Origin of the sequence: Nonomuraea thailandensis (assembly GCF_024172165.1) — a bacterium.
Lineage (GTDB): Bacteria > Actinomycetota > Actinomycetes > Streptosporangiales > Streptosporangiaceae > Nonomuraea > Nonomuraea thailandensis.
This window is the reverse complement of the sequence record NZ_JAMZEB010000002.1, coordinates 4637622-4861251: the sequence shown is the minus strand read 5'-3', so window position 1 is coordinate 4861251 and position 223630 is coordinate 4637622. Positions and strand designations below refer to the sequence as shown.

Sequence of the window (223630 nt, the reverse complement as noted above, 5' to 3'; positions counted from 1 at the left end):
ACCTCGGCGGCAAGACCTGGGGCGTGCCCCGCGACACCGGACCGATGATGCTCTACTACCGCAAGGACTTCTTCGACCAGCACAAGATCGACGTCCCTGCGACCTGGGAGGAGTACCGCAAGGCCGCCGAGAAGACGAAGAAGGCCGACCCGAAGGCCCGCGCCGGCGTGTTCTGGAACAACGACGCCTCCGTGCTGACCGCCCTGTCCTGGCAGGCGGGCGGCAAGTGGTTCGGCACCCAGGGCGACGCGTGGCAGGTCAACCTCGACGACGAGCCCTCGAAGAAGGTCGCCGACTACTGGCAGGGCCTGGTCAAGGACGATCTCGTCCGCCCCCTCCCGGCGCTGCTCGACGCGTTCTGGCAGAGCGTCAAGGCGGAGGAGACCGTCGCCTACGTGTGCGCGAGCTGGTGCGCGGGCGGCCTCCAGGCCACCGTGCCCGACCAGAAGGGCAAGTGGGCCGTCGCCCCGCTGCCCACCTGGGACGGCAAACCCGCGTCCGGCATGTACGGCGGCTCCGCCTACGCCGTCCCCAAGGGCGCCAAGCACACCGCCCAGGCGGCCGAGTTCATCAAGTGGATCACCACCGACCCCGAGGGCATCAAGGCCTGGGTCTCCAGCGGCACCAGCAGCATGTTCCCCGCCGACCCCGCGCTGGTGGACGTCGTCAAGCAGTCCTTCACGACCGACTTCTTCGACGGCCAGGACATCTACGCCACCGGCCGCACCGCCTACGACTCCATCATGCCCGGCTGGACTTGGGGCCCGGCCATGGGCACCACCTTCACCTCGATCGTCGACTCCCTGGCCAAGGTCAAGGACGACGCGGCGCTCTCCGGCGCGCTCACCACCGCCGAGACCGCGACCCTGGCCGACATGAAGGCCCGCGGGCTGAGCGTGGCACCGTGACCCGACGCCGACAGGCGACGGCCACCCTCTTCGTCGCCCCGTTCCTGCTCCTCTTCCTCGCCATCACCATCACCCCGCTGGCCTACGCCGCCTGGCTGAGCCTGTTCACCGAGAAGGCCTCCGGGCTCGGCTTCGGCGGGGCGCAGACGGTCTTCGCCGGCCTGGACAACTACGTGCGGGCCCTGTCGGACGCCGCCTTCCGCAACGGATTCGCCGTCATCGCGGCCTACTGCCTGCTCTACATCCCCCTGATGATCGGCGGGGCGCTCGTCCTGGCCCTGCTCCTGGACTCGGCGCTGGCCAGGATGAAGCGCTTCTTCCAGGTCGCGCTCTTCCTGCCGCACGCGGTGCCCGGACTGATCGCCGCGATCATCTGGGTCTACCTCTACACGCCCGGTCTCAGCCCGATCGTCGACCTGCTGCAGTGGGACTTCCTCTCGGCCGACCACGCGCTGCTCTCGGTGGTCAACATCGCGACCTGGCAGTGGATCGGCTACAACATGATCATCTTCTATGCGGCGCTGCAGGCCGTGCCACGCGAGGTCCTCGAGGCCGCCACCGTGGACGGCGCAGGCGGCATCCGCACGGCATGGTCGATCAAGGTGCCGCTGATCCGCGCCGCCGTGGTCATGGCGGCCCTGTTCACCGTGATCGGCGCCATCCAGCTCTTCACCGAACCCAAGATCATGAACCGGGCGGCCTCCACGGTCGGCAGCTCCTGGACACCGAACATGTACGCGTTCACCGCCGCCTTCGACCGCCACGACTATGGCCTGGCCGCCGCGGCCTCACTGCTCATCGCGCTGCTCGGCGCCGTCCTGTCCTTCGTCGTGACCCGCGCCACGTCCGGGAGGAAGCCGCGATGACCCTGGCTCTCGACCGCAGCGAACCTCGCCGGTTCTCGATGCCCGCGGCCCTGCTGTCCCGCGCCGGGGTGAACGGCGCGCTGGTGCTCGCCACCGCCTACACCTTCATGCCGCTGCTGTGGCTGCTGATGTCGGCCACCAAGGACATCGACGACCTGTTCGGCACCAACGGATTCGCCCCCGGCAACAGTTTCCAGCTCTGGGCGAACCTGAAACACCTGCTGACCGCCTCCGACGGCATCTACCTGCGCTGGCTCGGCAACACCCTGCTCTACGCCGTCGGCGGCGCCGCCGTCGCCGCCTTCCTGTGCGTGCTGGCCGGCTACGCCTTCGACAAGCTGGCCGTGCCGTACAAGGAGAAGCTGTTCGGCTTCGTCCTGCTGGGCGTGCTGGTCCCGGCCACCGCGACTGCGCTCCCGCTCTACCTGCTGGCGGCCAAGATCGGGCTGGTCAACACCTTCTGGGGCGCGTTCCTGCCCGGACTGGTCTTCCCCTTCGGGGTCTACCTCGCCCGGGTGTTCAGCGCCTCGTACGTGCCCGGCGAGGTCCTCGAAGCGGTGCGGGTGGACGGCGCCAGCGAGTGGCGGGCGTTCTGGAGCGTCGCCCTGCCGATGTTGCGGCCCGGCTTCGTCACGATCTTCCTGTTCCAGCTCACCCACATCTGGAACAGCTTCTTCCTGCCCCTGGTCATGCTCTCCGACCAGCGGCTCTACCCGGTCAACCTCGGCCTGTTCACCTGGAACGCCGCCGCCTTCGACCAGGGCCACCCCGAGAACTACCTGCTGGCCATCACCGGCTCACTGATCGCCGTGATTCCCCTCCTGATCGCGTTCCTGCTCCTGCAACGCCACTGGAAGGCGGGCATGACCGCGGGAGCCGTCAAATGACGCACGCGCTGCTGGCCATGAACCCCGTCCACCGGGATCCGCTCTTCGGCCCCGCAGAGATCGCCCGGCTCACGTCGCTGGTGACAGTGGACCCCGCCCTGGTCGTCCAGGACTTCACGGATATCTCTCTGGAGCAGGTCGAGGTTCTGATCACCTCCTGGGGCTGCCCGCCGATCGACCGCCGGGTACTCGACCGGGCGCCCCGGCTGCGCGCCGTCGTCCACGTGGCGGGCTCGGTGAAACACCACATCACCGACGCGTGCTGGGAAAGAGGAATCGCGGTCTCCTCGACCGCTGCCGACAACGCGATCCCCGTGGCCGAGTACACGGTCGCGGCCATCCTCTTCGCCGGCAAGCGGGTCCTGCCGATCGCCGACCTCTACCGCCGTCACCAAGCCGTCCCCGACTGGACTGCGGCCTTCCCCGACCTGGGCAACTACCGCCGCACCGTCGGCATCGTCGGCGCCTCGGCCATCGGCCGCCGCGTCATGCACCTGCTGCGCCGCTTCGACCTCGACGTCCTGGTCGCAGACCCGTACCTGCACACCGGTACGGCGGAGGCCGCACTGGTCACGCTGGAGGACCTGCTGGAACGCAGCGACATCGTCAGCCTGCACGCGCCCGAACTGCCCGAGACCCGCCACCTGCTGAACCGGGAACGGCTGGCCCGCATGCGCAACAGCGCCACCCTGATCAACACCGCGCGCGGCTCCCTGGTGGACCTCGACGCGCTCACCGCCGAACTGGTGTCCGGGCGCCTGCACGCGGTCATCGACGTCACCGACCCCGAACCGCTGCCCCCCGGCCACCCCCTGTACGACCTGCCCAACGTGCTCCTCACCCCGCACATCGCAGGCTCGATCGGAGGCGAGCTCCGCCGGCTGACCCGGACGGCCCTCGACGAGCTGGAGCGCTTCACCCAGGGCCGGCCGTTCGCCCACCCCGTCAACCCGGCCCTGCTGCACCGCTCAGCATGACCCCCCGAACAAGGAACTCCCATGGACGAACCCCCCATCCTCAACCGACGCCACCTGCTGCGGCTCGGCGGCGCAGCAGGCCTGGCCGCCGCGACGACCGCCGCGACGACCGCCGTGACCTCCGCGCAAGCGGGCGCCACGTCGCGACCCCGGACGACGATCACCGACCTGGGGCCGGCGATCGTGCAGTTCTCACTGATGAGCGGCCTGCTGGTCGGCGACACCGTCTACATCGGCTCACGCAATCTCGACCCCGCCAGGGTGGTCGGCTTCCACCTGCCGACGCGCAAGGTGGTCTCGCGCACCGATCTCAGCGCTGGCCACGCCGTCCAGGCGCTGGCGGCCGACCCGGCCGGCCGGTACCTGTACATCGGTGTCCTGCAGCAGAAGGCGGGCCCGCCGAACCTGTTCCGATGGGATCTCACGGCCACGGGCACGCCGGCCGTGGCCGTCGGCACCATCGGCGACCGCGACATCCGCGACCTCACGGTGGCGCCGGACGGCAAGGTGTACGCCGTGGGCGGCGTGCCGGGCACCGCGCCCGCGCTGTGGGAGTACGACCCGGCCACCGGCCAGGTGACCAAGCTCGGGGTACCCGACGCGAACGCCACCCTGGCCAGAGCGGTCGTGGCCACCGCGACGACGGTGTTCTTCGGCGCCGGCAGCGTCCTGGCCGGCGGCGGCGGCGCGAGCAAGGCCTCGCTGTTCGCCTTCGACCGCAGCGCGCGTACCTTCACCTCCGTCGTGCCGGTGGAGCTGGAGAAGGATCCCAGCCTGCGCGAGCTGGCCGTCATCGGCGGCCGGCTCGTCGCCGGCACGTCGGGATCGACCGAGCCCGCGAAAGTCGCCGTGATGGACCTGGCCGACCTGTCCTCCTACACCGTGGTGCCCACGAGCGGGAAGACGGTCAAGATGTTCGCCGCGAGCGGTGACCAGATCTTCTTCGCCACCGAGTCCGGGGTGCACGCCTACTCGACGACGTCGAAGACGATCGCCGAGGTCGAGTTCGACGGGCCGGATCTTGGCGAGATCTGGGGTGTCGACCATGTGGACGGCAAGCTCGCGGTCGTCTCGGGCTACGGCTTCGTCGCCGAGATCGACCTCGCGGCCCGCACGTCCGTGGTCACCGATCTCGGCGAAGCGGGCGCTCCCGCCGACCCGCAACTCGGGATGGGGGTCGCGGCCGGCGGCGGGTACGTCTACCTCGGCGGCACCGGCGCTCTGGCCCGCCACGACCTGCGGACCGGCGAGGTGGTCAACCTCCGCGTCCCCGGCGAGGCGAAGGACGCCGAAGTGCTCGGCGGCGTGCTCTACACCGGCCAGTACAGCGCGGAGGGCATCTGGGCGTACGACCCGGCCGACGGCAAGGGGCCACGCCAGGTCGCCCATTTTCCCGCCGAGCAGAACCGGCCGCTGGACGTGTGCTGGGACAAGGTCCACCGGCTGCTGCTGGTGGGGGCGCAGTCCGACACCGAGGGCGGCGGCTCCCTGTGGACCTACGACCCGAAGACCGGAAAGTCCGCCATCCACGTCAACCCGATCGACGACCTCCAGCTGGTGCGCGCGGTCGCCACCAAGGACGGCGTCGCCTACCTGGGCGGCGACAACCCCTACACCGAGGGGCCGCGCGGCACCCTGGTCGCCTGGAACCCGGTCGCCGGCAGAGAATGGTGGCGCCTGGACCCCCAGCAGCCCCGGGGCGTGGCAGCCCTGGCCGTCCTCGGCCGGCACCTGTACGGGCTGGCCCGGGAGGGCGGATTCTTCGTCGTCGACCTGCCCACCCGCCGGATCGTGCACACCGCCGACCTGAGCGGCATCTGCCCCGGCTTCGCGGCCCTGCTCACCAACCGAGGCGCCGTCTACGGCGTGTCCGACACCACCGTGTTCCGCTTCGACCGCAGGACCTTCGCCGCCACCGCCGTGATCGCCGGCAGCAACGGCGGCTGGTTCAGCGGGCCGCACATCAACGCCGACGAGCGCGGCCGGCTCTACACCCTGCGCGGCCGCAACCTCGTCCAGATCGACGTGCCACCACGCCGCTGATCCGCAACCGCGTGATCCCGGCCTGCAACGTCGTGAAACGGCCACGGCATTGTGGTGCCCGGGCATCGGGCTTCGGCCCTGCCCAGTGCCTCATCACCCCTTTCCGGGACGCAGGGGCATCGCTGTGGACGTTTCGCTGCGAAAGGCGGCCGATCACCTCATCCCTCGACAGGACCACCCGGGAGACGTGCAGATCGGCGTCCCGGCGTGCAGGCAGGGGATGGGGCCTCCCCGCGCGTCCCTCCGGCGACGCCAGGCGTACACCGGGACAGTGAGCAGGTCACGCTGCGCCTGGCCGCCCCCGCCCGCGAACTCGTCGACGCCGGCAACCCGGTGGAGGCGGCCTGCCGCATCATCATCTTGGAAGACCAGCTCGCCGACGCGCTGCGCATCAACGAAGAGCTGCGTCGCCGACACGACTGACCGCCCGCGTTCCGGCCTCGGCAGAGCCGGGGCCATCGGGACCGCCCCCGCAGCAACGACGTCGGACAGCGTCGCGACCACAGGGATGGAAGACCCCACGACCGAGGAGAACGGCCCGCCGAGCGCTGGATGCTGACCACCCGACACCCCGGTCACCCTCAGCAACCTGGCCAGGGTCTACTGATCCGGGGTGAGTCATCTCCCTGGATGAGGCGACACTGGCCGATTTCCGAGCGGTTGCCGGGCGTCGACCCCCTCTGACGCAGGCAGTTCGCGGCTACCTCTCAGAGATGACCTCGCACGGCGATGATGCGTGACCGCTCCTGAGATACCCGCTCGACGTCTAACTGCGGCTTGTCGCGCACCCTCCAGAGCGCCGCTCCGCTGATCGTGAACGTGCGGAGCAACTGTTGGCGTAACAGCCGTCCCACGAACGGTGATCTCGGGACGGCTCCTGGGCATGCTGCCGGCCGCGCTCCTGATGCGGCAGTGCTGTCCACGCCCGCGCCCACACCGGTGCCCTCGACGTACAAATTCGGGTTCGCCGCCTCCACCGGCTTGTTCGCCGACGTCCACCTGATTCGTCACGTCGTCGTCCGCCCGGTGGCGGAGGGGCCGGAACTGACGCTCGTCAAGCGGGGCGCGGAGGACTCGCCGTGGACCGACCCTGTGCCAGTGGGGCACCACGGTGCCGTACGAGTACGTGGTTCACCACCGACCTGGCGTGGGTGGCGTCCAGGAACAGATACGGGAACGTCTGCCCGGTCAGAAACCGGTCGCGGCAGGCGGTGAGTTCCTCGTCCAGGTCGGCGCGGATGCGCGAGACCTCGCTCTTGCCAGATGCCGGTGTCCACGTCGAGGCCTTCGACCAGGTCGTCGACCGGGGGAGTGGACAAGCCATGCGCCGCAGACCAGGGTGCTGACCTGCTCCAACGCCACCACGCGTCCTCCGCGACGGCCGTCCTACTGGCTCGTCCGCGACGCTTGGCCGCCTCCAAATGATCTAAAGAGATCCTTTAGTAGGGCAGACTGTAGTCGATACGCCACGATGGGTAGGTTCACGGCGGTTCCGGCGGAAAGGACGACCCATGGACCAGCAGCAGGCATCGCAGGTTGAGCCACCCGCGCGGCGAAACCCGCGCGTGATCCGGCATCACGTTCTCCACTGTTTCGCTGACAGGAGCCGATTCGATCTCGGCCCGGCCCGCAGTGCCGGCGGCGGTGACCGGCCGGCCGTCACCTCGCCCCGCCCTCGGCGTGGTGTCGGGACGCGCCTGCCTGATGGTGGCACCTCCGGCGATGGCTTCGGCCATGGCCCGCAGGCACGACGACGTGGCGCGGCTGTGGGAACGGTGCTGGATTCGATACGCCGGGACGGCCGGCAACGTTCACGCCCGAGCCGGGCGGTCGCACCCTGACGTCGGGGGCGGACACGTGCGCGACAAGGTTCGTTCGCCTTCCCGGTCCAGGCTGCGTGAGTGCTGCCTGGCGCTGAGCGGCGCGGCGCTCACCATGATCGTGGCGGCCGGAGGGCTGATTCTCCCTGGTCCGGTGGCTCGGGCGGTGACGGGCGATTCCGTTGCCGGCGAGGCCAAGGCGGCCAAGGCGAGCAAGATCGCCCGGCAGCAGGAAAAGGCCCGCAAGGCCGTGGCCGTGGCCAAGCGGCAGATCGGCGACCCCTACCGGTATGGCGCCGTCGGGCCTGGTTCCTTCGATTGCTCCGGCCTGACCCAGTACGTCTGGAAGAAGGCCGGCGTGCGGCTCCCGCGTATGGCCCGCAGCCAGTTCGCCGGGATCCGGCCGAGGGTCTCCCGGAAGAACCTCTTGCCAGGCGACCTGATGTTCTTCCGCGGTCTGCGGCACGTGGTGATGTACATCGGCAACGGCAAGATGATCCACTCGCCACGGACCGGCGAACGGGTGCGCATCGAAAAGCTCCGGGCAAGCCGCGTATCCTCCTTCGTCGGCGCCGTCCGCCCCGGCATCTGACGAGCTTCGTGAGCGCGGACCAGCCGGGCTGATCCGCAGAACCGGCACAACCAGCCGTAGGCCCACGCTGCGATGGGTGCGCCATCGCGCTGCCCGCCGTGAGGCCGGCGCCGCCGTTCGGCGGCCGGACTCATGCGCCGCGACCCCGCCGCCCGAGCCCGGTACCGAGGACGACGATCACCGATCCGGGCATGCGGGGCATCTGCGCGCAGCGGGCGCGCCGAGATCGATCGCCTCCTCGCCCACACAGGTCATGACCGAGCCTGCTTCCGGTACGCGGGCGGGCGGGCAGGATGGCAAGCCGGCAGGAGCGGGGGCCGGCGAGAAGGGACCGATGATGGACGACGAGGACGCGACTCAGGGCAACTGCGCGGGCAGGCTACGCGGGCTGACCTTCGCGACGATCAGCGCCGGGGCGGCGGACTCCTTCGCCTCGACGAGCGCCTGGTCGAGCTCTGCCGCGGTGTCCACGGAGTAGGTGTTGCGGACGCCGAAGCCGTGGGCGACCTTGGCGAAGTCCCACGGGTTGAGCACGACGTACGGTTTCGGCGCCGCGTTGGGATCGTCGTAGTAGCCCGAGTCGATGATGTACTGCTCCAGGCCGTAGACGCCGTTGTCGATGACCAGGACGACGGGGTTGCGGCAGTAGTGCGCGAACGTGGACAGTGACTGGGCGGTGGTGTGGAAGCCGCCGTCGCCGCAGATGACCAGGGGGCGCCGGCTCGACCCGAAGGACGCGCCGACCGCGGCGGCCACCGAGTGGCCGATGGAGGCCCACACGGCACCGGACAGGTATCCGTCGCGGCCCTTGACCGGCAGGTTCGCGGCTGAGGCGCCGCCGAGGAAGGTGTCGGGTATCACCAGCCACGAGTCGTCCAGCGCGGTGCCGACGCCGTCGTTCAGCGCGGCGCCGACGCGGTCGAACACCTGGGCGTAGGTCAGCGGGCCTGAGGCGGGGGGCGGGGCCGGGTCGACGGCGGCGGGCACGGGCTGTGGCGCCTGCTTGGCCGCCTCGGCCACGAGCGCGTTCATCAGGGCGAGAATGTCCGCGTCCTGCTTGGGACCGTTCTTGATCTTCACCTTGCCGTCGTAGGCGGTCACGATCTCGTTGGTACGGTTGCGGATGAACGTGGCATAGCTGCTGGGGAAGACGCAGCCGAGCATCACGATCAGATCCGCCTCCTGAACGGCGGCGGGCACGGAGCTGGGCGGGGCGAAGATCCCGACCCAGCCGTCTTCCTCCTCCGACAGCACCGACTTGGCCGGCACCTGGGCCGACCAGCGGATCCCGAGCTTGGCGATCAGGTCGGCCATGGTGTCGGCCAGCCCGTAGCGCTGGATCTCCAGGCCCACGATGAGCACCGGCTTCGTGGCGGCGCGGATGAGCCCGATGATCGTGGTGGCCAGCTGCTGCTCGGTGCCCACCGCCGGGTTGGTGACGGGCAGCGATCCGTCGGGGGGCGTGCAGGCGGCCGTCCAGATGGCCCGGTTGACTTCGAGGTAGACCGGCCGTTTCCGCCTGATGGCCGTCGAGATCGCGTGGTCGACCAGTGCGGGCACGTCGGCGGCCTGCTCGGCGCGAGCCGCGCTCGCGGTGACCAGCCGGTAGGCGTTGAGGTCACCGTCGGGCTGGCCGGTCGAGTGCGAGAACAGGACGTCGAGCTCCTTCAGGTTGGTCAGGTTGGCGGCATTCGGGCCGCCGTTCACGACGACGACCGGGCTGCGTTCGACGAAGGCTCCGGCGATGGCGTTGATCATGCTGAGCACGCCGACGCCGTTGGCCACCGAGACGACGCCGAGCCCTTTCGTACGTGCGTAACCGTCGGCCGCGTATCCCGCTTCGAGGTCGGTGGTGGTCACGACCGGTCTGATGTCGTGCGCGCCCACCGCGTCGAACAGCGGCGCACCGTATGCGGCGGGCACGCCGAACAAGGTGTCGACCTGGTGCTGGCTCAGCCGCTTGAGGATGTAGTCGGCGACGGTGAATGGCACGATAACGCTCCTGGTCATGCCCGCCGTACGGCAGATCAGTCGGAAACAGGCAGGCACGGATCGTCCGGCCGCTGGGACGCCTACCCGGGGGCACGGCCGGGCGAACGCGTGGAATCCAAGGCTTGACCCTATGTTTTCGCAGGTCAGAGGGGTCGGGTCGGCCGATCGGGTAGGCGTACCGGTGGCCAAGCGTCTGATCATCGGAGCCGGACATGTTGCTGGACGAGCGTGGTGTGAGCACCCTCCCCCCTCTGCCGACCGCGGACTTCACTTTCGATCCCCATCAGCCGGGCGCGTGCGTCGCGGGCCTGAGGCCCTACCGGACGAAGTCCTACCGGCTCGACAGGGAGGAACTGGGCGACAAGCTCGTGGTCCACAACTACGGCCACGGCGGCGGAGGCATCACGCTGAGCTGGGGCTGTGCCGCCAAGGTTCGGGACTTGGTGCTCAGACACCGGACCCAGAACAAGACCACCGAACGGGAGGTCGCGGTGATCGGCGCCGGCGTCATGGGACTGACCGCCGCCACGCTGCTGCTCGACCTCGGACTCGACGTCACGATCTACTCCGACCGCAAGCCGGTCGAGACCACGTCGTACAAGGCCGGCGGCCAATGGGCCGTTTCCCTGCTGGAGTACTCCAAGGACTTCGCCAAGGTGCAGGAGCTCCAGTACATCCTCAGGACCGCCTACACGATGTTCAAGGCCAGCATCGGCAAGGGTTTCGGCGTCTCCGAGGTCGACAACTACAGCGTCAACGCCACGTCGGGCATCGACGTGGTGCACGACCTCGTCCCGGGACTGCTGCCGCAGCGCGAATACCTCAAGCGCCTGCCGTTCGAAGGACACGACACCTCCGGCTACAGGTACCGGACGCTGCTCGTCGAACCCCCGATCTTCATCCCCAGGCTGGAACGCGACCTGAAGGCACGTGGCGTCACGTTCGTGAACCGGAGATTCATCAACAGCGCGGACGTGCTCACGTCCTTGACGCAGAAGACCATCATCAACTGCACCGGGCTCGGCGCGAAGGACTTGTGGAACGACTCCGACATGCTCCCGCTCAGAGGACAACTCGCGATGTTGCGGCCACAGCCGAACCTGGAATATCTGTACGGCCAGAACGGGTACATGTTCCCGCGCAACGACCACGTCATCATCGGGGGCACCGTCGAGGAGACCTGCGAAGAGACGTTCGACCCGGCACAGTGCCGCAAGCTGGTGGAGTACATGGCCGGGGTGTTCGGTCAGCGGCCGCCGGAGCCGATGCCGGAATTCCACATCCACCACCCGCGCAACGAACTCCTGGTCGATCCGAGGCTGTCGATCTCCTTGTGACCGCAGGGCAGTACTCCGCCTCACCCGGCGCGCGGGTGGTGGGCGAGGCCGACCCTGCAGACGCTGGAGGGGTCTGCGGGGCCGGCCGGGGCATGGGAGCCCCTGGTACCAGCGGCGACTCGCTCGCTGAGGGGACGGCGGATCGGCCAGTGGTGAGGTCGACGGCTGTGGTGGCGGGATGGTGGGTTCTGAAGTGTGCCTTCGCTCGGTTGTCGTCTGTTGCGGCATGCCGATCTCGACCATGCTGACGGGCCGACCGAGCCGTCCGGACAAGGCACCCCTCAAGATCGGATGGGTGGACTGCGTCACCGGAACGCCTCACCCGGATGCGCTGCATCTTCGAACGTCACATGATCGAGAAGAGACAAGCCTCATCGGCCCTGATGAGGACCGCTGTGGCATAGAACCGTCTCCACGCCTCAGGGATCGACATCGTGTCGCTTCCCCCTCGTCAAGGAACCGTCTGCTGCCCCAGCAGACCGATGTCAGCGCCGCCGCGCGCCGGAGCCCCATTCGGCTCGATCGCCACCGACAGCGCTGCTCAAGGAGGGCTGTCTCAAACCGCACCACGGATGAATTCAGTGTCCAGACGGTCCCTGCCCCTGCATGCACAAACGGCTCGAGTCTCAACTGATGATGAATGATCAACCAAGATGACGTGTTCGCCGCCCATTTCGCCGCCGAGCTGACCTAGGCTAATTTCGCCCAAGAACCAGGCAAGCTGTAGGGAGGGGCCATGCCTTCCAGAAGAGACCCGAAGCGCTCAGGTGGCGAGGGAGAAGAGAAATCGGCGCGTGATCTGCAGAGAGAGCGAGAAGCGGAGCCGCTGTCCCTCGTAAAATTCGATCTGACCGACCTCAAGGCTTACACGGACCGGTTGAATGGTTTCCTGAACGAGCCAGGAGCCATAGCACTGCGTATCTGTGAGTGCTGCATCAACGTCGACATCACCTGACCATTCCATCGGGGCGGACGATGACTCATCACGTGCAGAGCGAATACAACGTTCTCGTGCCTCTCAAAGGCCGGGGCCAGGGTTATTTCGCACTCTTCAACACTCTCGCTGGCAGCATCGATGTCATCGACGGTGAGCTGGCAGCGGATCTTCCAGGAGCCGATCGTGGGACGAGGTCGACCACAGACGGAGGCGAAGCCCGTGGGACCTTCGTCGGTCTGCCTCGTCGAAGGCCGTTGAGTTCGGCTGCCGAGCCGGTCATCTCATATCTGGACCGGCGTGGATACCTCTTCTCCAGCCGTGCCGACGAGCAGCGGGTTTCGAGGGTGCTGTACAACACCATGGTCGACTTCCACCGGAAGGCAGTCGCTCAGCCGTTGGTGGTCATCCCCAGCTACAACTGCGATCTGAAGTGCCCCTACTGCTGGCAGCGGCTCTACCACATGGACTCGCCGATCATGACGGCCGAGACCGCGGAGCGGCTGGTCGCGGTGTTGCCGCAGTTCGTGGACGCGAGATCGCCCGGCACCGTCGACTTCACGGTCTTCGGTGGCGAGCCTCTCCAGGACGTGCCCGCGCTCCGGGAACGGGTGCTTCAGCTCTTGGACCTGGCAGCTGGGCTCGGCTACGCCACGAAGGTCATCTCGAATGGTGTCGGGCTCAAGCCGGCCGTGCCGTTCCTGGCAGGGAAAGTCGACCTCATTCAGATCACCATCGACGGCCCCGCAGACGTACACAAACGCCGCAGGCCACTGCCGCTGAAACTCGGGGGCGACTCCTTCCAGCCGATGGTCGAGGGCATCGACCTCGCGCTGAAGAACGGCATTCGCATCAACGTGCGGGTGAACGTCGACGAGTCCAACCTGCCTCGCCTGCCCGAACTCACAGATTTCGCCGCAGCCCGTGGCTGGCTGGACACCGAGCTGCTCAAGATGCACCTCGCACCGGTCAAGAACCACAATCCAAAACGCGAGTCCAACTCGGAGTCCGGCCTCCTGCTCCAGGTTTTGGAACTCGTCGAGTCCGATGAGAGGATGGCAGTCTACGACCTTACCGGCTTTCCGGGCATTAAATACTTCCAGGGATTCCGAGAGACCGGCCTTTTCTCGCTGCATCGATTCTTCAATTGCGAGGCTCAGATCAACTTCTGGGCGTTCGACCTCCATGGAGACGTTTACGCGTGCTGGGACGCCGCCGGTCAGGATCACCTCGCCGTCGGCCGGTTCCTACCGGAAGTAGTCGTGCACGAGGAGAAACTCAGCCAATGGCGGGATCGGACCTCGCTGGACATCGATGGGTGCCAGGGGTGTTCCTCGTCGGCGCACTGCGGCGGGGGATGCCAGTTCCTCGCGCTGGAGCACAATAATTCCTTCGAAGCATCGAGTTGCGACTCCATGATGACGGGCTACGTCGACAGCATCGAACGGAACTCCGACTGGCTGATGGAACGTGCCATCAGTGGCGACCACGCCGTCGGGATGGCCACCTTGCGTGAGGTGGTGACGGCGGTCAACCGCCCGTTCGGATTGCTGGACGAACGGCCTGTGTCGCTGCCCATCAGTTGCGGTTGACGGCCAGATGCTCGAACCGCAGCCGCTGGGAAAGTTTGTCTTCTTCCTCGACTACGACGCGGAAGGCGATCGTCGATACACCAACTCACCCGGTCTGCTGCCGATGCTCGGTCACCTGAGGAGCACCGGTGTCGATGTCCGGTTCGTCAGCTCGGAGCAGGCCCTCTTCGGGGAGCTCGAGGAGGGATGCGACTGGGTCGGCATCTCCTCCATGGAGCGGATGCTGCCGCGCTCCGTTCCGGCCGCCCGGCGGGTGCGTACGGCCTATCCGAAAACCGTGCTCCTGCTCGGTGGCGGCTCGCTGGAATCGGTCGCCTGTTCGCTGGCCGCCGACCTGTTCGACATCGTCATGCCGGGCGAATGCGAGCTGACCCTGCCCGCCGTCATCTCCGCGCTCGCGGGGGACCCGTCCGGCGAGCATCGTGCGGCAGGCATACCGGCAGAGGCCGTGAAAGTGGGAGACGCCTTTCCCGGGGGCGCTCTCGACCAGGACGCCATCGCGCGCGTCCTGAACGCCGGCTTTCCCCGTTCCATCGCCGGGGACGTCGTGCGGATCCCCGCTAGCGGCCTTTACCTGCGCGACAGCGAACGAGGCGCGGTCTGGCATCGTCCAGCACCGACCGCATCCGCACCATGGTCGCCTGCGCCGCTGAGCGATGAACTCGACGCGCTGTGCGTGGTGCCCTGGGACATCGTCGAGGCGGAACAGTGGAGCGTATTCGAGTTCTACACGCAGCGCGGCTGCAGCTGGGGGCGGTGCCGGTTCTGTTCGGTGGCCGACAGGAACATCCGCGCGCTGTCACCGCGCAAGGTGAACGAGGTGGTGCGGGCCGCGGCGGCTCGCGGGCTACGGACGGTTTCGTTCGCCGACGATCTTTTCATCCAGCGCACCGCGTGGAACACGGAGCTGCTGGCCCTGCTCGAGGATCCGGTGATTCCCGGCCTGGAGTTCCGCGCCCAGACGATCGCGAACCGGAGCGTGTGGCCGCATCTGGAGCAGATGGCCCGGGTCGGATTCCGCGAGCTGGCCTTCGGCATCGAGACGTTCAGCCCGCGCCGCACCGAGCTGTGGCTGAAATCCTTCCGCGGCGAGACGTACATCGCGCAGGCGAAGGAGACCGTCGTACGCACCGCGCAGGCTGGCATCCTGCCGGAGATCTATCTCATACTGGCCGATCCCACCTCCACCCTCGCCGAGATCGCCTGGGAACTGGCAGAGTGCGTCGAACTCCTGGGGAAGGTCTTCGCCGAGACCGGTGTCCTCCCACGCGCCTCGTTCACGCTGGCGCTGCTCCCGGTGGCGGGCGTGCCCGTGACAGATCGCTATCCGTATCGGATTCGCACCATCCCGCTTGCCCACAGCAAGATTGATCTGCCGGACGAATTCCGCATGCCCGCGCCGGTCGGTTCCTTTCTCGCCGAAGCCGACCTGGTTACCGGCGACCTGCCGTATCGGCGGGAGAACCTCGAAGCGTTCTTCGGCTACTTCGACTGTCTGGAGAAGGCCGCGAGCGACCACGAGAGTGATGCCCCAGCCGTGGAACACGAGCTCCGTCGTGCTCGGACCACGCTCACCACGCTCTGCGCCGAACTGGATCTGCTGGCCGGGTCGCTGGCCGAGCGGATGCTGTCCGGCGAGGCGAAGGCCGGAGCTGACATCTGGAGCGACTACCGGCGGTTCGGCGGCTACATCAAGGGCGTTCAGACGCTGGCCCGGTCACTGACGGAGCTCAGCGCGTCCTCTCGTGAATAGCTTGCATGTCGTCGCAGAGCGCACGTCCCTCCGACGTGAAACGTGCGCGCGCCTCCAGGGTCGCCAGCGCCTCACCGAGCTTCTGGACAAGATCAGGCAGAGGCTCGGTGAGCGGGCCGTCGTCACCGATCCGCTGAATCAACGCGTCAGCGGTCAGGGCGAGCCGGGCCAGCACGAACGCGGCATGAAACACTCCGCGCAAGAGCCGCTCATCCTGGCGAAGAGGTGAGTTCGCCTTGTCATCGGGGTTCAGGAGGAAAGGCCGCAGGTTCTCCTTGAGCCACAGGACGTGGTGAGCGGACTCATGGACGAGGATCTGCATGACGTCCTGCGGAGTCCGGAGGGATCGCGGGTTGGCGTAGATCGCACCGAAGGTCGTCGCGGCAGATCCGGAACTGAAGTGAGGTCCATCCAACAGGACACCGACCGTCAAAACAGTAGTCATCTCCTGCCACCCCTCAGGCCACACCCGACGAAGGAGCTCATGTCCGGCGGTCCAGGATCGCGCGAGTGCGGTCGTCGGCGAGCCGAGGGCGACCCGTGGGCTCAGCCCGGCCTCCGCGAGCTCGCCCAGGACGGCCGGCAGCACATCGGCCAGCCACTCAGGCGAGTCGGAGCACAGCGGTGGCACGCTCCCGCCGTCGGCAGAGCCGTTGCGGGCATGCTCACGCAAGCAGTCGGCGGCACGGGCGGCCATGTCCTGCTGGTCGGTCGCGGCGGGAACGCTCAGGCGCCGCAACAACCAGAGGGTACGCGGGTCCCCTGTCTCCGGAACCGGAAGCCGCACATCGAGCACATCGCCCACACGGGCCGCGAGCCGTTCGTTCACGCTGGACCAAAGGGCCCGGCAGGCCATGGAGACGAAGGCAGGAGCGGCCTCGACGCGGGTCACCGACTCCCACAACGGGTCTTCGCGATCCATGGTCCGCACACGCGTGGACTCGCCCTCAGCGATCACTTTTCCCCCACTTCGCCGAACCAGCCGCCTACTCGGCGCCGAAAGACATCAGACTGGGACAGCGCCCCGAGTCGCAGGCTCGTCCGAGTCCCCCTGCGAGATCCTGCGTGCCGCGATACATCCCCTGTCCGGCCGCATCCGACACCTCGTCGCGACGAAGGAGCCGAACGCCCGATCCCGCAGGACACGTGCCTCCTGGACGGGTTCGAGGGGCGATGGCGATGCCCGAGGTTTCCGTTCCTGCAGGTCGGAAAGTAGACGTGCTTACGGTAAACGACCAGGAAGGCAGCGATATGGGTACCGACGACAAGATCCGCAACAAGGCCCAGGAACTCAAGGGCAGGGCCAAGGAGAACCTGGGCGACGCCACAGACGATGACGAGCTCCGGGTCGAAGGGCGGGCCGATCAGGCCCAGGGCGGCCTGAGGCAGGCCGGGGAGAAGGTCAAGGACGCCGGCAAGAAGGTCAAGGACGCCTTCAAGAAGTGACGGCCCGCCTCCGTCGTGAACCGGCCCGCCTGCCGGCGTGGCACAGCGGAGCTACCGGCTGAAGCAGGACCAGCTTGCGCTACTGTCGCCCGCGGGGCCGCCAGAACGATCCCGTCGGCCTGGCGGCCCGAACCCCTTCCCGCGGCACAGTGGCCATGCGCGGCACGGCCGCCGGCCGACCACGCGCCTGGCCAACGGCGGCCTGAACGTCAGCCCACCCCCGCTCCATGACCGCGAACTACCTGGCCCAGCATGGGAATGCCCGGCGCGTGGGGCGGCCTACAAGGACGTCGCAGCGTGACGGAGAGCCAGGAGCGGAGCCGGCCATGGGGTGGCCGGGCCGGTCCACATGACAGGCCGGCGGCCACGCCGTCCAGGATGATGCAAGCACTCCCCAGGCGCCTGGACGATGTTCGACGGCGGCTCGGACGGCAGGCGAGTAGAGCTCGAGCACGGCTGCATCTCCGCCGAAGGACGGTCAGGATCGCCGGGGTCGCGTAGAGGCCACGGGTGCTCGCGTGCCACCGCTGCCGAGCATGAGAGACGGCTACGCGAGACCCTCAGTCGCGCTGGTGCCGCGGCAGCAGGAAGCTGACCAGCGCGAGGGCCAGGCCGAGCCCGGCCGCCATGAGGAAGACCAGGCCGTAGCCGGCGGTGAGGGCGGACGGGGAACTCCCGTCGGCCTCCGTCGCGGCTCTGGCGCCGGCGGCCGTCGCGAGCACTCCCAGGCCCACCGACTGGCCCACCTGGGCGGCGGTCTGAGCCAGGCCGCCGATGACCCCCGCGTCGCCCGCGGGCACGTCGGCGGTAGTGGCGGCCATGAGGGTGGGGAAGGTCAACCCGATGCCCACCGCGATGAGCAGCGTGGGCCCGAGCATGCTGGTGAGGTAGCCGCTGTCGGCGTGGGCTTGGGTGAGCCAGCCGAAACCGGCCAGGAAGGTGCCGCTGCCGGCCAGCACCATGGAGCGCACACCGATTCGCGGCAGCAGGGCTGCGGCCCCTCGCGCGACCACCAGGAACGTCACCGCCGCGGGTGTCTGCCCGAGCCCGGCTTGAAGCGCGCTGTAGCCGAGGACGTTCTGCATGAACAGTGAGGTGAAGTACCACATCGCGATGCCGATTCCGCCGAACAGCAGCAGCATGCCGCTGCCGACGGCTACCCCGCGGATCCTGAACAGCCGCAGGGGCATGATCGGCTGGATGGCGAACCGTGCCTCCACCACGGTGAAGACGGCGAGCAGGAGCAGGCCCGCCACGATCGGCCCGAGGACCGGAACGGACGACCAGCCGTGATCGGCGCTCTGCATGATTCCGTAGATCAGCGCTGCCAGCCCCGCCGTCCCGGTGAGGGCGCCGGTGAGGTCGAGCGCCGCCCGCCGACCGGTTCGCACGCCGGCCAGCGACGCCATGGCCGCGACGATCAGCACCGCGCCGACGGGCACATTGACGAGGAAGACCCACCGCCACGACAGGCCGGTGGTGAGGGCGCCGCCCGCGAGCGCGCCGGCCATCCCGCCCACACCGCCCGCGGCGGACCATGCACCGAACGCCTTCGCACGCGCGCTCGGCTCGGTGAAGCGGGTGTTGATCACGACCAGCGTCGCCGGGGCCATCATGGCGGCTCCGCCGCCCTGCACGAGGCGGGCCGCCACCAGGACCTCCGGAGCGGTTGCCAGGCCACCGGCCAGACTCGAGGCGGAGAACACCAACAGCCCGGCGGCCAGCAACCGGCGCGGGCCGTACAGGTCGGCGGCGCGGCCACCCAGCAGCATCAGGCCGGCGAAGGTGAGCAAGTAGCCGTTCACCACCCAGGCCAGGCCGGTGGGCGTGAACCCGAGGTCCCCGTGGATCGAGGGCAGGGCGACGTTCACGATGGACGCGTCCAGGATCACCATGAACTGGGAGGCGCACACCAGAGCCAGGACCATCCAGGCGGGGGCGGCGTGCCGCCTGGCTCGCCCGGTCGTGGTGCTCGGGATCGTCATGACCTCTCCCGGGAGGTCGTTCCGGCCAGGGCTCCGCGGGCGTCCGCGCCATCCAGGAGCCGGATCGTGATCTGGGCCAACCGCCGCCCCTGGTACCTGGCCGCTTCCAGCGTCGCGGCACCCTCCCCGGCCGACGGGTCTGTCACCAGCGACGTGCCGTAGGGGTTTCCGCCGGCGGCGGCCACGGCCGGATCGGTGAATCCGGTCGGGACGATCAGCGCCCCCCAGTGGTAGAAGACGTTGCCCAGCGACAAGATCGTGGCCTCGTTCCCGCCGTGCCGGTTGAACGCCGAGGTGAAGGCCGTCACCGGCTTGTCGGCCAGCCTGCCCTGCCGCCACAGCCCGCCGGCCTGGTCGATGAACTGCTTGAGCTGCGCGGCCGGCCCGCCGAACCGGGTCGGTGTTCCGAACGCGAAGGCGTCGGCCCAAGCCAGGTCCTCAACCGACGCCTCGGCGATCGACGCGGCAGCGTCGGCATGCCGCCGCCACTGCGGGTTCTGGTCGATCGCGCTGTCGGGTGCCAGCTCGGCGACCCGCCGCAGCCGGACCTCGGCTCCGGTGGAGGCGGCGCCCTCGGCGATGGCTTCGGCGAGCGCGTGCACGCTGCCTGTGGCGCTGTAGTAGATGATTGCGACCTTCGCGGCCATTTTTGCCCCTCGGTGTTGCTCGCAAGTAGTTATGCACATAATGTTATGGGCATAATAGTTATGCGCCTAACGAACCTGTCAAGGAGAGGTCATGGACTTCGAGCAAGCCGACTCCCTCAACCAGGCCATCCGCCTGCTGAGCCTGCGCCACCGGGCCCGGGCCGCGGCGCTGCTGACCCCGCTCGGCCTGCACCCCGGGCAGGAGGCGTTGCTGCTCGAGCTGACCCGGTCCGGCCCGATGATCGGGGCCCAGCTCAGCGAGGCGCTCGGCATCGAACCGCCCAGCGTCACGCTCATGACCCGCAAGCTCGAAGCCGCCGGCCACATTCGCCGCAAACCCTCCCCGTCCGATCAGCGCGCCAGCATCGTCGAGCTCACCGACAGCGGCAAAGCCCTGGCCGGCCGGGTCAAGCAGCTGTGGCTCGCTCTGGCGGAGGAGACCGTCACCGGCCTGCCCGCCGAAACGGTGGCCCAACTACCCGGCATCCTCAACACCTTGACCGGCAATGTGGACGCCAGGCGCACGCGCAACCCACAAGACCGCCGACACGATCCCGTCGAGTCGCGACGGGCCGCGCAGGCTGATCAGGGCAGGGCGCTGACCGGTGATTACGAACCGAGCGCGTCGGGGTGGGTCCGCGAGCACGTCGAGCAGATCATGCGGACCGGCACGACCGACGGCGTCACGATCAAGGGTCTGCCCACCGTGCTGATGACCTACCGGGGCGCCAAGACCGGCAAGGTCCGCAAGACGCCGCTGATGCGTGTCGAGCACGAGGGGCGCTACGCGGCTGTCGCGTCCAAGGGTGGCGAGCCGACCAACCCCCAGTGGTACGCCAGCCTGGTCGCCGAGCCGGTCATCGAGCTTCAGGACGGCGCGGTGACCCGGGAGTACCGGGCGCGCGAGGTGTCCGGGGACGAGAAGGTCCTCTGGTGGCGCCGGGCGGTGGAGGCATACCCGGACTATGCCGACTACCAGCGCAAGACCGACCGCCAGATCCCGGTCTTCGTGCTCGAACCGGTTCGTTGAGGTCGTGGCGCGGACGTCGATGCCGGCCTGACGGACGGAGGGCGCACGCCGACAGCCCCACGCTCGTGCATGGCGACATCCGCCCCGGCGACCGCAGCGGAGATGACCTGGGTCTGCTCCTCACCGCTGGCTCCATCCGTCCGGGCGCGCAGCCTGCTCGCCGGCCCGGTCCGGCAGTACGTGCCGGCAAAGCACGTCCCGCTGAAGGACCTCCGGCGGCTCCGTCGTGATCCTGGCGCGGGAAGACGGCGCCGCGGAGCCCGCAGCGCCGTCGCCACGCGCCGAGCCAGGCCTGCTCGGTGTCGCCGGGCCCGGCCCCAACATGAGGGTCGATGTGGCTTTCCTGCGTCTCACCCTCCAGGTGAGATACAGCAGTCCGCACGAGTGAGTTGGCGCCGAACCGAAGACCGCTTCACAGTGGCGGTATGACACATCCGTCCGACCCGGCTCACCCTGGTCACCGTCAGGGCGCTGACCGTGCCGAGGCGAGCGGGCTGCGGGCGGTCGCGGTTGGCGGGGAGCTCTCCGGTGCGGTTTTCACCGGGGACATACAGTTGCCGGCGCGGCGATCGTTACCCGAAGCAGCCCGAGTGGAAGAGCCCGAGGCACTGATCGGGCTTCCACGTCTACCGGTAGCCTCCTTCGTCGGCCGGGAACAAGCCTTGTCCGCGCTGCGGGACGCCCTGGCGACGGGACCGGGCGTCATCTCCCAGGCCATCGTTGGACTCGGTGGCGTGGGGAAGAGCGAGCTGGCCTTGCAGTACGCACATCGGCATCGGGCCCGATTCCGGCTGGTGTGGTGGATGGAGGCCGAGAGCCCTGCCCATATCCAGACGGGCCTGGCCGGGCTGACCAGGGCACTGGTCGCGGGGGTCGATTCAGTGGCCGCCGAGCAGGCCACCACGGAGGAAGCCGCCGCCTGGGCGCTGGCCTGGCTGAGCACCCGGGCTGGCTGGCTGGTGGTCTTCGACAACGTCGAAGAGGCCGCCGACGTCGAACCACACCTCGCACGGCTCGCCCGCGGGCATGTGCTGATCACCACCCGGCGCGATATCAGCTGGCCGCAACGCGGCATCACGCCCCTACGGCTGGAGGTGCTGGACCGCCCCGCTTCCATCGCCCTGCTGGCCGGCCTCATAGGCCCCCTGGCTACGGACCAGCGCCCGCTGCTGAACGAACTGGCCAACCAGCTCGGCGACCTGCCATTGGCTCTGGCCCAGGCCGGCGCCTACATCGCCCGCACTCCCGGCATCACACCGGTCCGCTACCTGTGCTTGCTGTCCGAGACACCCGCCCGCATGCACGCCGCCGCCCCGGCCGGCGGGGACGCCGCCCGGGCGGTGGCCAAGGTCTGGACGCTCAGCCACGCCCGCCTCCAAACCCTCAACCCTCTGAGTGTCCGCGTGCTGAACGTGCTGTCCTGCTACGCTCCCGACGATCTACCGGTCACCGTCTTGAACGGCTTCGACGACGCCGACGACGTGGCCGTGAGCGAGGCGCTGGCGCTGCTGGCCTCCTACAGTTTGATCACAGTGACCACGAGTCCGGCTCCCGGCCTCAGCCGGGCCCCAGAGGCACTGGTAAGTGTGCACCGCCTCGTCCAGGCCGTCACGCTCGATCAGCTCGCGCCGGACCAGCGCGAGCGCTGGCGGGTCGTGGCAGCCGACCTGCTGCAGAACGCCGTACCCGCCGACCCTCGGTCACGCACCGACTGGCCGTTGTTCGCCCGGTTGCTGCCGCATGCGCGCGCCGCCTTGCCGGCATCATCACCAGCGCTGCAGCGCATGCTGGCCTATCTGGGCAGCCGTGCCGACTACCACACCGCCCTGGCGCTCAGCCGATACATCCACGACGCTCTCGCCGCCAGTGTGGGCACCGAACATCCCAGCACCCTGGCCGCCCGCCACGAACTCGCCGGCTGGACCGGGTTGACCTGGGACACCGCCACAGCGCGGGAGCAATTCGCCGCCCTGCTGCCCATCCGGGAGCGTGTCCTGGGTGTAGAGCATCCCGACACTCTGATCACCCGTAGCTACCTGGCCAACCACACCGGCCTGGCCGGAGACGCCGCCGCCGCCCGTGAGCAGTGCGCCGCCCTCCTGGCGATCTACACACGCCTGCACGGCGTGGATCATCCCCTCACCTTGGATGCCCGACATGACATGGCCCACTGGACCGGCCACGTAGGCGACCCGGTCACCGCCCGCGACCAACTCGCCGCCCTCCTGCCCGTCCGCGAACGACTGCACGGCGCCGAACACCCGCGGTCTTTGCTGGTCCGGCATGTACTGGCCAACTGGACGGGAACCGCGGGCGACCCGGCCGCGGCCCGCGACCAACTGGCCGCCCTTTTGCCCATCCGCGAACGCGTGCTCGGCGTCGACAACATCAATACCCTCATCACCCGGCACGACTTGGCCGTCTGGACTGGAGAAGCGGGAAATCCGGCCGCGGCCCGCGACCAGCTCGCCGCCCTCCTGCCCATCCGCGAACGCGTGCTCGGCACCGAGGACCCGTACACGTTGGCCACCCGGCATGAGCTGGCCCGATGGACGGACCTGGCTCGCTGAGGAAGGCGATGCAGCACTCATCGCCTCTCCTCAGCGAATACGTCACAGTTACATGCGACACTGCGCCAGTCGCGGACAAAGATGCCTAGGTGTGAAGGCGGGCGAAGGACCGGTCACACCTCGCGCGCCCGGCGGCCCGAGTCCTTGCCGAGCCGGCTCGGCGTCGGGCGTACGTCTCGTCCGGCCGCTCGCACAGCTTGAAGGTGGAGTTCAGTGTCGAGGAGCGCCAGGAGCAGCGGGGGAGGGAGATCGACCGGATCGCGGAACTCCTAGAAACCGGCAGGCTGATGGAGGCACGCGAGGCCGTCGCCGCGTTCAACAGGCAGACCGGACACACCTACGAGCCGTCGGATCTCGCCGCGTCCTGGGAGTCGCAGGATCCGGAGGAACTCGCCCGGGATGCCGCCGGCCCGGAGCGGCTCAAGGCATCGGACCTGACAGTGCAGGGCCAGTCGGACGGAGTGCAGGGATGACGTCCGGGCCTGCCTTGCGACTCGCAGGTCAGAGCGATGGCGCGTCACAAGGTGCACGTGGACGGGACAGGCGCACCTCTACAGCGGGCCCCGCCGTGCTCACGATGGAGCGCGCTGAGCCTGTTCGACGCCCGGCAACGCCTGGCCGGCTTGAACGCGGAGCTGATCAACGGTGTGGCCGATCGGCGAGCGCTACGAGAGTGCGTCCCGTGGATGACCAGGCTTGAGACCGAGAAGTTCGGGCCTGTCCGCTCGGATTCGCCATTCGTGGTCGGGGGCGGCGATCAGACGGCGGTTCTTGAGATCGAGCAGTCCGCTCACGTGGCTGACTTCGGCGGCCACGGTGCCGCTCAGATGCAGCAGCTGATGGTGCACACGGTAGGTTCTGCCGCCGCCCCATTCCCAAGCGCAGGAGACGTCGACCTGGTCACCGCCACGCAGCTCGCGGTGATACCTGATGACGGTCTCCAGGTTGACAGGGCCGATGCCGCTGCTGAGAAGGTCCTCAACCGAGACCCCCGCGGCTTGGACACAGGCGAAACGGGCGTGGTCGGCGTACTGAACATAGAAGCCTCCGTTGAGATGGAGCTGCGGATCGATCTCGTAGCTGCGCACCTCCAGGCGGACGCGGAACGGCTCAGTCATGCGATCGCGGGTCACCGGAGTCTCCTTGTTCTGCCAGCCAGTGCAGTGAACGATCAGTCAGGTAGCGGCGGCCGTCGTCGCGGATCTCCAGCCAGTCGCCACGGACCCAACCACCCGCCGCTTGAGGGGAAAAGCCGTGCTCGCGGAACAAGGCACTCGCCTCGGCTCTTGTCAGGCCCCGCTGGCCCCACGCGGAGAGGAGCGCACGATGACGGGTCTCTGCTGGGGGTTCGGCTTCATCGGCAGAGATCGCGTCAGCCAAGGCCGCGAATCCGGCACTGATCTGGCGTAGCGCCGCGGCTACCTGATGCATCTGCGGCGACGTTGGCGGTTCCATGGTCATAGCTTAGCAATCGATACCAATTGCTAAGCTATGACATGCTCCCGCCAACTTGCCCGGATGAGGCAGGATGGCCGGCCCGAGCCCTGATCGCGGCATCGAACGCCGTCAGAAGAACAGGTCGCGGAGCCAAATCCTGATCAAGGCAGCATCGACGGCGCCTCGACAGACCCGCTCGCCTTCAACCACGTGCTCGGCTGCCTGCACCACTTTTCTCGCACCGGCCAGCCAGCAAAGCCACCGCGTTCTCTCCAGCATCCTCATCGCAGAGAAAGCCGGCCGGCGGCAAGCCGGCCGGAACCGCCGTGATGGGTGATGAGGCGACTGGCCGTGTCCGAGACGACGAAGCTGCCAGGCTTCCCGCCCCCGGCCACGCAGGCCAGGACGTCGACACCGAGATCCGGCTCCCGCCCGCCTGGGCGCACCTCGCCCTCATCAGCTCCATCAGGTCAGCCGGCAGACCGGGATCGGCAGCGGGCAGACTACCGCTCAGCCCCCGTCAACCTACGCTCGATCAACGCCCTGCTGCGAGCCGAACCGTATGAGCTCGCCCGAAACGCCGTGGCGGCGATCGTGGGGGAGCGGTCAAACCGTGCGCACGACCCCGGCCCGTGACAGCCGCCTCCTACCCAAGCGACTCGCGCCGCCCTCGCGGGGCAGGCAGAGGCACGATGCGCACCCGTCGCGATTGTCATGCGGCGGTCAACGGCGCACGGGCATGCCTGCTCACACCGCCGTCCGACGTGCTGTCCCGCTACGGTCTCGATGACCTCGGCTCATCACCGGTCCTGCCACCGCCTCTCCGGTCAGACGTTCCAGGCTTGCCGCGTTCCGTTCAGAGGGGCTCGTCGGCGAGGTAGGGCGGGGCCGGCTCGTACTGGATCTCCCGGCGTACGGCCCGCGCGTGGTCGCGTCCGTGCAGGTGGCCGATCAGCCACAGTGCGCCGTCGATGCCGGCCGAGACGCCCTGGGTGGTGATCAGGTCGCCGTCGACGACGTAGCGGGCGTCGCGGACGACGGTGACGTCCCCGCGCGCCTGCAGGGCGTCCTCGTAGTTGCGGTGCGTGGCCACGCGGCGCCCGCGGGCGGGGCCGGCGGCGTGCAGGAGGAAGGCGCCGGTGCACACGCTCATGACCCAGGAGGCGTTCGCCGCGGTCCTGGCGATCCAGCCGGTGACGGCGGGGTTGTGCGGCTCGATCTCGCGGGCGCCGCGGCCGCCCGGCACCAGCAGGACGTCCAGCGGGGGGTGGTCGCCCAGGGTGCGGTCGGGTACCACGTGCATGCCCTTGCTGCTGCGGACGGGGTCGGGGTGCTCGGCGATGAGCAGCGTGGTGTCGGCGTCGCGGCGCAGGATGGAGGAGGTGGTGAAGACCTCCCAGGGGCCGGCGAAGTCGAGCTCCTCGGCGATGTCGAAGAGCAGCAGTCCGTATGTGGTCACAGGTGTTCTCCCGTAGTCGATCGGAAACGGTCGCGGTAGTCGGAGGGGGCGACGCCCAGGCAGCGGTGGAAGCTGCGGCGCAGGGTCTCGGCGGTGCCGAAGCCGTAGCGGCGGGCGATGGCCTCGAGAGGGTCGCCGCCGTCCTCCAGGGCCCGCTGCGCCGCCTCCACCCGGACCCGCTCGACGTAGGCGGCGGGCGGGATGCCGAGCTCGGTGGTGAAGCGCCGTGCGGGCCGACGAGGTCGAGCGACTGGAAGCCATCGAAGATCACGAAGGATGCGGTGGGAGTGCACGTCCTCAGGTTGGAGCCCGCGCTCTGATGGCGTCAACGACACGCTTCCCACAGATCGCGCCATGCGCCTGCCCGTCCGGCGCTCCTCGGGGTCGAATGGACAACGCCTGACCTCGCGAAACCCGGACGGCCCTCCTTCCCGGACTTCCACCCCCAACTTTCAGGGCGCCTGAAGCCCTGCTTAAGCTTCAGTCTGCCTGAAGGATGAAGGAGGAAATCCATGAACCCTGTCCGATCAACCGTGCGGCCGGGAGCGTGACGGCATGCGCCTCCTGCGCATGGCGGCCACCGCCGAGGCCGTCTCGCTCACGATCCTGCTCACCAACCTGTTCACGCTCCACCTCGAAACGATCACGAGCGTGGCGGGGCCCGTGCACGGCATCGCCTACGTGACCGTCATCGCCGCCGCATCACTGGCGCGGACCGCGACCGGCGTGCGCCTGCGCGCCCTCATCCCGGGAGTGGGTGGCCTGCTCGCCCTCCGGCACCTCCGCACCACGCAGAACGGATGATCCCCGTGGACGATGACTACCGGCCGTTTGCCCGTACCGATCTCGCCGTAGCCGCACTGAGCCACGCCCGCGACCTCGAGCATCCGGCCGCCTTCAACCACGGCATGCGCAGCCATCTGTACGGCCGCTTCATCGGTGAGGAGCAGGGCCAGCGTCCCGGCGTCGACGGCCAGGCCCTGGCCGAGCCCCACAAGGCTCCGCCGTTCACCCTGCCCGGCGAGCTCCTGCGCCGGCACCCGGCCAGGACCGGCCCACCTGGCAGCAGCCGATGACCCAGCCCCCGAGCTGGGACGACCACGACGGTTACCAGCCGAGCACCTGACCCTCCACCGGAAGGACACCTCACATGCCCGACCCATCGACGCAGGGCCGCCTCTCCCGACGCACCCTGATCGCCTCGCTCGCGGTGACCGCGGGCGCGGGCGCGGGTTCAGCGCTCGCCATCGGCAGGGATGACGCGCCGGCACCCGCCTCAGCGACCGGCAGCACGCCCGTGGAGCCGTTCCACGGAACGCACCAGGCCGGCATCGCCACCCCTCAGCAGCGCTACGCCTACTTCGCGGCCTTCGACCTGGAGGCCGGCGATGCCAAGGGCGAACTCCTGCCCATCGGGCAGGTGGCCGCCAACTTCCAAAAGCTCATGGAGCACTGGAGCAGCGCGGCCGAGCGCCTCATGGCCGGCCGCTCCGCGGGCCCGTTGCCCGTCAACCGCCCCGGCGCGCCGGCCGACAGCGGCATCGCCGACGGCCTGCCACCCTCCCGGCTCACCGTGACGTTCGGCCTGGGCCCCGAGCTGTTCGACCGGATCGGCAGGAAGGACCTGCGGCCCAAGCACCTGCACGAGCTGCCGGCCTTCTCCACCGACCGGCTCCAGCCCGCCTGGAGCGGCGGCCAGCTCTTCGTGCAGATCTGCGGCGACGACCCGCAGAGCATCAGCCATGCCTTCCGCACCCTGCGCGGCCGTGCCCCCGGCCTGGCCCGGCTGCGCTGGAGCCAGCAGGGATTCCTCGGCCGGTTCGGCGACGCCACCCCCCGCAACCTGTTCGGCCACAAGGACGGCACCGCCAACCCGCGACCGGGAGCGGCCCTCGACGACGCCGTCTGGGCCGGCGGACCCGACGAGCCGGCCTGGTTCACCGCAGGCACCTACCTCGTCTTCCGCAAGATCCGCATGGACCTGCCGAAGTGGGACACCTCCACCGCGCAACAGCAGGACCAGTCCATCGGCCGCCGCCGCGACACCGGAGCCCCGCTCAGCGGCGGCCACGAATTCACCCCCCTGGACTTCGCCAGGACCGGACCGGACGGCGAACCCCTCATCCCGGCCGACTCCCACCTGGCCCTGGTCCGCGACATCCCCATGCTGCGCCGCTCCTACAACTACGACTACGCCTTCCAGACCGCGGCGGAGCCGGCCGCCGACCACGACCACGACCACGACCAGCCCGGCCACAGCCATGACGACCCGTTGCACGACCACGCGGGGGCCGGGCACGACACCTACGACACCGGCATGCTGTTCTGCGCCTACCTCCGCGACCCCACCGGCTTCATCGGCGTCCAGCGGAAGATGGCCGCCGCCGACCGGCTCAACGCCTTCATCCAGCACACCGGCAGCGCCATCTTCGCCATCCCTCCGGGCGCCGAGCCCGGACGGCACCTCGCAGCCGCCCTGTTCCCGGCGCCTTGACCCGGAGGGCAGCTCGACATGTTCACCGCCTACCTCGTCGTCACCGTCATCACGATCGCGGTCAACGCCGTGATCGCCGTCCTCGACCTCGCACGGAACCCCATGGTCCTGGCCAACTCCGCCGCCGTGAACGTCGACCCGGCCTGGGTCCCGCTGCTGGGCGTGCTGAAGGCCGCGGGAGCCGTTGGGCTGCTCCTCGGGATCATCGGTATTCCGTACGTCGGTCTCGCGTCCGCCGCCGGGCTCGTCCTGTTCTTCCTCGGCGCGCTCGTCGCCCACGTCCGCGCCAGGGTGTTCCACAACATCGCCATCCCGGCCGCCTACTTCGCCCTCGCCGTCGCCTCCGCCGCACTCACCGCCGCCCAGTGACAGCGCTGCCGCTACTACTGACAGGAGAAACCCCATGCGTATGAGCATCCGAAAGCCCGCGGCCACCGGCCTGAAGGCGCTGTACGACCTGGAGGCCTACCTCAACGACAGCCCCGTCCCCCGCACCACGCTCGACCTGCTGCGGCTGCGCGTCAGCCAGATCAACGGCTGCAGCTTCTGCGTGGACATGCACGCCCGCGAAGCCCGGCAGACCGGTGTGTCCGATCAGCGCCTGCACGCGCTCGCGGCCTGGCGGGACACCCCCTTCTTCTCCGACGATGAACGTGCCGCCCTCGCGCTCGCCGAGGCGGCCACACGTATCTCCGACGGCTCGGGCGGCGTCCCCGACGAGGTGTGGGACGCGGCGGCGGACCACTACGACGAAGGGCAGCTGGCGGCGCTGGTCATGACGATCGCCGCGATCAACGCCTGGAACCGCATCAACATCACCCTGCGCAACACCCCCGCCTAGTCACGGACCGTCCGCCCCCAAGCCACAGACGGGGGCGGACGGAGATCCATCACACCCCCGGGCGGTGAGGCCCGGGGTGGCACATCCTCCAGACGGTGCCGCGAATGACGAGCTCCTTGTAGCGCGCGGCGACCCCGCCGGTCAGGACGGGCCCGAGCGGACTGTCATCGGCACGGGAGAACTGGGTGACACCGTCGCGGCGCCCCAGACTGATGTGCTGCCACACGGAGCGGATCCGCACAGGACGCGGGTCCTGCCCGGCCACCAGCCGAGCTACCGCATCACCCGCGTGCAGGCCCATCGGCAGGCCGGTCTGGCAGGACATCCGCGAGATCCCGCCCGCGGTCCGCGCCGCCGCGGCGTCCCCGATCCCGAACACCTCAGGGTGCGAGAGCGAGCGGAGGCTCGGATCCACCAGCATGCGGCCCTGCTCGTCCGTGGCCAGTCCCGAATCTGCGGCCAGGCCGGAGACGCGATGCAGATGGCCTCGGGCCCTGGCGACGAGCCCGTCTCCGACAGGACCGGCGGAGATCAGCTGAACCTCCAGCCGCGGATGCGCCTCCTTGAACTCGGCCGCGGCCTCGATCCCGGTCAGCCCTCCGCCCACCACGGCGACCGAACGAGCCTCGGCCAGACGGGACCGCAACACGACCGCCTCCTCCTCGCCCGCGAGAGTGAACGCGTGCTCGGCCGCTCCCGGCACCGCGTGCACGTCGGCGCCGCTGCCGAGCGCGTAGACCAGCACGTCGTAGCCCACCTCGTACGGCGCCGCGGCCAGCCGCACGATTCGCGCCCCGAGGTCGATCCCCGTCACCCCGGCCACCATCAGCTGCACACCGGTGCCGTCGAGCAGGCCGCGCAAAGGCAGGTCAGCAAGCTCCTGCCCGGCCGCGAGCTGGTGGAGCCGCACTCGTTCCACGAACCGGTCGCTCACGTTCACCAGCGTCACCCGGACATCAGTGCCGCGCAGCCGCCGGGCGGCCCGCTTGGCGGCGCCCAGCCCGGCGTAACCGGCGCCCAGCACCACGATGCGCTTCGTCATGGTTCCTCCGATCGAGTCCCCACTTGAACCGGCCAACCGCCCGATTCGTGACAGCCACCGGTGTGAGCGTCGTCACACAAGCTGAGCGGCCGCGAACGCGAGCTTGGCCGGGTTCATCAGCGTCCGCACGGCGCTGATCCGCCCGTCGCCGATCTCCACGGCCATGACAGCACGCAGCACACCCTCGTGCCACAAGAGCACCGCGAATTCCCCGTTGACCTCCGCGACCGCAGCCGTCACCGCGGCCGCCTCCGGCCGGATGCCGAGGCCGCCCAGATAACGCAGGACCCGCTCACGTCCGGACAAGGGCCGCCGTGCCGCGGTCGACCCGCCACCGTCCGCCCAGGCGACCACGTCGGCGGCGAGCAAGCGTTCCAGCCCTGCCACGTCACCGCGCACGGTCGCGGCCATGAAAGTCTCGACGATGCGGCGGTGCTGCTCACGGCCGGCGTCGAAACGCTTGCGGGCCTCGCCGAGATGTCCCCTCGCCCGGCGGTGGAGCTGCCGGGAGCGCGCCTCGTCAAAGCCGAGAATGTCACCGACCTCGGCGTGGCTGTACCCGAACGCCTCACGCAGCACGAACACGGCCCGCTCGGCCGGGCTCAGGCGCTCCAGCAGGACCAGCAGGCCCAGCGACACCGACTCGCGCTGCTCCACGGTCTCCAGAGGCCCGAGCGCGCCGGCGCCGGTGAGCACCGGCTCGGGCAGCCACGGCCCCGCATAGCTCTCGCGCTGCCGCCGCGCGGAAGCGAGCTGGTTCAGGCACAGATTGGTGATCACCGTGGTCAGCCAGGCGGCCGGCACCTCGACCCGGTCGGCTCGGCTCCAGCGCAGGAACGTCTCCTGCACCAGGTCCTCGGCCTCGGCAGCCGAGCCGAGCAGCCGATAGGCCAGAGCGAACAACCGGGGCCGCTGCTCCTCGAACACACCCACCGGCGTCCGCGGCCGCTCCTCCGCACCCGCTCCCAGCAGATCCACGTGCCGATGCTAACCGGCGGGGCCGCTCACCCCAGGGACCGGGCTTGAGACCTAGGACCAGGGACGGCCTGCCCTCAGACCTTCGGCCGATGCCATCCGAACAGCCACCCGACAACACTGATCACATGGCCTCCCCCTCTCTCACGAGCACCGTCGGCGTGCGTCCCTTCCTGGTGGGAATGTTCGTCGACGCGCTCGGCAACGGGCTGTACGTGCCGCTGACCCTGTTGTTCATCCACAAGGTGACCGCACTGCCCATGACGACCGTCGGACTCGGAGTCACCGTGGCGGCCATCGTGGGGCTGGCGGCCAACCCGGTGGCCGGCATCCTCATCGACAGGTTCGACGCACGCCGCGTGCTGATGGCCACGTACGTGCTGCGGGCGGCGGCCTTCGCCGCCTATCCCCTCGTGGACGGGTTCGTGGCCCTGATCATCGTCGCCGCCCTGATCGCGGTCGGCGACCGCGCCTACTACCCCGCCTCCGGCAGCTACGTCTCCGCACTGGCCGAGGGCGCGCTCAGGGACCGGCTGTACACGCTCCTCGCCACCGCCAGGAACGTCGCCTTCGGCCTGGGCGGCCTGCTGTCGGCGGGAGTGGTCTCCCTCGCCGGCACCACCGGGTTCGAGGTCGTCGCACTGATGAACGCGGCCAGCTTCGCCCTGGCGACCGCATGCCTGGTGCTGTCAGGACGGGCCACGTCCGCCCCGCGGTCACGTGATTCGGGTGGCTACCGGCACGTGTTCGCCGACCGGCCCTTCGTCATCCTGGTGGCGGCAGAACAGGCCTACACCCTCATACACCTCATCCTTCCGGTCGCGCTGCCGGTGTACGCCGTCACGGTGCTCGACGTCCCGCCCGCCCTGCTGGGCATCCTCTACGCGATCAACACAGTCCTCGTCGCGGCAGGCCAGCTCCCGGTACGGCGATGGCAGCGGCACTCCCGCCGCACGCACGCCATGGCGCTGAGCGGCCTGATCATGATGCTGGCGTGCACCGCCTACGCCGCTACGGCGCTGCTCCCCGCCGGAACCGCCCGCATCGGCGGGCTCGTCGTGGCCACGCTCGTCCTCACCCTGGGCGAACTCATGCACACCGTACCCAGCTGGGCACTGGCGGCCGGCACCGCACCGCCCGCCCTGCGGGGCCGCTACCTGGCCATCTACCAGCAGACCTGGGCCGTGGCCGCGGTCCTCGCACCCGCCGGCTTCTCTGCGCTGCTCGGTACGGCGCCGGCGCTGTTGTGGCTGGCGCTGGCGGCTCTGGTGGGGTCGGCCGGGCTCGCACTGCTCCGCTTGGCTCGCCGACTGCCACCTGACGCCGTGACCCCACCTCAAGCGTGAGACCGCCCATCCGCCGTCCACGACCAGCCGATCCGTTCCCGCAACGCAGCTACCTGGATGAGACAGTGCCTCATTCGCGAGGGCTTGATCGTCAGTTCGTTCGTGGACGCATTCCTTGCGGTTGGCGCCTGATGAGTGGTGGAAGCTGTTCCAGCGGGCGATCCCACCGGGGCCGGCGCGCCCGCAAGGTGGTGCCCGGCGGCAGGTAGACGATCGGGTGATCCCGGCGGCGATCGTGTACGCGGCCATCACCAGGTGCACGTGGAGGCAGGCGCCGCCGGTGTTCGGCGCCTCCCGGCAGAGGGTGCACCGCCGCCTCACCGGGTGGAAGCACCGCCAGGGCGTGCGCCCGGCTGTACCGGATCCTGCTGGACGAGCTCGACGATCGCGGCAAGAAAGAGTCGAAGATCCACCGAACGGACCTGTCTGGCCATCGCTGTCACGCTCAGCGCGGCCAACCCCCACGACAGTGTCGCGCTGCAAACCGCTGGTGCGCAGCATCCCGCCCTTCACTCCCGCCGCGCGCCACGACGTCGCCGACCGGGCAAGCTCCACGGAGACAGGGCTACGCCCCCAACCTACGGACCCTCCTACGCGGCCCGGGCATCATCGCGCGCATCGCCCAGCCGACCCATCCGCACGCCCCGGCCGCTCATCGACGAGGAAGTCGAGCTGCCCGATGAACGCGTGGGCGACTCCAGCATCCCCGACGCGATCGGCGAGATCGCCATCGCCTGCTCAGCGGGCAAGGACAGCATGGCCATGCTTGCCCGCCTGGCCGAGCTCGTCACCCGCCAGGGCCACCGCGGCCGCGTCGTCGTCCTCTACAACGATCTCGGCGTCACCGACTCAGGCTTGAGCAGGTCCCAGCGGTTCCGGGGCCGCCCAGCGCGGTGTGCCGGTCCAGCAGGGCGCGGGCTTGGCCGCAGGACAGGCGGCCAGGCCGGTGTCGGGGCAGGGGCCTCGCTCGCGGCACCAGGCCGGCCAGGACAGCACGGCGGGCGTTCCAGGTGTTCACGGCCGCGCCTCCCCACAAGACTCTCCAGAGCCTCGCCGATCTCAGCGGCAGGTGCCGCGGCGTCCTCCCTGGCGCAGGCAACAGGGCCGCTTCGCGTACGTCCGGTGGCGGGTCGCCGCAGGCCGCCGACCCTGCCGGCGCGCTGGAATGCCAGGCCGGCAGGGCACTCCGCTCCCGAAGACGTCCCTGAGCCGCGGCTGGAGGAACATTTGTCCAATCCGCCGGCGCGCGCCGGCGGCGACAGTGGGCCCATGACCATTCCTGACGGCACGATCCTGGCCCTGGACGACGCGGACGTCTACGTGTGCCAGGGTGGCACCCACGTGCCCCCGCACTCGTCCTCCCGATCGATCTCTTCGAGTCCTCCATCCACCATCGGCTCGGCCACGGGCCGGGTCGTGACGAGATCGACGAAGACCGGAGAACGATGACCACCACCGACCTCGCTCAGACGATCGAGCAACCGGATGCCGATTCCGCGGCGGGACGGAGCATGACACGGCTGTTGCGCCCCCATCTGCTGAGTTTCGCGGCCGTGGTGATCCTGCAGGTCGCCGGCGCGCTCGCGGGTCTGGCCCCGCTGCTGGCGGTCGTCGAACTGGGCCGTGCCCTGCTGTCGCCCGGCCCGATCGACCACGCGCACGTCTGGACCGTGGTGATCGCGGGTGCGGCCGGCCTGTTCGTCCGGCTGCTGTTCACCGCGGCGTCGTCGGGAATCGGGCATGTTCTCGACAGCCGGGTGCAACTGACGTTCCGCCGGCACCTGGCCGCGTCGCTGGGACGCGTCCCGATCGGCTGGTTCTCCCGGCGCCGCACCGGCGAGCTGGCCAAGGTGGTGGGCGAGGACGTGAGTGCCGTGCACCCGTTCATCGCTCACGCCCCCGGCGAGCTCGTCGCCGCGTTCGTGGTGCCGCTGGGGTCGCTGATCTACTTGTTCACCGTCGACCGGCGGCTCACGCTGATCACGCTGATCCCGGTGGTGCTGGCGATAGCGCTGGTCCCGCTGCTGATGCTGCCCGCCAGGACGCGCGAGCAGGAGGCCTACGACGCGGCGTCGGGACGGATCGCCAGTTCCGTCGTCGAGTTCGTGCAAGGCATCTCGGTGGTCAAGGCGTTCGGCGGAGGCGAGCGCGCCCACCGCACGTTCCTGACGGCCGCCGACGACTTCGTCAGCATCTTCTCCCGCTGGGTGCGCGGCATGTCCGTGGTCGCCGCCGGGATGCAGCTGGCGCTGTCGCCGCCGTTCGTGCTGCTGGTCGTGCTGGCCGGCGGCACGGCTCTGATCACCTCCGGCGGCCTGGCGCCGGCGGATCTGCTGCCGTTCCTGCTGCTCGGGCTGGGACTGACCGCTCCGGTGGCGGCGCTCGGGCACGGCTTCGACGACCTGCGGGCGGCCGGTCGCGCGGTCGGCCGGATCAGGGACGTGCTCGCGGTCCGGCCACTGCCCGAGCCCGCCCGCCCGCGTCCGCCGCGGGGGCACCGGGTGGAGCTGCGTGACGTCCGCTTCGCCTACGAGGTCGATGAGGGGGCCGGTCACGAGGTGCTGCGCGGCATCGACCTGGTGCTGGAGCCGGGGACGGTCACCGCGATCGTCGGGCCGTCGGGAAGCGGCAAGTCCACGCTGGTCAAGCTGCTGCCGCGGTTCTTCGACCCCACCCACGGCTCGGTCCTTCTCGGCGGCGTCGATCTGCGCGAGATCGGCAGCCGGGAGCTGCACCGGCAGGTGTCCTTCGTCTTCCAGGACGTCCGTCTGCTGCGCGCCTCGGTCGCCGACAACATCGCGCTGGCGGTGCCGCGGGCCGGCCGCGACGACGTGATCCGCGCCGCCCGGCTGGCCGGCATCCATGACCGCATCCTGCAACTGCCGCGCGGATACGACACGGTGCTCGGTGAAGAGGCCAAGCTGTCCGGAGGCGAGGCGCAGCGGATCTCGATCGCCCGCGCACTGCTGGCCGACGCGCCCGTGCTGGTGCTGGACGAAGCGACCTCCTTCGCCGACCCGCAGACCGAACAGGCGGTCCGCCGGGCCCTGGCGATGCTGGACGGCGACCGCACGATCCTCGTCATCGCCCACCGCCTGGAGACGGTCGCCGACGCCGACACCGTCGTGGTGCTGGAGGACGGAGCGATCGTCGAACGCGGCAGGCCCGCCGACCTGCTGACCCGAGGCGGAAGGTTCGCCGCGTTCTGGCGATCCCACCGATCCGACGAGATCGAAACCCACGGTGGCCTGCTGCGAGGAGACGAGCCCCGATGATCCGAATGCTGCTGCGCGTGCTCGGAGACGAGTACGCCCGGGCGATGCGCCGCACCGTGATCCTGATGACGATCACCGCCGTGGCCGAAGGCCTGTCCTACGCGCTGCTGGTCCCGGTGCTGCGGCCGTTGCTCGGCGGCACGCCCGCGGACGCCGTGCCCTGGCTGGTCGCGTTCGGGGCCGCGGTCGCCCTCTACGCCGTGCTGCGCTACATCAGCGACTTGTCCGGCATGCGGGTCGGGACCACCATGTTGCGCGGCATGTATCGCCGGCTCGGCGAGCACCTGGCCCGCCTCCCCCTCGGCTGGTACGACGCCGCTCGTATCGGCGAGGTGTCCGCCCTGGCCGGCCGCGGCCTCCTGCAAGCCATGGGCGTGGCCGCGCATCTGCTGGCACCGTTCGTCGCCGCCCTGGTCACGCCGCTGACCATCGTGGCCGTGATGACCGCCTTCAACTGGCGGATGGGGCTGGCCGCGTTGCTCGCCGCACCCGTCGTGGCGGCGATCCAGGCCCGGACGGCACGCGCGACGGCCGCCGCCGACGCCGACCGTCACGAACGCGACCAGGAAGCCGGCGCGCGTGTGATCGAGTTCCTCCAGGCCCAGCCGGTGCTGCGGGCCGGCGGCCGGACCGGCGAACGCTTCCGGCTGCTCGACGACTCACTTCGGGATGCCCAGCGCGCCTCCCGCCGTACCGTGCTGGCGACGCTGCCCGGCGCCGTGGGGCTGACGCTCACCGTGCAGGCGATCTTCACCGGGCTCCTGGTCCTGGGCGCCTACCTCGCGCTCGGCGGGCACATCGGCGCGGCGGAGATCCTGGCGATCCTGGTGCTGGCCGCCCGCTGCGCCGACCCGCTGCTGTCGCTGTCGGACATCGGCGGCAAACTCCGCGGCGCGCGTTCGGAGCTGGCCAGACTCGAGGCGTTGCTGCGCACCGAGCCGCTGCGGGAACCCCGTGAGCCGATCCAGCCGGCGCACCACGGCCTGGAGTTCGACGCCGTCGCCTTCCGGCACGGCGTGCACACGGTGTTCGACGAGGTGTCGCTCACCGTCCCCGAGGGACAGCGGCTCGCCGTCGTCGGACCGTCCGGCTCGGGCAAGAGCACGCTGCTGCAGCTGCTGGCGCGCTTCTACGACGTGGACGCCGGCGCGGTGCGCGTGGGAGGCGTGGACGTGCGCCAGGTCAGCACCGAGGCGTTGATGGCCCGGATCGCCATCGTCTTCCAGGACGTCTACCTCTTCGACGGCACGATCGAGGAGAACGTGCGCCTGGGCCGTCCCGGCGCGGGCGTCGCCGAGGTGCGGGCGGCGGCGACCGCGGCGCGGCTGGACGAGGTGATCGGGCGACTGCCCGGGGGATGGGCGGCGAAGGTCGGCGAGGGCGGCGCGCTGCTGTCAGGCGGTGAGCGCCAGCGCGTCTCGATCGCGCGGGCGCTGCTGAAGGACGCGCCCATCGTGCTGCTGGACGAGGTGACCTCGGCGCTGGACCCGGTCGGCGAGGCGGCCGTCCACGAGGGCATCGAGCGTCTGATGGCGGGCCGGACGGTGGTGATGGTGGCGCATCGGATGCGGACCGTCCGGCGCGCCGACCGCATCGTCTTTCTGGACGGCGGCCGGATCGTGGAGGAAGGCACCCACGACGAGCTGCTCGACCGCGGCGGCCGCTACGCCGGCTTCTGGAACATCTCCATGGCTCCCGCCGCGCTGGAATGAGCCCGCCGGGTCCGTGTTCCGGCCTTGGTACAGCCGTCATGGTGACGACCCCCGGTTTTCGACTCCGCGGGAACATTCGTCCAAGACGGCCGGCCGGCCGCCCGTGCACAGTCTCCCTATGAGTGAAAACGACATTGAGCACTCGCATGGGATGCACGTGGTCCATGACGGCCCGAGGCAGGCGCCGCCGTTGCTGCTCATCCACGGGTCGGGGGCCTCGGGCGGTTTCTGGGGTCCGGTGGTCCCGGCGCTGGCCGGCCGCCATCACGTCATCCGGGTCGACCTGCCGGGTTGCGGCCAGTCCCCGCCCGCGCCGTCGTACGACGTGCCCGCGCAGGCGGGTCAGGTGGCGGCGCTGCTGGACGACCATGGGCTTCGTCACGTCGCCGTGGCCGGGCACTCCAGCGGCGGCTACGTCGCCACCGCGCTCGCCGAGCAGCGTCCCGACCTCGTCGGTTCGCTTTCGTTGATCAGTAGCGGCCCGAGTCCGGATGCGCTCCTCCGGCAGCCGTTCATTCTTCGGGTGCTGCTGGCCCCGCCGTTGGGCCCGCTCATGTGGCCGAGGCGTTCGGATGCGATGATCCGCAAGGGGATCAGCGCGACGGCCGTTCGCCCGGTGGACCTCCCGGACGACGTGGTCGCCGACGTACGGGGCATCACCTATCGCGTGATGCGGACGGTGCTGCGCCGTAACACCGCCTACATCGCCGAACGGAGCATGCCCGAGCGTCTGGCCGCCCTCCAGGTGCCCGTTCAGGTGATCTTCGGCGCTGCCGACCCACGCTGGGAGCCGTCGTCGGCGCACCAGTACGACGCGGTGCCGGACGCCCGGGTCGAGCTGCTGCCCGGCGTCGGGCACCTGCCCATGCTGGAAGCGCCCGCGACGGTCGGCGAACTGCTGCTGAGCTTCACGGCAACGGGCCGCCGACGACCCGTGATCCCTGATGCCTAGACCGGCCAGGTGTTGCCGATCGGGACGCCACCTGACCGGGCGTGGGTGGACGTCGCTGTCCCACGCCCGTCGGTCCGGCTGCCGGGGTCGGCATGGCCGGGTTCCGGCCTCGTGCCCCGGCCTCGGTGGACATCCGTCGTTAGGATCTGCTGGTTCGCGCTGGTTGGCCGACTCCGACGGCGCAGTACGGTGCAAACCTGCGGCCGGCCTCTGCCCGTGGCGAGCTGCCGGTTGGCGAGCTGGACCAGGCCGTAGCCGAACAGGGCCGCGAACATGGGGGAGAGCTCGCCCATCCACCAGGGAAGCCGCGCCTCGGCGACCGGCCTGGTACATGGGCGCGTGCGCCAAGGCGATGATGTAGATACATCGATGTAGCTACATGTCTCTAGCTACAGTATCGCAGCTTGCGTGATCCGGCGGGGTACTCACACCGTCGTGCAGCCGGCAGAAGGAGAGACCGTGACAACCGAACTTCCGCAGCCACCGCCGACCGAGGTGCACCTCGACTGGAACGCCAGGACCGGTGTGTCGCGCACGACGTTGACCACGCACATGTGGACCGCCCCGCCGATGCGCCGCGGTTCGCAGATCCACGACAAGGCGTTCGACGCGCTCCGCGACCTCAACGCCGATCTCGCACGCTTCCTGCCCTGGTACTCCCACCCCCGCTTGGCGGTGCCCGCGTTGACTCCGCCCACCGCCGATGAGACGTCGTGGAACTTCGAACTCCTCGATCCCTTCGTGGAGGACTTCATGAACGCGGCCCAGGGCAGGCCGGTCGTGGCGAACTTCGCCACGATCCCCGCCTGGATGTTCGTCACTCCCGAGCCGGTAGCGGTCGCGGAGGACCCCTACGAGACCCACTGGGACTACGAGCAGGGCACCGAACTGCGCGACCCCACGTTGCAGGAGGTCGCCGACTACTTCCACCGGATCGCAAGCTGGTACATCGCCGGCGGTTTCACTGACGAACTCGGCCAGTGGCACGAATCAGGCCACCACTACCGCTTCGCGTACTGGGAGGTGCTGTGCGAGCCCGACATGGGGCACCGCATCCCGCCCGCGCTGTACACACGGCTCTACGACGCCATCGTGGAGCGGCTGCGTCCTCTCGACCCGGAGATGAAGTTCATCGGGTTGTCCCTGAGCCCGGTCGCCCGCGAGCCGGAATACTTCTGGCACTTCCTCGACGCGGCCAACCACGCCGAGGGCATCACCCTGGACGCGTTCTCCTATCACTTCTACGCCTTCCCCGAGATCATCAACCCGATCTCGGAGCACGGTAACGCCCCCTATGAGCACTGGCGTGGGCTCTTCTTCGCCCAGGCGGAGGCGTTCCTCGACCAAGTACGCCACATCGACGCCGTCCGCCGCCGGCTCGCACCCGGGACCCGGACCTTCATCAACGAACTAGGGTCATACCCTCCGGACCTGATGAACCCGGCCCCGACGATCCCGGAGGAGTACTGGGCGCTCAGCGCGTCGATGCAGTCCTACCTGTGGGCGCGGCTCGTCGAACTCGGAGTGGACCTCGTCGGCATCGCGGAGTTCATGGACTACCCGGGCATGATCCCCGGCACGACGCTCATCGACTGGGACAGCGGCGCGCCCAACGCCCGATACCGGGCTCTCCAACTGCTGCTCCGCCACTTCGCTCCCGGCGACTCGCTCGTGACCACGACTACCGGCATGTTCGGCTATCCCGACAGCCGAATCCACGCTCAGGGCTTCGTCACGGCGGACAATGATCGCAAACTCCTCCTCGTGAACAAGACGGCCGATCCCGTCGCCATCGCCATCTCCGCCGCAGACGGGCATCCCGGCCAGGTCGAGCAGACGGGCGCCGGCAGCGGGGCGAGCGAGCCGGTGAGGTCATCGGCGCGACCTGGCGAACCTGTCGTCATCGACGCTTACGCCACGGCGGTCGTGTCGTTTTGACCGCTGCCACTGCGGCCGGCGGCCCGGCCGGTCGCCGTGCCCCCACCTCCGCCACTAGTAAGATGCGGCCCTGGGGCCGAACAAGGGGCGACGATTGGCAGATCACGGCGGCCGGACCCGGCGGAGCGCCGAAGAAGTGACCAACGCCATCCACGCAGCGGCGCTCGAAGAGGTGCTGGAGGTCGGCGTTGGCCGGCTGACCATGGAAGGCATCGGCAGGCGGGCGGCGACCGCCCGTACCACGCTGTACCGCCGCTGGTCAGACCCGATCGAGGTTCTCCTGGACGCGCTCTACCACGCGCACCCGGTCGAGGAACCCACCCCGGGAGCCGACGATCTGCGTGGCGACCTGATCCGATCCCTCCAGCTCATGCGCGCCTGGATGCTCAGCCCGGCGGGCCGAGCGGTCGCGGCCATCCTCACCGATCCCCTGGGTGCCGCACAGATCTCCGAAGCGCTCTTCGAGAACGTCTTCGCCCGCCGCGGGGGCACGTTCACCAGCACGGTGCTGCAGCACTACGCGGATCGTGGCCACTTCTCCGCCACCCTGCTCACCCCGGTGGTCGCCGACATCGGCGAGGCGCTGGTCACCAAGCGCCTGCTGGACGGCACGCCTCCGAGCGACGCGGACCTGGCCGACATCGTCGACCAGGCCATCCTTCCGGCCATCGGACTCGCCGCTCACCATATGTAAGGCGACGCGGAAGCCGGTTGAGCCCCGGCCTCGGCATTCACCATCACGCACAGTCCACGACGCATGGCTGCGCGAACCTGAGAACGCCCCGGTGGAAGGACACATCAACCGCATCGAGAGCGCACCGTCACCGCTTCACGGATGTCCTGTGACACCGAACCTTGGGCTTGTGCCGTCGGGGGTTGAGCGGCGGGGAACGCGTGCTGCTGACCAGCCGTCCGGTCGCCTGTCCGTCCAGCGACAAGCGGCCGGCAGCATGTGACACTCATCGAGTACGCGTTCCGATGCATCACAGAAACGTCCATGAGCAGGAAGGGCGGAGATGCCGCGCTGGCTCAAAGTCGCGACCGCGGCGGTGGTGCCGTCGCTCGCCGGGGGCATGGCCTGGTGGACCTGCGCCGCGGGCGGGCTCGGACTGGATGTCACCAGCATCGTCGTGGGGCTGGTCGTCCTTCTCCCGGGAACCCCGCTCGCCATCTGGGCCGGGCAGGCGGACCGCAGGGCCCGCCCGCTGCCTGCGCCGAAGGGCGATCCGCGCCCGGTGCCTGCGGTGATCGGTGAAGTGCCCCGCGAGCCGAAGGCCTTCCAACCGCGCTCGGAGCTGGGCGAGCGCGTCCACCAGGTGTTCGCCGCGCGCCACGTGGCGGCGGCATGGCTGCCGAACTCGGGTTACGCAGCGATGCCGACGACGCGGCGACCGTGGCGCGCAAAGTCAGAGGCTGGCTCCAGGAGCGGTGTGAGCCGTACCTGGTCGTGGCCGACAACGCGACGGATCCCGACGTGCTCGCGCCGTTGCTCCCCTCGCACGGCCGGGCACGCGTACTGATCACCACAAATGATCATTCATTCGAACGGCTGGCGACACTGGTCACGGTGGAACAGTTCAGCCAGGACGAGGCGGTGAGGTATCTCTGCACGCGCGTGGGCACAAGCGACGGCGGCGGCTTCCGGCCGCTCGCCGAGGAACTGGGCCGCTTGCCACTGGCCCTGGCGATCGCCGCCGCGACACTGGCCGGTCCGCCGCGCCTGTCCTGCGACGCCTATCTTGTTCGGCTGCGCGCCACGCCCATCGAGGTGGTCCTTGCCCGGCCACGGGGAGAGCCGTACCCGAGAGGGGTCTCGCAGGCCATCATGCTGTCGGTGAGGGCGATCGGCTCCGCAGCCGCGCGACTGCTCGGCGAGCTGTCGGTGCTGTCGACGTCTGGTGTCGGGCTCGACCTGCTCGACCCGCGGGCGGAAGGCGCTCTGGCCGAGTTGGGGGCTCGATCGCTGGTCACGTTCAGCCGCGACGACACGACGGCGTTCGTTCACCGCCTGGTCCGGCGTGCGGTACGCGACCAGGCTGCGCGTGACGGCACCCTGGCCGCGATGATCGAGTCTGCCGCCCGGCGGCTGCGTGTGGTCGTCGAGGATGTCACCGACCAGGACACCTGGCGGAAGTTCCCGACGATCACGACGGTGGCCGACCACTCGGCAGCCCTGTGGGAGGCCGTCGAGCAGCTTCACGACGACGAACCAGCGCAGGTCCGGGCGGCAGCCGCGGTCGTGCTGCACGTCCGCCGGGCCGTGGCCAGCCATCTCATCTACCTCAACGACCAGGTCCGGGCCGTCCCGATCGCCGAAGCCGTCGCTCTCGGACGTGAGAAACTCCTGGGCTCCGACCATCCGGACACGCTCACCGCTCTGCACGACCTCGCCCACGCATCCGAGGACGGGTCGTTGCAGGCCACGGCGCTGTATCAGCGCGCCGAGGCCGAGCGCGCCAGGATCCTCGGCGACGATCACCCGGATACGTTGTGGTCACGCGCTTGTGCGGCGTTCTCGTACACGAAGGCAGGCAGGGCGTCCGAGGCGCTGACGCTGCTGGATCAGGTGCTGGCCGACCAGGAGCGGGTGCTCGCCCCCGGCCACGCGACCCTGCTCGGAGCGCGGTTCTTCCAGGCCTGCACCAAGGTCGAGGCGGGCCGGCCGGAAGAAGGGATCATCTTGTTCCGGCAGCTGATCGCCGATCACGAGCGACTGTTCGGCGCGGACCACCCCGAGACCTTGGTCATCGAAGGGCAACTGGCCGGTGCCTACAAGGCGGCGGCCAGGCCGGACGAGGCCGTCCACACGTACGAACACGTTGCGCAGAGGCAGCGACAGTGCTGGGGGCCGACCATCCCGACACCCTGATCACACGGCATGGCCTGGCAGCGGCGTACGAGGCGGCGGGACGGACCGAGGACGCGCTCACCGAATACGAACAGGTCGCGAACCGACTCGAAGCCGTCATGGGTCCCGAGCAGAAGTTGACCAGGACCGCGAGAGATGACCTGGAGCGCGCCAGCCGGACGCTCCGGCAACGTTGACGAACCACGTCCCTGCTCAACCCATGGCCGAGCACAACGCCCTTGTCTGCTACACCACGATCAGTAGTTATCGCCCCCGCGAGCCGCTCTGCCTTTCACGGCACAAGCGTTCGTCGGTTGGTTTGGACAGTGATCGGGCCTGGAACGTTGGTGAGAAGCGCCAGCCGGAGGCACGACTGGATTGCTGCCAGGGGCGTGCAGCGCCGACGTGTCAGGCTCCGAGCGTGATCGGCCAAACCACCAGCAGGTACGACTCGCCGGGCCGGTTCGACAGCCCGCCACCCGGCCGCGCTCGCCCATGGACGCGCAGGCCGTAGCGTCCAGCGCCCTGATAGGTCAGGTTGGGAGGTGGCGATCCGTCGCGGGTTTGCATGCCCTCGATCTGCATGATGCCGGTCGTCGTGACGAACTCGATCTCCTCCACCTTCTCCCACCGGGAGACGGGCCCGCGGGCCCCGGACAGATCCCAGCGCACGTGCACCCCCACCGCGCCCCGGCCCTTGAGCGTCCTGATGACCACCACGTCCGGAGCGGCGGCGACCAGGCCCTCGGGCAGCGCGGGTCCGGTGGTGGGCTCCTGGTAGGGGTTGACGATCCGCAGCCGATGCTCGATCGCCCGTGCGGTGCCCATGACGGGTGTGGGTGGCAGAGGGGATGCGACGTGCCCGGCCGGACGTCCCGGCTCGTTCTCCGGCCGCGCGTGTTCCCGGGCCCAGCGCCTGATCTCGGCGGATTTGTCCGGCAGCCCCAGCTCCTCCGGGACGCCCACGCCGAGCCTGGCGCGCGCCTTCGGCCCCACCTCGATGGGCCAGATCGTGACCAGGTAGAACTCGAAGGGCACGCTGGGCACGGCGCAGGGATCGATGTCGCGGCCACGCGCGTGCACCCGCATGCCGTAGCGGCCGGGACCGTGCGGGGTGAGGTTGGGCAGCGCCTCCGGCAGGTGACCCATGAGGCCCCGCAGCCGCATCTCGCCCGTGAAGGTGATCAGCTCCACCTCCTCCACCTCGTCCCATCCCTCCGCCGTGGTGGCAGGGGGCGCGTCGGCGAGCTGCACCGTGACGTCCACGACTCCGGTGTGGATGCCGGTGCGGATCACCGCCGCTCCCGGGGCCGACGCCGTCAGGCCGTTGGGGACGTGGGACGGATGGTCGGCGAGCGTCTCGTCGTTCACCAGCATCTGATGGTGGCTCACGTGCACATCCGCTCTCGCGGACGTGGGGGGTGGCGTGCTCATGCGGGCGATCTTGACAGGTGGGTCCGACAGAACGGGTCTTGCCGGGATCAAGGGCCGCCGCCAGGGTTCACGCCGCCAGGCAGGTCAACGCTCTCACCACGAGCCCTCGGGCGCTGCTCCTTCGCAGCGACATCACCTCGCAGCTGAAGCGATCGCTGTCGCAGCAGAGCAGCGAACGCTGTCACTTGTCACCGGAGAACCAGCGGGATCGGCGAGGACGACGTTGCGCTCGATCCGGTCACCGGTGACTGTGAAGAATGAGGCGGGCGGCTCCCCAGGAGTCCGGCGTCGGCCGCGGGGACGGTGGCCAGGCGTAGTCCCGCCCGGATGTCACGACAGGGCGCCCCGGCACGACCCGACACGACGCCTGGGTTGTGCCTTCGAAACCGAGTCATCACGTGAGGACGGTGGCGCAGGAGGAGGGCCCGGTGACGGCCAGAGATTGGAAGGCGGTCTTCATGTCCGCGAACAGCGTCTCCGCCTCGGTCAACCGGCTGATCGCGGACAGCGAAGTAATATCCGGGATACCCAGCGGTCCAGGAGGGGAGGCGCTGGAGGTGGTGATGTTCTCCAGCGTCAGCGCCAGGGCAGTAAGTTTTGTGCCACTGGTGTTGAGCGTGTCCAGCGCCGCGTGCACTTGTTCTCGTAAGGAGGCGGGTGGATTCGCCGCCGCGATACGATTGGCTGCCACGTTACCCGCCACGGCAACGTCCTTGATGGCCTGGACTATTTCGCGTAGACGGTCCAGCAAGTCCTCACGGGACATCTGAGCGACTTTCCCCGGATTGGTGTCGAGCAAAGGCTGGGCCCGCTCCCATGCGGTGTTCAGACTCCTCTCGGCGTCCTGGCACATGCGGTTCATGCTCTGGATCCAGGCCTCGGCCCCGGTTTCAGGCGACACCGGCTGCGTCTGGCCGGGCACCGACGGCGTTTGCGCAGGTGGGCGCAGCGCCACCGCGGCAAACGCCGACACGCCGGCGGCGAGGGCGGCTAGGACTGCGATGAGGTATTTGTTCTTTTCCGACGGGTCGAAAAGGAGTTTGATCGTCGACCCGAGTCGCTTCAGCGATTGTGGCAGGCGCACGGTGTCTCTACCCCGCTTTCACACTGGAACCATCCGTCTGACCGGTGCCGTCAGCCCGCAGGGAGGAGAATGATCGTTCCCCTTCCTTGTCGCCATCGGGCCATGGTGCCGCCAAGCAGAACAGCCCTATCAATGCGGGCCGTCCGCGCGATGCTCCGATCGTGACCAGGAAACGGGGGGCACCAACGAAGGTATCCCGAGACGACATGGCGGCGCGTCAACCAGGGGTTGATATTTGGTCGTACCGTGGAGGTAGGCGTAGTCCACCCTCGTAGTGCTTTGCTAGATTCCTGTGAGGCGATCTTCGCGTGGTCCCGGTTCGAGCTGGCTGATGTTCAAGGCTGTGGAGAGGGCTTCGCAGGTGCAGTTCCACACGAACGCGTTCATCACCCACGGTCATCTTCCCGGGGACGGCCTTACCGTCCGGCCTGAGGAACGGCCACCATCGCTGGGTCTGGTGCGCCCAGATGAGCTGCCTGCGCCCCGGAAGTCTCTGCCGTTCCCGTGGGGTCGCCTCCACCAGTCATCAGCGCGATGCCTTGCCGTCCGGAATCGGGAGCGTACCCCGCCGACGGTGTAGTCCCGCATACATCGGCGGAGGCGTCCGCTCTGTGATGTGAGCGGCTATGATGGCGGTCAAGAAGATCACCTTTCTACCGGGACGGACGCCGCCCAGTGCCGGCCGCCGACCCCACCTGGCTGGACTAGCGATCCCATCTGCACTCCAGCCCCGGCATCGCCCTGGCCACCGTGGTCGGCACCGCCGAGGCCGCGCCGCACCTGCACGCCCCCAAGGGCGAGGCCAGGGGTGGGCCCCTGATTCCCTACCGGACGACGGCCCCGGCTGACACCCCTGATTCGCCTACCAGCACATACGCGCGGTTCGCGAGCTGGCCGGCCGATGACGGACGGCGTCACGATCGGCCAGGCGGCGGCCTTCGCCGGCGTCACGGTGAAGACCGTGCGGCATTACCACAAGCAAGGCGAACGGGCCCTGCTGCCCGACCGCGTGCTCGCCAAGCTGGACAAGGTGGCCGCCGATCTCGGCTTCACCCCGGGCCGAGCGCGCCCTCGACGACCCTCAGTACGTCTGCTCGGTCGAGCGCATGTGGCGCGCCGCCGAGTGGGAACCGGACGACCCCCGCGTCGACGAACTCGCCACAGCGATGGCCAAGCATGCGCACGGCCGGGATCGACATCGTGTGGTGGATCCCCACCTGCCTGAGCCCTGCAACCGTACCCGTGGCGCGTCTTCATCCCAGATTCCTGCCACAGGTTCCTGCACCGTCGCCTGGTGCGCCGCAACAGGCTCCTGTGCTCCCCGACTACCTTCGCCTATCACGGGGACCCGCAAGCCGCGCGTGCCCCGCCGGCCCGTATGGCGCGTCGTCCTCGCAGGTGCAGACGCGAAGTACCGCAGAGGTCCACGAGCGCTGCACAGCAGGCCCTCACCTCGGAGTCTCGCCCGTGGCCGGCGAGGCATGGGGCCGACCGCTGGTTGGACAGGTATACCGCGGAAGTCCAAGGCCGGATTCCGCCCCTGAGTGGACGCACCGAACACCAGCTCCTGGATACCGTGCAGGCGGACGTCACCAGCGTCCTCGACGGCCTTGGGAGCGCACGTGTTCAGCGATTTCCGTCATTCCTTACGCCTGACTCCGGTGCCGGTGGCGCACCTGGGGCTGCGTCTCACCGCCGCCATTGTGGATCTCGTCGCCGTGAGCGCCTTCCTGGCGCTCCTGATCGTGATCTGGCCGACAGCGGACGGCTCCTGGGCCCCCGTCGTGAACCTGAGCTTCTGGGCGGTCATCGTCTTGATTCTGACGACTTACTCACCGGCGACCACCAGCCGATGGGGTGGCACGCCCGGCAAGCTGCTCCTTGGCCTGCGGGTGACAAGAGTGCGTGACGGGCGCCGGTTGAGCTATGGGCGTGCCCTGCTGCGGCATCTGTCGCACGCGGTGATGTGGCTGCTGCCCTTCATCAGCGTGGTGAATGTCGCGCTCTGCCTCTGGGACAGGCCGTTGCGGCAGTGCCTGCACGACAAGATCGCCGACAGCGTGGTCGTCCGCCCCCATGCCTCCTCGTAGGAACACCCGCGGCGATGTGTGCTGACAAACGGCGAGGCCATCGAGGGCTGTCATGACGGCGCAAGGGGAAGAGGACCAGTCCCAGAGGATCGGCCCGTACCGGATCGTGCGCAAGCTGGGGCAGGGCGGCATGGGCATCGTCCATCTGGCGCAGGACGCCCAGTTCCGGCTGGTGGCGGTGAAGGTGCTACGGCCTGAATTAGCCGATGACGAGGGCTTTCGCCGCCGTTTCGCCAGGGAGGCGCAGGCCGCCCGGCAGGTGGCGCGCTTCTGTACTGCTCCGGTGCTGGACGCGGGCATCGACGGGAAGGTCGCCTACCTTGTCACCGAGTACGTCGACGGTCCGGACCTGTCGGAGGTGGTCGCCGCGCACGGCTCGATGGAGGGAGCCAATCTGGAGGCGCTCGCGGTCGGGGTCGCCACCGCGCTGGCCGCCATTCATCAGGTCGGCGTCGTGCACCGTGATCTCAAACCGTCCAATATCCTCCTCAGCGCCGTGGGCCCGCGCGTCATCGACTTCGGCATCGCCCGCATCGTCGAGCCCGACGCCACCCAGTCCGCGGTGATCTCGGGCACGCCCGCGTACATGGCCCCCGAGCAGGCCAACGGTGGCATCCTCACGTCAGCCGGCGACATTTTCGCCTGGGGGTGTGTGGTGACCTACGCCGGGATCGGGCGACCGCCGTTCGGCACCGGTCCGATACCGCAGGTGCTGCTACGGATCGCTCACCACGAACCCGTCCTGGACGGTTTGGACGAGCGGCTGCGCCCGCTGGTCGCACGCGCCCTGCGCAAGGATCCGGCCGACCGGCCCTCCGCCCAGCAACTGCTGGACCACCTGCTGGGCCGCGAGCGAGCGACCACGATCGCCGCCACCCGGGCCGTCAGTGACGCCTGGACGCCACTGGTCGCGCCGGACGAGCCCCCGCCGTCGCCTCCTCGGCCGCCTCGCCGATGGGTGCGGCCCGCCATCGCCACCGCCGTGGCCGTCGCGATCACGGCAGGCGTGTGGACGGCCGTGTTCCGTCCATGGCAGCAGAGCCCTGCGACGGCCTCACCGGCCACGACGACGACAGCCATCGCGACCACGACCATCACGGGGCCGGCGGTCGCGAGCACGCCCGACGCGACGGGAGCCGGCACACCGGGCACCCAGAAGACAGGGCGCCTGTTCATCCATACCAACGCACGCGGGGAGCAGGTCCGCGGGCATCTTCAGATCGACTCTCTCGCCTGGCAAGGCGACAATGTGATGCTGCGATACACGGTCAGGAACGATGACGCTCAAGCCACCATCAATCTGTACCATCTGATCGAGCAAGGCGGAATGACGACCGATGGGATCGAGCTGATCCTGCCCGACCAGCCGTTTCCCTTCACCCCGATGATCGAAGACGGTCGTTGCGCCTGCTCGGTGTGGCCCCCCGACGCCTTTCTGTACGCGGGAAAGAGCACACGAGGCTACGCCGCCTTCAGGAGAGTTCCCAGGAGCGCCAAGATCGTCGACCTCGACCTCAAGGACGTGGGTCTGTTCAAGAACGTGGTCATCACCAGGTGATCCCGGTTCTTCGACTTGAGGTCCATGGTGCGCTGATGACGAAGACGACCGGTGCCGGGCACCAGGTGCTCGGCTGGCCGGTCATTTCCCATGCGGATTCTGAGGCGGCGGCACCGGCCGAGCCCGCGATGACGTCGGTCAGCGCGAGAACGGGCGGTGACGCCAAGGACAGACGGAGACCAACGCGTGAGGACATCCGGACCTCAGCCACGCTGCTGGGGGATGAAGACGGCGAGCGGCATGGTCATCAGGCGTCATCCTCGTCAGGCTTCTCGCCTTCGCACGCCGTCTCTCCGATTTGGCGCAGGGGGCTGTAGTAGTTGGGCGAGTTCCGGGACCTCGCGTCGACGAGCTCCGCGAACTCCGCCAAGTCGGGGTTGTCCGCCTGCTTGGCCATGTCGATGATCTGGTGCCACTCATCGGCATGGGCTCCATAGGTGGCGGCATCGGTGTTGGCGACCTGCGAGAGCAGGGGACGAGCCTTGTCGCAGATCTCGCGGGAGGTGACCGGCTGACCGCCGCATGCGCTGAGACACAGCGCGACGGCCAGCGTACCGACACCGGTCAGAGGCCGCGAGATGAGAACCATGAATGTCCTTCCTAGGGCCGGCCGGCGCACACGCGGCCGGCCGCCCTGCTTCTTGAGAAGAGGGTTTCGGCCGCGGGCTCTCCGCTGACCGAAAGATCGGGATTGATCACGTTATGGGCCGCCGTCCGCGCCGCACATCCACCGTGCGGACCATGCAAGGGTCGACTTGCGCGGTACGTACTCCATCTGGGGTTCGACGTATCCAGGGCTGATGCGTCGCGACCAGTGGGTGTCTACCATGCACGAATGTGTCGCAGTGTCCTGCCGGCGGCGCGACGTCTGTGGCAGGCGCATCCCATGCTCGCCGACGGGCTCCTGGCGGTGACCCTCACCTGTGGGAGCTGGCTGTGGGCGGTCAGCGAGCCGCAGCGGGCGACCCGTCCGGCGGACCTGCTGTCGAGCGTGCTCACCATGGCCGTGAATCTGCCGCTGGCGTGGCGCCGGCGGGCGTCGTTCTCCGTCCTGCTCGTCTCCGCCGTGGCCGCCATCTGCTACCACCTCCTGGGCTATCACTACGGTGTCAACAGCATGGGGCCGCTGCTGGCGCTGTACTCCGTCACCGTGCATCGCTCCCTGCCCTACGCCATCGCCGGCGGAATCCTGGTGATCGCCGAGTGGACGCACGCCTCGGCGCTGCACCCGGGCATCCAGGTGTGGTCGGCGGCCGGCCAGTCGATTCTCGTGGCCGGCTGCGCATGGAGCATCGGCGCCTCCGCGCGACTGCTCGGCCGCCGCAACGCGCAACTCGCCGACCTGGCCGCCCAGCTCCGCCGAGAACAGGACGCCGCCGCCCGGCGCGCCGTCACCCACGAACGGCTGCGCATCGCCAGAGAGCTGCACGACGTCGTGGCGCACCACATGTCGGTGATCGCCGTACAGGCCAACCTGGGCGGCTTCATCGTGCTCAGCGACCCGCCCGCCGCGCAGACGGCGCTCGGCACCGTGGCCGAGACCAGCCGGGAGGCGCTGGTCGAGCTGCGCCGCCTGCTGTCCATCCTGCGCATCGAGGTCGACGACAGCGAGGACGAGCGCCACAACCCCGCGCCGAAGCTCGACCAGCTCGGCCCTCTCCTCGGTCGCATGCGCGCCGCCGGACTGTCGATCGAGGCCAGCATCACGGGGCGGGTGCGTCCGCTGGCGCAGGGTCTGATGCTGTCGGCGTACCGCATCGTTCAGGAGGCCCTCACCAACGTGCTCAAACACGCACCCGGCGCCCGCTCGCACGTCATGGTCCACTACGGCGCCACCGAGCTGACCGTGGCCGTGATCAATGACGGCGGGGTCATCACGACCTCGCCCGCCCGCGGCGGGCACGGGCTGATCGGGATGCGGGAACGCATCAGGTTGTACGGGGGCACGATCGCCGCGGGGCCCGAGCCGGGCGGCGGCTTCGCCGTGCGGGCCGTCTTCCCCCTGCCCGGCGGGGACGACGACGCCAGCGCCGGGACGTAAGATCATTCCATGCTGAAGGTGCTCGTGGCAGACGACCAGGAGCTGATCCGCGCCGGCCTGGTCGCGCTGATCCGCGCCGCGCCCGGCTTCGAGATCGTGGGTGAGGCCGCCACCGGCGAAGAAGCCATCACCCTGGCCGCGATGGCGAGCCCCGATGTGATCCTGATGGACGTCCGCATGCCCGGCATCGGCGGCATCGCCGCCACCGAGCGGATTCTCGCCGCAGCCACCACCACCAAGCCCAAGGTCCTCGTCCTCACCACGTTCGACATCGACGAGTACGTCTACGACGCCTTACGCGCCGGCGCCTCCGGTTTCCTGCTCAAGGAGACCTCTCCTCAACGCCTGCTGGCCGGCATCCGGACCGTCGCCAACGGCGACACTCTGCTCGCCCCGACCGCGACCCGGCACCTGATCGAGGCGTTCACCTCTGGACTGGGCCGCGCGCGAACGCCGGGCGCTCCCGGCGCCGCCACGCCGCCCCCGCCCGAGGGCCTCACCGCCCGTGAGACAGAGGTCCTCGTCTTGGTCGCGCACGCGCTGTCCAACCAGGACATCGCCGAGCGGCTGACGGTGAGCGAATCCACCGTCAAGACCCACCTCAACCGCGTCATGGTCAAACTCGGGCTGTCCAGCCGTGCCCAAGTCGTCGCCTACGCCTACGAACACGGCCTCATCACTCCCGGCCGTCCCGCCCGATAGCCCTGGACGGGACCGTACGTCGTGCGTGCCGTCACCTCGTCCCGCCCGGCTGACAGGACGTCATGTACACCAGGCGCGATGGCTAAGCTGTGGCCGGTGCATGACGACGGGACGTCGACGTGGCGGCTGCACGGGCCGGGCGCGTGGGCGCTGGACGCCGCTCTGGCCGCCGTGCTGTTCGCGGCGGTGACCGTGGCCCTGAGCCTGTGGGAGCAGCCGGGATGGCGGCCACTGGACGCGGCCGGGTACATGTGGACCGCGCTGATCTGGCTGCCTCTCGCCGGACGCCGTGCCGCGCCGATGACGGCACTGCTGGTGAGTACGATCGCCTTCTTCTGCTACCTGCTGGACGGCTACACACCCGGTCTCATCTCGTGGGGGCCGGTGCTGGCGTTCTACAGCGTGGCCGCGGCGAAACCGGCCCGGGACACGGCTGCGGGGGCGCTGCTCGCCGGAGCGGTACTGCTCATCGGTGGGCTGCAGGTGCCGTACTTCGGCGTGACCGCAGCCGTCGCCCAGGCCGTCGCGGTGCTGGTGGCGGCGTGGATCCTCGGCGGGCTGGCACGGCAGCTGTCCCACCGCAACCGGCAGCTCGCCGAGGCGAACCGGCGGCTCGCCGAGGCCTCGCTGCGGCTGGAGCAGGAGCAGCTCCGGCACACCGAGCAGGCGATCACCCGTGAGAGGCTGCGCATCTCACGGGAGTTGCACGACATCGTCGCCCACCACGTGACGGTGATCTCGTTGCAGGCGGGTGTGGCGGATTACGTGCTCGACTCCGATCCGGCCACCGCGCGAACCGCCGTGAACACCATCGCCGACACCAGCCGGGAAACCCTGGAGGAACTGCGCCGGGTTCTCCACCTCCTGCGCGGCTCCGACGCGGTCGAAGACGCGACCGAGCCGGCCGAGGCTCCCGCCGGGCAGCTCGCCGCGGACGGGGCTGCTGAGCGGGTGCTCGGAGTGGCGCAGCTGGCGCCGCTGATCGAGCGGGTCCGCCTGGCGGGCGTCGACGCCGATCTGCACGTGCAGGGGGACGTCGAGGAGCTGCCTCCCGGCCTCCAGCTGACGGCGTACCGGGTCGTCCAGGAGGCGCTGACCAACGTCATCAAGCATGCCGGGCCGTGCCGTGCGGTGGTCACCGTGTGCCGCCGGTCCGGCGCTCTGACAGTGAGTGTGGCCAACGACGCGCCGGAGCGGCCGGTGGAGCCCAGGCCGCATGGGGAGGGCGGGCATGGCTTGATCGGCATGCGCGAGCGCGCCAGGCTCTACGGCGGGACGCTGACCACGAACCCTCGCCCCGAAGGCGGATTCGCGGTCAACCTCACCATCCCCGATCCCTGACGACGGAGACGCTCCACGCGGAGAGGCCCGTCGCCGGTGGCGACACCCTGCGTTCATTCCTTGGCGATGCGCACGTTCTTGAAGAGCCCGAGCTTGAGAAGGTCCAGGTCGACGGTCGTGGCGCTCTTGGGTACGCGCCGGAAGACGGCGTGGAACCGCTTGGAGTCCCCCGCCCCGAGTGCGTCGCGGATCTCCCAACCGGAACAGGCGCAGGTGTCCTGTTCCGCGGGGCCGACCGGACGTTGCAAAGACCAACAAAGTACTCCTAGGCCGCCTCGCTGAGCAGGGCCGACAGCTTGTGCAGGCCGCGTGAGGTGCGGGCCTTGACCGTGCCGAGCGGTACCCGGAGCCGTTCGGCGATCTCCTGCTGGGTCAGCTCACCGTAGTAGGCCAGCTCGATCACCTGCCGCTGGGCGAGCGAGAGCTGGGCGAGCGCCGCGCGGACCCGGTCACGGTCGGCCAGCCTGTCGTCGGCCGCCTGCTCGTGCGGCGTCCCGGCCTCGGCCACGGCCTCGAGCGGCACCGTGCACACCCGGCGTACGCGCAGGTGGTCGACCGCCCGCCGGCGTGCGATGAGGAACACCCAGGCGGCCTGGCTCCGCGCCGGATCGTAGCGCTCGCGCGAGCGCCAGACATCGGCGAAGACGACCTGCAGCACATCCTCCACGTCCTGGGGCGAGACGAGACGCCGCAGAAAGGTGCGGACGGCGGGGGCGTGCCGCCGGTAGCAGTCACTGATGGCCTCCGCGTCACTCACGGCCGAGATCTCTCGCATGTCCCCGCTCCTCCCCAAAACCTATTCAAAACTTATTCATAGCGGACCGGGAGGAAGCGCACAACGACGACGCGGGAAAGAAAGGCTCAAAGGACGATGCCGGTGATTTGGTGCACGGCCTTCTCGAAGGTCGTCACCTTGACGACCCCCGAGGGGAGGTCGCCACTCCAGCCGGGGCCACCGACCACGACCCGGCAGCCGTGGACCGCGTCCGGCGGCACGTCAGGCGTGTCCGGCAGCACGTCCGGCAGTGAGGCCAGCGGGCCGGTGTCACCGGTGGTCGTCTGCTGCGACCACAGGAACACCACCACCGGACGCAGCCGGCGCATCGCGTGAGCGAGGGCGGCATAAGGGGTGCGGGCGCCGAGCACGCGGGTCTGGACACCCAGCTCGCCCAGCGCCGCGGCCAGCGCGTGCACCGGCAGCGTGTGCTGCTCATCCTCGGCGCATGCCAGCAGCACCGGACGCGACCGCGACGGGAGCCGGCCGCCGGGCAGGCGATGCAGGGAGGCCAGAATCTGGTCCGAGAGCAGGTGCTCGACGTCGATGCCCGTTCCGTCGCCGTTCTGGCCCGCGCAGATGGTGTCGAAGGCGGGCAGGATGAGCCGCTCCCACGTCCACCGCACGCCCCGGGCGGCCAGCGCACCGTCCAGCAGCACCGAGACGGCGTGACCGTCGAGCCGCCCGGCGGCCTCTACCAGCGCGTCCGGCCCGGGCGGGACCGCGCGCGCGGACGCCGGCCCGGTATCGGCCACAGGGCCAGGCTCGGCTACAGGGCCAGGCTCGGCTACAGGGCCAGGCTCGGCTACAGGGCCAGGCTCGGGGACGGGCTCGGGGACGGGCTCGGGGACGGGGATGGGCAGCGTCGTCAGCACGTGCCTGGCCGCCTCCGCCGGCGGCACGCCCTGCGCGATCAGGCGCTGCATCTCCCGCAGCCGCCGCAGGTCGCCCGCGTCGTAGCGGCGGTGACCGCCGGGGCTGCGCCGGCTGGGGCCGAGACCGTAGCGCAGGTTCCAGGTGCGCAACGTGGGCGCCGGGACGCCGAGCTGCCGCGAGACGGCACCGATGCCGTACCCGGCCTCCTCTTCGCTCACGGCCCGTCCTCGTCTCCCCGCGCTGACACGTGCTCTCCGGTGCGGCACGTGTCCAGCGCTGACGCGTGATCTGTCTGCGCTGTCTCCCTGCGCGGACGCGTGCCCGCGACCATCCTTTCGCGGCCCGTCCACCGCTGGATGCAACCGGCGGAGATCTCCCTGCGAAAACCTATATACCGACAAGGAGTGGCCTGTATGACAACTGTGACCGCGCGGACCGGCCAGGTGCGCGAGCTGGTCGACCGGCGCCTGAACGAGCTGCTCGACCGGCGTGTCGCCGAGCTGGGCCCCGCGTACGCGGGACAACCGGGTGGACAGGGCGCCGAGCAGGTACGCCGCCACCTGGTGAACTTCGTCACCGGCGGGGGCAAGCGGCTGCGGCCCGCCTTCGTCTACTGGGGCCACCGCGCCGCGGGCGGCACCGACGACGGCCTCGACGCGGTACTCCACGCCGCGTGCGCGGTCGAGCTGGTGCACGCCGCGGCGCTGATGCTCGACGACGTCATGGACGAGGCCCCCGAACGGCGGGGCCGCCCCGCCGCGCACGTCGCCCTGGCCGAGGAGCACCGGCGCGCGAGCCTGCGCGGGGACGCCGCCCGGTACGGCGAGTCCCAGGCCACCCTGCTCGCCCTGCTGGCCCTGACCTGGGCCGACGCCGCCCTTCTCGACGCCGGGCCGCACCTGCGCGACACACTCGACATCCTGGTCCGGCTCCGCGTGGAGGCCATCAGCGGCCAGCGGCTCGACCTGGCCGCCGCGGCGGGCGGAGCCGCCGACCCGCGCGCCATCGCCGTGTACAAGTCGGCCAAGTACACCGTCGAACGGCCCCTGCACCTGGGACACGCCGTCGCGGGCGGCGACGGGCCGACGCGGCGGGTGCTGAGCGGCTACGCGCTGCCGGTGGGGGAGGCGTTCCAGCTCAGGGACGACGTCCTCGGCGTGTTCGGCGACCGGGAGCGGCTCGGCAAGCCCATCGCCGACCTGCGCCAGGGCAAGGTCTCCTACCTGCTCGCCCGCGCCAGGGAGCGCTCGGGGCCGGAGGGGGCGGCGCTGCTGGACGCGGTCCGTACCGAGGAGGAGGCGGACGCGGCACGCGAGCTGATCGTCGGCTGCGGCGCGCTCGCCGACACCGAGCGGCGCATCGCGGCCCTCGCCGACGAGGCCGTGCGGGTGCTCAAGAACGCGCCCGACCTGCCGTCCGACGCCGTCGAGGCCCTCACCGAGCTGGCCGCCCTGGCCACCGACAGGAGCAGCTGATGCGCCCGTCCGGGATCGCGGAAGGAGACGGCTGATGCGGCGCCACGGGCCCGTCGTGGTGATCGGAGCCGGGCTCGCCGGGCTGGCGGCGGCCGTCCGGCTGGCCGCCGCCGGGCGCGAGGTGACCATCGTGGAGGCCAGGGACGAGCCGGGCGGGTGCTGTGGAACGGCGCGCAGCGGGCCGTACCGGTTCGACACCGGGCCGTCCGTGCTGACCATGCCGGGCGTGCTCGCCGACACGTTCGGGGCCGCGGGGGAGGAGCTGGAGAGCTGGCTGCCGCTGCGCCGCCTCGACCCGGCGTACCGGCTGGCCTTCCATGACGGCTCGCACCTGGACGTGCTGCCGGAGCGGGAGGCGATGGCCGAGCAGGTGCGCGCGCTGTGCGGCCCCGCCGAGGCCGCCCGCTACCTGCGGTACCGGCGGCTGCTCGGCGAGCTGTTCGAGGCGGAGTGGCCGGCGTTCATCGACGCGGACATGACCCGGCTGCGCTCCCTGGTCCGGCCCCTCGCCCTGGCCAGGGTCGCGGCGCTGGGCGGCTTCCGCCGCATGGACCGGCTGGCCGCCCGCCACCTGACCGACGAGCGGCTGATCAAGGCGCACACGTTCCAGGCCCTATACGTCGGCCTGTCACCGATGCGCGCCCTCGGCATCTACGCCGTCATCGCCCACATGGACACCGTCGGCGGCGTGTACTTCCCCGAGCACGGCGGCATGCACGCCATCCCGGCGGCGCTGGCGGCCCTGCTGGGCAAGCTCGGCGCCCCCATCAGGTACGGCGTGCGCGCCCGGCGCGTCGAGGCCGGCCCGGACGGCGTCACCGGCGTCCTGCTGGAGGACGGCGAACGGCTGCCCGCCGCTCACGTGGTCGCCGCCTGCGACCGGCTCGCCGCCGAACGGCTGCTGCCCGGCCGCGCCGCCGACTGGCGCACGCGCCGGCCGCGGCACGCGCCCTCCTGCGTGGTCCTGCACTTCGGCCTGGACCGCGAGCTGCCCGGCCAGGCCCACCACACCGTGCAGTTCGGCCGGGACTGGCACGCCACCTTCGCCGCCCTCGAAGCGGGCCGCCCGCAGCCCGACCCGAGCCTGCTGATCACCTGTCCGGTCGCCGACCGCGACGCCGCCCCGGACGGCCACGCCACGCTCAGCGTCCTCGAACCCGCCCCCAACCTGCCCGCCGCCGACTGGGACGAGCTGCGCCCCCGCCTGGAGGACCGGCTGCTCGGCAAGCTGGAGGCGCTCGGCTACGGAGACCTGTCGGGCGCGCCCCGCCTGGTGCTCGACCCGCCCGCCTGGGCCGCGCTCGGACACAGCGCCGGGACCCCGTTCGCGCTGGACCACCGGTTCACGCAGACCGCGTGGCTGCGCCCGTCCGGCATCGCCCGCCGCGTGCCCGGCCTGCACTTCGCCGGGATGCACACCGCGCCGGGCGTCGGGGTCCCGCCGGTGCTGATCTCCGGCAGGCTCGCCGCCGAACGCATCCTGAAGGAAACCCGTTGACCCTGACCGCGAGCTACGAACGCTGCCGCCTGCTGCACGCCCGCTACGGCCGCTCGTACTACCTGGCCACCCGGCTGCTGCCGCCGTGGAAGCGCCGTCACGTCCACGCCCTGTACGGGTTCGCCCGCTACGCCGACGAGATCGTCGACTCCTTCACCATGACGGCCGACCGCGCGCGGGCCCTGGCCACGCTGGGCGCCACCGTCGCCCGCGGCCTGGCCGGCGAGCCCGTCAGGGACCCCGTCCTGCCCGCCTTCCTGCACACCGTGCGCTCCTTCGCCGTCCGCCGGGGCGACATCGACGCCTTCCTCGCGGCGATGCGCTCCGACCTGTCCGTCACCCGGTACGAGACCTACGACGACCTGCTCGGCTACATGGAGGGCTCGGCCGCCGTGATCGGCACCATGATGCTGCCGGTCCTGGAGGCGCTGCCCGGCCAGGAGGAACGTGCCAGGGAGCCCGCCAGGCAGCTCGGGCTGGCCTTCCAGCTCACCAACTTCCTGCGCGACGTGGCCGAGGACCACGCCAGGGGGCGCGTCTACCTGCCCACCGAGGACCTGGCCAAGTTCGGGGTCGAGGCGGACGACCTCGGCCGGCCGCGTACGGGGCGGGCGGTGCGCGACCTGATCGCCTTCGAGGCGGGGCGGGCCCGCGACCACTACCGGGCCGCGCTGCCGGGCATCGAGCTGCTGGTGGAGTCGTCGCGACCGTGCATCCGGGCCGCGTACGAGCTGTACGGCGGGATCCTCGCCGAGATCGAGCGCGGCGGCTTCGAGGTCCTGGCCAGGCGCGTACGCGTGCCGCGCCGCCGCAAGGCCGCCGCCTTCGCCCGCCACCTGCTGGCCTCGGCCGGCGCGGGTCGCGCCGAACGCCGCGTGAGCGTGGAGCTGCCATGACCGGCGACGGGCGGGCGAACGGCGGCCCGGCGAGTGGTGACCCGTTGATCCCGAGCAGCCCGGTGGCCCCGGGCCCGTTGATCCCGAGCAGCCCGGTGGCCCCGGGCATGGTGAGCCCGAGCAGCCCGGTGGCGCCGAGCATGGTGATCCGGACCAGCCCGGTGGCCGCGGGCGGCGTGGCAGGGGACGAGCCGGTCGTGCTGGACGCCATGGGCGGCGACCACGGGCCGGGCGAGACCGTGGCGGGCGCGGTGGACGCCTGGCGGGCGCACGGCGTGCCCGTGGTGCTGGTCGGGCGGGCGCCGGAGCTGGAGCGGGAGCTGGCGCGCCACGGCGCCGACCTGCCGATCGTGCACGCCCCCGACGTCGTGCCCATGTCGGAGCGCGGCGCGTCCGGCAGGGGCGGCCCGGCCACGAGCCTGACCGTGGGCTGCGACCTGGTACGCCGCCAGGAGGGCGGCGCGTTCGTGTCGGCCGGCTCGACCGGCGCGGTGGTCTCCGAGGCCGTCCGCGCGATCGGCCGGGCCCCCGGCGTGCTGCGGCCCGCCCTCGCCGTGGCCCTGCCCGCGCTGACCGGCGGCGCCAGCGTGCTCGTGGACGCCGGCGCCACCGCCGATCCGACCCCGCAGATGATGGCCCAGTTCGCCCTGCTCGGCACCGGATACGCCCGCGCCGTCCTCGGGGTGCCCGACCCCGTGGCCGGGCTGCTGTCCATCGGCTCGGAGCCCGGCAAGGGCAACCGGCTGGCCGTGCGGGCGTCGCAGGCGCTGCAGCGCCTGCCGCTGCGCTTCCACGGCAACGTGGAGGGCCACGACGTGCTGACCGGGCTGGTGGACGTGATCGTCACCGACGGCTTCACCGGCAACGTGGTGCTGAAGAACGTCGAAGGCTGCGTGCGCACGGCGCTGACCATGGTCGCGCAGGCAGGCATCGCCGAGCCGGGCCGGCTCTCCGAGGTGGCCCGCCGCTACGACCCGCAGACGCATGGGGGAGCCGCGCTGCTGGGGCTGCGTTCCGTGGTGGTCATCGCGCACGGCTCCTCGACGGCGGCCACGATCAGCCGCGCCTGCGTGGTCGCCTGCGCCCTGGCCAGGGAGAACCTGGCGGCCAGGATCGCGGTCGCGGCGGTGGAGCCGGTGTGACCGGGTCAGGCCAGGGGGTTCGCGCCGTTCCAGGTGCCTTCGCTGGCGTACGGGGTGAAACGGGCGAAGAGCTGCTCGCTGTACCAGTCGTGCCGGCGGACCTGGGCGGTGACCCTCAGGTGGGCGTTGTCCCCGTACGCGAAGTGGAGCATCGCCTGCTGGTCCCGCCACAGGGAGAAGGTCGCCTGCCTGGCCAGCGGCAACTCACCCATCCCGATGGAGGCCAGGCACCCGTCCTGCCGGTGCAGCAGCCCGTCCACGGCCGGGACCGAGCGATAGAACGCGACCAGGCGCCGCACCCGGATGGAGGCCCTGGTGAGCACGGCGACGGGCCCACCCCCGGCCCGCCCCGGCGCCGTCGCGGGACCGCGGCCGGAGAGGCTGTCGTCGGGGAGGTCGCCGCCGGAGGGGGCACGACCGGAAGGGCTGCTGCCGAAGGGGTCGCGGCCGCCCCAGCTGCCGCGCGAGGTGAGCGGGGCGAGGCGGACCTGCCAGCTCTCGCCCGCCTCCGCGCGCCAGCGGGCGGCGATGGGGGAGTCGCGCAGGAACGCCTCCAGGTCCGCCTCCTCCCGCCAGACCGCGAACAGGGCCCAGCGGCGCAGGTCGGCCCCCAGCGACATCGCCCGGCCCTGGCCCGTGCCCAGCAACCGCCAGAACGTGAGCCCGCCGGTGCGCCGCAGCAGCGGGCGGTCGAAGGCCATGTGACGCATCGCGTCAACGGTGTCGTAACGGATGAGGTGGAACGAGGCGATGGTCATCGCAGCTCTGGTGTCGGTCATCGTCGGCTATCTGGTCGGCTCGATCCCGGTCGCGGTGCTCCTGGCACGCCGCCACGGGTTCGACCCGCGAGCCGTCGGAGACCGCAATCCCGGCTTCTGGAACGTCAAGGAACAGCTCGGCTGGCGCGCCGCGGTTCCGGTGTTCGCCGGTGACACGCTCAAAGGCACGTTCGCCGGGCTGTTCGCGTTGCTGGTCAGCGGCGTGCACACCACCTCGCTGGGCGTGGTGGCAGGGGCCGGCGCCGTGCCGGTGTGCCTGGCGGTGGCGGCGGCGATGATCGGGCACGCCTGGCCGGTGTTCGCCGGCTTCCGCGGGGGCCGGTCGATCCTGACCTTCGCGGGCGGAGTGGCGGTGATCTGCCCGCCCGCGTTCGTGCTGGCGATCGTGCTGCTGGCCGCGGTGGCGGTGGCGACGCGCTCGTTCGCGGTGGGAGCGCGGCTGGCGGTGTTCGGCGTCCCGGTCCTGCAGCTCCTGTTCGCCCCGGTCGAGCTGGTGGCGGCCACGGGGGCGCTGATGTGCCTCATCGGGCTCCGCTTCGGCCAGGCCGCCCTGAGCTCCCGCCGCCGCTGACCCCGCCGGGCCCGCCAGGGTTGCCCGGCCCGGTGGGCTCAACGGGGTCCGGCCGAGTCCTCGGGTATGCCGCGTTCACCGAGCCCGGCCTTCCACCGGATCCGGGCGAGCTCACGGGGTCCGGCGAGCCGACGGTTCCCTGCGCGCCCACGCGGTCCGGCGGGTATGTGCGGCCGCGCCAGGTGCGCACCGGGCGGAGCGTGGCCTGGGTCAGGCGCGCGGCGGCGGCCGGGTCGAGCAGGGGCGACAGGAGCAGGCCGAGCCCCGGACGGCTGTAGCTGCCGCGCAGGGCGCCGGTGAGCAGCAGCCGCCCCGCCAGGAGCGCGACGTCCAGCACGGCCGGCCGGCCGAAGGCCAGGCGCAGCACCGGCAGCCCCGCCGTCAGCCAGACGACCGCCAGGTCGGCGGCCTGCCGGACGGGATCCGTCACGTCGTGCAGCGGCAGCGAGCGGCCCCATTCGCGCCACAGCTCGGCGGCCGAGTCGTGCATGTCGACCTCCAGCAGCGCCCCAGCGTCGAGGAAGCCCACCCGCCAGCCGCGGCCCGCCAGGTGCCGGGCGAGCGCCACGTCGTCGGTCATCTTCTCCCGTACGGCGCCGAAACCGTCGGCCGCGGCCATCGCCTCCCGCCGGAAGGCCAGGCACTGCCCGTTGGCGATGACCCGGTGGGGTGGCGGCGGCTTCGCCGGGCCGACGGGGCCGAACCGGTAGACCAGCGTCGCCAGCATGGCGGCGTGCAGGGCCTGCTCCAGCGCACCGTCACAGGCGAACCGGGGCGCGGCGCTCACCAGGTCGTAGTCGTCGAGCGCCCGGACCAGCGCCCCGACCAGCCCGGGCTCGGGCCGGGCGTCGGCGTCCAGTGTGACCACCACCCGCCCCCGGGCGGCCGCGACCCCCTGCCGCAGCGCCCACTGCTTGCCCACCCACCCTTCGGGCAGAGGCGCCCCGGTGACGACGGTCGCGCCCATGGACGCGGCCAGCTCACCGGTGCCGTCACGCGACCCGTCATCGACCACGATCACTTCGGCCACGGCCGGGTCGTTCGACACGGCCATCAAACAGGGCCCGATCCGGGCGGCCTCATCCCGCGCCGGAATCACCACCGAAATGTCGATGGCGGGTGCCGCCGGTGTGGCACGGGCGGCGGTATCGGGTGCTGCCTGTTCGTTGCGAGCGGGGCCGGCAGCGTCGGTGGCCGTGATGTCGGCGGTTGCGGTGGTCGTGGTGGCGGGCGGGTGGAGCACGGGACGCAGGGGCGGGAGGCGGTTCCGGCCGCGTGCCAGGCGGGCGACCACCACGGCCGCCGCGACCGCCTGGGCAGCGGTGAGTGCCCGGGCGGCGGTGAATGCTCGGGCGGCGGTGAGTGCTCGGGCGGCGGTGAACGGCCTCATCGCGTTCCCGCCCATCCGCCCGGTCGCCGGCCCTGTCGCCGGCCCTGTCGCCTGTCCGGTCGTGCGCTCGCCCACGTGTCCGGCCGCCCGTCTGGGCGTTCGTTCGGGTGGAAGTCCTCGCGTACCAGGTCGGCCACGATGCGGGCGCCCAGGGTCACCATCGGCAGGCCGCCGCCCGGATGGGTCGAGCCGCCCACCAGGTAGAGCCCGCGGCGTGGCCCCCGGTTGCCGGGCCGGGCGAAGGGGGCCAGGCGGCCCCGGTAGGCGCTGCCGTAGATGGCCCCGCCCCAGGCGCCGTACCGGTCGCGCAGGTCGGCGGGCGTGAAGACGTCCACGAAGCGCAGCCGTCCCGACAGGTCGTGGCCGCGGGCGGCGAGCCGTTCCAGCACCAGGTCCCGGTACGCCTCCACCCCCATGTCCCACCGCCCCGGATCGCGCGCGGGCACGTTGACGAGCATCGTCCAGTTCTCCGCCCCTTCGGGCGCCTGCGACGGGTCGTCCACGGCCGAGCAGCCGATGTACACGCTGGGATCGAGCGGCGGCTCCCGCCGGTCGAAAATGTCGGCGAACTCCCGCTCGTAGTCCCCCGAGAACGACACCGTGTGGTGCGCCAGCCCGGGAGTCCTCCCTTCGACCCCGGCCAGCAGCAGGAACGCCGACGACGACAGCCCGAGCCGGGCGAGCCGGCGCAGGCGCCGCCGGTCCGGCAGCAGGTTGCCGTACAGCTCGGCGGCGTCGGCGTTGACCACCACGACGTCCGCCCGCCGCCGTTCACCGTCGGCCAGCCGCACTCCGGTGACCCGGCCCTCATCGCTGATGATCCCGGCGACGGGGGTGGACAGGTGGACCAGCACTCCGGCGGCCCTCAGCAGCACCGCCAGGTCGTCGGCCAGCCGGGGCAGGCCGCCGGGGACGTACCAGGCACCCTGGCCGTGCTCCAGCGCGGGGACGCAGCCCAGCGCGGCCGGCGCACGGTACGGGCTGGAGCCCGCGTAGGTGGCGTACCGGCCGACGTACTGGCGCAGGCGCGGGTCGCGGAAATAGCGGCGGGCCAGGCCCGCGAGCGTGCTGGCGGGCGCGACGGCCAGCAGGTCGCTCGGCCGGGCGTCGCCGGAGCGGCGGATGAGCGGCCCCGAGAAGAATGTCCGGCCCGCCGCACGCAGGCAGCCGTCGGCCCACCGGAAAAAGGCCCGCCAGGCGTCGCCCTCTCCGGGGGCCAGCCGTTCCACCTCGGCGGCCATGCGGTGGGGGTCACGGCGCGCGGTCAGCGTGCTCCCGTCGGCGAAGTGGTAGCGGCACAGCTCCGCCGGCTCCACCAGCTCCCGATCGAGCCCCAGCTCGCGGAACAGGCCGGGCATGGTCAGCAGCGACGGCCCCAGCGAGAACGTGAACCCGTCGCGGCGGTGCTCAGCCAGCTTGCCGCCCAGCCGCGGCAGCCGCTCGTAGAGCCGCACCCGGTGGCCCACCCTGGCCAGCAGCAGCGCGCACACCATCCCGCCGACCCCGCCGCCAACCACCGTCACCTCAGCCATGCAGCCACACCAGCCCTCCCGTCACCTCGGCCATCCCGTCGCCTCGGCCATCCCGTCACCTCGGCCATCCCGTCACCCTTGCCATGTCCGCCTCCAAGACAGCGCGGCGAGCGCCCCCATCGAGATCCCTCCGACCGCGGCGACCAGCGGGTCCGGCGGCTGGAACACCGCGGCGAAGCCGACCGTCTCCATGACGGCCATCGTCGCGTAGACGCTCCAGAGCCCGCGCGGGGCGCGGCCGTCCGGCGGCCCGCCCTCGCGGGTCACCCGCTGGATCGCCAGCATGACCAGCGCCGACACCAGCAGCCAGCCCGCGTAGTTGCTCACCGGGATCCCCCGGTACGGCCCTTCCCCGGCCCACGACCACAACCCCATCCGCACCATCTGCGGATCGAGGAACAGGTCCCACGCGGTCAGCGCGAGCGCGCCGGCGGCCACCCGCCCCCATCCGGGCACGGGGACGATCGCCGCCGCCACCGCGTACGCCGCCAGCCCCATCCCGCCCCAGGCCAGCGCCACCGCCACCGGTACGCCGCCGACCTGCGGCCACAGCAGGCCGCTGTAGCGGTAGTCGCCGAACGGGAACCCGGTCAGCAGCCCGACCAGCTCAGCCACGTACCCGATGAGCACCGCCGCCCCGAACGCGCCGGCCGCTCCGGCCACGCCCCAGACGGCGGCGGCGAAGCAGCAGGCGGAAACCGCGAGCAGCGCCACGATCACCTCGGTGAACCGTGCCGGATCGGCGTCGAGCCCGGACATGACCTGGCACGCCACCATGGCGGCCAACGCCACCGCCCCCAGGATCCTCGCCAGCCGCGCACCTGTCGCGGTCGCCGCCTCCGCGCTTCGTGTCTCACCCACATCCTTGTTCTTCGCAAGCCCCAAGGAATCGGATGCAGACGCGTCGAGGATCTCGCCGAAGGCCATCGACTGCAGCGGTTTCCCGCTCCGGAACGCGCGCTGCAACTCGTCATGGTCGGGCAGGGCGCCTTCTTCCGGTGCACCGCCTCGATCGTGACAAGGATCTCCATCCGCTTCATGGCGTGCCAGGTGCCGTGATGCGGGCTCCACGAGCCGTTCGCCCGCCGCATCAGCAGGGGCTATGCCATCGGGCTCAACGGACTCCCCGGTCAGGAAGCGGATTTACTGCAAGATCAACGCCGCTTGAGCGTCATGCCGGGTTCCTTGTCGCCACCTTGTCGCGAGGAGCTTGAATGGGAATTTATTGGAACGAGCGTCTAGCTATGTCTCGCGACATGCAAACGAAGCCAAAATCGTTGTTGAATGATGACCCCTTTGAAGAGGCTGGATTTGGTGGGCTGTTTAGCTTGATAGGCGTAAATACAATGATCCTGGCGGGTATGTCTGCTTCCGTCCGGATGTCTAACGAGATGCAGGCACCGGATTTCGCGCCGATTTATCCATGAACGGAAAAACCACGTGAATACCGAAATCCAGCGATCGCGGACGCCCCGCCACGGGCGTATCGCGATGCTAGCTCTGGCCGCTGCGGCCGCCGGTCTCCTGTCCGCTCCGCTGGCCCAGGGAGTGGCGAGCGCAAGCTCGGCCGCGCCCCAGGCCGACGCCGGCTCCGCATCGACAGGGGAGCTGGCCATGGGCTGCACGGGCTTCGCCTCGCACCCGTGCGGTTTCTCCTGGCGGGACGACGAGAACGAGTCCGGCCGCGGCGAGTGGGACGACGAAGACGAGTCCGACCGCGGCGAGTGGGGCGACGAAGACGAGTCCGACCGCGACAAGTGGAAGGACGAAGACGAGTCCGACCGGCACCACGACAAGTGGGACCACGGCAAGCGGAACCACAAGAAGGTCGTCTTCGGCAAGTTCGTTTACGGCAACATCGACAAGTACAGCGACGACAAGCCCCAAAAGTGGAGCTACGACGAGTCCGATTACCACCACAACAAGTGGGATCACGACAAGTCCGACCACCGCCACGGCAAGTGGGGCCACAAGAAGGTCGTCTTCGGCAAGTTCGTTTACGGCAAGATCGACAAGTACGACGACGACAAGCCCCAGAAGTGGGGTCACGACGAGTCCGATCACCACCACAACAAGTGGGATCACGACAAGTCCGACTTCCTTCGCGCCTGGAACTAGCGCGCGGGAATCTGGTTGGCATGACGATCGGTGATTGAGTCCGAAATTGTTGTCGCCCGCCTGAAAAGGTGAACAGCAAATACCGTGGCGAATTATTTCGCCACGGTATTTGTGTGGCGTGGGCGTTCACGCGGCCGACCCGAGAGCCCCCGTGCCCGCCACGGCGCCGCCGGCTGGCACGCGTACATCGACCTGCCCCCATGGCGCGAACGTGCCCGACGTGATGGACAATCGCGACCGCACGGTCCGCAACGCTCCGCCACCCGCCGGACTGCCTGCAGATCGCGTCGCGGACCCGCTCGGTCATCCAGCGGGGCGGCCGGCGTCCCGACACTCCGCCGCCGCTGGAAGCGTTTCGCCGTCGAATGCGCTCAGTCGGCGCTGAGCACGCTGGTGTCCTGGCAAGCGGTCAAGCGCCACTGCCCGTCCTCCTTCGCCATGACGAACAGGGGCGTGCCGACCTCCTCCGTCCGATCGGGGTTCCGATGGACGTGGCGCACCTTCACGGAAGCGACATCGGGCCGGAGCACCTGATGCGTAAGCCCAGTAACCGGGCAGCGGACGCGGGTGGCAGGCGCGCAGGCCGTCCACGGCGGAAGAACCGTGGTCGAGGCCGCACATGGCACTGCGGGCAGCATAAGCCTCCCTGATATTCGGTGCAGAAATCATCGTTGGTGCTCAACTCATCGACGGAACAGAATGCCCACATGTCCAGCCCCACAGGCCCTCAGGCCGATGCCCCACCTCATCCCCGCGAACATCTGACTGTGACGCCTTCTCCGGACGCTTTCCGCAGAGCCAGAGCCGAGGGAAATGAGCGCCTGCGCGGCAGCGGCTCGTTGTTCGAGTCCTTCTTCTCGCTGGACGGAGCGGCGTACGCGCCCGGCGCCCTGCCCGTCTCGGTCAAGGAACTGCTCGGCCTCGTGGTGTCCGTGATGAAGGACTGCGAGGAATGCGTCTACTACCACCTCGAACGATGTGACGAAGAGCAGGCAGATCGTGATCAGGTGCTCGAGGCGCTGCAGATCGCCCTCGTAGGAGGCGGGTCGGTCACCATTCCGCTCCTTCGCCGGGCCGTCTCTTACATGGAGAAACTCCCGAACCTCGGCGAAGGGAACGCGTGAGGGGAGTGCACGTCGAAGTGAAACGCCCGCAGGCCGCGCACCGCTCAGGAAGGTGCATCCCGCCTACGCAGTCACGGATCGACTTCGGGCGGCTGGACACGCGGTACCCGATGCTGCTGCTGGTGCCCCGCAACGTCACCGAAAAGGTCCTGCAGCAGCGGGCCGCCGAACTCGGTGCAGATCCGCCGCAACGCCCATGTGGGCCGGCCTGGCCCAGGACGCCGAACCCGTACGACTGAAACTTGAGGACGGAGGCGAGCCGGAGGCCAGGTACGTCACCGGCGCCGACGGCGCTCACAGCACTGTCCGCGACCTGGTCGAGGTGGGCTTCGCCGGCGCCGCCCACAGCCTGCCCATGCTGCTGGCCGATGTCCGCATCCCCGCCTCCGAGCCGCCGCCCATCACCCAGGCCGGCACGCGGGGCGTGGTGGTGACCCTCCCGTTCGGCGACGGCTGGTTCGGGGTCGGCGCGTGGCTGCGCGACCGCCCGGACGGCTACGTGGCCTGGGCCGGGGATCGCGCCGGTATCGAAGCGGCTCCGGTGAAATGGTGTGGCCCGGCCGACCACGCCGACAGGGTGATCCGCACCGCCGTACGGGCTCTGCTGGTCCACCACCGAACACCGACGGCGACATGGCCCGCTCAGGGGAGCTCGACGACGCCCAGGACGCGCCTGCCCGGCTGGAGATCCGCCGGCTGGCGCATGCAGCTGATCCGCGTGCCGGGCAACCTCCTGGCCGGCGCTCTGCGGCACGCCGAGCCGGCTGGGGAGGCCGGCCGGCGACAGGGTCGTCGGGCACGGTGACCGACGGGCGACCGTCCGTAGGAATAGAACCGGCCCCTGGAGTGTCTCTATCTGCGCGTCCAGGAGCGTTTCACCTGGTTCCCCAGCTTCGTGCCGAAAGGCCGGGAAGGGAAAGTTGTGCCCCGGCAGACCCAGTACCACAAGAACCCGGAAGCCGTTTCGCGGCTCGACCCGGAGCAGTACCGCGTGACCCAGCAGGACGGCACCGAGCGCCCGTTCGCCAACGCCTACTGGGACAACCACGAGCCCGGCATCTACGTCGACGTGGTGTCCGGCGAGCCGCTGTTCGCGTCGGTCGACAAGTACGACAGTCACTCCGGCTGGCCGAGCTTCACCAAGCCGATCACCAAGACGAACGTCGTCGAGCGCGAGGACTTCAGCCACGGGATGATCCGGGCGGAGGTCCGCTCGCTGCATGGGGACAGCCACCTCGGGCACGTCTTCGACGACGGTCCTCGCGACAGGGGCGGGCTGCGCTACTGCATCAACTCCGCGTCGTTGCGGTTCATCCACCTCGACGACCTGGAGCAGGAGGGGTACGGCGAACACCGCACCCTGTTCACCAGTGACATCGACGACAAGTAGGGAGACGACGTGACCACCGAAAAGGCGATCCTCGCCGGCGGCTGCTTCTGGGGCATGGAGGAGTTGTTCCGCCACCAGCCCGGCGTCGTGTCCACGCGCGTCGGTTACAGCGGCGGCGACGTCCCGAACGCCACCTACCGCAACCACGGCACCCACGCGGAGTCCATCGAGGTCGTCTACGACCCCGACAAGACCGACTTCCGCGCGCTGCTCGAGTTCTTCTTCCAGGTGCACGACCCCTCGACGAAGGACCGCCAGGGCAACGACATCGGTACCAGCTACCGCTCGGCGATCTTCTACACCAGCGACGAGCAGAAGCGGGTCGCCGAGGACACCATCGCCGACGTCGACGCTTCGGGCCTGTGGCCCGGCAAGGTCGTCACCGAGGTCACCCCGGCGGGCGACTTCTGGGAGGCCGAGCCCGAGCACCAGGACTACCTGCAGAAGTACCCCAGCGGCTACACCTGCCATTTCCCCCGTCCCGGGTGGAAGCTCCCGAAGCGGGAAACGGCCTGACACTCCCGGCGCGCGGGCTCAGAGCCCGCGCGCCGGCGCGTATCCGGGAAAACGCGGGCGAGCAGAGCCTCGTGCGTGACCACCCCGAGGCCATCGCCGGGATCGGCCACGTCGAGCCCGTCCCGCAACGGGTCCGCGCCGTGGCCTCGGCCGAGACGAGGTCCTCTTCGAACTGCTCGACGCGGCGGCACGGGCAAGATCGCGGTCGGTTCGCCTGCTGTATCTGATGCATCATGGGGGGCGGCGCAGGACCGGCATCGGGGGTGGCGGTCCGAGTGAGGATGTCATCGGCCTGCGGACATGTCCAAGAGCTCGGCACTCCGGCCACCGGGAGCACGATGGACGGTCGCTCGACTCGCAGCCCCGCGAGAGTCCGCCGGCTCGTGATGGCAGGATGGTCAGTGTCATGATGAAAAGCGCTTATTGTCGCAGGTCCTGGCTCCGATGACGGGGGCGTCCCCAAGGCGACGGGCCCTTCCGGCGTAGGAGCCCTGGCCCGCGGCTGGGTGAGCGGGGACACCTCACATCCCTTCGGCAGGAGGCGATGATGGCCGAGCAGCGTGAGAACCCGGCCTTCAAGGCCGATCAATACAGGATCACGGCGCTCGCGGCCGGTCCTGCTGCGGCGAGTGGCAAGCCGCTGATCGTCGCCCTGCACGGTGGCACGTACACCGCGCGCTACTTCGACGTGGCGGGTGGGCCCGAAGGCTCGTTCCTGGACGTCGCCGCCGGCAACGGCTACTCGGTCGTGGCCTTCGACCGTCCCGGCTACGGCGGCAGCTCGCCGCTGGAACCCGATGCCAACACCTTCGGCCGGCACGCGGAACTGCTCGGCTCTGCCATCGGCCAAGCGGTCGATCGGTACGGGGCAGGCGGCGTGTTCCTGGTGGGCCACTCGATCGGTGGCATGATCGCTTTGATGATCGCCGCGTGCGAGCCAGGCTGGCCGCTGATCGGGGTGTCGGCCACCGGAGTGGGCGCGGTCATCCCGCGGGGCGGAGCGGCCGAGGCGCTGGGCTCCCTGCCCCGGGACGAGACGGTGGACCTGCCCGGCGCCCAGCGGAACCGAATCATGTTCGGGCCCGTGTCCACCTACAGTGCCGAGGCGTTGAGCCAGGCTCGCGGCTCCTACGCGCCGGCTCCCGTACGGGAGCTGATCCAGGCGCCGGCGTGGCCTCGGGAGCAGCTTCCCCAGGTGGCTCCGCGGGTACGGGTGCCCGTGCACAACGCGCTCGCCGAGTTCGACGCCCTCTGGGCCGGCGGCCCGGAGAACGTCGCCAGATTCGCCGAGATGTTCACCTCGGCGCCCTTCGTGGACGCGAGCGTCGCTCGCCGTACCGGTCACTGCATCGACCACCACACTCTCGGGATCGCGCTGCACCTGCGGCAGCTGGCCTTCGTCAAGGAGTGCGCCATGTGGGCCGAGCAGGGTGCTGCCGGCCGCGAGACCTGATCCCCGTCCTGGCGGCCCAGATGAAGGCGAACGCAGCGAAGGCGAACGCGGCTTCGGCCAGGCGATCGCGCCACGACATGGGTGACGGCGACTACGGATGCCGTCACCCGGTCGGGAGTTACGCGGGGGGCTGGGTGACCACGACCACGTGGGTGGTTCTCGCCCCCTCCATGGTCGAGGTCCCCAGCAGCTGGATGACGTACGTGTACTTGCCGGCCGCGGCCGGCGTGTCAGCGAAGCTGAACGACCCGTCGGCGGTGGGAGTCGGCTTGGCCAGGCCTGTCGAGGTGGTGCCATCAGGGGTGGAGACCCTGCGGACGACGGTGACGAAGGCGCGCGGGAAGGTGATGCCGTCGGCGGCGAAGGATCCGGTGAATTCGAGTCGCTCTCCGACGACGCCGGTCGCCGGGCCGGTCACGGTGAGCACCGGCTGGTACAGGCCCACCTCGACGGTCGCCGAGGCGCCGCTGCCCCCGAACCAGGAGTTGCCCGGCCAGTGGACCCGATATTCGTACGACCCCCACTTCGGTGGTGTGTCGGTGAACTGGTAGGTGCCGTCCGCCTCCGTGGTGATCTCCTGGAAGGGCCTGGAGGTGCCGTCGGGGAGCCGGCTGTACAGCTCGAGCGTCTGTACGCCGGGCAGCGCGCCGGTGCTCAGCGTGAGCTGCCCGCTGATGGTCAGCTGCTTGAGCGCGGTCGCCTCGGAGGGAGCCGTCATGGTCAGGGAGGAGGCGTGGTACGGCGAATGCGGCAACCGCCAGAGGTGCATCCGCCCGGTGCCGGGCTCCTTCAGCACCGCATAGGTGAGCACGCCGTAGAAGGCGATGCTGCCCGCCACCAGTGCCTTGCCCTGGTGGCCGGCCGAGTAGATCACCTCCGCCGTGGCCGGGTCGTACACCACGAGTTCCGCCGCGTCGCCCGCGGGGGAGTTCCGGCCGCCCACGACGTAGGCGCCGTTCGGGCTGGCCGCGACGGCGGTGGGCAGGCCGTGCTCGCTCAATTCGCCGCCGTCGTAGGCGCGGGTCCTGGCCGTGGTCGTCGTGTCCCAGGCGTCGAACCGGCGGGTGTCGGCCAACGCCGACAACGCCGCCGACCCGTAGTCGGTGAGGGCGAGGTCCCGTAGGGACTCCTCGGCGCGGATCTCACCGCGCGGGGTGGCCGGGGTGGTGCTGACGTCGTACACCCTGACCGAGGCGGAGCCGGCTCCCGGCTCCCCCGCCACCAGTGTGCTCCCGGCGACGGCGAGCAGCGGAGGCTGCGTGGCGCCTGGCCCGACCGGGGCGGGGGTGGGTGCCGGCGTCCACAGGTCGAGGGCGACGACGCCTCCTTCCCCCGCCTGGCCGCACCCGTATCCGACCCACAACCGCTCGTACGACTGGGCCAGCGTGGACGGACACGGGTGCGCGGTCAGGTCGATCCGCTTGGTGATGGCGAGTGTTGCGATGTCGATCTCGATCACTTCATGCGAATCGCGCAGCGCCGCGTACACCTTCCTGCCGTTGTCCGCCACGGACAGGGCGACGGCGCCGGACAGGCCGCTGATCGTGTCGATGAGCGCGCCGTCGCTCTTGGTGACCACGATCCGATCGTCGGCGGCGACGAAGATCCTGCCGCTCTGCCCCACCACGTCGCCGCCCCTGTCGGAGGCGACGCCGAGGTCGGTGACGGTGTCGGCGGCCGTGGCGGCGGGCGCCTGGGCGACGAGCAGGCCCGCTGCCAGGAGCAGGGACCCGGCCAGGGCGACTAATCGATGGGAGACAGGAGCACGGTCAGAGCTGGAGGGGTGCACATGCACTCCGTTCTGGAGGATGAATATCGAACACATGTTCGCACATGGGGTGATCGTCGTCCAGAACGGTCTCAGGGGCAGGCGCTCGGGCCGTCGGGTCCTACGGTGCGGTGAGGGGTTCGTTCTCGTAGGCGCGGTGCAGCAACTCCACGAAGGACGGCGCTTCGGGCAGGGCCGTGGAGCCGATGCGGTGAACGGCCACGCCCGGCGTCCACGAGTTCATGACCACGGCCCCGGCCATCGACGGCAGGTCCGCCGGCCTGACCTCCTGGTCACGCTGGGGGATTGCGAGGTGACGCAGTTGCCGGCGGACGATGCTCATGGTGGTCCCGGTCAGCATCTCGGCGACGGGCCACACCACGGCGGAGCCGTCCCAGAAGGCCAGGTTCCAGATCGACGCCTCGCTGAGCCTGCCCCGGCGGTCCACGAAGGCGGCGTCGTCGAAGCCTTGCGCGACGGCCTCGCGAAGGAAGTACGTCTTCGCCACCTCGCCGACGTGCTTCACGGCGGGGAGGACTCGCTCGTGCTCGACCGTGGTCAGGGCCAACGGCCCCCGCGGGCCGGACGCGGCCGGGCCTGTGCGGATCAGCAGCTCAGGTGCCACGTCGGCGCCGGCCACCGTGAACTCGCCCGCCGGCGAGTACACCGTGGCCGTCAGCGAGAGATCGGCCGGGCCCGCCTCCAGCGCCGCCCGCACATGGGACCGCACCCGATCGTCGGGCAGCGCCTGGCCGAACAGCGTGACCGAGGCGTGGCGCAGCCGCTCCAGATGCAGGTCGAGACCCCGAACCCTGCCCTCCCGCACCTGCATGGCGGTGAAGTGGGCATAGCCGGCGAAGGCCAGTGGTGCCAGATCGTCGACGGTCGCCGCCTGCCCGTTACGTTGCACCACGGGTTCGGAGATCGTGGTCATGCGTTCCGACATGGGTATCCCTCTTTCTCGCCTGAAGCGACGCGAAACGTTCCGTTCCGCCTGAGTATGGAGGGCTCAGGCTGTGCGAGTCAACACGGAACGATCCGTGCCGCCTGACGGATATGCTGAGGGCATGCCGACCCGACGCCCCGAACGCCGCAGCGAGGAATCAGCCAAGGCCATCGTCCGAGCCGCCCTGGAGCTGTGCCGGGAGGTCGGCTACCGGAAGCTGAGCATCGAAGGTATCGCCGCCCGTGCCGGAGTCGGCAAGAACACCATCTACCGGTGGTGGCCCTCCAAGTCCGCCGTTCTGCTGGACGGGCTGTTGTCCGCGATGACCGTGGACGCCTCCTTCCCCGACACCGGCGACGTGGCCGCCGACTTCAAGACGCAGATCACGGCTGCCGCCGGCACCGTCTTCCGTCCCGACACCGGCCCTCACTACGCCGCCCTGATCGGTGAGGCCCAGCAGGACCCCGAACTCGCGCGCGCCCTGTGGGACCGGCTCATCAGCCACCTCACGAGCGCCGCCACCCAGCGCATCCAGAGCGCGCAACGCCGAGGCCAGATCCGTCCCGACCTCACCCCTGACCTCGTGATCGAAATGCTCTACGGCCCCGCCTACTACCACTGGCTCATGCGCCAGCGGCCCGCCGACGCGCAACACATCCACCTGATCGTCGACACCGCACTCGCCGGCCTCGCCCCGGCGAACAGCCGCCCGGACGTTCCTCCCGCCGGGAACGGCGAAGAGCGGGCGGAGTCGCCGTGAGGGCGGCCGGCGAGAGCGCGCGAGATCCGGCCTGAAGGCCCGGACCGGGTGCTGGATCTGGCCGGGAAGGTCGTCGTGGTGGCCTGAAGATCACTAATAACCGATATTTCCGCCCTGTTTTAGCAGTATGTTGTGAACTTCGCTTGAACGACCGGGAGGCGGGATGACACCACCGACGGAGCCGTTCAGCACCGCCGGCGACCCAGAGCTGGGCCGGCTGCTGAAGGACTTCCAGCAGGAGCTGACGGCGATCGAGGGGCTGCGCGACCGGATCACCTCGGTCGTGGGCCGGGGCGAGGCGGCCGAGGGGCGCGTCGTGGTGGAGGTGACGCAGACCGGGGCGCTGGCAGGGCTCAGCATCGATCCCCGCGCGATGCGGCTCGGCTCCGACCAGCTCGCGGCGGCGATCATGGAGGCCGCCGGGCGGGCTGCGCGCGCCGCCGAGCAGGAGGCCAACGACATGGTGGCGCCGTTCATCGCCGGGACGCTGCTGAACGAGGACGACACGGGCAGTACCCGGTGGCGCTGAACGTCAGCCCCGGCCGCGCGAGCATCTACGGCCTGGGCACCCTGGGCATCGCGGCCTTCGTGTTCAAGATGCTCGCCACGCCCTACCCCGAGGGCGATCCGGACCGGGCGCGCCAGGCGGGTGCCGTCTGGAAACGCCTGGCCGACCGGATCGAGAAGAGCCCCGACCGCACCTACCCCGCCGCGCAGTCGGTGTGGCGCAAGAACGACGGGGCCGGGGTGGAGGAGTTCAAGAAGACGGTGACCGCCGCGCTCTACCCGCAGGCCGAGGAGAACGCCTTCACCGCCAGGCTCGCCAAGCGGTGCCGCGACAACGGCACGGCCTGCGACGACTTCGCCGAGACGCTCGAGGCGGCCAGGGACGCGTACTGGACGCTGGCCCTGGCCAACCTGGCGAGCTTCGTCTTCATCACCACCTTCCCCTGGCAGGCGGGCTGGGCGTACGAGATCACGCAGATCCTCATCCGGCGGGCGCAGGCCCGGCTGCTGGCGAAGTTGCTGGAGCACAGCATCGCCAAGATCGTGCTCAGCAAGCTGACGGAGTACACGATCGGCAGCACCTTCTTCGCCGTGGGCGACGTGGGCGTCGTGGCGGGCGTCAAGGCGCTGCGCGGGGAGGACCCCGGCTCGCTCGGTGAGAACGCGACGCAGGCGATGAAGGAGTTCGCCGCGTCGGTCGCCTTCTACGGGGTGTTCGACGCGGCCATGCCGCTGGCCAGGAAGGCGACCTCGAACCTGGACGTCCAGTACTTCCTGAGCCGCCTGGCCGGCGGATCGGCAGGGTACGGCCCCGCGTACGAGGCCCTGAACGGGCAGTCGGGCGCGGAGCTCGTCCCCACCTGGGAGCAGACCCTGAGCCGGGTGCTGCTGTACTTCACCATGGCGCACAAGCCGGCCGGAGGTTGAGGAGGCGGCATGGAGATCCACAAGAAGCAGCTCCGCTCGGCGGCGACCGCGTTCGAGACCGAGCGGAGCGACCTACGCAGGTTCGTCGCCGCGGCGGCCGACGACCTGAACGCCATCGGCGACTTCTGGGGCGGCACCCAGGAGGGCACGACGTTCCTGAAGGGCCAGGGCGGCGGCAGCGGGTACGAGGCGGTCACCGGCCAGATCATCGAGGGCGTCGACGTGCTGCTCGACGCCCACCAGGAGATCGCCGGGCGCCTGCGTCTCATGGCGGACAACGTGCAGGTGGCCGACTGGGCCGGCCTCGCCGCGACCCTGTCGAAGCTGCCCCCCGCCGACCCCGAACGGCCGATCTGGGGCACGGGCTGAGCACCTGAGTTGCAGCACCAGGATCGCCTGCACGGGTGCGGCCTGGCCTTCCGGGCGGCTGTCACGTCATGCACGGCGCCCGGCGGCGCGGGCGAGGCACGGGTATGCCACCGAGCGGAGTATGTGCTGACCGCTATATTCTATGTCGGCCAACATAGAAGCGAGGAGGTTCCATGCGCTGGGTGACCTACGCGACCGGCACCGGTGACCGCACCGGCGTGCTCGGCGAGGATCTGATCCACCCCGTCCCGCCGGGCGTCGGCCTGATCGAGCTCATCAGCCGGGGCACGGACGGGCTGCGCGCCGCCGGGGAAGCCGCCTTAGCGTCGAACGAGCGGCCGGTCCCGCTGGCCGGCGCGAAGCTGCGCGCGCCGATCCCGCGCCCGCCGTCCGTCCGCGACTGCCTGTGCTTCCTGGAGCACATGCGCAACTGCCAGCAGGCCTCCGGCGCGCCTCGTACGCTCAAGGACGTCTGGTACGAGATCCCCGCCTTCTACTTCGCCTCACCGGCGACGATCGTCGGCCCGTACGACGACGTGCCGATCTCCCCCGGCAGCGCCTGGTTCGACTTCGAGCTGGAGATCGCCGCGGTCATCGGCCCCGGCGGCCGCGACCTCACCCCCGAGCAGGCCGAGCAGCACATCATCGGCTACACCATCTACAACGACTGGTCGGCCCGCGACCTGCAGCTACGCGAGTCGCCGCTGGCGATCGGCCAGGCCAAGGGCAAGGACGGCGCCACCACCCTCGGCCCGTTCCTCGTCACCCCCGACGAGCTGGCGTCCTGCCGCCGCGGCGGCAGGCTCGCCCTGCGCGTCGAGGCCAAGGTCAACGGCCGCACCATCGGCTCGGGCTGTACCGACGTCATGGACTGGAGCTTCGGCGAGGTCGTCTCGTACGCCTCGCGCGGCGTCGACCTGCTGCCCGGTGACGTGTTCGGCTCGGGCACGGTCCCCGGCTGCTGTCTCGTCGAGCACCTGTCACTCGCCGACCCGGCCTCCTTCCCCGGCTGGCTGCGCGACGGCGACGTCGTCGAGCTGACCGTCGAGGGGCTGGGCGCGACCCGGCAGAGCGTGCGCGCGTCGGCGGCGCCGTACCGGCTGGCGCCCCGGCACAACCCCGACCGGCGGCCGCCTCGCCCGCGGGTCAACCGCGCCCCGTCGCGGCTGCCCTACACGCGCGGCCTGCACGAGGTGGGCGCTGGGGTGTGGGCGTGGCTGCTGCCCGACGGCGGGTACGGCTGGAGCAACGCCGGCCTGATCGCGGGCGAGGGCGCGTCCCTCCTGGTCGACACCCTGTTCGACCTGCCGCTCACGGCCGAGATGCTCGCCGCCATGGGCGGGATCACCGGCCGGCACCCGCTCACCCACGCGGTCATCACGCACGCCAACGGCGACCACACCCACGGCAACCAGCTGCTGGGGGAGACCGTCGAGATCATCGCCGCGGCGGCGACCTGCACCGAGATGCGGCACGAGCTGCCGCCGGAGATGCTGACCGCCACCCAGGTCGTGGACCTCGGCCCGGCGACGCCGTACTTCCGCGAGCGCTTCGGCGCCTTCGACTTCAGCGGCATCCGCCTGCGGCTGCCCGACCGCTCCTACGAGGGGGAGCTGATCCTGGACGTCGGGGGCCGCGAGGTCCGCGTGATGGACCTCGGCCCGGCCCACACCGCCGCCGACTCGGTCGTGCACGTGCCGGACGCGGACGTGCTGTTCGCGGGCGACCTGCTGTTCGTCGGCTGCACCCCGATCGTGTGGAGCGGCCCGATCGGCGGCTGGATCGCCGCCTGCGACAGGATGATCGCCACCGGCGCGGCCACGATCGTCCCCGGCCACGGCCCGGTCACCGACCCCGACGGCGTCCGCGCGGTACGCGGCTACCTCGCTCACGTGGTGGAGCAGGCGGATGCCGCCCACGCCCAGGGGCTGTCCTTCGCCGAGGCGATCGAGAAGGTCGACCTGGACGAGTACGCCACCTGGCTGGACGCCGAGCGCATCGTGGTCAACCTCCACCGCCGCTACCGCGAGCTCGACCCCGACGCCACGCCCGACCTGGACCAGCTCACGCTGCTGGCCATGATGGCCGGACGAGATCTCTCATGAGGCTCCTCAGACCCGCGCGCGCGTCCCTCCCGTGGCGCGTTCACGAGCTCACGCGGGCCCGCGACGCGGATGGCCGTCCTCGTCGAGCCCGACGGCCTGTTCGGGTGCCTCTGCACGGTCGCCATCGCCCCGTTCCGGCACCTCTTCGTCACCCGGCACTGACCCGGCAAGGAAAGCGGGCCTGGCGCGCCCAGCTGGAAAGGACGTCACGATGAACACCGGAAGGCGGCTGCTCCGCTGGTCGGCCGGGATCATGCTCGTGCTGGGGGCCGGACACCTGTCCCTGCTGACCGTCATCAGCCGGGACGACGTCGCCGGCTGGGCGGACCGGGGGCTGTGGGCGGCCGTCCCGCTTTTCCCCGGCGAAGGAGGGAATCTGGACAATCAGGTCGCCTTCTGGGCCGGTCCCGGCAGCTTCGCCGTGCCGCTGGTCCTCCTGGGCTGCCTGGTCTGGCATCTCGCCGGACGCGGGGTGGCCGTGCCGGCCGGGATCGGGTGGGGGCTCGCGGCGTGGTGCCTGGTGGGCGGGGTGCTGCTCGTCCCGTCACCGTACTTCGCCGGGACCGTCGCGGGGGCACTGATCATCGTGGCGGATCGGAGGGCGTCCAGAGGCCCGCTCCGGGAACGGGCGGGAGACGAATAGGCGGTGGGGAGGAGGCGCAGCCCCTTCGGCGTGTTCCCCGGGCATCCGTCGAACAGTGCGGTGAGGCTCATGTCCATGGTTACCGCCTTCACGTCTGTCTTCATGGTGAGAACCGATCCCCGTCCCGACCAGAGCGTCATCCAGGACGACCGCGAGAACGAAGCAAGGGGTTAGACGGGGGTCTGTCACACCAGTCATCCAGAAGGAGACAGGAATGCGCAGGTTGTCCAAGATCGCTATGCCCGCCGTGCTCGCGGCCGGTCTGCTCGTCGCCCCGGGCGTGCTCTCGTCCTCCGCGTCGGCGTCGTCGAGCCTGACCCTGACCGGCGGCGGCTGCGAGCCGCTCGCGCGGCGCTTCCTCTGCTCGGTCTCGTTCACGGGCGCCGTCGCGCCGGTCGCCATCCGCTGGTTCGTCAACGGCTTCAACGTCCCCGCGTTCGACAACCGGACCTTCGTCGGGATCGGCTGCCAGCCCACCTTCAGGTACGACATCCGCAGCGTGATCAGCGACGCCACCGGCGCGTCCGTCGAGTTCCGCACCTCACCCGTCTGCCGATCAGGCAACCCGTAGCGGGCAGGCCCGTGCGGGCCGGGCGCGCGGCGCCTGTCGCCGGCGAGTGGTGCCCCGGCCTTCATCTCCCGCACAGCACCGCGGAACGTGAGGTCTCCCGCGACGACACCTCACGTTCCGCGCTGGTGGCACACGTTCGAGAACGTGTGTGCAGCGCCGGAACGGCCGGGTCGCAGGGGCAGCCAGCGGGGCCACCACGGCGGCACGTTGTCCGGGCAGGAGGACACCGGGTAGTCACCGCCCGGCGAGTGCTGCCAGGCCATGAAAGCCCAGATCAGGGCCAATGAGCCGAGCACGGAGACCGCGAGGCGCGCCAGGAGGACACGTCGCCCCGGCAGGCCGGTGCCGACCCACCAGGTGAGGGTCGCCAGTGCCCACAGTGGAGCGGCGTAGAACATCAGTGCCAGCAGGTTCGCGAGCCCCGAGACGCCCACGTCGCAGGTGGCCCAGGCCCGGGCGACGATCCACACCCCGGCCAGGGCGGTGACGGCCCCGCCCAGGGCTACGGCGGCAGCTCTCACGCATCGGCCTCGATCAGCGGCACGTGCTCGCCGTTCCGCTGGTGCGCGGCGATCTCATGGTGGAAGGTCACGCCCGCCATGCTCTCAACGAACGGCGTCACGGGGTCGTCGAATCGCCAAGGTGGTCGAACCAGTTCGCTCTCCCGGTTGTGGTGCTCACCGTCCGGCAGCGGCGCGCCACGCGGCCCGGCTCTCATTCCAGGGGCAGGGGGCGGCGGGGCACGGGCGCGGTGTGGATGAGGGAGGTGGTCGTGTGCCCGTACGGTGTGAACAGGTCGAGGATCGGTTCGAGCTCGTCGACCGTCCGCAGGTGCATCGTGAAGCAGAAGCAGTCGTCACCGGTCATCCTGTAGCACTCGACAATCTGGGGAACCTCTTTGGCGATCTTGGAAATGCGGTGCAGCTCCCGGAACGCCGGGCGGATGCGCACCATCACGGTGACCGGAAAGCCGACGGCCCGCGGGTCGATCTCGGCGCGATAGCCGGTGATCACTCCTGATTCCTCCAGCCGCTGCACCCGATCGCTCACGGCGGGGGGCGACAGGCCGATCCGGCGGCCCAGCTCGGCGAGGCTCACCCTGGCGTCGAGCTGCAGCTCGGAAAGGATTCGAAGGTCGAGCGCGTCCAATTCCTTGGGTTCGTACGCCCGATCGGGCCTGATCTTTCGATTCGCCATTCTCCTAAATTAGGGGCTTGTCGAAAATGGGGCCATGCCGCCCATCGGCCCTCGCGCCGTCCTGTCCAAGGCGCCTGCATGGACCTATTTCATCGGCAGCGCCGTCTTCCACTACCTCGGTCCGGCCTTCGCCGTGCTCCTGTTCGCGAGGCTCGACCCACTCGGGGTCGCGGCGCTGAGGATCTGGAGCGCGGCACTCGTCTTCGCGCTCTGGCGCCGCCCCTGGCGGGCACTGGCCCGGCTCGACGCCGGCGGGCGTCGTACGATCATCGCCTGGGGTGCGGTGCTCGCGGCGATGAACGTCTGCTTCTATCTGGCGATCGCGCGCGTGCCCCTGGCGACCGTCGCCGCGATCGAGTTTCTGCCGGTCGTCGTGCTGGCCGCGCTCGGCGCCCGTACCGTACGCAATCTCGTGGCCCTCGTGGCCGCCGTCAGCGGTGTCTACGTGCTGACCGGCGTCCGGCTGACCGGGGAGCCGCTGGGTCTGGCGTTCGCCTTCGCCAACGCGGCGCTGTTCGCCGCCTACATCGTGCTGGCCCATCGGGCGGCGCGCGGCGTGCGCGGCGTCGGCGGCATCGACGGGCTGGCCGCCGCCATGCTCGTCGCCGGGGTGTTCGTCGCGCCCGCGGGCCTCTGGCAGGCCGCTCCCGCCATGATCGAGCCGGTCACGCTCGCCGCCGGGATCGGGGTGGGCATCTGCTCGTCGGTGATTCCGTACGTGTGCGATCAACTCGCCATGGCACGCATGGCCCGCTCCACGTACGCGCTGCTCGTGGCGCTGCTTCCGGCCACGGCGACAGTGATCGGCATCGGGGTGCTCCGGCAACTGCCCTCGCTCTCCGAACTCGCCGGAGTCGGGCTCGTGGTGCTCGCGGTAGCCCTCCACCACGAACGCCAGACCCCTGCGACCGTGCGATGACGCGGCATGGCCTGACCGTCCGTTCCCGGCAGGCCTCGCCCGGACGAGAAAGGGCCGGAAGAGGCTCGCGTCCCTCGGTCAGGATCCCGCATGGAGCTACGTGACATCGAGATATTCCTGACGCTCGCCGAAGAGCTGCACTTCGGCCGGACAGCCGAGCGATGACACCTGACTCAGGCACGCGTCAGCCAGTCCATCAAGAAACAGGAGCGCCGGTTCGGCGCCGCACTCTTCGACCGCACGAACCGGTACGTGCAGCTGACCGAGTCCGGCGAACAGCTCCGCACCGACTTGGTGCCCGGCTACCGCCTGATCCAGAATTCGGTCTCGCACGCGTTGGCGAGGGGGCAGGGCCTCACCGGAATGCTCCGGGTCGGCTTCGCCGCGGCGTGGAGTGGCAGGCTCGTGCTCAAGGCGGCCGACGCGTTCCAGGCAGAGCATCCGGACTGCCAGGTCGAGATCCGCGAGGTGCCGTTGCACGATCGATTCGGCGCGTTACGCGCCGGGCAACGGGACATACAGCTGACCGAGCTGCCCGGCGAAGAGCCGGACATCGTCAAGGGGCCGGTGTTCTTCTCGCACCAGCGCGCGCTGGTCGTGCCCGCCGAGCACAGGCTCGCCGCGGAGAAGATCGTGTCGCTGGAGGACCTGGCTTTCGAACCGCTGATTCCTCTGTCCGGCCCGCCGCGGTGCTTCACGGATCATCACTTCCCATCGCACACGCCCAGCGGGCGACCCATCGCGCGTGGACCGTCGGCCATGGTGTGGGAGGACGCCATGAACCTGGTGCTCGCGGGCCGAGGCCTGTTCCCGGCTTCGGCCGAGGCGGGGACCTACTGTGCGCGCCCGGGATTGGTGTTCGTTCCGTTCCGCGACGCGCCGCCGGTGGAGTACGGCTTGTTCCGGCGCGCCGACGGTGAGTCGCCCAAGGTCCGGGCCTTCGTCAAGACCCTCATCGAGACGCGGCCGGCTACGGAGAGCCACAGCCGGCGGGAGACGCATTCATCATAAGCGCGGGTTATCGCGTGGCTCTCGCATCGTCGTTGTCGGAGGCGACCGCCGGACACGAACTGAGCGTGACTCCGATGCGGAAAGCGAGAAGTGATGAACAGCAACCACCATGTCGTCGTGCTCGGTGCCGGGTACTCGGGCATGACGACCACCGCCCGGCTCGCTCGCCGGATGCGGCGTACCGATGCCCGCATGGCCGGGACGGGTGTCACGTTCGTACGAGGACAAGCCACCGCGATCGACCCCGAGGCCCGCACGGTGGGCATTGACGGCGGTACGACGGTGCTGCGATACGACACTCTGGTGTATGCCCTGGGCAGCTCCACGGACACCGGCAAGGTTCCAGGGGCCGATGCCCATTGTTTCACCCTCAACAGCCCGGAGATCGCCACCCTGCTGGCGGCCCGGCTGCGCGACCTCGAGGCGGCCGGCGGCACGGTGACGTTCTGCGGCGGCGGCCTTACCGGGATCGAGGCGGCGACCGAGATCGCCGAGACCTTTCCGCGGCTGGACGTCACGCTGCTCAGCCGCGACCAGCCGGGAGCCATGATGGGCGCCAAGGCACGCGCCCACCTTCATCGTGCGCTGGACCGTCTGGGCGTCACCGTCAAGGCGGGCGTGCGGGTGACCAAGGTGCGGCCCGACCGCGTCGAACTGGAGGACGGGCAGGAGGTCCCGTCGGACGTCTGCCTGTGGACCGCGGGGGTGTCGGTGTCCCCGCTGGCCAGGGACGCGGGGATCGCCACCGACGAGCGAGGGCTGATCCTGGTCGACGCGGCACTGCGGTCGGTGTCCCATCCCGGCATTCACGCGATCGGCGACGCCGCCGCGATCCGGCCGGCCTGGGGACAAGTTCACGGCACCTGCCAGAGCGGCATACCGGCCGGCCAGTACACCGCCGACACCATCGCCAGGCTGTTGCGGGGCAGGCGGGTCAAGCCGTTCCGCTACGGCTACTTCCACGAGCCGGTCAGCCTCGGCCGCCGCGACGCCGTCATCCAGTTCACCCACGCCGACGACACGCCGCGCAAGGCCTATCTCAAGGGCCGCGCCGCCATCCTCTACAAGGAGCAGCTCGTCAGCAGCACGCCCCTCAAGACCTACCGGCTCCACAGGTACATGTACCTCACGGGCACGCTGTCCAAGGGCGGCCGGGCCACCCGCGAACCCGCCGGATGAGACTGCGCTCGGGCAGCGGCGGGGGCGTCGATGCCGTCGGCCGGCGTGTCGCCGGCGTCCCTGACGGCGGTAAGCCCTTGAGCTCGAACGTTAACCGGTGACCTAAGCGGCGGTTCGATCTTTCGCGTTGTTCCGTACCGGTGGCCGGCGCGATCGTTGCCCCGTGAGCGGCGGCGGCTCACAGCCTGCCCGCGCACAGATGATCATTGCCTGCCCGCCTGCGCCGACCCGTGAAACAGCACCCGGCAATCAGGCTCTATCTCGGGGGGTGGAAGCCGCCGATCCGCTGTTCGAGCAGCTCGGCCAGCCGCAGAGGGGTGCGGTCCTCGAACATCGGGCCGATGAGCTGCACTCCCACCGGCAGGCCCTCGGGGGACCGGCCCGCTGGTACGGCGGTGGCCGGCAGGCCGGGCATGGTGGCCAGACCGGCCCAGACGAGCTGGTCGAAGTACGGGTACTCGACGCCGTCGATGTCGATGCGCCGTTCCAGCGGGTTGGGGCCGTGGTCGTGCGGGAACGCGGGCGTCGGCGTGATCGGGCACACCACGGCGTCGAACTCGGCGAACAGCTGCCGCCAGCCGTGGCGGTGGACCTCGCGGCGGTAGTTCGCCTCCATCCAGTCGCGGTGGCTGAACAGCATGGAGCGCAGCCGCACGGAGTCGAGACTCTGGTCGTCCGCGCTCAGCCCGGCGGCGCGGGTCCGCAGCTGTTCGTGCGATTCGATGGGAAAGCGTGCGACGGAGCCCGAGATCAGCAACTGCATGTAGAGCGTCGCGGCTTCGGTCAGATCGGGCAGCAGCGGACTGCGCCGTTCGACGCGGGCGCCGCCGCCGACAAGCGCGTCGGCCACCCGGTTCACGCCCGCCCGCACGGCGGACCCGGTCGGAAGGAGCGGATGCTCCTCGATCACCAGGACCCGGAAGTCGCCGAGCCGCTCATGGCGCGCGGGCGGCAGCGTCAGGTCGTACGCCACGCCGTGCGTCAGCGGGTCCGGCCCGGCCATGACGTCGAGCAGGAGCGTGAGGTCGCGGGCCGTGCGCGCCATGGGGCCGACGACGGCCAGGTCGAGGTCGGCCGGCAACGGCGGCGCCGGCGGCGCGACCATGCCGCGGGTCGCCGCCAGCCCGAGCGTCGGCTTGTGCGCGTAGACACCGCAGAAATGCGCCGGGGTGCGCAACGAGCCGGCGAGGTCGGAGCCGATGGACAACGCGCCGAACCCGGACGCCAGCGCCGCCGCTGATCCACCCGAGGACCGGCCCGGCGTGCGACTGTGATCCCACGAGTTGTTGGTGGTGCCGTAAATCTCGTTGAAGGTCTGGATGTCCTGCAGCCCCAACGGCACATTGGTCTTGCCGAGCACCACCGCCCCCGCGGCCTTGAGCCGCGACACCTGCACCGCGTCCTCGGCCGGCACGAAGTTCCGGTGCGACGGCATGCCCCAGGTAGTGGGCAGCCCGGCGATGTTGTACGACTCCTTGACCGTCACCGGGATGCCGAGCAGCGGCCGGTCCTCACCACGCGCGCGGGCCCGGTCGGCGGCGCGCGCGGCGGCCCGCGCACGGTCGGCGTCCGGCACGCACATCGCGTTGATCACCTTGTCGTCCCGCTCGATGCGGGCGATCGCCTCGTCGGTCAGTTCCACCGAGCTCACTTCACCGGCACGCAAGGCGGCCGCGAGTTCTTCGGCCGCGGGAAAACTCTTTTCCATGACTTCGACTCTAAGGGCCTGTGACAGGAGCTCTTCCTCGCACAAGTCGCCCGCATCCGCCGGAGAACTCGAAACGGCCGTCCTCGCTGGCCGGTCACGCACTCATTCTGCCGCCCGAGATGGTCCAATCCCAGGTCAACAGGGTCGATGGCGGATCGACCCCAGTGGCAAGGGCATGGAATTCCGCTTCGCGCAACGAGATGGACATCTCAATTCTCGTGAGGAATCCCGTCGATTCCCGGCTGTTCGTTCGGCTGCTGGCCACAGGGTGCGGGGATTGTCCAGTAGAAAGGGGTAAGTCATGTCAGAATTCTTCTGCCGGCACACCCCTTCTTCCTGACTGTGAGGTTCCGCAGTTGTCCACCGATCTGTACGGTGTCCGCGTGCTCGCGCTCGACCCCGAGCGCCGCAAGGTGACGTTCAAGGTCTTCGTCGTCCACTACGACACGCGCGCCAGGACCTGCCCGCCGCTGCCGGATGAGCCCGGCTTCTTCCTCGACGTCTTATGGCAGCGGGGGCGGTGGGAGCATCCGCTGGGCGAAGCGATCACCGTGGACCAGATCCTGAACGAGGAGTGGGTCAACCTCCACAGCCGGTGGTTCATCGAGGACATCGAGCGGACCTCGACCGCCAACCACCCACCCCGGAACGAGGACTTCGAGCGGCTCAGCGACTTCTCCTACGAGCGCCTGGGCGGCTGGAAGGACGAAGAGCTGCTCGTCCAGGCCGATTACGACGTGCGGGTGACCGATCCGCGCTGGCTGGAGCAGTTGAGCGTCGGCGACGCCTGGGGCACGGCGGCCTACCCCATGGCTGCCGACGACGTGCGCCGCGAGGAGGCTGCGTACGTCCCGGACCTGCGCAACGCGGTCACGCTCATGCCCTTCGCGGGCCGGTCCAAGGAGGCGGGCACGCCGGGTGGGCTCGCCTTCTCGGACGACGGCCGCTTTCTGGCGGTCGCCAGCGACAAGGACGGGCTGGTGATCTACGACACTGGCGGCTGGACCGAGCACGCCGATGTCGACGGCGTGACAATAGGGCTCTTCCCCCAGCTCACCTGGGTTCCCGGGAAGCACGTGGTGGTGCTGACTAGGTTCCACGGAGGCGGGCAGTGGGCGTACGACGTGGGCGCGCGCGCCTCCGTCGACGTGCCGCGTCAACCAGGGAGGGCCCGGTCCCGCACGGGCCGCTATCGCGTGGACTACGGCGAGGGCTACTGGCTCGACGCGTTCGTCGGCGATTGCGGCAGAGCTGAGGGCGTCGTGCCCGCCGGTGCGGACGATCCGGAGTTCACCGTCGAGTCGGCGGCTTTCACCGCGGACGAGTCCCGGCTGTTCGTGGCAGGCGTGGGCGCGAACATCCACGTCCTGGATCCGTCGACCGTGAGCATCGTGGACACCATCGCCGACGTCGGGGAACAGGTGAGTGGTCTGGCGGTGAGCCCGGACGGCGCCTATGTGGCGGCAACGGCCGGCACGAACCGGTACTACGAGCCCGGTGAGCACGAGTTGTGCGTCTGGAGGATCGCCGACCACAAGATCGTCACGCGCCGCCGCGGCGGCATCTACGGCGGGCCGCTGGCCTGGTCACCGGACGGCCGCTGGCTGGCGGCCAACGTGATCACCGGCCTCGACGGCTACGGTGGTGAGACGCGGATCTTCCCGATCGGGCTGCCCGCCGACCCGCCGGCCGGTCTGCTCGGGTAACGGACCGTCGTGGCCGCCCCGTGATCGTCGTTGGCCTCCGGCGAGGGGAGTCGCTGCCGGGCCGACAACGAGCGCAGCTCAGCGGTGGCCCAGCGGCTCGGCATGACGCTGGAAGGTGTGCGACGCGAGGCGTGGCCGTATGAGGGTGTGCGGTACGACAAGCAGCTCTGGGCGGTCCTCGCTTCCGAATGGCGGGAGTCGGCCGGTGAGCGGCGACGGCTCCGCCCGGCCGGCAGGCCGCCGATCTGACGACCTCCCGGATCAGGAGCGTCGCACAGGTCCTGTGATCAGGGCTGCGGGCTCACCGGCTGGTCGCGCCGGGACTTCCTGCCGGCCTGGCGTCGGCGCTCGGTTCGATCCCGCCGGCGGTGGCGAAGTCGGGAAGGTCGGTGGACAGCAGCCCGTCGGCGGCGCCGTCGAGGAGCCGGGCCAGGTGCGTGGAGCGGGGCAGCATGGTCTGCTCGTAGGCGTGGACGGCCGCGTCGATGGTGCCGTGGTGGGCGATGGCCAGGGCGAGCTCGCACGCGTCCAGCAGGGCGAGGTTGACGCCGACGCCGAGCGGGGGCATGAGGTGGGCGGCGTCGCCGAGCAGGGTCACCGTGGAGTGGTGCGCCCAGGTGTGCGGGACGGGCAGGGCGAAGATCGGGCGGTCGACGTACGGGCCCTCGTTGTCGGTGATCAGCCGGCGCAGGCGGGGCGACCAGTCGCGGTAGCGCTCCAGGAGGAGGGCGCGGATGCCGTCGGTGGCCCCGTGGCTGAGACCGGCGGCGGCGATCCAGTCGGCTGGGACGCGCTGGACGAGGTAGACGCGGACGTGGTCGCCGCCGTTGCGCTGGGCGAACAGGCCGCGCTCGCCGTCGGCCGCGGCGGCGCTGCCCTGGCCGACGAGCTCGGCGATGGCGGGGTGCCGGGTGGTGACGTCGTGGAACCAGGCTTCCAGGAAGTGCACGCCGCTGTAGCGGGGAGTGGCCGGGGAGACGGCGCGGCGGACCTTGGACCAGGCGCCGTCGGCGCCGATGACGAGGTCGGCTTCCACGGTGGCACCGCCCGTGAAGTGCAGCCGCCGGGGGCCTTCGGCGGGGCCGCTGATCGCCTCCAGGGTGTGGCCCCAGCGCACGGTGCCGGGCTGGAGCGAGCCGAGCAGCAGGTCGCGTAGCCGGCCGCGGTCGATCTCCGGCTTGAACCGCTCGCCCTCCTGGGGGACGTGGTGGAAGAGCGTCGTGCCGGCCGGGTCCAGCTGGCGCATCTCCTGGCCCTCGGGGCGGGCCAGCCGGAAGAACTCCTCCAGGAGGCCGGCCTCGCGCAGGGCGAGCTGGCCGTTGTCGGCGTGCAGGTCGAGGGTGCCGCCCTGGTCGCGGGCGGCGGGGCCGGGGTCGCGCTCGTAGACGGCCGCGGTGATGCCGTGTCGCTGGAGGATGCGCGCGCAGATCAGGCCGCCGGGGCCGGCTCCGACGATGGCGATGCGGGGTGTCGCGGTGGTCATGGTGGTGCTCCGTTCGTGTCGTGGGGGCGCTCCAGAAAAGCACACCGACTCAATAAGTGCAACAACACAACTTTTGAAGTCGGTTAACCGGAGAGGTAGGATGCCGGGTATGCCCAGCATCACGCCCGACATCGCGCCCGACACTGCGCCGATGGGGCGCCGCGAGCGCAAGAAGGCCGCCACCCGGCAGGCCATCGCCGGCGCCGCGCTGCGCCTGTTCCTGGAGCGCGGATACGACGCGGTCGGCATTCGCGAGATCGCGGACGCCGCCGACGTGTCCACCACCACGCTGTTCAAGCACTTTCCGGTCAAGGAGGCCCTGGTCTTCGACGAGGAGCTGGACCAGGAGGCCCGCCTGATCGCCGCCGTCCGCGACCGGCGCGCGGGCCTGTCCATCCCGGCCGCGCTGCGCGACCATGCCCTCACCACCCGGCTGGCCGCCCCCGATGGCGACCCCGGCTTCGCCGCCTTCGCCGACCTGGTGACCAGAACGCCCGCGTTGCGCGACTATGCCCAGACCATGTGGCTGCGCCACACCGCCGCGCTCGCCCGGGCCATCGCCGAGGAGGGCGGCCTCGCCGCCGACGACCCCGCCTGCACCGCCCTGGCCCACTTCGCCCTCGAAGCCCCCCGCGCCGCCTGCGCCCACGACGACCCCCGGCAGGCCATCACCCGGGCCTTCGACCTCCTGGAACACGGCTGGAGCGCGCTCGCCGCGGGCGGAGCGTGAGCAAGCGCCTCGCCTGCGCGTGCGTAGAGACCGCCTCGGCTGACATCGATCCAGGCTCGGGCCGGGAAGGGGCGGTCTGAGCCCGCTGCGCGGCGAGGTGGCGGCGTTTCGACCTCTCGTTTCCGCGCCCAGGCTCGGGCCAGGCCGCCGGTCGGCTGCACTCCGCATGTCGCTGCGGACGTGGCGTCCGTGACCAGGGCTGTCGCGCCTGCCTGTGCCGCTCCAACCGGTCGAGGACAAGGCCGAGGTCCTGGACGTCACCTCGGCCGGCCTTGGTCGCCTCGCGCACGCCGGCCGCCGGCGCCGCCTCGAGGCGCCTGGTCCGGCGTCCCAGCAGGCGCTCGGCGATCACGGCGGCCAGGCAGAGCAGGGCCGCGAGCACCGAGGAGGCGGGGAAGAGCGCGGCGCCGCCCCAGACGGTCGCGCCGATGCCGTACCGGTCGGACAGGGCTCCAGGCTCCTGGTAAGTTCGATGTGGATCGTACTTTGGGGATCTAGGGAGAAGTGCGGCGCTCGTCAAACTTGGAGTCGTCTGATGCCGTCCTGGGAGACCCCTCCGGACCGGTTGCCGCCCGTGGCCACCGTCCAGAAGCTGCTGCGTGCCCTCGCGGACCCGGTGCGCCTGGAAATGGTCCGCCGCCTGGCGACGCACCCGGCCGCGGAAGCCCCCTGCTCGGATCTCTACGACGGCCTGAACAAGTCCACCGCGACGCACCACTTCAAGATCCTGGTGGAGGCGGGCATCCTCCACCCGGTGATGGTCGGTCCCTCCCGTGGCCACCGCCTCCGCCGCGCCGCCCTCCAGGAGGCGGTGCCGGGTCTGCTGGACGCGCTGATGGAGGCCATGGCGCGAGAGGGCTGACAGGCTTCGGGGGCCCGCGCCGGGGCGCCCGTCGTGGCCTGATCGGTTGAGCCTCATCGAGGAGTTGCGCGTCGGCATCTACGGCCGGAGGAAGTCGTTCATTCACCGGGTCCCGAGGCCGCGACCGTGACGTCCGGGCGCTTGTCGATGAGTTGCTGCACGCGAAGAGCGCTGATGCCGGTTCGTGTCAGGCGGGCGGCCAGTGTCGCAGGGCCATGTCGGCCACCTTGTGGAGGTCGTCGCGGGTGGCGCCGCCGGCGGCCTGAACGGCGATGCCGTTGGCCACGGCCATGAGGTATCGGGCGAGCAGGCCGGGATCGGTCCCCGCGGGAAGGTCGCCCTCGTCGACGGCCCGCTGGAACCGTTCCCGCAGGAGCCAGATGCCGTTGTCGCGCCAGGCCGCCAGCGTGTCCCGGGCGCTGCGACCGGCCTCGCCCGCGGCCAGGGAGCCTTGGACGCCGAGGCATCCGGCGGGATGGCCGGGTGTGGTGGTGGCCTGGACGGAACCGTAGAGGAACGCTGCTGCGCGAAGGCCGGGGTGCCCGGCCACGTTCACGCTGCTGACTGCGAAGGCGGTCGCTGACGCGACGATGATCGTCCGAACGGAGATGCGCCCGGGTGTCCGTCCACCTTCGGCGGCCGCGCCATGAGCGGCTACTTCCCTCGTAGTAGGAAACGGATCGTCCTCTCGCCGGATGACCCTGCATACCCCACCCGGGCATTGTGGGAGGCGCATCACAACGTCTGCCGAAGGAGCCGAGTACGGGATGCTGCTGATCGAGGTGTTCGTGCCCAAGGGAGCACTGAGCGAAGAAGAACGACAGTCGCTGGGACGCCGGCTCATCGACACGCTGATGACCGAGGACGACAGCCATGCCACCGAGGTGCTCGACGCCCAGCGCACGCTCACCCAGGTCCTCGTGCACGAACCCGTCACGTGGGTGCTCGGCGAGCGGCCGCCGGCCGTCCCCGACGACCCGCCCCGCTACCTGGTCCGCGTCACCGTCCCGGCGTCGTGGCGCAAGGAGATGTGCGAGTACGCCGTGGACATCGTCACCGGCACGCTGAGCGAGACCGAACGGGCCGCCGGCCGCGACCCGGAACGCCTGCGTCGCCGGCCACACGCGACGGTCCTGGTGGACGGCATTTCCGAGGGCGGCGTCGGCCTCCACGGCAAGGCCATGACCAGCATGGACCTGACGGAACTCGTCTCCCGCACCTACCGCGACAACACCGCGCGAAGCCCGGCACCACCACAACCGGCACACGGCACGCTGATCGACCCGATCTGCGGGATGAGCGTGGATCTCGACGATTCGACCCTCACCCTGGTGCACCAGGGCGCGTTGTACGGCTTCTGCCACGGCCTGTGCCGACGGGCCTTCGCCGACGAGCACGGGCTGTCACTCAGCCAGTAGGGACGAAGCGCTGTCATCGCGGCGCAAGAGCTGACCGGCCGCCCGAGCCCGGGGGCTACCTCGGCCGGCGATCTGGCTGCGATCGTGGCGATCGTCCCCGTCCGGCCGTGCGGAGGGAACGTCAGCTGACCGCGACACGACGTGGCTTGCGATTGATCGTGCGGCGTCCTGATGAGCCTGCGAGAGGAGACGGACGTGGCGTCCATCCCCGTTCAGCGGTCGAACCAGCGAGCCGCTGCCGGCAGCAGCAGCACAACGACGACCACCAGCGGGAGACACAGCCAGACCCAGCTGTAGCTGCTGCTGAAGGCCAGCATGACCGCCTGGAGGGCGACCGTTACCCAACGCACCCTTCTTCTGCGAGTAGACCAGCGCCACAGCACCCAGGCCGCAAGGATCAGGAGGGCCGCGCTGTACGCGAGGAACAGCCAGGCCACAGGGTTGGCGAACGAGGGCGTGTAGACGAGCACGTAGGCCAGGTTCACCAGGAGTAACGCGGCTTGGAGGATCAGGATGAATCGGGTCGCCCTGATGACGACCGACGCTCGTTCGGCTCCGCTGATGTCCGTCACCCGCACCATTATGTTGGCAGTGGGGCGAACCGCCACATGATCACGCGCCCGCACCCTTGGTCGGCCGTCGAAGGCGCACGGGTGAAGGTGAACAGCCGCACTCGATGGCGTTCGAGCCTGCATGCGCGCCGTGCCACGCCGCGCGGCGAGTCCCGCGCGCTCGGGCCGGCCCGCTCGCCACCACCGTGGTGCTCGCGCTCCCGCAACAGCTCGGCGCCCAGGTTGTCGCGGGCGTTGAGCACCGCGTACCCGAGCCCGTTCGAGACGCCGAACATCTCGGCGGGCACCCGGGCGACGAGTGCCGAGCCGGGGTCGAGCGCTCGCGTGCCCGAGGGGACGCCGAGGACGATCGGCCACAGCGCCGCGAGGGCGATGCGAGCGGGGCGGGCGATCGGACGGCGGGCGATCGAGCGGCGGGCGACCGGGCGGGACGTGTGGTCCGGAGGGCGGGAGTCGCCGGCCGGGCTCAGCCCGTTGCGGCCGCGCGGGTGGCCGTGATGGTGTCGAAGTCCGGGATGCGCCCGGCGATGGGGCTGCCGGTGAAGTCGCCGATCCAGCCGTCGTCGTCGTGGAAGAAGCGGATGGCGGTGAAGGACGGCCGGGTGCCCATGTCGAACCAGTGCGTGGTGTTCTTCGGCACGCTCAGCAGGTCGCCGGCCTCGCACAGCACCGCGTGCACCTTGTGGTCCACGTGCAGGTAGAAGATGCCGGAGCCGGAGACGAAGTAGCGGACCTCGTCGTCGTCGTGGGTGTGCTCGGCCAGGAACTTGCGCCGGGCGGCCGCGGCCCGCTCGGGCCAGTCGTCGCCGCCGTCGGGGTGGAGCTTCGCGACGTCGACGAAGGTGTAGCCCTCCTCGGCGATGACGCGGTCGATCTCCGCCCTGTAGGCCGCCAGGATCTCCTCCTGGCCCGCGTCCTGCGGCAGACTCTCGACGACCTGCCAGTGGCGCAGGACGACGTCGATGTCCTTGAGCACTGCCGCGATCTCCGCGGCGTCCTCGGTCTCCAGCAGGGTTTCGGGCTGTTCGCTGTCGCTGTACACGGTCAGGTACGTCATGACCGATAATCCTACAATACATGCATGAATTGTGGGATATAGTCCGCCGTGTGAAACCCGCACCACTCCTGGGCGTCGTCGCCCTGCTCGCCCTGGCCGGCTGCTCGCAGGGCGCGCCCGCCACGCCCTCCGCCCCGGCGCCCTCGTCCGCGTCCGCCGCCGCTCCCTCCGTCTCCCCGCCCGCGACGTTCGCCGGCGGGAACGTCCGGATCGCCCTGGTACGTCAGCTCTCGTCGGGCGACTACTTCGAGCAGTGGCTGGCCGGCGCGCAGGCCGAGGCCAAGGCGCTCAACGTGCGGCTCGAGGTCTCCAGCGGCGACGGCAACAACGACAAGCAGGCGCTCAACCTGGAGCAGGCGGTCACGGCGAAGTCCGACGCGATCATCGTGGACCACGGATTCGCCCAGACCGTGCAGCCCGCCATCAAGAAGGCGGTGGCGGCCGAGATTCCGCTCGTCGCGTTCGACGTCGACCCCGGGTCCCCGCAGGCCGTGGCCCTGACCCAGGACGACCACCAGATCGCCGAGCAGGCGCTGGGCGCGCTGAAGACCGACACCGGCGGCTCCGGCGAGGTCCTCTACGTCTACGTCGCCGGCTTCGCCCCGCTGGACCGGCGCGACGAGACCTGGGAGCAGTTCAAGAAGGACAACCCCGGCATCAAGCAGGTCGCCCAGATCGGAGTGGTCAACAGCTCCACCGCCTCGGCGGTGGCTGACCAGGCCAAGGCCGCGTTGCAGGCCAACCCGGGCGTCAAGGCGATCTTCGCGCCGTACGACGAGTTCGCCAAGGGCGCCGCGCTGGCCGTCAAGGAGCTCGGGCTGGCGGACAAGGTCAAGATCTACGGCGCGGACATCTCCACGGCCGACATCGGCGTCATGACCGAGGCCGGCAGCCCGTGGGTGGCGACCTCGGCCACCGACCCGGCCAACGTCGGTCGCGTCGCGGTACGCGCCGCCGCCCTGCTCGTCGCGGGGGAGAACGTCGATCGCGCGTTGTCCGTCCCGCCATCGCTCATCACGCAGCAGGGACTGCGGGACGCCGGGATCACCAGCGTCGAGCAGCTCACGCGGGCCTTCCCGGGTCTCACGACCCCCGACGTGGCGCGCGTGCCCTGGGCGGCGTCGTGACCTTCGCGGTCACCGCCGTCTCCAAGGTGTACGGAGCCACCCGGGCGCTGTCGTCGGTCACGCTGGAGCTGCGGCCGGGGGAGATCCTGGGGCTCATCGGCACGAACGGCGCAGGGAAGTCGACCCTCATCAAGATCCTTTCCGGAGCCACGGCCCCGACGTCGGGGACGCTGTCGTACGAGGGGCGGCCCCTGGCCTTCGCCGGACCGCTCGACGCGCAGGCGGCAGGGGTGCAGACCGTGCACCAGAACATCGACGACGGAGTGGTCCCCGGCGCCAGCGTGGCGGAGAACCTGACACTGGACTCCCCGGCTGGAGGCGGCTGGTTCGTGACCCGCGCCCGGGTCCGCGCCGCCGCGTCCGCGGTGGCCCCCGGCCTGGCGCTGCCGCTGGACGCCCCGGTGGAGAGCCTGCCCGCCAGCGCCCGGCAGCAGATCGTCATCGCCCGCGCCCTGGCCCGCCGGGCGCGGCTGCTGATCCTGGACGAGCCGACCTCGACCCTGTCGGAGGTGGAGGCCGCGGCGCTCGCCGCCCGGGTGAAGGAGGCGGCGTCGCGGGGGGTGTCGGTGCTGTACGTGTCGCACCGGCTGTCGGAGATCGAGGCGCTGTGCGATCGGGTGGCTGTGCTGCGGGACGGCGAACTGGCCGCCACGTTCACGGCGCCCCTCTCTCGTGAGTCCATCGTGATCGCCATGCTCGGCGCGCAGCGCCCGGCGGTCGCCCCGAACGCCCCCGTCGCCCCGAACGCCCCCGTCGCCCCGGAGGCTCCGGTCGCCCCGGAGACCCTGGACGCTACGGACGCTACGGACGCTACGGACGCCGCGGACGCCGCGGTCGCCGAGGGCTCGCCGGAGCGCCGCGAGGTGCTGGTCGCCGAGGAGGTACGGGCCGTGCCTCGGGGGCGGTCGTTCACCCTGCGGGTGCGCGCCGGCGAGGTGCTGGGGGTGACCGGGCTGGTCGGAGCGGGGAAGAGCGAGCTGCTCGAACAGCTCGGCGGCGCCCGGCCGCTGGTGTCGGGGCGGCTGCTGCTCGACGGGGAGCCGTACCGGCCGAGGGATCCGCGTGCGGCGATCGGCAGAGGAGTGGCGTTCGCGCCCGAGGAGCGGGCGGCACAGGCCATCGTGCCGGGCTGGTCCGTGCGGGCGCACGTCACGCTGCCCTGGCTGCGCCGGCACAGCCGGTCCGGGCTGGTGGTGCGGCGGTCGGAGACGGCCGCCGCCCGGCACGTGATCGACCTGTTCGGGGTACGCGGCCCGGGACCTGACGCGCCCGTCGAGGCGTTGTCGGGCGGCAACCAGCAGAAGGTCGTGGTCGGCCGCTGGCTGGCGGGCGATCCGCGGCTGCTGGTGCTCGACGAGCCCTACCGCGGTGTGGACGTGGCCGCCCGGGCGGACATCGGCCGCGTCGTGCGCGAGCGCGCCGGGCAGGCGGCCGTCGTCGTCGCCACCTCAGACCCGCAGGAACTGCACGGCCTGGCCGACCGCGTCCTCGTCCTGTACGAGGGCTCCGCCGTCGGGGAGCTCCCGATCGAGGAGGCGACCCCCGAACGCCTGGCCGCCCTCATGTCCGGCACACCCTCGCAACGCCCTGCCGCGGCCCGCCCACAAGAGCACTCGCCCGAGGGTCCCGGACATCTGTCCGAGGGCTCCGGGCGTCTGGCCGAGTCGACTCACGGAGGCAGCGCATGACCGTCACCGGCGAGGGCCCTGCCGCGGCGCCGTCCTCCCGGCGTGCCGCCTCCTGGGCCGCCGCCGTCGCCTACCGATACGGGCTGCTGGGCGTGCTGGCCGTCATGCTCGTCGTGTTCTCCCTGCTCCGCCCGGCCTTCGCCACCTTCCCCAACGCCCTGATCGTCCTGCAGTCCGTCGCCGTGGTCGGGATCGTCGCGGTCGGCGTCACCGTCTCCATGACGACCGGCGGCTTCGACCTGTCGGCGGGCGCCTGCGTCGGCGCCGTCGTCATGGTGACCGCGCTGACCATGGTCAGGTTCAACCTCACGGGCGGCACCGCCATCGTCGCGGGCCTGCTCACCGGCCTGCTCGTGGCGGCCGTCAACGTGCTGCTCACCGTGGTCGCGAAGGTCCCCGACCTGGTGGCCACACTGGGCACGCTCTTCCTCTTCCAGGGGCTGGCGCTGATCGTGACCGGCGGCCAGTCGGTCGCCCCCGGCATGACGGTGGACGGCGCGCCCGCGCCGGGACGCTACACCGAGGGGTTCGCCTGGCTGGGCGGCGGCACGATCGTGTCGGTGCCGGTCCCCGTGGTGGTGTTCGCGGTGCTCGCCGCCGCCGTGTACGTCCTGCTCAACCACACCCGCTGGGGCCGGGCCCTGTACGCGATCGGCGGCAACCCCGAGGCCGCCCGCCTGGCGGGCATCCGGGTCGCCCGATACCGCGCGCTGGCCTACGCCGTGTCCGGTGTGTGCGCGGCCGTGGCCGGGATCCTGCTGTCGGCCAGGCTCGGCCGGGGCGACGTGGGCGCGGGGGACCCGTACCTGCTGCAGTCGGTGGCGGCGGCGCTGATCGGCTTCGCGGTGCTCGGCGCCAACCGGCCCAACGCGCTCGGGACCGTGGTGGGCGCGCTCTTCATCGGCGTCGTGATCAACGGGCTGACCATGCTGAACGCCCCCTACTACGCCCAGACCTTCGTCCAGGGCGCGCTGCTGGCCGGCGCGCTGGTGACCAGTTACACGCTCAGGAGGATCAGGTGAGCTACGAGCTCCTCACCGTCGAGACCGTCGCCGGCTACGTCGCCACGCGGCCCGCGCTGGCCAGCTTCGGCGCGGTGTCGCAGGTGCGCGAAGTGGGCGACGGCAACCTCAACCTGGTGTTCGTGGCCGTGGCCGAGCGTGGCGGGCTGGTGCTCAAGCAGGCGCTCCCGTACGTCCGCGTGGATCCCACCTGGCCCATCACCCCTGAACGCAACGGCATCGAGGGGCGGGCGCTGCGCGTGCACAACCGGGTGGCGCCCGGCCTGGTGCCGGAGATCTACGACGCCGACCCCGACCGGCACGTCATCGCCATCGAGGACCTGTCGGACCACCGGGTCTGGCGCGGGGCGCTCAACGAGGGGCTGCGCCACGAAGGAGTGGCCGCCGCACTCGGGCGCTACGTCGCCAGGGTCGCGTTCGGCACCTCGGTGTTCGGCCTCGGCGCCAAGGGGCACAAGGCGGCGCTGACCACCGCAACCAACCCCGAGCTGTGCGAGATCACCGAGGACCTGGTCTTCACCGAGCCGTACATCACCCACGAGCACAACCGGATCCTGCCCGCCAACGTGGCGGACGTGGCGGCGTACGCGAACGACCCGGACGTGCGGGCCGCCATCGGCGCGGCCAAGCTCGCGTTCCTGACCCACGCGGAGGCGCTGATCCACGGTGACCTGCACACCGGCTCGGTGCTCGTCCGCGACGGTTCCGCGCGGGCGTTCGACGTCGAGTTCGCCTTCTACGGCCCGGTCGGCTTCGACCTGGGGGCGCTGTGGGGCAACTACGCGCTGGCCGCCGCCCGCGCCGTCGTCCTGGGCGACGACGCGCATGCCGCGTGGGTACTGGCCCAGGCGGAGGAGACCTGGCGGGGGTTCGCCGAGGAGTTCACGCGGTTGTGGCCGGGCCGGGCCGACCCGCGGATCATCGGCCTCGACTCCTGGCTGGCCCAGGTGTACGCCGATGCCGTGCCGTTCGCCGCGGCCAAGGCGGCCCGGCGCGTCATCGGCTTCTCCGCGGTCAGCGACATCGAGTCCCTGCCCGAGGACCTGCGCGTGCGCGCCGTCCGGTCCGTGCTGGCCGGGGCCCGGCTGCTGCTGACCGCGCCGGGGCCGCGGGGCGAGCCGAAACCGCTGTTCGAGCGGGTGGGGCAGGTGCTGGCGGAGACGAGCCGATGAGCGGCCCCCTCGGCGCGGCGGACTTCGACCGCCTCATCGAGGCGGCCAGGCGCGCCGTCGACGCGGCCGGGACCGCACCTCGCGCCCCCGCCACGGCCGAGTACGAGGCCGAGGAGCGGGGCGGCCTGATCCGCGCGACCGCCGTCCTGTCGGCCGACGGTGTGCGCCTGCGCTCACTCGACCTGAACCCCCGGGCCGGGCGGCTGGAGTCGGCCGAGCTGGCCGGGCTGATCGTGCGCACGGTGAACGAGGCGATCGAGGGCGCGGTGAACGAGGCGATCGAGGGCGCGGCCGGCGAGGCGCGGGCCGGATCGGCGGGCCCCGACCTGGCCGCGCTCTCGGCGCAGCTGGGCGAGCTCCAGGACTTCTCCGCCGACCGGTTCGGCCTCTTCGCCGACACCATCACCGACCTGCTCCGGCAACTCGAAAGGCGGATCGACCGATGACCGGATACGAAGTCCGCACGACCGTGCTGCACAACGCGGGAACGGACCTCGGCGGCGTCGCCTCGGACGTGAGCGGAGCGCTCGACGACCTGCTCGCCGCGGTGTCCGCCGACGGGACGATCCCGCAGGACGACGACATCAGCGCCATGATCGCCGTCTCGTACCGGACGATCCAGGAGATCGCGGCCGGCTCGATCGCCGCCGCGGTCACCGCACTGGGCGGGTACGGCGAGGGGCTCACCTCCATGGCGGCCACCTACCGGGGCGCCGACCTGGAGGCCTACCGGGGCGCCGACCTGGAAACCGCCGCCGCGAGCAAGGCGGGCGCGACATGGGCCTGAGCCTGCCCGCACCGCTGTCCGCCCTGCTCAACGAGCTCGGCTACCTCTGGCCGGAGGTGGACGAGGAGTCGCTGCACCGGCTGGCCACCGCCTGGGCCGGGTTCGGCGGCCGGCTCGCCGGCATCACCGGGCAGGCCGACCTCGTCGCCGAGGCCGTGCGGCGCGGCAACGCGGGAGAGGCCGTGGCGGCGTTCCTGACCACCTGGAGGGGGGACGAGGCTCCGCGCACGGCCATCGCGGAAGGCGTGACCGGCGCGCAGGTCGTCGGCGTCTGCCTGGTGGTCTGCGCCGCACTCGTGCTCGCGCTGAAGATCGTGCTGTTCGTGCAGCTCGCCGCGCTGCTGGTCAGGATGCGGCTCGCGGTCGTGGCGGCGCCGGCCACGTCGGGCGGCTCGCTGCTGGCGATCCCGGCGCTCAAGCAGCTCACCGGGGCGCTGGTGAACCTGTCGATGAACCAGGCGGCGCGGGTGCTGGTTGCGTAGGGTGCCCGCGGGGGCGGCCGGGTTCATCGCCCGCCGGGCCGCCAGGTTCTTCCGCGGCGCCAAGCCCGTCCCGCTCGGCAGCCTGGTCAGGGACGCCCGGCGCAGCGGCGGCTTCTCCTGGTCCCCGGCCACCGGCCGGCCTCCCGCCAGGGGATACATGGTGGCCACGACCGGGCGTACGGCCCAATTCCCGGAGAGCATCCTGGACGATCCGGACGTCGCGGCCCGCGCCATCGACCGTTACCTCCGCGACAACAGGGACGTCTTCGAGAACCGCGGGAACATCTACCTCGGCTGCTGGATCGAGGACGGGAAGGTGTGGCTCGAACCGTCGATGAACATCCCCCGCAGGAAGACGGCGATCAAGCTGGCCAGGGAGAGCGACCAGATCGCCATCTACGATGTGAAGACCCGCGACTACATCGGGACAGGAGGCGCCGGTGGCTTTCTCGAGGAGGCGTAAGATCCAGGCCGCGCTGCCGGAGGGCTACTTCGACCTGCCGGAGGAGGAACGCCTCGCCTGGGCGAAGGGCCTGGCCGAAGAGCTGAGGCAGGAGCGCGACAGCCGGGAGGAGGACGAGTAGGCCCCCTCCCGGCGCGACGTCAGGCGGTGGCCAGCGCGTACGCCAGCAGCCACTCCACGCACTCGGTGACGTGCCGGGCGTGCTTGAGGTCGGTGCCCCAGGCGTACAGGCCGTGGTCGGCCACGATGACGGCGGGCGTGCGCGGGTCGTGGGCCGCCTCGAACCGGTCGCCCAGCTCCTCCATGTCCTGGCTGTTGCGGATCACCGGGATGACGACCTCGTCGTCGTGGGCCAGGCGGCCGATGCCCTTGAGCGTCTCCACGTCCCGCAGCAGCACCCCGCCCGGCCAGCGCCGACCGGCCACGACCGCGTTGAGCGCGTGCACGTGCACGATCGCGTCCGCGCCGGTCAGCGCCGCCACGCGGGCGTGCAGCCCGGCCTCGGCCGACGGCCTGAGCGGCTCGACCCCCGCCACGGCGACGGCCTCCCCGCGCGGGCCGACCACGGCCACGTCGGTGGCCAGCAGCTCGCCCTTGTCCAGGCCGCTGGCGGTGACGGCCAGCCGGAGCGGCTCGCGGGAGACCACCTCCGAGATGTTGCCCGAGGTGCCGCGCATCCAGCCGTACCCGGTGAAGCGGGCCGCTTCGACGGCCAGCCGGCCGCCCGCGGCGCGCACCTGCTCGGGCGTGAGCGCGATCTCGATGCTGCTCATGGGTGGATCTCCTCGAAGGTCGTGACGATGGGACGGGGGCCGAAGGGCGCGGCGGCGTTCGGCTCGCCCGGCCGCCGAACGCCGATGGTCCGCCAGCCGGCCGCCGCGGCGGCGTCCAGCTCGGCGGGGACGTCGGACAGGAACAGCAGCCCGGACGGCTCGCCGAGCGTCGCGGCGATCCGCTCGTACGAGGCCGGCTCGCGCTTCGGTCCGGCGTTGACGGTGTCGAACCAGTGAGAGACCAGCACCGACAGGTCCCCGTCCGCGGCGTGGCGGAACCACGGCCGCTGGCCGGCCACCGATCCGGAGGAGAAGACCGCCAGCCGGTGCCCGGCGGCGTGCCAGGCGCGCAGCGCGGGCGGCACGTCGGGGAAGAAGTGGGCGGTCAGCTCGCCGGCCGCGAACCCCTCGGCCCAGATCCGGCCCTGCAACGTCTTGAGCGGGGTGGCCTTGACGTCGCCGTCCATCCACCCGTGCAGCACCTCGACGGCCTCGGCGGTGCCGCCCGCGCCGATCCCGGCCAGGACCGCGCGCACCTCGGGGTCGTCACGATGGGCGTCGAGGTGCGGGCCCAGCCGGGGCCGCGCGTAGGCGTACAGGCCGACGTGCACGGACTGCGTCGAGCTGGTCGTCCCCTCGATGTCGAGCACGATGGTGGTCATCGGGTCAGCACCTCCACGAAGTCGGTCACGAACCTGGGCGCGTCCACGGCGGTGATCACCCTCGTGGGAGGCGCGGGATCGTACGGGAAGGCCGGCGGCAGCCCGTCGTGGGTGCGCATCAGCCGGGCCCGCCACAGGAACCCGTCGCCGCGCACGTTGACGGGCCCGTCGGTCCAGGCGGTCGCGAACGTGCGGTCCAGCAGCACGCCCGCGGCCAGCGGATCGTGCAGCGGGATGATCCGCCGGCCCCACTCGTTCTGGTAGAAGTCCAGGTAGGCGTCCAGGATCCCGGTCGCGAACCGGGCGACCGGCGTGGCGGAGGCCCGCAGGGCGGCGATGGCGCGCTCGTCCAGGATGGTGCCGGCCGTCACGTTCACGCCCACCATGACCAGCTCGCGGCGCGGCGCCGCGAACACCGCCCGTGCCGCCTCCGGGTCGTTGTTGACGTTGGCGTCGATCATCAGCAGGGTGCCCGGCGGGGCGTAGGGGCCGGAACCGCCCATCAAGACGACCGAGCGGTACCTGGTGAACAGCTCGGGGTCCAGGCGCAGGGCCAGCGCCAGGTTCGTGAGCGGGCCGAGGGCCAGCAGGTCCAGCTCGCCCGGCTGCTCGTTCGCCAGCCGTACCAGCAGTTCGGGGCCGGACTCGGCGGTCACCCGCGGCAGCGGCCGGTCGCGGCCGAGGTCGCCCAGGCCGTCCTTGCCGTGCACGTACCCGGCGATGTGCGCGGGGCCGCGCAGCGGCTCGGCCGCGCCCCTGGCCACGGGCACGTCCAGGCCGAGCAGGCCGTTGACGTACCCGATGTTGCGGGTGGCGTCCTCCTCGGTGCAGTTGCCGTACACCGAGGTGAGCGCGACGATCTCGGCGTCGGGCCGGCCCGCCAGGTACAGCAGGGTATGGGCGTCGTCGATGCCGGTGTCGGTGTCGACCACGACGCGTCTCACAGGCTCTCCTTCACTTGGTCGGGCTGGTGGACGCCGCGTTCGGTCACGATGCGGGTCACCAGGTGGGGCGGGGTCACGTCGAAGGCCGGATAGTGGCCGCGCACGCCGACGGCGGCGGTGCGGCGGCCGAGCGTGTGCAGCACCTCGTCGCCGTCGCGCCGCTCGATCACCACGTCGCCGGCGGTCGGCGCCTGCGGGTCGGGCGCGTCGACCAGCGCGTAGAACGGCACGCCGAACGCGCTCGCCGCCAGCGCGACGCCGAGCGTGCCGACCTTGTTGATCACATGGCCGTCCAGCGTCACGCGGTCGGCGGCGGTCAGCGCGACGTCGGCCAGGCCGTCCGACAGCGCGGCGGCGACCATGCCGTCCGTGATGAGCGTCGGCCGGTAGCCCATCTCGACCAGGGTGGCCGCGGTCAGGCGGGCTCCCTGAAGGTAGGGCCGGGTCTCGGTGCAGACGAACTCCAGCCGTTTGCCCGCCGCCTGCGCCGCTCGTACGGTGCCGATGAGGTAGGCGTCGGCCCAGCAGTGCGTGAGCACGCGGGTGCCGTCGGCCAGCAGCGAGGCGGCGTGCCCGCCGAGCGCGGCGCTGCGGGCGCGATACCCGTCGTCGTGCGCCCGCGCCGCGGCCTCGACCGCCACGACCAGCTCGTCCCCTGCCAGCCCGGCTCCGGCCGTCGCCGACAGGACGGCGTGCACCGCGTCCCTGATGTGGTTGTTCGTCGGCCGGGTGGCGACCAGGCGCGCTCCCACGGCGCGCAGCCGCTCGGCCGCCCGGTCCGGCGGCTCGTGCCGGGCCTCGCGCGCCCCCAGCACCATGCCCGCCGTCGCCGCGAACAACGGCCCGGAGCTCTGCGTCACCATCCGCTCGATGGCGACCGCCACGTCCTCGCTGGTCGCGCAGCGCACCCAGCTCACCTCGAACGGGTAGACGCGGCGATCGAGGATCTCCACGGCGTCTCCCGCGAACCGCACGGAATCGGCCAGTACGGGACCGGTCATGCCGGTGTCTCCTTCCGTCGTGCCGCCCCCACGACGACGAGGGCCAGCAGCGTGATCAGGTACGGGGCCGCGTCGGCGGCCTGCTGCGGGAGCCCCAGCCCCTGCAACCGGAACCCCAGCGCCTCCGCGGCCCCGAACAGCAGGCAGGCCCCCAGGCCCTGCCACGGCCGGGCGCCGGCGAGCATGACCGCGACCACGGCCACCCACCCGCGCCCCGCGCTCATCCCCTCGCTGAACAGCGTCACGTTGCCCAGCGCGAGCTGCGCCCCGCCGAGCCCGCACAGCGCGCCGGCGCCCAGCACCGCCGCGTGCCGGTAGAGCGGCACCCGCAGCCCGATCGACTCGGCCGCCTCCGCGTGCTGCCCGATGCCGCGCAGCCGCAGCCCGGAACGGGCCCGGCCGAGCCACCAGGCCATGGCGGCCACCAGCAGGAACGCCGGCGGCACCAGCGGCGACTGCGAGCCCGCCACGGGCACGTCGAGCCCGAGCGCGGCCAGCGTCGGCAGCCCCGCGAGGTCCGGGGCGCCGAACGTGCCGCCGCTGCCGAAGATCCGCCGCATGAGGAACGCGGTCAGCCCGAGCGCCAGCAGGTTCGTGCCGACGGCCACCACGACCGGGTCGGCGCGGAACGTCACCGCCGGGACCGACAACAGCACGGCGTACAGGGTGGTGCACAGCACCGCGCCCGCCACGCCCAGCCAGGCGCTGCCCGTCAGATGGCTGAACAGCACCGCCGTGAACGCGCCCCACAGGAGCTGGCCCTCCAGCGCCATGTTGAAGACGCCCGACACCGAGCAGAGCAGGCCGCCCAGGGCCGCCAGCACGACGGGCGCGGTGGCGGTCAGCACCGCCGCCAGGAACGTCGTCACGCCTGCCTCCTCGGCGACCGGGCCCTCGCGACCGCCGCCACCGCGACGATCACGATGATCAGGCCCTGCACGATCTGCGTGAGCTGGCTCGGCACGCCGGCCTCCCGCTCCATCCCCTGGCCGCCGGCCTGCACAATGGTCAGCAACGCCACCGCCGCGGGCACCGCCAGGGGACGGCCCGCCGCCAGCAGCACCGCCGCGATCGCGGTGAAGGTGTAGCCGGGCGCGGTCAGCGCGCCGTCCACGAACCGGTAGGGGGCGCCCAGCACGATCAGTCCGCCCACCAGCCCGCCGAACGCGCCACCCGCCGCCAGGGTCAGCGCGGCCAGCCGGTTCACCCGAACGCCGCCGTACCGGGCGAACTCGCGGTTGGCGCCGAGGGCGCGGATCTCGTACCCCGGGACCGTGCGGGCGTCGGCGAACAGCCACAGCACCGCCAGGACGGCCACCAGGGGCAGCCCGATCGTCAGGTACGTGCTGCCGCCGAGCGCCGGCAGGCGGGCAGCGTCCGGAAGGAGCGGCGTCTGCGCCAGGCCCGTCCCCTGCTCGGCCAGCGGGAAGCGGGCCAGGTAGGAGGCGAGCGACACCGCGGGCGCGCTCAGCAGCAGCGTGCTGACGATGGCGGGGACGCCCAGCCGGGTGCGCAGGGGCGCGGACAGGGCGGCGAGCAGCGCGCCCGCCAGCACCGCACCGGCCAGCGGGACGGCGAACGACCCCGCGCCCCCCGTGGACAGGGCCAGCGCGGCGGCCGTGATGCCGCCCAGCGCGAGCTGGCCGTCGCCGCCCAGGTTGAACTCGCCCGCACGGAGGGGGATCGCGAACGCCGCGGCCATGCCGAGGGTGGGGACGTAGGCGGCCAGGGTGTATTCGAGGTTGCCGTCCAGGAGCGCGCCGCGCAGGAGGGCGGGGTAGGCGAGGGCCGGATCGACGCCGACGGCGAGCATGACGAGCGTGGTCAGCAGGAGCGCGCCCACCAGCGAGACGGCGGCGGGCGCGCCCGCGATCCGCCGGGCGACGGCACGCGCGCGCACGCCGGCGGGCGGAGCTCCAGGCGTGGCGGGCGGAACGCCGGGCGTGGAGGGCGAGTCGCCCGGCCGGAGGGAGATCATCCGGTGCTCTCCCCGGCCGGTTCCCGGACGGCCGCTGCCGCGCCGGTCATCGCGGCGCCGAGCCGCTCGTCCGTGGCTCGCGTCACCGGGAGGGCGGCGGTCAGGCGGCCCTCGAACATGACCAGCACCCGGTCGGCGAGCGCCCGCAGCTCGGACAGCTCGCTGGACAGCAGCAGCACCGCCCGCCCGGCGTCGCGGGCGGCGGCGAGCAGGGCATGGATCTGCTCCTGGGCGCCCACGTCCACACCCTGCGTGGGCTCCTCCACCACCAGCACGGGCGTGTCCCTGGACAGTTCCCTGGCCAGCACCGCCTTCTGGGCGTTGCCGCCGGACAACTGCGCGATCGGCGCCCGCACGGAGGCGGCCCTGATCGAGAACCGCTCGACCAGGGCGGTCGCCCGGCGGCGGACCCCGCCCGGGTCGAGGAGGAAGCCGTGCTGGTCTCCCATCAGCAGGTTGTCGGCCAGCGACAGGTCAGGAGCGGTGGCGCGCCCCGCACGGTCGCCGGGAACGTAGGCCACGCGCCGTTCCCTGGAGCCGCCCACGGGCCGCCCGTCGAGGAGCACCGCGCCGGAGTGCGGGCGCCGGAGCCCGGTCACGGCGTCCACGAGCTCGCGCTGCCCGCTGCCCGCGACGCCCGCGATGCCGACGATCTCGCCGGGCCGCACCCCGAACGACACCCCGGCGACGGCGGCCACGCCGTCACGGTCGCGGACGTGCAGGTCGCGCACCTCCAGCCGGTACGGGCCGGCCGGCTTCGCGGACGCGGCGGCCGGCGCCGGGGCTGTGTCCGACTCCGTAACGGCGGCCGGTGCCGGGGCTGTGGCCGCGTCCGTAACGGCGGACGGGGCTGCGGCCGGCTCGGCAACGGTGGCCGGAGCGGTGGCGAGCGAGCGGCCGATCATCGCGCGGACCAGGTCGTCGGCCGACGTGCCCGCTGTCGGGAACCGTCCCGTCACCCGGCCGCCCCTCAGCACCGTGACCCGGTCCCCGGCGGCCAGCACCTCGTTGAGCTTGTGCGTCACCAGCAGTACGGAAACCCCTTCACCGGCCAGCTCCCGCACCATCCGGAACAGCCCGGCGGCCTCCCCCGGAGTGAGCACGGCGGTGGGCTCGTCGAGGATCAGCACCTCGGCCCGCCGGTACAGGGCCTTGAGGATCTCCACCCGCTGACGCGTTCCGACGGGCAGGTCGCCGGCGCGGGCTCCGGGGTCCACGCCGAGCCCGTACCGCTCGGCCAGGTCAGCGACCGAGCGGCGGGCGGCGGCGCGGTCGAGTACGCCACGCCGCATCGGTTCGGCGCCGATGACCACGTTCTCGGCCACGCTCAGCCCGGGGAACAGCCGGAAGCGCTGGTGGACCATGCCGAGCCCGTGCGCGATCGCGTCAGCGGGGGAGCGCAGCCGCATGTGCGTTCCGGCACGCAGGATGTGCCCGGCGTCGGGCCGGTGCAGGCCGTACAGGATCGACATGAGGGTGGACTTGCCGGCGCCGTTCTCGCCCACGACGGCGTGCACCTCGCCGCGCTCCACGGCCAGGTCGACGCCGTCGTTGGCGGTCACGCCGCCGAAGCGCTTGGTGATGCCGACCAGTTCGACGGCGGGGACGCTGACGCGGCCCGGCCCGCCGCCGGGAACGCTCGTGCGGCCCGGCGGCTCGACGGCGGGCACGTTCATCCGGCCAGCGGGTCGGCGACGGTGACGCGACCGGCCACGATGTCGTCGCGGACCTGCTTGACCTTGGCGACCACGTCGGAGCTGCCCGCGACCGTGCAGCCGGACGAGGCGAGGTCGTCGCCGAGCGCGTTGACGCCGACGCCGCCCTCCTTCAGCCCGTACACCTTGACGCCGCCCGCCCTGCCGGCGGCGATGTCCTTGATGGCGGCGCTCTCGGCGACGTCGACGTGCTTGAGCACGTTGTCGATGACGTTGCCGGGGCTCTGGGCACACTGGTTGACGTCCACGCCGAACGACTTGGCCTTCGCCGCGGCCACGGCCTCGAAGACGCCCTGGTTGCCGGCCGACGCGGCGGCGGCCACGATGTCGGCGCCCTGCCCGGTGAGCGTCTGGGCCTGCGACTTGGCCCGCGCCGGGTCGCTGAACGGGTTGCTGCCGCCGACGTAGAGCGGCGTGCCGGTGACCTCGGGCCTGACGGACTTGGCCCCGGCGAAGAACGGTTCGATCCAGCGGTGCACGAACGGCGAGTCGATCGCCGCCACGACGCCGAGCTTGCCGCTCTCGCTCAGCAGCCCGGCCTCGACGCCCGCGAGGTAGGCGGCCTCGTGCTCCTTGAAGGACACGCAGGTCAGGTTGGCCGCCTGCTCCTTGGCGCAGGAGTCGACCTGGAGGAACTGCCGGTCCGGATGCTGCCGGGGAACGGTGGCGAACAGGTCGTCGAACGAGAAGCTGACCCCGACGATCACGGTGGGCTTCGCCCTGACGGCGGCGTCGAGGTTCTGGGCGATGCTGGTCGGGTCCTTGCTCTCGTACAGCTTGAACGAGGCGCCGATCTCCTTGGCCGCCGCCTCCGCGCCCTTGACGCTGAGCTGGAGGAAACTGTTGGTCCCCACCGGGTTGGGCGTGATGAGGATGACCGACTTGCCGGTGGGGGCGGAGGCGGCCGGCCGGCCGGTCCCGCCACACGCGGTCAGCGTGAGGGCGGCGGTGGCCAGGATGGCCGCAGGAGGGATGGTGCGCATGCGAGCGAGAATAACATGCATATTAGGTAGGAAAAGTCGCATTCTCTCGCGTCGTCCATGGGTCCGCCCGCCGCGAGGTCCGGCGCACGGGTCCCGAATCCCAACAAAACCTATGGAAATAATAGGAAAATCCGGCGATGCTGCCGGAGATGTGCCATAGTCCCGGCCATGAGCTTGGACGAGATGCGCCCGATGAGCGCTCGTGCCCACTCTCCGATGACGGCCGCCATCTCGACCGCGCGCTGGATCAGGTCCGCCGCCGTGGACGACGGGCACGGGAGGCACTGGCGGGCCAATCCCGACCGGCACGGCCGGTCGGCGCTGCGGCCACGGCCGCACTCCCTGTACTCGGGAGCGGCCGGGGTCGTGCTGTTCTTCCTGGAGCTGGCCGCCGCGACGGGGCACGGGGGGTACCTGGAGGACGCGCGGCACGGCGCGCGATGGCTGGCGGCCACCTGGCGGCGGGAGGACGACCTGACCCTGCACCACGGGGTGACCGGCACGATGATCGCGCTGATGGAGGCCGGCTGGGTGCTCGAGGATGATCGGCTCGACGCCGAGGCGGCGGCCATCGCCGACCTGATCGTTGAGAGCGGCCGCACCCGCGTGGACGGTTTCGGCTGGACGTTCGACCCCGCCCAGCGCGGCGACGGCGGCATCGTGCTGGGCCTGCTGCGCGCCGCCGCCCGGTTCGGCGAGCCCGCGTACGAGGCCGCGGCCGTCAGCGCCGGCCTGCGCATCGCCGGGCTGCCCGTGCCCGGTCACCGGCACGGCGGCCTCGACGGCCTGCCCTCCGACGCGATCACTCCCGGCTTCCTGACCGGCTCGGCCGGGATCGCCTTCCTCCTGGCCCGCCTGCACGGGGTGACCGGAGACGAGCGCTTCCTGCGCGCCGCTCGCAGCGGAGCCCGCTTCGTGCGCGAGGTGAGCGTGACGGGCGACGGCCGGGCCCTGGTCCCGCATCACGTGCCGCAGTCCGGGGAGCTGTACTACGCGGGCTTCTGCTCGGGCGCGGCCGGGGTGGCCAGGATGTTCTACGAGCTGCACCGGGTGACCGGCGACCCCGGCGACCTCGACTGGGTGGAGCGCCTCGCCCGTGGCGTGGTCGACAGCTCCGCCCCGCCGCGCCGGACGCCGGGCTACTGGAACTCGGCCTGCCAGTGCTGCGGCACGGCCGGCCTGGTGGAGCTGTTCGTGGGGTTGTGGGCGGTCACGGGGCGCGCCTCCTGCCTGGAGTTCGCCCGCACTCTCGCCGCCGACCTGGTGGCCAGGGCCGACGACCACGACGGGCGCGGCTACCGCTGGTATCAGGCCTATCGCCGGGTGCGGCCCGGGGAGGTGAGCGCGGACACCGGCTACATGACCGGCGCCGCGGGCATAGGGGCGGCCCTGCTGCACCTGGACGCGGCCGGGCAGCCCGATCGGGCGCGCAGGGTGCTGCTCCTGCCCGACAATCCCTTTCCCGCACTCCCTATTCCATGTATATCCAGTAGGGATAATTGACTATAGGGAGAGTGCCGTGTAACGTCATGATCATGAGTCACTGCCTCCCGCTGGTCACCCGCGCGTACGTGGACTTCGGCCGCGTCGCCAGCGCCCGGTGTCACTGATCACCTCCGGAACGCAAGGCGCCGGACGCCCCTGAGAAGGCCGCCGGTGAGGTGAGGACACGGACTCATGCGGGGAGGGCGCGCGGTGGGCGCGATCGTGGTGATCGGCGCGGGACCGGCCGGGACGTGCGTGGTGGACAGGATCTGCGCCCACGCTCCACGACCGGGCAACGGGCACGCGGTGGAGATCCACGTGGTGGACTCCGGGGCGCCCGGGCCGGAACGAGCGAGCGACGCCGCTCCGGCGGGCGGGCGGGCCGTGCACGACGCGCCACGCGGCGTCCGCGTGCACGTCCATCATGACCGGGCGGTCGGGCTCAGCGAGTCGGCGGGCAGGCAGCTCGTGCGGCTTCTGGGAGGCGGGACCCTGGGGGCGGACGCCGTGGTGCTGGCACAGAGCCGCCCCGGCGTCCCGCTCGGGCCGGCGGAGCGCGAAGAGGCGCTCTTCGCCGCCCGGCACGGGCTGCTCCACCTGCCCAGCGGGTCAGATCAGAAGCACCTGGAGAACGTGCCCGCAGGCGAGCCGGTGCTGGTGCGGGGCGCGGGACGCGCGTTCATCGACCTGCTGGCGCCGCTCACCGTCGGGCGCGGCGGCCGTTTCACCCGGGGACGCCGCGGCGAGCCGGTCTACCTGCCCGGCGGCTTCGAACCCTTCCTGTACGCGGGCTCGCGGCGCGGCGTGCCCCACCACGCCCGTCCCGGGTACCGCCTGGCCGGCGAGGCTCGGACACGGCGGTTCCCGTGCGAGGGCGACGCGCGGCAGGCGACGGCCAAGGAGCTGGCGTACGCCTACTACCAGGAGCTGTTCACCGCCCACCCGTCCCGCACGAGGACGACGTGGGCGGCGTTCGAGCCCGCCTTCGCCCGCGCCGAGCCGGGCGGCAAGGAGATGCGCGCCCTGGTGACCAAGTCCGTGCCGCGCTTCGCCGACCGGCTCCACCTGGACCGGCTGGAGCGGCCGCTGCACGGCATGCGCTTCGGTGACCTGCCCGGGCTGCAGCGGTGGATGCACGGCTACCTCGCGGCGGACCTGGAGCGGCGGGCCGACCCCGCCTTCAGCCCCGACCTGGCGCTGGTCCGCGCGCTGCAGGACGCGCGTTCCCGCATGGCGGGCGATCCGTGGTTCGACGGGCTGTCCGGCCTGCTGGCCGACGGCCCGTCCCTGGACCGCCAGGCCGAGCTGCACGCCCTGGCCAGGGCGGGGATCGTCACCTTCATCGGCGCCGAGCCGCGCGTCGAGCAGGACGACGGCGGCTGGCGGGCGAGCAGCCCCACCGTTCCCGGCGTGACGAGGGCGCGGACGCTCATGGAGGCGCGGCCCCGCCCCGCGCCGGCCGGGAGCGCCGATCCGCTGATCGCCGGCCTGTTCGCCCGGGGCGAGTGCCGTGAAGCGGCCGGCCTGCTGGACGTGCGCCCGGCCGACGGGCGGCTGATCACGGGGGACGGCTCCGTGCACGGCCGCCGCTTCGCCCTGGGCTCCCTGGTCGCGGGCGGTACGGCAAACGACGGCCCGGCGACGCTGCTGTGCCGGGCCGACGCGGTGGCGCGAGCCGTGCTGTCCCAGGTGTCCAGGGCGCCGGCGCACGCGGCGGCCTGACACGGCGCCCTTCAACAGAACGCGATCCCGCCACCGTGGAGACGAGCACCTGGTGACCCCACGGCTGCCCCGCGGCGGCGGCAGGCCGGGATCACCGGGTTCGCGCCACCAGCTCGCCGATCTCGGGAAGCACGGCGTCCGCGACCGTGATCTTCCGCTGGACGAGCCCGTTGGCGTGGAACAGGTCGGCGGCGTGCTGCTGCTCGGCGACGAACTCCTCGCTGACCGGGTGCAGCCCCCACGGGCGGGTGCGCAGCGCGTGCTCCCAAGCGTCGAGGTCGCCGTCGAACAGGGCCGCGGCCTCGCGCGGGTGCTGCTCCGTCCAGCGATCCGCCCGCTGCAGCGCGGCGACGATCCCGGCCAGCTCCTCCGGCCGCTCCCGCGCGAAGTCACGGCGGGTGAACCAGAGCGAGCGGTGGCTGAACAGGCCGTCGGTCTCCACCAGCGTGCGGGTGCGCGACTCGACCGGCGTCAGGTACGGGTAGGAGCCCACCCAGGCGTCCACCTCGCCGTTCACCAGCAGCTCGGCGGCGTTGCCGTAGGCGTCCACGGGGACGATGTCGCCCCACCCGAGCCCCTCGCGCTCCAGGGCCAGCAACAGCAGCGTGGTCTGCCAGGAGCCGTGCCCGAGCGCCACCCGCCTGCCCTTCAGCTCCGCCACCGACCCGATCGGGGAGTCGTCCCGCACCACCAGGCGGCCGTTCTCGACCCGCGGCTCCGAGATCGCCACGTACACGATGTCGTGACCCTTGGCCTGGGCGGTGACCGGGGGAGTGGAGCCGGTGCCGATGAAGTCGTACCCGCCGTCGAACAGGTGATCGCCGTGCGCGGACGGCAGGGCCCGCGCGGGATCGACGCGCTCGCCCCGGCCGAGGGTGTTCAGGTCCACCCACTCGGCGCCGGGCAGCAGGTCGCGGTGGCGGGCCACCCAGAGCGTGTTGTTCTGCGGGAAGAAGCCGACCTTGGCGGTCATGAGGTACGTCCTTTCAGTAGCGGCAAAACGTGGCGGCCCACGCGGCGGGCCTCTTCGAGGTGGGGGATCCCGGCCAGGATGAAGGCGTCCACACCCAGGTCCAGGAGCTGGTCGAGGCGTCCGGCGACCTGGTGGTAGTCGCCGACCAGGCCGAAGGCGGGGCCGTCGCGCAACTGGCCGAACCCGCCCCACACGTTGGGAGCGACCTCCAGGGCGCGAGGGTCGTCACCGGCTCCGGAGAGAAAGGCGCGGCTGCGTCGCACACCGACGGAGTCGCCCTGGCTGACGTCGTTCCCGCGCGGCCTGGCCTGCCAGCCCTGCTCGATCTCCGCCCACGCCTCCTCCTCGCTCTCCCTGGCGAGCAGGTCCACCCGCACGGCGAAGCGGGGCGGTGTGGCGCTGTGCGCGCGCACGGCGTCGAACTTCTCGGCCAGGGCCTCGAAGGGCTCCAGCCACGACAGGTAGTGGTCGGCGTGCCGGCCGGCGGCGTCGATGGCGGCGGGGGAGGAGCCGGAGAAGAAGATCTCGGGGAAGGGCTGCCCGGCCAGTTCCTCCGGCAGCCCCGCGTTCTCCACCCGGTAGAAGCGGCCGTGGTGGGTGTGCCCGCCGTGCCAGACGCCCTTGAGCACGTCCAGGAACTCCGAGGTCCGCGCGTAGCGGTCGTCGTGGTCCACCTTGTCGCCCCACCAGAGCTGGGCCGGACCGCCTCCGCCGGAGATGACGTTGTAGACGATCCGGCCGCCGGTGGCCCGCTGGAGCGTGGCCGTCATTCTCGCGGCCTGTACGGGGTGCAGGAATCCCGGCTGGAAGGCGATCATGAACCGGTACGAGGTGGTCTCGCGGGCCAGCGTCGCGGCGGCGGCCCACGGGTCGTCGGTGTGCGGGAAGTTCGGCAGCAGCCCGCCGACGAAGCCGCTCTCCTCGGCGGCTCTGGCGACCTCGGCCATGTAGTCGGCGTGGCTGTAGCCGTCGTCCCGGCCGTCCCTGATGCCGGGCGCGGTGCCGCCGGGGGCGAAACCGCCGCGGCTGCGGACGCGGCGGCGCAGCGAGGGCTGGTCGCCCTCCATGTGGATGCGCCAGTAGATGTCAACGGTCAAGAGCCCGCTCCTTCACGTGCTCGCCGAGGCGGTAGACGTCGTCGGTCCGGAGGAAGAACTCGGTGACCCCGAGCGCGGCGTACCCGTCGGCGGCGTCGATCGAGGACAGGTGCACGCCGTAGCGCAGGCCCGGCAGTTCGGGGATGAGCGCGGCCAGGTCGTCGCCGGGTGCGAAGACGTGCACGTCGGCGTGGCGGCGCGACAGCTCCAGAGCCTCGGGCGAGGTGCCCGTCAGGTGCACCTCGGGGAAGGGCGAGGACGACAGCGGTGCGCCGAAGCCGCCCGCGGCGACCTCGTAGAAGTCGCCCCCGAAGCCGAACGGGCCGCCGTCCCAGACGCCCTTGGCCACGGTCAGGAACTCGTCGGCGCGGGCGAGCCGGGCGGCGCCGGTCAGGAAGTCGCCCTGCGCCCTGGCCACGGCCGGATCCATGTCCACGGCGAGCCGCCAGCCGAGCCGTCCGGCGGCGAACCGCTGCAGGGACGCCGACAGCTTGGCCGCGTAGACCGGGGTGGCCACGGCCGGGTGGAACTCGGCGACGACACGCAGGTGGCGGGTGCGGCGCAGGGCGTCGGCGGCGACGGTGAGCGACTCCTGCCCGTCCGGGTCGAAGGGCACGAGCGCGCCCGCCCACCCGGACAGGTCCGCGGCCACGGCGGCCCGCCCGGCGGGGTCGGCGAGCACCGGCCGCACGTCGGTGACGAACGCGGGCAGCTCGGTGGCGGCCGGGCTCCTGGTGGGCAGCACCACGTGAAAGCGCGCGCTGCTGTGCGCCGTCATGCCGCGGCCACCGGATCGGTGGCGCGGGCCGGCTCGGGATGGGCGGTGTCCCCGCGCAGCAGGGCCTCGGCGGGCAGGTCGCGAAGGCGCGGGACAGTGCTGGGCCGGACCAGCCGGCCTGCCGGGTGGTCGAGCGGGAGCGCGGTGCGGGAGGCGGACGATGGGCTGCCGGAGATGAGCAGGACGGGCATGTCAGATCTTTCCTAGGGGTTCAGCGGAAACGGGCGGCGTCCGGGAAGGCCGCGGTGACTGGCCCGTCTCGTCGAGGAACTCGGGTGGCGGCAGGTGGTACGGCGGCTCGGCGTCGGCCGGCAGCGGCCCGGGCCCCCGTTCGCGGGCCTCGAACTCCTGCCTGACCGCCGCCAGCGTCCCGGGCTGCTCGACCAGCGTGACGGCGGCCGAGGCCAGGTAGCGGGCGGCGGCCAGCAGCCCGGCGTGCGCGATCGAGGTGCCGGTCGCGGCGGTGGCCGCCCACGAGTGCAGCGGCACCCCGAGCGGCACCACCGCCGCGGCCAGGCTGAGGTGCGGCGCCGTCCAGCTCACCTCGGAGGTGTCACTGGACGGCCCGCCGAGGTCCGGCACGGCGGGCGGGCGGGGTGGCAGCACCTCGGCCGCGAGGCCGGCGGCCGGCCGGCCGATCGCGGCCTGCAGCCGCAGCGCGAACTCGTGGTCGGCGTCGGTGAACGCGGGCGGCCCCAGCTCGCTCATCGTGTGGTGCAGCAGCTCCGCGCCCGCCCGGTTGCCGAGCCCCTGCCTGATGGCGGTGACCAGCCGGTGCTCCAGCCGGGTCCCGCTGGCGGCAGCGGCGGCGTGGGCGCAGGTCACCACCTTCTCGTAGAGGGCCCGGGCGGCGGCGTGGGTGGCCTCGCGGACGTAGACCCACACCGTCTGCAGGCCGGGCGTGACGTTGGGGGCGCCGCCGCCGCTGACCGTGTAGCCGACGCGGCCGGAGGGGGAGACGTTGCCGGCGCGCAGACGCTCGATCATGTCCGCCAGCAGCAGCGCGCCGTCCAGGCCGCTGCGGGTGCCCAGCGGGTTCGAGCCGTGGCCCGCGGTGCCGAGGAAGGAGAACGTGGCCGAATGCAGGGCGCTGGTGACGCCCCAGCCGGTGCCGGTGACGGGGGAGGGGTGCCAGTCGAGGAAGGCGTCCAGCCCGTCGTACGCGCCGTCGCGCACCGCGTACGCCTTGCCGACGAGTTGTTCCTCGCCGGTGGAGGCGAACACCTTGATCGTGGCCCGGTTCCCGAGGGCCCTGGCGGCGGCGATGGCCGCGCCTGCCGACGCCGCCGCCAGAGCGTTGTGGCCGCACCCGTGGCCGGAGCCGTAGGCGGGCGCGTACTCGTCGCCCTCGAACGCGACCGGCTCGTGCCGGGCGACGCCGGCCCGCTGGGACAGGCCGGGCAGGGCGTCGTACTCGACGTTGAAGCCCAGCACGGGCCCGCGGTCGCCGTGGGTGGCGACGAACGCGGCGGGCAGCCCGGCCGTGCCCCACGCGATCGTGAAGCCGTGTGCGCGCAGGAGCCCGGCGGTGGCCGACGCGGAACGCCATTCGCGCAGCGACGGCTCGGCGTAGGCCCAGATCCTGTCGGCGAGCCCGGTCAGCGCGGCGGCGTTCTCGCCGATCCAGCCCGTGGCCGTCATGGGGTCGCGCCCGCGTGGGCGTCCACGCCCAGGTCGGCGAGGAGCCGGCGGCGCAGTTCGACGAAGTCGGGGTCGGTGCGGTCGCGGGGCCGGTCGAGCCCGACCCGCACGTCCGTGACGAACGTGCCCTCGCGCAGCACCGCGATCCGGTCGGCGAGCAGGATCGCCTCCTCCACGTCGTGCGTGACCAGCACCACGGCCGGGCGGTGACGGGCGCACAGCTCGGCGATGAGGTCCTGCATGTGCAGCCGGGTCAGGGCGTCCAGCGCGGCGAACGGCTCGTCGAGCAGCAGCAGCTCAGGCTCGCGGACCAGGGCTCTGGCCAGCGCGACCCGCTGGGCCTCGCCGCCGGAGAGCGTCGCGGGCCAGGCGTCCGCGTGGCTGCTCAGCCCCACCTCGGCCAGGGCCGCCAGGCCCTTGGCGCGGGCGGCGCGGCCCTGCCCGATGATCACGTTGGCGAGGGCGCGCTTGGACGGGACGAGCCGCGGCTCCTGGAAGACGACGGTGCGCACCGGCGGCACCAGCACGCTCCCGCCGCCGGCCGCGTCCAGCCCGGCCAGGATGCGCAGGAGCGTGGTCTTGCCGGTGCCGCTCGCCCCGAGCAGCGCCAGGAACTCCCCGCGCCGCACGTCCAGGTCCACCCCGTCGAGGACGGCCCGGTCGCCGAAGACCTTGCGCAGCCCCCTCGTCCGCACGGCGAGACTCATCGGATCGTCACCGCCCTGCGCCAGGGCATCGTGACCCGCTCGGCCAGCCGCAACGTCAGGTCGGCGGCCAGCCCGATCACCGCGTACAGCAGCACGCACAGCGCGAGGATGTCGGTGCGCAGGTAGTCGGTGGCCCGCGCCATGAGGTAGCCGAGGCCGGCCGTCACGTTGATCTCCTCGGCGGCGATGAGCGCGATCACGCTGAGCGTGGTGGACAGCCGCAGCCCGGCGAAGATCGACGGCAGCGCGCCCGGCAGCACGACCTCGCGGGCGATGGCCAGCCGGCCGAGACCGAACGAGCGGGCCGCCTCGACGACCTTGCGGTCCACGTTGCGCACCCCGCTGGAGACGTTGATGTACATGGGGAACGTGCAGGCCACCCCGATCAGCAGGATCTTGGACGCCTCCTCGATCCCGAACCACACGATGAACAGTGAGGTCAGCGCCAGGAACGGGATGGCCCGCAGGGCCTGCATCGAGGAGTCCACGAGCTCCTCGCCGAGCCGGGTGAAGCCGGAGACGACGCCCAGCACCAGCCCCGTGGAGGCGCCGAGCAGCAGGCCGAGCCCGGCCCTGGTGATCGACACGCGCAGCGCCTCGGGGAGCTGGCCGTCGGCCCACAGCTCGGCGAAGGTCCTGACCACGTCCTGAGGGCCGGCGAGCACGTCCTCGGTGAGGGCGCCGGTGGCGGTGGCCGCGTACCAGGCGGTGAGCAGCAGGACGGGGCCGATGGCGCGCAGCGCGAGCGTGACGGCGGGGTGGCGGCCGGCCGAGCGCGGCGGCTCGGGCGCGACGAGCCCTTCGACGCCGGCCCCCGCACGGGTGGTGGCCACGCTCATGACTTCGTGTCCCCGAGCGTGGTCACGTCCACGACGTGCTGGGAGACGTCCAAGGGCGCGGTGAGCACCTTCTGGCCGAGGAAGAACGTCGCCACATCCTGATATTTCGCGATCTCGGTGGCGGTGACCGCCTGGGCGGGCTTGCCCTTCTTCTGGATGTCGACCACCAGGTCCTTCTGCTCACCCTGCACGGCCTGCGGGCCCGTCTGGGTGAAGACGTTCAGGTACGCCGCCGGATCCGCGATCTCCTTGGCGCTGCCCTCCTCGATGAACTCGAACAGCGCCTTGACCACCTCGGGATGCTCCTGCAGCAGCTTGTTGGCGGCCACGTAGATCACGTAGTTGTCCGACTTGATCGCCTCGCCGTCGGCCAGGATCCGGGCGTCCAGGTCGGTCACGGCGGGGATGAGGAAGGTGGAGAACGTGGACCAGGCGTCCACCTCGCCCGAGCCGAAGACCGGCGCGGTCTGCGGCGGCTGCAGGTAGACCCGCTTGACCTTCTCGACCGGCACGCCGAACGTCTGCAACGCCTTGAGCAGCAGATACTCGCTGGTGCCGCCGTGCCCGACGGCCACGCTGCGCCCGGCCAGGTCGGCCACGGACCTGATCGGCGAGCCGTTCTTCACCACGATGCCCTCCCCGGCCAGGTCGGGCGGGACGGTGGCGAAGATCTTGAAGCTGGGCTTGACGGCCAGCGCGGTGACGCCGGAGGTGATCGAGCCGGTGGCGATGTCGAGCGAGCCCGCGTTGATGGCCTGGGCCGCCGGGGCGAACACGGAGAAGTCGCCGGCCCACTTGACCTTCGCGTTGACCTTGGCCAGGGCGGCGTCGAGGCTGCCGTCCTTCTTCGCGACGGCCAGGAAACCGCTGTTGCCGGGGTCGGAGATGCGCACGACGACCTGCTCCTGGCCGTCGGCGGTGGTGTCCGTGCCGCCGCAGGCCGCGGCCAGGAGGGTGAGGGGAAGGGCGGCTAGCAGCAGCTTACGCATGGGTGACTCCTTGCAGCGGGGTGTGGTCGGCCCAGGCCGCGACGTCCACGGGGGATTCGAGGAAGCCGTGGCCGCGCAGGAAGCGCTCCTGCTCGGCCAGCAGGTCGAGGCGTTCGGCGGACAGGTCGAGGTGAAGGGAGGCGCCGGGGACGTAGGCCGCGGCCACGCCTGCCGCGCCGGCGCCGGTCTCCGCCCCCAGGATCCGGGCCACCTCGGCCGGATGCCCGGCGGCCCAGTCCGCGGCGCGCAGCAGGACGGACAGGAAGCGGGTCACCACCTCCGGATGCTCGTCCAGCAGGCGCTGGTGCACGGTGATCGGGCGGGGGGTGCCGTTGTTGATCCGCGCGCGCCGGTCCGCCACGGCGTCCAGGTCGATGCCCACCTCCGCGCCGTGGCGCAGGGCGGCCTCGACGGCGAGCGCGCCCTTGACGTAGACCGCGTCCACCCGGCCGGCGGCGAGGGCGGCCAGCTCCGCCTCCCACTGACCGCCGCCGGGCTCGGCCTCGACGTCCACCAGCTCGGCGTCACCGAGCCCGAGCCCGGCCAGGGACAGCGCGCCGTGGAAGCCGCGCAGGGCCATGGCCCGCCAGAAGTCGATGGCGACGCGGTGCCGGGGCGCCGCCAGCCGCAGGCCCTTGAGCTGTCCGGGGCTCTCCAGGGCGGTGCCGCCGCGGACCAGCACGGCCTGCCGCTCCTCGATCCAGGTGAGTCCGACGAGCCTGGTCGCCTCGCCGCGGGAGCGCGCCCACAGCGCCGGCACGTTGCCGCCCTCGCGGAACAGGCCGGTCAGAGCGTGGGTGTAATGGGTCTCGCGGGGCACGCCGGGGTCGTCGTCCTGCAGCGAGCGGACCTCGATCCCGTCGTCGGCGAACTCCCTCGCCAGCCAGCCCTGGTCGGCCGCGATGCCCGTCGCGGTGGGCACGGGACAGCGGGTGAACCAGATGGCGTCGAGTGCGGCTGTCGTCATGGAGCAGAGTTTGCTAGTAAGTTGGTAGGAAATGCAAAGAATGTCCCGCGATGCGGGAAACGCTCCCCGCGGGACCTGATCCCACCTGGTCCCGGCTCTCCCTACTCAGAAGACGGAGTTTCCCGCATGGCAGCAGACGGCGGCGTCCAGTCCGTACGCAGGGCGATCGGCATGCTCGGCTGTTTCGGCGGCGGCGACGCCTCGCTCAGCCTGTCCGACCTGTCACGCAGAACGGGGCTGTCCACCTCGACCACGCACCGCCTGGCCAGAACGCTGACCGGCGCCGGCTTCCTGGAACAGGAGACACGCACCGGCCGCTACCGGCTGGGGCCGTCGATCACCGAGCTGGGGCAGCTCTCCTTCCACCGGCGAGGCCTGCACCGCATCGCCCCCGAACTGGCCGAGCTGGCCCGGATCACCTCCGCCACCGTGGACCTGGCCGTCCGCAACGACCGGCACGCGGTCATCCTGAGCGGCGGCTCGCTCAACCCCGACAGCGGCGTCGGCCTGCGCCGCCCCCTGCACTCCACGGCTCTGGGCAAGGTGCTGCTGGCCTGGGACCCGGAGGGAAGCGTCGAGCTGGAGGCGCTCGGCCCGCTGCGGGCGCTGACCGGCCGCACCATCGTGGACCACGCCGAGCTGCGCGCCGAGCTGGCCCGCGTGCGCGAGTCCGGGTACGCGCTCAACGACGGGGAGTCGGGCGACGGCATCCGTACCGTCGCCGTGCCGGTGCTCGACGGGCAGAACCACGTACGCTACGCGCTGGCCGTACGCTCCACGCCGTTGGTCATCAGCGACGCGCGCATCGGCTGGTTCGTCACGCACGCGCGGGCCTGCGCCCGCGCGCTGGAGGTGCTGCTGATCCCACCGGCCGAGCGCCGGCTCCGCCCCTCCGTCTGAGAGCGGGTGGTGACCAGCTCGGACAGGCCCTGCCCGGCGGCGGGGCGCCCGAGCCGGCGCGGGAGCGGGTCGGGCACCGGGGGCGAGCACTACAGGTCTTGATCCGACGCAAGGACGCGGTGCAGCGCGTCCACGAGTCCGCCGCGGACCTTGCCCGTCGCCTCCGCCCCTCGGATCGATCTCTCGTCGCACAAGCGCGGCATACCGACAATCGCGTTCGGCTCCGAAAGCGTCGCATCCCGACTGAGCGTGCTCGCACTGCTGGAGCACCTGAAGCTCCTGGTGACGACGGTGTGTGGTGATGATCAACGCGTCCACCAGGAGCTTCCCGGCGCTCGCCGCGGAGCCTCCGGAAGGATCAGGTGAGCTGGATGTAGTCCAGCTCGGCGTATCCGGTGCCGCCCGCGAAGTACGGCGAGCCCTTGGCCAGGCGGATCACGTTGTACCCGGCGCGCAGGTTGACGGTGGCGCTGACCGTGGCGCCGAACTGGCCCCACGCGGCGGTCGGCGGGTAGCTGACCGTGCTCCAGGCGCCGCCGTTGTAGGCCAGGCCCTGGGTGGCGGTGGCGCCGGTGCCGTTGGCGTAGCCGATCGTCATCGTGTACGCGCGGGCCGCGGGCACGTTGACGACGAAGTCGACGTAGCTGTCGGTGCGCGGGGTGCCGGAGTTGTCGATGCGGCCGACGTAGCCGCCGCCGGACGCGGTGGCGCCGCTCAGCCGCTGGGCGCGGAAGACCGAGGCGTTCTCGGCCTCGTAGCGCTGCTGGTAGGCCGGCACGCCGGCGGCCGGCTCGACGACGAGCTGGTAGGCGCTGGTGGCGACCATGTTCGGCACGGAGACGCTGAGCTGGCCGCCCGAGACGGCGCGGGTGGTGGTGGAGACGGTGGTGGGGGCGGTCACGGCGGTGAAGCGCCCGCTGGACGGGGTGGACAGGAGGGTGACGCGGACGCTGGAGCCGAGCGCGCCGAGGCCGGTCAGGTTGACCGTGTTGGTGCCCGCCTCGTCACCGAACACGACGTTGACGATCCTGCGGGTGGGGTCGTAGGCGGCGAAGCCGTCCAGTCCGGTCTGAGCGCCCGGCGTCGTGGTGACCATGTTGCCGGCCATGTCGCCGTACCACTTGTACAGCCACCACGTGCCGGTCGGCTGGTTGTTGTTGACGACCAGGCCGTTCATGGTGCCGTACTCGTACCAGAAGGCGCGGTGCGCGGACTCGACGCCGCCGCGCTCGAACTTCGCCACGTAGCTGGCCACCCGGCCGGGCACGTCCACCTCGGCGGGTGCGGCGTACTCGTTGATGGAGACGCGGCGCGGGCTGATGCCGAGCGAGGCCTCCAGGTTGCGGTAGTCGGCGAGGTCGGCGGCGATGCGGGCGGGGTTCTGCAGCTCGTGCCAGCAGATGATGTCGGGCAGGGTGCCGGTGTCGCGGGCGCGGGTCAGGAACGCCTGCATCCAGGAGCGGTTGTAGACGGCGGTGCTGGGGCCGACGATCGGCGTCTGCGCGTCGAGGGCGCGGACGGCCTGGTACGTACGCACCCAGCCGTCGTTGAAGTTGCCCGCGGCGGCGGTGTTCCAGGTGTAGTCGGGCTCGTTCCAGAGCTCCCAGCCGATGACGTTGGTGACGGTGGTGGCGTTCAGGCGGGCCCGCACCATGGTGTCGACCTTGGCCAGCCAGTCGTTCCAGCTCACCCACCGGTAGGGGAAGTCGGGGTAGATGTCCGGCATCCGGATGAACTGGCCGGCCCCGACGCGGGTGGCCTGCGGGGCGATGAGCAGGGAGTCGCCGCCGGGCGGCTGGCCGTTGGGCCTCTGGCCGACGCCGGGGGCGGGCTGCGTCAGCGAGTTGAGTTTGATCGGCAGCAGGGTGGAGTCGGCCGGGCGGGAGTTCTCCGCCAGGCCGTACAGGCCGCCGGAGGCGGCGTGCGTGACGGGGCGGAACGGCTGGGCGACGTTGACGGTGAGGGTGGCGCCGGCCGCGGCGGCGGGGGACGCGGCGACGGTCATGGAGGCAGCGGCGGTTGTGAGCGCTAACAGCAGTGCTCGGACGCGTGGACGCATGTCACTCTCCTTCGGGGTGGGGGGTGGAGACGGGCAGCCAGACGCGCATGCCCGCCGGGCCCCGCTGAGCCCAGGAGTGGTAGGGCCGCAGCGGGAGGTCGATCCATCCGGCGTCGCTCCGCGGAGCCGCCTGATGGGTGAGGTAGGGCCAGGCCCCGCCGGGACGGGCGGGAAGCAGGGCGCGGGCGAGAGCCGCGTCGTCACCGGCCTTGAGCCCGGCGCGGGTGTCGATCACGAGGGCGTCGAGCGCGGCGGGGCCGGGCAGGTCGCGCGATTCGGCGCAGAGCACCTCGGGGCCGCGCTCGACGGCGACGCAGCCGCGTACCGCGTCGATGCGCGGGTCGGGCCAGGTGAATCGCGGCTCCACCGGCAGGTCGAGCGTGACGACCTCGCCCGCGCGGAAGGCCCGCCGGACCTCGGCCACGCCGGGGGCGACCTCGCGGGTGCCGCCTTCGTCGGTCAGGGTGGCTCCGGTCGCCCAGGCGGGGACGCGCAGGGCGAGCGTCCAGGACGCGGTGGAGCCGGCGGTGATCCGCACGCGGACGGTCCCGGTCCGCGGGTAGCCGGTCTCGACCTCCACGGCCGCCCGCCGGCCGTCGGGCAGCTCGGCGCTGATCGAGCAGGGGGCGTACTGGTGGAGCTGGAGGCCGTCGTCGTCGCTGGTGGCGAGGTAGCCGTGCAGCGAGGCCAGGGTGCGGGCGACGTTGGTGGGGCAGCAGGAGACGTCGAACCAGGCGGCCCGGGTGCCGCCCTCGGCGCGCGGGCTCACCTCCTCCGGGTCGGCGGGCCTGCCCGGCGTGCGCTGGTGGAGGGGGTTGGCGTAGAAGAAGGCCCGGCCGTCAGGGCTCGGCGAGGCGGCGATGACGTTGTAGAGCGTGCGTTCGATCAGGTCGGCGTAACGTGCCTGGCCGGTGGCCAGCAGGAGCCGCCAGGACACCATGACCGAGGCGACGCCGGCGCAGGTCTCGCAGTAGGCGCGGTCCGGCGGCAGCTCCCAGTCCTCGCCGAAGCCTTCGTCCTGGTGGCGCGAGCCCATGCCGCCGGTGATGTACGTACGGCGTGCGACCGAGCGCTCCCACTGCCGTTCCACCGCGTGCAGCAGCTCGTCGTCGCGGCGCTCGACCGCCACGTCCACGGCCGCCGCGGTGAGGTAGAGGGCGCGGACGGCGTGGCCGCGCCAGACGCCGGCCTCCCGGATGGGCAGGTCGTCCTGGAAGTAGGCCCGGCCGAGCGGGATGTCGCGAAGTGTCCCGTGGCCGCGCCGGTCGAGGAACAGGCGGGCCTGCTCGACGTAGCGGTCCTCGCCGAGGGCGCGGCCGAACTCGGCCAGGCCGACCTCGATCTCCGGGTGCCCGCAGATCGCGGCCAGGCCGTCGGCGCCGAAGACGCGGCAGACGTGGTCGGCGGCCCGGCGCGCGAGGCGTACCAGGTCGTCCTCGCCGTGCGTGCGCAGCCGGGCGACGGCGGCCTGCAACAGGTGGCCGGTGTTGTACAGCTCGTGCCCGCCTTCGAGGTCGCTGTAGCGCGGCGGCTGGTCACCGTGGCCGAAACAGGTGTTCAGGTAGCCGTCGGGGTCCTGGGCGCGGGCGACGCGCGCGGTGAGCCGCTTGATCGCCGCCTCGGCGTCCGGATCGCCGGTCCGCGCGGCCTCCCAGGCCAGGGCCTCGAGCAGTTTGTAGACCTCGGAGTCGGAGAACGGCCAGCCGGGCCGGTCGGGGCCGGTGGTCCCGTCCGCGACCCGGTCGAAGTTGGCCAGCCAGCCGAGGCGCTCCATCCACGATTCGCAGTGGGCGAGCGTGGCCGACGCGTTCACGACCTGCCGCTCGTACCAGAAACCGCCGTTGAGGCGGACCTGGGCGAGCCCGAGCGGGCGTACCCTGCCGTGGGAGGGCAGCACGGGGCTGCTCATAGGGCGAGACCTTTCTTGTCAGTCCTTCACGGCGCCCGCGGTGACCCCGGCGGCGATGTAGCGCTGCGCGAGGATCAGCAGGAAGGCCGCGGGGATGGACGCGACCACGGCGGTCGCCATGATCGAGTTCCATTGCGTGGTGTTGTTGCCGATGTAGCGGAAGATGCCGAGCGTGATGGGGATGACGTCGCTGTTGCGGTTGAGCGTGGAGGCGAAGATGAAGTCCGACCACGCCCACAGGAACGTGAACAGCGACACGGTGATCACCGAGTTGCGGCTCAGTGGCAGGATGATCGAGCGGAAGGTCCGCCACGTCGTCGCCCCGTCGATCTGCGCCGCCGACAGCAGCTCGCCGGGGATGCCCGCCATGAACGCGCGGAACAGCAGCACCCCGAACGGCACGGCGAGCGTCGAGTCGGCCACGATGAGCCCGGGGACGGTGTTGAGCAGGCCGAGCCTGATGTAGATCGCGTAGAAACCCATGGCCATGACGACCGCGGGGATCATCTGGGCGACCAGGAGCAGGAAGTCGATCGCCCGGCCGCCGCGCGGGCGGAGCTTGGCCAGCGCGTAGCCGGCCGGCAGCGACACCGCCAGTGTGAGCACCACCGTGCCCAGGCCGATGAACAGGCTGGTGGCCAGGGCCGGGAGCTGCTGGCCGAACGCTGCGGCGTAGCCCTCGAACGTGGGGTCCCAGGGGAACCAGTGAGGCGGGTCGGCCCGCATGTCGCTCGTCCTCGTGAGCGAGACGTTGACCATCCAGTAGACCGGGAACAGCATCACCGCCACCAGGACGACGCCCACGGCCGTCTTCCACGCTCTCATGGGGCCTCCTTCTGCAGCCGCACGTGCACCAGCCCGGCGGCGAAGGCGATGAGGATGAGCAGGTTGCCGACCGCCGCCGCGGGGGAGAAGTCGGGCTGCCCGGTGCCGAACGCCTCCCGGTAGGACCAGATCGCCAGCGTCGTGGAGGCGTCCGCGGGCCCGCCCCTGGTCATGATCCAGATGATGTCGACGACCTTGAGCGTGTAGATCAGGCCGAGCAGCAGCGTGATCGCCGACACCGGGCGCAGCAGCGGGAACGTGATGCGCCAGAACTGCTGCCAGCCGTTCGCGCCGTCCAGCCCGGCCGCCTCGTACAGGGTGGCCGGGATGTTCTGCAGCCCCGCGTACAGGATGACCAGGTTGAACGGGACGCCGAGCCAGATGTTGGCGATCGTGACCGCCAGCAGCGAGGTGTCCGGCGAGGTCAGCCAGTTGATCTGGCCGATCCCGAACGCCTGCAGGGCCGCGTTGACGATCCCGTTCTCGCTGTTGAGCATCCACGACCACGCCGAGGCGGACACGATCAGCGGCAGCAGCCACGGCACCAGGAACATCGCGCGCAGCACCGCCGACAGCCGGAAGCCGCGGTGGAAGAAGACCGCCAGGGCCAGGCCGAGCGCGTACTGCACGGCGATGGAGCCCAGGGTGAACAGTGCCGTGTTGCCCAGCGCGCGCAGGAACGCGCCGTCGGAGAGGATCCTGGCGTAGTTCTCCAGGCCGGTGAACTCCGGGTTGCCCTGGATGAAGGCGCGGGGCGTGTAGTCATGGAGGCTGAGCTCGATGTTGCGGTAGAGCGGATAGGCGTAGAACAGCAGCAGATAGACGATGAGCGGCGCGAGGAAGGCCAGCGTCGTCCACCGGAGGGGCCGCCGCGCCGCCCGGTGCGCGGGGTGCGAGAGCGCCCCGGCCGTGCGAATCGAAGCCATGGAACGTCCGATCAGTCGCCGGTGGCCTGCTGGGCCTGGGCCTGGGCCGCCTTGAGCGCGTCGGCCGGGCTCGCCGCGCCGCTCAGCGCCTTCTGCACGCCGGTCCACAGGGCCTCGGAGATCTTCGGGTACTTGGTGCCGAGGTTGTCGCTGGTACGGCCCTTGGCCGACTGGACGGCCGCCACCCACGGCTTCAGGCTCGGCTCCTTGGCGAGGATGGCCTGCTGTCCATCGGCGGTGGAGGGGATGTAGTAGGCGAACGTCGTGCCGGTCTCGACCAGGCCCTCGGGCGTGGTCATGCACTCGAGGACCTTCTTGGTCACGTCGTAGCGCTTGGTGTCCTTCTGCACCGGGACCGTGATGAACTCGCCGCCCGTGGGCGTGGCGGCGGTCCCGCCGTCCTTGCCGGGGATCTGCACGATGCCGGTCGGGAAGTCCGCCTCGGCGGCGCTGTTGATCTGCCAGGTGCCGTTCTCGGCGAAGGCGAACTCGCCGGTCAGGAACTCCTCCCAGGTGGTGTTCTGGGAGTTGCTGATGACCGAGTTCGGCGCGAGGCCGTCCTTGAGCCAGGAGCTCCACAGGTGCAGGGCCTCGACGGCCTGTGGCGAGTCGAGCTGCGTGAGCTGCGCCCCGGCGCCCCAGAACCAGGGCAGGAACTGGAAGGAGCCCTCCTCGGTGCCGATGGCGGCGAACGTGATCGGCTTCTTGCCCGCGGCCTTGACCTTCTTCAGCGCCGCGGTCAGCGACGCCCAGTCCTTGACCGAGGCGGGGTCGACGCCGGCGTCGTCGAGGATCTTCTTGTTGTAGTACAACGCGAGGGTGTTGGCGCCGATGGGGATGCCGTAGGTCTTGCCGTCCAGCTCGCCGGCGGCGATGAGGTTCTTGTCGAACCGGTTCACCTCAAGGCCGAAATCGGACATCGCGGTCAGCATGCCGGCGTCCGCCAGGGTCGAGACGGCCGGGTTGTCGAGGAGGATGACGTCGGGCGCGTTCCCCTCCTGGCCCGCGAGAAGGGCCTGGTTGGTCAGCGCGGTGGTGTCGTAGGCGGTGCGCTCGATGGTGACGCCGGCCTGCCGGCCGCAGGCGCCCACCCGCTCGGCCCACGCGGAGCTCGCGTCGTGTTGCGGGTACGGGTCCCACCAGGTGTACGCGCCGCCCTCGGCCCCGGCGGCGGTGGGGCCACCCTGCGGCGGCGCGGAGGCGCAGGCGGCCAGGGCCAGAACGGCGGCGCCGATCACGGCGGCCTTCGCGGACGTACGGTTCATCGGACTACTCCAGTGTTAGCGCTCACATTGAGCGCCGTAGAACGGTCAGGGCTGTCTTCTCCGAGGTCAGCGGGGAAGTGGGGGTGCGGTGCTGCCGAGCGAGACCAGCTCGGGAGAGATGAAGCGCACGACGAACGGCTCCTCGCGCGCCGCCTGCGACTCCACGCGGCGCACGAGCTGGCGCACCGCCATGGCGCCCAGGCGATCGGGTGCGCTCTCGATGTGGGAGTAGGGCAGGGAGAAGGTCGCGGCGAACTCGGCGGAATAGCGCCCGATGACCGACAGGTCCTCGGGCACCCGCAACCCCCGCGCGTAGGTGACGGAGGGCAGCGCCGCCGCGGCCGCCTCGTTGTTGATCAGCAGGCCGGTGGCTTCCGGGTGGGCGTCGAGCAGGTGGTTGAGCAGGCGTCCCACGGCCGGCTGCCGGGAGTCGCCGTAGACGGCGTGCAGGGTGACACCGCGCTGGCGGGCACGTTCGAGTGCGGCGTCGCGCAGGCGCCACACGTACGCGCCGCCCCGCTCCACCACGTGCTCGGGCTGGGAGACGAGGATGAGCTCGCGGTGGCCGAGCCGGTACAGGTGATCGACCATGACCCGGCCGGCCTCCTCGAAGTCGAGATCGAAGACGTCCAGCCCCGAGCAGTCGCCGGGCAGGCCCACCAGCGCGCCCGGCTGCGGCGCGGCCCGCAGGATGGGCAGGCGGGCGTCGTCCTGCGCGATGTTCATGAGCACCACGCCGTCCACCATGCGCGAGTCGGTGACGCGGCGCAGCGCCCGCACCCCGTCCGCCTCGGTGACCAGCAGCGTGTCGTAGCCGAGGTCGCGGGCGGTGTTGGTGACGCCCAGGATGTACTGCATCATCGCGGGCGCGAACTCGTCCTCGTGGAACTGGGCGAGCAGGCCGAGCACCTTGGTCTGGGCGGTGGCCAGCGCGCGGGCGCCCGCGTTCGGCGTGTAGGCCAGGGCTTCGGCCGCCGCCAGCACCCGCTGCCGGACCTCGTCCGAGATGCGGCGCTTGCCTGACAGGGCGTACGACGCCGTGCTGCGGCTCACCCCGGCCTCCCGGGCCACGTCCCCGATCGTCGCCACTTTCACCTCCGAGTTGTCGAACCGGTTCGACGACAGGTCGCGAATACTTCTTCGGGAACCGAGTTCTCCGGAGAACGGGCATGCTGGGCAGACGCCCGTTCTCCTCGTGGCTCGGCACCATCGCGAACGGTCTTCGCCAGGCGCGGCGAACCGGTTCAACGATGTCCTCGACAATCGCTCCACACGGCGGGGTCCGTCAAGCCCACGAGTCACCGGCGATACCGAATCGTGACATGCTGGTGAAGGGCGTTCGGCGTGGGGCCGGGCACCCAGGGGATCTCCGCGGTCACCGCCCTCGCCGCCTCCGCGACGCATGGGGGCCGGCCCGGTCGCGGCAGCCGGGCAGCCTCTGCTCCGGCCCACCCGGCTTGCTGCCACCAGGCGGGTCGCGCCCTCGTGCACGCCACCGCCGCCGGCTCGCGGGCCGGCCGCCGCCGAGCGCGCACGGCGGTGATCTTGCGGTCGAGCAGCCCGGCCCGCGAACCCGGCTGAGCCGAACCCGGAGCGCGGTCAGGTGGGTGTGGGCGTATCAGGTCCCGGCGCGGATGGATGTCCGGCACCCGCAGCGCTATCGGTCGCGCGCCCCGAGGCTGGCCCGGTCGGCGGCGGTACGGCCGGCCACCCAGCCCTCCCGGTCCCAGGAGGTGCGGACCGCGTGCGAGACCAGGTGCGGGAACATGCGCTCGACCGCCTGCTCCACCTCCTGTTCGCGGGCCGCCAGCACCGGCACCAGGTCGGCGCCCCGGCCGGCGCTCTCCTGCGCGACCGCCTCCGCCGTGGCCTCGGCCAGCCGCTCGCCGATCCTGGAGGCGAACGCCGACAGGAACGACTGGCGGAACGTCTTGTTCCTCGACCGGCCGCTGCCGTGCTTCTTGGTGCCCGTGTTCACCAGCGCCGTCTGCGCCTGCACCAGCAGCGAGGTGAACAGCATCTCCACCCACGACAGGTCCGCCCCGAACCCCAGCACGGTGGCGAACCCCAGCTCCTGCGACCAGATCACCCGGCACCTGTTGGCCTCGGCGACCAGGTTGAGCAGCACGGCCTTGGGCTGCTCGTACGGCGCGTCGATGCCGACCCGGATGCCCGCCGGAGCCTCACCGCCGCCCGGCTGCGCCTCCAGCATCGCCGCGTCGATGCTGTACTTGGCCATCAGGCTCTGCGCCGCCGACGTGAACGTCTGCGCCTCCGCCTCGTACGCCGTCGACTCCGCCTTGGCCAGCAACGCCCGTACCCGCGTGAGCGTCTTCTCGCTGACCGCGTGCGGGCGGGCCCGGACCGTACGGCGAGCGGCCCCGGGCGGCGGGCCGAGCACCTCCAGCCGGGGCAGCCCGGTCAGCACCCCCAGCAGCTCCAGCACCCCGGAAACGGTCACCAACCGGCCGGCCCCCGCCCCGTCGCGCGCCTGCCGCGCCGCCAGATAGCCGCCCGTCCACCACACCGACGCCTCCACGCCGGCGAGCTGCTCGCGCCAGCGCTCATCCACCGCGGCCGGCGGGTAGGCGCGCATCTCCCAGGCGATCAGGTCGGCCGCCGCCCGCCCGTGCCAGCCGGTCAGCCGCCGGGCCGCGATCCTGACCACGTCGGCGGGCTGCCAGCCGTCGCGCCACAACGCCGAGATCGCCCGGGTCGCGGCCTCCACCAGCACCCGATCGGCGTCGTCCCGGTCGGCCAGGAAGGCGGCGGCGGAGTCGAAGGCCGCCTGATCCTCCTGGGCAAGCGCCTCCAGCGCCGTGCCGATCAGCTCATTGGCCTTGCTCACACGTGCCGTCCACCTCGAAGAAAGTCCGCCAGTACTTTACCGTGACGGAGCCGTCCGGGTGGACGGGGCTTCACGCTCGTGGACCGGCGGGCGGTCGAGAAGGCGATCGCCTGAGCAGGCGAGCCTTGGCCTGGCCCGGCCGGAGCGTACCGCCTCCCCGATCGGCCTGGTCGAGGAGGCGGGTGAGATCAGGCGGCGGGACCGGGGTGGCGCCCCTGTCCATCCTGGCCAGGCCCCGCAGGTCAGGCGTTACTTGGTCAGGCCGCCGCGGATCACGAGTGCGTCGTGATCGGTGTACGTGGTCCGCTCGATCTCCAGCTCCGCCTCCGTGAGGTTGCCGTAGGCGTGCTGGATGCCGGGAGCCTGGCTCGCGGCCGCGTCGGTCAGCGTCCACAGGCCCTCGGGCGCGCACGACGCGCGGCGGTTGACGTCCCCGGCGAAGACGACCGGCCGGCCCGCGCGGGAGGCGAGCACCTGCGCGAGCTCGCCGCACTGGGTGGAGTTGGCGGAGCCGGCGGCCTCGCCGTCGGTGGACAGGTGGCTGGTGCACACGTCCACGCCGCGGGCGGTCGTCACGCAGAGCCAGCGCCGCTGCTCGACGCCGCTGAACACGGAGTAGGGCGCGTCCTCGGCGGCGCGGATCGCCTCCTTGGTGAGCACGGCGTTGCCGAACTCGCCGCGCCCGGCCGGCGTCTTGCAGGCCAGCGGCGCGCCGTTGTAGATGACGGTGGCGAAGCGGTAGTGGTAGCCGGTGCGCTCGGCGATCTGCGCCACGTCGCCGCTGCACGCCTCGTTGAGGGTGACCGCGTTGACGTCGTCGGCCTGGATGCGCTCCACCGTCTCGTCGAGGATCTTCGGGTACTGCGTCCTGCCGTAGCAACCGGCGTAGCCGCTGAGGCAGAGGTTCATCTGGAGCAGCGAGTACGGCGGCCGCCCTGCCGGGGGCTGCGTGGCGGCCACGGCGGCGCCGCCGGAGAACGACAGCAGCCCCGCCGCCGCCAGGCAGCCGGCCAGCAGGACACGCAGGTGCATCAGGAGAAATCGGATCACGGCGACATTGTGCTGGTGTGATCGTCAAACCGGACAGAGCGTGCGGAGAGTGTTCATCGCCCCCTCACGCGGCCGTCACCCGCCGTCGCCGCCGGCCGTGGCACCGCTCCGGGGCCGGTCATGGCGGTGCCGGGGCCACACGGGCTGGTACAAATGCGGCATGAACTACTCCCCGCAGCCGAACGTGCCGCCGATCCGGCGTGTCCACAGCCGTAAGTACCGTGTGTGGGCCCACGTGCTGCTGTGGACGCCGATCGTGCTCACGGTGGCCGGTGTCGTCCTCGGCCTGGGGCTGCTCGCCGCCGCCGACGCCGACCCGACGTACGGTTCGTCCGCGCTCGGCTATATCGGCCTCTTCGTGTGGGGCGCCCTCGCGGTCCTGTCGCCGGTCCTGCTCGGATCGTTCGTCGCCGGGCTGATCATGTGGAGCCGCGCGCGCCGCTGAATCGCCGTGTCACCGGGAACGGTCGTGACCTCCACGGGCGTTCGCGGCGGCGCTCGCCACTCCGGCACGAGCAAGGTCATGGCACTGGTTCGGCCCTGTGAGCCCCGTGCGCCTCAGCTCAGGATCGCCGCCCTGAGCCGCTCGGCGGAGGTGGTGACGGCGGCCACCACCTCGCGGGGGTCGGCGGGGTGCGGGGCCGTGGCGAACACGGCGGCCAGACCCTCGACCGCCGCGGTGGCGCGCGGCGTCCAGGTGTGCTCCCAGCCGGTGACGGCCTTCAGGTTCTCCGGGCGGGCGGCGAGCGCGTAGCGGGCCAGGGCCGTGCTCCACGCCTGGCTGCGGGCGGTGTCGGCGCCGGAGTCCTTGAGCAGCCGAGCGGTCAGGCCGTCGCCGTGGGCGTCGGCCAGGTCGGCGAAGGACTCCTTGAACAGCGCGTCGAAGGCGGGCTTGACGACGAGGTTGAGCGCCACGAACGCCTCGCCCCAGTCGTAGGCGAGCAGCAGCAGCTCCAGGGCTTCACGGGCCGGCTGCCAGGCGGGGTCGTCCTCCCAGACGGCACGCGTCGCTCCGCTGTCGGCGAGGGCGGCCCCGTGGGTGAGAGACAGCGACTTGGCCCGGTAGGCGATCCACTGCAGGGCGCGCAGTTCGTCGGCGCCCTGGAACAGGGCCGCGTTCGTGATGGCCGCGCCGGGGCCGAGCTGGGCGACGTACATGCTGGTGATCTGCAGGACGTGCAGGGCGAAGCGGGCCGGCAGGTACGCGCGGCCGAGCACCGCGACCCAGGCGGGATCGAGCCGCGCGTCGTGGTCGCCGGCCTCGAAGCTGTCCACGACGCCTTCGGCGTAGATCTCGCGGTCGTTCTGCAGCGCGACGTAGCGCCGGTAGTTGAGCCGTCCGGGGTCGCGGAAGCCGTCCCAGCCCGGCGCCTGCAGCAGCGAGCCCTCCCGGTATCGCAGGTACCACTGGTTGATCGCGCTGCGCGGGTCGAGGTCGAACGGCGCCGGCCGGCGGCCGAAGTGGTAGTGGAAGCCCCGGGTGACGATGTCGTACTCGTCGGGCCTGCGGCGCTCGCCGTCGAACAGGCTCCAGGTGCGCCGCCGGCGCGGGTCGCCTGCCGTTGCCATGGTCAGTCCTCCCTGGTCAGGTACCAGATGAGCTCGTCGTCGCCCTCGTAGCGCATCCGGCCGGCGAAGCTCGCCATGGCCGGTTCGAGGCCGGACAGCGGGAAGGCGCGGCCCGCGGCCTCCTCCAGGCTGGCGCGGGTGACCCGCAGCCGCAGCGGCGCGTGGATGCGCACGTAGCCGCCGTGGTCCTCCACCAGCAGTTCCTTGCCGGGATTGTCGTGCTCGATCGCGGTCAGCAGCGCGTCCACCACGTCCGGGTCGAATCCCCGCACCACCGGTCCCACCAGCCGCCTCCGGTCCTCTGCCACGAGCGGGCTCCTCACTGGTCGCGCGGCTACCCGCGGCAACGGTTGTGGTGACGCAGGCCGTCAGCCGGCACCGCGACGTCGATCCGCTCCCCTTCCAGCCGCACGGGGAAGGCGTACAGGCGGCACGTGCCCGGGTTGAGCCCCCGGCCCGTGACGAGGTCGAACTCCCATCCGTGGGCCGCGCAGGTGAGCACGCGGCCGTCGAGGTCGCCCGCGACCAGCGGGAACTCCGAGTGCGGGCAGAGCGCCTGGTAGGCCCGCAGCTCGCCGCCCGGCAGGTGCGCCAGCAGCACCGCGTCGCCGCCCACCTCGACCTCGGCGAGGTCGCCCTCCCACAGCTCGTCCAGCGTGGTGGCGGGCAGCCAGCGGAGGTCAGCGCTCATCGTAGAACGCTTCCACGTAGTCCAGCGGGCCCACACCCGCCTCGCCGACGCGCCGGCCGGCGGGCAGGACCCGGCCCTCGTGACGTACGCGGACGGGGCCCGGGGCGGCCGGCACCCGGCGGCCGGCGACGTGAACGGCGATCTTCTGGCCGACGACCTCGGCGGTGTCCTGGTCGTCCACCAGGACGAGCAGCACCGCGATGTCGCCCCGGAAGCTCGCGGACAGCGGCAGCAGCGCCATGGACCCTCCTCAGGTCTCTATCGGTGAGCCCAGTCGTAGTCGGTGGCGTCGCGGCCCTGCTCGGCCTCGGACAGCCCCATGTAGCGCAGCACGCCGCCCAGGTCGGGCGGGGTGATGTCGCCGCTGAGCAGGCGGTCGACGAGCGACTTGTGCCCGGCGAACCGCTCCGGCCGGGAAGTGAAGATCCACTTGCACGGTTCGGAGCAGAACAGGTAGGTCCGGCCCTCGTACGTGTGCCGCAGCGGCGCTGGCGAGTCGAGGGCGCCGGCCGTGACGCCGGCGGGCCGGACGATGGGGATCTGGCAGAGGTTGCACATGAGCGGCAGGGTCTCGGGGAACGTCGCCGCGACGTCCCCCTTGCGCAGGTTACCCTGGATGACGTCCCAGTTCCGGCCGAAGGTGTCGTTCCACCCCGGATACTTCTCCTCCAGCCACGCGCGCTCGGCGGCCGACGCCCCCGCGTCCGGGTTCCACCACACGGTGGGCCGGTAGGTCCACACGCCCAGATGAATGGCGTGGTGATACCAGGAGAGCTCGCGGACGAACTCCGCCCAATACCAGGGGCGGTCCAGACCGAAATCGTGGAACTGCTCCGCGAACTGCTTGATCACCCAGTCCTCGATGAATTCCTTGAACGACATCCGCCGGCTTTCCAGCGGCGTGTAATAGTCCATCGACAGGCCGGTGAGCACGGCGAAGGCCCGCCACGACCGCCAGAACATATGGTCGATGAGGAACTGACCCCATTCCTTGTGACCGTTCTCGATCAATATCTTGATGGTCGGCTCGCCCTGCTGGGAATGACGGGCCTCATCGGTCTGGATGCTGGAGATGAGCGCCCCGAACTCCAGGTCGCCCACGTCCATCGCGTCCGCCGCCATGCCGAGGAACTGCAGGTTCGTGAAACCCGTCTCGAACGTGAAAGTGAGCTGCAGCGCCATGGAGACCGCGTCATTGGCCAGGAACATGTCGTCGAACAGGTGCCGTACGGCGAGCACCACCCAGTTGTCGGTGTGGAACGCCTTGAGCGCCCAGTCGGCACGTGGCTCCTTGTCCAGCAGCCCGTAGGGGAAGAACGCCTGGATCTGGCCGTGCCGCATCTCGTCCAGCGCGCCGAAGGTCGCGGTGTTGCGCCAGGCCGCGGCCCGCCCGAACCGGGCCATGCGCGCCTCCCCGATCGAGGCCAGGAATTCGGGCATGGTGATGGCGCCGTAATGGGCCAGAATCACGGATTTCCAGCCGGGGTCGAGCTGGTCGAACAGTTTCGAGCGGCCGACCGCGTTCTTGAGCGAGTAAGTCGTGGTGTCCTTGGTGACCTGGTTGTGCACGTATTCCCGATAACTGATCTTGTACGGCTCGTCCCATCGCTCCCATCCATCACCGGGGACGCGGTGGGAGCCGGACAACTCCTCCGGGAATGCCGCTTCCTCGGTGACGTAGCGGAAAGTCCAATTCGTGTCGCGCGACAGGTCGTACCAGTCGCTGCGCGAGAGTTTCGGCATGATGGCCTCCCGGACCCGGCGTCCGTCCCATCTGTTCATAAATGCAATCCGGATGAATGTAAACAGTCGGCTGTTTCTTGCCGGGCCGTCGGGACCCGCGCCGGCGACGCCGTCGCTAGTCCGGCAGGACGCGGGCGAGGAACAGCGGGCCGCGGGTGCGTGCGCCGGCGGCCGGGAGCCGGAGCAGCCGGGGCGGCGGGCGCGCGAGACCGGCCGGACGGGCAGCGCCTCGGGCACGGGAGCCGGGAAGCCGGCGTAGCCCTCCGGCCGGCCGTGCCAGTGGCTGTGTCAGTGGCCGTGTCAGTGGCCGTGTCAGCGCGAGATCGGCCGGGCATCAGAGCGGTCCGCGACCGTGACGGCCATGAACGGTTCAGTGATCGCGGCCGCGACGCCGCGTAAGGCGCACGAGGACAAGATCCTGCTGGACGGCATCGACTTCCGCCACACCATGCGGAGCCCGCTGGCCCACTACGACGTCATGCTCGGCAGCCTCGTGGCCATCGGGATCATCGTCGGGCTCGTGCCCGCCGGCAGGAAGGGGCCGGGGGCGCGGCCATCGGCTCCATCGTCGTTCACCCCGCTCATCGAGACCCTGCGCGGCCTGCTGACCGGCCCGCCGGCGGCGGGCCAGGTCATCATGGCGATCGCCGGGTGCGCCGGGCTCGCGTTGCTCGGCTACCTGTGGGTGCGCGCGCAGCTCACGACGCGTGCATGAGCCCGGCCGGCTCGCGCCGGTCAAGCTGCCGACCGGCCCGTCGCGTGATGAGCCCGTCTACGAGGCCGGCGGCGACCGCAACAACCCGCAGGTCGCGGTCGGCCCGATGACCCCGGCCAACGCGGTCGCCCGTGGCCTGCCGGCTGGGCGCGGGCGCCCAGCCGGCGCTGCCGCTGGGCGGCCCGGTGCCCTTCTTCCCACAGGGCTCCGGCAACACCATCCTCCCGCCGCCGCCCGGCACCTCCGGCGACCCCGATCCCGCGATCGTCGAGAATCCCTCGCAGTTGACGGACCAGGCCTGCCCCTCCGGGTGCAGGCCTGGTCCGCTTGCCCCCTGGCTCGACGGCAGGCCCCGGGATCTCCGGCCCGGGATCAGTGCTCCCAGGCGGCGGCGCCCCGCAGGAGGTGATGGTCCGACATGCCGCTGGTGCAGGCCGCCGAGTCGCCGCGCACGGTCGTGAACCAGTAGTAGCTCAGGAAGATGTAGTCGATCTTCCCGGGCTCGGTGACCTCGGGCGAGCACGGCTTCTGGGCCGTCGCCTCACCGGTCCGGCAGCGGTCCTCGCTCCGGTCGCACCGGGCCCCGAAGAAGTCCTTGTCGTTCTCGTCGACCTCCTGGAACACTCCCCGGCCACCCGAATGGTTGTAGAGCGGGTCGAGGGCGTCGTCGTGGGGCAGCACGTTGAAGTCGCCGGCCAGCACCACCGGATCCCCCATGGCGGCGAACTCCCTGGTGAGCTTCGCGACGTGCGCGACCTGGCCCGTGCCGAGATCGCCCGGGGCGATGTGGGTGTTGCACGCGCGGACCAGGCGGCCGGTGATCGGAGCCCTGGCGCACAGCATGATCCGGTTCTCGATCGTGCCGGCGGGGTCCGTCTCCGGAAGGGGGTACACCACGCGGGAGCCGTTGTTGATCGTCCCGGCCTCTCCCTTGGCGAGGATCACCAGACCGAAGCGCAGGTCGGGGTCACCGTCGGTGTCCCACCGGGAACACCCCGGCGCGGTGCGGGCCGCCGCCCACACGGAGTCGTACTTCGGCCCGCCGGAACGGATCGCCAGGTGGTTGCGCAGCAGGGTCCACTGCTCGTAGCAGACCTCCTGCAACATCACCAGGTCGGCGTCCCAGTGGTCCATGGATCTGACGACCATGTCCCGCCAGGCTGTCACGGAGTTCTGGTAGATCGGCGGGCAGTGCTTCGCGGCGCCGCACACGTTGTAGCTGAGGAACCGGGGCTTCGGCCAGCCGCCGGGATCGGGCGTGTCCGCGTGTGCGGGCACCGGCCCCAGGAGAAGGGCCAAGGAGAAGAACGTCGAGAGCAGCGCCTTGAGGACGGCCCGCATCGGCGAGTTCCTTTCATGAGGGGGGTGTCTGTTCCACGGTGACGATCTGGTCGGTGAGCCTGGCCCGCTCGGCGGCGAAGACCGCGAGGTGCGAGGCGAGGGATTCGGACGGCCCGGAGCGGACCAGGGAGCGGTCTCCTGTGGCGACCGCGGCGACGAAGGCGGCCATGAGCCGCTCGTCGCCGCCCGCGTGGCCGCCGCCCGCCGTGGGGTCCCCGCCCGCCGTCACCGCGAGGGCCGAGGACTCGCCCGTGCGGAAGTCCTTGACCTCCACGTGCTCGCCGTCGCACATCAGCTCGCCATGGGTGCCGAAGATCCGGGTACGGCGGTGCCCGCCGGTGGTGAAGGCGGTCATCGTGAACGTGCCGGTCGCCCCTCCCTCGAACTCCATGGCGACGACCTGGTGATCGACGACGTCGTTGTCGCAGTCGTAGACGCACCTGCCGTACCGGCCGTGCCTGAGCGCGCCGGTGAGCGCCTCCTCGGTGAAGGCGGGGGTGACCACACTCAGCGGCCATCCGTGCCGCCCCTGGCGGAGCCGGTCGAAGTAGAGCCGCTTGGCCGAGTACGGGCACTCCGGCTCGACGGCGCAGTCGAGGCATCGCGAGGCCGCCCCCTCCGGCCGGTTCTCCGGCCGGAAGTGCTTGAGCCCGCCGAAGCTGGCGACCTTCCGCACCGGCCGGCCCACGACGTACTGCAGCCAGTCGATGTCGTGGCAGGACTTGGCCAGCAGCATGAACGTCGACTGGTCCGTCCGGCGCCAGTTGCCTCGCACGTAGGAGTGCGCCTGATGCCAGAAGCCGACGGGTTCGAGGTGCTGGACGGAGACGATCTCCCCGATCCGCCCGGATTCCACGACGGCTCTGACGGTGTCGGTGTAGGGCGCGTACCGCAGGACGTGACAGACGGCGAAGATCACTCCGGCCTTCTCCACGGCCGCCACGATGTCCCGGCACTCGGCCTCGGTCGGCGCCAGCGGCTTCTCCACCAGCAGGTGGTAGCCGAGCTCCGCGAAGGCCGTGGCGGGCTCGGCGTGGTCGGCGTCCTGGGTCGCGATCACGACGGCGTCGGCGATCCTGCCCTCGTCAGCGAGCTGCCTCCAGCCCGGGAAGAGCCGGGCGCCGCTCTCGCGGGCGAGCGGCAGCGCCCGATCACGCGACGGGTCGGCGACGGCCACGATCCGCACCTGTTCCGGATGCGCCAGCGCCCACCGGGCGTACGCGGTGCCGCGGTCTCCGGCTCCGACGATGGCCAACGACACGGGTGACATACTTCTCCGCTCAGGTGTTGAGGTTGTTCAGCAGGGAGCTCTCGACGCTGTCCAGCGCGGTTCTCAGCGCTCCCACGGTGACGGCGCGGTCGCCCAGCAGCGACACCTTCAGCTGCGGCGGCAGCGAGGTCATCTGCGGCAGCCTGCGCCGGATCGGCTCGGCGATCTGCTCGCCCGCGGCGGCCACGCCCCCGCCGATGACGATCAGTTCGGGATTCAGGAGCAGGGCCAGCGTGCCGACGGCCCTGGCGATGCGGCCGAGGATCTGTTCGAGGACCTGCTGGGCCTCGGCGTCGCCGTCGCGGGCGGCGCCCATCAGGAGCGCGGCGTCGCCGGTCAGCTGGTTCGGGAACCCGGCCTGGCCGGTGTGCTCGCGGAGCCTGGCGACCACCTCCTTGCCGACGCTGCCGGCCAGCGCGCCGATGCCCTCCGCGCCCGGCGTGTGCTCCAGCAGGCTGAGGAACGCCATTTCGCCGGCGCCTCCGTCATGCCCGCGGAAGACCTGGCCGCCCGAGACGATCCCGGCGCCGAGCCGTTCGCCGGCCAGCACGTAGATCACGTCCGCGCTCGCGGCGGCGACGCCGCGCCATCGCTCGCCGATCACGGCGAGGTTGGCGTCGTTGTCGGCCAGGACAGGCGCGTCGAAGGAGCGTCCCAGCTCGGTCCTGAGGTTGAGGCCCTTCCACTCGGGCAGCACGTCGCAGACCAGCACCACTCCGGTGCGGGGGTCCACGACGCCAGGCGTGGCCGTGCACGCGGCCAGTACGGCGGCCCGCTCGACGCCGGCCTTCTTCAGCGCGGCCCTGACGGTCCGCCGGACCCCGTCCAGCCGGGCCTTGCGGCCGAGCTCCTGGCCGAGTGGCCGCACCTCCGTCGCCAGGACGGTGCCTCGCAGGTCGGCCACCGAGACGAGGCACTTGTGCACCCCGATGTCGATGCCGACGACGTGGCCACGTTCCGCCCTGAACCGGACCAGTCTGGCCGGCCGGCCCCGCCGTCCAGGCGTGTCGTCCTCCGTCTCGGCGATGAGCCCGATCCGCCGCAGGTCCTCGATCACCGCGTCGACCGTCGGGCGGGACAGGCGCGCGGCCTCGGCCAGCTCGCCGAGCCGGATCGCGTCGACCTCCCGCAGCACGTGGAGCACCGTCTCGGCGTTCAGGCGGCGAAGCAGGGGAGCGGTCGCGGAAGAGGTCATGGGGCTACTCTCGGAGAGGATCTGAAACAACCGGCGTGAGGCATGGTGTCACCCCTTCACGGCGCCGGAGGTGAGCCCGGCGACGATGCGGCGTTGGGCGAGCAGGACCAGGATCACCACGGGCACGGTCACCATGAGAGCGGCGGCGGCGATGGCGCCGTACGGCTGCTGGAACTCCGAGTCGCCGGTGAAGAAGGCAAGCGCCGCGGGGACCGTGCGCGAGGATTCGGTCGAGGTGAGCGAGATCGCGAACAGGAACTCGCCCCAGCAGGCGATGAAGGTGAGCAGGAACGTGGTCACCACCCCGGGCGCCGCGACGGGCAGGATCACCCGGACCAGCGCCTGGAGCCGGGTCGCACCGTCCACCTGCGCCGACTCCTCCAGATCCGCGGGGATCGTGCGGAAGAAGGCGGTCAGCAGCCAGATCGCCAGCGGCAGCGAGAAGGAGACGTACGGAATGATGAGGCCGAGCCAGGTGTCGAACAGGCCGAGCTCCGTCCACAGCGTGAACAACGGGCCCACCAGCGCGATCGCGGGGAACATGGTCAGGCTCAGAGCCACGGCGAGCACCAGCCGGCTCCCGCGGAAGCGCAGGCGGGCGATCGCGTACGCCGCGACGGCGGCGACGGCGACCGAGACGGTCGTGGCGATGAGCGAGATGCCCACGGAGTTGCCCAGCGCACTGGTGAACATCGGCTTGGTGAACAGCCCGGTGTAGTTGTCCAGCGTGGGAGAGGCGGGCAGGAACCGGCCGTCGTTCTGGAGGGTCGCCGGCTTCAGCGACAGGCTCACCACCCACACGAGCGGCACCAGCGTCCAGAGCGCGACCAGGGCGGTGACCAGGAGGTCGCAGATCCTGCGCTTCACGGGGAGCCTCCCAGCTCGGACCTGAACGCTCTGACGAACCCGGACGCGATGAGCGCCACGCAGGCGAACAGCAGCACCGAGACGGCCGAGCCGAGGCCGATCTCCAGGTCCCGGATCAGGAAGCGGTAACTCAGGAAGGACAGGGTCTCCGTGCCGACCGCCCCCTGTGTCTGGATGTAGACGGTGTCGAAGATCCGGAAGGCGTCCAGGGTGCGGAAGAGGAGGGCGACCATGATGGCCGGGCGCACGCACGGGACCGTGATCCGCCAGAAGCGCTGCCAGGCGCCGGCGCCGTCCACCCTGGCCGCCTCGTACACCTCGCCCGGAACGGTGACCAGCCCGGCCAGCAGCATCAGCGCCATGAACGGGGTCGTCTTCCAGACCTCGGTCAGCACGATCACCGTGTACGCCGACCAGGTCTCACCCAGCCAGTTGAAGTCGCCGCCGACGAACCCCACGGACGGCTGGAAGGCGAAGCGGAAGGCGAACGCCGAGACCACCGTCAGCACCGCGTACGGCACGAGCACGACCGTGCGCAGCAGGTGCCGCCCCCACAGGACCTTGTGCATGGCCAGCGCGAGCGCGAAGCCCAGCACGAACTCCAGGCCCACGCTGGTCACGGTCAGGACGGCCGTGGAGGCGAGATCCCGCCACCAGTCCTGGCCGGCCAGGATCGCGCCGTAGTTGTCCAGCCCCGCGAACGCGCGCTCGTCCGGCGCGCTGAGCGAGTGGTTCTCCAGTGACAGCCCGGCGGTCCGCAGGACCGGCACCAGGGTCACCGCCATCATGAGCAGCAGGGCAGGGCCGGCCATGAGCCAGCCCAGCCGCTGCTCCGTGCGGGCTCGATTCACTGCCCCACTGCCTCGGCGACCGCGGCCTGGGCCTTGGCCGCTGTGCCGGCGGACACCGACGCGGGCGGGTGGAAGGCCGTCTGGATCGCGGTGGACAGGGCGTTGTACTTGCGGACCATCGGCCGCGGGGCCGCCTCGGCGATCGAGTCGCGCATGACGTCGGCGAACGGGAACTTCGCACGGACCTCCGCGTCGTCGTAGACCGAGGCGCGGGCGGCCGGGATGCCGGCTCCCATCATGAAGCCCTTCTGCGACTGCGCGGAGGTCAGGCAGGCGAGGGCGGCGAAGGCCGCCTCGCGCTGGTCCTCGGGCGTGCCGGCGCCCACGGCGATGTTGGAGCCGCCGAGCGGAGGGGCGCTGGGCAGGCCGGCCGTCACCCTCGGGTAGCGGGCCCAGCCGTAGTCGTCGAAGACCTTCTTGAACGCGGGCTCCTTCCCGGCGCGTTCGGCGGCCGCGGCGTAGACGTAGCCCCAGTTCGTCATGAACGAAGCCTCGCCCTGCTCGAAGGCCGCGCGCATGGTCTCCTCGTCGAGCGTGCTCATGGCCTTCAACGCCGCCGGTCCTGACGCCAGCGAGCTGATCACGGTGGCCGCGGCCCGCCCGGCGTCGCTGTCGAGGCCCGGCTTGCCCGTGGCGTCCACGACCTGGCCACCGGCCGAGGCCACGAGCGCGTTGATGAAGACCGTGTACCCCTCGTACCGGTTGCCGGGGGCGGCGACACCGCGCTCGCCCTCGGGCAGGCCGCCCGCTGCCGCCAGGAGCTGCTCCCAGGTCAGCTCGCCCCTGGCCGGGTCGATCCCCGCCTGGGTGGCGCGCGACTTGCGGTACCAGAGCAGCTGGGAGCCGGACAGCAGCGGCGCGGCGTACAGCTTGTCCTGCCACGTCGCGGACTTCAGGGCGCCGCTCAGCGTGCCGTCCCCGACGGTCGCCGCGGTGGCGGCGGGAAGGGGCAGGATCCAGCCGGCCTCGGCGAACTCGGCCGTCCAGACGACGTCCATGGTGATGAGGTTGACCGACTTGTCCTTGGCCGAAAGCCGCCTGACGAGCTGCTCGCGCTGCTTGTCCGAGCCGTCGGGCAGGGTCTCGACCTTGATCGTGTACTTCTTGTCGCCCGTGCAGGCGGCGACGGCGGCCTGCGTGGGCGTTTCGGCGTTCGGGCCCTGCCACCAGGTGAGGGTGGCCGGGCCCTCGCTCTCGGCGGCGCAGGCGGCCAGCGGCAGGACGGTGAGCGCCGCCGCGGCCAGCCGAAGCAGATTCTTCATGGGGGTCCTTGGGGGGAGGGCGACGATTTTTCAGAGTCATTTATTAATTGAGTCGGAACAATAGGAGACGCAGAAGCCGACGTCAAGGCATGTGCGGTGTCTTCGGCCGGCGCAGGCCGGTCTTGCAGGGGGCTTGCGGGTGAAGCGAAAAAGCCTATGATCGCTCGAAGTGCGGCCGCACCCCCGGTAGCGGCCGCTTCGCCATCAGGCCCACTCCGCCGCTCACGCACCCCATCCGGCAGCTCCCTGCTTCGGCATGCCCATGAACGAAGGACGCCCATGCACTCCAAGGCCTTGCCGCCCCTGCTCGCAGCCCTGACCATCCTGCTTCCCGCCGCACCCGCGGCGGCCGGGGCCCCTTCCGCGCTGCCCCCGGGCGTCACGCTGACCACGCACTCCCTGGGCTCGCAGGACGCCGACGACTTCTGGACCGTCCACGTCTACCTCCCCGCCACCGCCGGCGGCCCGGTCAACACCGCGGGAACGGCTCTGGGCTCCCGGGAGATCGCCGGCCGCGTCGCCGCGCTGTTGCGCGAGAAGGGGTTCGAGCCCCGCGTCGAGCAGGTCGGCCTGCCGGAGTTCGCCGACCGCCCGGCGGGCGTGCTGGGGTGGACCGTGCGGCTGGGACGATACGCCACCGGCGAGGCGGCGGCAGCGGCCCTGGCCGGCGTCCGAGCGGCGGGCTTCACCGGCGGCACCCGCTACACCGCGCAGGACGGCGCCGATCCGCACGCGCCGCAGCAGGTCCATGTGCTGCGCGTCGACTTCCGCGAGTTCCGCGGCAGCGTGGCCACCGACTTCGGGCCGGCGCTGAACGGCATGGAGACCCTGACCGACCTGATCGCCGCCTCCGGAGCCGCGGCGGGCATCAACGCCCAGTGGTTCTACAACCGCGCTCCCGGCGGCCTCTACGTCAAGGACGGCAGGCTCATCGGCTCCGCCACCCAGGGGCGTGGCGGCATCAAGATCACAGGCGGCGGCCGTCACGTCGACGTCGACGCCTACACGGCTCACGTGACCCTGCGCGCGGGCCGGTCGTCGGCCGAGATCGACGGTGTCAACCGCCTGCCCGGCGAGATCTGGAACTGCGGCGGCGTCGGCGGCGACCAGCCCACCGAGAAGCCCCAGCACGACCTCAAGTGCACCGACTCCAGCGAGCTGGTGCGCTTCACCCCCGAGTACGGCCTGCCGCCGGCGGGCGAGGGCGCCGAGGCCGTGCTCGACGCCCAGGGGATGGTGCTCGCGGTCAACGCCACCCGCGGCGCGAGCATCCCGCCCGGGGGCTCGACCATCCAGGCCATCGGCGACAGTGCCCCCTGGCTCCTCGAGCATGCCAGGCCCGGACAGAGGCTGACCGTCTCCGAACGGGTCCAGGACAGCCGGGGCCGCCGCGTGCCGCTCACCCCGGACACCACGATCCTGCAGGTCGGCCCCACCCTGGTCAGGGACGGGCAGGTGTCGGTCAACGCGTCCGCGGACGGCCTCATCCGCGAGGGAAGCGACCAGACGTTCACCTACAACTGGACAGTGCGCGCGAACCCGCGGTCCATGATCGGAATGGACGAGCGCGGGAGGCTCATGCTCGTCGTCGTCGACGGCCGCCAGGCCGGATACAGCGAAGGGCTGGGCATCGCGCGGACGGCGGAGCTGATGAAGCGGCTCGGCGCGGTGGAGGCGATGAACCTCGACGGCGGCGGCTCGAGCGTCCTGGCAACGGCCGGCGCGGGCATCGTCAACCGGCCGTCGGACGCCGCGGGCCAGCGGGCGCTCGGCAACGTCATCCTGGTCAGGCCGTAGCCGCGACGCCGTCCGGTCCACCAGCACAGCTGTACGTCCCACCGGCTCGACGTGTGGCAGATGCCGGTTGATCCTGGACCCGCCTGGGGGCGGCGGATTCCCCAGTCCCGCACGTAGACGTCCCTCTGCCTCGCGTACGCGGCGCCGGCCCTGCCCGAGTCCTTCAGCGGGACGACCCGGACGGTCACCAGGATGCGCCCCTTCGGAGCGCCGGAGCCGGGTCCTTGGCCAGGCAGGCCGCCGGCGCCGGGCGCAGTTCCCGCGGGACGGACGACAGGCCGGGTCGGCGAGGAGGCGGCCGGTCGATCAGGCGCCGCCCCTCACAGGCGCCCGGCCAGGGACACCTTGCGCAGGAAGTCGCGGGTGCGCTGCTCGGCGGGGTCGTCGAAGATCTGGGCCGGCGGGCCCTGCTCCAGGATGCCGCCACCGTGCAGGAAGCACACCCGGCCGGAGATCTCGCGGGCGAACCCCATCTCGTGGGTGGTGAGCAGCATGGTCATCCCGCTCTCGGCCAGGTCCTGGACGATGTTGAGCACCTCGATGACCAGCTCCGGGTCGAGCGCGGAGGTGATCTCGTCCAGCAGGAGGATGCGGGGGCTCATCAGCATCGTGCGGGCGATCGCCGCCCGCTGTTGCTGGCCCCCCGACATCTGGTCGGGGTAGGAGCCGGCCCTGTCGGCCAGCCCGACCCTGCCCAGCATGGCCATGGCCCGCTCCTCGGCCTCCTCCTTGGAGCACAGCCCCGTCTTCACCGGCGCGAGGACGGCGTTCTGCAGGACGGTCATGTGCGGGAAGAGGTTGTAGGACTGGAAGACCATGCCGACCTGCCGCCGGAGGCGGACCAGGTCGACGCCGGGCCCGGACACCACGTCGCCGTCCACGGCGATCTCGCCGCCGTCGATGGTCTCCAGGCCGTTGACGCACCGCAGCAGCGTGGACTTGCCGCACCCGGACGCGCCGATCAGGCTGATCACCTCGTGCGCCGCGACCTCCAGGTCGATGCCGCGCAGCACCGTGTGGTCGCCGTAGGACTTGGTGACGCCGCGCAGTTCGATGAGCGGGCTCATGAGGGCTTCCTTCCGCCGCGGGCCAGCAGGTAGTCCACGAACCGGGTCTGCGGGATGGTGATGACCACGAACAGCAGGCAGACGACGGTGACCGAGGACAGGTTGTAGTAGTTGGCGGAGTAGATCTTGGCCTGGGCGAAGGCGTCGATGATGCCGACGACGTTCACCAGCGCGGTGTCCTTCTGCAGCGCGACGAACGCGCCGAGCAGCGGCGGGACGATCCGCCGGACGGCCTGCGGCAGGATCACGTACCGCAGCGTGTGCGCGCGGGACAGGCCGAGCGACAGCGCCGCCGACTCCTGGCTGGGGTGGATCGACTCGATCGCCGAGCGGTACAGCTCGGCGTTGTAGGCGCTGTAGGTGAGGGTCAGCGCCACGATCGCGTAGACGACCGGGGGAGCGTCACTGATCACCGGGATCCCGGCCAGCGGGACGCCGAAGCCGACGAGGTAGATGACCACGATGGCGGGCAGGCCGCGGAACAGGTCGATGTAGGCGACGGCCAGCAGCCGCAGCGGGCGCCCGCCCCGGCCGGGCGCGAGCCGGGCGAGCGCCAGCAGCAGGCCGAGCACCAGCACCAGCGCCTCGGCGACGAGGGCGATGAGCACGTTGTACCACAGCGCCTTGCCCGTCTCGGCGAAGCTCGTCCTCATCAGGTCCCAGCGCAGGAACGTCTCACGGACGACCCCGTCGCTGACGGTGAGGAAGAAGACGAGTGCCACGAGGCACAGGCAGAATCCGGTGACGCCCAGCGCCGTCCAGGACGACTCGCGGGAGGCCGCGGCGTCCCGGCGCGCGTCGGTGATCCTCCCGCCGGAGAGCGCCCGGGCGGAGGCTGCCGAACCGCGCAGCCCCTTCCAGGCGGGGACCCCCACGAGGACGGCCGCCACCGCGGCGACCGCCAGGACGATCACGGATCCGGCGGCGAGGTGGCGCACCGCGTTGGCCACCACCGCGGCCGTGACCGCGACCGTCAGCGCCGCGCCGGCCCAGGCCGCGATGTTCAGCGGCCGGGAGCGCGGCGGCGGCACGGGCTTTGCGGCGCCGGCCGGCGCCTCGACGGCGGCCGTCATGACACCGGCCACTCGGGCAGGTCGTCGGGGTCGCCGCCGAGGAAGGACTGGAGCTGCTCCTTGAAGAGCCGGTCCAGGGTGCCGTCGGTCTTCATCTCGCCGACGATCGTGTTGACCCCGGCCGTGTTCGCCGAGCCCTTGGGCAGCATGATCGCCGCGTCACCGCCGACCGGGTACTGGCCGATCACCTTGACCGCGTCGCCGATCTGCTGGGCGTTCAGCATGACCAGGGTGGTGTCGAGGATGACGGCGTCGATCTGGCGGGCCCGCAGCGCGGTGATCATGTCGTTGATCGACTGGTACTGCTTGGCCTGCTGCGCGGGCTTGAGCCGCTCGTTGACGAATCTGTCCTGGACGGAGCCGAGCAGGATGCCGATCCTGGCGTCCTTTATCGTCGTGGCGTCCAGGGTGCTGTCGGACCTCACGAGCACGCCGCTCTTGACGTTGAGGTACGGGTCGGAGAAGTCGGCGACCTTCTCCCGCTCCGGCGTCTTGTAGAGCTGGTAGATCGTCAGGTCGTAGTCCTTGGTCCGGCCGCTGACCAGGGCGTCGAACGAGACGTTCTTCAGCTCCAGGCGCGGGATGCCGGCCCGGTGGGCGATCTCGGCGGCCAGGCAGTAGGAGTAGCCGCTCTCGACGCCCTGCGGGGTGTCGCCGTTGTAGTCGCCCGGGGCGGGCAGAGCGGCCTGGATGGTGAGGACGCCGGAGTCGACGGTCGTCAACGGGTGGGCGCCGTAGGTGCCGCTGACCTTGCACGTGCCGTAGGACGGCGCGCCGCCGGCGGCCGTTCCGGATTCGGAGCCGCCGCACGCGGTGAGCAGGGTGAGGCCCAGCGCCGTGACGCCGAGCAGGCCCGCGGCCCGGGAGGTGATGGCCGACATGGTTCTTCTCCTGTGGCTGAGGGGGAGGGGATCAGATCCGCCGGGAGCCGACGACCTGGCCGAGGTCGAAGTCGAACTCCTGGGTGTCCAGGCGGGCGGCGAGGACGCGGATGTCGCCGAGCGGGCCGAAGGGGTCACGGGGTCCGTCCGTGAGCGTGAGGGTGCCTTCGGCGCGGAGGCTGCCGTGCAGGACGCTGTTGGGGTAGTCGACCCGGATGACCTGGGCGATCTCCGGCTCGGAGGCGTGGTCCTGCGCCAGGAGCCGCACCTGGAGGTTGCACGGGCCCATGTCCGGGACGTTCAGCTCGGCGGGCCAGGCGCCGGCCGGCTCGCCCGTGACGGTGATCTCCGAGCGGACGAGGACGTCGCCGTGGCGGCGGCAGGCGAGGCTGAGGCCCTCAGGGGTCCGCTCCCAGGTGAACTCGCCGCCCTTCTTGGGCCACGGCCACATCTCGCGCCCGGCGGCCAGGCCCATGTCGATGTCGATGTACTCGAGCGAGCAGAACTTGCCGACGTGCTCCTCGAAGCGGCACGGCACGTTGAACGCGACGTTGTGGGAGCCCTTGTAGCCGTCCACGTCGCCGATGAGCAGCCAGCTCACCACGACGAAGTCGCCGATGGGCTCCAGCGGCTCGGGCAGCAGGCGCCGGGTGACGCCCTCCGGCACGCCGCAGAGCAGCATCACGCGGGTGCAGTCGCGGAAGTGGTGGGGCGCCGGATGGTACAGCGGCGTCGACCAGTCCGGGATGGTGACGGCGGTGGGTGCGGGCACGGGTGCGCCTCCAAAATCGAAATGGACTCTATTTTGATTTCGGCTAGTCTGTGGCATGAGAGCTTCGGCCGTCAAGGGTCGTCTTCGCAGGTGGCCGCACCGGAAGATCGCGACGATCCTGGGGCCGCCGGCTCGGCCGCTAAGGTGGTCCGGACCCCGGAGGACATGACGTGACCCGCAGCCCACTGATCGACCTGTCGTCGGCGATGCGCCGTGCCCCGGCCCAGGAGCGCAGCAAGGTCAAGGTCCGCGCCATCCTGGACGCCGCCGACGAGCTGCTCGGCGAGATCGGGTACGAGACGCTCGTGGCCACCCCGTGGCCGATCGTCGAGCGTGCGGACGTCACGGTCGGGGTCTTCTACCACTACTTCGAAGGCGGCGAAGCGGTCCTGGAAGCCCTCGGGCTGCGCTACTTCCAGAGCGCGGGGGAGCTGGTCGACGCCCTGGCGGGCCGCTCGTACCCCGACTGGGAGTCGGTGGTGGACGCCGTCGTCGACACCTACGCCGACTTCTACGGCCGCCCGTCCGTGCGCGAGCTGTGGCTGAACAACCGGCTGACGGCCGTGGCCAAGGAGGCCGGCCGCGAGGTCAACGACTACATCTACCGCACCATCACCGACCTGCTGGAACGCGCCTCGGGCGGGACGCTGCGCCTGACCCCCATGGGCGCCCGCATCGCCAACAGCATCGGCGACCAGCTCCTGCGGCTGGTCGAGGACGAGACCGGGCCCGCTCGCGCCGAGATGATCGCCGAGGTCAAGATCGCGATGCGCAGCTACTGCCGCACCTTCCTCGGCGGCACCGACCGCCCCTGACCCGGCCTCGCAGATGGCGATGGGCCCGCCGGGCCCGTGAGGCGCGGCGGACCCATTGCGGCGGGGGCGTCAGCCGCCGCTGATCGCCTTGTCCGAGCCCAGGGCCCTGGTCCGGGTCTGCAGGAAGGTGCGCAGGGTCTTCGCCTCCTCCTCGATCCTGGCGGGGTCGGCCTTCTCGTTCAGCTTGTAGGCCGCGACGAGGTCGTCGAGCAGGCCGGAGGCGGTGCCGCCGGCCAGCAGCTTGGTGTACAGGGCCCGGTACTGCTCCTCGTAGAGCTTCTTGAAGGTGGCGTTCGCGAGGAACTTCTCCTTCAAGGGGTGACCCATGCGCATCATGCCGCCGCCGCCTTCCGGCCGCGTCCGCTCGCCGGGGTCAGGCGCGGTGACGCCCGCGGTCTGCTGGGGGCGTCCCCGGCCGAAGCCCATGCCGATCGTGTCGTTCACGCCGCTCTCGGCGTTCCCGCTGAACGCGAGGTTGAGGTCCCAGGTGACGACCTGGAACTTCTTGGTGTCCAGGTCGTACCACAGGTAGTAGTTCTTGCCGGGCCCGGCCATGTCGTCGAAGTTCACCATGAGGTTCTGCAGGACCAGGTACCGGGCGAACGACTCCACGTCCAGCCGTTCGCCAAGCCCCTCGGCGAACTCGGCGTCGGAGGCTTCGTTCACCCACTTGACCAGGTCGATGACCGGTTGCAGGTCCTTGCCGCCGACCTTGTTGATCTGCTTGAAGTCCTCGGTGTACTCGGTCTGGTCCTCGCCCTTGTACTCGAAGGACCCCGAGGCCAGCGACTTGTACAGCACGCCGTTGCCGAGACCTTCGGCGTAGCCCTCGTCCAGGTACTCCACCAGCAGCCGGGGCGCGGCGGAGCGGCCGTTGACGGTGAAGGCGGAGTAGGTGGAGCGCTGGGTGGGCTCGCCGGCGGCGCCGACCACCGAGATGCCCAGCGCCTCGTTCAGCATCGCCGTCGAGCCCGCCGAGGCCGGGCGCACGGCCACCTGGCTGTGGCCCTGGTAGCGGCGGCCCTCCACGAACTCGTCGAAGCTGATCAGCCACGGCAGGTTCTCCGGCTCCTCGCCCTTGAGCTGGGCGCCGAAGCCCCCCGGCCCGCCACCGCCGCCGAACCCGCCACCACGGCCCGTCTGCGGCTGCCCGGTCTGCGGCTGCCCGGACGGGGATTGCGTGGCCTGGGGTTGCCCGGCCGCCGGCTGTCCATCGCCGGGCCGTTGGAAGCCCTCGGGTGGTTGGAAGCCTTCGGGCGGTTGAAAGCCTTCGGGAACCTGGAAGCCCTCCGGCAGCCCTTCGGGCCGCCGGCCGCCCCCGGGCACGCCGCGCTGCTTGGACTGCCCCTTCCAGGTCAGCCCCATCAGGGTGGAGTTGCCCTTGAGGCGGACGCCCACGCTGGGGATCCGGGTCCCGTCGATGGTCAGGTCGGCCTCGACGTACTTCTTCTCGCCGTCCTTGAAGTACTCCGTCAGCATGTCCTCGTATGCCGCGTCGGTGAAGGTGAGCTTCACGTCGTGCGCCACCGAGGCGTCGAACAGGTCCTTGGCGCCGGTCAGGTTCGTGACGACGGTGTCGGTCTCGGCGGCCTGGGCGCTGGTGACGTACGGGCGGATGGTCCCGCTGCCGAACACGCCCCAGCAGGCGGCCAGGAACGCCGCGCACAGCGCGACGAGCTTCCAGTTGTGCCGCAACTTGACCGGGATGCGGTGCTTGAGAGACGTCATGGCGCTACAGGTCGGTCTGGTCGTACCCGGTCAGGACGGTGACCGACTGGCCGTGGTTGCGCTCGCGCAGCGCGGAGATGACGTCGGCCGGCTCGCTGCCCTTCTTGATCTTGACGGTGTACATCAGCTCCATCAGCGCGCCCGCCCTGATCGACTCCATGCTGACCAGCTCGAACTCGTCGGTGTGCCGCACCAGCACGTCCTGGATGGCGTGCGTGTAGTCGTCGTCCGAAGGCACCTGCACCTTGACGACCTGGCGGCGCACGTTCAGCGCGAACCAGTTGAACCGGCTCATCAGCATGACGATCAGCGAGATCGCCACCGCGGCCACGACGGCCAGCAGGTAGAAGCGGGTGCCGACGGCCATGCCGACGCCCATCACCAGGAAGATGAACCCGACGTCGCGGGTCTCCTTGATGGCGTTGCGGAAGCGCACCACCGACAGGGCGCCGACCAGGGCGAAGGCGCGGGCGATGTTCGAGCCGACGACCAGCATGATGAGCGAGATCAGCATGCCGAGGATCACCAGCGTCTGCACGTACGACTGGCTGTAGGAGACGTTGCGGTGCGTCGCCCGGTACACCCAGCCGATCATCGCGCTGAGCACGAACGACAGCGACATCGCGATCGCGATGTCGGCCACGCTGAACGTGCCCGACAGGTCCTGGAAGGAGAAGTCCATGGGGGGTCATGCCTCCGAGAGAAGAGCCGGCCGGCGGCCGGCGTCGAGGTCGTGGTCCGGGATGTGGAAGATCGAGCGCGGGGCCAGCCCGTGGGCCTCGACGCTCTGGCAGTACTTGGAGACGCGCACCACCTGCAGGTTCCGCTTGGCGGTCAGGTCGGTCAGCCAGTACGGCACCCGGTCGTTGGCCTTGACCTCGACGATCGCCTTGCGGGCGGGCACGATGAGCCGGTTGGTGGCGTCGGCGCCGAGGTGGAAGTCGCGGTCACGGCCGCGGACGCGGTGGTCGAAGGTGACGCGCAGGCCCACGTCGGCGTCGCGGCCCACGTACGCGTGCCGCTGGTAGCCGGTCATCGCCACGGCCCGCAGGTCCAGGCGCAGCACCAGGTCGAGCACCTCCTCCAGGAAGGCGCGCTGGGAAGGGTCGTGCTCGACCATCTGCCGTCCGTCGCACACGCGCAGCGCGTCGCCGTACGGCAGCCGTACGCGCCGCTTCTGCGTGACCCGGTTGACCCGCTGCTTGATCTCGATGAACACCGGGGTGTCCAGGTTCACCGAGAACCGGTCGCCGTAGTGGCGGATGCGCAGCTTCCTGCGGAACTTCAGCCCCTCGATCTTCTCCCAGTAGAAGCGGAGCTGACGGGTGTCGTAGTAGACGCTCCAGATGCCGTAGCCCGCGTCGCCGCTGTGCCGGTCGCGATCCAGCCGCTGCTCGATCTCCTTGCGCAGCTCGGCCGCCTCCGCCGCGTCCACGAGGTACTTGATCTCGTACCGGTTGAAGGCGTGCAGCTTGCTCGGCGCCCGCAGGCGGTGGCCCACCTCGCCGTCCGCCTCGGCACCGGACACCGGCCGGTCGGCGCCGTCAGCGCCGTCAGCGGCGGGAACCGCTCGTTTGCGGAACCTTTCCAGCATGTCCCTCCTTTCGCCGGCACACATCTGACAGGAGGAAGCTGGGAATAATGTGTGAACCGGCCCTGACCTGACGGTGAACGGAGGGTTCAGTCGTCCTCGGGCTGGTTGAGCGGCAGGAGCACGCGGAAGGTGGTGCCGCGGCGCGGGGTGCTCGTCACCTCGATCCGGCCGTGGTGCGCCCGCACGAGCGCCGCGGCGATGGCCAGGCCCAGCCCGGTGCCGCCGCTGTCGCGCGAGCGGCCCGCGTCGGCCCGGTAGAAGCGGTCGAACAGGTACGGCAGGTGCTCGGGATCGATGCCCTGGCCTTCGTCGCGCACCTCGATCAGCGCGGCCCTGGCGTGGGGGGCGGGTCCTGAGCCGACGGACACCGCTCCGGGAGCGGGCACCCCGGCGATCGCGCGCGGCCCGACTTCGACCCGCACCTCCGTTCCCGGGGCCGTGTGCCGGATGGCGTTGCCGACCAGGTTGGCGATGACCTGGTGCAGCCGGTGCTCGTCGCCGAGCACGAACACCGGCTCGTCGGAGACGGCCAGCCGGATGGGCCGATCGCGGTCCCGGGCGCGGGCGGCGTGCACCACGTCCCCGGCCAGCACGTGCAGGTCCACGACGGCAGGCTCCAGCGTGGGCTCCTGGTCCATGCGGGCCAGCAGCAGCATGTCCTCGACCAGGACGCCCATGCGGGCGGCCTCGGCCTCGATCCTGCGCAGCAGCCGCTCGGCCGCCGGATCGCGGGGGCCCTGGCCGTGGTGGTACAACTCGGCGAAGCCCCGGATCGAGGTGAGCGGCGTGCGCAGCTCGTGGGAGGCGTCGGCGACGAAGTGCCGCAGCCGCCGCTCGGAACGCTCGGACTCGCGCAGCGCCGTCGCCAGGCGCTCCAGCATGATGTTGAGCGCTCTGCCGAGCCGCCCGCTCTCGGTCGCCGGGTCGGTGTCGTCGACCCTGCGGTCGAGGTCTCCGCCGGCGATGGCCTCGGCCGTACGCTCCATGCGGGTGAGCGGGCGCAGCCCCAGGCGCACCACGGCGAGGGCGAGCGTGCCGAGCAGCAGCAGCACCAGGCTGCCCACCGCCACCTCGATGATCAGGATCTGGTGCACGGTCGCCCGGTTGGGCTCCAGCGACATCGACACCGCCAGCCTGGTGCCGTCGGGCAGGCCCTTCACCAGCACGCGCCACTGCTCCGGCCCCGTCGTGGCGGGCACGGTGACGGGGCCTCTCATGGCCGTGGAGATCACGGCGGGTGAGATGGCCGGGCCGTTCGTGTTCTCCGTGGGCAGGTTGCGCAGCAGAGCCCCGGACGGGCTGTAGAAGGCGATCCTGAACTGCGTCGGAAGCTCCACGGCCCGCCTCCTGTCGTCCGGCGGCGGAGGAGGCACCGGGCGCCGGCCGAACGTGGTGGACACCTCGATCAGCTGGGCGTCCACCTTCGCCAGCAGCGAACGGTCCAGGAGCAGCACGCTCGCCGTGGCGAAGGCCGCCAGCCCGGCCGCGCACAGTCCCAGCAGCGCGACCAGCAGCCGGTGCCGCAGGGGCAGGGCCGCTCTCACGAGGGCCCCTGCAGCCGGTAGCCGACCCCGCGCAGCGTGTGGATCAGCGGCGGGCCCTCGGCGTCGATCTTGCGCCGCAGGTAGCTGATGTAGGACTCGACGATCCTGCTCTCGCCGTCGAAGCCGAAGTCCCACACACGGTCGAGGATCTGCGCCTTGCTGACCACCCGCTCGGCGTTGATCATCAGGTAGCGCAGCAGGCTGAACTCCGTCGGTGACAGATGGATCGCCCGCCCCGCCCGCCGCACGCTGTGGGCCTGCTCATCCAGCTCCAGGTCCGCGTACCGCAGCACGCCGTCGTCCTCCTGCTCCTCCGCCGGCCGCGTCCTGCGCATGATGGCCCGCAGCCGCAGCACCACCTCTTCCAGGCTGAACGGCTTGGTCACGTAGTCGTCGCCGCCGGCGGTCAGCCCCGCGATCCGGTCGGACACCGTGTCCCTGGCGGTCAGGAACAGCATCATGGGGCTGTCGCCGGCCTCGCGCAGCCTGCGGGCGACCGCGAACCCGTCCAGGCCCGGCATCATCACGTCCAGCACGATGATGTCGGGCCGTTCTCGGGCCACCTCCGCGAGTGCCTGGCGTCCGTCGCAGGCGGTCCGCACGGCGAAGCCGTTCAGCTCAAGGGCTTCGGACAGCAGCTCGCGGATGTTCGGCTCGTCATCGACGACCAGGACTTTCGCGGCAGGGTGTTCGTTCACGACCTCGTTCTACACGCTCACGGTGAGAGCAATGTGTGAGGCGGCGCCGCCGATCCACAGCGCGCTCACCGGCCCGGCGGCGTCGACCGCCAGCCCGCCGACGAGGGCGCCGAGGGCGATGGACAGGGCCAACATGGACGCGTACAGGGAGGACGCGGCCTCGGTGGCGGTGGGAGCGGCGTTCCGGATCCAGGTCTGGAACGTGACAGGGACGGCGCCGTGCGCCAGCCCCCAGACGACCAGCACCGCGGCCGCTGACAGGACGCCGTGGCCGTCGATCGCCAGGGCGGCCATGGCGGCGGCGAGGAGCAGGCCGATGCCGCACACGGTCTGCCGCAGACGCGTGCTGACCAGGGCGCCGGCGAGGAAGTTGCCGCAGATGCCGGCGACGCCGAAGACCGGCGACAACATGCCGATCATGCCGTCGGCGACGCCGTCGTCCTGGAGGATGGGCCGCGGGAAGGTGTACGCGGTGAAGTGCCCGGTGATGACCAGGAAGGTCATGGCGATGCCGACGCGCAGGGCGCTGTGGGCGCGCAGCACACGCGGCAGGTCCGCGATCCTCATCGTGCGCTCCGGCGGCAGCTTCGGCATCACGACGACCATGCAGGCCAGCGAGATGAGGCCGAGCACGCCGACGGCGGCGAACGCGGTGCGCCAGCCGGCGAGGTCACCGGACAGGGTGCCGGCGGGCACGCCGAGCAACGCCAGCACCAGGCGGCGGTCGATCCGGGCGGTGGCCACGGTCACCAGCGGCGCCGCGACGGCGGCCACCAGCCCGGGCACGGTGACCATGAGCGCGGTGGTGCCCTCGGACAGGTCGAGGGCGGTGCCGATGGGGGTGAGCAGTCCGACGGGCAGCAACTCGGAGGTCATCAGGGCGAAGACGCCCAGCGTCACGGCGAGGATCGCGAGCCGGCCCCGGACCGGTGAGAGGCCGGGGCCCCGGGCCGCGACCGGCGGCCTTGCGTGAAGACCGCCGGGGCGACGACCGAGAGGTTCATGCGTGAGGGAATGGTCACGTTCGTCATGGCCGCCACGCTAGGGGTGCGATCGGCCCATGACGTGGTGCATTCCGGCGGGTGATTCTTGGGTCAATTTCGGCCCACCGCCGCGCGGCTCCTCGACCACCCGGCACCACCGCGCCTCCGCCCCCGGCCGCCTCGGAACGGGGCGGGGGCACGGGAGGCGGCGCGTTCGTACGGCGGGCCGGCTGTTGATTCGGCGCCTGTCCTGCGGCCTTCCGGGATCACTTCTTCTGAGCGACGGCGGCCGCGAGCTTGGCCACCTCCGCGTCGTACCCGCGGCGCAGGTCGATCGGCTGACGGATCGCGGCGAACGTCGGCAGCTCCGCGCCGTCCAGGCGCACCGGGACGAAACGCCCCCCGGAGCCGTCGTAGACCCGGGTCAGCAGCGCCGCGTAGGCGTCCATCAGCTCGGCGTCCCCCACCGAGTTCCGGCTGAACAGCAGCGCCCCGTGCGCCGCCTTCTCGATGGCCTCGCCCTTGGCGATCAGCCCGACGATCCCCGGCCCGACGGACCACTCGGCGAAGAAGACGGTCAGGCCGTGCGCGGTCAGCAGCCGGCGGGCCAGCCGCCTGGCCGCGTCCGCGTCCGCGTCGACGTAGGAGAGGAACAGGTCGTACCGCTCCCCGCCGGGGTCGGCGGGGAGTCCGGCGGCGGGGGGCCTGCGGCGGAGCCTGGTCAGCCCCGCCGCGAACAACGGCACGATCGCGACGACGGCGGCGACCGCCCCGATCCACTCCGGGATCACCCGCCCTGCTCCAGTTCCTTGTCCGGCTTCATGTCGCGCAGCCGGCCGAGCATGTCGCGCAGCACCATGAGCTGGAGGTGGTCCCCGTCGCCACCGGCCATGAACTCCGGCCCCTTCATGCTGGAGATGGCCTTCGCCAGCTCGATCAGCGTGTGCCGGTCCGCCCCCAGCAGCTCGACGTCGATCTGCTTGTCGGCGTCCACGCGGCGGCGCTCCGCGCGGGCCTTGGCCTCGTCGATCTGCTCCTCGACCGTGAGGAGGCTGTGGGTGATGTGCATCCGCCTGCCGCGCAGCTCCTCGTCGGCCGCCTCCTGGAGCAGGGCGTTGAGCTTGGGGTCGTCGGCCTCGACGGCGCCGAGGTTCGTCTGCAGCGCCTCGACGCCCCACTCCTCCAGCGCGCTGCGCACCTTGGCGGCGAAGGCGGTGCGGGTCTCGGCGTAGCGCCTCAGGAACTCGTCGATCGTCCCCGCCATGGCGATGCCGTTGAAGTAGCCCGCCACGGTCGAGCCGAGCACCCGCTCCACGAAACGCTGCACGGGGCGGGGGTCGTCGTACAGCCCGCCCAGCGGCGAGTTGCCCGTGCCGCCGAACTCGCTGACCAGCGTGGGCGCGGCCGCCTCCGGGATGCGCAGCGTCTGGTTCATGTCCACGCGCAGCCGGTAGCCCTGGACGTTCACCACGATGGGGTCGAGCTCGGCGTCGTAGTTGCCCGACTGCGAGTCGCTCTTGTCGCCCCATTCGAGGGTCACCACCCGGGTCGGCATGAGCACCACCCGGACGAACCACGGGTTCAGGGCCAGGACGGCGCCCTCCTTGAGGGTCTCCTCCTGCACGCCCCTGGTGCCGCCGCGGGCCAGGAACTCCCACGGCTTGCGGAAGCTGCTGTGCCCCTCGACGGGCTCGCCGATGGCCGCGCTCCCGGCGCCGTCCAGCGTGACGACCACGCCGGTGTGGCCGATCGGGATCGGCACCTCCTTCAGGTGCGCGGCGGTCAGCCTGTCCTCGGCCTCGTCCACGTTGTCGACGGTGATGACCTTGAACAACTTCGGGTTGATGTCGTACGAGGCGCCGCCGGGCAGCACCGCGAGCTGCCTGCCCTGCTCCCCGCCCGAGTCGAGGAAGGCCGCGCCGTCCTGGAAGTTGTCGCACTCGACGTGGCAGCCGAACGGCCGGTCGGCCGGCGAGATCCGACCCGCCAGCGCGTGCACCAGCCCGACGGTGCCGCGCGGCACGTACGTGCGCGGCACCGTCTCGACCGTGAAGAGCCGGGTGTTGATCAGGTAGGTGGTGTCGCCGTCGAGCGTGGCGACCTGATGGCCCTGCTCGCCGCCGTTGAGCAGGAACGCCTGGCCGTCCTGGAAGTTGTCGCACTCCTTGACGTACCGCCCGAGCTTCCTGCCGCGCGGCCTGGGCCGGCCCTCGTGCGCCACGACCAGCCCGATCATGCCGGCGGGCACGTGGACGCTCTTCACGAACTCCACCGCGTACAGGCCCGGCGGCAGCCACGTCACCCGGCCCGGCGCCAGCGCCCTGGCCTGCACGCCCTTCGTGTTGCCCGGCGCTACCCGCGGAAAGGCCGGGTCCTTGCGGCCGAGCCTGCGGGTGACGACGCCGACGTGGTGCTCGGGCACCGAGATCCGCCCCGCGATCGCGACGTACCCGGCGGCTGCCATCAGCGCCAGAAGGGCGACGGCGAATATGATCATATGCATTCCTTCCACGCGCGTACCTTGAGATGAACGGCGAGGACAGTGGTGGCCCACTGCTCGTACCAGTCGAAGAACTTCTCGTTCTGCGGGTTGCGGAGGGTGGGGAAGAAGCCGGTGTAGGCGGGCCAGGCGGCGAAGTCGCGGTAGTGGCGCGGCATTTTGGCACGTTCCGATTCGCGCCAGCCGTAGGCGAGCTGCTGGCGCATGAACTCGACGTCCAGCCCCCTGCGCACCTCGGCCAGCGCGGCCTGCGCCCGGAAGCCGTGCCTGCCGTGGGTGTGCCCGGCCCAGAGCGCGTCGATCCCGCCCAGCAGCTCGTACGGCAGGGCCGCGCCGTCGCGCTCGGCCAGCCAGCCCTCCTCCAGCCGGTCGGCCGCCTCCAGCAGGATCAGCGTCGTCAGCAGGTCGGCGTGCCGGTGGTCGCCGGCCTCGAGCAGGCCGTCCAGCCTGGCCAGCGACGAGGCGGCCGGCAGCCGCAGCGCGCGCACGGGCGGACTGGCCAGCGGGGCGGGCAGCAGGCCGCCCGCGTCCAGTGGCTTCCCGGCCGTGTGCGCCCGGTACAGGCGCCGCAGGATCGCCAGCTCGTCCGCCCCGAGCGGCCTGCCGTCCCTGGCGTCGATGTACCAGGTGTGGGCCAGGTGATAGTTGCGCCTGCCGTGCAGGAGGACCGGGACGAAGGGGCGGGCGTGCAGCTCGCCCTCGATGATCATCCGAGTGATGTCGTCGGAGTCCTGTGACGGCGGCGACATCAGCACGATCACCCCGATCGCGTGCCTCAGCCGCCTCCTGATCTCCCAGAACTGCAGGTCGCCCGGCTCCAGGCTGCCCAGCCACCACACCGGCAGGCCGGCGGCGCGCAGCTGCAGCACCAGCCGCAAGGCGTAGTCGTGGTCCGCACCCACGTGGCAGAGCACGAAGCAGTCCTGCTCGGGAGGGACCAGCGGGCGCGGCGGCGACGGCAGTGCCGCCTCCAGGTTCTCCCTGGCTGCGCCCTCGCGTTCCCGATGGGGTTCCCTCCGGGCGAGGATGTCGACCAGTTCGTCCACCTTCTCGTCGTAGTCGTCTCCCTCGACGCCTCTGAAGTCGCGCCAGACCCGCCCCTTGGTGAACGCGGGCGGCTCGGCGTCGCCGATGAGCACCGGGATGAACCGGATGCCCCTGCCCATCAGCGCCGCGTGCTCCTCCATCGCCCTCGGCGAGCGGAACAGCGCCGGGCTGACGACGGCGACGCAGGCCATGGAGTCCCTGATCGCCTTGTCCAGCCGGTGCGGCACCACGTCGCCGGGCAGGATGTCCCATTCGTCGAAGAAGACCGTCAGGCCCCCCGCTATGAATCTCCCGGCCAGAGTCCGCGCCCAGGCGGCGTCCTCGCCGGCGTAGGAAACGAATACCTCGATCAATGTCAGCTCCTTCTGGGACAGATTCAACGCCCGCGACCAGGGCCGGGGGAGCGGCCGGCGATTATCCGTACAACTCCGTACACGGCCGGTTACCATGGCGGCGTGCCGGGTCTGGGGAGGTGCTCGTGCGGGAGCAGGAACTCATCACGACCCGCGAGGAGTTCGGCCAGGCGCTGACCCGGCTGCGCGAATCGGCCGGGGTGTCGGTGCGCCAGGTGGCGGCCAAGGTGGGGGCCGGCATCGCCCCCAGCACGCTGGGCGACTGGTTCGCCGGGCGCGGCCTGCCCTCCCTCTCCTCACGCGACCTGCTGGTCGAGGTCCTGCGGGTGTGCGGGGTGAGCCAGGACGCGGACGTCGAGCAGTGGCTCAACGCCTGGCACCGGGTACGCCGCGCGCCCGGCCGGCGCCCGGCGGGGCCGGAGCCGTACCGGGGGCTGGCGGCCTTCGGGACCGAGCACGCCGAGTGGTTCTTCGGCCGCGCGGCGCTGACCGAGCAGCTCGTCGCCCGCCTGGCCGAGCCGGGCCTCCGGCTCGTGGTGGGCGCCTCCGGCTCGGGCAAGTCCTCGTTGCTGCGGGCGGGGGTGGTGCCCGCGCTGGGCCGCGAGGCCGCCGTGTTCACGCCGGGGCCGCACCCGATGGCCGCGCTGGCACGGCAGCGGGGCGAGGTGCTGATCGTGGACCAGTGCGAGGAGGTCTTCACGGTCTGCGAGGACCAGGACGAGCGCGCGAGGTTCATCGCGGCGCTGGGCGAGGCGGCCGAGCGGGCGGTGGTCGTGGCCGGCCTGCGCGCCGACTTCTACGGCCAGGCGATGCGCCACCCCGAGCTGCTCGCGGCGATGCGCTCCGGCCAGCTCGTGGTCGGCCCGATGGGCGAGGACGAACTGCGCGCCGCCGTCGTCGAGCCCGCCCGCAAGGCCGGCATAGAGATCGAGAACGGCCTGGTCGAGCTGCTGCTGCGCGAGGTCGCCCCGGCGCGCGCCGACGGCGAGGCGCATGAGGCCGGCACGCTGCCGCTGGTCTCCCACGCCCTGTACGCGATGTGGCGCGAGAGCCAGGGCAGGCGGCTGACCATCGCCGACTACCGCAAGGTCGGCGGCATCGGCAGGGCCGTGGCCGACAGCGCGGAGAAGGTCTACCTGGGCCTGAGCGAGCACCGCCAGGAGCTGGCCAGGAGGCTCTTCCTGACGCTCGTCCACGTGGCGTCCGGCACCGCCGCCACCCGCAGGAGCATGACGATCGCCGAGATCCTCGCCGACCACGACCCCGCCGTGGCGGCCGAGGCGGAGGACGTGCTCGACCGCTTCGTGGCCGAGCGCCTGATCACCGTCGACCTCGACAAGGTGCAGATCAGCCACGAGGCCCTGGTCACCGCCTGGCCGCGGCTGGCCGGCTGGCTGGAGAGCGACCGGGCGGGGCTGGTCGTCGGCCGCGACCTGGCCGAGGCCGCGGCGCGGTGGGCCGGGGAAGGCGAGGACCCCGGCGCGCTCTACCGCGGCTCGCGGCTGGCCGTGGCCCGCCTCTGGGCCGCGGGCGCCGGACCGCACGCCGCGCCCGGGCCGCAGGCCCGGCGCTTCCTGGCGGCGTCCGTCGAACGCCAGGAGGCGGAGGCCGCCGCGCAACGGCGCGGCACCCGGCGGCTGCGACGGCTCGTGGCCGTGCTGGCGGCGCTGCTGCTGCTGACCACGGCGGCGGTGGTGGTCGCGGCACGCGGCCAGCGCGACATCGGCGACCAGCGCAACGCCGCGCTGTCCGGCAAGGTCGCCAACGAGTCGGTCGCGTTGCGGCCGGGCAACCCGGCGCTGGCCGCCCAGCTCGCCCTGGCCGCCCAGCGGCTCACGCCGACCACCGAGTCGCGCGGCGCGGTGCTCAGCACGCTGGGCAATCCGTACGCCAACGTGCTGAGCGCCCACGCCGGCGCGGTCTACGCGGTGAACTACAGCCCCGACGGCAGGCGGCTGGCCACGGTGGCACTCGACGGCACGCTGCGGATGTGGGACGTGACGGATCCGCTGCGGCCGGGCGCGCTGTCGTCGGTGACGGGCGACGCCAAGGGCATCTCGGCGGCCGCGTTCGCGCCGGGCGGGCAGGTGGTGGCCACCGCGGGCAACGACAACACGGCCGGCCTGTGGGACGTGCGCGACCCCCGGCGCCCCGTGGCGCTGGCCACGATGGGCGGGCACACCATGGGGATCATCGGGGTGGCGTTCAGCCCCGACGGGACGATGCTGGCGACCGCCTCCTACGACGCCACTGCCCAGGTATGGAACGTTTCGAATCCCCGCAAGCCGTACCTTCTGAGCACGCTCGAAGGCGCGCCCAAGGAACTGTCGGACGTCGTCTTCAGCCCCGACGGCCGGACGCTGGCCATCACCGCCTTCTCCAACGACGTCATGCTCTGGGACGTCGGCGACCCGCGCCACCCCGAACGCCTGCCCGACCTGCGCGGGCACACCCGATCGGTGCTGGCGGCCGCCTTCCACGGCGACACCCTGGCCACGGGCGGCTTCGACGACACGGTACGGCTGTGGGACCTGCGCGACCCCCGGCGCGGCAGGCACCTGGCCACGCTCTCCGGGCACGAGGACGGCGTGGTCGCCATCGACTTCAGCCCCGACGGCCGCTCCCTGGCCACCGGCAGCTACGACCGCACGGCCCGGCTGTGGGACCTGACCGATGTCCAGGCCGAACCGATCGTGATGGCGGGGCACTCGAACACCGTCTACACCGTGCGCCACAGCCCTGACGGCCGCGTCCTGGCGTCCGGAGGGCGCGACGACACCGTACGCGTGTGGGACCTGCGCCGGCCCCTGCTCGGCGGCCAGCGCGGCACGGTCTACGCGCTCGCCTACAGCCCCGACGGCCGCCTGCTCGCCACGGCCGGCCACCCGACGATCAAGATCTGGGACGTGTCGGGCGATCCACGCCCGCTGGCCACCCTGACCGGGCACACCGACGGCGTCACCGCCGTCGCCTTCGCCCGCGACGGCACCCTCCTCGCCAGCACCGACCTGGACAGCTCGATACGCCTGTGGGACCTCACCGACCCGGCCCGCCCCCGGCTCCTGTCCGAGACGGCGGCCGGGATCGGCAACATCTTCGCCGCGGCCGTCAGCCCCGACGGCAGGAGCCTGGTGGTGGCGGGCGAGAAGTTCGACGTGCACGTCTGGGACATCTCCGCCCCCGGCCGTCCGGTGCTCCGGGCCGTCGCCAAGGGCCACGAGGCCGCCGTCAACGCCGTGACCTTCAGCCCCGACGGCCGGCTGCTGGCCACCGGCGGCGGCGACCGGACCATCCGGCTGTGGCGCGCCACAGACCTGGCCCCGCTCGGCGTCGCCGGAGGCCACGGCGGCACGGTCTACTACCTCGCCTTCGACCGCACCGGCACGCTGCTGGCCAGCGGCAGCGGCGACCGCACGGCCCGCCTCTGGAACGTGCGCGCCCTCGACCGGCCCATCGCCGTCCTGCGTGGCCACGCCGACAGCGTGCAGTCGGTGGCCTTCAGCCGCGACGGCCGCACGCTGGCCACCGCCGGCGACGACCGGACCGCGATGCTCTGGGACATCGCCGACCCGGCCGCGGCGACCCCGCTCGCCACGCTGACCGGTCACCTGGAGCAGGTCAACAAGGCGGCCTTCAGCCCGGACGGCGCCACCCTGGCCACGGTGTCCGGCGACTCGACCGCCCGCCTGTGGCCGGTCGACCCCGGCCACGCCGCCCGGCGCATCTGCGCGCTGGCCTTCCCGCCGATCAGCCCGGCCGAGTGGCGCCAGTACCTGCCCGGCGTGCCCTACGACCCACCCTGCCCCGGGACCGCCACCGGCCGCGCCTCGGCGGACTGACCCGCCCGCCTTCTGATCCGATCGTGCACCGCATCGTCATGGGGTGGCGCGGCGTCGAGGGCTTCCTAAGACAGGGACGTGCCGGTTGCCTGTGCTTGTCGGCGGGCGACGTCTGCGGGGCTGCCGAACGGGCTCCCGCAGCCGGCCTCCAGGTAGTCGCGCAGACTCGTCATGTAGTGCTCCCAGCTGCGGCTGCACATGCCGAAGCACTCCAGGCCCTCGCTCAGGCCCTGGTGGCGGAAGACGAGTTCGGATGTGTCGCCGTCGAGCGGGGTGATGGTGAACGCGGGCCTGGTGCCGATCCAGTCGGGCAGGAAGGGACAGTCGATGACGGTCCATCGCACCGACGTCGGCCGGGTCGCCGCATCGACGTGGATCACGAGTGGCTCGGAGGCGTTCATGAGGAATCGGAGCTCGCCGCCGGTCGCGCCGGATCCGGTCGCCGGGTTCCACCATGCCGTGAGCCCCGTGATGGTGGTGAGCGCGTCGAAGAGGGCGTCAGGAGAGGCTTTCACCCGCATGGTCGTCCGGTAGTCCGCGGTGCTTGTCATGGCCAGGTCCTTTCAGTTCGAATGGCTTGAACGGCGTGAGTTGAAGGCCGGCTGCCCGCACCTGTTCAGCAGGGAGGCGCTCCGGGTCAGATCCACTCCGTGCACGCGTACCTGGTCCAGCTGTCCGCGCTGACCCGGCCCCCGGCAGGCACGTCCACGCAGACCTTGACCGGGGCCACGGGCGCGTAGAACATGCGGGTGCGCAGCTGGACGATCGGGATCTCGTCGGCGACGACTCGCCGCTGCATCGGGTAGCCTGCGTACCCCTCGTGGCCGACGTCCTGGCGGTAGATCAACACCCTGTAGCTGCCTGGGGCGGTGGGTTCGAAGACGCCCCAGTTGGTGGAGCACTTGGGTCCCCAGTACACCTGCAGCACGCCGCGGCCGGTAGTGATCTTGGCGCCCTCCCTTCTGGGCACGTAGGCATCGACGTCGCAGCCGGTGGCGGAGGCGTACTTGGCGTCGCACTCGTAGCCGCGGCAACGGGGTGCGGTGGCGGAGGCGGAGGCGGGCAGGGCCACGGTGAGTCCGGCTGCGGTCAGCAGAGCCGCTGCTGCCTGAGCGATGGATCGTTTCACGCCGATCAGTTTCCGCGACGGATCCGGTCCCTCGGCAGTCGGGAAATTACCGGACAATGCCGGGGCTCAAAGGGGGACACGCAGCTCCACGAGTGTGCCTTCCCCCGGCGCGGACTCTACCGAGGTGCTGCCGCCGATCTCGGCGACGCGCCGCTCGATGGACTCACGCAGTCCCACTCCGCGGCCACGCGCGGTGAACCCCGTACCGTGATCGAGCACTCCGACGACCACGAGGCCGCCCTCCACCCGCGCCCGGACCACGGCCTGGCCGGTGCCTGCATGCTTGCGCACGTTGGTCAGGGCCTCGCGCACCGCCCCGGACAGCGCCTCGACGGTGGCCACGGGCAGCACCGTGCCGGCGGCGCGCAGTCCCGCCGCGTTGAGATCGACCGTCAGTCCGGCACGGATGGCCTGCTCGGCGACCTCCTCCAGAGCGGCGGTCAGGTTGCTGCCGGAGCTGTCGTGCTCGCCGCGCACGTATCCGCGCAGCCAGCGGGCTTCGGCGGCGACGTGGGCCCGGACCTTCTCGTCGGCCAGCCAGCCGTCGCGTACCAGCGCCTCCATCGTCTGGAGCACCCGATCGTGCAGGACGCGCCCGTTGCGGGTGCGTTCCTGCTCGGCGGCCAGCCTGGCGACCTGCTCGCGGGTCTCGTCCAGCTCGGTGGCGTTGCGGCGCAGCACGGCGGCGACGAACCAGGCGATGGCGGAGTCGACCCAGAAGCCGACGGTGTGCGGCACCGCGCCCAGCCAGAAGAAGCCGCTCCAGGCCTGCATGTACAGGTAGGCGGCCACCAGCGGGGCGGTGGCCGCCAGGGCCGCCCGCAGGGTGCGGAAGGCCGCGCCGATGCCGATGGCGACCAGCAGCATGTAGGGCAGCATGAAATCGGGCCCCGAGCCCTTGACCGCGCTGCCCGCGATCACGGTCATCGCCATCGCGGTCGCCGCGGTCAGCACGGAGTCAGCGGTGATCAGCCAGGCGGGCGGCACCCTCCTGCGCCGCCGGGTGAGGGCCACGACGAGCGCGCTCTGCAGACCCAGGAAAAGCAGCGCGGGCGCGAACCCCGGCACCTGCCTGCGCCACCCGCTGTCGCCGACGAAGTTGAGCGCGATCACCTCGGCGAAGGCGGCGGCGCGGAAGAGGATGAGCGTCCAGGCCAGCGCGCTCTCGGTGCGCCGCCGCGCCTCACCGTGACCGTTCATCTCCCCCGTTCGAGCCGGCGCAGCGCCGCGGCGATCAACTGGGCCTTGTTGTCCACCTGCAGCTTGTGCCGGATGCGTTCGATGTGGGTGTCGACGGTCGACTTCTTGATGCCCATGCGCCGGGCGATCTGGTCGTAGGTGAAGCCCTGGGCGATGTAGGCGAGCGTCTCCTCCTCGCGCGGCGACAGTCGGACGGCGGGCTCGGGGTCCGGCGCCGGAGCGGCCAGGTGCGCGTGCAGGATGTCGGCGAGCCCCGCCGACAGGTAGAAGCCCCGGGCGGCGACGGTGCGCAGCGCGGTGGTCATGAGCTCGGCCGGGTCGCTCTTGGTCACATACCCCCGGGCCCCCGCCCGGATGGCGTGCACCAGGTCGTCCGGCTTGGCGGAGGCGGACACCACCAGCACGTTGTACAGCGGCGACAGCTCGGCGATGGCGGGCAGGCACGGCTCGTCAACGCCGAGATAGAGGTCCAGGATGAGCACGTCCAGGTCGGTCCGGCCGTCCAGGACGCCAAGGTCGCGGCCGCTGAGCACCACCTCGAACTCGCCGGTGCTGTGCAGGAGGTGCTCCAGGCCGTGGCGGATGAGATCGTGATCGTCGACGACCGCGACCCTGATCATGTCCCACTCCCGCATGAGCCAGCCTGACTCGAAAGATGATCTCATGCCAAGTCCCCCTTTATGGGGACAACGTGTCGGCGAAGGAGCGCTCGGCGAAGCGCCGCCCCATGGCCGGGGACAAGGTGACGACGGCGGGGGAGTGGTCGCTCAGCTCAGAAGTACTTCGAGGTCAGGTCGGTGGTGGGCCAGGAGGACACGGTCACCTTGTTCATGTCGTCGTCGATCCCGTCGTAGTCGAGGGAACCGCTCTCCTCGCGCCGGTTGAACAGCAGGGCGTAGCTGAACCCGTTCTGCAGCCGCGCCAGGTAGGCGAACGTGCCGGGCATCGAGCCGTTGTGCCAGGTGTTGAGGTGGCCGGTGACCTGGCGGCACCACCAGCCGCCGCCGTACCAGGAGCCGTACTCGTTGACGCCGATCTCCGGCTTGGCCACCAGCTTGGCGATCGAGGCCGAGCTCAGGACGGTGCCCGGCCGGTCGAAGGCGAGGGTCCAGCGGACGAGGTCCACGGCGGAGGCCAGCCAGCCGCCGTTGGCGTCCTGGTTGGGCATGTTGAAACCGCCGTAGGGGTACGGGACGGTGGTGCCGGAGGTGTCGAGGACGGTCTTGTTCGTGTACTGCGACTCGTAGCGGACCTCGCCGGCCGCGGCCTCGCTCCGCAGGCTCCTGCCGAGCTCCATGCGGGTGATGCCGAGCGGCTTGAGCAGCTTGGTCTTGACGTACGTCTCGTAGGGCTGCCCCGAGACCTTCTCGATGATCCGGCCGAGCAGCAGGTAGCCGTAGTTGCTGTAGACCATCTTGGTGCCCGGGGCGTGATCGAGCGGGCGGGCGGTGGCGTACCGGACGATGTCGTCGTGCCCGATCGGCAGCGGCACGTCGAGCGCGGCCGAGATGGTGTGGTCCAGCCAGAGCTGGTCCTTGGAGACGTCGCGGTCCCAGCCGCCGAGGTGCTGCATGAGGCGGAGCACGGTGACCTGCTCCATCCGGGCGTCGGCCGGGGTGAGGCCGAGCAGCTGGGTGACCTTGGCCGACAGGCTCAGCCTGCCGTCCTGCACCAGGCGCATGGCGGCGGCCGAGGTGATGTTCTTGCTCAGGCTGGCGATCCGGAACAACGACGTCGGCGACGGGGTGGCCGGCAGCCTGGAGTAGTCGTCGTAGCAGTAGCCGCGCGCGAGCAGGATCTTGCCGTTCTTCATGATGGCCAGCTGCGCGGCCCTGATCTGGCGATCCAGCACGAACTTCTTGAGCAGGGTGTCGTACCCCGCCAGCTGGGCCGGCGCCGTTCCCGACGTGCGTACGACAGGAGTCGGTGGTGCCGCCTGCGCCGGTCGTCCGGCGATCAGCGCCGCCGCCGGCGCCGCCGCGAGCAGAGCTCTGCGGGAAAGGCTCGTCACTTATGCCCCTTAAGTAACATCCGATACTTGGGCCACATATCTTACGGATGTCGGGATCGTCGTCGCAGCGGAACAGCAGGTGTGGCGAGCGGTCCGCAGGGTCCGCGGACCGCTGTCGTCTTCGGCGGCGCCCGGGGGTCTCGGCGAGCGGGCTTGCCCCGCTGACTAGAACAGGTTGTGGGCGGGCCAGGTGGAGACGGAGCGGTAGACGTCCCACATCATCGTGTCCAGGTCGGCGTTGTTGCCGTTGGCCGCGGCTGCCCAGCAGAACTCGTTCCCGGTGCGCACGACGATGGCCGCAGTGCCCGGGACATGACGGTGGCGTCGACGCGGGAGAAGTCGCCGGCCGTCTGGCTCACCCGGATCGCGGCGAAGCGCGGCAGGCCGTACCCGCTCGCCTTGACCGGCCGGTAGCCGCGGCGCACATGATCGTCGAAGGCCGCCCGGTAGGCGGCGGAGTCGAGGCCGTGCCTGGCGGATCAGAAGGGACCGTCGCCGTGCGCGAAGATCGCCGCGAACAGCTCGGTGCCGCCCACCATGTAGCCGCTGACGTGCACCGGGCGGTAGCCCTGGTTCGCGAGGCCAGTCGACGTGCGTGGGGCGGTGGTCCAGCCCCGCCAGCCTGTCCCATTCCGCCTGGAACTGCTCGGCGGTCAGGTTGTGGCGCGCGAGCTCCCTGCTCAGCCGGACGGTTCGCCCCGCCGCCCCCTGGAACACGTGGTGTCGCCGCCGGGCCCGCCACGGCGCCGCTGTGATGCGCGCGATCGCGACAGTTCGGGTCGCGCCAGCTCGGGGTTGCGGTTGACGCGGCGTCAGGTCGTAGCGTCCCTGATGTGACCGAACAGCTCTGGAAGATCGGCGAACTCGCCGCAGCCACCGGGCTGACCGTGCGGACCCTGCGCCATTTCCACCACATCGGGCTGCTGCGCCCGGCCGGGCGCTCGCCGACAGGCCATCGCCTCTACACGGGCGATGAGGTACGCCGCCTGTACCGCATCCTGGCGCTGCGCGAGGCTCGCGAGCCGTCGATCGACCAGCTCATCGAAGCCATGGAGGCGATGATGCAAGCCAGACACTTCTCTCCCGACCAGTTCGCCGGCCTCAAGCAGCGGCACGCGGAGGCCGGCGAGGCAGGGCTCACGCGCTGGCGCGACCGCATGGCGGAGCTGGCCGGACGGGCGGCCGTACACGCCGAACGCGGCACCGACCCCGCCGACCCGGAGGTGCAGGACCTGGCGGGGGAGTGGTTCGCGGCCGTCACCGGGATGACCGGGGACGACCGGAGCCTGCTCTCGGCGCTCTACGCCAAGATCGACCGGCAAGGCGCGGAGACGGCGACGAAGGGGCTGCTCACGACGGCGGCGTGGGAGTGTGACGGCGCAGCACGGCGACGTCGTGCCGTGGCACGAGGCTTGCGTGCTCGGTCGCGTCGCTACGAGTCAGCAGCCGGCGGCACCCCGTCCACCTGCACAGCCTCGGCCTGGGCCGGGTCGAAGGCGGCGGCCGGGCGCAGCGTCAGCCGCCCGTCCGCCGCCTCCTCGGGTTGCTCGCCCGCCCCGCCGGCGTCCTCCGGCCCGATCCCCGCCGATGCCTGGACCGGAGCACTCATCAGGTGCGTTCTGCCTGATCAGGAATCATGCCAGTGACCCTGCAGATCCGTCCGGTCCGAAGAACCGTTCAGGCAGGCTCGGCCACGAACGGGGCGGGTGGTGAGTGCGGTCGCGTCGCGGCCCGTCATCTGGTCCTCGAAGCTGGGGGCCGGGTCGTCGGGGGAGCAGCGTTCGGGCTCCCAGGTGATGGCCATGATGTAACTGTGGCCCATCTCCATGCGGGGGGTGTCCTCGCGGGCCGTCTTGCGCCGGTTGGCGAGGTCCTCTTCGGTGAACTGCCAGCCGTGGGCGAGCCGGGGGAACGCTCGTGTCAGCCGTCGATGGCCTGGTAGAGGGTGGTCCAGAAGTCGTGGATGAGTCGCGGCGAGTCCAGGGTGGACATGCCGGTCTGGGTGAGCAGGATGCCGGTGAGCCGGTTGTGCGGGTCGGCGTAGGCGGTGGTGCCGGTGCCGCCGTCCCAGCCGAACTGGCCGGTGGGGGCATAGTCGCCGCGGTAGGTGCGCACCCCCATCCCGAAGCCCCAGCCGCCGTGCTGTCCCTGGCCGGCCGTCAGATGGGCGATGCTCCTGTACATGGCGTCCCGGGCAGCCTCCTGCTCAGGGGTGAGGCGGTTGGTGGTCATCAGCTCGACGGCGGCCCGGGACAAGATCCGCCGGCCTTCGTGCGTGCCGCCGTTGAGCAGCATCTGGAAGTAGGCGCGGTAGTCGTCGGCGGTGGAGACCAGCGCGCTGGCGCCCTGGAAGGCCGCAGGCCGGCTGGCCCGGCCGCCTTCCGCCTCGTCCCACAGGGCGAACTCGCCGGTCCGCGGGTCGGGCCCGTACAGGGGCGGCAGCCGGTCGACCTTGCCGGCGGGCACGTGGAACCCGGTGTCGGTCATGCCCAGCGGGTCGAGGACCCGTTCGCGCAGGAACGTCTCCAGCGGCTGGCCGGCGACCCGGGCGACCAGCACGCCGAGTACCTCGTAGCTGAGGTCGTACAGCCACCGCTGGCCGGGCTGGTGTGACAGCGGCAGCTCGCCGAGGCGGCGCATCCACTCGTCCGGGTGCGGCGCCGGGCCGGAGGCCACGCTGTAGTCGGTGGCCTTGAAGGTCGCAGCCCTGATCGGGGAGTCCATCATGGTGAAGTCCACGCCGAGCCCGAACGTGGAGGTCAGCAGGTCCCGTACGGTGATCGGCCGCCGCGCCGGGACCGTGTCCTCCAGCGGGCCGTCGGGCCGCGTCAGCACGCGCCGGTCGGCGAGCTCGGGCAGCCACGGATCCACCGGCTCGTCGAGCCGCAGCCTGCACTCATCGAGCAGGACCATCGCCGCCGCCGTCGTGACCGGCTTGGACACCGACGCCATCCGGAAGATCGTGTCCCGGCGCATCGGCGCGCCACCCTCGGCGCGCATCGTCCCGATCGCCTCGACGTGCGTCTGGCCTCCCCGGCTGACCAGGGCGACCAGCCCGGGAATCTTTCCGGACTCGACATGGCGTGCCAGCACGTCGCGCAGTCGGCGCAATCCTGCCACAGAGAAGCCGCTGTTGCTTCGTCCCATCATGATCTCCTTGTCCGCAGTGGTCGATCTCACGGCGGCCCTGGTGGCCGCTCGGCCCCTTCGAGGCGGCCATGCGATGAGCGTGCACCCTGACCTAAGGTCAAGGTCAACCCTCGCCGCGATCACGAGCTGCGGACCCCGGATGTCCCCCAGAGGCGGGCCGCGGTCCGCGCGGTGATGGACGGGAACGGATGCGCGCTACCCTGACCCTGTGATCGCCCGCCACCAGTGCCCCGAGGTGAACGCGAAGGTCGCCGGCGACCACGGCCGGATCCCACGGCAGGGCTTGCGGGCCGTCGCCGCCACGGTGGGCGAGACCGCGGCCACCCGCGATCGGGAGGTGCGCTGATGGCGGACGGCCTCACCATCGGTCAGGCGGCGGCGTTCGTCGGCGTCACGATCAAGACCGTGCGGCACTATCACCGGCTCGGCCTGGTCGCCGAGCCGAGACGTGACGATTCGGGCTACCGTCGTTATCGGTCGGCCGACCTGCTGCGGCTGGTCCAGGCCCGGACGCTGGCCGAGGCCGGCGTGCCGCTGGCCGAGATCGGTGACCTGCTCGACTCCGATCCCGAACCGTTCGCCGCCGCGCTGGACGACGTCCATCGCCGGCTCACCGAACGGATCGAGGACCTGATCGCGCGCCGCGACACGCTGTACCGGCTCGCCCACGGCGACCGGGCCCTGCTGCCCGACCGTGCCTGCGCGGTCTTGGACCGACTCGCCGATCTGGGCTTCAGCTCCGACTACGTGGCCACCCAACGGGAGGCCCTGGTGCTGGCCCGGGCGCTGGCTCCGGAGATCTTCGACGGCTTCCTGACCCGGCTCGAACACTCGCTCGGCGACCCCGAGCTCGTCGAGCTGACCAAGCGCGGCGTCGATGCGAAGTCCTGGGATCCCGACGACCCGCGAATCGAGGAGCTGGCGTCCGCGCTGGCCGAGAAGCTGCTGGCCGACCGCGCGCTGCTGGCGATGCCGGCCGGGTCCCGCAACCAGTCCGACGCCGCCGCCCGGTACGGACTGGTCAACCACCACCGGGAGGACCAAGCGCCGGCCATCGCCCGGTTGAACGCGCTGGTCGAGGCGAGACTGCGCGCGGTCGGCATCGACATCCCGAGGGGATGACCGGCGCCTGTCCGCGCCCGGGCTCGTGATCCGGGAGCTCGCCCGCATCGGGCCGCCGGACGGCGGCAAGTCCTCCGGAGGTCAAGCGGGAGGGTGGGGTGCCGAGCGTCGTGTCACCGGGTCGATGCGGACGGAGCCCGGGCATGCCGCGCGACCGCAGCGTCATCGGAGTGCTCGGAGCCTCGCCTCGGCGTCGTGGAGCAACCCGGGCACCAGCCGGCGATGGACGGCGGACAGCGGAGGCCACACGCCACGGCCCACTCTCCGGCGATAGTGCAGAAAGGTCGCCAGCGACACCTGCTCGCCCGCTGTCTGCACGAGGAGGTTGCCGGTCAGGAACCAGGAAGCCGCCTCAAGCCGGACCCAGTCCTCGCCACGTCCGCCGATCCGCCATCCGGCCACGGTGGCCGGCGATCGTTTCCGGCTGAGCCGGAAACCGAGCAGGCCGCACCAGATCAGTAGCTCTCCGGCATGGGGAACGTCCCCGAAGATCGCGCGAGCCCACTGCTCCGGTGTCGCGATCACCTCCGTGGAGAGGGTGAATCGGTCGGCGTAGTCGATGTCCGGCAACGAGCTGAGCGCGCGGACGGGCTCGGGGATGTTGCACGTTCCTACGGCGCTGTCAACGAAGCCGATGGTCATCTCGCTGTCTCCGTTCATGTGAGGCCGGGTCGGGGGACCGACCGACGGCGGCCGGCCAGGTGTCTCAACCGGAGGATCCAGGTTCACGAGGTCGTCTTCTCGGCGCGCAGGGAATCGATGGCGGCCAGGCTCCCACCCGTGAGGTCCACCCCGACCGCCTGCAACATCACCACGAGCACACCGTCAGCGAGATGCCGCGCCAAGCCGTCCGTCCCCACGTCCGTCAACTGCGTGAGTTCTTCCAGAATCGCCGAGATGACGGCACGGCAGCGCGCCGCCACCGTCTCGTCCCTGCGCGCGGCGGCGCAGGCCTGCAACCACAGGCCGGTGATGACTCCGTCGCCGAGCATCTCCCGGAAGCCGGCGCGCATCGCGGACAACGGATCGTCCGGTGACGCCGCCGCGGCCTGCCGGATGAGATCGAGCATCTGGCGTTCCATCTCGTCGAGGCAGGCGAGGAAGAACGCGTGCTTGCTGCCGAAGAGCCGGAAGACGTACGGCTGCGACACCCCGATCTCGTCCGCGACCTGCTGGATCGATGCCGTCATGAAGCCATGGTCGGCGAAGACCCGCATGCCGGCCACGACGGCCTCCGCGCGTCGTTGTTCCGCGGTGCTGCGTCTTACGTCCATATTTTATATAGTAACCACTTACTAACAAATCCAGATTGCGTCGTTGGTTAGATTTATGTGACTCGGCAAGATATTGGTAGTTAGTGCTTACTCCGTTCGGCGCCGCGGGGCCAGGCGTCCGGGCGTGGGGGTTTCTCCCTACCGGCGGGTCCTCCTGGCCAGAAAGCCCGGCTGAGCGATGAGGCCGGTCAGGATCCCGAGCATGGCGTCGGCCGCGGGGGCGCGCGACGGCGGGACGGCCACCGCGACGTACAGGCCCCGGGTCGGCAGGGGCGGGATGGTGGCCCGCAGGACCACGCCGGGCCCGATGGCAGGGTGGGCCAGAGTGGGCGCGAGCATCACGCCCGCGCCCGCCGCGACGAGCGCCTGCTTGCTGTTCCAGTCGTCGCACCAGAAACCGATCCGCGGAGCGGCGCCGAGCGCCTCGAACAGCGGCGCTGTGGGGCCGAGACAGTCGGGGTGGCCGCCGTCGATCCAGGTCTCCTCCCTGAGATCCGACAGGCGGACCCGGCGCTGACGAGCCAGCCGGTGCCCGGCGGGCAGGGCGACCCACAGCTCCTCGGCGAGCAGGGGGATCAACTCGGCGCCGTCGACGGCACGCCGGGGCAGGCTCGCGTCGGCCGCGCCGGTCGCGTCCCGGTCCCGGTGCAGGTGCCAGTCGGTGATGAGCGCGAGATCGATCCGGCCGTCCCTCACCGCGGTGAGGAGCGCCTCCTGATCCGTCTGCAGCAGGCTGAGCGACACGCCGGGGTAGACGCCGGCGAAACGGCGGAACGCCTCGGGCACGAGCACGATGTTGGCACTCGTGAAGGCGGACAGCCGCAGCTCGCCCGACGCCAGCTGGGCGAAGGACGCCAGCCTGGCCTCCAGCGCCCGCAGGCGGGCCAGGCTGTCGCGCGCCATCTCGACCGCGACCTCTCCGGCGGCGGTCGGCCGCACGCCACGCGGCACCCGGGTGAACAACCGCACGCCCACTCGTCTCTCCAAGCCCGCGATCTGACGGGAGACCGCGGGCTGGGTCATCGAGAGCGCCTCGGCGGCCCCGGAGAACGACCCGTGGTCGGCGACCGCGACCAGCACCTGTAAGGCCCACGTGTCCAACATGCGTCGAGCGTATAGCTGCCCCAACCAACCTGCAGTTGTGCTCATGTCCGCGGCCGGCTGATCCTGAACCGGTGATCCCCATGACCAGCACAGCGGCCCGCGACGCCGTACCTGCCGTCGCCGGCCGACAGGCCTTCCTGACCGAGTGGCTGCCGCCCGCGCCGGCGCGCGTCCTCGACGCGGGGTGCGGACGCGGCCGCCTCGCGCTCGCGCTCGCCCGCGCCGGTTACGCAGTGAGCGCCGTCGACATCGACCCGCGAGCCGTAGCCGCGACGACCGCCCTCGGCGTCGCCGCGATCGAGGCCGACATCGCCGACTACGACGACCGCCCGTTCGACGCGATCGTGTTCTCCCTGTCACTGCACCACACCGCCCGGCTGGCGGAGGCGGTCGAGCGGGCACGAGCGCTGCTGGCCGCGGGCGGAGTCCTGATCGTCGACGAGTTCGCCTGGGAACGCGCCGATCGCGCCACCGCGTCGTGGTTCTACGACATCGGCGCAGTACTGGCCGAGGCCGGCCTGACCGCATCGCCGGAGCACGGCGCCGCCGTGGAGGACCCCCATGCGGAGTGGGTGAGCCGGCATCGCGACGAGCACCACCTGCACGCAGGCGACACCATGGTGCACGCGATCCGGGCGGCCTTCGAGATCCGCGAGCTCGTACGCGTTCCCTACCTGCACCGCTACCTCGCCGACGAGATCAACGACGAGATCAGCGACGACACCGCCACCCGGCTTCTCACCTCACTCCAGCAGATCGAGCAGCTCAGGATCGGTCGCGGCGACCTGACCGCCGTCGGGCTGCGCCTGCTCGCCCACCCCGCGAACCGAGAGGACCGCGCATGACGGACATCGTGAACACCGAGCAGGCCGCCGCGTGGAACGGCCCGGAAGGAGCCCACTGGGCCGAGCACAACCCGGCAGACGGCGGCTTCAACGCCGAGCTCACCGCCCCGCTGCTCACCGCCGCGAACATCCGGCCGGACGACCACGTCCTCGACATCGGCTGCGGCACCGGCGAGACCACGCGGCTCGCCGCCCGGCAGGCGCGGGACGGCCACGCCGTGGGCATCGACCTGTCGGCCGCCATGCTCCAGCAGGCCAGAGCCGCCGCCGAGGCGGCCGGTCTGGGGAACGTCGCCTTCGAAGAGGGCGACGCGCAGGCGTACCCCTTCGCCGCCGGCCGGTACCAGGTGGCGATCAGCCGGTTCGGCATCATGTTCTTCGCCGACCCCGTCGCGGCCTTCGCCAACATCGGCCGCGCCCTTCGGCCCGGCGGCCGCCTCGTCTTCGTCTGCCCGCGGAGCATGGCCGACAACGACTGGTACGTCGTGCCGCTCTCGGCGCTGCACAAGAGACTGGGCACCGCGACCCTCCCCGAGTCGGGGATGTTCTCCCTCGCCGACCCCGCGCACACCACGGACGTCCTGACGAGGGCCGGCTTCTCCGAGGTGACGCTGCGGCCTCTGGACGCGCCGATGGACTTCGGCGCGGACGCCCACGCCGCGGCCGACGGCTACCTCGGCAGCGGCCCGGTCCTGGCCGTGCTGGAACAGCCCGGCGGCCTGACCCGCGCCACCGCCCGCGACCTCCTCGCCGACGCCCTGCGCCCGTACGAGAGCCCGGACGGAGTGCGCATCCCCGGCGGCCACTGGCTCGTCGTCGCTCGCCGCCCCACCGAGAACCTGTCGGCGCGAGGTGCTCACAGGCCGCGGCCAGGCCGGTAGCCCTCGGGCGGACGTGTGGTGACGCGACAGGCGCAAGAGGCCGGCGAGCGCGGGACGGAAGCCGGGAACGCGGGTTGGCAGCGCTGAGCAGCGCCACGCCATGGGCCGCGGTTCAGAACGTGGCGATCGGGTTGACCGGGCTGCCGGACGTGCCGGCGAAGCGGACCGGCGCGACTGCGAGGTGGAAGTCCCACTGGCCGAGCTCGGCAGCCGTCGTCGCGCACGCCTCCAGGTCGCAGTTGTCGAGCATCCACAGCCCCATCGCGACGAGGCTCACGGCGTGAACCGGCATCAGCACGTCTTCGTACCCCGACGGCAGAACGTCCTGAGGGGTGTCGGCGCCGATCAGCGCGACCTCGCGTTCATGCAGCCACGGCAGGCAGGACGCGTGCCAGCCGGCCTGCTCGAAACCGCTGCTCGCGCCGGCGTCGTGCCGGACGCGGCCACGGCCGGTCCGCAGGAGCACCGCGTCACCGGGACGCACCCGCACACCCTGGCGGCGCTCGGCCTCCTCGAGATCTTCGGGGAACACCCCCTGCCCCGGTTCCAGCCACGGCACGTCACGAACCCGCGCGATGTCCAGCAGGACACCACGCGTGACGATCCCGTTCGCCGCCGCCGTGACGGCCGCCCACGCCGATCCCGTCGCGGCGTCGACCAGCGAGTGCGACCGCCCGTTGTACATCGTGCCGTCCCAGAAGATGTGGCACGGCGAGTCGATGTGGGTGAGGGTGTTGCCGTGGAAGGTGACGCCGAGCCGCTCGGTCGAGAAGCCCCAGCGCCGGTCGTTGCGGAACCCGGGCGCGGGCATGTTCTCGGCTCCCGGCATGTCGGCGGCGCACGGGCACGTCGTCGTCGAGCGCTCCATCTCCGCCGGGACGGCGACCTCCCAGGCGCACGACACGCTCCTGCCGTGGCGCACGGCCCGCGCCGCCGCCAGCCGGACGTCGTCGGTGATGTGGTTCAGAGTGCCGAGCTCGTCGTCGTCGCCCCACCGTCCCCAGTTCGACAGCGTGTTGAAGTACCCGAGCACGTCGTCCTGCGTAGGCATCGGTCGCTCTGCCGTCATCCCAGCATCGGCTCCTCCGGTCACGCGGTTCGAGGCACCGAGGGCGAGGTGTCCCGCTCTCCCCTTGACATGCCGAGGCCCGCTGAGCCGGCATGATACAAGATCAGCGGCCTGGTCGCGGCTGTCATCCCCACTGCCATGGACGCTCCCATCAGGACCGGGGTGCCCGCCGGGCCCGAGGGCCGTGCCGTTCGATCCCCGCGGCGGGCGCCCGGATGGGCTGCTCCACCTGGCGGTTCATCCCGCCAGCACCTCGTCCATGCCGCCCTCGGCGCGCCAGCGGCGCAGCAGGTCGTGGAAGGCGACAGGGCCGGGCCCGTACGTCAGGCTGACCGGGCGGGGCCTGCCCTCGTTGTTGTAGTAGCCGGGCGTGCACTCGGCCTGGAAGCGGCTGTTGTCCGGGGACACCTCCCGGATCGTGGCGACCCACGCCTCCTCGGCGTCCTTGCTCGGCTCGACCACGGCGACGCCGCGCCGGCGGGCCTCGGCGACCACGGCGCCGATGTGGGTGGCCTGCTCCTGGAGGATGTGCACGAAGTTGACCGCGGAGGCGTTCTGCAGCGGGCCCAGGTGGAACAGGTTCGGGAAGCCGTGGCTGTAGAAGCCGTGCAGGGTCCGAGGGCCGGCCTGCCGCCAGGTGCCGAGCAGCGGCGCGCCGTCGCGGCCGAACACCGGCAGGGCGCCGGAGACGATGCCCGACACGCCGACCTCGAAGCCGGTGGCGAAGATCACGCAGTCGACCTCGTACTCCTGCTCGCCGACCACGACCGCCGTCTCGGTCATCGCGGTGATGCCGCCGTGGTCGGCGGTGTCGACCAGGGTGACGTCGGGCCGGTTGAACGTCTGCAGGTAGTGGTCGCTGAAGGTGGGCCGCTTGCACATGTAGCGGTACCAGGGCTTGAGCAGCTCCGCGGTGGCCGGGTCGTGGACGATCTCGTCCACGCGGGCGCGGATCTCGTTCATCTTCTGGAAGTCGGCGATCTCGTCGAGGTACGCGCGCCGCTCGGGGGACAGGGTGGTGTCGACGGTGCCGGCCAGCAGGTTGCGCTGCAGCCGGGCGGTGCTGGTCCAGCCGTCGTCGATCAGGTCCTGGTCGGCGTGGCCGCCGGTGACCACGGTGAGGAAGTTGTCCATGCGCTCGCGCTGCCAGCCGGGCTTGAGCGAGGCGGCCCAGGCCGGGTCGGTGGGCCGGTTGGCGCGCACGTCGACCGTCGAAGGGGTGCGCTGGAAGACGTACAGGTGCCGGGCGTCGCGGCCCACGTGCGGGATGACCTGGATGCCGGTGGCGCCGGTGCCGACGACCGCGACGCGCTTGTCGGCCAGCTTGCGCAGGCCGCCGTCCGCCGTGCCGCCGGTGTAGCCGTAGTCCCAGCGGCTGGTGTGGAACGTGTGCCCCTTGAACGTCTCGATGCCCGGGATGCCGGGCAGCTTCGGCTGGGCCAGGGTGCCGGCGGACATCACGACGTAGCGGGCCCGGAAGTCGTCGCCGCGGTCGGTGCGCACCTGCCACTCGTCCGCGTCGTCGTCCCAGCGCAGCTCCGTGACGCGGGTGTGGAACATCGCGTCGCGGTACAGGTCGTGGAGCTCGGCGATCGCGACGGCGTGCCGGCGGATCTCCTCGCCGGGCGCGTACCGCATGGTGGGGACGTGGCCGACCTCTTCGAGCAGCGGCAGGTAGACCGACGACTCGATGTCGCAGTGGATGCCCGGGTAGCGGTTCCAGTACCAGGTGCCGCCGAAGTCGCCGGCCTCGTCCAGCATCCGGATGCCGTCCACGCCGGCCTCGCGGAGCCTGGCCCCGGTGAGCAGCCCGCCGAAGCCGCCGCCCACCACCAGCGCCTCGACCCGGTCGCGGACCGGCTCCCGCTCGGCGCGCTCGGTGTACGGGTCGGCGGCGTAGTAGCCGAACTCGCCGCGGGCGCCCTGGTACTGGGCGCTGCCGTCGGGCCGCAGCCTGCGGTCACGTTCGTGGCGGTATTTCGCGCGCAGCGCGTCCGGGTCGAAGCCCAGCTCCGCGACGGTGAGGCGGGCAGGTGGCGTCGGAGAGTGGTCCATGGATGCCCTTCCGGTTCGGGAGTTCAGGTGTGGGGGTCGGGGGAGCCCGGCTCGGCGTGCTCGCAGGGCGTTCTCGTCGGCGGCCGGCGGAGGCCGCGCTGCCTGCCGTCTCGATCGGCTCGGAGTCAGGCCGCCGACCAGCCGCCGTCCACCGGGACGATGGCGCCGTTGACGAAGGAGGCGGCGTCGGAGGCGAGGAAGAGGACGGCGTCGGCCATCTGCTCGGGCTGGGCCAGGCGTTCGCCGAGGGCGAGGACGGGGCCGAGGCGGGCGGCGCCGGTGGGGTCGAAGGTGGCGCCGTTGGCGATGCCGGTCATGGTGGGGCCGGGCAGGATGGCGTTGCAGCGGATGCCGTCCTTGGCGTACGCCCAGGCGACGCTCTTGGTGAGGCCGACGACGCCGTGCTTGGAGGCGGTGTAGGCGGCCCCGGCCGCGCCGCCGCGGATGCCGGCCTCGGAGGCGGTGTTGACGATCGTGCCGCCGCCCTGGCTCAGCATGTGAGGCAGCACCGCATGGGTGACCAGGAACGTGCCGGTGAGGTTGACGCGCAGGACGCGCTCCCACTCGGCGAGGGTGATGTCGGCGGGCAGGGCCATCGTGTCCATGATCCCGGCGTTGTTGCACAGCACGTCGATGCGGCCGTGGGCGTCGATCGCCGTTTCCACCAGGGCCGTGACCGCCGCCTCGTCGCCGATGTCCGCGGTCACCGCGAGGGCGGCGTCGCCGATGCCGGCGGCGGTGCGACGGGCGCTCTCCTCGTTGACGTCGCAGACCACGACGCGGGCGCCGGCTTTCGCGAAGGCGACCGCGATGGCGCGGCCGATGCCGGAGCCCGCGCCGGTGATCAGGCAGCTCTTGTTGTCGAACGCGCTCAAGCGTCCTCTCCTGTCTGGAGCAAGGATTGAACCGGACAATGCTGTCCGGTGAAAATGTAGCTCGCCTGACAGATCATTGTCGAATGAGTGAGCATGCCTGCGTTAGGAACGCGGACAATAGTGTCCGGTTGGTAGGCTGAGAGTCATGTCCGTGGCACGTCCGGTGAACAAGGGGCCGCGCGTCGCCGCCCGCAATCGCGCCGCCCTGATCGCGGCGGCCCGCGACGTGTTCGCGAACGTCGGCTACGACGCGCCGCTCAGCCTGGTCGCCCGCACCGCGGGGGTGGGCCAGGGCAGCCTCTACCGGCACTTCCCCGACCGGCTCAGCCTCGCCCTGGCCGTCTTCGACGACGGCGTGGCCGAGCTGGAGGCCCTGGCCGCGGAGCCGGGCGCCACGCTCGACGACGTGCTCACGCTGATCACCGAGCAGATCATCGCCACCACCGCGTTCATCGACATGGTCGACGCGAACACCACCGACCCCCGCGCGCTGGCGATGCGCGATCGCGTGGGCACGGTGCTGGCCGGCAAGCTCGCCGAGGCTCAGCAGGCCGGGGCGGCCCGTGCGGATCTCGGCAGCGAGGATCTGCTGCTGGCCGTCAGCATGCTCGCCGGCGTGCTCGCCAAGCGGCCCGCGCCGGCGCGGCGGGTCGCGGCCGCCCGGGTGTGGTCGCTCCTGCGCCGGGGCATGCACGCCTGACCGGCTCCCGGCTTCACAGCCGGTGGGGGATGACGAGCCGCGGGTGCGACCCGCTCAGCCACTCCTCGTCGCCCACCAGGTGGTCGTTCTCCTCCATCCAGGCCGACCGCTCCGCGTGGGCCGACCATCCCGGCGCCAGCTCCGGATCCGCCGTCCAGCTCGTGTCGCCGAGATCGAAGATCAGGCCCTTCGCCAGCGGGTCGAGGGCGTCCGGGGCGTTGCCGTACCGCTCGCCGGGGACGGTGACGCTGAACAGGGTGGTGTCGTACCCGTCCGACACGTGCCCCAGATCACGCACGCCGTTCAGCCCCCATCCCGCACTGACCGCCCGCCCTCCGTGAGCGGACAGTTCGCGCACGGCGCCGCTGCACCCGTATCCCCCGAACTCGATGATCTGCAACCAGTCGCCGGTCAGCCGGTCGGCCCAGATCACCGTCGCGTCGCGGACGGCGAACACCTCGGCCGCCAGCTCGTCCCTGCCGCAGCGGCGGGCCTGCCGGAAGTCGGCGCCCGCGCGCTGCGCCAGCTCGTCGAGCTCCAGCCGGTCGACCCATACCGCGCTGAACTCCGTGGCGAGCGCGTGCTTGTGCAACCGGTGCCACAGGTATTCCGACCGCCGCATGCCGTGCCTCTCATCGGGGGCCGCCGGACCGGACACGTGGCACGACCGGGGCGGCGCCGGCGGCCCGGTCATGTCGCCATCCCCGCACCGGCGGCCTGCTGATTCTCGTCGAGCAACGCGCGGGCCGTCGTGACGTCGGTGATGACCACGTTGACCCAGCCGCCACTGATCGCCGCCCGGATCGCCGCGTGCTTGCGCGCGCCACCGGCCATCCCGATGCGGCGCGGGATCGTCCGCAGCACCTCCGGGTCGATGCCGACGACCCGGCTGTTCAGGTCGCTGTGGATCAGCTCGCCGCCGGCGTCGAAGAAGCGCTGGCAGACGTCGCCGACCGCGTGCGCGGCGATGAGGTGGTCCTGGTCGGCGGGGGCGACGGCGTTGCCGCTGTCGCGCAGCAGCGGCGAGGGCTGCACGCTGCCGATGCCGACCAGCGCCATGGTCAGGCTCCGCCACTCTTCGGTCACGTGCTGCATGGCCGCGTCGCTGACCAGGCTCTGGCGGATCTCGGCGGTGCCGACCAGGCCGGGAGCCTGGACGTAGAGCGGCTCGGCGCCGACCAGCTCGGCGAGGTGGCCGAGCAGGCGGTTGGCCTTGGCCTGTACGGCGCCCTCGCCGACGCCGCCGACGAGTTGCACCACGCGGTCGGCGCCTGCCACGCGGAGGGGATGCAGCCGCTCGGCCACCGACAGGAGGGTCTGGCTCCACGGCGAGATGCCGATCCGCTCGCCGCCGGCCAGGGTCGATTCGAGGTAGGCCGCCCCCGCGGAGCCGATGCCGGCGATGATCTCCGACTCGTCGCCCTCGACGTCGACGACGACCGCCTCCCGCAGCCCGTACCGGTCCTCCAGGGCCTGCTCCAGCGTCAGGTGCACGCCCTGGGAGACGACGACCACCGTGCGCACGATGCCGATCTCGCCCGCCCGCTTCAGCAGCCTGGACACCTTCGTCTGTGAGATGTGCAGCGCGTCGGCGATGTCGGCCTGGCGGATGCCCTGTTCGTGGTACATGTGCGCGACCTTGGTGATCAGCCGCACCCGGCCGTCGGAGGCGGACCGGCCGGCGCCGCTCGCGTGCACAGCCATCAGGATCCGTCCCCTTCGCCGTCGCGGAGTTCCTTCGCCCAACATTGTCCATCCGGAGCGTCACTCCTCGTGCGCGGCGGACCTGAGCTCACGCGGCCTGCTCCGCCCCGTTCTGCGCGCCGTCGTGCGTGTGAGGCAGGCCGGGGTTGCGTGTTTCGACCGGAACAAGCAGTTCTCACCGTCGAAGGTTGCTCAGAGTTATTGACAGACACCAGCGGATCAGCCAATCTACGGGCACGGAAAATTATGCACTACCGCATAATTATGCACTGGCTGGAGACCATGATGCGCCGACGCAGAGTGATCATCAACACCGACGCCAAGAACGAGGCCGACGACCAGTTCGCCATCGTCCACGGGCTGCTGTCACCCACGCTCGACATGCGGGGACTGATCCCGGCCCACTTCGGCACCCGGCGATCGCAGCGGAGCATGGAGGAGTCCCGCGAGGAGATCGACCTCCTGCTGGACCTGCTCGGCATGACCGGCTCCGCCCCCGTGGCGAACGGCGCGGCGACCGCCCTGCCCGACGAGCGGACCCCGGTGGACTCGCCCGGCGCCCGGCTGATCATCGAGGAGTCGAAGCTCGCGAGCCGGGACGACCGGCTGTTCGTCGCGTTCCTCGGGCCGCTGACCGACATGGCCTCGGCCGTCCTGCTGGACCCCGAGCTCGCGCGGCGGCCGGTGACCGTGATCTGGATCGGCGGCTCCGGCCACCGCGGCTACGACGAGGGCCCCAAGGTCGAGTTCAACCTCTCCAACGACATCCACGCCGCCAACGTGGTCTTCGACTCCGGCATCACCGTGTGGCAGGTGCCCAGGGACGTCTACACCAAGGTCTCGGTGAGCTACGCCGAGCTGGAGGAGAAGATCGGCGAGGCCGGACCGCTGGGCCGCTACCTCATCAAGCAGCTGCACGAGTGGAACGCCGCCCACCACCCGGAGCCGATCGAGTCCCGCTCCCTGGGTGACTCGCCGGCCATCGCGCTGATGCTCTGGCCCCAGAGCGGCAACCTGCGCGTGACCCCCGCCCCCCGCTTCGGCGCCGACGGCGCCTACCTGCCCGGCTCCGGCCACCCCGTCAGGGTCTGCGAGGAGATCGACGTGCGGTTCCTGCTGGAGGACATGTTCGCCAAGATCCGGGCCTTCGGCCGCGAGCACCGCTGAGACGCCCGCCCCGCCGACCAGCCGACCAGCCGACCAGCCGACCAAGGGAGACATCGACATGACCGGCAGTTCGTACACCCGTCGGGGATTCCTCGCCCTCTCGTCCGTCGCGGTCACCGGGCTCGCCGTCAGCGCCTGCACCGGAGCCTCGGTCAGCGGCGGCGGCACGACGGCACCGGCCTCGAACAGGCTGCGCCTGTTCACCTACGAGGACAACGAGACGATCGGCACGCTGAAAGCTCAGGTCAAGAAGTTCGACGAGCAGAGCGGCACCACCACCACGATCGACAGCCTGCCCGGCTCCGGCGCGGCGCAGTTCCCCGACAAGCTGCGCACCGAGCTGCTGGGCGGCAGCGGTCCCGACATCTGGCGGATCTGGGGCGGGCAGATCGGCGCGCCGTTCGCCAAGGCCAAGCAGGCCGCCGACCTCGCGCCGTACTACCAGCAGTACGGCTGGGACTCCTCGATCAACACCGCGGCCATCGCGGGCATGACGTTCGACGGCGTCAAGGCGGGCGTCCCGTACATCGTGCGCGGCGTGGGCGCCTGGTACAACAAGGAGCTGCTGGCCAAGGCCGGGGTGGACGCCCCGCCGGCCACGTACGCCGAGCTGGAGCAGCTGAACGAGCGGCTGGTCGCCGCGGGCGTGACGCCGTGCGGGCTGGGCGGCAAGTACGGCTGGCACCTCATGCGCCTGTTCGAGTACCTCCTGGAGCACAAGGCCGGCCCGCAACTCCACGACAAGCTGCTGACCGGACAGGAGAGCTGGGACCGGCCCGAGGTCGTCGAGGCGTTCACGCTGTTCAAGAAGTGGCAGGACAAGAAGTGGCTGCCCGAGGGCGCGCTGGGCCTCGACCCGAGCGAGATCGGCCGCGCGTACGTCCAGGGCAAGACCGCCTACGGCCTCGAAGGGCAGTGGACGGAGACCAGCTCCATCCTGGCGGCGAAGAAGGACCCCGCGCAGTTCGGGAACTTCCAGCTGCCGACCGACCAGTCGCCCGCCCGGCACTCCGGGTTCGTCGAGGGCTACATGATCAACGCCAGGTCGGGCAACAAGGACAAGGCCGCGGCCCTGCTCGCCTTCCTGCTGAAGCCGGAGAGCCAGAAGGCGATGCAGGTCACCTCGTCCACGGTCAAGGGCGCCGAGCCCGACCCCAAGGAGCTGCCGCTGTCGGCGGAGTGGAGCCAGAAGTACGGTTCGAGCCCCTTCTACACGATCCAGGACCAGGCCTTCCCCAAGCAGCAGGCGGACCAGTACTTCAGCGTGCAGAGCGACCTGCTGCAGGGCGGCCTGACGCCGGCCGCGGCGGCCAGGCGGATGCAGGAGATCGTCTCCGCCTGGGCCCGCAACTGATCCGGGACGGCTCATGACAACCCCCACCCCCAAGGGAAGATGGCGTCCCTGGTTGTTCGCCCTTCCCGCGCTGGCGGTCTACACGGCCTTCCTCGTCTATCCGGCTCTGTCGTCCCTGTGGTTCAGCTTCACCGACTGGGACGGCCTCAGCCCCTCCTACAACATCGTCGGCCTGGACAACTACGGGCGCATGCTCAGCGACCCGGTGGTGCTGCTGGCGGGCCGGAACAACCTCATCTGGTCGGCCGTGACGATCGTCGTGCCGGTGACGCTCGGCCTGGGCCTGGCGCTGCTGCTGAACGGCAGGCTGCGCGGCAAGCCCGTACTGCGGCTGATCTTCTACGCGCCCGGCGTGCTCCCGCTCGTCGCGATCGCCTCGATCTGGGGGTGGCTCTACAACCCCGACCTCGGCGCGATCAACTCATTCCTGCGGCTCGCCGGCCTGGACGGCCTGGCCCAGCCGTGGCTCGGGCAGGACTCCACCGCGCTGTGGGCCGTGATGGTGCCGGCGGTGTGGCTGCGCACGGGCTTTCCCATGCTGCTCTACCTCGCCGCCCTGCAGGGCATCCCCGGACAGCTCTACGAGGCGGCGAGAGTCGACGGCGCGACCCGCTGGGAGCAGTTCTGGCACGTCACCATGCCCGGCCTGCGCTCGACGCACTACATCGTGCTCGCGCTGTCACTGATCGACTCGTTCAAGGTCTTCGACATGGTGTACGCCATGACCTACGGCGGCCCTGGCACGGCCACCCAGGTCATGGGGACCTGGATGTACGCCAACGTCTTCCAGTACTACCAGGCCGGATACGGGACGGCGATCGCCGTCGTGATCACTCTGGTGGCGATCGCGGTGGGGATCCCGTACGTGCGCTCCCAGACCAAGGAAGGCACGGCATGACCTCGCTCGCCCCCGCCACCCCGGCCCTCGACACGGCGCGGCCCCTGCCCGAGAAGAACAAGAAGGACAAGAAGGGCAGGGGCGGCCTCGTCCTGACGTTCGTGACGGCCGTGGTGGCCCTCTTCTGGATCTCGCCTCTGGCGCTGCTCGTGGTGACCGCGGTCCGGCCGCTGGCGGACTTCGTGGGCAACGGCCCGCTCTCCTGGCCGTCCGCGTTCACCTGGCAGAACTTCGCCGACGCCTGGGACGTCGGCGACTTCGCCACCACGTACGGCAACAGCGCCCTGCTGCTGCTCCTGAAGGTGCCGCTCGGCGTGCTGATCTCGGCGATGCTCGGCTTCGCGCTGGCGAAGCTGCGGATACGGTTCCGCAGGACCGTGATGTTCGCCGTCTTCCTCGGGCTGACGATCCCGATCTACATCGCGATCGTGCCGGTGTTCATCATGATGAAGACCGCCGGCGCGACCGACAGCGTCCTCGGCCTGATCGGCCCGTACCTCGCCTTCGGCATCCCGTTCGAGGTGCTGGTCCTGCAGTCGTTCTTCCGCCGGTTGCCGGACGAGATCGTCGAGGCGGCACGGGTGGACGGGGCGGGGGACTGGCGGATCTTCTGGCGGATCGTGCTGCCGCTGTCCGCGCCGGCCCTGGTCACGGTGCTGATCCTGGACGCCGTGGCGACGTGGAACGAGTTCCTGTTCGCCTTGATCCTGCTCAACTCCGACGAGAACAAGACCCTGCCCGTCGGGCTGCTCAACTTCCAGGGCCAGTTCTCCAACAACAACACCGGCCTGGCCGCGGGGATCCTCATCGCGGTCGTGCCGATCCTCATCGCGTACACGCTGCTGCAGCGGTGGATCGTGGCCGGCCTGACGGCCGGCGCCACCAAGGGATAGGAGTGATCGACATGCCGACCTTCGGCGCTGGAATCTGGCATTTCGCCACCTACAAGGACCGCTACGCCACCGACGGATACGGGCCGCCGGTCGGCCTGCTGGAGCAGATCGACCGGGCCGGAGCCGTGGGCGAGCTGTCGGTCGTCGATCTGAACTGGCCGTTCGTCGGATTCGACGGCACTTTGGACGACGTCAAGGCGGCGCTGGCGAAGAACGACCTGAAGGCCATCGCGATCACGCCCGAGATCTACACGCGTGACTTCGTCAAGGGCTCGTTCACCAACCCGGACCCCGCGGTGCGCAAGCGGGCGATCGCCTTGATGCACGACGCCACCGAGGTGGCGCTGGAGCTCGGCTGCTCCTATGTGAAGCTGTGGCCGGGCCAGGACGGCTGGGACTACCCGTTCCAGGTGAACTACCACGACATCTGGCAGCTCGCCCTCGACGGCCTGACCGAGCTGTGCTCCGCGCACCCCGAGATCAACTATGTGATCGAGTACAAGCCGCGCGAGCCCCGCGTGAAGATCGTCTTTCCGAGCGTGGCGCGCACGCTGCTCGGCATCGAACGCGTCGGCCTGCCCAACCTGGGCATCCTGCTCGACTTCGGCCACTCCCTCTACGGCCAGGAGACCCCGGCCGACGCCGCCCAGCTCGCCATCGACCACGGCCGGCTGTTCGCGATCGACGTCAACGACAACATGCGCGGCTGGGACGACGACATGGTGGTCGGCTCGGTGCACCTGGTGGAGACGTTCGAGTTCTTCCACACCCTGCGCAGGAACGACTGGGACGGCGTGTGGCAGCTCGACCAGTTCCCCTTCCGGGAGGACAGCGTGCAGGCCGCCAAGCAGGCCATCCGCTTCCTCAAGGCGATCCACCGCGCGCTCGACGTCCTCGACGACGACGCGCTCGCCCAGGCCCAGGCCGCCCACGACGCGCTGGCCGCCCAGCGGCTCGTGCAGAACGCGCTCCTGACGTCCATGGCCGGGCTGGAGAACGCATGACCGATCTCGCCGAGGCCGTCCACGGGCACGTGACCATGCCCGTGTTCGGCCGGCTGGACCGCCATGCCGGCCGCGCCGAGCAGATCGCGCACCTCGCGGAGGCGGCGCGGCAGATCCGCATCCAGGACCTCAAGCTGGTCCACCACGCCGGAGCGGGGCACATCGGCGGCGACTTCTCCGCCATCGACATCCTGGCCACCCTGTACGGCGCGGTGCTGGACATCACCCCCGAGCGGGTCGCCGACCCCGAACGGGACCGCTTCATCCTCAGCAAGGGACACGTCGCGGGCGCGCTCTACACGACCCTCGCCGCGTTCGGCTTCCTGCCGGTGGCCGAGCTCGCGACGTTCCTGCAGCCGCTGTCGGCGCTGAACGGGCACCCCAACCGCACCAAGGTCGCGGCGGTCGAGGCCAACACCGGGCCCCTCGGGCACGGGCTGCCGGTGGCGGTCGGGCACGCGCTGTCGGCCAAGCTGGATGTGTCGCTGCGCCGCACGTACGTGCTGGTCGGCGACGGCGAGCTGCAGGAGGGCAGCAACTGGGAGGCGATGATGGCCGCCTCGCAGCACCAGCTCGACCGGCTCACCGTGATCGTCGACCGCAACCGCCTCCAGCAGGGAGCCACGGTCAAGGAGACCAACGACCTCGACCCGCTGCCCGACAAGGCCGCAGCCTTCGGCTTCGCCGCGGTCGAGGTCAACGGGCACGACCACGGCGAGCTGCTGGACGTGCTGTCGTCGGTGCCGTTCAGGCCCGGCAAGCCCACCTTCGTCATCGCTCACACGCACAAGGGGCACCCGATCTCGTTCATGAGCAACAACGTCGCCTGGCACCACAAGGTGCCCGACGAGTCCGAGTACCACCAGGCGCTGACCGAACTGGAAGGGGAGCGCTGATGCCGGTCACCTCGGTCGCCGACCTGCCCCGCTTCGACTGCCGGGACGCCTACGTGGCCACCCTGTCGGAGCTGGCGCACGAGGACCACCGGATCGTCGGCGTGGTCAACGACTCGGTCGGCTCCAGCAAGCTCACCAGTTTCCGCAAGTCCTTCCCCGACCGGCTGATCAACGTCGGCATCGCCGAGCAGGACATGGTCGGCGTGGCCGCGGGCCTGGCCAACGGCGGCCGGATCCCGTTCGTGTCGGCCGCCTCCTGCTTCCTGACCGCCCGGGCGCTGGAGCAGATCAAGGCCGACGTCGCCTACTCCAACCACAACGTCAAGCTGTGCGGCATGAGCCCCGGCGTCGCCTACGGCGAGCTGGGCGCGACCCACCATTCCATCGAGGACATCGCCTGGCTGCGGGCGATCGACAACCTGACCGTCGTCGTCCCGGCCGACCCGGTCGAGACCAGCGCCGCGCTGCGCTGGGCGGCCCAGGTGGAGGGGCCGGTGTTCGTGCGGGTCAGCCGCATGAGCGTGCCGCAGGTCAACGTCGACGGCTACACCTTCGTCCCCGGCAGGGCGGTGACCCTGCGCGAGGGCACCGACGTGACGCTGATCGCCAACGGCACCGTGCTGTGGCGCGCGCTGGTCGCCGCCGAACAGCTCGAGGCCGAGGGCGTCTCGGCGCGGGTGCTGTCCATGCCGACGGTCAAGCCGCTCGACGTGGACGCGGTGGTGACGGCCGCGCGGGAGACGACCGGCATCGTCACCGTCGAGGAGTCGACCATCGCCGGCGGCCTCGGAGGCGCCGTCGCCGAGACCGTCGTCCAGCACCACCCCACCCGGGTCGCCATCCTCGGCATCCCCGAGTTCGCTCCCACCGGGTCCGCCGCCTTCCTGCTCGACCGCTACGGCATGTCCCCCGAGGGCATCGCCGCCTCGGCGCGGAGCCTGCTCCGCCATGGCTAGCCCGCTCATCCTGGCCATCGACCAGGGAACCAGCTCCACGAAGGCGCTCCTCGTGGACGACGCCGGCCGGGTCGTCTCCCGCGCGACCGTGCCGCTCACCGAGACCCAGCCCCGGCCCGGCTGGGTGGAGCAGGACCCCGAGGAGCTGTGGCGGAGCGTGCGGCGGGCGGTCGCCGGCTGCGTCGATCCGGCCGCGGCCCCTCGCGTCGCCGGCATCGGGATCAGCAACCAGCGTGAGTCCCTCGTCCTGTGGGAACGCCGCACCGGCGAGCCCCTCGGGCCGCTGCTGAGCTGGCAGGACCAGCGCACCGCCGGCCGCTGCCACGAGCTGGCCGGCTCCGCCGAGCTGGTGCGCTCGGTGAGCGGGATGCCGCTGGACCCGATGTTCTCCGCGCTCAAGGCCCGCTGGCTGCTCGACACCTACGACCCCGATCGCAGCCGTGCGGGAGACCTGTGCCTGGGCACCGTCGACTCCTGGCTGCTCAGCCGCTTCGGCGGCGAGCATCTCATCGAGGTCGGCAACGCCTCCCGCACCCAGCTCCTCGACGTCGAGACGGCACGGTGGGACCCGCGCCTGCTGGAGCTGTTCGGCGTGCCGGCCGAGGTGCTGCCGCAGGTCGTCCCCTCGTGCGGGCCGTTCCCCGCCGCCCGCGACCTGCCCCCGCTCGCCGACGGGGTGCCGGTCCTGGCGGTCATGGGCGACTCGCACGCCGCGATGTTCGCCCACGCCGGCTGGCGTCCCGGCGTCGTCAAGGCCACGTACGGCACCGGCTCGTCGGTCATGGCCATCGGCGGCGGACGATCGGCGGGGTTGTGCCGCAGCATCGCCTGGGACCTCGGCGACGGCCCCGTGCCGGCCGTCGAGGGCAACATCCGCGCCACCGGCCGCACCCTCACCTGGCTGTCGGAGCTGCTGGGCGCGCCCGCCGAGACCCTGCTGGCCGAGGCGGAGCACACCGGCCCCGGCGGGGTGCACTTCGTGCCCGCGTTCGGCGGGCTCGGCGCTCCCTGGTGGGATCCGGACGCCACGCCCGTCATCACCGGCCTCACGCTGGGCACCCGGCGCGCCCGGCTCGTCGCCGCCGCCCTGGAGGCCGTCGCCTTCCAGGTCGAGGACGTCGTGAGCGCCGTCGAGGAGACGGCCGGGCAGGTCCGCGTCCTGGTGGCGGACGGCGGGCTCACCCGCAGCACCCGGCTCATGCGCCTGCAGGCCGACCTCGGCGGACGCGTCGTCGCCCGCTCCGCCGAGCACGACCTGTCCGCGCTCGGCACGGCCGACGCCGCCGGATCGGCCGCCAAGCTCTGGACGCCCGGACAGCTCGAACGCCGCCCGCGACCCGCCGAGGAGTTCCGGCCGTCGGCGGGCGACGCCGAGCGCACGGCCAGGAAGGCCGCCTGGCACCAGGCCGTCCGCAGGGCCCGTACTGCGGGGAGAGGGGGCCTGACATGACCGCGAAGGTCCCGGCCCGCTGGGTCGTCGCCGCGGCCGTCGCCGTGCTGATCGTGCTCATGGCCGTCGACACCGAGTACAGGACCGCTGAGACGGCCGCCGCGGCGGCGCCCGCGAAGTTCGACCCGGCCGTCTTCGGCGCCGAGAACTACCAGGCCAAGGTCGTGCCGGCCATCCGGCAGTCGGCCGTCGACCTGCCCGTTCTGCTCAAGGCGCTGGCCGGCGACAAGGACGCGGCCGGACAGAAGTACGGCAAACGTCAAGGAGCCGGCACCTACACCTTCGCCGTCAAGGGCACGGGCAAGGCCGGCGAGGCCCGCTCCGGCCTGCTGCCGCTCACCGTCGGCGGCCTGCCGGAGGGCACCAGGGTCTCGTTGCAGATCGGCCCCGCCATCAACGGCACCGCGCTGCGCGACGCGGCGGGGTTCATCACCTTCGGCCAGTTCACCAATCAGGTGGAGTACGCCGACGCGGCCACCGCGCTGAACGACGAGATGCGCGCCGAGCTGCTCAACGGCCTGGACGTGGCCGCGCTGGACGGCAAGGAGATCACCTTCACCGGCGCGTTCACCCTGCTCACCCCGCAGACGGTGACGATCACCCCGGTGGAGATCTCATGACGCTGAGGGCCCGCGAGGTCACCAAGGTCTACGGCGGCACGCACGCGCTCAAGGGCGTGGACTTCGCCGCCGCTCCCGGCCGCGTCACCGCCCTGTTCGGCGAGAACGGCGCCGGCAAGTCCACCCTGATGAAGATCCTGGCCGGGATCGAACAGCCCACCACCGGCCACGTCGAGCTCGACGGCCGCCCGGCACGCCTGGTCTCCTCCCGGCACGCCGCCGACCTGGGCATCGCCATCATCCACCAGGAGCTGAGCCTGTGCCCGAACCTCAGCATCACCGACAACCTGTTCCTGGCCCGCGAGCTCCGCACGCCGTACGGCGCGGTGGACCGGCGCGCGCAGCGCGAGCGGACGCTCGGCGTCCTGCGCACGCTGGAGGAGGACCTCGACCCCGACACGCCGGTGGCCGACCTGCGGCTCGGCCAGCAGCAGATCGTGGAGATCGCGCGCGCCCTGCTCCAGGACACCAGGGTGCTGATCATGGACGAGCCCACCTCCGCGCTGACCGCGCCCGAGGTGGAGGTGCTGTTCAAGGTCATCCGCGACCTCACGGCGCGCGGGGTCGCGGTCGTGTACATCTCCCACCACCTGGACGAGGCCCTCGACCTCGCCGACGACGTGGTGGTGCTGCGCGACGGCGCGCTCGTCGCCACCGCCCCGGCCGCCGAGGTGGACCTGCGGTGGATCGTCGAGCAGATGGTCGGCCGCGACCAGGACGCCCTGTTCCCCGACCGCGAGGCGCTGGCCGGGCAGCCGGTGCTCGAACTGCGCGAACTGGTCGTGGCCGACCCCGCCAACCCCGACCGGCTCGCCGTCGACGGCGTGAGCCTCACCCTGCGCGCCGGGGAGATCGTCGGCGTGTACGGGCTCATGGGGTCCGGGCGCACCGAACTGCTCGAAGCGCTCGCCGGGCGCCTCCGGCCCGCGTCCGGCGAGATCGTCCTGGCGGGCGAGCCCCTGACGCGGGCGGGCATCCGTGACCGCATCGAGCGCGGCCTGGTGCTCGTCCCCGAGGACCGGCAGCGCGACGGGCTCGTGCAGACCATGACCGTGGGCGAGAACCTGTCGCTGGCCGGGCTGCACCAGTACGTGCGGCGGCTGTTCGTCTCGGCGGCCCGCGAGGGGGAGGCCGTGCGGCGGATCATCACCGACGTCACCGTCAAGACCGGCGGCGCCAGGGCGCCCATCGGCTCGCTCAGCGGCGGCAACCAGCAGAAGGTCGTCATCGGCAAGGCACTGCTGACCACTCCGCGGGTCCTGCTGCTCGACGAGCCGTCGCGCGGCGTGGACGTCGGCGCCAAGGCCGACATCTTCCGGCTCATGGCCGAGCAGGCGCGCCGCGGGCTGGCCGTGCTGTTCACCACCTCCGAGGCCGAGGAGGCCCTGCACATCCCCGACCGGCTGCTCGTGCTCGCCCGCGGGGCCGTCGCCGGCGACTACCGGCGCGGGGAGACCGATCGGGAGGAACTCATGCGCGTGTCCGACGGCGCTGCGAACGGAGGTGCCGTCCGATGACCTCGACGGCGTCCGAGCCGGCGACCGCTCGGCCGGACCGGGCCGACGCCACGGCACGCCGGCTGTCCCTGCTCAACGTGGCCTTCGAGCTGCGCGCGTTCATCGCGCTCGCCGTGCTCGTCGTGGTGTTCGGCGTGCTGTCCGACGCGTTCCTGACCGTGCCGAACCTGATCACCATGACCAAGCACGTGGCGATCAACGCGGTCATCGCGCTGGGCATGCTGCTGGTGATCCTCAAGGGCGGCATCGACCTGTCGGTGGGCTCGATCGTGGGCCTGTCGGGCGTGGTCGCGGGCGAACTGCTGGGCGGCCTGCACGTCGGCGGCGTGATCGCCTACCCGCCCGTGTGGGTGGTGATCGTGTCGTGCGTCGGGGTCGGCATGGCGGTCGGCGCCGTCAACGGTGTGCTCGTCACCCGCTTCAACGTGGCGCCGTTCATCGCCACGCTCGGCATGCTGTACGTGGCCCGCGGCGCGGCCCTGCTCGTCTCCGACGGCGCCACCTATCCCGACCTGGCGGGCAACCCCGCCCTCGGCAACACCGGCTTCGGCCTGCTCGGCAGCGGCCGGCCGCTCGGCCTGCCCACCTCCATCTGGATCATGATCGCGCTCGCGGCCGTGATCACGCTGCTGCTGGCCAAGTCGCCGTTCGGCCGCTGGCTCTACGCCACCGGCGGCAACGAGCGGGCCGCCGACCTGTCCGGCGTGCCGATCCGCCGGGTCAAGACCACCGTGTACGTCATCTCCGGGGCCTGCGCGGCCGTGGCCGGGCTCATCATCGCCTCCGAGCTGACCTCGGCCGCGCCCCAGGCGGGGGAGACGTACGAGCTCAACGCCATCGCCGCCGTCGTGATCGGCGGAGCCGCGCTCAGCGGTGGCCGGGGCACCGTGCGCGGCACCCTGGTCGGCGCGTTCGTCATCGGCTTCCTCGCCGACGGCCTGGTGCTCCTGGGCGTCTCGACGTTCTGGCAGATCCTCATCAAGGGCGCGGTCATCGTCTTCGCCGTGATGCTCGACCAGGGCCAGCAGCGATTCAAGCGCCGGGGAGCCGCAGCGGCGGCGGTCGCGGCGAGCAAGAAGCACGACTGAACCACAGAGGAGACCTTCATGCCCCCCACTCGTATCGTCACCTTGGCCCTGTCCGTCCTGCTCGGCTGCACCGCCCTGACCGCGTGCGGAGGTGGCGAGCAGCCCGCCGCCGGCTCGTCCGCGAGCGGCGGCACCGGCGCGGCCGGCGGGCTGATCGCCATCATCACGCCCTCGCACGACAACCCGTTCTTCAAGGCCGAGGCCGAGGCGGCCCAGGCCCAGGCCGAGAAGCTCGGTTACCAGACGTCCGTGGCCAGCCATGACGACGACCCGAACAAGCAGAGCGAGCTGATCGACGCCGCCATCTCCCGGCAGGCCAAGGCGATCGTCCTGGACAACGCCGGCGCCGACGCCTCCATCGGCCCGGTCCGCAAGGCCACCGAGGGCGGCGTCCCCGTCTTCCTGATCGACCGTGAGATCAACGCCACCGGCATCGCCAAGGCGCAGATCGTCTCCAACAACTCCCAGGGCGCCCAGCTCGCCGCGCAGTCGTTCGTGGAGGCGATGAAGAGCAAGGGCAACTACGTCGAGCTGGTCGGCAAGGAGTCCGACACCAACGCCAGCGTCCGCTCCAAGGGCTTCGCCGACGTCATCTCCCAGTACCCCGATCTGAAGCAGGTCGCCAAGGAGAGCGCCAACTGGGACCAGCAGGAGGCGTTCACCAAGATGGAGACCATCATCCAGAAGAACCCCGACATCCAGGGCGTCATCGCCGGGAACGACACCATGGCCCTGGGCGCGGTCGCGGCGCTGAAGGCGGCGGGCCTGCTGAAGAAGGTCACGGTGGTCGGCTTCGACGGCAGCCCCGACGCGATCGCCGCCGTCAAGGCGGGGGAGATGCACGCCACCGCGTTGCAGCCCGCCGCGCTCGGCGCCACCAGCGCCGTGGACCAGGCCGACCAGTTCATCAGGACCGGCAGGACGGGCAAGGAGGAGAAGCAGTCGATCGACTGCGAGCTGGTCACCGCCGGGAACGCCGACGAGTTCGGCGTGTTCGCCAGGAAGTAGAGGCGCCATGCCGACCCGACTGCCGGCGTGCCCGGCGGCCATACACTTGAACCGGGCATTGAACTCCGTGGAGAAGGGCGGTGCGGTGGTCCGAGAGTCGGATGAAGTGCGCGAGGTCACCAAGGACCACCTGCGGCTCCTGGCTCGCGTCGCCCGCATGTACCACGAGCAGGGCATCCGGCAGCCGGAGATCGCCGCCGCGCTCAACATCTCCCAGCCCCGCGTGTCCCGCCTGCTGAAGGAGGCGGTCACGCGGGGCCTGGTCCGCACCGTGGTGACGCTCCCCGACGGCGTGCACACCGAGCTGGAGGAGGAGCTGGAGCGCCGGTACGGCCTGCGCGACGCCGTCGTCGTGGACGTCGAGGACTTCCAGGACGACGTGATCCCGCCGCTCGCCACGGCAGCGGCCGCCTATCTCGACGTCACCTTCACCGGCGGCGACGTCATCGGCCTCGCCGCCTGGAGCCGGACCCTGCAGGCGGTGGTGAAACACCTGCCGCAGAAGAACGTCCAGGCCGCCGAGCGGGTGATGCAGCTCGTGGGCGGGCTCGGCCGTGCCGCCGAGCAGGTGCACGCCACCCGCCTCATCGCCCGCCTGGCCGACCTCACCTACGCGCATCCCGTCTTCGTGCCGCTGCCCGGCGTGGTCGCCACCGCGGCGATCCGCGAAGCGCTGCTCCAGGACCCCGACCTGGCCGAGGTGCAGGCACAGTGGCGCGACCTGACCGTCGCGCTCGTCGGCATCGGCAGCACCGAGCCGGCACCGACCGGTGGCGACATCCCCATCAACCAGGCCGGCCAGGACGAGCTTCGAGCCCTCGGCGCGGTCGGCGAGGTCTGCCTGCACGTCTTCGACGCCACCGGCAAACCCGTCGCCTCCAGCCTGGACCAGCGCGTCATCGGCATCGACGCGGCCACGTTCCGCGCCGTCGGGCGGCGGATCGGGGTCGCGGGCGGCCTGCGCAAGCTGCCTGCCATCAAGGCGGCCATCGAGGGCGGCTGGGTGAACATCCTCATCACCGACCTCCGCGTGGCACGCCGGCTCTGCCGCTGAACCAGACACTTCTGTCCGCACGGTGCGATCGCCGCAGCGCCGGCCGCGCCCTGCCCTGACGTAGTTCACTCGCCCTTCGACGAAGGAGGTAAGGCCATGCGTTCTTACCGGAAGACGTGGACGGCGGCGCTGCTCGCCACCGCCGTGCTCGCGGTCACCGCGGCCTGTGGCGGCAGCGGCGGCGGAGAGACCGCCGACGGCAAGGTCAAGCTGCGCTTCTCCTACTGGGGCAGCGACGCCCGGCAGAAGATGACCGAAGAGGCGATCAGGAAGTTCGAGGCGAAGAACCCGGCCATCGACGTCGAGGGCGAGTTCTCCGACTTCCCCAGCTACTACGAGACGCTGTCCACCAAGGTGGCCGGCGGCGACGCCCCTGACGTCATCACCCTGGAGATCCGCGCCCTGCGCGAATACGCCGACCGCGGCACGCTCGCCGACCTGACCGGCAAGGTCGGCACCGCCGACCTCGACGCCAAGGTACTGACCACCGGCGCGATCGACGGCAAGCAGTTCGCCATCCCCACCGGCGTCAACGCCTACGCCGTGCTCGCCAATCCGGGCCTGGTCGAGGAGGCCGGGCTGGAGCTTCCCGACGACAGCGCCTGGACCTGGGACGACTTCGTCGAGCTGTGCTCCACGGTGACCGCTGACAGCGGCGGCAAGGTCATGGGTACGCAGCTCGCCTGGAACCCCGCCTACCTGCAGATCTACGCCGCGCAGAAGGGCGAGAAGCTCTACGACGGCAACAAGCTCGGGGTGTCGCCGCAGACCATGAAGGACTGGTGGGCCATCACGCAGAAGCTGATCTCGGCCAAGGGCTCCCCCGACGCCGCCAAGAGCTCCGAGATCTACGACAACGGCATCGAGCAGACGCTGATCGGCACCAACACCGGCGCGATGGCCATGGCCTGGACCAACGTCCTCGGCACGGCCGCCAAGGTGTCCGGCCGGCCGTTGGAGCTGCTGCGGATGCCGAAGCTCGCGGGCGCGGCCACCGGCGGCATGTTCCTGCAGCCGGCCATGTTCTACACCGCCTCGGCCACGTCCGAGCACCCGGCCGAGGCAGCGAAGTTCATCGACTTCATGATCAACGATCCGGAGGCGGGGGCGGTCATCCTCAGCGATCGCGGCCTGCCTGCCAGCTCCAAGGTGCTGGCGTCGGTCGAGGGCAAGCTGCCCGAGGCGGACCGGAAGGCCAAGGCGTTCGTGGAGGAGATCCGTGGCGAGCTCGCCGACCCGCCCGCCGCGCCGCCGAAGGGGTCCAGCGACATGGAGAACCTCATCAAGCGGTACTCCGAGGAGGTCGTGTTCGAGCGGATGAGCCCGGACGACGTGGCGCAGAAGTTCATCGCCGAGGCGAACACCATGATCGCGGGCTGAGAGCCGTCGCGGCGCCCGCCCGCATCCGGCGCCCCCGGCGAACAGGCCCGGGGGCGGCCGGCCGCCGTCCCTAATGGTGGCGACCTGCGGCTCTTCACTGCGGAGCTGACCGATATTCAGAAGGTCAGTAGAGCGTCACTTTCCTGCCGGGCGATGCCGGAAGAGGCTGGGGGCGCACCCGGCGACGCAGGCGAGATTCCGCAAGGAGGATGGCGTGGCGACACCCGCAGCCCCGAACGTCCCGTTCCTCGACGTCCTGGACCCGGCGTTCACCTTCGAGGCCCCGGAGGTCTACACAGCGCAGGCGGAGAGCTGGTACGCCGACAGCCCCTTCGGCCTCCTCGTGCTCCGCTACGAGGAGGCCAACGACCTGCTGCGCGACCGCAGGCTGACCCACGACGGCCGGCGGTACATGAACACGCACGGCATCACCGGCGGCCCGATCTACGACTGGTTCGTGCCGATGATCGTCAACCACGACGGCGACGAGCACCGCCGCCTGCGCGGGCTGATGAACAAGGCGTTCACCGCCCGCCGGATGGCGCTGCTGCGGCCGTTCATCCGCGAGCAGGCCGAGCGGCTCACCGACCGTCTCGACGACGGCGGCACGCACGACTTCGTCGCCGAGTTCGGCATCCACCTGCCGCTCGCGGTCATGTGCCGGCTGCTCGGCGTGCGGCCAGAGGACTACGACAGCTTCGGCACCTGGACCGCCGACCTCGGCCTGGTCTTCGGCCTGTCCGGCGGCGGTGACGTCGTGGCCCGGCTGGAGAGCGCGGTCAACGGCCTGAACGACTACGCCGACCACCTGATCGACGACAAGATCGCCCGGCCGGCCGACGACCTCAGCTCCGACCTGGTCGCGGCCTACCAGGCCGGCGACGGCCAGGTCAGCCGGGCCGAGTTGCGCAACCTCCTGGTCACCCTCGTGTTCGCCGCCCACGACACGACCCGGCACCAGCTCGCCAACGCCATGGTCGCCTTCTCGCAGCACCCCGGGCAGTGGGCCCTCCTCGGCCGGCAGCCCGAGCTCGCGGCCCGGGCCGTCGAGGAGGTGATGCGCTGGCGGCCCTCGACGGGCAGCGTCTACCGCTTCGCCGCCGAGGACTTCCACTACAAGGGGCTCGCGGTCGAGAAGGGGATGTACCTCACCATGTGCGTGCAGGCCGCGCAGCGCGACCCCCGGGCGTACAAGAACGCCGACCGGTTCGACATCACCGCGGTAAGGGACGTGCCCCCGCTGCAGTTCGGCGCGGGCCCGCACCACTGCCTGGGCGCCGCTCTGGCCCGCGTCGAGGTCGGCGAGGCGCTGTCCGTCCTCGCCGCCCGGCTGGGACCGCCGTCCGTGGTGGGGCCGCTGACCTGGCCCGGACCGCTCGGAATCCAGGGCCCCGAGGCGCTGCCGCTGCGCTTCGGCTGATCCAGGGGCCGGATGACTGCCGTCCGCGGTGTGTGATGCGGCCCTTGCCGCGGACGGCCGGCCTGTCATAGTGATCTCATGGCCGATCGACGCTTCCCAGGCGCGACGCGCGCCCGCTTGCGCAGGGACAACGCCATCGGCGCGGATCGAAACCCTGCCTGGAGGAACTGGCTGACGGCAGCCGTCGCCGCCTGGATCGTGTTCACGCACCTCGCCGGCATCGTCGCGGGCGACCCGCAGAGCCTGGCCGCCGAAGCGTGGGGGTGGGGCGTCGGCGCCCAGTGGTTCGAGCACTGGCTCGTCCTGGGCGTCATGCTCGCCGTTCTGGCGTTCGCGATCGAGTCGCTGGCGTTCCGGCACCGCGGCCGTCTTCGCCGCGGAAACGATTGAGCCTCTGACCCGGCCCATGGCGGCCGGGCACGACAAGGCGCTCGGGTCAGGACTCCCGCAGCCTGCGGGCGCAGTCCGCCAGCGCGGCGTCCACCTGCCCGCGGTGGTAACCGCGCAGCCTGACCTTCAGCACGGCACCGCCGACGTCGTCCGCCTCGATGCGTTCCGCCGCCGTCCCGTCCAGCGTCTTCTCGACGCGGATGAGGAGCTCGTGCACCTGATGCGGGTCGTATCCACGGATCACGACATCGAACTCGTAGCCGGGGCGTGGCTCCGCGAAGGGCCAGGGTAACTGATCGTCCATGAGATCAATGGTACGGCGGCCGGTCCGGCCCGCGCGGTTCAGGCGATGAGCAGGCGGAGGCCGAGGTCGGCCGCGTCGAGGCCGGCCAGGTCGCTGTTGCGCTCGGCCCACCGGCCGGACTCGAGGTCGTCGCCGAGGCTGCGCACCGCCCGCCGCTCGGCCTGCGGCCCCACCCTCGTCCACACCGACATCGCCCGGCGTACGGGCTCCTCCAGATAGGCCGCCGGGCGGCGCCAGTACGCCTCGAACAGGCCGTCAGCGCAGTCCCACGGGATGGGCACCGGCTCGGCGCGGGCGCCGATCGCGCCGGCCATCCCGGCGAGCGACGGAAAGCCGTCGAGGACGGCGGCGAACTCGGGCAGGTAGTCGCGGGTGAGCCAGAACCGGTCCTGCCATCCGGGCTCGTCGGTGTCGAACGTGAGCACCACCACGCGGCGGGCCACGCGCCGCATCTCGCGCAGCCCCGCGATCGGGTCCGCCCAGTGGTGAACGGTGGAGACGGCCATGGCGACGTCGAAGGACCGGTCGTCGAACGGCAGGCTCTCCGCGGCGGCGGCCACGCACGGCGCCGCGCCGGCGGGGCGCTGACCCCGCATGACCGCCGACGGCTCCACCGCGGTCACGTCGCGATCGGCGGGCTCGTAGGAGCCGGTGCCGGCCCCGACGTTCAGCACCGTCCGCGCGTCGCCGAGCGCGGCCCAGATCTGCGCGGCGATCCGCGGCTCGGTACGCCGGGTCGCGGTGTAGGCGCCGCCGATCGCGTCGTACAGCCGTGCGCCGAGCATCTCCAACTGCTCCTCCGGTGTCACCTTCAGTCCCTTCGCCCGTGCCTCCAGCTCCCTGTCGATGGCCGCCACCATGGCGTCAGCACGATCGCGCCGCTCCAGCAGCAGGCCGCGCAGCCGGCGCAGGTGCGCGACCGCGTCGGTGGACGGGTCGCCGACCAGCGCCGCGATCTCCCGCAGCCCGAAGCCCAGCCGCCGGTAGGCCAGCACCTCCCGCAGCCGCTGCACGTCGCGCGCCGAATAGGCCCGGTAGCCGGCCGCCGTCCGCGCCGACGGCCGGACGAGCCCGATCTCGTCATAGTGATGCAGCGTGCGGACGCTCACACCGGCCAGCCCGGCCACGCGCCCCACGGTCCAGTGGTCCTCCACGGCCCCGACTATGCCGCCTGACGCCACGTGAGGGTCAAGTACCCGGCTCACGGCAGCGGGCCGAGGCGCCCCGAGCGCCTCGGCGAGCCTGTGACCGCGGTCGCCGGGCGGCCCGGGCCAGGCGGTCTTCAGCCAGTCGAGCGAGACCCGGTCGAAGACGATGCCGCCGGTGTCGCCGATCTCGTAGAGCACGCCGATCTGGCCGTTCGCGAGCACGGCCATGGTGGAGCAGCCGGCCGCGTGCCGCTGTAGAGGGCGGCGCCGGTGCTGCGCTCCACCGCCTGCTCTCGTTCACGCCGCCGCCGCGTACGCCGACGTCCTGCTGGTCGCCGCCGCGTACGCCGCCGCCCTCCTCGGTGCCGCCCGCCTCGCCTTCGCCCTGCTCGACGGACGTGGTGGGGACGACCCTGGTCGGGCCACACCCCGTACTCCCGGCCGGCGCAGGAAACTCCCTGGCCCGCCCGTCCGGACCCTCACCGGACGCGCAGGTCCGTCCCGGCCCCGGCCTCGACCTGGTCGCGGAGCTCGCCCGCGAGGTGCCCGTCCCGGTCATCGCCGAGGGGCGATACCACCTGGCGGAGCAGGCGGCCGAGGCGGTCGGGCTCGGCGCGCACGCCGTCATCGGCACGGCCATCACCCACCCGACGACCATCACCCGCTGGTTCGCCACGGCGGTCGCGCGGTGAGCCGCGGCGCCTTCAGCGCTGTCGTGACAGGGAACGGCTCATCCTTGTCACATCAGCCAAGGTGCGGTGCCATCCCTGCATGGAAGCTACTCGCATCGCCGAGCCCACCCAGGAAGAGCTCGACGGGTTACCGGTCGAAAAGCGCCTGGAACTGCTGGAGGCCCGACGGCAGCGCGACGACCAGTGGCGCGAACGCCGGCGGCTGAACCGTCACCAGTGGTTCAACAGCGTCGGGATCCTGCTGGGCGCCCTCTTCACCGCCGGCAGCCTGATCATGACCGCGGTGACGCTGCGGAACGGGCAGGAGGAGCTGCGAACCGCGCGCGAGGGCCAGATCACCGACCGGTACACCAAAGCGGTCGAACAACTCGCCTCACCCGCGGCCGATGTGCGCTTCGGCGGGATCTATGCCCTGCAGCGGATCGCCGCCGACTCCCCCAGGGACCGCCTCACCGTGCGCGACGTGCTGGCGGCGTACGTCCGCAACCACGACCTGTGCACGCCACGGCCCGCGCGGCAGTGCACTGCCTCGATCCACGACCTCGCCGTGGTCCGGACCATCGCGGACCTGCCGCCGGACGTCCACGCGGCCCTTACCGTCGCCTCTGGTCTGGCTGTCGTGGGAGACCCGCTCACCGACTTCTCCCAGGTCCGCTTCCCTCGCGCGGCGCTCGACGGAATCCGGCTGAGCCGCGCGAACCTGGAGGGGGCCGATCTGACGTGGGCCGGGTTGTGGGACGCGAACCTGAGCAGTGTGTACGCGCCGCAGGCGTGCCTCACCTACGCCCGGCTCCGTGGCGCGGACCTGAGCAAGGCGAACCTGCGGCTCGCCGAGCTGTCCGGAGCCGACCTGACAGGGGCGGACCTGTCCGGAGCCGATCTGCGCGGCGCCGATCTGCGGGGCGTGAGCGGGATGACCCCGGACCAGATCCGGGCCGTCGCCGGCACCGACTCGGCCACCCGGTTCGGAGGGAGGCGGGTCGAACCGCAATCATGCGGGCCGCCCCACAAGCTCGGCGGACCGCTGGACCAGAACCCCGAGCCTCTCCACGCCGGGTGACGCCGGTAGGCGTGAGCGCGCTGCCGTCCAAGGCTGATCGTGCCGTTTCCGCCGCAAGGCGTCGTCATCGTCTCGGCGATGGGCCGCTCCGGCACCCGAGACGCCGCGATCACGCCCTGATGAACGGCTCCGTCAGGTGCGGGGCCGCCAGGTGCAGCGTGGTGACGGCTTCGCGGCTGAGCATGCGCTTTCTTGAGTGCCGGGCCGCCTCGGGGTCGATCTCGTGCGAGTAGGCGAGCTCGGGGTGGAGCAACTGGAGCGCGTGCACCAGGAGGTCGCCGGTGATGAGCACCTGCTCGCGCCCGTCGGTGACCAGCACGCTCTGGTGCCCCGGCGTGTGGCCGGGCGTGGCGACCGTGCGGCCGGCGCGCAGCGGCGTGTCCCCGTCGAGGAGCCGGAGCCGGCCGGCCGCCGCGAGCGGGCCGGTGAGGGTCTCGCGCAGCTGCGGGTTGAGCGCGTCGAGGGCGTCGAACTCGGCCCGCTGGAGCAGGTATTCGGCGTTCGGGAAGTAGGGGCGGCGGCCGCCGGTGCCGGGAGCGGGGGCGCCGCCCGCCGACGGGACGGCGGCCTCGGTCACGACCGCCCATCCGACGTGGTCGGTGTGCAGATGCGTGAGCACCACGGTGTCGACCTCGGCCGGGTCGATGCCCGCGGCGGCGAGAGACTCGGGGAGCACGCCGGGCACGGGCGCCCACGAGCCGGCCGGGCTGTCCGCCGGGCCGATCCCGGCGTCCACCATGGTCAGGCCCTTGTCGCTGCGGATCGCGTACGCGCGGAAGTGCAGCCGCCAGCGGCCCCCGGCGTCGACCGCGCCCGGGTCATAGCGGTCGGCCTCGGCCCACTGAGCGGCCGTGGCCTCGGGGAAGGCCTCGGCGCGCGGCGAGAAGAACGGGCCGTCGGCGTCGGCGAGGGCGATGATCTCGGCCGAGCCGATCCGGAGGCGGGGAACGCTGGGGGACATGGCCGCGATCATGCCATGCGCCTGGACACGGGTGCCGACCCGCCTCGCCACTCGCGGGCCCCGGCATGCGTGATTCCTCGGCATCCATGACAGCTCCCGTGCCCCTCCGCCCGACGAGACACCCCGCGCAGTGCTGTGGCTCATTGCTGGGCGCGGGCGAGCCACTGCTGGTTCTGGACGTCCCGGCACAGGCCGGTGAGGTGGTCGGCGGTCACCTGGTCGACCGCCGGGTTACGCAGCCATGCCGCGGCCCCGGCGGCGACGCGTCCCAGGCCGTTGTCCATGGCGGCGAGCGCCTGGCCTGTGGTGAGCGCGCCGAACGGCAGGGACTCCAGGGAGTTGCGCTCGCTCAGTGTCTCGCTGCAGGCGTCCGGCCAGCCGCCGAGGGCGGCGATGCGCTCGGCCAGCGTGTCGGCGTGGGCCCGCAGGTTCTGCGCGAGGTCGTCCAGCCACTGGTGCACGGTGAGGAACGCGGCGCCGCGGACGTTCCAGTGCGCCTGCTTGGCCTGGGACGCCAGCTCCGCGACGTTGATGAGCATGTCCTGCAACGCGGCGATGGCCAGGTTGTCCAGCTGAGTGGCGGTGGTCATGGATGGTCCTTTCTGCGGCGGTCAGAGGTGTATCTGGTCGGCCGTGCCCAGAGGCAGCCAGTGGAACAGGCCGCTGATGCGGTCCGGCGCACTCCGGAGGTCCTGCTCGATGCCGTCGTGGCCCTGCCGGAAGTGCTGCCAGCCCTCGTAGTGGACCGGCAGGACCGTACGCGGGGAGAGGGCCTCGCACAGCCGTACGGCCTGCCGCGCGGTCATGGTGTAGCGCAGCGGCCCGGTGAGGGGGAAGGCGACCCCGCCCAGGTGCAGCAGGATCGTGCCCGGCCGGATCACGGCGGCGGCCCGGCGCAGCGCGCGGTGGTGGACGGTGTCGCCGGTGATCCAGAGGGGCCCGTGCTCCTGGCCCGGCCAGGTGAGCGCGAAGCCGATGACCTCGCCCACGATCGGCCTGCTCAGCGGGGGCCCGTGCCGGCACGGGGTGGCGGTGATGTCGATGGGCGGCCTGCCGGGAGCCTCCAGGCGGGTCGTCCCGCCCGCTCGCAGGCCGCGGGCCGGGTGCGGCAGGGAGCGGGCGCCGGAGGAGGTCGTCACGATCGTGCCGGCGGCGGGCAGCAGGGCGCGTCCGGCGTCGTCGAGGTTGTCACCGTGGTGCACGTGCGACAGCAGGACGGCGTCGATGTCCGGCAGGTCGGCGGGGTCGATGGCGGGGCCGGTCAGCTTGCGGGAGGAGGTTCCCCAGCCGAAGGGGTAGGTGCGGCCGGGGGATCGAAGGTCGGGTCGGTGAGCAGCCGCCAGCCGCCGAACTCGATGAGGACCGTGGGACCGCCGATGTGGGTGAACCGGACCTCCGTCATGAGGGCTCTCCTTCGAGGGGTCAGCGCCAGTAGCCGTTGGCCGCGGCGATGGTGGCGAACTCCAGCGCCACCACCTGGGCGGCGGCGATCAGCCCCAGCGGGTCGCCGCCGTACCGGGCGCGCCCGGCCTGCAGGGTCTCCAGGTCGGGCTGGACGGTGTGGACGGTGTGGCGGGCGAGGACGATGGCCAGGGCCCGGCCCTCTTCCGGGGTAGCGGTGATGAGGGTGCCGCCGGGGACGAGGATCATGCCTTCGTCGGGAACGCGGGTCATGCGGATGCCGGCCTTTCCGGTGTGCGCTGTCGGGCGAGTGCGTGGGGTGCGGGTGCTTCTGGCGGGGTGCGGAGGTTGCGGGCGGCCCTCATCCGGCGGCGCTCCCTGGGAGTGACGCCGCCCCACATGCCGTCCGCCTCGCCGGTGGCCAGCGCCCATTCGAGGCAGGGGCGCCGGACGGCGCAGGCGGCACAGATGCTCCGGACGTCGGCGGCCTGGGCCGTGCTGAGGGTCTCCCAGGCCAGCGGGAAGAACAGGTCCGGGTCGTGCGTGCCGCACGCGGCCCGGTCCGCCCAGCGCAGACTGATCTCGATCATGCGAGTCCCTCCCGGGGTCGGCCTCCGCGGTCAGGGGCCGCGGGAACCGGCCCCGACATCAGGGGCGGTCCAGGGCCCTGACGAGGGCGTGGTCGGCGATCTGCGTGGCGTCGGCCGTGCTCAGGTGGTGCATCGCGAATCCTTCCGGCTCGTGGTCGTGGGGTCGACGCTAGATCCGCGGGGCCCGGCGGCAATCGGTCAGATGACTGCACCTGGGCGCCGCAGGCCTGATGCTGACGGCTTCCGCCGAGCCGGACGAGCGGCCGGCCGGGCAAGCCCACGTCAGCTCAGTTCGGCCGCCTTGCGCAGCAGCACCGAGCGTTCGCGCTGGTTGGCGCACAGCCGGGCCGCCAGTTCCAGCTCGGCGCGCGCCTCCGGCCGCCGTCCGAGCCGGGCCAGCAGCTCACCGCGTACGGACGGAACCAGGTGCGAGCCCGCGAGCCGGCCCGAGGCGATCAGCTCGTCCACGAGGGCCAGGGCCTGCGCCGGCCCCGAGGCCATGGCGACGGCGACGGCCCGGTTGAGCTCGACCACCGGCGAGGGCGCGACCCGGCCGAGCGCCTCGTAGAGCACCACGATCCGGTCCCAGTCGGTCGCCTCGACCGAGGGCGCCGACGCGTGGGTGGCGGCGATCGCGGCCTGCAGGCCGTAGGGGCCGAGGCCGCGGGCCGCCGCCTTGGCCAGCGCGGCCAGCCCGCGGTGGATCGCCGAGAAGTCCCACCGCCGCCGGTCCTGCTCGTCGAGCAGGACCGGCGATCCGTCCGGGGCGGTCCTGGCCGGGAAGCGCGCGGCCGTCAGCTCGCACAACGCCAGCAGGCCGTGCACCTCCGGCTCGTCCGGCTGCAACGCGGCCAGCGTGCGGGCCAGCCGGATCGCCTCGTACGCGAGCTCGGGGCGCAGCAGCCGGTCGCCCGACGTGGCCGTCGAGCCCTCCGTGAAGATCACGTAGAGGACGCTGAGCACGCCGCCCAGCCGCTGCCTGCGCTCGTCGGCCGGCGGCAGCTCGAACGGCACCCCGGCCGCCGCGATCGTCTTCTTGCCCCGGGTGATGCGGGCCTGCACGGTCGGCACGGGTACGAGGAACGCGCGCGCGATCTCCTCGCTGGACAGGCCGCCGACCACGCGCAGGGTCAGCGCGACCCGGGCCTCGGGGGAGAGCACCGGGTGGCAGCTGATGAACATCAGCGCCAGCACGTCGTCATCGATCCTGTCGGGATCCACTTCGCCGGCAGGCGCCGAGCCGGCCGCCAGCAGGGCGTATCGGTCCTGGAGGGCGGCCCGGCGGCGGATCGCGTCGATCGCCCGCCGCCGGGCCGTGGCCCTCAACCAGCCGGCCGGGTTCGCCGGAGGGGCGAGCGGCCACGACACCAGCGCCTCGGCCACCGCCTCCTGGGCCGCGTCCTCGGCCAGCCCGAAATCGCCGGTGAACCGGGTCAGCGCGGCGACGATCCGCGCCGACTCGATCCGCCAGACGGCCTCGACCTCGGCCGGGCCCATCAGCTCCGGCCGCCGTTCCCGCGCCCGGCCCGCTCCTCGATGATCACTCGCCGGCCTGCGGGACCTCGTCGCTCCCGGGCACCCGCCGGACCTCGACCTTGGCCCCCCGTGCCGCCGGAACCCGCTTGGCCCACTCGACCGCCTCCTGCTTCGAGGCGACGTCGAGCAGGAAGAAGCCGCCGAACAGCTCCTTGGTCTCGCCGTAGGGCCCGTCCGTGACCACCGGGGCCTCGCCGCTGAAGTCGACCACGACGCCCTGGCCCGGGTCGTCCAGCCCTTCCGCCGCCAGCAGCACGCCGGCCTTGACCATCTCCTCGATGAACCGGTGGGTCCTGGCCATCATCTCCTCGATGCCGGCCATCATGGCCGCGTTCGACTCGTCGGTGCCCCGCATGATCAGCAGGTACTTCGGCATCGTGTTCTCCTCGTCCGGCGGGGCCGTCCCTCGGCCCGCGCACCCACTTGTCGAACGAGCGGCCCGCGGATCGACACGGCTCAGTGACTTCTTCTCGCGAAGGCCGGTCCGCGTGACGGGCCGCCACCTAGGCAGGCGGTTCGACGACCACCGCCAGCATGCGGGTGATCTGAGCCGCCAGCAGGTCGGGATCGGCCTCGCGCAGCGCCGGGGTGCCGATGAGCCGGCGCATCAGCCAGGTACCCGCCAGGAGGGCGAGCCCCAGCTCGGCGCGTTCCCCGGCTTGGGGACCGTCCAGGGCGGCGGTGAACCGGGCGCCCACGTGCCTGGCGATGCCGGCGCGGATGACTTCCGCCGCTCTCGGGTTGGCCGCGGACTTGAGCATCAGCTCGAACGGCCCGAGATGGTCCGCATCGAGGGCGGTGCGGGCCACCAGGGCACGGGCGGTCTCGGCCGCCAGATCGCCCGGATCGGGCGGGACCATCGTGGGCTCCGCGAAGCAGACGTCCACCACCTCGGTGAACAGCCCCTCCTTGGAGCCGAAATAGCGGTTGACGAGCATCGCGGTCACTCCCGCGTCCGCGGCGATGTCGCGGACGCCCACGCCGTCGTAGCCGTGCCGGGTGAAGGCCGTGATCGCCGAGGTCAGGATGGCCTGCCGGGTGGCCGCGGCATTGCGCGGCCGGGCGGTGAGGCGCGTCATGAAGGCAAGTCTACAGGTGTTAACTTGAGGTGCTAGTCTACGAGTGTAGACAAAGTGTGACTCGAAGGAATCCTGATGAATCTGCAGCTCAACGGACGTCGCGCGCTGATCACCGGGTCGACGTCCGGGCTCGGTGAGGCCACGGCCCGGCTCCTCGCCCGGGAAGGCGCCGCCGTCGTGATCCACGGCCGCAGCGCCGAGCGGGCCCAGGCCGTCGCCGACTCCATCACCAGCGACGGCGGCAACGCCTCGATCGCGGTGGGCGACCTGGCCACCGACGCCGGCGCGGACGCGACGGCCGGGGCCGCGCTGGCCGGCGGCGCCATCGACGTCCTGGTCAACAACGCCGGCGCCTACGAGCACCTGAGCTGGACCGACGCCACTCCGGACATCTGGCAGGACACCTACAACATCAACGTCGTGTCCGGCGTGCGGATGATCCAGCGCCTCGTCCCCCTCATGCGGGAACGCGACTACGGGCGGGTGATCACCATCGGCGGCGGCCTGGCCACCCAGCCGTTCAGCGGCCACCCGCACTACAACGCCTCGCTCGCGGCCCGGCACAACCTGGCCGTCTCGCTCGCCCGCGAGCTGGCCGGCACCCGCGTCACCTCCAACGTCGTGGCGCCCGGCGCGATCCTCGTCCCGGCCGTGCGGGACTTCCTGGTCAAGCTGTCGCCCGGCCGCGGCTGGGGTGAGACCTGGGAAGAGATCGAGTACAACTCGGTCCGCGAGATCGTGCCCAACGATCGGGTGCGTTACGGCAGGCCGGACGAGATCGCGGGGGCCGTCGCCTACCTGTGCGGCCCGTACGCCGAGTACATCAGCGGCGCGACGATCCGGGTCGACGGTGGCACGGTGCGGGGCGCCTTCTGAGAGAACGGTGCGCGGCGCCTTCTGAGACCACGGTGCGCGGGTGGCCGGTATGGACACCGGCCGGAGCGTCTGACAGGATCGCCGCCCGGCTCCGACCCGTGGCGGGGGGTGGTACCCGTGCTCCGACCGGTCGCCGTCGTGACGGCGCTCGCACTCGGCTCGGCGATCGTGCTCACGTCCGCCTACAAGGCGGCCGCGGGGTGGGAGGTGTGGGCGGCCCTCGCCCTGGCGCTCAGCGCCGCCTCCGGCGCCGTGTTCGCCCATGGTGTCCAGCGCTGGAGAGAGCTGGCGGCCGTGTGCCCCGTACGCGTCCGCGAGGTGGCCCGGCCGCTCGGCGCCCTGGTTCTGGTGGCCCTCCTGCTGGTCGTGCTCGCCCTGATCGTCTCCCCGGGCACGCGCGCGGGCTGGCGGGGCTGGGGGCTCTCGGTGATCGCGTGCTTGGGCGCCCTTCCGGTCACGATGACGATGTCGGGCATCCGCCGGTCGGCCGGGGCGCTGGACGGCGGGCCAGGCGCGCGGGTGGCCGCGCTGATCGCCTTCCGGCGGCTGCTGCGGCGGCTGCTGGGCGCGGTCGGCTCGCTGGTGGCCCTGGCGACGCTCGCGCTCGGCGCCTCTCCCGCCCCGTTGTCGTCGCGCGGGATCATCCTGATCTTCGGCGGCACCGGGTCGTTGCTGGTGGCCCTGGCGTACGGTCCGGCCCGCGCCGCGCTGCGCGAGGCCGGCCACCGCCTGTGCGACGAACTGGTGCCGCTCCGGGACGCCGACGACGCCGCGACGGTGCTCGGCCGGGCCGAGGAGCGCATGAAGCTGGAGCAGGTCCTGGAGGTCGACCACAACCTCATGACCGACCTGCAGACGGGCCTGGTGATCCTCGGGCCGCTCCTGTCCAGCGCGGCCGCCGCGTTCCTGCCCGGGTCGGCGGGGCCAGGATGATGAGGCGGTCAGCCCCGCCTCCATCACCAAGGCCATCGGCGCGCGCCGGACGGCGGTCCGCCGCCCGCGGCTGAATCCGGTTGCGGCGGGGCCGGCGGGCTTGGTGGGGTATCCGTATGGACGGTGCCACTGAGCAGGCGCGATGCGCGAGACCGGGAAGCGATCGGAAGATCGCGCGACAGCCGGCTCCATGGCACAGGCATGCGGTGCTCGCAGCTCTGATGCTGGCGGCCCTCACCTTCAACACCGCGGAGAACCTGCCGGTCGGCCTCCTGGAGCTCATCTCCGAAGACCTGCGGGTGTCCCTGTCGGCGGTCGGTCTCCTGGTCACCGGTTACGGCGTGACGGTGGCCGTCGCGTCCGTGCCGATCGCCCACGTCATGCGGGCCGTACCCCGGCGCCATGTGCTCACGGGACTGCTGGCCGCGCTCGTGGTGTCCAGCCTCGTGGCGGCGCTGGCCACCGCCTACTGGCAGCTCCTCCTGGCGCGGCTGCTGACCGCGCTCGCCCAGGCGCTGTTCTGGGCCGTGATGGGGCCGGTCGCGGTGGGCCTGTTCGCGCCCGAGGCCCGGGGGCGGGTGGTCGGGGCGCTGTCCGTCGCCGGCTCGCTCGCCCTCGTGCTCGGTGTTCCCGCCGGCACCTGGCTGGGCCGGCAGAGCCACTGGCAGGTGCCCATCGCCCTGCTGGCGGCTCTGGGGCTCGTCTGCCTGGTGACGATCGCCGTTCTGCTGCCGACGTCGCGCCCGGAAGAGGAGCCCGCCGCCTACGCGACCAGCCCCGACGCGCGGCGGTTCGGGACGGTGCTGGCGGCCGGAGCCTTGTCCGCCACCGGGGCGTTCACGGGATACACCTACATCGTCATCTTCCTGGGCGAGGTGAGCGGGTTCTCCCCGGGCACGGTCAGCGTCCTGTTCGTGGGGTTCGGCGTCGCGTGCCTGGCCGGGGTGAGCGTCACCGGGGCGTTCCTGGACCGCTTTCCGCAGCCCGCGCTGGCTGCCGCCGTGGCCGCGCAGGCGGGAGGCATGCTCGGCCTGTACGCGTTCGGCGCTCATCAGCCGGCGGCGGTGGTGTTCCTGATGCTGATGGGCGGTGCGCTCGGGCCGGTGTTCATGGCCACGCAGAACGCGATGCTGCACTGCGCGCCGGGCCGCACCGACCTCGCCCTGGCGGCGAACTCCGGCGCCTACAACGCCGGCATCGCGGCGGGGGCCGCGATCGGGGCGCTGGTCCTGCCGCTCGCCGGGGTGCGGGGCGCGTTCCTCACCGGCGGGCTGCTGACCGTCGGCTCCTGCGCGGCCCTCCTCGGCGGCCGGCTGCTCCGTGGGCGCCGTCGTACAGGACGCGGGACGACCCGATGACGCCGGTTCAGGAGACGGCGCCTGCCCGGTGCGCGGGGGAGGCGCTCTCGCCGCGGTCGATGTGGTCGGCGTGGAAGAGGCCTTCGGTGAGCAGACGGCGCACGTGCTCGTCGGCGGCGCTGTAGTAGACGAAGGTGCCTTCCCTGCGGCCCTTGACCAGCCCGGCCAGCCGGAGCTTGGCCAGGTGCTGGCTGACCGCGCTGGGGGCGGCGTCGGCGAGCTCGGCCAGGCAGGCCACCGAAGACTCGCCCTGCAGCAGCGCCCACAGGATCTTGATGCGGGTCGGGTCGGACAGCAGCCGGAACGACTCGGCCGCCAGGTGCACCTGCTCCTCGTTGGGCATGTCGAAGTCGGGCAGCGACGTGTGCATGGACGCCAGCATACCTCCCAATCCTGCTACTTGCGTACCTGCATAGCTACGCATATACGCTGGCACGGTGATTGCTGATGTCAGGACGTCGCCCCCGGCCGCTCCACCCTCCCGCGCCGTGACGTGGTGGCGGACCGGAGCCGGATCCCTGCCCGAGGTCCGCTGGGCCCTCGCCGCCACCGCGCTGTTCGCCGCCGGCGGCATCGCCCAGCTCGCCGGGGCCCCTCCCTGGCTGTGGTGGACGCTGTACCTGGCCTGTTACGCCGCCGGCGGCTGGGAGCCCGGCCTGGCCGGGCTGCGGGCGCTGCGCGAGCGGACGCTGGACGTCGATCTGCTCATGGTGGTCGCCGCCATCGGCGCCGCCGCGATCGGGCAGGTCTTCGACGGCGCGCTGCTCATCGTCATCTTCGCCACCTCCGGCGCGCTGGAGGCCGTGGCGACCAAACGCACCGAGGACTCCGTCCGCGGCCTGCTCGACCTGGCCCCCGAGCAGGCCACCCGGCTGACGGAGACAGGCGCGGAGGAGGTCGTCGACACCGCCGCCCTGAACGTGGGCGAGCTCATCGTGGTGCGCCCCGGCGAGCGCATCGGCGCGGACGGCCGGGTCGAGACCGGCGCGAGCGACGTCGACCAGGCCACCATCACCGGCGAGAGCCTGCCGGTGGACAAACGGCCCGGGGACGAGGTGTTCGCCGGCACCCTCAACGGTGTCGGCGTGCTGCGGGTGCGCGTGACCCGGCCCGCGGCCGACACGGTGATCGCCCGCATCGTGGCCATGGCCGAGCAGGCCGGCGCCACCAAGGCCCGCACGCAGCTGTTCATCGAGAAGGTCGAGCAGCGCTACTCCGTCGCCATGGTCGCCGCGACGCTCGCCGTCTTCGCGCTGCCGCTGGCCTGGGGCGTGCCGCTGCAGGAGGCGCTGTTGCGGGCCATGACGTTCATGATCGTGGCCTCACCGTGCGCGGTGGTGCTGGCCACCATGCCGCCGCTGCTGGCCGCCATGGCCACCGCCGGGCGCAACGGCGTGCTGGTCAAGTCCGCCGTGGCGATGGAGCAGCTCGCCACCGTCACCCAGGTCGCCTTCGACAAGACCGGCACCCTCACCGAGGGCCGTCCCCATCTCGCCGAGCTCCGCCCGCTGCCCACCGCCGAGACCGGCGCCGATGCCCTGCTCGCGCTGGCCGCGGCGGCGGAGGAGGGCTCGGAACACCCGCTCGGGCAGGCCATCGTCCGAGCCGCTCGGGCCAGGGGGCTGACCTGGAGCGGCGCGGAGACGTTCGAGGCCGTGCCCGGTTCCGGCGTGCGGGCCCGCGCCGGCGGGCTGCTGGTCGAGATCGGCCGGCCCGCGGCGTCCCCGCCGCAGGACGGCGAGCCCGCCGCGGCGGTGGCCGAACTGGAGGAGGCCGGATACAGCACGGTGGTCATGCGGGTGGACGGCAAGCCCGTCGCGGTGCTCGCCCTGGCCGACCGCGTGCGGCCCGGCGCCGCCGCGGCCGTCGCCCACACCGTCGCGGTCACCGGGACCGCGCCGGTGCTGCTGACCGGCGACAACCCGCGGACCGCCGCCAGGGTGGCCGGTGCGGCCGGCCTGCGCGACGCCGATGTCCGCGCCGAGTTGCTGCCCGAGCACAAGGTCCAGGCCGTACGGCACCTTCAGGAACGCGGCGCGCGGGTGGCGCTGGTGGGCGACGGCGTCAACGACGCGCCCGCCCTGGCCACGGCCCACGTCGGCATCGCGATGGGCCGCACCGGCTCCGATCTCGCCCTGGACACCGCCGACGCGGTCATCACCCGGGACGAGCTGGCCGCCGTGCCCGCCGTGATCGCGCTGGCCCGCCGTGCCCGCCGCCTGATCGTGGCCAATCTCGTCATCGCGGCCACGTTCATCGCCGTGCTGGTGGCCTGGGACCTGCTGGGCGAGCTCCCGCTGCCGCTCGGCGTCGCCGGGCACGAGGGCTCCACCGTCATCGTCGGCCTCAACGGCCTGCGCCTGCTGCGCCAGGCCGCCTGGCGCCGGGCCGCCGCCTCGTAGCGATCGGCACTCGCGCTCTCTCGTCGTGCGCGGCGTCGGGTTGCGCGCGGGACCGAACCGGTCGAGGTCACGTCGCGTATCCCCATGTACGCGCGGGACCGAACCGGTCGAGGCCACGTCGCGTATCCCCATGTACGCGTGGGACCGACCGCAGGGCGGTCCGGCCGGAGGGAGGGCTCATCCGATGCACGAGAGCGGGCAGGTGCCGTCCCGGGTCGCCTGGCCGGCCCTCCGGGACGGGCGTGGCAGGCGCCTCTGCGCGGGCGCGGCGCTGATCGCCGCCGGGCTGGTGGCGCTGGCGATCGCGTCGGGCAGGGGAGCGGAGCCGGAGATCGCCGGGCTGCCGGACGCGGGGCCGTTGACCGCGTGGGGGCTGCCGCTGGTCCGGTTCTGCTACGACGTGTGCGCGGTCGGAACGGTGGGGACGCTGCTGGGAGCGGCCGTTCTCGCACCCGCCGGCTCGCCGGAGAGGGCCGCCTGCGTGCGCGCGGCGGGCCGCTGGGCGACGGGCTGGGCGGTCACCATCGTGCTGAGCTACCTGCTCACCGTGTCCGACGTGGTCGCGGTGCCCGTCGCGGACCTGCTCGCCTCTCCTGAGCTGCTCGGCGACGGCATGATGATCCTCCAGGCGCGCGTCCTGCCGCTGGTCCTGGCCGCGGTCGTGGTGGCCGCCGTGGTCATGCGGCTGCCGTGGCTGCCGAAGGCGATCCCGCTGGCCGTCGCCGTGTTCGCGATGTTGCCCGTCACCTACGTCGGGCACGCGGCCTCCGCCGCCGACCACGACATCGCGCTGTCCGGCCTGATGACGCACCTGATCACCATGTCGTTGTGGGTGGGCGGGCTGGGAGCGGTGCTGGCGCACTTCCGCCGCTCCGAGGACCTGCGGGTGGTGCTGCGCAGGTTCAGCACGATCGCCCTGTGCTGTTTCGCGGGGGTCGCCGTCTCGGGCGCCGCCGCCGCGTGGGTGCGGCTCGACGCCCCGTCGGACCTGTGGCGAAGCGAATACGGCTGGTTCCTGCTCGCCAAGACCGCCGCTCTCGGCGTCCTCGCCCTGTTCGGCCTGGCTCATCGTCGCCGCACGGTCGGGCACGTGGCCGACCGCGGCGTGCGGCACGTCTTCGTCCGGCTCGCGGTGGGCGAGCTGGTCGTCATGGGCGTGGCGATGGCGCTGGCCGTGGGGCTGTCCCGTACGCCGCCGCCGGCGCAGGGCGGCGGGCACGACGGCCTGCTGGAGTACGACCTGGCCCCTTTCACCCCCACCGCGCTGCTCACCGAGGCCCGCCCGGACCCGATGGTCCTCCTGGTGCTGGCTCTGCCTGCGGTCGGCTATCTGGTGGGGGTGCGCCGGGCCGGCTCCTGGCCACGCGGCCGTACGGTCGCCTGGTGCGCGGGCCTGGCGTTGATCGGGCTGGTCCTGCTCAGCGGCGTCGGAGGATACGCGCGGGCGATGTTGTCGATGCAGGCGCTGCAGCTGACCGTGCTCGCGGTCGCCGCCCCGCTGCTGCTGTGCCTGGGGGCGCCGCTCACGCTGCTCGCCCGGGCCACCGGCCGCTCCTCGCGGGACGGTGCTCCCGGCTCCCGGCTTCCGGTCTGGTGGCCGGCGCTCCTGCCGGTCGCCTACCTGATCGCCTTTCCGCTGCTGTATCGCACCGGGTGGCTGCAGTGGGCCCTGTTCCGGCACGTGCCGCACCTGCTCACCGGGGCGCTGTTCCTCGCCGGCGGGCTGGTGGTGTTCTGGATGCTGGCAGGCGTGGACCCGCTGCCGCGCCCGATCTCCCGGTCCGTCCGCGTCGCGCTGCTCGGCTCGGTAGTCATGGTGCAGCTGGCCATGAGCGTCTTCCTGCTGCTCGGGACGCCTGTGGCGGAGGACTGGTTCTCCGTGGTGGCACCGCCGGGGGCGCCTGATCTCCGTACCGACCAGCGGCTGGCCGGGGTCGTCTTCCTGCTGGCCGCCGCCTTCACGCTCGTGCCGCTGGCTCGCAGGGCCCCCGCAGCTCCCGGATGAGCTCGAGCACCTCGGCCCCGGCGTCCGCCACGGGTGGCCGGCGGGCTGTCTCGATCGCCTGACAGGAGCCGTCTATGACAGGTGCTCGCGGGCGAGCCGGTCGAACACCTCGCGCAGGTCGAGGTCGCGGGCGATGTCCAGCACGGCTCCGGCCATCACCGGCTCCGGCCCCCCACCGGCCAGGACGAGCCCGACCCGCGGCTCGCGGGCCGGGCGCTCCAGCCGGACCACGCGCATGCCCTCCGGGACGCCGAACATGTGCAGCCAGGCGTGCGCGATCACGCTGGACCAGCGGTGGGTCGCCACGTGCGCGAACAGCGCCGAGACGGTGTCGGTCTCGATCGCCGGTACGGCCACCGCCCCGGCCTGGCGGAAGTTGGCGTCCAGGATGCGGCGGTTGCGCATCTCGGGGGCGAGCAGGCACAGGGGCAGCGCCGCGACCTCCGCCCACCGCGCCACCCGCCGGCCGGCCAGCTCGCCGTCGGCGGGGGTGAGCAGCAGGTAGCGCTCCTCGTACAGCGGGATGGAGCGGACCTCGGCGAGGTCGTCCTCCTCGTCGTCGAGGTAGGTCATGGCCATGTCGATTTCGAAGTCGGCCAGTTGCCGCGCGATCTCCCGCGACGACAGAGACGTGAGCATCACCCGTACGTGCGGATTCTGCTCGCAGAACGGCGTGGTCAGCAGCGACGCGGCGGTCAGCGCGGTCGGGATCGCCCCCATCCGCAGCGTCCCCGACAGCCCCGCGCGCATTCGCGACAGGTCCTGACGCAGCGCCTCGGCGTCGGCCAGGATGCGGTGCGCCCACAACACCACCCGCTCGCCCTCCGGGGTGAGCCCGGCGAAGCGCTGCCCGCGCCGCACGAGGGGCACGTCCAGCTCGCGTTCGAGCTTGCGGATCGCCGCCGACAGCGACGGCTGGGAGACGTGGCAGGCCGCGGCGGCGCGCGCGAAGTGGCGCTCGCGGGCCAGGGCGACGAGGTATTCCAGCTGGCGGAACAGCACGCCACAGCATGCCCCGGCCACCCGCGTCACGTCCATCCCCAAGATCAGATGTGGAGGGGGCGTCGCCCGTTCAGGGTGCCGGCTCCGCCGGGCTCACCCGGGCGGCATGCGCGAGGCCGTCGCGTCCGGGCAGGCCGTCGGCGGGAGCGCGGGCGACGCCGCCGGCGAGCACCCGCCAGAGACCCGCCACCGCGAGCAGGGACGCCGCGCCCGCCGCGCCGACGACCAGGCCGGGCGCTGCCACCTCGCCCAGCGCCCCGCCGCCGGCCGCGAACAGCCCCTGCAACGTCATGGTCCCGGTCAGCGCCAGCCCGAAGGCCTGGCCTCGGCTCGCCTCCGGCACCGCCTCCAGGAAACGCCGGGCCAGCCCCAGCTGGTACGCGACCCCGAACCCGGACACGGCGAGGAGCAGCGCCGCGGTGACCGGGCCGGGCGAGAGCGCGAAGCCGAGCAGCGGCGCGCCGAGCAGCAGCGCCAGCGGCCCGGCCAGCCGTTCCCTCCGCCGCGGCCGGAGCAGGCGGCCGATCACGAGGTCGCCCGTGAGCATGCCGAGCGCCACGGCGGTGAACAGCAGCCCGGCCGAGCCCGGCTCGCCGATCCGGGCCGCGTACGGGACGAGCACGCCCTCGGCGCCGACCACGAGCGCGGGCGGCAGCCACTGGGCCAGCAGCAGCGAACGGATCGCCGGCCGGCGCAGCAGCTCGCGGTTGACGCGCCAGGTCTCGCGTACCGCGTATCCCGCGGCCGGGGCGCGGCGCGGCCGCCCGGACAGGCGCAGGCGCAGCAGCGCGGCGGACAGCAGGCAGCTCGCCACGGTGATCCAGAGCGCCCCGTACGGGCCGAGCGCCGCGATCAGCATCCCGCCCACGGCGAAGCCGAGCACCTGCGTGCCGCCGGCGGCCATGGAGAAGACGGCCCGGCCGAGCACGTACCGGTCGCCGTCGAGCAGTTCGGGCAGCAGCGCGCCGCGTGCCGCGGAGGCGACCGCGCCGGGGACGCCGGTGACGAACACCAGCACCAGCATCGCGGTGGGGGAGAGCAGCCCGGCGGCGAGCACGGCGGCGACCGCGGCGCGGACCAGGTCGTAGCCGGCCATCACGGCCCGCGGCGGCCACCGGTCGGCGTACGCCAGCAGCAGTGTGCCGCCGAGGGCGTACGGCAGGAAGCCGGCGACGTAGGCCAGCGCCGCCAGCAGGGACGAGCCGGTGCCGGCGTAGACGGTCACCGAGAGCGCGAGCATCTTCACCGTCTCGCCGCCGAGGAAGAGCGTGTAGCCGGTGAACAGCACGCGGAACTGGCCCACCGCGAACACCTCACGGTAGGTGGCCCGCGCCGGCGCGGCCTGGAGCGTCGTCATGCGGGCCAGTCTCGGGGCGGCGCGGGCGCGGGCGTTAGGCTTTCGCGTGGAGGCGAAAGATGCTTGCCGTCGAAGTCGGGCCGGTCGACGTGGCGCACACCCGCTACGCGATCTCGCCGCTGGGTGAGGCCATGAACGCGCTGCGGGTCGCGGCGGGCAAGCAGCCGGCCGGGCCGCTGCGGCCCTGGGCGGAGCGCATCGCGCCGCGGTACGAACAGTTGCTCCGCGAGAGGCCCGCGGTCAGGGCGCTGACCACGCTGTTGCGCCGCGGCGGCTACAACGCCGACTTCATCCACCCCCCGCCTCCGGGCGACGGCGGCGACTTCGCCGCCGAACTCGCCGCGGTGCGGGCGACCCCGGCGCCCCAGGTTCGCGCGGAGATCGCCCGCAACCTGGCCGGGCTGCGCACGCCGCCGCGCCACGTCCAGCAGATTTTGGCCGCCCCTGACGTGCTCTCCCGGCTTGCCGACGCGATCGAGGCGACGTGGCACGCGCTGGTCGAGCCCGACTGGCCGCGGCTGCGCACGGTGCTGGAACGCGACCTGGTGCACCGGGCCGGGCACCTGGCCATGTACGGCTGGGCCGCGGCGCTGTCCGACCTGGACCCGCGGGTGCGCTGGCGCTCGGAGGGAGCCGACGGCGTGATCGAGGTGCGCACCGGCCCCCGGGACGCGTGGGAGCGGCACCGGCTGGGCGGCAAGGGGCTGCTGCTGATGCCGACCGTCTTCGGCACCCTCATCAGCTACGTCGAGCCGCCGTGGCCGTACGCGCTGGTGTATCCGGCGCGGGGCGTCGCGCACCTGCTCGGGCCGCCGCCCGCGCAGGGCGGCGCGGCGGCGCTGGCGCGGCTGGTCGGCCCGCACCGCGCGCAGGTGCTGCGGGCGCTCGCGGTGCCGGCGACGACCACGCAGCTGGTCCGCCAGCTGGGGCTCAGCCTGGGCGCGGTGGGCGGCCACCTGGCCGTGCTGCGCGAGTGCGGCCTGGTGACGCGGACGCGGACCGGGCGGTCCGTACGCTACGAGCGCACTCCTCTGGGCGGGACCCTGGCCGGCGACTGAGCGCGGCATCTTGAGTGCCACCGGCGTTCAGGCGTGCGGCAGCCGGCCGGGTGCCGGCGGCGGCTCGTGGCCTGCGGCCCGGGCACGGTTGCCAATTCGGTGATGACCTTGGAGCATCTCCTCACCGACGCGTACGACGTTCCGGGAGGCCCCCTGTGATCACCGAGGATCTTTCCGAGCCGGAACGCGCCCTCTGGGAGGCGTTCCCCGCAGCGCGTCCGGTGGATGCTCCCGGCTCCTGCGTTCGGGCTGAGGTCGTCGCGGGGCTGCTGCTCGGCGCCCGGGAACGCCTCGCGGGGCAGACGCCCGGCCTGCGCCTGTCCGGCGCCCGGATCACCGGCCGGCTGGATCTGTCGTACGCCGAGGTCCAGGTCCCTCTGATCATGACCGGGTGCGATTTCGAGGAGGCGCCGGTCTTCACCGGAGCCCGCACCGGCCTGGTCGATCTCGCCGCGTCCCGGTTGCCCGGACTGCGGGCCGCGGACGCCGTGTTCGGCGGCGGCCTGCGCCTGGAGGGGTGCCTGATCGAGGGTCCGCTTCAGCTCGGCGGAGCGCACGTGTCGGGGAGGCTGGATCTCAGCGGTGCGGCGATTCACGCGGATCCGGCCGTCCAGGCCGACGGCTTGATCGTCGACCGTGATCTGCTGTGCGCGAACGCCGTCATCGACGGCGGGATGCGGGTCGCCGCTGCCAGGATCGGCGCGACGATGATCCTCGATGGCGCTCGGGTCGGACGCTCGGACAGCTACGGCCTCGCCGCCGACGGCATCGTCGTCGACGGCGGATTGTCGTGCGGCCACGGCTTCCGTTCCTACGGCGAGCTGAGCGTGCAGGACGCCCGGGTGGGGCACCGGTGTGCGTTCAGCGGGGCTCACCTGTCCAACCCCGGCGGCATCGCCCTGCACGCGGAGAGGCTCCACGTCGAGGGCGGGCTGCTCCTCAATGAGGGCTTCGCCGCCGAGGGAGAAGTCCTTCTGCGGGGAGCCCGCGTGAGCGGCGCGCTCTCGTTCGCCCACGCGGCCCTGGTCAATCCAGGGGGACGCGCTCTGAACGCGCCGCTGATGGAGATCGGCGGCGGGCTGCGGGCCACACCGGGCTTCACGGCGACCGGAGAGGTCTTCCTGGACTCGACGCAGGTCCGCGGATCGGTCAACGTCGACGGCGGGAAGCTGTCCAACCCGGGGGCGACAGCGCTCTCACTGCGGCGGCTGGGCGCCACCGGCAGGCTCAGTTGCGGCGAAGGCTTCAGCGCTGACGGGGAGGTCCTGCTCATCAACGCCAGAGTCGAGGGCAGCCTGGCGTTTCACGGTGCTGCCCTCAGCAATCCCGGTGCCCGGGCTCTGACCCTGTGGGAGGTGATCGTGGGCGGTGCCGTCGACTGCTGCGAAGGCTTCACCGCCACGGGAGCCCTCTCGATCAGAAATTCCCAGGTCTCCGCCACGCTGTGCCTGGCGGAGGCCACCATCGACGGCGACCTGCACCTACGTGGCGTCGAGGCGGCCTCGCTGAAGATCGGGCCGGAGACCGTGCTGCTGCGCGCCGTCGACCTTCGCCACACCCGGGTCGGCGTGCTCGACGACGTTCCCGGCCGATGGCCTGCTCAACTCCTGATAAACGGCTTCACCTACGACAGCCTGGAGGCTCCCCTGCCCGTCCGGGAGCGTCTCGACTGGCTGGCCAAGGAGCCCTACCACCCCCAACCGTACGAGCAACTGGCCACCGTGTACCGCCGGCATGGTGACGAGGAGGCCGCCAGGGACGTCCTGCTGGCCAAACAACGTCGCCGGCGCGCGGGGCAACGGCTCGGGCCGCGGCTGTGGGGATATCTGCAGGACTGGACCGTCGGGTACGGCTACCGTCCCTTCCGGGCCGCGCTCTGGCTCGCGGCCCTCCTCCTCATCGGCACGATCGTGTTCACCGTGCACCGGCCACCGGCCTTCAAACCAGCAGAGGCGCCCCCCTTCAACGCCTTCCTCTACACCCTGGACCTCCTCCTGCCGATCATCGGTTTCGGGCAGGAGACCGCCTTCGGCCCGCGCGGCGTACAACAGTGGCTCGCCGCCGCGCTGATCACTGCGGGGTGGACCCTGGCGACGACCATCCTGGCAGGCCTCACACGCGCGCTCTCCCGCCAATAGCCCGGAGCGCCGCGGCCTTCTGATCCGGTGGCCCTCCGGACGGGAACGAGGACGTGTCGCAGACGTACGAGCGCCGGGCCCGCTGACCGAGCCGCAGCACTCGATCAGCGGGCGGCCCCATCAGCCGTCGGCGATCAGTTCGCCGCAGACCGGTGCGGCCAACAGATCCTCCCACAGCGGCAGGTGCCCGGGGCCCGCCATGTGCGTTCACGCCGCCGCGAGGCCCGCGCCGGACGTCCGGCCGAGGCTCACGCGCAGGGCGCGGCGACGGCGCCGGACCGGGAGGCGCATGGCGCGATCTGTGGGAAGCGTGTCGTTGACGCCATCAGAGCGCGGGCTCCAACCTGAAGACGTGCACTCCCACCGCATCGCCTTCGTGATCTTCGATGGCTTCCAGTCGCTCGACCTCGTCGGCCCGCACGAGGTGTTCCAGCGGGCCGGCGGTTACGACTGCAGCGTCGTGGCCCCCCGGTCAGGGCCGGTCCACGCCGAGAGCGGGCTGCCGGTGCACGCCGGGTTCGGGGTGACGGCGCTGCGCCCGTCCGGCTTCGACACGCTGATCGTCGCCGGCGGGGCGGGCGTCTACACCGCCAGGCACGACCCGCGGCTGACCGGCTGGATCGCCGCCGCGGCCAGGGGAGCGCGGCGGGTCGCCTCCGTGTGCAGCGGCGCGTTCCTGCTGGCCGAGGCCGGCCTGCTGGACGGGCGTCGCGTCACCACCCACTGGGCCAGGGCGGAACGGCTCGCGCGGGAGTACCCCGCCGTCACCGTCCGACCCGATCCCATCTTCATCCGCGACGGCCGCTTCTGGTCCTCCGCGGGAGTCACCGCGGGCATGGATCTCGCGCTGGCCCTGGTGGAGGAGGACCAGGGGCAGCGGGCGGCGCTGGAGGTGGCCCGCCACCTGGTGCTGTTCCTGCGCAGGCCGGGCAACCAGTCCCAGTTCAGCGTGGGGTTGTGGTCGATGCAGCCGTCCTCCGACCCGATCCGCCGGGCCGTGGCGGCCGTCCACGCCGACCCCGGCGCCCGGCACGACGTCGCCGCCCTGGCCGCTCAGGCCGGGCTCAGCCCCCGCCACCTGCAGCGCCGCTTCACCACCGAGCTCGGCATCCCGCCCGCCGCCTACGTCGAGCGGGTCCGGGTGGAGGCGGCGCAGCGGGCCCTGGAGGACGGCGGCGACCCTCTCGAGGCCATCGCCCGCCGCTACGGCTTCGGCACCGCCGAGACCCTGCGCCGCAGCTTCCACCGCTGCCTGGGCGTCGCCCCCTCCGACTACCGCGACCGTTTCCGATCGACTACGGGAGAACACCTGTGACCACATACGGACTGCTGCTCTTCGACATCGCCGAGGAGCTCGACTTCGCCGGCCCCTGGGAGGTCTTCACCACCTCCTCCATCCTGCGCCGCGACGCCGACACCACGCTGCTCATCGCCGAGCACCCCGACCCCGTCCGCAGCAGTAAGGGCATGCACGTGGTACCCGACCGCACCCTGGGCGACCACCCCCCGCTGGACGTCCTGCTGGTGCCGGGCGGCCGCGGCGCACGCGAGATCGAGCCGCACAACCCCGCCGTCACCGGCTGGATCGCCAGGACCGCGGCGAACGCCTCCTGGGTCATGAGC

General features: G+C 71.6%; 220 protein-coding genes and 6 pseudogenes (2 of these 226 only partly in view). 112 read left to right on the top strand and 114 right to left on the bottom strand.

Annotation, left to right across the window (positions count from 1 at the left end; genetic code table 11):
* The 6 genes and pseudogenes from HD597_RS25955 to HD597_RS25930 all read left to right on the top strand — a co-directional run.
* Positions 1 to 908 carry the 3' portion of an ABC transporter substrate-binding protein gene (locus tag HD597_RS25955; RefSeq protein WP_253745325.1) on the top strand. 385 nt of this gene lie to the left of the window's left edge, so the window shows 908 of its 1293 coding nt (coding positions 386-1293); its start codon lies beyond the left edge, outside the window; the stop codon is at positions 906 to 908.
* A complete protein-coding gene (locus HD597_RS65960) occupies positions 905 to 1774 on the top strand; it encodes a carbohydrate ABC transporter permease (RefSeq protein ID WP_253745324.1) in 870 nt (289 codons plus the stop codon). The genes HD597_RS25955 and HD597_RS65960 overlap by 4 nt, the downstream gene beginning before the upstream one ends.
* Positions 1771 to 2661 carry a carbohydrate ABC transporter permease gene (locus HD597_RS25945; RefSeq protein WP_253745323.1) on the top strand — a complete coding sequence of 297 codons (891 nt, stop codon included), beginning with the start codon at positions 1771 to 1773 and terminating at the stop codon, positions 2659 to 2661. Before HD597_RS65960 ends, HD597_RS25945 begins: the two co-directional genes overlap by 4 nt.
* Positions 2658 to 3638, top strand: a complete 981-nt coding sequence (locus HD597_RS25940) for a hydroxyacid dehydrogenase (RefSeq protein WP_253745322.1) — start codon at positions 2658 to 2660, stop codon at positions 3636 to 3638. Before HD597_RS25945 ends, HD597_RS25940 begins: the two co-directional genes overlap by 4 nt.
* 21 nt (positions 3639 to 3659) lie before the next feature.
* Positions 3660 to 5681 (top strand): outer membrane protein assembly factor BamB family protein, encoded by a 2022-nt coding sequence (locus tag HD597_RS25935; protein WP_253745321.1) that lies wholly within the window; start codon positions 3660 to 3662, stop codon positions 5679 to 5681.
* A 285-nt stretch (positions 5682 to 5966) separates the two neighbouring features.
* A pseudogene (locus HD597_RS25930) lies at positions 5967 to 6104 on the top strand (MerR family transcriptional regulator); the annotation flags it as partial.
* Positions 6105 to 6798: 694 nt separating this feature from the next.
* On the opposite strand, the pseudogene HD597_RS25925 reads toward HD597_RS25930, so the two are convergent.
* Positions 6799 to 7006: pseudogene (locus HD597_RS25925) on the bottom strand (transposase); the annotation flags it as partial.
* 156 nt (positions 7007 to 7162) lie between these two features.
* A complete protein-coding gene (locus HD597_RS25920) occupies positions 7163 to 7417 on the bottom strand; it encodes a hypothetical protein (RefSeq protein ID WP_253745320.1) in 255 nt (84 codons plus the stop codon).
* Positions 7418 to 7538: 121 nt separating this feature from the next.
* Between HD597_RS25920 and HD597_RS25915 the strand changes: the two genes are divergently transcribed.
* Positions 7539 to 8093, top strand: coding sequence for a C40 family peptidase (locus HD597_RS25915; RefSeq protein WP_253745319.1), 555 nt, complete (start codon positions 7539 to 7541; stop codon positions 8091 to 8093).
* Positions 8094 to 8450: 357 nt separating this feature from the next.
* Here the strand turns inward: HD597_RS25915 and HD597_RS25910 are convergent, their stop codons facing one another.
* The gene (locus tag HD597_RS25910) at positions 8451 to 10085 is read right to left on the bottom strand and encodes a thiamine pyrophosphate-binding protein (RefSeq protein WP_253745318.1); all 1635 of its coding nucleotides are present in this window, start codon (positions 10083 to 10085) and stop codon (positions 8451 to 8453) included.
* A gap of 233 nt (positions 10086 to 10318) precedes the next feature.
* Between HD597_RS25910 and HD597_RS25905 the strand changes: the two genes are divergently transcribed.
* The 4 genes from HD597_RS25905 to HD597_RS25890 all read left to right on the top strand — a co-directional run bounded on the left by HD597_RS25905 (position 10319) and on the right by HD597_RS25890 (position 15701).
* Positions 10319 to 11422 carry an FAD-dependent oxidoreductase gene (locus HD597_RS25905; RefSeq protein ID WP_253745317.1) on the top strand — a complete coding sequence of 368 codons (1104 nt, stop codon included), beginning with the start codon at positions 10319 to 10321 and terminating at the stop codon, positions 11420 to 11422.
* 736 nt (positions 11423 to 12158) lie between these two features.
* A complete protein-coding gene (locus HD597_RS25900; protein WP_253745316.1) occupies positions 12159 to 12377 on the top strand; it encodes a hypothetical protein in 219 nt (72 codons plus the stop codon).
* A gap of 32 nt (positions 12378 to 12409) precedes the next feature.
* Positions 12410 to 13948 carry a radical SAM/SPASM domain-containing protein gene (locus HD597_RS25895; RefSeq protein ID WP_253745315.1) on the top strand — a complete coding sequence of 513 codons (1539 nt, stop codon included), beginning with the start codon at positions 12410 to 12412 and terminating at the stop codon, positions 13946 to 13948.
* 7 nt (positions 13949 to 13955) lie between these two features.
* On the top strand, positions 13956 to 15701 hold the full coding sequence (locus HD597_RS25890) for a B12-binding domain-containing radical SAM protein (RefSeq protein ID WP_253745314.1): 1746 nt from the start codon (positions 13956 to 13958) through the stop codon (positions 15699 to 15701).
* On the opposite strand, the gene HD597_RS25885 is transcribed toward HD597_RS25890, so the two are convergent.
* Entirely contained in the window at positions 15679 to 16623 is a 945-nt protein-coding gene (locus HD597_RS25885; RefSeq protein WP_253745313.1) for an aKG-HExxH-type peptide beta-hydroxylase, read from the bottom strand. The genes HD597_RS25890 and HD597_RS25885 overlap by 23 nt on opposite strands.
* Before the next feature lie 329 nt (positions 16624 to 16952).
* Here HD597_RS25885 and HD597_RS25880 point away from each other — a divergent pair, with 329 nt between their 5' ends.
* Positions 16953 to 17147, top strand: a complete 195-nt coding sequence (locus HD597_RS25880) for a CsbD family protein (RefSeq protein ID WP_253745312.1) — start codon at positions 16953 to 16955, stop codon at positions 17145 to 17147.
* A 560-nt stretch (positions 17148 to 17707) separates the two neighbouring features.
* Here HD597_RS25880 and HD597_RS25875 read toward each other — a convergent pair.
* On the bottom strand, positions 17708 to 19132 hold the full coding sequence (locus HD597_RS25875) for an MFS transporter (RefSeq protein WP_253745311.1): 1425 nt from the start codon (positions 19130 to 19132) through the stop codon (positions 17708 to 17710).
* Entirely contained in the window at positions 19129 to 19779 is a 651-nt protein-coding gene (gene wrbA, locus HD597_RS25870) for an NAD(P)H:quinone oxidoreductase (protein WP_253745310.1), read from the bottom strand. The genes HD597_RS25875 and wrbA overlap by 4 nt, the downstream gene beginning before the upstream one ends.
* Positions 19780 to 19870: 91 nt before the next feature.
* Between wrbA and HD597_RS65955 the strand changes: the two genes are divergently transcribed.
* The 3 genes from HD597_RS65955 (at position 19871) to HD597_RS25850 (ending at position 23852) form a co-directional block, all read left to right on the top strand.
* Positions 19871 to 20809: a nitroreductase/quinone reductase family protein gene (locus HD597_RS65955; protein ID WP_308210694.1), complete on the top strand. Its 939-nt coding sequence runs from the start codon at positions 19871 to 19873 to the stop codon at positions 20807 to 20809.
* Positions 20810 to 21399: 590 nt separating this feature from the next.
* Positions 21400 to 23379, top strand: coding sequence for an FxSxx-COOH system tetratricopeptide repeat protein (gene fxsT / locus HD597_RS25855; RefSeq protein WP_253745309.1), 1980 nt, complete (start codon positions 21400 to 21402; stop codon positions 23377 to 23379).
* A gap of 203 nt (positions 23380 to 23582) precedes the next feature.
* Positions 23583 to 23852, top strand: a complete 270-nt coding sequence (locus HD597_RS25850; protein ID WP_253745308.1) for a hypothetical protein — start codon at positions 23583 to 23585, stop codon at positions 23850 to 23852.
* Between the two features lie 192 nt (positions 23853 to 24044).
* On the opposite strand, the gene HD597_RS25845 is transcribed toward HD597_RS25850, so the two are convergent.
* The 4 genes from HD597_RS25845 to HD597_RS25830 form a co-directional block, all read right to left on the bottom strand.
* Positions 24045 to 24512 carry an acyl-CoA thioesterase gene (locus HD597_RS25845; RefSeq protein ID WP_253745307.1) on the bottom strand — a complete coding sequence of 156 codons (468 nt, stop codon included), beginning with the start codon at positions 24510 to 24512 and terminating at the stop codon, positions 24045 to 24047.
* Positions 24490 to 24834, bottom strand: a complete 345-nt coding sequence (locus tag HD597_RS25840) for a hypothetical protein (RefSeq protein ID WP_253745306.1) — start codon at positions 24832 to 24834, stop codon at positions 24490 to 24492. Before HD597_RS25840 ends, HD597_RS25845 begins: the two co-directional genes overlap by 23 nt.
* A gap of 838 nt (positions 24835 to 25672) precedes the next feature.
* Complete coding sequence (locus tag HD597_RS25835; RefSeq protein WP_253745109.1) at positions 25673 to 26275, bottom strand: DJ-1/PfpI family protein; 603 nt, start codon at positions 26273 to 26275, stop codon at positions 25673 to 25675.
* Positions 26272 to 26568 (bottom strand): helix-turn-helix domain-containing protein, encoded by a 297-nt coding sequence (locus HD597_RS25830; protein WP_253745305.1) that lies wholly within the window; start codon positions 26566 to 26568, stop codon positions 26272 to 26274. Before HD597_RS25830 ends, HD597_RS25835 begins: the two co-directional genes overlap by 4 nt.
* Positions 26569 to 26830: 262 nt before the next feature.
* Here HD597_RS25830 and HD597_RS25825 point away from each other — a divergent pair, with 262 nt between their 5' ends.
* The 5 genes from HD597_RS25825 (at position 26831) to HD597_RS25805 (ending at position 29610) form a co-directional block, all read left to right on the top strand.
* Positions 26831 to 27079 carry a DUF3817 domain-containing protein gene (locus tag HD597_RS25825; protein ID WP_253745304.1) on the top strand — a complete coding sequence of 83 codons (249 nt, stop codon included), beginning with the start codon at positions 26831 to 26833 and terminating at the stop codon, positions 27077 to 27079.
* A 5-nt stretch (positions 27080 to 27084) separates the two neighbouring features.
* On the top strand, positions 27085 to 27351 hold the full coding sequence (locus HD597_RS25820) for a hypothetical protein (RefSeq protein WP_253745303.1): 267 nt from the start codon (positions 27085 to 27087) through the stop codon (positions 27349 to 27351).
* 74 nt (positions 27352 to 27425) lie between these two features.
* Complete coding sequence (locus HD597_RS25815; RefSeq protein ID WP_253745302.1) at positions 27426 to 28769, top strand: Dyp-type peroxidase; 1344 nt, start codon at positions 27426 to 27428, stop codon at positions 28767 to 28769.
* Between the two features lie 18 nt (positions 28770 to 28787).
* The gene (locus HD597_RS25810; protein ID WP_253745301.1) at positions 28788 to 29138 is read left to right on the top strand and encodes a DoxX family protein; all 351 of its coding nucleotides are present in this window, start codon (positions 28788 to 28790) and stop codon (positions 29136 to 29138) included.
* 34 nt (positions 29139 to 29172) lie between these two features.
* Positions 29173 to 29610: a carboxymuconolactone decarboxylase family protein gene (locus HD597_RS25805; RefSeq protein ID WP_253745300.1), complete on the top strand. Its 438-nt coding sequence runs from the start codon at positions 29173 to 29175 to the stop codon at positions 29608 to 29610.
* A 49-nt stretch (positions 29611 to 29659) separates the two neighbouring features.
* Here the strand turns inward: HD597_RS25805 and HD597_RS25800 are convergent, their stop codons facing one another.
* Entirely contained in the window at positions 29660 to 30652 is a 993-nt protein-coding gene (locus tag HD597_RS25800; protein ID WP_253745299.1) for an NAD(P)/FAD-dependent oxidoreductase, read from the bottom strand.
* A 72-nt stretch (positions 30653 to 30724) separates the two neighbouring features.
* Positions 30725 to 31630 carry an RNA polymerase sigma factor SigJ gene (gene sigJ, locus HD597_RS25795; protein ID WP_253745298.1) on the bottom strand — a complete coding sequence of 302 codons (906 nt, stop codon included), beginning with the start codon at positions 31628 to 31630 and terminating at the stop codon, positions 30725 to 30727.
* Positions 31631 to 31755: 125 nt separating this feature from the next.
* Between sigJ and HD597_RS25790 the strand changes: the two genes are divergently transcribed.
* Complete coding sequence (locus tag HD597_RS25790) at positions 31756 to 32973, top strand: MFS transporter (RefSeq protein ID WP_253745297.1); 1218 nt, start codon at positions 31756 to 31758, stop codon at positions 32971 to 32973.
* 115 nt (positions 32974 to 33088) lie between these two features.
* Positions 33089 to 33298: pseudogene (locus HD597_RS66895) on the top strand (transposase); the annotation flags it as partial.
* Between the two features lie 265 nt (positions 33299 to 33563).
* On the opposite strand, the gene HD597_RS25785 reads toward HD597_RS66895, so the two are convergent.
* Positions 33564 to 33737 carry a hypothetical protein gene (locus HD597_RS25785; RefSeq protein WP_253745296.1) on the bottom strand — a complete coding sequence of 58 codons (174 nt, stop codon included), beginning with the start codon at positions 33735 to 33737 and terminating at the stop codon, positions 33564 to 33566.
* A 505-nt stretch (positions 33738 to 34242) separates the two neighbouring features.
* Between HD597_RS25785 and HD597_RS25780 the strand changes: the two genes are divergently transcribed.
* From HD597_RS25780 to HD597_RS66890, 8 genes are all read left to right on the top strand, one after another.
* The gene (locus HD597_RS25780; RefSeq protein ID WP_253745295.1) at positions 34243 to 34422 is read left to right on the top strand and encodes a hypothetical protein; all 180 of its coding nucleotides are present in this window, start codon (positions 34243 to 34245) and stop codon (positions 34420 to 34422) included.
* Positions 34423 to 34484: 62 nt separating this feature from the next.
* Positions 34485 to 36248, top strand: a complete 1764-nt coding sequence (locus tag HD597_RS25775) for an ABC transporter ATP-binding protein (RefSeq protein ID WP_253745294.1) — start codon at positions 34485 to 34487, stop codon at positions 36246 to 36248.
* Positions 36245 to 37960 carry an ABC transporter ATP-binding protein gene (locus HD597_RS25770; protein ID WP_253745293.1) on the top strand — a complete coding sequence of 572 codons (1716 nt, stop codon included), beginning with the start codon at positions 36245 to 36247 and terminating at the stop codon, positions 37958 to 37960. Before HD597_RS25775 ends, HD597_RS25770 begins: the two co-directional genes overlap by 4 nt.
* A 118-nt stretch (positions 37961 to 38078) precedes the next feature.
* Entirely contained in the window at positions 38079 to 38912 is an 834-nt protein-coding gene (locus HD597_RS25765; protein WP_253745292.1) for an alpha/beta fold hydrolase, read from the top strand.
* A 459-nt stretch (positions 38913 to 39371) separates the two neighbouring features.
* Positions 39372 to 40850 (top strand): hypothetical protein, encoded by a 1479-nt coding sequence (locus HD597_RS25760; RefSeq protein ID WP_253745291.1) that lies wholly within the window; start codon positions 39372 to 39374, stop codon positions 40848 to 40850.
* Positions 40851 to 40986: 136 nt separating this feature from the next.
* Positions 40987 to 41544: a TetR/AcrR family transcriptional regulator gene (locus HD597_RS25755; protein WP_253745290.1), complete on the top strand. Its 558-nt coding sequence runs from the start codon at positions 40987 to 40989 to the stop codon at positions 41542 to 41544.
* Positions 41545 to 42195: 651 nt separating this feature from the next.
* Positions 42196 to 43719, top strand: coding sequence for a tetratricopeptide repeat protein (locus HD597_RS25750; protein ID WP_253745289.1), 1524 nt, complete (start codon positions 42196 to 42198; stop codon positions 43717 to 43719).
* A complete protein-coding gene (locus tag HD597_RS66890) occupies positions 43689 to 43895 on the top strand; it encodes a tetratricopeptide repeat protein (RefSeq protein WP_372513394.1) in 207 nt (68 codons plus the stop codon). Before HD597_RS25750 ends, HD597_RS66890 begins: the two co-directional genes overlap by 31 nt.
* 211 nt (positions 43896 to 44106) lie before the next feature.
* Here HD597_RS66890 and HD597_RS25745 read toward each other — a convergent pair whose 3' ends face one another.
* Complete coding sequence (locus HD597_RS25745; RefSeq protein ID WP_253745288.1) at positions 44107 to 45090, bottom strand: hypothetical protein; 984 nt, start codon at positions 45088 to 45090, stop codon at positions 44107 to 44109.
* A 436-nt stretch (positions 45091 to 45526) separates the two neighbouring features.
* On the bottom strand, positions 45527 to 46216 hold the full coding sequence (locus HD597_RS25740) for a hypothetical protein (RefSeq protein ID WP_253745287.1): 690 nt from the start codon (positions 46214 to 46216) through the stop codon (positions 45527 to 45529).
* A 901-nt stretch (positions 46217 to 47117) separates the two neighbouring features.
* Between HD597_RS25740 and HD597_RS66885 the strand changes: the two genes are divergently transcribed.
* From HD597_RS66885 to HD597_RS25730, 3 genes are all read left to right on the top strand, one after another.
* Entirely contained in the window at positions 47118 to 47441 is a 324-nt protein-coding gene (locus HD597_RS66885; protein ID WP_372513393.1) for a MerR family transcriptional regulator, read from the top strand.
* A 397-nt stretch (positions 47442 to 47838) separates the two neighbouring features.
* Positions 47839 to 48306 (top strand): RDD family protein, encoded by a 468-nt coding sequence (locus tag HD597_RS25735; RefSeq protein ID WP_253745286.1) that lies wholly within the window; start codon positions 47839 to 47841, stop codon positions 48304 to 48306.
* Positions 48307 to 48358: 52 nt separating this feature from the next.
* Positions 48359 to 49864 (top strand): serine/threonine-protein kinase, encoded by a 1506-nt coding sequence (locus HD597_RS25730; protein ID WP_253745285.1) that lies wholly within the window; start codon positions 48359 to 48361, stop codon positions 49862 to 49864.
* Positions 49865 to 50111: 247 nt separating this feature from the next.
* On the opposite strand, the gene HD597_RS25725 is transcribed toward HD597_RS25730, so the two are convergent.
* Complete coding sequence (locus tag HD597_RS25725; RefSeq protein WP_253745284.1) at positions 50112 to 50453, bottom strand: MBT domain-containing protein; 342 nt, start codon at positions 50451 to 50453, stop codon at positions 50112 to 50114.
* 246 nt (positions 50454 to 50699) lie between these two features.
* On the opposite strand from HD597_RS25725, the gene HD597_RS25720 reads away from it, so the two are divergent.
* From HD597_RS25720 to HD597_RS25710, 3 genes are all read left to right on the top strand, one after another.
* Positions 50700 to 51905: a sensor histidine kinase gene (locus HD597_RS25720; protein ID WP_253745283.1), complete on the top strand. Its 1206-nt coding sequence runs from the start codon at positions 50700 to 50702 to the stop codon at positions 51903 to 51905.
* 9 nt (positions 51906 to 51914) lie between these two features.
* Positions 51915 to 52607: a response regulator gene (locus HD597_RS25715; protein ID WP_253745282.1), complete on the top strand. Its 693-nt coding sequence runs from the start codon at positions 51915 to 51917 to the stop codon at positions 52605 to 52607.
* A gap of 78 nt (positions 52608 to 52685) precedes the next feature.
* On the top strand, positions 52686 to 53948 hold the full coding sequence (locus HD597_RS25710; protein WP_253745281.1) for a sensor histidine kinase: 1263 nt from the start codon (positions 52686 to 52688) through the stop codon (positions 53946 to 53948).
* A 53-nt stretch (positions 53949 to 54001) separates the two neighbouring features.
* Here the strand turns inward: HD597_RS25710 and HD597_RS25705 are convergent, their stop codons facing one another.
* The 3 genes from HD597_RS25705 to HD597_RS25695 all read right to left on the bottom strand — a co-directional run bounded on the left by HD597_RS25705 (position 54002) and on the right by HD597_RS25695 (position 55817).
* Complete coding sequence (locus HD597_RS25705) at positions 54002 to 54196, bottom strand: hypothetical protein (RefSeq protein ID WP_253745280.1); 195 nt, start codon at positions 54194 to 54196, stop codon at positions 54002 to 54004.
* Between the two features lie 17 nt (positions 54197 to 54213).
* Positions 54214 to 54723, bottom strand: a complete 510-nt coding sequence (locus tag HD597_RS25700) for a sigma-70 family RNA polymerase sigma factor (RefSeq protein WP_253745279.1) — start codon at positions 54721 to 54723, stop codon at positions 54214 to 54216.
* Between the two features lie 86 nt (positions 54724 to 54809).
* Entirely contained in the window at positions 54810 to 55817 is a 1008-nt protein-coding gene (locus HD597_RS25695; RefSeq protein ID WP_253745278.1) for a MerR family transcriptional regulator, read from the bottom strand.
* A gap of 195 nt (positions 55818 to 56012) precedes the next feature.
* On the opposite strand from HD597_RS25695, the gene HD597_RS25690 reads away from it, so the two are divergent.
* The 4 genes from HD597_RS25690 to plsX are packed head-to-tail and all read left to right on the top strand — an operon-like array spanning position 56013 to position 60610.
* Entirely contained in the window at positions 56013 to 57074 is a 1062-nt protein-coding gene (locus HD597_RS25690) for a polyprenyl synthetase family protein (protein WP_253745277.1), read from the top strand.
* 34 nt (positions 57075 to 57108) lie between these two features.
* Complete coding sequence (crtI, locus tag HD597_RS25685; RefSeq protein WP_253745276.1) at positions 57109 to 58572, top strand: phytoene desaturase family protein; 1464 nt, start codon at positions 57109 to 57111, stop codon at positions 58570 to 58572.
* Positions 58569 to 59468: a phytoene/squalene synthase family protein gene (locus HD597_RS25680; RefSeq protein ID WP_253745275.1), complete on the top strand. Its 900-nt coding sequence runs from the start codon at positions 58569 to 58571 to the stop codon at positions 59466 to 59468. The genes crtI and HD597_RS25680 overlap by 4 nt, the downstream gene beginning before the upstream one ends.
* Positions 59465 to 60610 carry a phosphate acyltransferase PlsX gene (gene plsX / locus HD597_RS25675; protein ID WP_253745274.1) on the top strand — a complete coding sequence of 382 codons (1146 nt, stop codon included), beginning with the start codon at positions 59465 to 59467 and terminating at the stop codon, positions 60608 to 60610. Before HD597_RS25680 ends, plsX begins: the two co-directional genes overlap by 4 nt.
* Before the next feature lie 5 nt (positions 60611 to 60615).
* Here plsX and HD597_RS25670 read toward each other — a convergent pair whose 3' ends face one another.
* Positions 60616 to 61368, bottom strand: coding sequence for a spheroidene monooxygenase (locus HD597_RS25670; protein ID WP_253745273.1), 753 nt, complete (start codon positions 61366 to 61368; stop codon positions 60616 to 60618).
* Between HD597_RS25670 and HD597_RS25665 the strand changes: the two genes are divergently transcribed.
* A complete protein-coding gene (locus tag HD597_RS25665; protein ID WP_253745272.1) occupies positions 61361 to 61960 on the top strand; it encodes a glycerol-3-phosphate acyltransferase in 600 nt (199 codons plus the stop codon). The genes HD597_RS25670 and HD597_RS25665 overlap by 8 nt on opposite strands.
* Here HD597_RS25665 and HD597_RS25660 read toward each other — a convergent pair.
* The 3 genes from HD597_RS25660 to HD597_RS25650 form a co-directional block, all read right to left on the bottom strand.
* Positions 61911 to 63350 (bottom strand): glycosyltransferase family 2 protein, encoded by a 1440-nt coding sequence (locus HD597_RS25660; RefSeq protein WP_253745271.1) that lies wholly within the window; start codon positions 63348 to 63350, stop codon positions 61911 to 61913. The genes HD597_RS25665 and HD597_RS25660 overlap by 50 nt on opposite strands.
* Positions 63347 to 64882, bottom strand: a complete 1536-nt coding sequence (locus HD597_RS25655; RefSeq protein WP_253745270.1) for a phytoene desaturase family protein — start codon at positions 64880 to 64882, stop codon at positions 63347 to 63349. The genes HD597_RS25660 and HD597_RS25655 overlap by 4 nt, the downstream gene beginning before the upstream one ends.
* A 72-nt stretch (positions 64883 to 64954) precedes the next feature.
* Entirely contained in the window at positions 64955 to 65743 is a 789-nt protein-coding gene (locus tag HD597_RS25650; protein WP_253745269.1) for a carotenoid biosynthesis protein, read from the bottom strand.
* 353 nt (positions 65744 to 66096) lie between these two features.
* Here HD597_RS25650 and HD597_RS25645 point away from each other — a divergent pair, with 353 nt between their 5' ends.
* The 7 genes from HD597_RS25645 (at position 66097) to HD597_RS25615 (ending at position 71483) form a co-directional block, all read left to right on the top strand.
* Positions 66097 to 66309: a hypothetical protein gene (locus HD597_RS25645; protein WP_253745268.1), complete on the top strand. Its 213-nt coding sequence runs from the start codon at positions 66097 to 66099 to the stop codon at positions 66307 to 66309.
* A gap of 64 nt (positions 66310 to 66373) precedes the next feature.
* Positions 66374 to 67000 (top strand): hypothetical protein, encoded by a 627-nt coding sequence (locus HD597_RS25640; protein ID WP_253745267.1) that lies wholly within the window; start codon positions 66374 to 66376, stop codon positions 66998 to 67000.
* 707 nt (positions 67001 to 67707) lie between these two features.
* Positions 67708 to 68124: a carboxymuconolactone decarboxylase family protein gene (locus tag HD597_RS25635; protein WP_253745266.1), complete on the top strand. Its 417-nt coding sequence runs from the start codon at positions 67708 to 67710 to the stop codon at positions 68122 to 68124.
* A gap of 196 nt (positions 68125 to 68320) precedes the next feature.
* A complete protein-coding gene (locus HD597_RS25630; protein WP_253745265.1) occupies positions 68321 to 68929 on the top strand; it encodes an FAD-dependent oxidoreductase in 609 nt (202 codons plus the stop codon).
* A gap of 117 nt (positions 68930 to 69046) precedes the next feature.
* Positions 69047 to 69514, top strand: coding sequence for a peptide-methionine (R)-S-oxide reductase MsrB (msrB, locus tag HD597_RS25625; protein ID WP_253745264.1), 468 nt, complete (start codon positions 69047 to 69049; stop codon positions 69512 to 69514).
* 9 nt (positions 69515 to 69523) lie between these two features.
* A complete protein-coding gene (gene msrA / locus HD597_RS25620; protein WP_253745263.1) occupies positions 69524 to 70030 on the top strand; it encodes a peptide-methionine (S)-S-oxide reductase MsrA in 507 nt (168 codons plus the stop codon).
* A 547-nt stretch (positions 70031 to 70577) separates the two neighbouring features.
* The gene (locus HD597_RS25615; RefSeq protein WP_253745262.1) at positions 70578 to 71483 is read left to right on the top strand and encodes an alpha/beta hydrolase; all 906 of its coding nucleotides are present in this window, start codon (positions 70578 to 70580) and stop codon (positions 71481 to 71483) included.
* A gap of 118 nt (positions 71484 to 71601) precedes the next feature.
* On the opposite strand, the gene HD597_RS25610 is transcribed toward HD597_RS25615, so the two are convergent.
* Positions 71602 to 73272: a YncE family protein gene (locus tag HD597_RS25610; RefSeq protein WP_253745261.1), complete on the bottom strand. Its 1671-nt coding sequence runs from the start codon at positions 73270 to 73272 to the stop codon at positions 71602 to 71604.
* A 100-nt stretch (positions 73273 to 73372) separates the two neighbouring features.
* Positions 73373 to 74197 (bottom strand): aminotransferase class IV family protein, encoded by an 825-nt coding sequence (locus tag HD597_RS25605; protein WP_253745260.1) that lies wholly within the window; start codon positions 74195 to 74197, stop codon positions 73373 to 73375.
* A gap of 121 nt (positions 74198 to 74318) precedes the next feature.
* Here HD597_RS25605 and HD597_RS25600 point away from each other — a divergent pair, with 121 nt between their 5' ends.
* The 7 genes from HD597_RS25600 to HD597_RS25565 all read left to right on the top strand — a co-directional run bounded on the left by HD597_RS25600 (position 74319) and on the right by HD597_RS25565 (position 80079).
* Positions 74319 to 74957 (top strand): TetR/AcrR family transcriptional regulator, encoded by a 639-nt coding sequence (locus tag HD597_RS25600; RefSeq protein WP_253745259.1) that lies wholly within the window; start codon positions 74319 to 74321, stop codon positions 74955 to 74957.
* Positions 74958 to 75120: 163 nt separating this feature from the next.
* Positions 75121 to 75486 (top strand): YbaB/EbfC family nucleoid-associated protein, encoded by a 366-nt coding sequence (locus tag HD597_RS25595; RefSeq protein WP_253745258.1) that lies wholly within the window; start codon positions 75121 to 75123, stop codon positions 75484 to 75486.
* Entirely contained in the window at positions 75477 to 76391 is a 915-nt protein-coding gene (locus tag HD597_RS25590) for a WXG100-like domain-containing protein (protein WP_253745257.1), read from the top strand. The genes HD597_RS25595 and HD597_RS25590 overlap by 10 nt, the downstream gene beginning before the upstream one ends.
* Positions 76392 to 76400: 9 nt before the next feature.
* On the top strand, positions 76401 to 76760 hold the full coding sequence (locus HD597_RS25585; RefSeq protein WP_253745256.1) for a hypothetical protein: 360 nt from the start codon (positions 76401 to 76403) through the stop codon (positions 76758 to 76760).
* A gap of 173 nt (positions 76761 to 76933) precedes the next feature.
* The gene (locus tag HD597_RS25580) at positions 76934 to 78865 is read left to right on the top strand and encodes a fumarylacetoacetate hydrolase family protein (RefSeq protein WP_253745255.1); all 1932 of its coding nucleotides are present in this window, start codon (positions 76934 to 76936) and stop codon (positions 78863 to 78865) included.
* Positions 78866 to 79076: 211 nt separating this feature from the next.
* On the top strand, positions 79077 to 79508 hold the full coding sequence (locus HD597_RS25570) for a DUF6463 family protein (RefSeq protein WP_253745253.1): 432 nt from the start codon (positions 79077 to 79079) through the stop codon (positions 79506 to 79508).
* A 214-nt stretch (positions 79509 to 79722) separates the two neighbouring features.
* Complete coding sequence (locus HD597_RS25565) at positions 79723 to 80079, top strand: hypothetical protein (RefSeq protein ID WP_253745252.1); 357 nt, start codon at positions 79723 to 79725, stop codon at positions 80077 to 80079.
* Between the two features lie 110 nt (positions 80080 to 80189).
* Here the strand turns inward: HD597_RS25565 and HD597_RS25560 are convergent, their stop codons facing one another.
* Positions 80190 to 80600 (bottom strand): hypothetical protein, encoded by a 411-nt coding sequence (locus HD597_RS25560; RefSeq protein WP_253745251.1) that lies wholly within the window; start codon positions 80598 to 80600, stop codon positions 80190 to 80192.
* 193 nt (positions 80601 to 80793) lie between these two features.
* On the bottom strand, positions 80794 to 81276 hold the full coding sequence (locus HD597_RS25555; RefSeq protein ID WP_253745250.1) for an Lrp/AsnC family transcriptional regulator: 483 nt from the start codon (positions 81274 to 81276) through the stop codon (positions 80794 to 80796).
* Positions 81277 to 81310: 34 nt separating this feature from the next.
* Here HD597_RS25555 and HD597_RS25550 point away from each other — a divergent pair, with 34 nt between their 5' ends.
* The 3 genes from HD597_RS25550 (at position 81311) to HD597_RS25540 (ending at position 84385) form a co-directional block, all read left to right on the top strand.
* Positions 81311 to 82195: an EamA family transporter gene (locus HD597_RS25550; protein WP_253745249.1), complete on the top strand. Its 885-nt coding sequence runs from the start codon at positions 81311 to 81313 to the stop codon at positions 82193 to 82195.
* 168 nt (positions 82196 to 82363) lie between these two features.
* Positions 82364 to 83206 (top strand): LysR family transcriptional regulator, encoded by an 843-nt coding sequence (locus tag HD597_RS25545; protein WP_276084110.1) that lies wholly within the window; start codon positions 82364 to 82366, stop codon positions 83204 to 83206.
* A 93-nt stretch (positions 83207 to 83299) separates the two neighbouring features.
* Positions 83300 to 84385, top strand: coding sequence for an NAD(P)/FAD-dependent oxidoreductase (locus tag HD597_RS25540; protein ID WP_253745247.1), 1086 nt, complete (start codon positions 83300 to 83302; stop codon positions 84383 to 84385).
* 256 nt (positions 84386 to 84641) lie between these two features.
* Here HD597_RS25540 and HD597_RS25535 read toward each other — a convergent pair whose 3' ends face one another.
* Positions 84642 to 86093: an amidase gene (locus HD597_RS25535; RefSeq protein ID WP_253745246.1), complete on the bottom strand. Its 1452-nt coding sequence runs from the start codon at positions 86091 to 86093 to the stop codon at positions 84642 to 84644.
* Between the two features lie 356 nt (positions 86094 to 86449).
* On the opposite strand from HD597_RS25535, the gene HD597_RS25530 reads away from it, so the two are divergent.
* Positions 86450 to 87799, top strand: coding sequence for a WD40 repeat domain-containing protein (locus HD597_RS25530; protein ID WP_253745245.1), 1350 nt, complete (start codon positions 86450 to 86452; stop codon positions 87797 to 87799).
* Positions 87800 to 88100: 301 nt separating this feature from the next.
* Here the strand turns inward: HD597_RS25530 and HD597_RS25525 are convergent, their stop codons facing one another.
* Positions 88101 to 89282 (bottom strand): FAD-dependent oxidoreductase, encoded by a 1182-nt coding sequence (locus HD597_RS25525; RefSeq protein WP_253745244.1) that lies wholly within the window; start codon positions 89280 to 89282, stop codon positions 88101 to 88103.
* Positions 89283 to 89391: 109 nt separating this feature from the next.
* Here HD597_RS25525 and HD597_RS25520 point away from each other — a divergent pair, with 109 nt between their 5' ends.
* Together HD597_RS25520 and HD597_RS25515 are read left to right on the top strand one after the other, a co-directional pair.
* Entirely contained in the window at positions 89392 to 90012 is a 621-nt protein-coding gene (locus HD597_RS25520) for a TetR/AcrR family transcriptional regulator (RefSeq protein WP_253745243.1), read from the top strand.
* A gap of 535 nt (positions 90013 to 90547) precedes the next feature.
* Positions 90548 to 90874 carry an ArsR/SmtB family transcription factor gene (locus HD597_RS25515; protein WP_253745242.1) on the top strand — a complete coding sequence of 109 codons (327 nt, stop codon included), beginning with the start codon at positions 90548 to 90550 and terminating at the stop codon, positions 90872 to 90874.
* A gap of 187 nt (positions 90875 to 91061) precedes the next feature.
* Here HD597_RS25515 and HD597_RS25510 read toward each other — a convergent pair whose 3' ends face one another.
* Positions 91062 to 91430 (bottom strand): TetR family transcriptional regulator C-terminal domain-containing protein, encoded by a 369-nt coding sequence (locus HD597_RS25510; RefSeq protein ID WP_253745241.1) that lies wholly within the window; start codon positions 91428 to 91430, stop codon positions 91062 to 91064.
* A gap of 211 nt (positions 91431 to 91641) precedes the next feature.
* Here HD597_RS25510 and HD597_RS25505 point away from each other — a divergent pair, with 211 nt between their 5' ends.
* On the top strand, positions 91642 to 92292 hold the full coding sequence (locus tag HD597_RS25505; protein WP_253745240.1) for a YHS domain protein: 651 nt from the start codon (positions 91642 to 91644) through the stop codon (positions 92290 to 92292).
* Positions 92293 to 92504: 212 nt separating this feature from the next.
* Here the strand turns inward: HD597_RS25505 and HD597_RS25500 are convergent, their stop codons facing one another.
* From HD597_RS25500 to HD597_RS25490, 3 genes are all read right to left on the bottom strand, one after another.
* Positions 92505 to 92864: a hypothetical protein gene (locus tag HD597_RS25500; RefSeq protein ID WP_253745239.1), complete on the bottom strand. Its 360-nt coding sequence runs from the start codon at positions 92862 to 92864 to the stop codon at positions 92505 to 92507.
* Between the two features lie 8 nt (positions 92865 to 92872).
* A complete protein-coding gene (locus tag HD597_RS25495) occupies positions 92873 to 93151 on the bottom strand; it encodes a hypothetical protein (protein WP_253745238.1) in 279 nt (92 codons plus the stop codon).
* A 179-nt stretch (positions 93152 to 93330) separates the two neighbouring features.
* A complete protein-coding gene (locus HD597_RS25490) occupies positions 93331 to 93921 on the bottom strand; it encodes a 1,2-dihydroxy-3-keto-5-methylthiopentene dioxygenase (protein ID WP_253745237.1) in 591 nt (196 codons plus the stop codon).
* Positions 93922 to 93971: 50 nt separating this feature from the next.
* Here HD597_RS25490 and HD597_RS25485 point away from each other — a divergent pair, with 50 nt between their 5' ends.
* The 9 genes from HD597_RS25485 to HD597_RS25445 are packed head-to-tail and all read left to right on the top strand — an operon-like array spanning position 93972 to position 100783.
* The gene (locus HD597_RS25485) at positions 93972 to 95048 is read left to right on the top strand and encodes a substrate-binding domain-containing protein (protein WP_253745236.1); all 1077 of its coding nucleotides are present in this window, start codon (positions 93972 to 93974) and stop codon (positions 95046 to 95048) included.
* Positions 95045 to 96736 (top strand): sugar ABC transporter ATP-binding protein, encoded by a 1692-nt coding sequence (locus HD597_RS25480; protein ID WP_253745235.1) that lies wholly within the window; start codon positions 95045 to 95047, stop codon positions 96734 to 96736. Before HD597_RS25485 ends, HD597_RS25480 begins: the two co-directional genes overlap by 4 nt.
* Positions 96733 to 97758: an ABC transporter permease gene (locus HD597_RS25475; protein ID WP_253745234.1), complete on the top strand. Its 1026-nt coding sequence runs from the start codon at positions 96733 to 96735 to the stop codon at positions 97756 to 97758. Before HD597_RS25480 ends, HD597_RS25475 begins: the two co-directional genes overlap by 4 nt.
* A complete protein-coding gene (gene mtnK, locus HD597_RS25470) occupies positions 97755 to 98930 on the top strand; it encodes an S-methyl-5-thioribose kinase (RefSeq protein WP_253745233.1) in 1176 nt (391 codons plus the stop codon). The genes HD597_RS25475 and mtnK overlap by 4 nt, the downstream gene beginning before the upstream one ends.
* Complete coding sequence (locus HD597_RS25465) at positions 98927 to 99376, top strand: YbaB/EbfC family nucleoid-associated protein (RefSeq protein ID WP_253745232.1); 450 nt, start codon at positions 98927 to 98929, stop codon at positions 99374 to 99376. The genes mtnK and HD597_RS25465 overlap by 4 nt, the downstream gene beginning before the upstream one ends.
* The gene (locus HD597_RS25460; protein ID WP_253745231.1) at positions 99373 to 99717 is read left to right on the top strand and encodes a hypothetical protein; all 345 of its coding nucleotides are present in this window, start codon (positions 99373 to 99375) and stop codon (positions 99715 to 99717) included. Before HD597_RS25465 ends, HD597_RS25460 begins: the two co-directional genes overlap by 4 nt.
* Positions 99708 to 100199: a WXG100-like domain-containing protein gene (locus tag HD597_RS25455; protein WP_253745230.1), complete on the top strand. Its 492-nt coding sequence runs from the start codon at positions 99708 to 99710 to the stop codon at positions 100197 to 100199. Before HD597_RS25460 ends, HD597_RS25455 begins: the two co-directional genes overlap by 10 nt.
* On the top strand, positions 100192 to 100662 hold the full coding sequence (locus HD597_RS25450; protein ID WP_253745229.1) for a hypothetical protein: 471 nt from the start codon (positions 100192 to 100194) through the stop codon (positions 100660 to 100662). Before HD597_RS25455 ends, HD597_RS25450 begins: the two co-directional genes overlap by 8 nt.
* Complete coding sequence (locus tag HD597_RS25445; protein WP_253745228.1) at positions 100640 to 100783, top strand: hypothetical protein; 144 nt, start codon at positions 100640 to 100642, stop codon at positions 100781 to 100783. The genes HD597_RS25450 and HD597_RS25445 overlap by 23 nt, the downstream gene beginning before the upstream one ends.
* A 19-nt stretch (positions 100784 to 100802) precedes the next feature.
* On the opposite strand, the gene mtnB is transcribed toward HD597_RS25445, so the two are convergent.
* From mtnB to HD597_RS25405, 8 genes are read right to left on the bottom strand one after another with little or no spacing between them, the layout of a single operon-like run.
* Positions 100803 to 101435 (bottom strand): methylthioribulose 1-phosphate dehydratase, encoded by a 633-nt coding sequence (mtnB, locus tag HD597_RS25440; protein WP_253745227.1) that lies wholly within the window; start codon positions 101433 to 101435, stop codon positions 100803 to 100805.
* Positions 101432 to 102097: an acireductone synthase gene (gene mtnC, locus HD597_RS25435; RefSeq protein WP_253745226.1), complete on the bottom strand. Its 666-nt coding sequence runs from the start codon at positions 102095 to 102097 to the stop codon at positions 101432 to 101434. Before mtnC ends, mtnB begins: the two co-directional genes overlap by 4 nt.
* Positions 102094 to 103041 carry a nucleoside hydrolase gene (locus HD597_RS25430; protein WP_253745225.1) on the bottom strand — a complete coding sequence of 316 codons (948 nt, stop codon included), beginning with the start codon at positions 103039 to 103041 and terminating at the stop codon, positions 102094 to 102096. The genes mtnC and HD597_RS25430 overlap by 4 nt, the downstream gene beginning before the upstream one ends.
* Positions 103038 to 104042, bottom strand: a complete 1005-nt coding sequence (locus HD597_RS25425) for a s-methyl-5-thioribose-1-phosphate isomerase (protein WP_253745224.1) — start codon at positions 104040 to 104042, stop codon at positions 103038 to 103040. Before HD597_RS25425 ends, HD597_RS25430 begins: the two co-directional genes overlap by 4 nt.
* Entirely contained in the window at positions 104039 to 104911 is an 873-nt protein-coding gene (locus tag HD597_RS25420; protein ID WP_253745223.1) for an ABC transporter permease, read from the bottom strand. The genes HD597_RS25425 and HD597_RS25420 overlap by 4 nt, the downstream gene beginning before the upstream one ends.
* Positions 104908 to 106020 carry an ABC transporter permease gene (locus HD597_RS25415; RefSeq protein WP_253745222.1) on the bottom strand — a complete coding sequence of 371 codons (1113 nt, stop codon included), beginning with the start codon at positions 106018 to 106020 and terminating at the stop codon, positions 104908 to 104910. The genes HD597_RS25420 and HD597_RS25415 overlap by 4 nt, the downstream gene beginning before the upstream one ends.
* On the bottom strand, positions 106017 to 107696 hold the full coding sequence (locus HD597_RS25410) for an ABC transporter ATP-binding protein (RefSeq protein ID WP_253745221.1): 1680 nt from the start codon (positions 107694 to 107696) through the stop codon (positions 106017 to 106019). Before HD597_RS25410 ends, HD597_RS25415 begins: the two co-directional genes overlap by 4 nt.
* Positions 107693 to 108718, bottom strand: coding sequence for a BMP family ABC transporter substrate-binding protein (locus HD597_RS25405; protein ID WP_253745220.1), 1026 nt, complete (start codon positions 108716 to 108718; stop codon positions 107693 to 107695). The genes HD597_RS25410 and HD597_RS25405 overlap by 4 nt, the downstream gene beginning before the upstream one ends.
* Positions 108719 to 108886: 168 nt before the next feature.
* On the opposite strand from HD597_RS25405, the gene HD597_RS25400 reads away from it, so the two are divergent.
* Entirely contained in the window at positions 108887 to 110221 is a 1335-nt protein-coding gene (locus HD597_RS25400) for a lanthionine synthetase LanC family protein (protein ID WP_253745219.1), read from the top strand.
* Between the two features lie 174 nt (positions 110222 to 110395).
* Positions 110396 to 111925 (top strand): FAD/NAD(P)-binding protein, encoded by a 1530-nt coding sequence (locus HD597_RS25395; RefSeq protein ID WP_253745218.1) that lies wholly within the window; start codon positions 110396 to 110398, stop codon positions 111923 to 111925.
* Positions 111926 to 112016: 91 nt separating this feature from the next.
* Here HD597_RS25395 and HD597_RS25390 read toward each other — a convergent pair whose 3' ends face one another.
* Genes HD597_RS25390 through HD597_RS25350 form a run of 9 tightly spaced genes read right to left on the bottom strand, consistent with a single transcriptional unit; the run spans position 112017 to position 119916 of the window.
* A complete protein-coding gene (locus tag HD597_RS25390; RefSeq protein WP_253745217.1) occupies positions 112017 to 112898 on the bottom strand; it encodes an ABC transporter substrate-binding protein in 882 nt (293 codons plus the stop codon).
* Positions 112895 to 113995, bottom strand: a complete 1101-nt coding sequence (locus HD597_RS25385; RefSeq protein WP_253745216.1) for an LLM class flavin-dependent oxidoreductase — start codon at positions 113993 to 113995, stop codon at positions 112895 to 112897. Before HD597_RS25385 ends, HD597_RS25390 begins: the two co-directional genes overlap by 4 nt.
* Positions 113985 to 114773, bottom strand: coding sequence for an LLM class flavin-dependent oxidoreductase (locus HD597_RS25380; protein ID WP_253745215.1), 789 nt, complete (start codon positions 114771 to 114773; stop codon positions 113985 to 113987). The genes HD597_RS25385 and HD597_RS25380 overlap by 11 nt, the downstream gene beginning before the upstream one ends.
* Complete coding sequence (locus tag HD597_RS25375) at positions 114770 to 114964, bottom strand: hypothetical protein (protein WP_253745214.1); 195 nt, start codon at positions 114962 to 114964, stop codon at positions 114770 to 114772. The genes HD597_RS25380 and HD597_RS25375 overlap by 4 nt, the downstream gene beginning before the upstream one ends.
* A 1-nt stretch (position 114965) precedes the next feature.
* Positions 114966 to 116414, bottom strand: coding sequence for an amidohydrolase (locus tag HD597_RS25370; RefSeq protein WP_253745213.1), 1449 nt, complete (start codon positions 116412 to 116414; stop codon positions 114966 to 114968).
* A complete protein-coding gene (locus HD597_RS25365; RefSeq protein WP_253745212.1) occupies positions 116411 to 117121 on the bottom strand; it encodes an ABC transporter ATP-binding protein in 711 nt (236 codons plus the stop codon). The genes HD597_RS25370 and HD597_RS25365 overlap by 4 nt, the downstream gene beginning before the upstream one ends.
* Complete coding sequence (locus HD597_RS25360; RefSeq protein ID WP_253745211.1) at positions 117118 to 117960, bottom strand: ABC transporter permease; 843 nt, start codon at positions 117958 to 117960, stop codon at positions 117118 to 117120. The genes HD597_RS25365 and HD597_RS25360 overlap by 4 nt, the downstream gene beginning before the upstream one ends.
* Positions 117957 to 118949: an ABC transporter substrate-binding protein gene (locus tag HD597_RS25355; protein WP_253745210.1), complete on the bottom strand. Its 993-nt coding sequence runs from the start codon at positions 118947 to 118949 to the stop codon at positions 117957 to 117959. The genes HD597_RS25360 and HD597_RS25355 overlap by 4 nt, the downstream gene beginning before the upstream one ends.
* Entirely contained in the window at positions 118942 to 119916 is a 975-nt protein-coding gene (locus tag HD597_RS25350) for an ABC transporter substrate-binding protein (RefSeq protein ID WP_253745209.1), read from the bottom strand. Before HD597_RS25350 ends, HD597_RS25355 begins: the two co-directional genes overlap by 8 nt.
* A gap of 126 nt (positions 119917 to 120042) precedes the next feature.
* Between HD597_RS25350 and HD597_RS25345 the strand changes: the two genes are divergently transcribed.
* Complete coding sequence (locus HD597_RS25345) at positions 120043 to 120816, top strand: IclR family transcriptional regulator (protein WP_253745208.1); 774 nt, start codon at positions 120043 to 120045, stop codon at positions 120814 to 120816.
* 358 nt (positions 120817 to 121174) lie between these two features.
* Here HD597_RS25345 and HD597_RS25340 read toward each other — a convergent pair whose 3' ends face one another.
* From HD597_RS25340 to HD597_RS25305, 8 genes are all read right to left on the bottom strand, one after another.
* Positions 121175 to 122875 (bottom strand): carbohydrate-binding protein, encoded by a 1701-nt coding sequence (locus tag HD597_RS25340; protein WP_253745207.1) that lies wholly within the window; start codon positions 122873 to 122875, stop codon positions 121175 to 121177.
* 1 nt (position 122876) lies between these two features.
* Positions 122877 to 124784, bottom strand: a complete 1908-nt coding sequence (locus tag HD597_RS25335) for a glycoside hydrolase family 127 protein (RefSeq protein WP_253745206.1) — start codon at positions 124782 to 124784, stop codon at positions 122877 to 122879.
* Positions 124785 to 124802: 18 nt separating this feature from the next.
* Positions 124803 to 125609, bottom strand: a complete 807-nt coding sequence (locus HD597_RS25330; RefSeq protein ID WP_253745205.1) for a carbohydrate ABC transporter permease — start codon at positions 125607 to 125609, stop codon at positions 124803 to 124805.
* Positions 125606 to 126535, bottom strand: coding sequence for a carbohydrate ABC transporter permease (locus HD597_RS25325; RefSeq protein WP_253745204.1), 930 nt, complete (start codon positions 126533 to 126535; stop codon positions 125606 to 125608). Before HD597_RS25325 ends, HD597_RS25330 begins: the two co-directional genes overlap by 4 nt.
* An 11-nt stretch (positions 126536 to 126546) precedes the next feature.
* A complete protein-coding gene (locus HD597_RS25320; protein ID WP_253745203.1) occupies positions 126547 to 127800 on the bottom strand; it encodes a sugar ABC transporter substrate-binding protein in 1254 nt (417 codons plus the stop codon).
* A 66-nt stretch (positions 127801 to 127866) separates the two neighbouring features.
* The gene (locus HD597_RS25315) at positions 127867 to 128889 is read right to left on the bottom strand and encodes a LacI family DNA-binding transcriptional regulator (RefSeq protein WP_253745202.1); all 1023 of its coding nucleotides are present in this window, start codon (positions 128887 to 128889) and stop codon (positions 127867 to 127869) included.
* 568 nt (positions 128890 to 129457) lie between these two features.
* On the bottom strand, positions 129458 to 130648 hold the full coding sequence (locus HD597_RS25310; RefSeq protein ID WP_253745201.1) for a DUF2786 domain-containing protein: 1191 nt from the start codon (positions 130646 to 130648) through the stop codon (positions 129458 to 129460).
* 249 nt (positions 130649 to 130897) lie between these two features.
* Complete coding sequence (locus HD597_RS25305) at positions 130898 to 131698, bottom strand: endonuclease/exonuclease/phosphatase family protein (protein ID WP_253745200.1); 801 nt, start codon at positions 131696 to 131698, stop codon at positions 130898 to 130900.
* Between the two features lie 160 nt (positions 131699 to 131858).
* On the opposite strand from HD597_RS25305, the gene HD597_RS25300 reads away from it, so the two are divergent.
* Positions 131859 to 132143 carry a hypothetical protein gene (locus HD597_RS25300; protein ID WP_253745199.1) on the top strand — a complete coding sequence of 95 codons (285 nt, stop codon included), beginning with the start codon at positions 131859 to 131861 and terminating at the stop codon, positions 132141 to 132143.
* 113 nt (positions 132144 to 132256) lie between these two features.
* Here HD597_RS25300 and HD597_RS25295 read toward each other — a convergent pair whose 3' ends face one another.
* Genes HD597_RS25295 through HD597_RS25275 form a run of 5 tightly spaced genes read right to left on the bottom strand, consistent with a single transcriptional unit; the run spans position 132257 to position 135701 of the window.
* Positions 132257 to 133267, bottom strand: a complete 1011-nt coding sequence (locus tag HD597_RS25295; RefSeq protein WP_253745198.1) for a ferritin family protein — start codon at positions 133265 to 133267, stop codon at positions 132257 to 132259.
* A gap of 2 nt (positions 133268 to 133269) precedes the next feature.
* Entirely contained in the window at positions 133270 to 133575 is a 306-nt protein-coding gene (locus tag HD597_RS25290; protein ID WP_253745197.1) for an MmoB/DmpM family protein, read from the bottom strand.
* A gap of 26 nt (positions 133576 to 133601) precedes the next feature.
* Entirely contained in the window at positions 133602 to 133958 is a 357-nt protein-coding gene (locus tag HD597_RS25285; RefSeq protein WP_253745196.1) for a Rieske 2Fe-2S domain-containing protein, read from the bottom strand.
* The gene (locus HD597_RS25280) at positions 133948 to 134199 is read right to left on the bottom strand and encodes a toluene-4-monooxygenase system B family protein (RefSeq protein ID WP_253745195.1); all 252 of its coding nucleotides are present in this window, start codon (positions 134197 to 134199) and stop codon (positions 133948 to 133950) included. The genes HD597_RS25285 and HD597_RS25280 overlap by 11 nt, the downstream gene beginning before the upstream one ends.
* Before the next feature lie 17 nt (positions 134200 to 134216).
* Positions 134217 to 135701 (bottom strand): YHS domain-containing protein, encoded by a 1485-nt coding sequence (locus HD597_RS25275; RefSeq protein ID WP_253745194.1) that lies wholly within the window; start codon positions 135699 to 135701, stop codon positions 134217 to 134219.
* 361 nt (positions 135702 to 136062) lie between these two features.
* Between HD597_RS25275 and HD597_RS25270 the strand changes: the two genes are divergently transcribed.
* Positions 136063 to 136416 (top strand): hypothetical protein, encoded by a 354-nt coding sequence (locus tag HD597_RS25270; RefSeq protein WP_253745193.1) that lies wholly within the window; start codon positions 136063 to 136065, stop codon positions 136414 to 136416.
* 372 nt (positions 136417 to 136788) lie between these two features.
* On the opposite strand, the gene HD597_RS25265 is transcribed toward HD597_RS25270, so the two are convergent.
* From HD597_RS25265 to HD597_RS25240, 6 genes are read right to left on the bottom strand one after another with little or no spacing between them, the layout of a single operon-like run.
* Positions 136789 to 137757 carry an endonuclease/exonuclease/phosphatase family protein gene (locus tag HD597_RS25265; RefSeq protein WP_253745192.1) on the bottom strand — a complete coding sequence of 323 codons (969 nt, stop codon included), beginning with the start codon at positions 137755 to 137757 and terminating at the stop codon, positions 136789 to 136791.
* Positions 137758 to 137770: 13 nt separating this feature from the next.
* Positions 137771 to 139027, bottom strand: coding sequence for a Gfo/Idh/MocA family protein (locus tag HD597_RS25260; protein ID WP_253745191.1), 1257 nt, complete (start codon positions 139025 to 139027; stop codon positions 137771 to 137773).
* A gap of 10 nt (positions 139028 to 139037) precedes the next feature.
* Positions 139038 to 140222, bottom strand: coding sequence for an ROK family transcriptional regulator (locus HD597_RS25255; protein WP_253745190.1), 1185 nt, complete (start codon positions 140220 to 140222; stop codon positions 139038 to 139040).
* 48 nt (positions 140223 to 140270) lie between these two features.
* A complete protein-coding gene (locus tag HD597_RS25250) occupies positions 140271 to 141089 on the bottom strand; it encodes a carbohydrate ABC transporter permease (protein WP_253745189.1) in 819 nt (272 codons plus the stop codon).
* The gene (locus HD597_RS25245; protein WP_253745188.1) at positions 141086 to 141940 is read right to left on the bottom strand and encodes a carbohydrate ABC transporter permease; all 855 of its coding nucleotides are present in this window, start codon (positions 141938 to 141940) and stop codon (positions 141086 to 141088) included. Before HD597_RS25245 ends, HD597_RS25250 begins: the two co-directional genes overlap by 4 nt.
* A complete protein-coding gene (locus HD597_RS25240) occupies positions 141937 to 143202 on the bottom strand; it encodes an extracellular solute-binding protein (protein ID WP_253745187.1) in 1266 nt (421 codons plus the stop codon). Before HD597_RS25240 ends, HD597_RS25245 begins: the two co-directional genes overlap by 4 nt.
* A 279-nt stretch (positions 143203 to 143481) precedes the next feature.
* On the opposite strand from HD597_RS25240, the gene HD597_RS25235 reads away from it, so the two are divergent.
* Entirely contained in the window at positions 143482 to 144999 is a 1518-nt protein-coding gene (locus HD597_RS25235; protein WP_253745186.1) for a phosphodiester glycosidase family protein, read from the top strand.
* A 320-nt stretch (positions 145000 to 145319) separates the two neighbouring features.
* Here HD597_RS25235 and HD597_RS25230 read toward each other — a convergent pair whose 3' ends face one another.
* From HD597_RS25230 to HD597_RS25215, 4 genes are read right to left on the bottom strand one after another with little or no spacing between them, the layout of a single operon-like run.
* Entirely contained in the window at positions 145320 to 146066 is a 747-nt protein-coding gene (locus HD597_RS25230; RefSeq protein ID WP_253745185.1) for an amino acid ABC transporter ATP-binding protein, read from the bottom strand.
* The gene (locus HD597_RS65950) at positions 146063 to 147151 is read right to left on the bottom strand and encodes an amino acid ABC transporter permease (protein WP_253745184.1); all 1089 of its coding nucleotides are present in this window, start codon (positions 147149 to 147151) and stop codon (positions 146063 to 146065) included. Before HD597_RS65950 ends, HD597_RS25230 begins: the two co-directional genes overlap by 4 nt.
* The gene (locus HD597_RS25220) at positions 147136 to 148020 is read right to left on the bottom strand and encodes an ABC transporter substrate-binding protein (RefSeq protein WP_253745183.1); all 885 of its coding nucleotides are present in this window, start codon (positions 148018 to 148020) and stop codon (positions 147136 to 147138) included. Before HD597_RS25220 ends, HD597_RS65950 begins: the two co-directional genes overlap by 16 nt.
* Before the next feature lie 31 nt (positions 148021 to 148051).
* Complete coding sequence (locus tag HD597_RS25215) at positions 148052 to 148792, bottom strand: acetoacetate decarboxylase family protein (protein ID WP_253745182.1); 741 nt, start codon at positions 148790 to 148792, stop codon at positions 148052 to 148054.
* 170 nt (positions 148793 to 148962) lie between these two features.
* On the opposite strand from HD597_RS25215, the gene HD597_RS25210 reads away from it, so the two are divergent.
* On the top strand, positions 148963 to 149607 hold the full coding sequence (locus HD597_RS25210) for a TetR/AcrR family transcriptional regulator (RefSeq protein WP_253745181.1): 645 nt from the start codon (positions 148963 to 148965) through the stop codon (positions 149605 to 149607).
* A gap of 69 nt (positions 149608 to 149676) precedes the next feature.
* Here HD597_RS25210 and HD597_RS25205 read toward each other — a convergent pair whose 3' ends face one another.
* The 9 genes from HD597_RS25205 to HD597_RS25165 all read right to left on the bottom strand — a co-directional run bounded on the left by HD597_RS25205 (position 149677) and on the right by HD597_RS25165 (position 160054).
* Positions 149677 to 151335 (bottom strand): CotH kinase family protein, encoded by a 1659-nt coding sequence (locus tag HD597_RS25205; RefSeq protein ID WP_253745180.1) that lies wholly within the window; start codon positions 151333 to 151335, stop codon positions 149677 to 149679.
* A gap of 4 nt (positions 151336 to 151339) precedes the next feature.
* Positions 151340 to 152017, bottom strand: a complete 678-nt coding sequence (locus HD597_RS25200) for a DUF4956 domain-containing protein (protein ID WP_253745179.1) — start codon at positions 152015 to 152017, stop codon at positions 151340 to 151342.
* 6 nt (positions 152018 to 152023) lie between these two features.
* Positions 152024 to 152929 carry a polyphosphate polymerase domain-containing protein gene (locus HD597_RS25195; RefSeq protein ID WP_253745178.1) on the bottom strand — a complete coding sequence of 302 codons (906 nt, stop codon included), beginning with the start codon at positions 152927 to 152929 and terminating at the stop codon, positions 152024 to 152026.
* Between the two features lie 86 nt (positions 152930 to 153015).
* Positions 153016 to 154473, bottom strand: coding sequence for a sensor histidine kinase (locus HD597_RS25190; RefSeq protein ID WP_253745177.1), 1458 nt, complete (start codon positions 154471 to 154473; stop codon positions 153016 to 153018).
* Positions 154470 to 155171 carry a response regulator transcription factor gene (locus tag HD597_RS25185; protein WP_253745176.1) on the bottom strand — a complete coding sequence of 234 codons (702 nt, stop codon included), beginning with the start codon at positions 155169 to 155171 and terminating at the stop codon, positions 154470 to 154472. The genes HD597_RS25190 and HD597_RS25185 overlap by 4 nt, the downstream gene beginning before the upstream one ends.
* 9 nt (positions 155172 to 155180) lie before the next feature.
* Positions 155181 to 156071, bottom strand: coding sequence for an MFS transporter (locus tag HD597_RS25180; RefSeq protein WP_253745175.1), 891 nt, complete (start codon positions 156069 to 156071; stop codon positions 155181 to 155183).
* Between the two features lie 349 nt (positions 156072 to 156420).
* Positions 156421 to 156945 carry a toll/interleukin-1 receptor domain-containing protein gene (locus HD597_RS25175; RefSeq protein ID WP_253745174.1) on the bottom strand — a complete coding sequence of 175 codons (525 nt, stop codon included), beginning with the start codon at positions 156943 to 156945 and terminating at the stop codon, positions 156421 to 156423.
* A complete protein-coding gene (locus tag HD597_RS25170; protein WP_253745173.1) occupies positions 156942 to 158651 on the bottom strand; it encodes an SPFH domain-containing protein in 1710 nt (569 codons plus the stop codon). The genes HD597_RS25175 and HD597_RS25170 overlap by 4 nt, the downstream gene beginning before the upstream one ends.
* Positions 158648 to 160054 (bottom strand): TIR domain-containing protein, encoded by a 1407-nt coding sequence (locus tag HD597_RS25165; RefSeq protein WP_253745172.1) that lies wholly within the window; start codon positions 160052 to 160054, stop codon positions 158648 to 158650. Before HD597_RS25165 ends, HD597_RS25170 begins: the two co-directional genes overlap by 4 nt.
* A gap of 125 nt (positions 160055 to 160179) precedes the next feature.
* On the opposite strand from HD597_RS25165, the gene HD597_RS25160 reads away from it, so the two are divergent.
* On the top strand, positions 160180 to 163893 hold the full coding sequence (locus HD597_RS25160) for an nSTAND1 domain-containing NTPase (protein ID WP_253745171.1): 3714 nt from the start codon (positions 160180 to 160182) through the stop codon (positions 163891 to 163893).
* Between the two features lie 65 nt (positions 163894 to 163958).
* On the opposite strand, the gene HD597_RS25155 is transcribed toward HD597_RS25160, so the two are convergent.
* From HD597_RS25155 to HD597_RS66870, 8 genes and pseudogenes are all read right to left on the bottom strand, one after another.
* Positions 163959 to 164444, bottom strand: coding sequence for an SRPBCC family protein (locus tag HD597_RS25155; RefSeq protein WP_253745170.1), 486 nt, complete (start codon positions 164442 to 164444; stop codon positions 163959 to 163961).
* A gap of 86 nt (positions 164445 to 164530) precedes the next feature.
* A complete protein-coding gene (locus HD597_RS25150) occupies positions 164531 to 165022 on the bottom strand; it encodes a hypothetical protein (protein ID WP_253745169.1) in 492 nt (163 codons plus the stop codon).
* Between the two features lie 66 nt (positions 165023 to 165088).
* The gene (locus HD597_RS25145; RefSeq protein ID WP_253745168.1) at positions 165089 to 166222 is read right to left on the bottom strand and encodes a sensor histidine kinase; all 1134 of its coding nucleotides are present in this window, start codon (positions 166220 to 166222) and stop codon (positions 165089 to 165091) included.
* Positions 166219 to 166887: a LuxR C-terminal-related transcriptional regulator gene (locus HD597_RS25140; RefSeq protein ID WP_253745167.1), complete on the bottom strand. Its 669-nt coding sequence runs from the start codon at positions 166885 to 166887 to the stop codon at positions 166219 to 166221. Before HD597_RS25140 ends, HD597_RS25145 begins: the two co-directional genes overlap by 4 nt.
* A gap of 107 nt (positions 166888 to 166994) precedes the next feature.
* On the bottom strand, positions 166995 to 168233 hold the full coding sequence (locus HD597_RS25135) for a serine hydrolase domain-containing protein (RefSeq protein ID WP_253745166.1): 1239 nt from the start codon (positions 168231 to 168233) through the stop codon (positions 166995 to 166997).
* A gap of 218 nt (positions 168234 to 168451) precedes the next feature.
* Positions 168452 to 168697: pseudogene (locus HD597_RS67325) on the bottom strand (hypothetical protein); the annotation flags it as partial.
* A 15-nt stretch (positions 168698 to 168712) separates the two neighbouring features.
* Positions 168713 to 168805 (bottom strand): annotated as a pseudogene (locus HD597_RS66875) (hypothetical protein); the annotation flags it as partial.
* A gap of 52 nt (positions 168806 to 168857) precedes the next feature.
* Positions 168858 to 168950, bottom strand: a pseudogene (locus tag HD597_RS66870) (hypothetical protein); the annotation flags it as partial.
* 116 nt (positions 168951 to 169066) lie between these two features.
* Here HD597_RS66870 and HD597_RS25130 point away from each other — a divergent pair.
* Positions 169067 to 169879 carry a MerR family transcriptional regulator gene (locus HD597_RS25130; protein ID WP_253745164.1) on the top strand — a complete coding sequence of 271 codons (813 nt, stop codon included), beginning with the start codon at positions 169067 to 169069 and terminating at the stop codon, positions 169877 to 169879.
* Here HD597_RS25130 and HD597_RS25125 read toward each other — a convergent pair.
* Together HD597_RS25125 and HD597_RS25120 are read right to left on the bottom strand one after the other, a co-directional pair.
* Positions 169861 to 170037, bottom strand: coding sequence for a hypothetical protein (locus tag HD597_RS25125; RefSeq protein ID WP_253745163.1), 177 nt, complete (start codon positions 170035 to 170037; stop codon positions 169861 to 169863). The genes HD597_RS25130 and HD597_RS25125 overlap by 19 nt on opposite strands.
* Positions 170038 to 170153: 116 nt before the next feature.
* Entirely contained in the window at positions 170154 to 171380 is a 1227-nt protein-coding gene (locus HD597_RS25120; protein WP_253745162.1) for a serine hydrolase domain-containing protein, read from the bottom strand.
* A 211-nt stretch (positions 171381 to 171591) separates the two neighbouring features.
* Here HD597_RS25120 and HD597_RS25115 point away from each other — a divergent pair, with 211 nt between their 5' ends.
* Both HD597_RS25115 and HD597_RS25110 read left to right on the top strand, forming a co-directional pair.
* Positions 171592 to 171729 carry a hypothetical protein gene (locus HD597_RS25115; RefSeq protein ID WP_253745161.1) on the top strand — a complete coding sequence of 46 codons (138 nt, stop codon included), beginning with the start codon at positions 171592 to 171594 and terminating at the stop codon, positions 171727 to 171729.
* Complete coding sequence (locus HD597_RS25110; protein ID WP_253745160.1) at positions 171729 to 172505, top strand: MerR family transcriptional regulator; 777 nt, start codon at positions 171729 to 171731, stop codon at positions 172503 to 172505. The genes HD597_RS25115 and HD597_RS25110 overlap by 1 nt, the downstream gene beginning before the upstream one ends.
* Positions 172506 to 172667: 162 nt before the next feature.
* Here the strand turns inward: HD597_RS25110 and HD597_RS25105 are convergent, their stop codons facing one another.
* The 3 genes from HD597_RS25105 to HD597_RS25095 all read right to left on the bottom strand — a co-directional run bounded on the left by HD597_RS25105 (position 172668) and on the right by HD597_RS25095 (position 174883).
* Entirely contained in the window at positions 172668 to 173147 is a 480-nt protein-coding gene (locus tag HD597_RS25105) for a hypothetical protein (RefSeq protein ID WP_253745158.1), read from the bottom strand.
* A gap of 83 nt (positions 173148 to 173230) precedes the next feature.
* Positions 173231 to 173722, bottom strand: coding sequence for a TetR/AcrR family transcriptional regulator (locus HD597_RS25100; RefSeq protein WP_253759467.1), 492 nt, complete (start codon positions 173720 to 173722; stop codon positions 173231 to 173233).
* A gap of 195 nt (positions 173723 to 173917) precedes the next feature.
* Positions 173918 to 174883: a LysR family transcriptional regulator gene (locus tag HD597_RS25095; RefSeq protein ID WP_253745157.1), complete on the bottom strand. Its 966-nt coding sequence runs from the start codon at positions 174881 to 174883 to the stop codon at positions 173918 to 173920.
* An 80-nt stretch (positions 174884 to 174963) separates the two neighbouring features.
* On the opposite strand from HD597_RS25095, the gene HD597_RS25090 reads away from it, so the two are divergent.
* Together HD597_RS25090 and HD597_RS25085 are read left to right on the top strand one after the other, a co-directional pair.
* Positions 174964 to 175728 (top strand): class I SAM-dependent methyltransferase, encoded by a 765-nt coding sequence (locus tag HD597_RS25090; protein ID WP_253745155.1) that lies wholly within the window; start codon positions 174964 to 174966, stop codon positions 175726 to 175728.
* Positions 175725 to 176609, top strand: coding sequence for a class I SAM-dependent methyltransferase (locus tag HD597_RS25085; RefSeq protein WP_253745154.1), 885 nt, complete (start codon positions 175725 to 175727; stop codon positions 176607 to 176609). The genes HD597_RS25090 and HD597_RS25085 overlap by 4 nt, the downstream gene beginning before the upstream one ends.
* A gap of 112 nt (positions 176610 to 176721) precedes the next feature.
* Here HD597_RS25085 and HD597_RS25080 read toward each other — a convergent pair whose 3' ends face one another.
* The 3 genes from HD597_RS25080 to HD597_RS25070 all read right to left on the bottom strand — a co-directional run bounded on the left by HD597_RS25080 (position 176722) and on the right by HD597_RS25070 (position 180608).
* Positions 176722 to 177660 carry a cyclase family protein gene (locus HD597_RS25080; RefSeq protein WP_253745153.1) on the bottom strand — a complete coding sequence of 313 codons (939 nt, stop codon included), beginning with the start codon at positions 177658 to 177660 and terminating at the stop codon, positions 176722 to 176724.
* A 255-nt stretch (positions 177661 to 177915) separates the two neighbouring features.
* Entirely contained in the window at positions 177916 to 179733 is a 1818-nt protein-coding gene (locus tag HD597_RS25075) for a flavin-containing monooxygenase (RefSeq protein WP_253745152.1), read from the bottom strand.
* Between the two features lie 125 nt (positions 179734 to 179858).
* Entirely contained in the window at positions 179859 to 180608 is a 750-nt protein-coding gene (locus tag HD597_RS25070; protein WP_253745151.1) for an SDR family NAD(P)-dependent oxidoreductase, read from the bottom strand.
* A gap of 145 nt (positions 180609 to 180753) precedes the next feature.
* Here HD597_RS25070 and HD597_RS25065 point away from each other — a divergent pair, with 145 nt between their 5' ends.
* Entirely contained in the window at positions 180754 to 181308 is a 555-nt protein-coding gene (locus HD597_RS25065; protein ID WP_253745150.1) for a TetR/AcrR family transcriptional regulator, read from the top strand.
* Between the two features lie 13 nt (positions 181309 to 181321).
* On the opposite strand, the gene HD597_RS25060 is transcribed toward HD597_RS25065, so the two are convergent.
* On the bottom strand, positions 181322 to 181930 hold the full coding sequence (locus HD597_RS25060; protein ID WP_253745149.1) for a DUF6461 domain-containing protein: 609 nt from the start codon (positions 181928 to 181930) through the stop codon (positions 181322 to 181324).
* A 68-nt stretch (positions 181931 to 181998) separates the two neighbouring features.
* Positions 181999 to 183012, bottom strand: coding sequence for a sugar-binding transcriptional regulator (locus HD597_RS25055; protein WP_253745148.1), 1014 nt, complete (start codon positions 183010 to 183012; stop codon positions 181999 to 182001).
* A gap of 264 nt (positions 183013 to 183276) precedes the next feature.
* On the opposite strand from HD597_RS25055, the gene HD597_RS25050 reads away from it, so the two are divergent.
* From HD597_RS25050 to HD597_RS24975, 16 genes are all read left to right on the top strand, one after another.
* Positions 183277 to 184179 (top strand): nucleoside hydrolase, encoded by a 903-nt coding sequence (locus HD597_RS25050; protein WP_253745147.1) that lies wholly within the window; start codon positions 183277 to 183279, stop codon positions 184177 to 184179.
* Positions 184180 to 184237: 58 nt separating this feature from the next.
* The gene (locus tag HD597_RS25045) at positions 184238 to 185533 is read left to right on the top strand and encodes an ABC transporter substrate-binding protein (protein ID WP_253745146.1); all 1296 of its coding nucleotides are present in this window, start codon (positions 184238 to 184240) and stop codon (positions 185531 to 185533) included.
* A 13-nt stretch (positions 185534 to 185546) separates the two neighbouring features.
* On the top strand, positions 185547 to 186431 hold the full coding sequence (locus HD597_RS25040; protein ID WP_253745145.1) for a carbohydrate ABC transporter permease: 885 nt from the start codon (positions 185547 to 185549) through the stop codon (positions 186429 to 186431).
* Positions 186428 to 187324 (top strand): carbohydrate ABC transporter permease, encoded by an 897-nt coding sequence (locus HD597_RS25035; protein WP_253745144.1) that lies wholly within the window; start codon positions 186428 to 186430, stop codon positions 187322 to 187324. Before HD597_RS25040 ends, HD597_RS25035 begins: the two co-directional genes overlap by 4 nt.
* An 11-nt stretch (positions 187325 to 187335) precedes the next feature.
* Entirely contained in the window at positions 187336 to 188328 is a 993-nt protein-coding gene (locus tag HD597_RS25030; RefSeq protein ID WP_253745143.1) for a sugar phosphate isomerase/epimerase family protein, read from the top strand.
* Complete coding sequence (locus HD597_RS25025; protein ID WP_253745142.1) at positions 188325 to 189224, top strand: transketolase; 900 nt, start codon at positions 188325 to 188327, stop codon at positions 189222 to 189224. The genes HD597_RS25030 and HD597_RS25025 overlap by 4 nt, the downstream gene beginning before the upstream one ends.
* Positions 189224 to 190180, top strand: a complete 957-nt coding sequence (locus tag HD597_RS25020; protein ID WP_253745141.1) for a transketolase family protein — start codon at positions 189224 to 189226, stop codon at positions 190178 to 190180. The genes HD597_RS25025 and HD597_RS25020 overlap by 1 nt, the downstream gene beginning before the upstream one ends.
* Positions 190173 to 191630, top strand: a complete 1458-nt coding sequence (locus tag HD597_RS25015; protein WP_253745140.1) for an FGGY-family carbohydrate kinase — start codon at positions 190173 to 190175, stop codon at positions 191628 to 191630. The genes HD597_RS25020 and HD597_RS25015 overlap by 8 nt, the downstream gene beginning before the upstream one ends.
* Positions 191627 to 192250: a DUF2291 family protein gene (locus HD597_RS25010; RefSeq protein WP_253745139.1), complete on the top strand. Its 624-nt coding sequence runs from the start codon at positions 191627 to 191629 to the stop codon at positions 192248 to 192250. The genes HD597_RS25015 and HD597_RS25010 overlap by 4 nt, the downstream gene beginning before the upstream one ends.
* Complete coding sequence (locus HD597_RS25005; RefSeq protein WP_253745138.1) at positions 192247 to 193767, top strand: sugar ABC transporter ATP-binding protein; 1521 nt, start codon at positions 192247 to 192249, stop codon at positions 193765 to 193767. Before HD597_RS25010 ends, HD597_RS25005 begins: the two co-directional genes overlap by 4 nt.
* Positions 193764 to 194855, top strand: a complete 1092-nt coding sequence (locus HD597_RS25000; protein WP_253745137.1) for an ABC transporter permease — start codon at positions 193764 to 193766, stop codon at positions 194853 to 194855. Before HD597_RS25005 ends, HD597_RS25000 begins: the two co-directional genes overlap by 4 nt.
* An 18-nt stretch (positions 194856 to 194873) precedes the next feature.
* Positions 194874 to 195863 (top strand): D-ribose ABC transporter substrate-binding protein, encoded by a 990-nt coding sequence (locus HD597_RS24995; protein WP_253745136.1) that lies wholly within the window; start codon positions 194874 to 194876, stop codon positions 195861 to 195863.
* Positions 195864 to 195969: 106 nt separating this feature from the next.
* Positions 195970 to 196917: a sugar-binding transcriptional regulator gene (locus HD597_RS24990; protein ID WP_253745135.1), complete on the top strand. Its 948-nt coding sequence runs from the start codon at positions 195970 to 195972 to the stop codon at positions 196915 to 196917.
* Between the two features lie 96 nt (positions 196918 to 197013).
* Positions 197014 to 198297 (top strand): ABC transporter substrate-binding protein, encoded by a 1284-nt coding sequence (locus tag HD597_RS24985; RefSeq protein WP_253745134.1) that lies wholly within the window; start codon positions 197014 to 197016, stop codon positions 198295 to 198297.
* A 214-nt stretch (positions 198298 to 198511) separates the two neighbouring features.
* Complete coding sequence (locus tag HD597_RS65945; RefSeq protein WP_253745133.1) at positions 198512 to 199717, top strand: cytochrome P450; 1206 nt, start codon at positions 198512 to 198514, stop codon at positions 199715 to 199717.
* A 78-nt stretch (positions 199718 to 199795) separates the two neighbouring features.
* Complete coding sequence (locus tag HD597_RS24975) at positions 199796 to 200107, top strand: hypothetical protein (protein ID WP_253745132.1); 312 nt, start codon at positions 199796 to 199798, stop codon at positions 200105 to 200107.
* Positions 200108 to 200153: 46 nt separating this feature from the next.
* Here HD597_RS24975 and HD597_RS24970 read toward each other — a convergent pair whose 3' ends face one another.
* Together HD597_RS24970 and HD597_RS24965 are read right to left on the bottom strand one after the other, a co-directional pair.
* Positions 200154 to 200411, bottom strand: coding sequence for a DivIVA domain-containing protein (locus HD597_RS24970; protein WP_253745131.1), 258 nt, complete (start codon positions 200409 to 200411; stop codon positions 200154 to 200156).
* Positions 200412 to 200449: 38 nt separating this feature from the next.
* Positions 200450 to 201787 carry a MerR family transcriptional regulator gene (locus HD597_RS24965; protein WP_253745130.1) on the bottom strand — a complete coding sequence of 446 codons (1338 nt, stop codon included), beginning with the start codon at positions 201785 to 201787 and terminating at the stop codon, positions 200450 to 200452.
* Between the two features lie 170 nt (positions 201788 to 201957).
* On the opposite strand from HD597_RS24965, the gene HD597_RS65940 reads away from it, so the two are divergent.
* Both HD597_RS65940 and HD597_RS24955 read left to right on the top strand, forming a co-directional pair.
* Positions 201958 to 202251, top strand: a complete 294-nt coding sequence (locus HD597_RS65940) for a beta/alpha barrel domain-containing protein (RefSeq protein ID WP_253745129.1) — start codon at positions 201958 to 201960, stop codon at positions 202249 to 202251.
* A gap of 79 nt (positions 202252 to 202330) precedes the next feature.
* A complete protein-coding gene (locus HD597_RS24955; RefSeq protein WP_253745128.1) occupies positions 202331 to 203311 on the top strand; it encodes a pentapeptide repeat-containing protein in 981 nt (326 codons plus the stop codon).
* A 109-nt stretch (positions 203312 to 203420) separates the two neighbouring features.
* Here the strand turns inward: HD597_RS24955 and HD597_RS24950 are convergent, their stop codons facing one another.
* The 9 genes from HD597_RS24950 to HD597_RS24910 form a co-directional block, all read right to left on the bottom strand.
* Positions 203421 to 204272, bottom strand: coding sequence for an MBL fold metallo-hydrolase (locus tag HD597_RS24950; RefSeq protein ID WP_253745127.1), 852 nt, complete (start codon positions 204270 to 204272; stop codon positions 203421 to 203423).
* Between the two features lie 140 nt (positions 204273 to 204412).
* Positions 204413 to 204862 carry a ferritin-like domain-containing protein gene (locus HD597_RS24945; protein WP_253745126.1) on the bottom strand — a complete coding sequence of 150 codons (450 nt, stop codon included), beginning with the start codon at positions 204860 to 204862 and terminating at the stop codon, positions 204413 to 204415.
* A 21-nt stretch (positions 204863 to 204883) separates the two neighbouring features.
* Positions 204884 to 205483 (bottom strand): MBL fold metallo-hydrolase, encoded by a 600-nt coding sequence (locus HD597_RS24940; protein ID WP_253759466.1) that lies wholly within the window; start codon positions 205481 to 205483, stop codon positions 204884 to 204886.
* Between the two features lie 50 nt (positions 205484 to 205533).
* Positions 205534 to 205674: a hypothetical protein gene (locus HD597_RS24935; protein WP_253745125.1), complete on the bottom strand. Its 141-nt coding sequence runs from the start codon at positions 205672 to 205674 to the stop codon at positions 205534 to 205536.
* Between the two features lie 20 nt (positions 205675 to 205694).
* The gene (locus tag HD597_RS24930) at positions 205695 to 205946 is read right to left on the bottom strand and encodes a hexameric tyrosine-coordinated heme protein (RefSeq protein WP_253745124.1); all 252 of its coding nucleotides are present in this window, start codon (positions 205944 to 205946) and stop codon (positions 205695 to 205697) included.
* A complete protein-coding gene (locus tag HD597_RS24925) occupies positions 205943 to 206263 on the bottom strand; it encodes a WhiB family transcriptional regulator (protein ID WP_253745123.1) in 321 nt (106 codons plus the stop codon). The genes HD597_RS24930 and HD597_RS24925 overlap by 4 nt, the downstream gene beginning before the upstream one ends.
* 282 nt (positions 206264 to 206545) lie before the next feature.
* A complete protein-coding gene (locus HD597_RS24920; protein ID WP_253745122.1) occupies positions 206546 to 207760 on the bottom strand; it encodes an RNA polymerase sigma factor in 1215 nt (404 codons plus the stop codon).
* Between the two features lie 43 nt (positions 207761 to 207803).
* Positions 207804 to 208175 (bottom strand): YciI family protein, encoded by a 372-nt coding sequence (locus HD597_RS24915; protein ID WP_253745121.1) that lies wholly within the window; start codon positions 208173 to 208175, stop codon positions 207804 to 207806.
* Between the two features lie 127 nt (positions 208176 to 208302).
* Complete coding sequence (locus HD597_RS24910; RefSeq protein WP_253745120.1) at positions 208303 to 208878, bottom strand: TetR/AcrR family transcriptional regulator; 576 nt, start codon at positions 208876 to 208878, stop codon at positions 208303 to 208305.
* A gap of 75 nt (positions 208879 to 208953) precedes the next feature.
* Between HD597_RS24910 and HD597_RS24905 the strand changes: the two genes are divergently transcribed.
* The 3 genes from HD597_RS24905 to HD597_RS24895 all read left to right on the top strand — a co-directional run bounded on the left by HD597_RS24905 (position 208954) and on the right by HD597_RS24895 (position 212045).
* Positions 208954 to 209754, top strand: a complete 801-nt coding sequence (locus tag HD597_RS24905) for an SDR family NAD(P)-dependent oxidoreductase (protein WP_253745119.1) — start codon at positions 208954 to 208956, stop codon at positions 209752 to 209754.
* A gap of 117 nt (positions 209755 to 209871) precedes the next feature.
* Positions 209872 to 210687 (top strand): hypothetical protein, encoded by an 816-nt coding sequence (locus tag HD597_RS24900; protein WP_253745118.1) that lies wholly within the window; start codon positions 209872 to 209874, stop codon positions 210685 to 210687.
* A gap of 206 nt (positions 210688 to 210893) precedes the next feature.
* On the top strand, positions 210894 to 212045 hold the full coding sequence (locus HD597_RS24895) for an MFS transporter (RefSeq protein ID WP_253745117.1): 1152 nt from the start codon (positions 210894 to 210896) through the stop codon (positions 212043 to 212045).
* 7 nt (positions 212046 to 212052) lie between these two features.
* Here HD597_RS24895 and HD597_RS24890 read toward each other — a convergent pair whose 3' ends face one another.
* Positions 212053 to 212415, bottom strand: a complete 363-nt coding sequence (locus HD597_RS24890) for an ArsR/SmtB family transcription factor (RefSeq protein WP_253745116.1) — start codon at positions 212413 to 212415, stop codon at positions 212053 to 212055.
* A gap of 118 nt (positions 212416 to 212533) precedes the next feature.
* On the opposite strand from HD597_RS24890, the gene HD597_RS24885 reads away from it, so the two are divergent.
* Positions 212534 to 214447 carry a heavy metal translocating P-type ATPase gene (locus HD597_RS24885; RefSeq protein ID WP_308210689.1) on the top strand — a complete coding sequence of 638 codons (1914 nt, stop codon included), beginning with the start codon at positions 212534 to 212536 and terminating at the stop codon, positions 214445 to 214447.
* A gap of 184 nt (positions 214448 to 214631) precedes the next feature.
* Positions 214632 to 216452, top strand: coding sequence for a bifunctional copper resistance protein CopD/cytochrome c oxidase assembly protein (locus HD597_RS24880; protein WP_253745115.1), 1821 nt, complete (start codon positions 214632 to 214634; stop codon positions 216450 to 216452).
* Positions 216453 to 216524: 72 nt separating this feature from the next.
* Here the strand turns inward: HD597_RS24880 and HD597_RS24875 are convergent, their stop codons facing one another.
* Entirely contained in the window at positions 216525 to 217490 is a 966-nt protein-coding gene (locus HD597_RS24875; protein WP_253745114.1) for a LysR family transcriptional regulator, read from the bottom strand.
* 34 nt (positions 217491 to 217524) lie between these two features.
* Positions 217525 to 218811 carry an MFS transporter gene (locus HD597_RS24870; protein WP_253745113.1) on the bottom strand — a complete coding sequence of 429 codons (1287 nt, stop codon included), beginning with the start codon at positions 218809 to 218811 and terminating at the stop codon, positions 217525 to 217527.
* A gap of 59 nt (positions 218812 to 218870) precedes the next feature.
* On the opposite strand from HD597_RS24870, the gene HD597_RS24865 reads away from it, so the two are divergent.
* The 4 genes from HD597_RS24865 to HD597_RS24850 all read left to right on the top strand — a co-directional run.
* On the top strand, positions 218871 to 219869 hold the full coding sequence (locus HD597_RS24865) for an ArsR/SmtB family transcription factor (protein ID WP_253745112.1): 999 nt from the start codon (positions 218871 to 218873) through the stop codon (positions 219867 to 219869).
* Between the two features lie 155 nt (positions 219870 to 220024).
* Entirely contained in the window at positions 220025 to 222007 is a 1983-nt protein-coding gene (locus tag HD597_RS24860; protein WP_253745111.1) for a pentapeptide repeat-containing protein, read from the top strand.
* Between the two features lie 352 nt (positions 222008 to 222359).
* Positions 222360 to 223322 carry a GlxA family transcriptional regulator gene (locus HD597_RS24855; RefSeq protein ID WP_253745110.1) on the top strand — a complete coding sequence of 321 codons (963 nt, stop codon included), beginning with the start codon at positions 222360 to 222362 and terminating at the stop codon, positions 223320 to 223322.
* Positions 223319 to 223630 carry the 5' portion of a DJ-1/PfpI family protein gene (locus HD597_RS24850; protein WP_253745109.1) on the top strand. Its footprint extends 291 nt past the window's final position, so 312 of the gene's 603 nt are visible here — the first part of the coding sequence; its start codon is at positions 223319 to 223321; its stop codon lies beyond the right edge, outside the window. Before HD597_RS24855 ends, HD597_RS24850 begins: the two co-directional genes overlap by 4 nt.

What these genes read in the sequence shown, in the direction of transcription:
- mtnB (WP_253745227.1), bottom strand. Translation starts at nt 101,435, where the DNA reads ATGAGCAGCATCGAGATCGCGCTCACGCCCGAGCAGGTGCGCGCCGCG.
- HD597_RS25660 (WP_253745271.1), bottom strand. Translation starts at nt 63,350, where the DNA reads ATGAGGCCGTTCACCGCCGCCCGAGCACTCACCGCCGCCCGAGCATTC.
- HD597_RS25010 (WP_253745139.1), top strand. Translation starts at nt 191,627, where the DNA reads ATGACCGCGAAGGTCCCGGCCCGCTGGGTCGTCGCCGCGGCCGTCGCC.
- HD597_RS25945 (WP_253745323.1), top strand. Translation starts at nt 1,771, where the DNA reads ATGACCCTGGCTCTCGACCGCAGCGAACCTCGCCGGTTCTCGATGCCC.
- HD597_RS25885 (WP_253745313.1), bottom strand. Translation starts at nt 16,623, where the DNA reads ATGGATCGCGAAGACCCGTTGTGGGAGTCGGTGACCCGCGTCGAGGCC.
- HD597_RS25255 (WP_253745190.1), bottom strand. Translation starts at nt 140,222, where the DNA reads ATGACCTCTTCCGCGACCGCTCCCCTGCTTCGCCGCCTGAACGCCGAG.
- HD597_RS25120 (WP_253745162.1), bottom strand. Translation starts at nt 171,380, where the DNA reads ATGGGACGAAGCAACAGCGGCTTCTCTGTGGCAGGATTGCGCCGACTG.
- HD597_RS25320 (WP_253745203.1), bottom strand. Translation starts at nt 127,800, where the DNA reads ATGAACCGTACGTCCGCGAAGGCCGCCGTGATCGGCGCCGCCGTTCTG.
- HD597_RS25775 (WP_253745294.1), top strand. Translation starts at nt 34,485, where the DNA reads ATGACACGGCTGTTGCGCCCCCATCTGCTGAGTTTCGCGGCCGTGGTG.
- HD597_RS24870 (WP_253745113.1), bottom strand. Translation starts at nt 218,811, where the DNA reads ATGACGACGCTCCAGGCCGCGCCGGCGCGGGCCACCTACCGTGAGGTG.
- HD597_RS25815 (WP_253745302.1), top strand. Translation starts at nt 27,426, where the DNA reads ATGCCCGACCCATCGACGCAGGGCCGCCTCTCCCGACGCACCCTGATC.
- wrbA (WP_253745310.1), bottom strand. Translation starts at nt 19,779, where the DNA reads ATGGCCGCGAAGGTCGCAATCATCTACTACAGCGCCACAGGCAGCGTG.
- HD597_RS25615 (WP_253745262.1), top strand. Translation starts at nt 70,578, where the DNA reads ATGGCCGAGCAGCGTGAGAACCCGGCCTTCAAGGCCGATCAATACAGG.
- HD597_RS25260 (WP_253745191.1), bottom strand. Translation starts at nt 139,027, where the DNA reads ATGTCACCCGTGTCGTTGGCCATCGTCGGAGCCGGAGACCGCGGCACC.
- HD597_RS25220 (WP_253745183.1), bottom strand. Translation starts at nt 148,020, where the DNA reads ATGTCGGCCATCACCTCCCGGGCCGCGGGCCTGCTCGGCGTCACGGCG.
- HD597_RS25055 (WP_253745148.1), bottom strand. Translation starts at nt 183,012, where the DNA reads ATGGCTGTGCACGCGAGCGGCGCCGGCCGGTCCGCCTCCGACGGCCGG.
- HD597_RS25355 (WP_253745210.1), bottom strand. Translation starts at nt 118,949, where the DNA reads ATGCGTAAGCTGCTGCTAGCCGCCCTTCCCCTCACCCTCCTGGCCGCG.
- HD597_RS25265 (WP_253745192.1), bottom strand. Translation starts at nt 137,757, where the DNA reads ATGCGGGCCGTCCTCAAGGCGCTGCTCTCGACGTTCTTCTCCTTGGCC.
- HD597_RS25195 (WP_253745178.1), bottom strand. Translation starts at nt 152,929, where the DNA reads ATGCTGGAAAGGTTCCGCAAACGAGCGGTTCCCGCCGCTGACGGCGCT.
- HD597_RS25000 (WP_253745137.1), top strand. Translation starts at nt 193,764, where the DNA reads ATGACCTCGACGGCGTCCGAGCCGGCGACCGCTCGGCCGGACCGGGCC.
- HD597_RS25080 (WP_253745153.1), bottom strand. Translation starts at nt 177,660, where the DNA reads ATGCCTACGCAGGACGACGTGCTCGGGTACTTCAACACGCTGTCGAAC.
- HD597_RS25770 (WP_253745293.1), top strand. Translation starts at nt 36,245, where the DNA reads ATGATCCGAATGCTGCTGCGCGTGCTCGGAGACGAGTACGCCCGGGCG.
- HD597_RS25720 (WP_253745283.1), top strand. Translation starts at nt 50,700, where the DNA reads ATGTGTCGCAGTGTCCTGCCGGCGGCGCGACGTCTGTGGCAGGCGCAT.
- HD597_RS25655 (WP_253745270.1), bottom strand. Translation starts at nt 64,882, where the DNA reads ATGGCTGAGGTGACGGTGGTTGGCGGCGGGGTCGGCGGGATGGTGTGC.
- HD597_RS65955 (WP_308210694.1), top strand. Translation starts at nt 19,871, where the DNA reads ATGGACTTCGAGCAAGCCGACTCCCTCAACCAGGCCATCCGCCTGCTG.
- HD597_RS25365 (WP_253745212.1), bottom strand. Translation starts at nt 117,121, where the DNA reads ATGAGTCTCGCCGTGCGGACGAGGGGGCTGCGCAAGGTCTTCGGCGAC.
- mtnC (WP_253745226.1), bottom strand. Translation starts at nt 102,097, where the DNA reads ATGACCACCATCGTGCTCGACATCGAGGGGACGACCAGCTCGACGCAG.
- HD597_RS24985 (WP_253745134.1), top strand. Translation starts at nt 197,014, where the DNA reads ATGCGTTCTTACCGGAAGACGTGGACGGCGGCGCTGCTCGCCACCGCC.
- HD597_RS25170 (WP_253745173.1), bottom strand. Translation starts at nt 158,651, where the DNA reads ATGATCATATTCGCCGTCGCCCTTCTGGCGCTGATGGCAGCCGCCGGG.
- HD597_RS25035 (WP_253745144.1), top strand. Translation starts at nt 186,428, where the DNA reads ATGACCTCGCTCGCCCCCGCCACCCCGGCCCTCGACACGGCGCGGCCC.
- HD597_RS25700 (WP_253745279.1), bottom strand. Translation starts at nt 54,723, where the DNA reads ATGCGAGAGATCTCGGCCGTGAGTGACGCGGAGGCCATCAGTGACTGC.
- HD597_RS24915 (WP_253745121.1), bottom strand. Translation starts at nt 208,175, where the DNA reads ATGCCGAAGTACCTGCTGATCATGCGGGGCACCGACGAGTCGAACGCG.
- HD597_RS25890 (WP_253745314.1), top strand. Translation starts at nt 13,956, where the DNA reads ATGCTCGAACCGCAGCCGCTGGGAAAGTTTGTCTTCTTCCTCGACTAC.
- HD597_RS25690 (WP_253745277.1), top strand. Translation starts at nt 56,013, where the DNA reads ATGACAACTGTGACCGCGCGGACCGGCCAGGTGCGCGAGCTGGTCGAC.
- HD597_RS25335 (WP_253745206.1), bottom strand. Translation starts at nt 124,784, where the DNA reads ATGAGCAGCCCCGTGCTGCCCTCCCACGGCAGGGTACGCCCGCTCGGG.
- HD597_RS24995 (WP_253745136.1), top strand. Translation starts at nt 194,874, where the DNA reads ATGCCCCCCACTCGTATCGTCACCTTGGCCCTGTCCGTCCTGCTCGGC.
- HD597_RS25555 (WP_253745250.1), bottom strand. Translation starts at nt 81,276, where the DNA reads ATGGCGAATCGAAAGATCAGGCCCGATCGGGCGTACGAACCCAAGGAA.
- HD597_RS25280 (WP_253745195.1), bottom strand. Translation starts at nt 134,199, where the DNA reads ATGGCGCTGCTGCCGCTGTCCGCGAGCTTCCGGGGCGACATCGCGGTG.
- HD597_RS25240 (WP_253745187.1), bottom strand. Translation starts at nt 143,202, where the DNA reads ATGAAGAATCTGCTTCGGCTGGCCGCGGCGGCGCTCACCGTCCTGCCG.
- HD597_RS25155 (WP_253745170.1), bottom strand. Translation starts at nt 164,444, where the DNA reads ATGACAAGCACCGCGGACTACCGGACGACCATGCGGGTGAAAGCCTCT.
- HD597_RS25410 (WP_253745221.1), bottom strand. Translation starts at nt 107,696, where the DNA reads ATGAACGTGCCCGCCGTCGAGCCGCCGGGCCGCACGAGCGTTCCCGGC.
- HD597_RS24950 (WP_253745127.1), bottom strand. Translation starts at nt 204,272, where the DNA reads ATGTCCCCCAGCGTTCCCCGCCTCCGGATCGGCTCGGCCGAGATCATC.
- HD597_RS25095 (WP_253745157.1), bottom strand. Translation starts at nt 174,883, where the DNA reads ATGTTGGACACGTGGGCCTTACAGGTGCTGGTCGCGGTCGCCGACCAC.
- HD597_RS25105 (WP_253745158.1), bottom strand. Translation starts at nt 173,147, where the DNA reads ATGACCATCGGCTTCGTTGACAGCGCCGTAGGAACGTGCAACATCCCC.
- HD597_RS24975 (WP_253745132.1), top strand. Translation starts at nt 199,796, where the DNA reads ATGGCCGATCGACGCTTCCCAGGCGCGACGCGCGCCCGCTTGCGCAGG.
- HD597_RS25600 (WP_253745259.1), top strand. Translation starts at nt 74,319, where the DNA reads ATGCCGACCCGACGCCCCGAACGCCGCAGCGAGGAATCAGCCAAGGCC.
- HD597_RS25200 (WP_253745179.1), bottom strand. Translation starts at nt 152,017, where the DNA reads ATGGACTTCTCCTTCCAGGACCTGTCGGGCACGTTCAGCGTGGCCGAC.
- HD597_RS25110 (WP_253745160.1), top strand. Translation starts at nt 171,729, where the DNA reads ATGGCGGACGGCCTCACCATCGGTCAGGCGGCGGCGTTCGTCGGCGTC.
- HD597_RS25285 (WP_253745196.1), bottom strand. Translation starts at nt 133,958, where the DNA reads ATGAGCGCTGACCTCCGCTGGCTGCCCGCCACCACGCTGGACGAGCTG.
- HD597_RS24890 (WP_253745116.1), bottom strand. Translation starts at nt 212,415, where the DNA reads ATGCACACGTCGCTGCCCGACTTCGACATGCCCAACGAGGAGCAGGTG.
- HD597_RS25360 (WP_253745211.1), bottom strand. Translation starts at nt 117,960, where the DNA reads ATGAGCGTGGCCACCACCCGTGCGGGGGCCGGCGTCGAAGGGCTCGTC.
- HD597_RS25345 (WP_253745208.1), top strand. Translation starts at nt 120,043, where the DNA reads ATGGCAGCAGACGGCGGCGTCCAGTCCGTACGCAGGGCGATCGGCATG.
- HD597_RS24875 (WP_253745114.1), bottom strand. Translation starts at nt 217,490, where the DNA reads ATGGACGTGACGCGGGTGGCCGGGGCATGCTGTGGCGTGCTGTTCCGC.
- HD597_RS25765 (WP_253745292.1), top strand. Translation starts at nt 38,079, where the DNA reads ATGAGTGAAAACGACATTGAGCACTCGCATGGGATGCACGTGGTCCAT.
- HD597_RS25030 (WP_253745143.1), top strand. Translation starts at nt 187,336, where the DNA reads ATGCCGACCTTCGGCGCTGGAATCTGGCATTTCGCCACCTACAAGGAC.
- HD597_RS24945 (WP_253745126.1), bottom strand. Translation starts at nt 204,862, where the DNA reads ATGACCACCGCCACTCAGCTGGACAACCTGGCCATCGCCGCGTTGCAG.
- HD597_RS25535 (WP_253745246.1), bottom strand. Translation starts at nt 86,093, where the DNA reads ATGGAAAAGAGTTTTCCCGCGGCCGAAGAACTCGCGGCCGCCTTGCGT.
- HD597_RS25725 (WP_253745284.1), bottom strand. Translation starts at nt 50,453, where the DNA reads ATGGTTCTCATCTCGCGGCCTCTGACCGGTGTCGGTACGCTGGCCGTC.
- HD597_RS25005 (WP_253745138.1), top strand. Translation starts at nt 192,247, where the DNA reads ATGACGCTGAGGGCCCGCGAGGTCACCAAGGTCTACGGCGGCACGCAC.
- HD597_RS24920 (WP_253745122.1), bottom strand. Translation starts at nt 207,760, where the DNA reads ATGGGCCCGGCCGAGGTCGAGGCCGTCTGGCGGATCGAGTCGGCGCGG.
- HD597_RS25880 (WP_253745312.1), top strand. Translation starts at nt 16,953, where the DNA reads ATGGGTACCGACGACAAGATCCGCAACAAGGCCCAGGAACTCAAGGGC.
- HD597_RS25580 (WP_253745255.1), top strand. Translation starts at nt 76,934, where the DNA reads ATGCGCTGGGTGACCTACGCGACCGGCACCGGTGACCGCACCGGCGTG.
- HD597_RS25585 (WP_253745256.1), top strand. Translation starts at nt 76,401, where the DNA reads ATGGAGATCCACAAGAAGCAGCTCCGCTCGGCGGCGACCGCGTTCGAG.
- HD597_RS25640 (WP_253745267.1), top strand. Translation starts at nt 66,374, where the DNA reads ATGCTAGCTCTGGCCGCTGCGGCCGCCGGTCTCCTGTCCGCTCCGCTG.
- HD597_RS25275 (WP_253745194.1), bottom strand. Translation starts at nt 135,701, where the DNA reads ATGCCGAAACTCTCGCGCAGCGACTGGTACGACCTGTCGCGCGACACG.
- HD597_RS24935 (WP_253745125.1), bottom strand. Translation starts at nt 205,674, where the DNA reads ATGACGGAGGTCCGGTTCACCCACATCGGCGGTCCCACGGTCCTCATC.
- HD597_RS25325 (WP_253745204.1), bottom strand. Translation starts at nt 126,535, where the DNA reads ATGGCTTCGATTCGCACGGCCGGGGCGCTCTCGCACCCCGCGCACCGG.
- HD597_RS25145 (WP_253745168.1), bottom strand. Translation starts at nt 166,222, where the DNA reads ATGAACGGTCACGGTGAGGCGCGGCGGCGCACCGAGAGCGCGCTGGCC.
- HD597_RS25940 (WP_253745322.1), top strand. Translation starts at nt 2,658, where the DNA reads ATGACGCACGCGCTGCTGGCCATGAACCCCGTCCACCGGGATCCGCTC.
- HD597_RS25520 (WP_253745243.1), top strand. Translation starts at nt 89,392, where the DNA reads ATGCCCAGCATCACGCCCGACATCGCGCCCGACACTGCGCCGATGGGG.
- HD597_RS25525 (WP_253745244.1), bottom strand. Translation starts at nt 89,282, where the DNA reads ATGACCACCGCGACACCCCGCATCGCCATCGTCGGAGCCGGCCCCGGC.
- HD597_RS25050 (WP_253745147.1), top strand. Translation starts at nt 183,277, where the DNA reads ATGCACTGGCTGGAGACCATGATGCGCCGACGCAGAGTGATCATCAAC.
- HD597_RS25060 (WP_253745149.1), bottom strand. Translation starts at nt 181,930, where the DNA reads ATGCGGCGGTCGGAATACCTGTGGCACCGGTTGCACAAGCACGCGCTC.
- HD597_RS24925 (WP_253745123.1), bottom strand. Translation starts at nt 206,263, where the DNA reads ATGATCGAGATCAGTCTGCGCTGGGCGGACCGGGCCGCGTGCGGCACG.
- HD597_RS25465 (WP_253745232.1), top strand. Translation starts at nt 98,927, where the DNA reads ATGAGCGGCCCCCTCGGCGCGGCGGACTTCGACCGCCTCATCGAGGCG.
- HD597_RS25235 (WP_253745186.1), top strand. Translation starts at nt 143,482, where the DNA reads ATGCACTCCAAGGCCTTGCCGCCCCTGCTCGCAGCCCTGACCATCCTG.
- HD597_RS25455 (WP_253745230.1), top strand. Translation starts at nt 99,708, where the DNA reads ATGGGCCTGAGCCTGCCCGCACCGCTGTCCGCCCTGCTCAACGAGCTC.
- HD597_RS25270 (WP_253745193.1), top strand. Translation starts at nt 136,063, where the DNA reads ATGAACGGTTCAGTGATCGCGGCCGCGACGCCGCGTAAGGCGCACGAG.
- HD597_RS25790 (WP_253745297.1), top strand. Translation starts at nt 31,756, where the DNA reads ATGGCCTCCCCCTCTCTCACGAGCACCGTCGGCGTGCGTCCCTTCCTG.
- HD597_RS24955 (WP_253745128.1), top strand. Translation starts at nt 202,331, where the DNA reads ATGGAAGCTACTCGCATCGCCGAGCCCACCCAGGAAGAGCTCGACGGG.
- HD597_RS25935 (WP_253745321.1), top strand. Translation starts at nt 3,660, where the DNA reads ATGGACGAACCCCCCATCCTCAACCGACGCCACCTGCTGCGGCTCGGC.
- HD597_RS25595 (WP_253745258.1), top strand. Translation starts at nt 75,121, where the DNA reads ATGACACCACCGACGGAGCCGTTCAGCACCGCCGGCGACCCAGAGCTG.
- HD597_RS25670 (WP_253745273.1), bottom strand. Translation starts at nt 61,368, where the DNA reads ATGACCATCGCCTCGTTCCACCTCATCCGTTACGACACCGTTGACGCG.
- HD597_RS25505 (WP_253745240.1), top strand. Translation starts at nt 91,642, where the DNA reads ATGCTGCTGATCGAGGTGTTCGTGCCCAAGGGAGCACTGAGCGAAGAA.
- HD597_RS25710 (WP_253745281.1), top strand. Translation starts at nt 52,686, where the DNA reads ATGGCTAAGCTGTGGCCGGTGCATGACGACGGGACGTCGACGTGGCGG.
- HD597_RS25390 (WP_253745217.1), bottom strand. Translation starts at nt 112,898, where the DNA reads ATGACCGCCAAGGTCGGCTTCTTCCCGCAGAACAACACGCTCTGGGTG.
- HD597_RS25125 (WP_253745163.1), bottom strand. Translation starts at nt 170,037, where the DNA reads ATGGCCATCACCTGGGAGCCCGAACGCTGCTCCCCCGACGACCCGGCC.
- HD597_RS25065 (WP_253745150.1), top strand. Translation starts at nt 180,754, where the DNA reads ATGTCCGTGGCACGTCCGGTGAACAAGGGGCCGCGCGTCGCCGCCCGC.
- HD597_RS25750 (WP_253745289.1), top strand. Translation starts at nt 42,196, where the DNA reads ATGGCTGCCGAACTCGGGTTACGCAGCGATGCCGACGACGCGGCGACC.
- HD597_RS25800 (WP_253745299.1), bottom strand. Translation starts at nt 30,652, where the DNA reads ATGACGAAGCGCATCGTGGTGCTGGGCGCCGGTTACGCCGGGCTGGGC.
- HD597_RS25330 (WP_253745205.1), bottom strand. Translation starts at nt 125,609, where the DNA reads ATGAGAGCGTGGAAGACGGCCGTGGGCGTCGTCCTGGTGGCGGTGATG.
- HD597_RS24910 (WP_253745120.1), bottom strand. Translation starts at nt 208,878, where the DNA reads ATGACGCGCCTCACCGCCCGGCCGCGCAATGCCGCGGCCACCCGGCAG.
- HD597_RS25205 (WP_253745180.1), bottom strand. Translation starts at nt 151,335, where the DNA reads ATGACGTCTCTCAAGCACCGCATCCCGGTCAAGTTGCGGCACAACTGG.
- HD597_RS25780 (WP_253745295.1), top strand. Translation starts at nt 34,243, where the DNA reads ATGACCATTCCTGACGGCACGATCCTGGCCCTGGACGACGCGGACGTC.
- HD597_RS25730 (WP_253745285.1), top strand. Translation starts at nt 48,359, where the DNA reads ATGACGGCGCAAGGGGAAGAGGACCAGTCCCAGAGGATCGGCCCGTAC.
- HD597_RS25665 (WP_253745272.1), top strand. Translation starts at nt 61,361, where the DNA reads ATGGTCATCGCAGCTCTGGTGTCGGTCATCGTCGGCTATCTGGTCGGC.
- HD597_RS25400 (WP_253745219.1), top strand. Translation starts at nt 108,887, where the DNA reads ATGAGCTTGGACGAGATGCGCCCGATGAGCGCTCGTGCCCACTCTCCG.
- HD597_RS25350 (WP_253745209.1), bottom strand. Translation starts at nt 119,916, where the DNA reads ATGACGACAGCCGCACTCGACGCCATCTGGTTCACCCGCTGTCCCGTG.
- HD597_RS25630 (WP_253745265.1), top strand. Translation starts at nt 68,321, where the DNA reads ATGTGGGCCGGCCTGGCCCAGGACGCCGAACCCGTACGACTGAAACTT.
- HD597_RS25900 (WP_253745316.1), top strand. Translation starts at nt 12,159, where the DNA reads ATGCCTTCCAGAAGAGACCCGAAGCGCTCAGGTGGCGAGGGAGAAGAG.
- HD597_RS25475 (WP_253745234.1), top strand. Translation starts at nt 96,733, where the DNA reads ATGACCGTCACCGGCGAGGGCCCTGCCGCGGCGCCGTCCTCCCGGCGT.
- HD597_RS25405 (WP_253745220.1), bottom strand. Translation starts at nt 108,718, where the DNA reads ATGCGCACCATCCCTCCTGCGGCCATCCTGGCCACCGCCGCCCTCACG.
- HD597_RS25875 (WP_253745311.1), bottom strand. Translation starts at nt 19,132, where the DNA reads ATGACGATCCCGAGCACCACGACCGGGCGAGCCAGGCGGCACGCCGCC.
- HD597_RS25550 (WP_253745249.1), top strand. Translation starts at nt 81,311, where the DNA reads ATGCCGCCCATCGGCCCTCGCGCCGTCCTGTCCAAGGCGCCTGCATGG.
- HD597_RS25045 (WP_253745146.1), top strand. Translation starts at nt 184,238, where the DNA reads ATGACCGGCAGTTCGTACACCCGTCGGGGATTCCTCGCCCTCTCGTCC.
- HD597_RS24970 (WP_253745131.1), bottom strand. Translation starts at nt 200,411, where the DNA reads ATGGACGATCAGTTACCCTGGCCCTTCGCGGAGCCACGCCCCGGCTAC.
- HD597_RS25025 (WP_253745142.1), top strand. Translation starts at nt 188,325, where the DNA reads ATGACCGATCTCGCCGAGGCCGTCCACGGGCACGTGACCATGCCCGTG.
- HD597_RS66885 (WP_372513393.1), top strand. Translation starts at nt 47,118, where the DNA reads ATGACGGACGGCGTCACGATCGGCCAGGCGGCGGCCTTCGCCGGCGTC.
- HD597_RS25460 (WP_253745231.1), top strand. Translation starts at nt 99,373, where the DNA reads ATGACCGGATACGAAGTCCGCACGACCGTGCTGCACAACGCGGGAACG.
- HD597_RS25565 (WP_253745252.1), top strand. Translation starts at nt 79,723, where the DNA reads ATGCGCAGGTTGTCCAAGATCGCTATGCCCGCCGTGCTCGCGGCCGGT.
- HD597_RS24905 (WP_253745119.1), top strand. Translation starts at nt 208,954, where the DNA reads ATGAATCTGCAGCTCAACGGACGTCGCGCGCTGATCACCGGGTCGACG.
- HD597_RS25375 (WP_253745214.1), bottom strand. Translation starts at nt 114,964, where the DNA reads ATGCCCGTCCTGCTCATCTCCGGCAGCCCATCGTCCGCCTCCCGCACC.
- HD597_RS25370 (WP_253745213.1), bottom strand. Translation starts at nt 116,414, where the DNA reads ATGACGGCCACGGGCTGGATCGGCGAGAACGCCGCCGCGCTGACCGGG.
- HD597_RS25515 (WP_253745242.1), top strand. Translation starts at nt 90,548, where the DNA reads ATGCCGTCCTGGGAGACCCCTCCGGACCGGTTGCCGCCCGTGGCCACC.
- HD597_RS25540 (WP_253745247.1), top strand. Translation starts at nt 83,300, where the DNA reads ATGAACAGCAACCACCATGTCGTCGTGCTCGGTGCCGGGTACTCGGGC.
- HD597_RS25230 (WP_253745185.1), bottom strand. Translation starts at nt 146,066, where the DNA reads ATGAGCCCGCTCATCGAACTGCGCGGCGTCACCAAGTCCTACGGCGAC.
- HD597_RS25805 (WP_253745300.1), top strand. Translation starts at nt 29,173, where the DNA reads ATGCGTATGAGCATCCGAAAGCCCGCGGCCACCGGCCTGAAGGCGCTG.
- HD597_RS25785 (WP_253745296.1), bottom strand. Translation starts at nt 33,737, where the DNA reads ATGGCCATGCTGTCCTTGCCCGCTGAGCAGGCGATGGCGATCTCGCCG.
- HD597_RS25140 (WP_253745167.1), bottom strand. Translation starts at nt 166,887, where the DNA reads ATGAGATCATCTTTCGAGTCAGGCTGGCTCATGCGGGAGTGGGACATG.
- HD597_RS25635 (WP_253745266.1), top strand. Translation starts at nt 67,708, where the DNA reads ATGTCCAGCCCCACAGGCCCTCAGGCCGATGCCCCACCTCATCCCCGC.
- HD597_RS25015 (WP_253745140.1), top strand. Translation starts at nt 190,173, where the DNA reads ATGGCTAGCCCGCTCATCCTGGCCATCGACCAGGGAACCAGCTCCACG.
- HD597_RS25395 (WP_253745218.1), top strand. Translation starts at nt 110,396, where the DNA reads ATGCGGGGAGGGCGCGCGGTGGGCGCGATCGTGGTGATCGGCGCGGGA.
- HD597_RS25570 (WP_253745253.1), top strand. Translation starts at nt 79,077, where the DNA reads ATGAACACCGGAAGGCGGCTGCTCCGCTGGTCGGCCGGGATCATGCTC.
- HD597_RS25425 (WP_253745224.1), bottom strand. Translation starts at nt 104,042, where the DNA reads ATGACCGGTCCCGTACTGGCCGATTCCGTGCGGTTCGCGGGAGACGCC.
- HD597_RS24865 (WP_253745112.1), top strand. Translation starts at nt 218,871, where the DNA reads ATGCTTGCCGTCGAAGTCGGGCCGGTCGACGTGGCGCACACCCGCTAC.
- HD597_RS25085 (WP_253745154.1), top strand. Translation starts at nt 175,725, where the DNA reads ATGACGGACATCGTGAACACCGAGCAGGCCGCCGCGTGGAACGGCCCG.
- HD597_RS25100 (WP_253759467.1), bottom strand. Translation starts at nt 173,722, where the DNA reads ATGCGGGTCTTCGCCGACCATGGCTTCATGACGGCATCGATCCAGCAG.
- HD597_RS25340 (WP_253745207.1), bottom strand. Translation starts at nt 122,875, where the DNA reads ATGCGTCCACGCGTCCGAGCACTGCTGTTAGCGCTCACAACCGCCGCT.
- HD597_RS25645 (WP_253745268.1), top strand. Translation starts at nt 66,097, where the DNA reads ATGGGAATTTATTGGAACGAGCGTCTAGCTATGTCTCGCGACATGCAA.
- HD597_RS25920 (WP_253745320.1), bottom strand. Translation starts at nt 7,417, where the DNA reads ATGGCCGAAGCCATCGCCGGAGGTGCCACCATCAGGCAGGCGCGTCCC.
- HD597_RS24965 (WP_253745130.1), bottom strand. Translation starts at nt 201,787, where the DNA reads ATGGCCGTGCTCGCGAACGGCCAGATCGGCGTGCTCTACGAGATCGGC.
- crtI (WP_253745276.1), top strand. Translation starts at nt 57,109, where the DNA reads ATGCGGCGCCACGGGCCCGTCGTGGTGATCGGAGCCGGGCTCGCCGGG.
- HD597_RS25300 (WP_253745199.1), top strand. Translation starts at nt 131,859, where the DNA reads ATGAACTACTCCCCGCAGCCGAACGTGCCGCCGATCCGGCGTGTCCAC.
- HD597_RS25040 (WP_253745145.1), top strand. Translation starts at nt 185,547, where the DNA reads ATGACAACCCCCACCCCCAAGGGAAGATGGCGTCCCTGGTTGTTCGCC.
- HD597_RS25415 (WP_253745222.1), bottom strand. Translation starts at nt 106,020, where the DNA reads ATGATCTCCCTCCGGCCGGGCGACTCGCCCTCCACGCCCGGCGTTCCG.
- HD597_RS25090 (WP_253745155.1), top strand. Translation starts at nt 174,964, where the DNA reads ATGACCAGCACAGCGGCCCGCGACGCCGTACCTGCCGTCGCCGGCCGA.
- HD597_RS24930 (WP_253745124.1), bottom strand. Translation starts at nt 205,946, where the DNA reads ATGACCCGCGTTCCCGACGAAGGCATGATCCTCGTCCCCGGCGGCACC.
- HD597_RS25490 (WP_253745237.1), bottom strand. Translation starts at nt 93,921, where the DNA reads ATGACGTACCTGACCGTGTACAGCGACAGCGAACAGCCCGAAACCCTG.
- HD597_RS24880 (WP_253745115.1), top strand. Translation starts at nt 214,632, where the DNA reads ATGCACGAGAGCGGGCAGGTGCCGTCCCGGGTCGCCTGGCCGGCCCTC.
- HD597_RS25715 (WP_253745282.1), top strand. Translation starts at nt 51,915, where the DNA reads ATGCTGAAGGTGCTCGTGGCAGACGACCAGGAGCTGATCCGCGCCGGC.
- HD597_RS25840 (WP_253745306.1), bottom strand. Translation starts at nt 24,834, where the DNA reads ATGGAACCGCCAACGTCGCCGCAGATGCATCAGGTAGCCGCGGCGCTA.
- HD597_RS25825 (WP_253745304.1), top strand. Translation starts at nt 26,831, where the DNA reads ATGCGCCTCCTGCGCATGGCGGCCACCGCCGAGGCCGTCTCGCTCACG.
- HD597_RS25075 (WP_253745152.1), bottom strand. Translation starts at nt 179,733, where the DNA reads ATGGACCACTCTCCGACGCCACCTGCCCGCCTCACCGTCGCGGAGCTG.
- HD597_RS25020 (WP_253745141.1), top strand. Translation starts at nt 189,224, where the DNA reads ATGCCGGTCACCTCGGTCGCCGACCTGCCCCGCTTCGACTGCCGGGAC.
- HD597_RS25295 (WP_253745198.1), bottom strand. Translation starts at nt 133,267, where the DNA reads ATGGCAACGGCAGGCGACCCGCGCCGGCGGCGCACCTGGAGCCTGTTC.
- plsX (WP_253745274.1), top strand. Translation starts at nt 59,465, where the DNA reads ATGACCGGCGACGGGCGGGCGAACGGCGGCCCGGCGAGTGGTGACCCG.
- HD597_RS25605 (WP_253745260.1), bottom strand. Translation starts at nt 74,197, where the DNA reads ATGTCGGAACGCATGACCACGATCTCCGAACCCGTGGTGCAACGTAAC.
- HD597_RS25810 (WP_253745301.1), top strand. Translation starts at nt 28,788, where the DNA reads ATGTTCACCGCCTACCTCGTCGTCACCGTCATCACGATCGCGGTCAAC.
- HD597_RS25380 (WP_253745215.1), bottom strand. Translation starts at nt 114,773, where the DNA reads ATGACGGCGCACAGCAGCGCGCGCTTTCACGTGGTGCTGCCCACCAGG.